Below are 162,705 nucleotides of genomic sequence, written 5' to 3'. Positions count from 1 at the left end.
AACTTCCATCCTCGGAGGGCCTCGACCCCTATCCAGCGACCGACGCGCCCAACCCGACTACACTCTCAGCTGCGAAGAGCCGGTTATCGGCGGTGTCAAGCCCGTTTTGCGATGGGATCATCCCCGCGAGCGCGGGGAGCACTTTACCTCCGTTGTCACGGAGCCACAGATGCTCGGATCATCCCCGCGAGCGCGGGGAGCACATGGGAGCGGCGCTCGCGGCGATGCTCACGGGGGGATCATCCCCGCGAGCGCGGGGAGCACGATGTTCACGTGTTCCTCACCCGCAAGCTCAACGGATCATCCCCGCGAGCGCGGGGAGCACCTCGGCGGAGCATTGCAGAAGTGGCGGGACGACGGATCATCCCCGCGAGCGCGGGGAGCACGGTTCGACCTCGCTGCCGAACCAGAAGATGTCCGGATCATCCCCGCGAGCGCGGGGAGCACGCCTGCAGCTTGTTCATCTGCGGGGCGCCCAGCGGATCATCCCCGCGAGCGCGGGGAGCACCCGAACAAGATCCCGCGAGCCCACCTCGACATCGGATCATCCCCGCGAGCGCGGGGAGCACGCGAGGATGCCGACTGCTGACTGTGCTGCGGTCGGATCATCCCCGCGAGCGCGGGGAGCACGGAGTTTCTCCTCCACGGCCCGTTCGAGGTCGAGGATCATCCCCGCGAGCGCGGGGAGCACTTGAGCCGGGTCTCGATCGCGGTGCGTTCTGCCGGATCATCCCCGCGAGCGCGGGGAGCACGAGGCCGACCCGGTTGAGGAGATCAAGGACATCGGATCATCCCCGCGAGCGCGGGGAGCACGCCCACATGGCTCACATCATCAACGACGACGCGGGATCATCCCCGCGAGCGCGGGGAGCACCGTTTCGCGGCCTCCTCGGCCAGAGCGGTGCCCGGATCATCCCCGCGAGCGCGGGGAGCACCACCCAGCCGGGAGCGCGAGCAGTGGCGGTGACGGATCATCCCCGCGAGCGCGGGGAGCACGTGCTCGCGAAAATCGACATCGGGACGGGCACGGGATCATCCCCGCGAGCGCGGGGAGCACCTTGGTCCCGCATTCGACCGGCGCGCCGCAGGGGGATCATCCCCGCGAGCGCGGGGAGCACACTGCTACCTGACCGGCGAAATCCACCGCGCCCGGATCATCCCCGCGAGCGCGGGGAGCACATGGTGCTCGTACCGAGTTCGTGGAGGCGCAACGGATCATCCCCGCGAGCGCGGGGAGCACGTGGCCGAGGTGAGCATCGACTGGATGACCACCGGATCATCCCCGCGAGCGCGGGGAGCACCAGGTTTTCCCGTCGAGCGTGACCCGCCACCCCGGATCATCCCCGCGAGCGCGGGGAGCACACTGACGGGTCGTCGATGTCTCACTACCCGCAGGGATCATCCCCGCGAGCGCGGGGAGCACACGCCGAAGGCCGGGTGGATGTCCGCTGCGTGCGGATCATCCCCGCGAGCGCGGGGAGCACTGACCGACCACGTAGTCCGATGAGTCTGCATCCGGATCATCCCCGCGAGCGCGGGGAGCACATCGGCGAAGCGAAGCGGGTCTGGATGGTCATGGGATCATCCCCGCGAGCGCGGGGAGCACGTTCGCTGAGGATGCGACCGCCGAGGTCTCCTGGGATCATCCCCGCGAGCGCGGGGAGCACCCCGCCAGGTCAGCGCGCTTGAAGATCGTCACCGGATCATCCCCGCGAGCGCGGGGAGCACGGTCGATGACGTGGTTGAGGATCGCCCGATAGGGGATCATCCCCGCGAGCGCGGGGAGCACTCCGCGCCCACCGGCAACGGAGAGGCGATGACCGGATCATCCCCGCGAGCGCGGGGAGCACATTGAGCGTGGCGGCTTGCGCCTTGGCGAAGTCGGATCATCCCCGCGAGCGCGGGGAGCACACCCCGTCATCAATCGCCTCGGCGTCGAACACGGGATCATCCCCGCGAGCGCGGGGAGCACATCGCGTGCCTCCTCTTCGATCTCGTCGGCTCGGGATCATCCCCGCGAGCGCGGGGAGCACGGAAGTACGGGCTCGGGGATGCGTTCCCAGCCAGGATCATCCCCGCGAGCGCGGGGAGCACCGTTGCGTGTACGGGTCGACCTTGATGCCGCCGGATCATCCCCGCGAGCGCGGGGAGCACTGGTCCGAACATCATCAGCCGGCCGCGTACGGGGGATCATCCCCGCGAGCGCGGGGAGCACCGGCTCGCCTACGAGCAGGCCAGCCGCAGACGGGGATCATCCCCGCGAGCGCGGGGAGCACACTTGCTGATCTGCAATGATCTTACCTGCTTCGAGCTTCCTCAATGAGTTTTGAACTGACCCGTCGTTGCAATACCAGCAGCGATTTCGGCTGCGCCTGTGCCACGTTCCGTTCAGATCATGGTCGACGAAATCAGAACTGCGACTGCCGTCTGCTGCCTGCCGTCTATTTGACGCGCCAATGATGGTCAGAGAATTCGACGACGTTGTGCGGAGAGTAGACTGCGTGGCGGACTCGGCATAGCGCGAATCGCTTTCCCTGCATGTTCACGCCGGGATGACCCGAGTTAGAAGTTGGCTGTGGCCGCCAGTCGACTATTCTCCCCGCCTTTGCGGGGACGAACACGGCGCCTCAACACCCGACATCGAGTGTTGAGGCGCCGCATGCGTCAGCGAGGAGAGCTCAGCCCAGATCCGTCAGGACCCCCGCTTGATCCACTCCTCGAGACTCGGCTTCTCCGCCTCGATCGACGTCGCGTCGCCGTGGCCGGTGAGGACGACGGTCGGATCGGGCAGGGTGAACAGGCGGTCCCTGATGGACTCGATGATCGTCTCGAAGCACGAATGCGAGCGACCCGTCGCCCCGGGCCCGCCGTTGAAGAGCGTGTCTCCGGAGAAGAGCACTGGACCCACCGCTGCCCCCGCTCCCGCCGAGGCGGGGACCGGCATCCCGGTCTCGATGAAGAAACTCGTCGACCCGGGGGAGTGGCCCGGGGTGTGCAGGGCGCGGATCGTCACCCCGCCGACGCTCCACGTGTCCCCGTCGGCGATCTGCCCTTCGGGCCGGTAGTCGTCGTACGTCATGTCCCACAGCACGTAGTCATCGGGATTGAGGTACACCGTCGGATTGCCCACGCGCTGCGCGAACTCCCGCACCACACCCACGTGGTCGTCATGACCGTGGGTGAGGAGAACAGCCTTGACCTCTCTCGCACCGACCGCCTCGGCGATGGCATCGACATCATGGGCCGGATCGATCACGATGACCTCCGAGTCATCCCCGACGATCCACACATTGTTGTCGACATCCCACGTCCCGCCGTCGAGCGAGAACGTCCCGGAGGTCACGACATGCTCGATCGCGGTCACGGGAACACCACCACCGACCGCAGAACCTCGCCCCTGCCCATCTTCGCGAACGCCTCCTCGACGTCGCCGATGCCGATGCGCTCGGTGACGAACTTCTCCAACGGCAGGCGCCCCTGCTCGTAGAGGTCGACGAGCATCGGGAAGTCCCGTTCGGGCAGGCAGTCGCCGTACCACGACGACTTGAGCTTCCCACCGCGACCGAAGACGTCGAGCAGCGGCACGCTCAGCTCCATCTCCGGCGTCGGCACTCCGACGAGGACGACAGTGCCCGCGAGATCACGGCCGTAGAACGCCTGCCGCCATGTCTCGGGCCGACCCACCGCGTCGATGACGACATCGGCACCGAAACCGTTCGTGCGCTCCTGGATCGCCGCGACGACCTCGTCCTCGCTCATGCCCCGCGTGTTCACGGTCTCGGTCGCCCCGAGGTCCTTCGCCCACTCGAGCTTCGCATCGTCGATGTCGAGGGCGATGATGGTCCCAGCCCCGGCGAGACGCGACCCGGCGATCGCGGCACAGCCGACACCGCCGCAGCCGATGACCGCCACGGACTTCCCCCGGGTCACCTCGCCGGTGTTGATGGCCGCACCGATGCCGGCCATGATGCCGCACCCGAGCAGCCCCACGACCGCCGGATCCGACTCGTCGACCTTCGTGCACTGGCCGGCAGCGACGAGCGTCTTCTCCGCGAACGACCCGATGCCGAGCGCCGGAGTGAGCTCGGTGCCGTCGGTGAGCGTCATCTTCTGCTCGGCATTGTGCGTGTTGAAGCAGTACCACGGCTCACCGCGCTTGCACGCCCGGCATTCGCCGCACACGGCACGCCAGTTGAGGATGACGAAATCGCCGACCTTCACGTTCGTCACCCCCTCACCCACCTCGGCGACGACACCGGCCGACTCATGGCCCAAGAGGAACGGGAAGTCATCCGAGATCCCGCCCTCCCGGTAGTGGAAGTCCGTGTGGCAGACCCCGCACGACTGGACGTCGACGACGACCTCGCCGGGACCGGGGTCGGGAATGACGATGTCGGTGAGCTCGACCGGGGCACCCTTGCTCCGTGCGATGACGCCCTTGACGGTCTGTGGCATTGCGCCTCCTAGGGGAGATCGGCGGCGACGACAGCGACGCTGCGACACGTGCCGATGGACTGTTCGTACGCTTCCCACCCTAACCACGCACCCCTGCCGGCGACCAGCACGTCCGGATGGCGTGCGACCGGTGCCCACACGCCGAGGCGGGGGTCGGTTCTCAACGGGTGCGCGCCGGAGTGGGGCCGGGTTCTCATTCGTCGCCGAGGTGGGGCTGGGTTCTCGAAGGGTGCGGACCGGGGTGGGGCTGAGTCGTCTGCGGACAGCGAAGCGGGGCGCCTCCCGAAGGAGACGCCCCGCTTGAACGCTGTCAAGAAGTCCCGGTGCGCAGAACACGTGCGCCGCGCTCGGACTTCTTCCTCGCGGTCACTGTGGTGCGACGACCACTGGTGCGACGATCACTGGTGCGAGGATCAGGAGATCACTCCTGGTCCGGGTGCTTGCGCAGATGCACGATCGCAGCTGCCAGGCCGCCCCAGACCGTGACCATGGCGATGATCATCATGACGATGGCTGAAGTTCCCATCAGTTCCCTCCCTGCGTGGTCTCGTCCGCTGCGTGGCGCCCGGTCGGACGCTTGATCTCTTCGGCAACGGAATCGGCGATCGCCTCATCGGCCGCCTCAAGTGTGCGACGCGGCCACTTGATGAGCGAGAGGACGATCGAGATGACGATGAGCAGACCGATCATGCCCCAGCCGAAGACGCCGATGAGCGTCGCCGGGTACTCGCCGTAGCCCTCGTTCGCATACGTGATGATCTGGACGATGAGCATGTAGAGGAGCACCAGAGTGGTGACTCCGCCGAGGATGATCATCCAGAACCAGCCCACTTTGAAGCTCGAGATCGCGTTGAGATGATCCCGGAGTACCGGCAGCTGCCGGGCGAACCAGCCGACGACGATGAGGCCGACGACGGCGGCACCAACGATGCCGATGTTGTTCGCGAAGGCATCCATCGTGTCGAGCACATAGAGCGCGGTGACCGTCGACATGAGCAGGATCGAGATGATCGCCATGACGCCGCCGACGAGGAGGACCGACGCCTTGTTCCCGACCCCGAACTTCTCACGCAGCGCCTGGATGGGCACCTGAACGATCGAGATGAGCGAGGTCAGACCGGCGAAGACGAGGCACGCGAAGAACGCGAACCCGAAGAGTCCGCCGCCGGGCATCTCGGAGATCAGCGTCGGGAAGGCGACGAAGGCCAGGCCGATGCCGCTGGTCGCGACGTCGGAGACCTGCGCGCCCTGCGCCGCGGCCATGAAGCCGAGTGCCGCGAAGACGCCGATGCCGGCGAGGATCTCGAAACCGGAGTTCGAGAACGCGACGACGAGACCCGAACCGGTGAGGTTCGTCTTCCGCTTGAGGTACGACGCGTAGGTGATCATGATGCCGAACGCAATCGAGAGCGAGAAGAAGATCTGCCCGTAGGCCGCGATCCACACCGCCGGGTTCGCCAGCGCTGAGAAGTCCGGCGTGAAGAGGGCGTTGAGGCCCTCGGCCGCACCGGGCAGGAACAGCGCCCGGATGACGAGGGCGAGGAAGAGGACGATGAGCAGCGGAATGAAGATCTTCGAGAAGCGCGCGATGCCGTCCTGGACGCCGAGGAGGAGCACCGCAAGGGTGATCACCCAGACGGCGATGACGAGCAGGAGGATGGTCGGCACGAACTCCATGGAGACCCCGGGGTCGCCCATCTTGAGGAAGCTGCCGAAGAAGTACGTCTCCGCATCGTCGCCCCACGCCTGGTTGAGCGAGAAGAACATGTACGCGCCGGCCCAGCCGATGATCGCCGCATAGTAGATGGCGATGACGACGGCGACACCCGTCTGGAACCAGCCGATGGGCTCGGCGACCTTCGTCGCCATGCGGAAGGCCAGCGGAGCCGAACCGCGCGAACGGTGACCCATCGCGTAGTCGAAGAAGAGCAGCGGGATGCCCGCGGTCAGCAGTGCGACGAGGTAGGGGATGATGAAGGCGCCGCCGCCGTTCTCATACGTGACATACGGGAAGCGCCAGATGTTGCCGAGGCCGACAGCCGAACCGATGGCCGCGAAGATGAACGCGCCGCGGGTGGCGAAGACCTCCCTCTGGGGTGTGGATGTTGACATGATGACCTTTCGTTTCACGCCGCACATGGGCGTCGGTGCCACATGGATGCGGATGGTTGCCCACCAGCTTACTGGGAGTTGTTTGAGAACAGTGCTCCGCATCACGTGTCGTGGGTCACAATTGGGCACCGATTCGATCACCGTCGCGCCGACCCGGGATCGGGTACCTGACCAGGACCACCTCGGCGGGGATGGCCGGTAGACTTGGGCGGGTGACTATCGCTCTGTACAACACCGCCTCCCGGACCACCGAAGACCTCCGACCCGTCGTCGACGGCCACGTCGGGATCTACGTCTGCGGCGCCACGGTGCAGGGTCAGCCGCACATCGGGCACCTGCGCTCGGCCTCGGTCTTCGATGTGCTGCGCCGCTGGCTGCTCTACCGCGGCTACTCCGTCACCCTCATCCGCAACGTCACCGACATCGACGACAAGATCCTCTCGAAGTCCGTCGAGGAGGGACGCTCGTGGTTCGAACACGCGTTCCTCTACGAGCAGGCGTTCACCGCGGCCTACGACGCACTCGCCGTGCTCCCGCCGAGCTACGAACCGCGCGCGACCGGCCACATCACGGAGATGCACGAACTCATCGCGCGTCTCATCGACGCCGGTCACGCCTACCCTGCCCTCGACGGCAGCGGCGACGTGTACTTCTCGACGACCTCATGGCCGGACTACGGGGAGCTGACGAACCAGCGCCTCGACGACATGGAGCCGGCCGAGGACTCGGACATGCGCGGGAAGAAGGACCCCCGCGACTTCGCGCTGTGGAAGGCCCACAAGCCCGGCGAACCGGAGAGCGCCTCGTGGCCGTCCCCGTGGGGACGCGGCCGACCCGGCTGGCACATCGAATGCTCGGCGATGTCGACGAAGTACTTGGGCCCGCACTTCGACATCCACGGCGGCGGCCTCGACCTGCGCTTCCCGCACCACGAGAACGAACTCGCGCAGTCGCGTGCGGCCGGCGACGCGTTCACGAACATCTGGATGCACTCGGGCCTGCTCAACGTCGGCGGCGACAAGATGTCGAAGTCGCTCGGCAACTCGATCTTCGCCTCCGACCTGTTCGCACAGTTCAGCCCCATCGCCGTCCGCTACTTCCTCACGAGTGCCGGCTACCGTTCGGTGCTCGAGTACTCGCCCGAGGCGATGGAGCGCCAGACCGCGTCACTCGAGCGTCTCTCGAACTTCCTCGACCGCGCCCGTCAGGCGCTCGGCGAGGACGCCCCGGCCCTGCCGAACGTCGAGACCGCCTACGCGGACCGCAGCGTCGATGTGCCCGCCGAGTTCGCGGCGGCCCTCGACGACGACCTCGGTGTGCCCCGTGCCCTCTCCGTCGTCTTCGCCCGCGTCACCGAGGGCGCGAAGCTCCTCGACTCCGGTGCGGACAAGCCGGGCCTGGCCCGGATCGTCGCCGAGGTGGAGCTCATGCTCGACATCCTCGGCGTCAATCCCAGCGCCGAGGTGTGGGGCAGCGGAGAGGACGACGCACCGGCCGCGGCCGCCCTCGACTCCCTCGTCGGGGATCTTGCGCGCAAGCGGATCACGGCGAAGGCGGAGAAGGACTACGCGACCGCGGATGCGATCCGCGACGAACTCGCCGCCGCCGGCATCGCGATCGAAGACACCGCCGACGGCTACCGCTACCATCTCAAGAACAGCTGACCCTGCCCGACGCATCGGGACACTGACGGCAGCACCGACGAACCAAGAGGACTGACATGGCATCGAATCCACGCTCCGGCGGGTCGAAGAAGAAGGGCCCGCCCAAGGGGTCGGGCGGCAAGAACCGTCGCGGACTCCAGGGCAAGGGACCGACGCCCAAGGCCGAGGACCGCGTCTACCACAAGGCGCACAAGGCCGCGCAGGCCAAGCGCGCCGCGAACGCCTCGGCGCAGGCGAAGCGGAAGAAGAAGGAGCTCGGGCCGAACATGGTCGCCGGGCGCAACTCCGTGCTCGAAGCGCTGCGCGAGGAGGTGCCGGCGACCGCGCTCTACGTGGCCAGCCGCATCGACTCCGACGACCGGGTCAAGGAGGCCATCGCGCTGGCCGCCGGTCGCGGCATCGCGATGCTCGAGGCCAGCCGTTCGGATCTCGACCGGCTCACCGACGATGCGATCCACCAGGGCATCGCCCTGCAGATCCCGCCGTACGAGTACGCCGACCCGCGCGACCTCCTCGAATTCGCGGCCGAACGGGCCGAGACCCCGCTCATCGTCGCCCTCGACGGGGTGACCGACCCCCGCAACCTCGGGGCCATCGTCCGCTCGGTCGCGGCCTTCGGCGGACACGGAGTGATCATCCCCGAACGCCGTGCCGCGTCGATGACGGCTGCCGCCTGGAAGACCTCGGCCGGTGCCGCCTCGCGGATCAAGGTCGCCCAGGTCGTCAACCTCGCCCGCGCGATCGACGAGCTGAAGAAGCAGGGCGTCTTCGTCGTCGGCCTCGACATGGACGGCGACGTCGACCTGCCGGAGCTGAGCTTCACCACGGACCCGCTGTGCATCGTCGTCGGCTCCGAGGGCAAGGGACTCTCCCGCCTCATCGCCGACAAGTGCGACCAGATCGTCTCGATCCCGATCGCCGCCACCACCGAGTCGCTCAACGCCGGCATCGCCGCGGCCGTGAGCCTCTACGAGGTCGCCCGCGCCCGCCGCGGCTGATCCATCCCAGCAACCTTGAGGGCGCTGAGCAACCCTGCGCAGGGTTGCCGAGCGCCCTCACGGTTGCTGGAAGTGAACGTCGGCGGCGCTGACACGCCGGCCGGCGGCAACAGGCTCGCCGGCCGGCAACAACAGATCCGCCGCCGGCCGGCAGAGCGCTCAGGCGCTGAGGCTCGTGCGGTAGTCGGCGTCGCTCATCGTGCCCACGCGCGAGTGGCGACGGCTGTAGGCGAAGTAGATGAGGACGCCGACGAGCATCCAGATCCCGAAGACCGCCCAGGTGATCCCGCTGAGGTTGAGCATGAGGAATGCACACGCGAGCGCGCCGAGGATGGGGATCGTGTACCCGAGCGGCGCCTTGAAGGAGCGCTCGAGCTCCGGCTTCGTCACCCGCAGGTAGATGACGGCGACGTTGACGAGGCAGAACGCGAAGAGCGTGCCGATGCTCGTCGCGTTCGCGAGCTCTCCGAGCGGGATGAGCGCGGCCGTGATCGCCACGAGGGTCCCGGTGACCAGGGTGCCGATGAGCGGGGTTCCCGTGCGCGGGGAGACGACGCCGAAGAAGCGCGGCACCATGCCGTCACGCGACATGGTGAGCAGGATGCGCGACTGGCCGTAGAGGACCGTGATGACCACGGAGAAGATCGCCAGCACCGAGGAGGCCGCGAAGAGGAAGACCGCGAAGTTCGACTGCGTGATCTCGTGGACGATCTGGACGAGCGGCGCCGTCGAGGTCTCGAACCACTGCCATTCGCGGGCCCCGATCGCGGTGACCGCGACGAGGACGTACATCGAGGTGACGATGACCATCGAGAGGATGATCGCCCGCGGCAGATCCCGCTTCGGGTTCTTCGCCTCCTCGCCTGCCGTCGAGGCGGCGTCGAAGCCGATGTAGGAGAAGAAGACGATCGAGGCGGCCGCCGTGACACCGGCGGCGCCCATCGGCAGGAGCGGTTCGAAGTTGCCGGCCTTGAACGCCGTGAACGCGACGATCGAGAAGAAGACGAGGATGCCGATCTTGACGAAGACGATGATCGTGTTGACGACACCGGACTCCTTCGCCCCACGCATGAGGAGGATCGTTGCAAGCACCACGACGATGAGCGCCGGGAGGTTGATGACCCCTCCGGGCTGATCGGGACCCGAAGCCAGCGCCGGAGGCAGTTCGAAGCCGAAGATCCGCAGGGTCTCGTTGACGTAGTCGGCGGCACCGACAGCCACTGCTGCCACGGACACCGCGTATTCGAGGACGAGGCACCAGCCGCAGACCCAGGCCACGCCCTCACCGAGGGTCGCATACGTGTACGAGTAGCTCGACCCGGACACCGGCACCATGCCCGCCATCTCCGCATAGCTGACGGCCGAGAGCAGGGCGGTGATGCCGGCGAGGATGAATGCGATCCACACGCCGGGTCCGGCGATCGGCACGGCCTCGCCGAGGATGACGAGGATTCCCGTGCCGAGGGTGGCGCCGACGCTGATCATGGTGAGCTGGAAGACGCCGAAGGTGCGCCGCAGCTCCTGCGAATTCGCGTCCTCGGTGTCCTTGATCATGCTGGTGATCGACTTGCGGCGTCCGAGCTGACGGACGATTCCTGGGCGCTGCCCCGACGGTGGTGCAGGCGTAGTCTGCGGAGAACTCATTGAGCCATTGTCACATGGTCCCGGGAGACCTCCGTCACGCAGGTCCCCGCAGCTCCTCCCGGCTCATGAGCGCAGGCGTCGAACCTCCAGGCCAGACCCTCACACCTCGGGTGTGAACCGCCCGTCGTGGGCCATCCATCCGCCGTCGACGAGCAAGGAACTGCCCGTGACATACGCCGAGGCGGGGGAGGCGAGGAAGAGCACCGGACCGGCGATCTCGTGGAGCCGACCCCACCGGCCGAGCGCCGTCTTGTCCGCATACGCGCCCCACCACCGCTCATCAGCCTTGATCTGCTGGGTGAGCGGTGTGTCGAAGGGGCCGGGGAGGATCGCGTTGACCCGCACCCCCTCCGGCCCGAGTTCGCTCGCGAGGGTCTTCGTCAGCTGGACGACACCGGCCTTCGCGGCCGCGTAGATCCCCTGCCCGGGTTCGACGGTGATCGCCCGGAAGGACGCGAAGGTGACGATCGAGCCCCGACCGCGTTCGGCCATCGCCGCGCCGAAGCCGCGCATGAGCCGGTATGTGCCCTTGAGGTTGATGTCGATGACTCGGTCGAACTCGTCGTCGGTCGTCGTGGTCAGGCGTTTGCGCACGTTGGCACCGGGGGTGACGACGAGGATCTCGGCGTCGGGGTGGGCGGCGACGAGCGCGTTGACCGAGTCCGTGTCCGTGATGTCGACGACGGCCGCCTCCGCCGGCTCCCCGCGTCCGTGCCGACCGTGAGCACCGTCCTCCGCCGAGGTGGCCCCGTCACCCGAGCCTCCTGCCCGGGCGGCGATGAGGCGGACGGTCTCCTCGGCGCCGGCGGCGTTGAGGTCGGCGGCGACGACGTGGGCCCCGGCGTCGGCGAGGCCGAGCGCGCTCGCCTGCCCGAGCCCCGATCCGGCCCCGACGACGACCGCGGTCCGCCCGGAGAGGTCGAAGAGGCCGGGGAGCGGAGGATTGTCGGCGTTCGTCGGCATCGGAGGTCCTTCCTTCCGGCCGTCATGGCCGGGCGCAACAGGGTGCGCGCTGCATCGTTGCAGATCCGAGCACCCGAAGTGATGGTTGAGCCCAAGCTATGCCCGCCGAGGCGGCCCGGCCACCCGCGTCCACGTCGTGGAATCCGCGTGCCCGGCCCCCGCCCGGACCCGCCCCCGCAAGCGCGCAGACGCACCCACCCGACGGTCACCTCGGCGGGGGTTGGACGTACCGGGATTCGTCGGGCAGGTTCGCGAGGTCGTCCATGATGAAGTACGCGATCGCCTCCCGCAGCGGAATGTCGCGCTGCCTCGCCTGCGCCATGACGCGACGGTGCTCGGCGAACTCGTAGAAGATCTGCCCCGGTTCGAGCTTGTTCATCAGGCTGCCGGGGATCGCGCCGATGAGCGGTTTGTAGACCTCGTCGAGCCAGATCCGCGCGGCCTCCTCCTCGCTCAGCTCCGCGGGCATCTCACCGGACCCGTGGGCCCCGCCGGTGAACCCGGGCGCCGTGCGATACGAGTCGAGGTCGTTGAGCATCGCCCTGGCCTGGTTCTCGTTCGCCCCGATCCCGGTCAGGCGCAGCAGCCTGCGCGAATGGTGGTTGGGTTCGACGACCTTCGGTTCGACGAGGAGGCTGACCCCGTCGAGGTCGGTCGTGACGGTGAGTTCGCCGAGGTCGAAGCCGAGGTCGTTGAGGCGGCGGATCCGTTCGTCGATGCGCCAGCGTTCGTTGACGGAGAACTCCTCGACCCGGGTGAGCTCGGCCCACAGTCCGCTGTAGGCCTCGAAGAGCCGATCACCGGCGGCGAGCGGGTCGACGGAGGACTCGACGAGACCGGCGGCCTGAAGGTCGAGGAAGTCCCCGGCGATGTTCGTCCGCGCGATCCGCAGGTCCATCTCCCGCTGCCCGGCGGAGAGCCGGTCGTGCAGCTCCCCGGTCTCGGCATCGACGACATAGGCGGCATAGGCGTCGGCGTCGCGGCGGAAGAGCGTGTTCGACAGCGAGACATCCCCCCAGTAGAAGCCGACGAGGTGGAGGCGGGCGAGCAGCACCGCGAGCGCATCGACGAGGCGACCGGCCGTGTCCTCAGCCAGCGCCCGGGAGAACAGCGCCCGGTAGGGCAGGGAGAAGTCGAGGTGCGTGGTCACGAGCGCCCCCGGCAGCTCCTCACCGGCGGCGCTGCGCCTGCCCGTGATGTAGGCGCGGGGTTCGACGCTGGGCACGTCGAGGTTCTCGAGCACGCCGAGGATGTCGAACTCCCGCAGGGCCTGCCGGTCCTCGGTCTCCTTGATCGCGAGCAGTTCGTCGCCGTTCTCGATGAACCGGACGATGTGGCGGGAGATGCCGCGGGGGAGTCCGCCCATGAGGTCGGTGGGCCAGTCCGCGAGCGGCAGCTCCCACGGCAGCTGCGCCAACATCGCATGGTCGGCGGGGTCGACGGTGTGGATCGTGGGGCCCGAGGCGGTGGTCTCGGCCCCTGCGGAGGCCGGCACGACTCAGACGTCCGGGTCGGCGATCGAGGCGACGAGCGCCTCGGCGACCTCCGGCTCCTCGACCCCGATGAGTCGGCCGTGGTCGAGGAAGGCGATGCGGTCGGCGAGGACCTTCGCATCGGCGAGGTTCGCGGTCGCGTACAGGGTGGTCAGGCCGAAGTCCTGCTGGAGGTCCTTGATGAGGCGGACGGTGTCGGCCTGGTGCTCGGGGACGAGGTTGACGATGGGTTCGTCCATGATGAGGACCTTGGGCTGGCGCACGATCGCCCGGGCCAGGGCGATGGTCTGTCGCTGCAGGGGCGAGAGGTCGCCGGGGACGGAGTCGAGGATCGCGCTCAGCCCGATCTTCTCGGCCACGGATTCGACGCGGGCGGCGATCTCCTCGGCGGGCAGGCCGTCGATGCGCAGGGCGAAGCCGAGGTTGTCGCGCACGCTCATGTGCGGGTAGAGGGCGTAGGACTCGAGTGCCAGGGTGACGTCGCGGTCGTTGACGGCGGCGTGCGTGACGTCGAGTCCGTCGATGAGGATCGACCCGGTCTTCGGGGCTTCGAGGCCGTGGAGCATGCGCAGGATCGTCGACTTGCCCGACCCGGAGGGGCCGTAGAGGACGAGGAACTCGCCGTCGTCGATGAAGAGGTTGAACGGATGGACCGAGGGGGACACCGTGTTCTCGTACGCGTGGCTGAGGCCATTCAACGACACTGTTGACATGTCAGCTCCTTCTCCGTCGGCTGTGAGCAGCTGGTCGTCGGTGACCTGCGCGGATGCTCAGACTCCTTCATCCTATGCGGTTCCCGGCGGCCGGAGATAGGGAGTTTTACACAGCGTAGAGTGATTCTCAGCACTGTGACAGGGCGGTCGGTGCACTGTGACAGCGCGGTCAGTTCGAGCTGAGTGACGGCTGTGCAGGATCCTCGCCGAGGCGGACGACCGACCTCGACGCCCGTACCCTCACGCGGTGGCCGGGTGAGGGCGCGGGCGCCCGACCCGAGAGCGGGACGGGCGACCGAAAGTAGACTCGGGGACATGAGGGTCACGCTGGAGGAGGTCGCCGCCCGGGCAGGCGTGTCCCTGGCGACCGTCTCGCGTGTCATCGGCCGCCGCGGAGCCGTCGCTGAGACGACCCGCCTGGCCGTGCTCGAAGCGATCGACGAACTCGGCTACTCCCGGTCGACCCTGCTGCCCGAAGCGCCGCGCCGCCTCGTCGCCGTCAGCGCCCCCGGCAACCCCGAGTACTGGCAGACCCAGGTGTGCACGCGCGTGGCCACGGCCCTGCAGGATCACGGACTGCTCATCACCCGCCCGCCGGTCGAGACCGATGCGGCCCCGCTGGACATCGCGATCGAAGCCGGTGCCGTCGCGCTCGTCACCCCGACCCTGACCTCGCTCGACACCGCGATCCCGTGCATCCGCGTCGACGAGCAGTCGGCGAGCCGCACCGACGGCGGCACCGGAGACATCATCGCCGCCCGCCTCGACCTCGGCGGGGGGATGACGACGGCGTTCGAGCATCTGCGCGCGATCGGCCACCGCCGCATCGGGCTGATCTGCAACGACACCGGGGAGCTCGCCACCCAGCTGATCCAGCGGTTCCTCGCCGAGCATCCGGCCCGCTCCTACGGACTGCCCCTCGAGGACTGGATCGCGCCGGTGCCGAAATCGTTCTCCGGCGGGTCGCGTGCCGTCCTCGAACTCAAGGACGCGACGTGCACGGCTGTCATCGTCCAATCCGCCCTCCAACTCCACGGGGCCCTGCACGGCCTGCGCAACCGTCACCTCCAGGTGCCGCGCGACATGTCGCTCGTCGGCTTCGGGGACTCCCCGACGATGCGGTTCACCGGGCCTCCCGCGACGGTGCTCGGCATCGACGTCGACGGTCTCTCGCAGGCGCTCATCGACGCGACCCTCGCCACGCTGAAGATCACCCCGACCGGGCTGCCGTCCGTGCCCCCGGTCTTCCGCCCCCGCCTCTACGCACGGGGTTCGACCGCGGCGGCGAGGCAGTGATGGACGCCGAATCGAAGCAGGTGCGTCTGGCCGACATCGCGAAGCTCGCGGGGGTCTCGACGGCCACGGCCTCGCGGGCCCTGCGGGACCCGGATGCGGTCTCGGCCGCCTCGGCGTCGAAGGTGCGCCAGGCCCTGTCGGTCCTCGGCGTCGAAACCCCGCACGCCGACGAATCGTCCGTCCCGCTCATCGCCCTCGTCCGGCCCTCGGCGCCGGCGGGCAACGTCGACCCGTACACGCACCTGTTCGAGATCCTCACGACCAGGATGTTCGCCCAGGGCATCGCCGTCGTCCACGTCGAGGCCGAACTCGAACGCACCGAGGCGCTCGCCGACTCCCTTCTCGGCCCGGCCGGGAACCCGGCGACGGGTCTGCGGGTGAGCGGGGCGATCGTCCTCGGCGGCGGGGCGGCGGGAGCGCTCGCGGGCAGACTCTCCGAGCGCGGCCTCCCGCTCATCCGGGTCTCGAACGCCCGCCACGACGACGGCATCTCCCGCATCGTCCTCGACGCGTCCGACGGCATCGCCACCGCCGTCCAGCATCTCGTCCATCTGGGTCATCGCCGCATCGGCCTCGCCGTCCTCCGCGACACCGCGGCCGCCACGCGCATCGCCGGGTTCCGGAAGTCGATGGCCAGCGTCCTCCACATTCCCGCGACCCGCGATCAGGCGCCCGTCGTCGAAGCCGCCGGCGGCCCGATGGCAGGGGTGGCCGCGGCCGAGGAGCTGCTCGGGCTCGGCTGCACGGCCGTCATCGCGTGCGCGCCCTCGCTGTCCTTCGGCATCCTCGAAGCGGCGGCGCGTGCTCGCCTCGACGTGCCCCGGGACCTCTCGCTGCTCACCGTCGGTGATATGCCCGATGCCGATGTCATCGCCCCGCCCCTGTCGCAGGTCAGCTACGACTGGGAGACGATCGCGGCATCCGCGCTCGACGAGGTGGAGGCGATGATCGCGTCCCCCGCGCCGGCGCCCCGCGTCGACTACTCGGTCACTCCCGATCTCGTCCTGCGGGCGAGTGCGGTGCCCCCGCAGCGCCGGTAGGCGCAACGGCGGCGCCATCTGCGGCCGGCGTTGTGCCGGCGGGGCTGGCTCAGGCGGTGTGTGGGCGCGGGTTCAGGCGCCGGTGAACGCGGCCCGCTCCTCGGCGAGGCGGGTGAGGAGGACGGCGACGGCCTCGGGGTCGGCGATGCGCAGCTCGGCCTGCGTGGGCGCCGAGCCGACCTTGATCCCCACCCCGGTGAGCCCGGGGCTCAGCTGCGCGAGTTCGGCGAACGCGTCCTCGTCGGTGATGTCGTCGCCCAAGTAGAGCGCCGCGCTCGGGTCGACCGCGGTGACGAGCGCCCGCATCCCCGTGCCCTTCGTCGCCTGGCTCACGGCGAGCTCGGTGATGTCGTGGCCTTCGATGACGCGGATCCCGCCGTGTTCGGCCTGGACGGAGACGACGTGCTCACGCAGCGAGGCGGCGAGCCCCGGTGCCATGCCGCGGGTGTGCACGGTGCGGGAGTAGGGCTTGTACTCGATGCGCAGGTCGAAGCCGTCGCGTTCGCTCAGCCGGCTGAGTTCGCCGAGGTGGTCGTCGATCGCGGCGAGCAGCGCGTCCTCGTCGTTCGTCAGGGCGTTCGGGGCCGGGGCATCGGCGGCGGAGTCGGTGCTGCTGTCGGCATCGGAAGCCGGGGAGTCGGCCGCGTCCTCGCCGGTGCTGCCGGAAGTGTCGGATGCCGGACCGAGGTCGATCTCCGCACCGTGGGAGCCGACGATCATCGCCGACTCGGGAGGGGCCGCGAGCTCCCGCAGGGTCGTGACGTCCCGACCCGAGACGAGGGCGAGCTGGGTGTCGGGCAGCGCGGCGAGACGGGCGATCGCCTCGGCGGAGGCGGGCACGATGCGACTGGCCGCAGGATCGTCCTGGAGGGGAGCGAGCACCCCGTCGAAGTCGAGGGCGACGAGGAGGACGTCCGCCTCGGCGAGGGGGCGCAGGTCGATCTCGGCCGGGTCGCTGAGGGCGGGGGTGAGGGAATCGGAAACGGCAGGCGGCATCGAGGTCGACTCCGAGGTCACGGCGGCTCCTAGGTCGCTGAACGGGTTTCGGGAACGGTCTGCTGGGTCTGTGCGGGCGGGGTCTGACCTGTCGACTCCGGCTGGGTCGACTCCGGCTGTCCGGTCGGCTCCGGCTGCGCGGGCTGGGCGGCGGGACGACCGGCGGGCGCGGGCGGTTCGGGGACGATCGCCTCGGGGGAGTCGCGGATGGCATCGAGTTCGCTGAGGAACCGCTTCGACCATGCGCTCACGGTGTCCGTGCGCACCTTCTTGCGCATCTGCCGCATCCTGCGGGCGCGGGTCTTCGGGTCCATCTGGACGGCCTCGAGGATCCCGGCCTTGAGGTTGCCGATGTCGTGGGGGTTGACGAGGACCGCTCCGGCGAGCTGCTCGGCGGCCCCGGCGAACTCGGAGAGCACGAGCGCCCCGTCGTCGTGGAGACGGCACGCGACGTACTCCTTGGCCACGAGATTCATCCCGTCGCGCAGGGCGGTGACGAGCATGACGTCGGCGGCGATGAAGAACGCGGTCATCTCATCGCGCGGGTAGGAGTGGTGGAGGTAGTGGACGGCGATCGACCCGATGTCGGCCTGTTCGCCGTTGATCCGACCGACCGCGAGCTCGACGTCGTGGCGGATGATCTTGTACTGCTCGAGCCGCTCCCGCGAGGGTGTGGCGATCTGGATGAGGACGATGTCCTCGACGTTGAGCCTGCCTTCGGCCAGCAGCTCGCCGAAGGCCTTGAGGCGGTGGCGGATGCCCTTCGTGTAGTCCATCCGGTCGACGCCGAGCATGATGACCTTCGGGTTGCCGACCTCCTCGCGGATCTGCGCGGCGCGTTCGATGATCGCCGGATCTGCCGCGAGCTCCTCGAGGTAGGGGGTGTCGATGGAGATGGGGAACGCCTCGGCGCGCACCGAGTGACCCGGGAGGTCGCCGCTGTCGGGAACCGTGACCGTCGAGCCCTTCGTCTGGTAGCCCAGGCGTCCGCGCACGGCCCGACGGAAGTTCGCGGCGTCGGCGGGACGCTGGAAGCCGATGAGGTCCGCGCCGAGGAGGCCGCGGAGGATCTCGTCACGCCACGGCAGCTGGGCGAAGAGCTCGAACGGCGGGAACGGGATGTGGTTGAAGAAGCCGATCCTCAGGTCCGGGCGCATCCGGCGCAGCAGCTGCGGGACGAGCTGGAGCTGGTAGTCGTGGACCCACACGGTCGCGGACTCGGCGGCCACCTCGGCGACCTTGGCCGCGAAGCGCTCATTGACCCGCACATACGCCTCCCACCACGTCCGGTGGTACTCGGGCGGGGCGATGACGTCGTGGTAGAGGGGCCACAGGGTGGCGTTGGAAAACCCTTCGTAGTACCTGAGGACATCCTCATTTGTCAGGGTCACGGGGATGAGGTGCATGCCGTCGATGGTGAAGGGCTCGAAGTCGACGTCGGCGACACCGGTCCAGCCGATCCACGCGCCCTCCTGCGCCTTCATGACGGGGGCGACTGCGGTGACCAAACCTCCAGGTGAGGTGCGCCATTCCTGGTCCGGGTCGGATGCGTCGCGGTCGACGGGCAGCCGGTTCGCGACGACGACGAAATCGCTGTCGCCATAGGTTCCCGCAGACTCGGATCCAGCGGCGTCGACGATGCTCATCTGCGCCTCCTCATGTGTCGTGGCTTGGAACGAACTCTACTCGCTCGACTACCCTTGTGACCGTGATGGTTCAGGATCTGGGAGGCTACCGCCTCATCGAGGAGCTCGGCTCGGGCGGCATGGGTGTCGTCTACCTCGGTGTCGACGGCGGCAACAATCCTGTCGCCGTCAAGGTCCTCCACCCGCACATCGCCGGTGACGAGACCGCTCGCAAACGTCTGGCCCGGGAGGTGCGGACGCTGCGTCGCATCCGCCATCCCCGCATCGCCGAGGTGCTCGACGCCGAACTCGACTCCGCGCAGCCCTTCATCATCACCGAGTTCGTCGACGGGCAGACCCTGTCCGACGACGTCCGGGACAACGGTCCCTTCGCCGAGGATGAGCTCGTCCACTTCGGTCATGCCCTCCTCGACGCCCTCGGCGCCGTCCACGACTCCGGTGTCATCCACCGTGACCTCAAGCCCGCGAACGTCATGATCATGGACGGCGAGCCGATGGTCATCGACTTCGGCATCGCCCAGGTCGCCGACGAGGTGCGCGTGACCGCGACGGGTCTCGTCATGGGCACCCCCGGGTACCTGTCGCCGGAGATCGCCGACGGCAAGTCGTCCTCGGAGAAGACCGACTGGTGGGGCTGGGCTGCGACGATGGCGTTCGCGGCCACGGGCCGCAACCCGTACGGCGCGGGTCCCCTCGAAGCGGTGCTCGGCCGGGTGGCGCTGGGCAAGTACGACCTCTCCGGTGCCCCCGCCGGCTTCGTTCCCCTGCTCAAGGCCTGCCTCGACCCGAAGCCGGAGAGGCGCCCGAGCGGGCAGATGATCCTCGACGCCCTCGTCGACATCGAGTCCGGGCGGATGCCGCAGCTCGGTTCGGGCTCGGCCGCCGGCGTCCAGCGCACCGCGGTCATGCCCGCCGTCGACGAGGCGCGGACTGCGGCTCCCGGAAGCGGTGACACGGCCGACGGGCGCGGCGCACCCCGCGGCGGATACCCCGGCCACGACCCACGCGGCGGCATGGGTGCCGCCGGTGCCGTCGGCGGCGCGGCCCTCGGCGGTGCCGCGGCGTCCGCGGCCGGCAGTGCCGGGATGGCAGGCAATGCCGCGGGAGTCCCTCGCACCTCCGTCGGTCAGGGCGGTCATCTGCCCACCCGGCAAGGTGTCGACTATGCACAGGCGAATCCGTACGTGCAGTCGAATCAGTACCCGCAGGGGAATCAGCACGCGCAGGGGCAGGCGCCGGGGCAGATGCTCGGGCAGGCGCCGGGTCAGGCAACCGCGCAAGGGCAACGACAGATGTTCGCGCAGGGTCAGGGGCAGGGACAGTCCGGTCCCACAGTCCACGGGCAGGGTCCGCAGGGACAGCGCTTCGCGCAGGGTGTGCCGAACGGACAGACGGCCATGCGCCCGACCTCGCTCCACCAGGGACGGCCGATGGCCGGTCAACCGGGATTCGACCCGGCGATGCGGCAGGCGACGGCTGGTCCCGTGCACAACCCGAACGGGGCGATCCGCTCGGCACCGGGCTCACCCATGTCCGGCGCCGACCTCGGCTCACGCGGCTACGGACCGGGCGACGCCTCGGCGGGCACTGGAGCGCCGGCAGGCGGTCACACGGGCTGGCCCGGACAGTCGGGTGCCCCGCAGGGCACGGCACCGAACGACCAGTGGGCGCCGCTGACCTACCGGTCGATCCGCACCGGCGGGTGGGTCGTCTTCGCGCTCGTCGTCTTCGCCGTCGTCATCACTCCGCTCAGTCCGCTCGTCATCACCGGCTTCGCCTTCGTGTGGTCGGTGCTCGCGCGCACCGCCACCCGACTCGATCGCACGGTCCAGCGCTACCGCTACGAACGCGGCGACGACGGCGGGGGCACGCTCCGGTCGGTCGCCTCAGCGCCGGCGGCACTCATCGCCTCCGTGCTCACCTCGGTCGCGACCTTCCTCCTGCCCGCCGTGGCCGGCATCGCGATGCTCGTGCTCACCCGCCTCGATGTCGCCGACATCGTTCCCGGCGACCTCTCCGAACAGTGGTCGGTGTGGACGGCGGCTGCGGCCGGGGCCCTCGTGCTCTGGGTGGGACCCGGGGCTGCGAGCCTGCGGTACGGATCGCGGCTCATCGTCACCGGCGCCACCCGCAACGGTCTGGGGCGGCTCATCGCCCTCGGCGTCCTCGCGGTCCTCATCGTGCTCGCGCTCATGGTCATCACCTCGGGGGCGGGCATGAACTGGTGGCCGCTGCCGGTCAGCCCGTTCGAGTGGCTGCCCGGTCCCGTCTGAGAACTCACTCCATGTTGGTCCCTGCGTCCTTCCCGGCGCCGACGGGAGTGCACGGTCGAGCTGCACGGGGGGCCGCCTCGGCGGGGCGATGATCACACGGATCCACGCACCACGGGTGGGCCGATCCCGATGATTGAACCTTGAATTTATCTGGGAGTCGTGTGACATGCGGTTTCGGTACAGTGGGAGCGTCGGGACAGTCATGCGCCCGGCGGGTCTGATGTCGGTTCGCGCCGACGGGGACCGCACCCCCAGTCGGACGATCGACAACGTGAGGAACAATGGCGAAAGACAACTCCGCGGAGCAGAAACGGAACCGGGCGCGTGAGAACGCCCGCCAGATCGCAGCAGCTCAGGCGAAGAAGGAGAAGACCGCCAAGGTCATCCTCTACTCGGGAATCGGCGTCGTCGTCGTTGCGGTGGCCGTCATCGTCACCGTCCTCGTCGTCCAGTCGGCCCAGCCGGCGAACCCGCCGGCGAACTACGTCGCAGGCGGTGTCAACTACGCCAAGGGCGGCACGGTCGTCCAGCCGATGAACATGCCCAAGGGCGAGGAGTCCCCGCTGCCGACCCCCGCCGAGGCGGGTGTGAAGGAGAACGCGGCCACCGTCACCGTCTTCGTCGACTTCCAGTGCCCGGCGTGCAAGGCCTTCGAGGACACCAACGACTCGACGCTCGACAAGCTCGTCGAGGAGGGCTCGATCGTGCTCGAGTACAAGCCGATCGCGATCCTCGACCGGTTCTCCAACGGCAACGAGTACTCGACCCGTGCGGCCAACCTCGCCGCATGCGTCGTCGACTCCCAGCCGGAGAAGGGCGAGACTCTCCTCGAGGCACTGTTCGCCCAGCAGCCCGAAGAGGGCACGAACGGACGCACCGACGCGGAGCTGCTCAAGGCCGCGACCGATGCGGGCGTCGACACGTCGAAGCCGCTCACCTCCGATCCGAAGCAGACCGTTGCGAGCTGTGTCGCCGATCAGTCCTTCAAGAAGTACATCACCAACACCACCCAGGAGTCCCTGGACTCGGGCGTCGAAGCGACCCCGTGGGTGCTCATCAACGGCAAGAAGACCGAGCAGACCGGCGACGCCCAGGCGCTGGCGCTCGAGATCCTCAAGGCCACCGGCGAAGTGAAGAACTGAGCTGAGGCGCTGAGCTGAGACGAAGCGCCTGCTGAGCTGAGGCGCTGAGGGCGCACACGCGCTGACGGCGCAGGCGCACAAGCGGCCGGCCGGTGCGGGAGGGAACTCCCGCACCGACCGGCCGCTTCGCGTGACGACTTTTGTCGCTCGAGTGCCCGATGCACTACTATCGTGTAGGCATTGAGCGCGGGAGATCCGCGCCCGCGCCTCCTTAGCTCAGTTGGTAGAGCACCGCTCTTGTAAAGCGAAGGTCGTCAGTTCGAGTCTGACAGGGGGCTCCACCGAATCGGGTCCGGCAGTTCGCTGTCGGACCCGATCGTCATCTCCGGTTCAGGTGATCGGCAGATGACCGGAAGCATCGGTCCCGAACCGATTCGATTCGGCGCATTCGTGATCGTACCCGAGTAGAAAGAGCTCGTGTTGATAATGGGTAGAGCGAGGGTCATACGATTCTTCCCTGACTGGGGGAGGGAAGAGCCCCTCTGGGAAGAAGGTGCGTATGAGTATGCCCTTCGTGTGTCTGATCTCAACATATCTTCTGACTTGAAGAGAGGTCTGTTGAACTATATGACGTTCTGGACAGAGCATTTCGACGTGGACACTGAATGGGATTCGAAACTCGCTGAACGAGAATTTTCTGACGAGGGTGATCGGCTGATCTCGGAACTGAAGAAACAGCTCCACGACGGCTTCGTGATTCTTGATGAGAGAGATGAGTACTCTCGGGTCTGACTGAGCTCAGACCAGTGGGCTCCACCGAATCGGGTCCGGCAGTTCACTGTCGGACCCGATCGTCATCTCCGGCCCGGTAGGCCGATCTGCCTCGCCCACACGAGCACCCATACGGCACCGGCGATCGCGACGAAGCCGGTGAAGAGAACGCCGAACCGCAGCGAGGCGATCGCGATGACAAGGGCGATGACCGAGGGACCTGCGAGCTTGCCGCCGTTGTTGAAGATCGCCCAGATGCCGAGGAACCGCGCCCGCCCGATCCTCGGCGAGAGGTCCGCGCCGATCGTCATGTTCACCCCTGCGCCGAGGCCGTTGCCCACCGCCATGATCCCCACCGACACGATCATGCCCGTGAGCGTCGGCATCGCCACCATCGCGATGAACCCGGCCCCGAAGATCGTCAGGCAGGCGACGAGCGTGGTGACCCGGCCCAGGTGGTCCTTGATGTAGGCGCCGAGGAACATGAAGACGAGTTCGAGTCCGGCCCCGAAGGCGATGAGCAGCGAGATCTGCGATTCGTGCAGTCCGATCGAGACACCCCACAGCTGGATGACGACGGGCTGTGCCGAGCGCGCCACGGTGAGCGTGACGATCGAGATCCCGACGAGGACGACGGCGTTCCACCGCACATCGAGACGCGCTCGCCGAGGTGGTTCGGCAGGCGAGTCGGTCCGCGCAGTCACGGCGTCGGCAGAGGCAGTCGTCGAGCCGGCGGTGGCACCTCCATCGGAATGCGAGTGCCCGTAGTCGGGGATGCGGGCGATCGGCAGGGCCATGACGATGATCGCGAGGAGACCCGCGACGCCGGCGAAGACGAAGACCGACCAGATCGGGAAGACGAGCATGAGGCCTGCGCCGATGATCGGGCCGACGAGGTTGCCCACGCGCATGCTCCCGCCGAGTGCCGTCATCGCCTTCGCGAGATGGGCCGAGGGCATCACCTCGGCGACGACGGCCTGCCGCGCGAGATTCCACACGTCGGAGACCGGGGCGAAGAGCATGAGGGCGATCGTGTAGACGAGCAGCGAGCCCGGTGCGTCCCAGAGGAACGCCGCGACGATGCCTGCGACGATGACGATCGCGAAGGTCGTCGCCACGACCATGGCCCGGAAGTCGCCGAGGCGGTCGATGAGGATTCCCGCCGGCACCGTCGCGAGCAGCGAGACCGCACCCATGATCCCGACGATCGCGGCCGCGAACGCCGAACTCGCCCCGAGGGAGAGCGCTCCGAGGACGAGGACGGGCATGATCGCCCCCAACCCTGCCGCGAAGAGCAGCGACGGGACGAGCACCGGCCACAGGATGGGTTTGAGCACGTCATCAGTGTATGGACGACCTGATCCCGGGGTCGGAGAGTCCGAGTTGCGGTCCTGACTGTGAGGACCGCCCGACCATCACCGGCGTACCTGGGGTGCGGATCTCAGCCGAGGTAGGTCGTAGCCCCGAATCCGAACCGGGCATTGTGCGACTTGGTCGCCTCCATCCGCTCGGCGATGTCCTCGGCGCTGGCCCCGGGCCGCACTGCTCTGTTCCGTCCGAGGCGGACGAGCCACAGACCGAGGCGGACGACGACACGGTCGAGTCCGCGGATCTCGGCGACCGCCTCGGCGCCTGGATCCCGGGCATCCGGTGCCTGACCGACGTGCGGCGAGGTGAGATCCTTATCGACTGCCTCGGCGGCAGGATAAGGGTGGGCAGAGAACCCAGCATCGGAGGGAGAATCGTCGTCGACGTAGATCTCACGGATCGTCGTGGTCGTGCGTTCGACGACGCGCATCGCGCTGCGGTGTGCGGAGACGACGGGGGCGGGTCGGCCGCGGCGGCCCCTGACCGCACCGCCGATGCTGATGAGAGTGCTCATGAGGGGGTTTCCTCTCCATCGATCAAAGGGAAGGCATGGAACTGGATCTGCACGGGACGGGATCCGGGGTCGTTGCGGCCGCGGAGCTCCTCGACCAGGGTCTGCGTGGTCTCCTGGACGCGATCGCGGACCTCGGTGAGCTGGTCGGGGGTGAGGCGAAGGCTGATCGTCGTCAAGCCCACGGCTTCGGCCCATTCGGTCGGGACGCGGTCGGCGTCGGAGTAGGCAGCGGCGAAGTCCTCCAATGCGTGGATGCTGCTGCGCGTCCACTCGCGGAAGACGAAGTCCGCCGCGGCGCTGACCGCCGGCTCCCGTTCGTCGCCGGGGCGGGGCAGCTCGACGCCGCCGGGCACCCTCTCCCACCACTTCTCGCGCCCGTTGCCCGAGCCCTCGACCTCGCGAATGAAGCGGTGACGCGCGAGTTGGCGCAGGTGGTAGCTCGTCGACCCAGAGGACTCGCCGAGGCGGTGGGCCAGCGACGTCGCCGTCTGCGGACCGTACTTCGTCAGCACGTCGTAGATCGCCATCCGCAGCGGGTGGGCCAGGCCTTTGAGGGCGGCGGCATCGAGATCGCGACCCTGCTTCGGTGAGTTCTCGCTCATGATGCAAAGATACACTTGCAAAATAATCTTTGCAATGACACGTTTGCGAGATGTTCGGCATCGGCGACCGCGCTGAGGCAACGCTCCGAGAGCTCCGCCGTTCTCACCGAACACTCGGGCGCGGATGAGACCGTGGTCACATGAGTGATGCACACGTGAGAACAGTCGTCCCGCCGTACCTCCTCAACGCCCTCGCCGAACGCGGCGCACAGAAGTTCCCCCGCGCCGCGGTCGCCGCGCGCAGCAACCTCGTCGCCTCCGCGAAGGTGCGCGAACTCCGCGCGAAGGGCCTGCTCGCCTCGCCGGACGCCGACGACTCCTCGGCGACTGCGCGGACCCGCAGTGCGCAGGCCGGTGCCACGGGTCCGAACCGGCAGATCCACGACGCGCAGAACAAGGAGGACCTGCCCGGCGTCCTCGTCCGCAGCGAAGGGGACGCCCCCACAGAGGACACCGCGGTCAACGAAGCCTACGACGGCCTCGGCGCCTCCTACGCCCTGTTCGCCGAGGCCTTCGACCGGAACTCGCTCGACGGTCAGGGCGGTCCGCTCATCGCCAGCGTCCACTATGGCAAGGACTACGACAACGCCTTCTGGGACGGCCGGCTCCTCGTCTTCGGCGACGGCGACGGCGAGGTGTTCGAAGGCTTCACCGGCTCGGTGTCGATCATCGGCCACGAACTCAGCCACGGCGTCATCACCCACACCGCCGACCTCGAGTACTTCGACCAGTCGGGCGCGCTCAACGAACACTGCGCCGACGTCTTCGGAGCCCTGACCGAGCAGCACGCGGCCGGTCAGAACGCCGAGGACGCGACCTGGCTCATCGGGGCGGGCATCTTCACCGAGGCGGTCACCGGGAAGGCCCTGCGCTCGATGATCGCCCCGGGCACCGCGTACGACGACGACGTCCTCGGCAAGGATCCGCAGCCGGACTCCATGGACGGCTTCGTCACGACCGAATCCGACAACGGCGGCGTCCACCTCAACTCCGGCATCCCCAACCGCGCGTTCGCGCTCGCGGCCACCACCGTCGGCGGACCGGCCTGGGAGACCGTTGGTCAGGTCTGGTACGGGGTCCTCACCGGACCGGAGATCACGTCGAAGACCGGCTTCTCCGAATTCGCGGACCTCACCATCGCCGAGGCGGCCGAACAGTTCGGAGAGGGATCCGATGTCCACGACGCCGTCGTCGAAGGCTGGCAGACCGTCGGCGTGGCCACCAGCGCCTCCGAGCGGGGCAACCGCGGGAGCAGCTGGTGAGCACACGCGGCTTCGGCCATATCCTCGTCGAACGCAGCGGCGGCATCGGCGGGTTCCTCCTCGTCTGGGACGTCGACATCGACACGAGCAAGCACCGGGAGGAGCTCGGCGAACGGGTCGCCGAACTCCCGTGGCCGAGCAGCGGCGACGGCCACGGGGATTCGACGCAGGGTACGCGCGGCTCCGTGTCCGCCGCCGACCGCTACGTCTACCTCATCGAGAGCCGCTACGGGCATGCCCGTTTCGGGGAGACCGAGCTGACCGGGGAATGGAAGGAACTGGTCGACCACGTCCAGGACGTCGCCGAACCCGAACGCCGTCGCCCCGGGGCAGACTGACGACGAAGCCGCCGGGACGGCCGAGCGCCTCGGCGAGGGACGGAGGCCCGCTCGATTCAGGCCCGACGCCCGCGCATGACATGCTGGGATCATGACTCATGACACGTCGACAGCCGAGAAGAACGAGCGCGCCCTCGAGGACGAGATCTACACCGACCTGCGGGAGCAGATGACCTACGGGTCGTACCTCGACCTCGACCGACTCCTCACCGCGCAGCATCCGGTGAGCAGCCCCGAGCACCATGACGAGCTCCTCTTCATCATCCAGCACCAGACGACCGAGCTGTGGTTCAAGCTCGTCATCCACGAACTCCTCGACGCCCGGCGTCTCATCGCCGCCGACCAGCTGCAGCTCGCGCTCAAGCGCATCGCCCGGGTCAAGCACATCCAGAAGACGCTGACCGAGCAGTGGTCGGTGCTCGCGACCCTGACCCCGAGCGAGTACGTGGGCTTCCGCGACGAACTCGGCCACTCCTCGGGCTTCCAGTCCTGGCAGTACCGGGCGGTGGAGTTCCTGCTGGGGAACAAGAACCGGGGCATGCTCGCGGTCTTCGATTCCGAACCCGAGGCCCGGGCCGCGCTCGAGCAGTATCTCGAGGAGCCGAGCGTCTACGACGAGTTCCTCCGCTTCCTCGCCCGTCGTGGCCTGCCGGTCCCGCAGCGCATCCTCGACCGCGACGTCTCCGTCTCTCACACCTTCGACGAGGAGCTGCTCGAGACGTTCCGCATCATCTACGAGAACCCCGAGGAGTACTGGCTGGAGTACGAGAGCTGCGAAGAGCTCGTCGACCTCGAGGAGAACTTCCAGTTCTGGCGCTACCGCCACATGCGCACGGTGCTGCGCATCATCGGCATGAAGCGCGGCACCGGCGGGTCGAGCGGCGTCGGCTTCCTCCAGAAAGCCCTCGACCTCACGTTCTTCCCCGAGCTCTTCGACATCCGCACCGGCATCGAGAACGGCCCCGGCACGCAGACGCATCCGAAGCACTGAGGCCGCGAGTCCGCGGATCCGAGCAACCCTCAGGGCGCTCGGCCACCCGGCGCAGGGCTGCCGAGCGCCCGGAGGGTTGCTGAGAGCGGAGACTCGCGGGAAGCTCAGGCGAGGAGCAGTTCGAGGACCTGCGGGAAGTACGGCGACTCGGGGTCGACGAGGTCCATGTGGTCGGCGCCGGGCAGGATCGTGAGCGGGGCGGGGAAGTTCTGCGAGAACGTCACGTCGACGATCCCGTCGGCATCCCCGTGGATGATGTGCGCGGCGGCACGGGCCGGGATGAGCACCGCCCGCGACCGCGGATCCGCCCGCAGGTACGCGGGCAGGTCCTCCTGCGGCGGGGCTCCCATGTAGTCGAGCACCGCGCCGTCCGCGAGTCCCTCGTCGACCTCCCGCAGCAGATCCGAGATCGGGGCGAGCGGACGCAGCCGGAAGGCCCGCCCCTCCTCGCCGAGGTGGCTCGCCCACGACAGCACGAGGCAGCCTCCCGCCGAGTGCCCGGCGACGACGGGCCGCTCACGCGCCCGTTCCGACACGCCCCACTCCTCGAGCGCATCGACGGCGAAGCCGATCGCGGCAGTGACGTCGTCGAGGCAGCGCGGCTGCCCGCCGATGCGACGGTATTCGACGAGGACGCAGAGCAGACCCCGAACGGCGAGAGCCTGCGCGAGCGGTCTGGCATGGACGAAGTCGATGCTCGGACGGAAGTAGCCGCCGTGGACGAAGACCACCACCGCCGAGGCGGTCGCCGGGTCCCCGTGGACCTCGACGAATTGGTCGACATCGGTTCCGTAGGCATGACGGGTCACGTTCGGTTCGGCCCCGAGCCTCTGCCCGAGCGCATCGAGGGCCTCGCTGCGCTCGTCCTCGCTCGGCCCCGGCGTCTGCGCCCAGGTGTGCGGCCATTCAGTCATTCCGTCCCTCACTCACTGCTTCGCCGCTCACGGCATCGGTGCTGACGATCTGCTCGACCTCGACATCGCGACCGGCGACGTGCTCATGGTCGACGGTGCGGCGGACGGGGGAGAGGTCGGGGACCTTCGGGCTGAGCTTGTCGCCCGAGGACTGCCCGCGCAGACGCCTGCCCACCCAGGGGGCCAAGTGCTCGCGCGCCCACTTCGACTCCTCGACGACGACGTCGCGGATGGGCCGGGTCGTGCGCGGGGGCATCCCGAACCCGGTCGTCGGCAGCGAGTGCCCGGACTCGAGTGTGGCAAGCGCCTGTCGGGCGACGAGGTCGTGCCCGGTCGAGGAGAGGTGGATCTTGTCCTCGGCCCACATGTCTTCGGCGTAGAGCGGGCGCAGCCCCCACACGTCGACCATGTGACAGCCGTGGCGCTGCGCGATCGTCCACAGGTGCGCGTTGTAGACGCCGACGCGGGGGCGCACCGCGCGCAGCAGCGGCGACATCGTCTCCGTGTCGAAGCCGTTGGCCATGACGACCTCGATGCCCTCCTCGCGCATCGCGATGACGGCGCGTTCGAACTGGTTGGCGAGCCCGTCGATGTCCGTTCGCGGACGCAGGCAGTCGTTGCCGCCAGCGCAGAAGCTCACGAGATCCGGTTTGAGGTCGAGGACCTTCGGCACCTGTTCGTCGATGACGCCCTGGAGGAGGCGGCCGCGGATCGCGAAGTTCGCGTAGAGGAGTTCGGGCCCGGCGGCAGGGGAGTCGACGAGGAGTTCGGCGAGCCGGTCGGTCCACCCGCGGAAGCGGTCCGGGGTGCCGTCCGGGTCGGGATCCATGAGTCCTTCGCTGAAGGAGTCGCCGATCGCGACAAAGGAATGGATGGTGCTGAGCATCGTTGGCTCCTTCGCTCGTTCGTCCGCTGCGTCCAACCTATACCCATGATCAGACCAGGTGTACCCATGAGTAGCCTGACAGTCTGGACCGTCGCCCCACAGCCTCTGAGTCCCGCGGCACAGTAGCCCGCAAGCTCGGTCAACGGCGTGGTCAGAGCCGTTGCCGGCCGTGGTCGTGGCGTAGACTCGTCACTGCGATGCGGCCACCGGGACGGCCAGAGCGCTCACCGAGATTCACCCCGAGCGGACCTCCGCCGCCGAGAACCGCAGTCGAACCGCGAAGACGCACACTGACCACCCGCGCAGTCGAAGGAGCACGATGTATCGTTCGGTCCCTGTTCCCCCGCGAAGCGACGTCGCCATCGTCGGCGCCCGCATCCTGCCGATCGCCGATGCCAGCGGCACGCGAGCCGAACCCATCGACAACGGCACGATCGTCCTCGCAGACGGGGTCATCGCCGCTCTCGGCGGACCGGACACCGCGATCCCCGCCGGCACCGAGACCATCGACGCCGCCGGCCGCTGGGTGGTTCCCGGCTTCATCGAAGCCCACGGCCACCTCGGCGTGCATGAGGACGGGGAAGGCTGGTCGGGCGATGACACGAACGAGATGACCGATCCCAACGGTGCGGGTCTGCGCGCACTCGACGGCATCGACCCCGCCGACCTCGGCTTCAAGGATGCGCTGCGCGGAGGAGTCACCTCGGCGTTCATCAAACCCGGCTCCGGCAACCCCATCGGCGGGCGCACCGCGTTCGTCAAGACGTGGGGGCGGGTCGTCGACGAGATGCTCGTGACCCAGGACCTCTCCGTGAAATCCGCGCTCGGGGAGAACCCGAAGCGGGTGTACGGGGAGAAGAAGGTCACCCCGTCCACGCGGATGGGCACCGCGAAGGTCATCCGCGATGCCTTCGTCGAGGCGCAGAACTACCGGGCCGCCCGCGATCACGCCGAGGCGGAGGGCACTCCGTTCGAACGCGACCTCGTCAAGGAGACGCTGGCCGAAGTGCTCGACGGCACTCTGGCCTGGGACCAGCACTGCCACCGGGCCGACGACATCGCCACCGCGATCCGCCTGTCCGAGGAGTTCGGCTACCGGCTGGTCATCAACCACGGCACCGAGGGTCACAAGATCGCCGACTTCATCGCCGAGAAGGGCATCGACGTCATCCTCGGCCCGCTCATGACGAGCCGGTCGAAGGTCGAACTGCGTGACCGCACCCTGGCCACGGCGGCCGCGCTGGCCGAGGCGGGGGTCCGGATCGCGCTGACGACCGACCATCCCGTCATCCCCATCAACTTCCTCATCCACGAGGCGTCGCTGGCCGTCAAGGAGGGCCTCGACCCCGTCGTCGCCCTCGAGGCGCTGACGATCAACCCGGCCGCGATCTTCGGCCTCGACGACCGGCTCGGATCGCTGGCCCCCGGCAAGGACGCCGACCTCGTCATCTGGTCCGGCGACCCGCTCGACCTCGACTCCCGCGCCGAAGAGGTCTTCGTCTCCGGGCGCCGGGTCTATGCGTTCGACGCGACGACCGGCACCGCCGAGGTGGCCGACCCCTACGGCCCGACTCTCATCAGCGAGCCGTGACACAGAGGCCCTCCCACGACGCCGCGACCGGAGCCCCGAGCGCTCCGGACGAGGCGACCACCGCCGACATCCCGCTCGACCGGGCCAATCCTGCCGGGGACAGTCCCGCCCGGGCGGATGAGAATGCGACGACCGCGGACATCCCCGTCGACCGGGCACCCGCCGAGGTGGTCCGCGACCAGGACACGACGACAGGTCCCGTGGCCGGCCGTTCGGAGGCGGGGTCGCAGGCGCTGCGCGAACTTCTCGAGCGCACCCGTGCCCAACGCCTGGCCGAACTGCAGTCGCAGCCGATGCGCACAAGCACCCGCGCACCCAAGCAGACCAAACCGCGCACCGACCACCTCGGCGCCTCCCAGCGGGTCGCCCAGCGCGTCGCCCGCCGAACCGTCGGCCGGCTCGTCACCGGCACCTCGGTGAACACGCAGCCGGTGCCGATCATCACCGTCCTCAAGGGCACCCCGTACCAGGCGCCCGTGCAGGCGAGCGAGCCGGCCGAGGACGAGGCGAGGATGATCCTCGACCTCGCCGCGGACATCGCGGCGATCATGATGCGCGCAGGGGCGGGCACGAACGACATCGAGGTCTCCGTCATCGCCGCATGCACCGCGTGCGGGCTCTCGACCGCCGAGGTGGATCTGACCTCGAGCACGCTCGTCGTCCACTACTCGACCTCCGACGGCCGTCTGATGACGGTGATGCGGGTCAACCGGGGGGAGTCGACGCACTACGCGAAGCTCGCCTCCGTCCACAAGCTCGTCTCCGACCTCGTCGACGGTCGGATCGGGTTCATGGACGCCCGCAGCCGCCTCGACGCGATCCGCTCCCAGCGCCGGCCGTTCAAGGAATGGTTCGTCACCGGAGCGTGGGGGCTCATGGTCGGCAGCCTCGTCCTCCTCCTCGGGGGAGGCCCGGTCGCGATCATCCTCGGCATCGCCATGGCGGTGTTCATCTTCCAGCTCGGCAAGCTCATCGGCCGCACGAGCCTGCCCTCGTTCTTCATCACCGCCCTGCAGGCGGCGATCGGGACCCTGGTGGCGATGGCGGCGGGCAACTTCGGCCTCATCGACTCCCCGCAGTATCTCGTCGCGGCGGCCATCGTCCTCCTCCTGCCCACGCAGGCGCTCTACTCCTCCGTCCAGGATGCGCTGACGAACTTCCCGCTCACCGCGGCCGGTCGCCTCGTCGGGGTGTTCCTCTCCTTCGCCGGCATCGTCTCGGGACTGGCCTTCGGCGTCGCCTGCGGTCAGGCGCTGGGGATGCAGCCGATCGAGATCCTCGTCCCGCGCTCCGGCGTCCACGTCGTCGCGATGATCGTCTCCCTCGGGGCGGCCGCGGTCGTCGCGATGGCCGGCGCCGTGGGTATGCAGGCCTCGCGGCGGTTCATCCTGCCCGCCGCGGTCGTCGGCCTCGACTCCTTCATCACGATGATGTCGCTGACGCTGCTGGGCATGGACAATGTGCTCGCAAGCCTGCTCTCGGCCACCGTCGCGGGCTTCCTCGCCCGGCCGCTCGCGCTGCGGCTCGGAGCGCCGGCGATCGTGCTGACGATCCCCGCGATCTACACCCTCCTCCAGGGACTGTCCATCTTCACCGCCGTCTACCGGATCGTCGCGGAGACGGAGACGACGACGTTCGCCGAGGGCCTGTCCGCACTGTTCACCGCGATCCTCGCCAATGCCGCGCTCGCCGTCGGCGCCGTCCTCGGCAGCTATCTCGCCCGCCCGCTCAAGGGGCGCAGGGCGGAGACCGTCGCCGAAAACGTGCGCTCCGGGGACTCCCCGGCGCCGGGCGATGGGACGCAGCGGCCGGCCTGACGGGGAGCTCAGCTCTGCGGGGGCAGCTGCCAGTCGATGCCGGGGATGTCCTTCTGCCCGAGCAGCTCGTTCGTCCGCGAGAACGGCCGGGAGCCGAAGAACCCCCGGGACGCCGAGAGCGGGGAGGGGTGCGCGGATTCGATGATGGCCACCTCGGCGCGACCGGAGCTCAGCAGCGGAGCGAGGTTCCGCGCATCCCGACCCCAGAGGATCGCGACGAGAGGCTGATCCCGGGCGACGAGGGCGCGGATGGCCTGCTCGGTGATCGCCTCCCAGCCCTTGCCGCGGTGCGAGGCGGGAGCACCGGGACCGACGGTGAGGACCCGGTTGAGGAGCATGACGCCCTGCTGCGACCAGGCACGCAGGTCGCCGTGGGCGGCCGGGGCGATGCCGAGGTCGTCGGCGAGTTCCTTGTAGATGTTCGTCAGGGACCGGGGCAGGGGCCTGACCTCGGGGTCGACGGCGAAGGACAGGCCGATCGGATGTCCCGGCGTCGGGTAGGGGTCCTGGCCGACGATGAGGACCTTGACGTTCGACAGCGGTTCGGCGAAGGCGCGGAAGATCGAATCGCCGGCCGGCAGGTAGGAACGTCCGGCCGCGTTCTCGGACCGGAGGAAGTCGCCCATCGCGTGGATGTCGGCCTCGGACTCGGCCAGGGCCTCGGCCCAGTCGGGGGACATGATCGTGCTCATCGAGGTCATGCCCGCGATTCTATCGAGGAAGCGCCGTCGCGATGTGCTCCGAGCGCAGACGAGGTGTGCATGATCGCCCAGCCTCCCGGCGTTCAGGTCGCAGGGGGCCGGGGGATATGCTCGGGGGAATGAGTTCATCGGAGAACCTGGAAGGTGAGTCCACCACAATGACGCAATTTCCCGACGCCACACCCTGGAAGATGTTCATCGGCGGAGAATGGGTCGACGCCCTCGACGGGGAGACCCACGACGTCATCACCCCGATCGACCGCAACGTCGTCATCGCCACGGTGCCCGAGGGCAAGGAGGCCGACGCGGACCGTGCGGTCAAGGCCGCCCGCGCCGCCTTCCCCGGATGGGCCGCACTGCCGTTCAAGGAGAGGCAGAAGCTGCTCATCAAGTGCGCCGACGCACTCGAGGCCGGATCGGAGGAGCTCGCCGAGCTCACCGCACTCGACACCGGCAACGCGATCCGCACGCAGGCCCGACCCGAGACCGTCATCCTCGCCGATCTCTTCCGCTACATGGGCGGCGTCGCCGGTGAGGTCAAGGGCACGACCCTGCCCGCCGGAGACCAGCAGTTCCAGTACACGAAGCGGGTTCCCCTCGGCGTCGTCGCCGGCATCCTGCCGTGGAACTCGCCCTTGATGATCGCGGCGTTCAAGACCCCGGCCGCGCTCGCCGCCGGCAACACGATCGTCCTCAAGTCCGCCGAGGACGCACCGCTGACCATCCTCAAGATGGCCGAGCTCCTCGACGGCATCCTCCCGCCCGGCGTGCTCAACGTCGTCACCGGCAAGGGCTCGGTCATCGGCGAGGCCCTCAACGTCCATCCCGACGTCGACAAGCTCTCGTTCACCGGATCGACGAGCGTGGGTCGTCACGTCGCCGAGGTGGCCGGCAACCGCCTCGCGCATTCGTCGATGGAGCTCGGGGGCAAGAGCCCGAACATCATCTTCCCCGACTCCGACGACGAGGACACGGTCGAGCAGGTCCTCCTCTCCACCCGCTTCGCCCGCCAGGGTCAGTCGTGCACGATGGGCTCGCGCCTCTTCCTCCACGAGGACATCTACGACTCGTTCCTCGCCAAGCTCGTCGCCGCGGTGAAGACGATGAAGGTCGGTGACCCGCGCGACGAGGACACGGACATCGGCGCGATCATCAACGAGAAGCAGTACGACCAGGTCGAGAGCTACATCGAGATGGGCAAGGCGATGGACGGCGTCGAGGTCGCCTACGACGGCCACGGTGAGCTCAACGTGGGCGAGCCCGGCTTCTACCATGCGCCGGTGATCTTCTCGAAGGCGCAGAACGACTGGCAGACGAGCCAGGAGGAGATCTTCGGCCCCGTCCTCTCCGTCATCCCCTGGAAGACCGTCGACGAGGTCATCGACATGGCGAACACGAGCGAGTACGGACTCGCCGCCTACGTGTTCACCAAGGACCTCGACTCGGCCCTGACGATGGCCGACCGGATCGAATCCGGCTGGATCCAGATCAACCAGGGCGGCGGTCAGCTGGCCGGGCAGTCCTACGGCGGCATGAAGAACTCGGGCTTCGGCCGTGAGGCCTCGCTCGAGGGCATGCTCGAGGGGTTCACCCAGATCAAGCAGGTCAACATCCGCATCCGGTGATCGACCGCCGGCCGGGCCGTCCCGGCGTCTGATCGCAGTCATTCGCCGAGGCGGCTCCGCCGTCGAGGCGAGAGGGCAGGACTTCGGCCCTGCCCTCTCGTCGTGCGCGGGGAGCCGGAGGAGGCGGCCGGGGAATCCGGGCGGGGAATCCGGCAGGGGAACCCGGCCGAGGAATCCGGCCGGACTGGATGACCGGGATGTGACGTGCGTGACGGTCGGCTCGCGTGCCCACGGCAGCCGGCGACCGCCTCGGTGGGGGAGAATCCCCGGTCCGAGGCGGGAACACGGGCGGGAACGCGTGCCGAGAATGACAGTGATGTCATTCGGGCGATAGCATAAGCTCAGAGAAAACACTCGAAGGAGCACACCGTCTATGCCGCAGAACGAGGACACCCCTGCACTGAGTGAGCTCGAGGTGTCCATTCTGGAGTTCGAGCGGCGCTGGTGGAAGTACGGTGGGGCGAAGGACCACGCCATCCGCGAGCGCTTCGACATGTCGGCGACGAGCTACTTCCAGATCCTCAATTCCCTGCTCGACAATCCTGCGGCTCTCGCGAGCGACCCGATGCTCGTCAAGCGCCTGCGGCGCATCCGCACCACTCGGCAGAGCGAACGCGCTCAGGCCCGCGTCTCGAGGTAGCCATGACTGACGAATTCGACACCATCGAGCCGGGACGCCGCAGCGGCGCCCACCGGCAGGACTCCGCGTCGTCGAACGTCGGGGCGATCACGCTGGTCATCGTCCTCGCCCTCGTCGCCGTGCTCCTCGTCGTCGCGGCCATCAACATCATCACCTCGTCGATGCGCGATCCCGAGACCACCGTCGGCGACGGCGCAGGTGCACCCGCAACCTCGGCGCCGGCGACTCCGAAGCCGTCGGAGAGCGAGGTCAGCGTCGTCGACTCCTCACTCAAGGTCGATGTGCTCAATGGCTCGGGCGTCTCCGGTGTGGCGAAGAAGTTCTCCGACGCCGTGGAGAAGGAAGGGTGGACGATCGGCAAGGTCGGCAACTATTCGACCGCCCGCAGCGACTCGGTCGTCTACTACAAGGACAAGGACTCCGCCGCGCAGGCGAAGCTCGTCGCCGACGCCCTGGGCATCAAGGCGACGGAGCAGTCGAAGGACTTCACCGCCGACCTCACCGTCGTCATCTGCTCGGACATCGCGAACCGCGGACCCTCGCCGAGCGGCGGCGACGCGGAATCCGGTGGGGCAACTACGGGATCCGAAGGTGGTGCCTCGGGAAGCTCGGACGGCTCCGGCACCGAGGGAAGCGGCCTCGGCGAAGGCTGAGATTCGGCGCGAATTCACCGCGTGAATGGCGGTTGAAATCAAAAGTAACGAATTGATAACAGTGTTGAGCGAACGGGTGACCCGCCCGGGCCTGATGTAGAGTTTTACCAGCTAGGCAAGCACTGCACCTTGTGTTCTGATCGTGCTTCACCGAGGTCAATCTCCAGAGGTAATTGAGAGAAATCGCGGGGTCTGTTGAGTTTTACTAGCGTTCGGAATCCGGCACTGCGTGGTGTCGGAAACGGATTTCAAATGACACTGCATCCTATGGAGAAGTAATGGCACAAGGCACCGTCAAGTGGTTCAACGCCGAAAAGGGCTACGGATTCATCACCCTCGAAGGCGATGGCCAGGACGTGTTCGTTCACTGGAGCGCAATCCAGATGGACGGCTACCGCTCGCTCGAAGAGGGCCAGCAGGTTCAGTTCGAGGTCGGAGAGGGTCAGAAGGGTCCGCAGGCGGAATCCGTCACCCTGCTCTGAGTCTGACATCGCCGGCGTGATGCCGGCACGGCCGCGGCCCTGCGATCTGAGTCGATCGCAGGGCTGCGGTTTTCGCTGCGGATTTCGTCGCGACGGCCGGCAGCTGCGGTGATCGACTGAGTCGAGCGCGAGTCGGCCGGCGCGGTGACCGGCGATGGCATGGAGCAGTGTCCGCGGATGTCTCCCGGCAGATTCGATTGCGGGCAGCGCATTGCGGAATCATCCGGGGCTGCCGCACCGTGGTCGGGCGTTGCTGCGCCGTCGGACTCTGCTCCGCAGTCCGGCTGTCGTCCCCGAATCAGGTGTCGGCGTGCGTCGGATCGCGAGGAATGCTGAGGCGAGAGTGAGGCTCGCTGCGGCGATGAGCGCGAGGGCGAATCCGTGCGGACCGCCGAGGAGCGCGAGCGTCGCGAACACCGCCACCCCAGCCCCGCCGCCGAGGGCGAAGGCGACCTCCTGGATCGCCCCCACCTGACCGGCCGACGACCTCGGTGAGGACTCGAAGAGCGCTGTCGTCGCCACGGTGCCGATGAACCCGAACCCGAGCCCGACGAGGACCAGCGGAACAGGACTCGCCGTCGGTGCTAGGGCGAGGGAAGCGAGACCGAGCGCTTGGAACCCGAGCGCGATGGCGATCGCGGCAGGTCTGCCGAGCCGCAGCGCCACCCACGGCGCCAGCAGGCCACCGGCCACGGTCGCCACCGCCTGCGGCACGAGCGCCATTCCGGCAGCGGCAGGGGAGCGGCCGACGGCGGCCTGCAGATGGATGCTGAGCAGATAGATCGACGCAGCGGCCGTCGCCGCGGACACGAACAGCTGGATCGCCGCCGATGAGAACCGGCGACGCGTGAACAGCTCGACGGCGATGAGCGGAGCCTCCAGTCGCCGCTGCCGGACGACGAACGCCACGAGAAGGACGAGCCCGGAGGCAGACCACAGGCTCCCGGCCAGAGGATCGACGGCGAAGAGTTTGATTCCGGCGACGACGGCACCGACCCCGGCGCCCGATGCGACGATGCTGAGCGGATCGAAGCGCACCCGCGTCTGTGATCGGGTCTCGGGCAGCCAGGCCACAGCGCGTCCTGCCGCGGCCAGCGCGAGCGGCGTGGAGGATGCGAGGACGGATCGCCACCCCCACAGCTCTGTGAACAGGCCGCCGAGCACCGGCCCCAAGGAGTTCCCGAGGCCGAAGACCGCCATCCACAGTCCGTTCGCGATGACGAGGCTGCGGCCCGTGAACAGCGCTCCGACCGTCGAGACGACGCTGGCGATGATGAATGCTCCGGCCATGCCCATGAGGACGCGGCTGCCGATGAGGACGGCCGGACCGGGACTGAACGCCGCGAGGGAAGCGGCGGCCGCGTAGCCGATCGTGCCGAGGGCGAACATCCGGCGTCGCCCGAAGCGATCCCCGCAGCGGGCCGCGACGACGATGGTCACGGCAGTCGCGAGCGGGTAGACATCGACGATCCACGCGCGCATCGACTCGGGGACGTCGAGGTCCAGGGCGATGGCCGGCAGTGCGGTGTTGATCATGCTCACCCCCAGCGCTCCGCAGAGGATTCCCATGAGCAGTGGGACCATCGTCGGCCAGAGGCCGGGCATAGGTGCGGTCGGGGGAGACGGAGGTCGGGCGGTCATGACTCCACTGTGAGCTCGCGCTACGATGGGCACAAGTATGCACAATCTCGGCCAGTACGGACAGAATTGATACTGAAGCTCCGGCGACAACGTCGGGAACACGGGGGAGTGCGGCGAGGAGGACGGACATGCCGAGGAATCGCGTCGACGGCGTCATCGCTTCGTGGTCGCACAACTGCGCGGCGGAGGTGACCGTGGCCGTGCTCGGCGGGGCATGGAAACCGGTCGTGCTCAGTCTGCTCGGGCGGAACGAGGTCATGCGCTTCGGCGAGCTCCGGCGAGCAGCGGGAGAGCCGACCCCGCGCGTGCTCACCCGGCAGCTGCGGGAGCTCGAAGCCGACGGCCTCATCACCAGGACCGTCTACGCCGAGGTGCCCCCGAAGGTCGAGTACGGCCTGACGGAGTGCGGCAGGAACGTCCAGCCTCTCCTCGACGCCATGGCGGAGTGGGGGCGCGACTACGCCGCCGATGTCAGGCGCGAGTCGGCAGGCGGCGGCGCCGACAGGGAGAACGATCCCGGCGACGCTGCCGGTCGCTGAGTCCTCGGCCCGAGCGTTCACGCTGAGCCGAAAGCGTTCGGGCTGCCCGGGAGCGTGCCTCCGAAACTCCCCGGAATCTCGGGTGCTGCGAGGATTTCGTTTGCACTCTCCCCTTGAGAGTGCTAAATCTAGTGGTGGTGAAAACCTCGGGATCGCATCGGTCGTCTCGAGAGCGTGGTCCCCGTGTGGAATGGAACATGCGGACACACTCTCTGCCGTCGCGGGCGCTGACGACTGCTCTGGGATCCCAGTCCACTCCATCAGGGAGGATCTAGGCCACTATGGCAAAGATGATTGCATTCGACGAAGAAGCTCGTCGGGGACTCGAAGCTGGCCTCAACCAGCTTGCGGACGCGGTCAAGGTGACACTTGGACCCCGCGGTCGCAATGTCGTGCTCGAAAAGCAGTGGGGCGCACCCACCATCACCAATGATGGCGTGTCCATTGCCAAGGAGATCGAACTCGAGGATCCCTACGAGAAGATCGGCGCTGAGCTCGTCAAGGAAGTCGCCAAGAAGACCGACGACGTCGCCGGCGACGGCACCACCACCGCCACCGTTCTCGCTCAGGCACTCGTCCGCGAGGGTCTGCGCAACGTGGCTGCCGGTGCCGATCCGCTCAGCCTCAAGCGCGGCATCGAGAAGGCCGTGGCAGCTGTCACGGACGTCCTGCTCGACAACGCCATCGAGATCGAGACCAAGGAGCAGATCGCTGCCACCGCCGGGATCTCCGCCGGTGACCCTGCGATCGGTGAGCTCATCGCCGAGGCGATCGACAAGGTCGGCAAGGAAGGCGTCGTCACCGTCGAGGAGTCCAACACCTTCGGACTCGAACTCGAACTGACCGAGGGCATGCGCTTCGACAAGGGCTACATCTCCGGTTACTTCGTCACCGACACCGACCGTCAGGAAGCTGTCCTCGAGGATCCCTACATCCTCATCGTCAACTCGAAGATCTCGAACGTCAAGGATCTGCTGCCCGTCCTCGAGAAGGTCCAGCAGACCAACAAGCCGCTGCTCATCATCGCCGAAGACGTCGAGGGCGAAGCCCTCGCCGTGCTCGTGCTCAACAAGATCCGCGGCACCTTCAAGTCCGTGGCCGTCAAGGCCCCGGGCTTCGGTGACCGCCGCAAGGCTCAGCTCGCCGACATCGCCATCCTCACCGGTGGCCAGGTCGTGTCCGAGGAAGTCGGGCTCAAGCTCGACAACGTCACCCTCGACCTGCTCGGCACCGCTCGCAAGGTCGTCGTCACCAAGGACGAGACGACCATCATCGAAGGTGCGGGAGACGCCGACGAGATCGCCGGACGCGTGGCTCAGATCCGCGCCGAGATCGAGAACTCGGACTCCGACTACGACCGTGAGAAGCTGCAGGAGCGCCTGGCCAAGCTGGCCGGCGGTGTTGCCGTCATCAAGGCCGGAGCCGCGACCGAGGTCGAGCTCAAGGAGACCAAGCACCGCATCGAAGATGCTGTCCGCAACGCGAAGGCCGCTGTGGAAGAGGGAATCGTCGCCGGTGGCGGCGTCGCCCTCATCCAGGCCGGCAAGACGGCGTTCGAGGACCTTTCGCTCACCGGCGACGAGGCCACGGGTGCCAACATCGTCAAGGTCGGCATCGAGGCTCCGCTCAAGCAGATCGCCACGAACGCCGGTCTCGAAGCCGGTGTCGTCGCCGACAAGGTCGCGAACCTCGAACCCGGCTGGGGGCTCAACGCAGCCACCGGTCAGTACGAGGACCTGCTCGCCGCAGGCATCAACGACCCGGTCAAGGTGACCCGTTCGGCTCTGCAGAACGCAGCGTCGATCGCCGGTCTGTTCCTCACCACCGAGTCGGTCGTCGCCGACAAGCCTGAGAAGGCCGCACCGGGTGCTGACGCAGCCGCTGCCGGGATGGACGGAATGGGCGGCATGGGCTTCTGATCAGCCCGCGCTGAACGAGCCGTGCCGGTGTCCGCGAGGACGCCGGCACGGCTCTTCTCATATGTGCATGGTGCTGTGGTGTCGCCGGTCAGCCTCACGAGAGGTGGGCCGGTCCTGCAGGGTCCGGCCGCCTCGGCCGACGGCCGACATCAGTGAGTGTCAGTCCCAGGGGTTCTGGCGGCGTCGCCGGCGCTCCTCCCGGCGCCTGCGCAGTTCGTCACGCGGAGGCGTGTGCCCGGGAGCATAGGGCGGCAGCGGCGGGTGCGGCGGCTGGAGGCCCTGACCGAAGATGTCCTCGGCGTCATCGTCGACCGGCGGCTGTGCCTCGAGCTGCCGTTTCGCCTCCTCGTCGCCGAGGTGGGCCCGGGCCCGCTTCGTCAGCTCCTGCCTGCGGCGGCGGATGACGTCCTGCTTGTTCGCGATCTGGGAGACCGCGCCGAAGAGCATCGGGGCGATGACGAAGATCGGCCAGAAGAAGATCAGCGTCCCCGACATGATGCTGCCGAACGCCCAGATGGCGGTCGTGAAGCCGACGGGGCCGGCGATCATGCCGATGAGGGCGCGGCGCACCCGGTCCCGGTAGTACTTCTCCGCGGCCTCCTGGATCTGCACGGGAGTGATGGGGATCCGGTCGTCGTCGAGCTGTGCGAGCGCCCGGGCCCGGCCGGCGTCGTCGAGGGCACCGGGATCGACCTCGTCGGCACCGGCGACGACGAGGTCCTCGATGAGCGGCGGGATCTCCCCGAGGGTCTTGACGTGTCCGGCGGTCTCCATGCGCTCGTCGAACTCATCGGCGTCGACCTGCCCGAGGGCGTAGGCCTCCGACAGCACGTCTGTGACCACGGCCCGGTCGGCATCGGAGGCCCTCACCTGGCCGTACGCGCGCGGGTCTGCGCTGAAGCGGGACCAGAGACCACGACTTTCCATGCCTAATACTGTAACCCCGCAAAGGTGGGGCTGAACCAGGATGTTCACCGGGTGAACGCAGAGACCCGACTGGACACGGACGTCCGTCCAGTGGGCTGCCGCCGCCGGCTGAAACCCGGCTGGCTAGACTGGCGAGCGTGGAACCCGTCGTCGTGCTCATCCTCACCGCAGTCTTCGTCGGGGCACTCTCACAGCGGATCACGGGAATGGGGTTCGGCCTGGTCAGCGGCCCGTTCCTCGTCCTCCTCCTCGACCCGGTCTCCGGGGTCATCCTCGTCAACATCTGCGGCATCATCGCGGCCGGCACGGTCTTCGCGCGCACGTGGAGGGAGGTCGAATGGCCGATCTTCGCCAAGCTCGCCTTCGGCACGGTCGTCGGCACTCTGCCGGGAGCACTGCTCACGACGGCGCTGCCGACCGCACCTCTGCAGGTCCTCATCGGACTGCTCATCATCGCCTCACTCGGGGTCTCCCTCCTCATCGGCCACCTCGGCGCGAGGATCCCGGAGAACTTCGGCACGCAGTTCACGGCGGGGTTCGTCTCGGGCACGATGTCGGCGGCCGCCGGTGCCGGCGGGCCAGCGGTGAGCGCCTACGCGGTGCTCACGAGGTGGGAGCAGCGGTCGTTCGCCGCGACCCTGCAGCCCTTCCTCGTCGTCGGCACCGGATCGGCGATCCTCGCGAAGGCCCTCCTCGACGAGGGGGCGTGGCCGCGCCTCGACCCAGCCATCTGGGTGGGGATCGGGGTCGTGCTCGTGGCGGGCCTCCTCGGCGGGGATCTGCTCGCCCGCAGGGTCGCACCGCAGACGGCACGGGCGGCGATGATCGTCCTCGCCTTCGGAGGGGGAGCGGCGACCCTGGCGAAAGGGCTCGGCCTCCTCGGATGAGGTCGGGAGCGGACGCTGTCGCCGAACCAGGGAACAGGTGGGGGAAACGGAGCCGGCATGGGGGCGCGGCTCAGTCCCTTGCCAGTTTAGTCGGGCATACTGGACACAGTTTCGTTCAGCTGGGAGGCAGAGATCGTGGGAACAGTTTTCCTGTTCATACTCATCGTCCTCGGGGCCATCTTCTTCATCGGCCACCGCAAGGAGAAGAAACGTCAGAAGGAGCTCCACGCCGCGGAGCTCGCGCAGGTGAAGAAGGCTGCCGAAGAGGACGTCACGGAGTTCGGCGAAGAGGTCGCTGAGCTCGACATCCTCACGTCCGGGGTCGAACTCGACACCGGTGGAGCGCAGGACTACAAGCAGGCGCTCGACTCGTACGACGTCGCGAAGGAGACCCTCGAGAAGGTCGAGGAGCCGACCGACATCCGTCACGTCACCGAGGCGCTCGAGGACGGCCGCTACGCCGCGAAGTGCGTGCGCGCCCGCGTCGAGGGCAAGCCCCTTCCCGTGCGTCGCCCGCCGTGCTTCTTCAACCCCCAGCACGGACCCTCCGTCGAGGACATCGACTGGGCCCCGGCCGGCGGTCAGCTGCGCCCGGTTCCCGTGTGCGCCGCCGACGCCGAACGCGTCGCCGTCGGTGCCGAACCCGCAGTCCGCAAGGTCGTCACCGCTGACGGTCACACGCGTCGCGCGTACTGGGAGGCGGGCCCCGCCTACGCCGAGTACAACCGCGGCTACTTCAACTCCTACGCCGGTTCCGGTCTGCTGCCCGGCGTCCTCATGGGCGCCATGCTCTTCGGCGGCATGGGCGGCGGCTGGGACGGCTCGTACGCCGACGGCTACCAGGACGGCATGGGCGCCGACGGCGGCGGTGACGCCGGTGGCGGCGATGTCGGCGGCGGTGACATGGGCGGCGACGGCGGTGGTCTCTTCGGCGGCGACGGCGGAGGATTCGACTTCGGAGGCTTCGACTTCTGATGGACGTCGTGCCCATCCGCGACGAGTCGATCAAGCTCGGTCAGCTGCTCAAACTCCACGGCGTCGCTGAACACGGCGCGATGGCCAAGGACCTCATCGCCGCCGGTGACGTCACCGTCAACGGTGAGGTCGAGACCCGCCGAGGTGCGACGATCCGCCCGGGCGACCGTGTCGAAGTCCTCGGTGAGGCCTTCGAGGTCGAAGCCGAGACGGGCTGACCACAGTGGTCTGAGCGCGGCGTTCGGAGCGCCGCCGCCTCAACGCAGAGACATCGATCGCCGTGTCCCCCGAGTCCTGCACTCGGGGGACACGGCGGTCTCGCGTGTGCGCCCGTTCCGCGGCGGGCGGCGCGCGGCAGTGAGTTCGTCGGGGTCTGAGCCCAGGGTGGCGAGTCGCGGTCCGGCCGCCCTGACTCGTCAGCCCTCGAGCGGGCGAGGGTTCTCGTCCATGCCGGGGGCATCCCACAGAGGTGACCACCGGGACATGTCGTCCTCGAACGGCAGCTCCCCGGAGAGGATGCCCTTGACCTGGATCTCCAGGGCGTTGTCGCGCTGCTTCGGCCCGGTCGGCGCGAAGGGGTAGAACGTGCCGCGTTTGTACTGGTACACCAGCGCCAGGCGCCTGCCGTCGGGGTGGGCGAAGTACACGGTCGAGCACAGCAGCATCGTGTCGAAGCCCTGATTGACCAGGGCCGCGTTGACGGCGTGGAGGTTCGTCACGAGGTTGACGACGTTCGCGTCGGCATCGGAGACGACCTGCCACGTGTAGCCGAAGCCGTCGTTGGTCTGGCGCACGTTCGCTGCCGGATCGGAGCTGATGAGCGCGACGCTCTCCCGTTCCGCGGAATCGAAGGCCGAGCCCTCGACCTGGCGGAAGACGACCGCCCCGACCCCAGTCGGCACGAAGTCCGCCGCCGCCTGCAGGGTGAGTGCGGCCGGCGGCAGGGCGAAGAGATCGTCGAGGTTGGCCCGCTTCGGCTTGGAACGGCCGAGGATGGCGTCGAAGAAGCCCATGGGTCTCCTATTCCGGCTTCGACAGCTGCGCGGAGATCTTCGCGAGCTGGGCGAGGCGCTTGTCGAGCGAAGGGTGAGTGGAGAAGAGCTCGCCGAACCCGGAGCTGCCGTGGGCGGCCGGGATGAGGGCGAGATGGTTCGCCGAGGCGGTCTCGCGCAGGTCCTTCTCCGGAATCTTGTTCATGTCCCCGCTCAGCTTCGTCAGCGCCGAGGCGAGCGTCGAGGGGCGACCGGTGAGCAGTGCCGCCGCACGGTCGGCGGCGAGCTCACGGTACCGGGAGAGGCTGCGGATGAGGAGGAACGAGAGCCCGTAGACGACGGCGCCGACGAGGATGAAGAGCAGCTGGATCGGAATGCCGCCGTTGTTGTCACGGCGTCCGCCGAGCGTCATGTAGTACCCGGCGCGCATCATCAGGGCGGCGACGACGCCGGTGACTCCGGCGACCGTCATGACGGTGACGTCGCGGTGGGCGACGTGGGAGAGCTCGTGGGCGAGGACGACTTCGACCTCGTCGCGGTCGAGCTTCTCCAGCAGTCCGCGCGTCACACAGACCACGGAGCGGTTGGGGGAGCGGCCCGTGGCGAAGGCGTTGGGGATCGCGGAGTTCGACACCGCGACCCGCGGCTTCGTCGAGTCCGAGAGCTGAGTGAGCCGGTCGATCATCGTGTGCAGCTCGGGCGCCTCCTCGGGAGTGACCTCCCTGGCGCCCATCGCCTTCATCGCGATCGAATCGGAGAAGTACCACTGGAAGAAGAACGCACCGACGCTCACCAGCACGGCGATGATGACACCGGAAGTGCTGCCGCCGAGCATCCACCAGATCGCGAGGATGAGCACGACGTAGATGAGCCCGTTGAGGAAGATCGTCCAACCCATCCGCATGGTGAGTCCGTTGTCCTTGACGAAGCGGTTCGACATCGTGTGTCCTCTCTCGGTTGTGCGCATCCGGCCCACCGCCTGGTCAGGCGATGGGCCGGAGATCGCGAAGTCGATGCGGGTCGGCGACTGGTGATCGTCTCACCGGCGAGCCACCGCCCGGGTCCGGTTCACGCGGGGTCGGGGATGAACCCTTCGCCGGTGAGCAGCTCGGAGATCTCCTCGAGCGTGGCATCGACGAAGGGAACGACGACGTCGCTCGTGCCGAGGAAGTCGTCGGAGACCGGAGTGCCGTTGGCCACGACGTAGTCGTGGAGTGCGCTCAGAGCCGTGCGCGCCTCGTCGGCGTCACCGGATTCGACGGCGTGCTCGACCTGGTTGTCGTACTTCTGCAGAAGTTCCTGGTCGACGTCGGCGACGTCGAACTGTCCCTCGCCCATGATCCGGATGATCATCACTGCCCCTCGCCTTCGAGCGACTTCTGGTCCTTCTTCTCTCCGGCCGGCAGCGAATCGCGCATGCGGGCGAGTTCCATCTCGACGTCGTTCTCGCTCGAGAGCGCGTCGAGCTGGGCGCTGATGTCGTCCTTCGACGAGCCCGTGACGTCTTCGAGGGCACCGGAGGCGATGAGTTCGTCGACGGCGCCGGCGCGAGCCTGGAGGGCGGCGGTCTTGTCCTCGGCGCGCTGGACGGCGAGGCCGACGTCGCCGAGCTCCTCGGAGATGCCGGAGAAGGCCTCACCGATCTTCGACTGAGCCTCCGCGGCATTGTAGGTGGCCTTGATGGTCTCCTTGCGCGTGCGGAAGGCGTCGACCTTCGCCTGCAGGCGCTGCGAGGCAAGCGTGAGCTTCTGTTCCTCGCCCTGCAGGCCTTCGTGCTGGGTCTGCAGGTCGGTGATCTGCTGGCTCAGCCCGGACTTGCGGGTGAGAGCTTCACGGGCGAGGTCCTCGCGGCCGATCTCCATGGCCTTCTGGGCCTGGCCGGAGAGCTTGTTCTGCTGCTGTTCGAGCTGGTTGATCTGCAGTTCGAGGCGCTTGCGGCTGGTGGCGACGTCCGCGACGCCGCGGCGCACCTTCTGCAGCAGTTCGAGCTGCTTCTGGTACGAGTAGTCGAGGGTTTCGTTGGGGTTCTCGGCCTTGTCGAGGGCCTTGTTCGCCTTCGCTCCGAAGATCGTCGCGATTCGTTGGAAGATGCTCACCGTAGTCGACTCCTGCTTTGGTCCTGATCCGACGACAGGGGCCGGAAACCTCCGATCCCGGAGTCTCCCGGCCTCGATCGCCGTGAACTATCGCCTTCAGCCTACTCATAAAGGCTGATAGTTTCCCAGATGCAGGTGAGGAAAAAAGGACAGATCGCTTCGCGTGTCGCCCTCGCCGGACGACGCAGGCGAGCACCGTGCGATCACGGGGCGAACAGGCGCGAGTTGGCGGCTTCGACCTCCGAGTACTGTGCGGCTGCGGTGCCGAGTGCGCCGTGGATCGAGTTGAGCGATTCGAACAGCTGCTTCTGCGCTCCTTCCCATTGGTTGATCACCGCTTGGAAGTTCTGCGCGGCACTGCCCTTCCAGCATTCCTGGAGGGTGAGCAGATTGCGCAGCATCGTGTTCGACTCGCTCACGAGCGCCTGCGAGGAGGCGGCGGTGGCGGTGGCTGCGGACGAGACGCGTTCGGCGTCGACTTCGAAACTCATGGCTGCTCCTTCTTCCGCGGGGTCCTCTGCGATGAGGGCGGAGGATCGGTCCCGCGTGATCTGTGGTCGTGGGGTCACTGACCAGGGTCGAACCTCCGGACCACGCACGGCAAGCAGCGCGAAGGAGGGTGTGGACGGCCGGTGGCCGTCCACACCCTCTGGGCGCATGAGTGCCGCTTCTCTCCACAGCCGCCGGCACTCGAGTGCGGCTGTGTGTCGGCCTCAGCGGAGGACGAGCGTGACGGAGAGCTTCTGCTCCTGACCGCCGCGGACGATGGTGAACTCGACCGGAGTGTTGACCGGCTGAGCGCGGACGAGTGCTTGGAGCGAGATCGCGCTCGTCACCTTCGTGCTCCCGACCGCGATGACGTCGTCGCCGTCCTTCATTCCCGCCGCCGCAGCAGGCGAGCCGGCCTCGACGGACTGGATCTTCGCGCTTGCTCGGGTGATGCCGCCGGCGTTGATCTGGCCGTCGGTGAGCCGAACCCCGAGGAAGGGGTGCTTGGCCTTGCCGGTGGCGATGAGCTGGTCGGCGATCATCACGGCCTGCGAGGCCGGGATGGCGAATCCGATGCCGATCGATCCGGACTGCTGGCCCTCCTCACCCTGACCGAGCGAGGCGGCGGCGGAGTTGACGCCGATGAAGTTGCCGTTGCCGTCGACGAGCGGGCCGCCCGAGTTGCCCGGGTTGATCGCCGCATCTGTCTGAATGGCGTTGGTGATCGTCAGCTCCTTCTGCTGGGCAGTCGCGTTCTCACCGATGTTCTCCGTGGTCACGGGGCGGTCGAGGGCGGAGACGATGCCTGTGGTCACCGAGTCGGCGAGGCCGAGCGGGTTGCCGAGCGCCATCACCGGATCGCCGACGCTCAGCGCCTTCGAATCACCGACGGGCAGGGGTTTGACGCCCTGCGGGACCTGGTCGAGCTTGATGATCGCGATGTCCGTCGACGGGTCGCGTCCGACGATCTCGGCGCGCATCGTCGACCCGTTCTTCATCGTCACCGTGAGTTCGCCGCCCGGAGTGTCCGAGGGGGCGACGACGTGGTTGTTCGTGATGACCCGGCCCTGGTCGTCGTAGAGCGAACCCGAGCCGAGGGCGACGACGCGGCCGCCGGCGGCGGCCTGGATCGAGACGACGCCCTCCGAGGCGGTCTTGGCGACCTCGGTCCAGTCGGGGGTCTCGATCGTCTGATCGGCGACCTTGCGCGACTCGGTGTCGTCCTGCATCGCCGTCACCGCGTAGCTGCCGCCGAACGCTGCCCCGCCGCCGATGAGGGCGGCGATGAGGGCGATGGCGATCGTCGCGCCCCAGCCGGGTCCGCGCTTCGTCCGCCGAGGCGGCTGTCCGGAACCTGCGCCCGCACCGTTGGGGTCGATGCCGTAGGGGTTCGCGCCTGCCGCGGCGTACTGGCCCTGCCCCGATGCGCCGTACTGCCCGGAGCCGGACTGACCGGAACCGTACTGGCCCGCACCGTACTGACCGGATGCCGACTGCCCGGAGCCGTACTGCGCTGCGCCGGACTGGCCGGTCGCAGACTGCCCGGAGCCATAGGTGCCGGCACCAGACTGGACCGAGCTCTGCTGGCCTGTGCCCGGCTGACCCGAACCGTACTGGCCTGCACCGGACTGGCCTGCGGTCTGCTGGCCTGCTCCGTAACCGGCCGCCGCACCGAAGCCGGCGGCTGCCGCGCCGCCGGGAGCGCCCGAGGACTGGCCGGGCGACGAATACTGTCCGCCGCTCGCGCTGCCCTTGGCTCCCTGACCGTACGCGCTCGACTGACCGTAGCCGCCGGACGAGCTCGACTGACCGAAGCCGGAGGAACCGGGTTGGGAGTGCGTGCTCGACTGGCCGGTACCGGAGGCACCGGACTGGGAGTGGGAGCCGGACTGAGAGTAGGGGTTCGGCTGACCGGAGGCACTGGCCTGGCCGTACTGGCTGGTCTGGCCGTAGCCGCTGCCCTGCCCGCCGGAAGTGCTCTGTCCCGACAAACCTGTGCTTGCCGAACTGGTGTTCGAGGTGCCTGTGCTCGACGAGTTCACCCCGGACGAGTTCTGCCCCGACGCGCTCGAACCGGCTCCTGGCCGTGCACTGTCCACAGGGGTTTGAGCATGAGTCGGCTGGATCCGGGTCTGCTCATCGCCGCTCGAGGCACCGAAACCGGTCGTCGCCGGGTAGCTGCGCGTCGGCTGCTCCGAGCCCTGACCGGACTGGCCGGTTCCCTGTCCGGCCTGACTCGAGTCCCGCCTCGGCGAGGAGGGATTGCCGTTCGCATCGGTCGGGAACGTGCGCGGGACCTCGGAAGAGCCACGAGGGAACGTGCGGTAGTCGTCGTCTCCGTGTCGTCCCCGGTTGCGGGGAGTGTTGCCGTCGTTGCTGCTCATCGCTCGTCCTTTCGCGCGTCTGGAGCACTGTCTTCGTTCTCGGGTATGGGGAGGTCGACGCGGAAGGTCGCGCCGCCGCCCGGAGTTTCATGGACGGAGATGACTCCGTGGTGATTCTCGACGATCGCCTTGACGATCGAGAGACCGAGTCCGGAACCGCCGGTGTCGCGGGTCCGGGAGACGTCGAGCCGGTAGAACCGTTCGAAGATCCGCGGGACCATCTCGGGGTCGATGCCCTCGCCGTGGTCGCGCACCTCGAAGCGGATGCGGCCGTTGGGGAAGCCCCGCAGCGAATCGTCGACGGCCAGGGTTCCCGCCGCCGTGACGTTGGGGACGATGCCCGCCGGCTCCTGCGCGTCGGTGGCGTCGGCACCGCTCGAGTCGCCTCGGCGGAAGATGCGGACCCCGCCGGTGACGAAGCCGCGTTCACGGGACTTCTCCTTCGCGCCCGCCTTGGACGGGTCCTCGCCGCCGCCGTTGCCGTTGGCCTCGGCAGACGACGGCCGTCCGAGGACGCCTACGGCGAACTCGATCGCCGCGCTCTCCGGGGTGTGGCGCACGGCGTTGCCGGCGAGGTTGACGATGACCTGACGGATCTTCGACTCCGAGCCGCGGATGAGCGGCACCGGCTGCGCATCCGAGCCGTCGAGGCCGATGAAGCTGATATCGCGGTCCGGGGCCTGTGCTGCGGCGTCGGCGGCGGCGTCCCGGACGACCTTGAACAGGTCGATCGGTCCGATCTCGGTCGGACGCTGCTCGTCGAGGCGGGCGAGGACGACGAGGTCGTCGACGAGCACGCCCATCCGCTTGGCCTCCGACTCCATGCGCTCCATCGCCTGGGCGATGTCGTCGGGCTTGGTGATCGCGCCCTGCCGGTAGAGCTCCGCATAGCCGCGGATTGTCACGAGCGGGGTGCGCAGCTCATGTGAGGCGTCGGAGACGAACTGCCGGATCCGCTTCTCCGACCGCGTCTGCCCGTCGAAGGAGTCCTCGATGCGTCCGAGCATCGTGTTCAGAGCCGCCGAGAGCCGGCCGAGCTCGGTGTTGCGCGGGAACGTCGGCACACGCTGACTGAGGTCGCCGCCGGCGATCCGCGACGCCGTCTTCTCGATGTCGCGCAGCGGGCGGAACGTGTTGTTGATCGCCCAGTACCCGACACCTGCGACGAGAGCGAGGGCGAGCAGTCCGATGCCGATCATCGTGTTCCGGGAGCGCTCGTTGATGTTGTCGATCTCGCGGTCGAAGGGCACCGCGATGGTGACGAGCACCTGCGTGTTCTGCACCTTCATCGCCCGCGCCCGCCACTGCGACTTCGTGCCGGAGACCGTGAAGGGCTCACCGGCCCTCTCATAGACGTCGGCTTCGGTGATGCGCGGGAGGATCGGGTGGTTCTTCGGCGACGGGGCGACGGGATCGCTGATCGGGTTGCCTGAGGTGTCGAAGAACTGGACGTAGAACCCGCCCGGCAGCAGGTCCTTGAGCTGCTTCCACGAATCGGAGTCGATCGTCGTGGGACTCGCCGTCCCGTTCTTCGTCGCATCCGTCGACTGCAGCTGCGCGGGCTGGAAGACATCCTGATACGCCTGTTTGGCCAGGGTCTCCGAGGCGCTGATGAGCCGTTCGTCGGTGCGTTCGATGAGGCTGTAGCGGAGGTTCTCGAGCACCCACGCGCTCGTCCCCGAGAGGACGAGCAGCATGAGCAGCATCATGATCCCCAGGAGCTTCGTGGTCAGAGACCACTCCTCCCAGAAGCCGGGGCGGGAGGGACGCGTGTGTTTTGTTGCCACGTGAGTAATCTAGCGTCCGTGCTTGGACGACTACTTGGATTCCGGTGTGCGCAGCATGTAGCCGACCCCGCGCTTCGTCTGGATCATCGGCGTCCACTCCATTTCGACAGGGTGCCCGGCGGCATCCGTCTCCGGGGTGACGTCGATTTTGCGGCGCAGGTAGGAGATGTAGGACTCGACGATCCCTGTGTCGCCGCCGAAGTCGTACTCCCAGACGTGGTCGAGGATCTGCGACTTCGACAGCACGCGGTTGGCGTTGAGCATGAGGTAGCGCAGGAGCTTGAACTCGGTGGGGGAGAGGTCGATGAGGATTCCCGACCGGCGCACCTCGTGCGTGTCGTCGTCGAGTTCGAGGTCACCCGCCACGATCACGGCGTTCTCCTCGTCCTCGAGGCTGCGGGTGCGGCGCAGCACCGCGCGGATGCGGGCGACGACCTCTTCGAGGCTGAAGGGCTTCGTGACGTAGTCATCGCCGCCGACGGTCAGCCCCGTGATCTTGTCCGAGGTGTCATCACGGGCGGTGAGGAAGACGACGGGGGCATTCATGCCGATCTGTCGGAGCCGGCGGGTGACGGTGAAGCCGTCCATATCGGGCAGCATCACGTCGAGGACGAGAAGGTCGGGGTTGGTCTGCTCCGCCAGACGCAGGGCCTCGGCTCCGTTGGCGGCGGAGACGACGTCGAAGCCTGCGAAGCGCAGGCTCGTCGAGAGGAGTTCGCGGATGTTGGGCTCATCGTCGACAACGAGGAGGGTGGCTTCGATGTCGGTTTCATTCTGTGCAGTCATGTGACCAGTGTGGAGAGCGAGTCTGAGAGTCACTTGGATGATTCCTGAATGCGATTGTGACCGAGGTCACTGGAAAACTCTCAGGAAAGTCCGTTCGGGTCCGATCCGGCTCTCAGGCTCTCAGGAACGGAGGCGTGAATTGCGGGATTCTTCAGCTCGTATGCATGCTGTGGTCAGGGTGGGGTTGGGGTTGGCTGCGGTCGGGGGTCGGTGCCTGCGGCCGGTGGGTCTGCGGTCCGGGGTCAGTCGGAGGGAATTGGCCCGACGGTGTCAGCCCGCTTCGCTCCGGCGGGCCCGGAAGGCGGCAACGTGGGTGCGGTTGGCGCAGTTGCCGGTGTCGCAGAAGCGCTTCGAGCGGTTGCGGCTGAAGTCAGCGAGGTAGGCGCGGCAGTCCGGGGCGGCGCAGCGGCCGAGGCGGTCGAGGTCGCCGGAGCGGATGAGGTCGATGAGGACGAGTGCGACGTCGACGGCGACCCGGTCGGCGAGGCTCGCCTCGGCGCCGGCGGCATGGAGATGCCAGTCCCAGTCGTCGTGGCGGACGAGCTGCGGCAGGGCGTCCGTCTCTCTCAGCGTGAGGTTGACCTCGTCGACGATGCGACGCTCGAGAGCGTCACGGGCCGCTGTCTCCTCCGCTTCGGGATCGACGCTGCTGACGGCCTCGGCGTCGGGGTCCATCGAGAACGCCGCGTCGAAGCGGTTGCGCAGCCGCCTCGTCGCCTCGACGTCGGCCTTCGTCGCCGTGAGCGGTCCGGAGAAGTCGTGCCGGGCGGCGAAGTCGCGCAGGCCCGTGGTCGTGGTCAGCTCGTCGCCTGACTCGGCGATGCCGCCTGCGGTGTTGAGGAGGTCGACGAGCATCATCAGGTTCGAGCGGATGTCATAGGGGAAAGTCATGATGGCGACCATTGTGTCATATCTCGTAAGGAGCAAAATGCACTTGACTCATTTCATCCCGGTGGGAAATACTGAAGTCGAGGCATCCGCGAACGACCCCGGACACCGCCTCTGACCCGCAGTGACGCCCGTCACAGCGGAACTCTCGGCCGCCTCGGCGAACCCGTCGACGGCCCGCACACTTCAGGAGGTTGGAAATGAGTCGCGCCGTGGTCATGGGGTTCGCCCTCACCCTGGTCTCCGCCTTCTTCTTCGCGGTCTCGGGACCGATCGCGAAGACGATGTACGCGGTCGGGTGGACGCCGGGCTCCGTCGTGCTCATCCGGCTCACCGGTTCGGCTCTGCTCCTGCTCATCCCCACTCTCATCGCCCTGCGCGGGCGCTGGTCGGAGGTGCGCACGCACTGGAAGACCGTCGTCACCTACGGCCTCGTCTCGATGGCCGGCGTGCAGGGGTTCTACTTCATCGCCGTCGAACACCTCACTGTCGCCGTGGCCCTGCTGCTCGAGATGACCGCGCCGATGCTCATCGTCTTCTGGATCTGGGGCCGCACCCGCACCCGGCCGGCGACCGTGACCTTCATCGGCGTCCTCGTCTCGATGTTCGGCCTCATCCTCGTCCTCAACCTGCGTGACGCCTCGATCAGCATCCTCGGCGTCGTCATGGCGCTCGCCGCCGCCGTCTGCCTCGCCTCGTACTTCCTCGTCTCGGCCAAGGACACGATCAACGTGCCCCCGGTGGCGCTGACGGGACTCGGCATGGGCGTGGGCGCGCTCGTCATGGGCGTCATCGTGCTCACCGGGATCATGCCGTGGGGCGCGACGACCGACGACGTCGACTTCGGCGGCGTCCAGGCCTCGTGGATCCTGCCGATGGCCCTCATCGTCCTCTTCACCGCGGGCGCCTACATCACCGGCATCCTCGGGCTGCGCTACATCGGTGCGACCGTCGGCTCGTTCGTCAACCTCATCGAGGTGCCGTTCTCCGTCATCGTCGCGTGGCTCCTGCTGTCCGAGATGCCCGCCCCGATCCAGCTCGCCGGCGGTGTCTTCATCCTCGGCGGCGTCGGCTTCATCAAGTGGGGCGAGGCACGTCTGGCCCGGCGGGTCGCGACCCGTGAGGTCGTCGCCCGGTCGGAGGCCTTCGCCGAGGTGTGAGGGCTGGTCCGCGCCGCTGCTGATAGCTTGAGGCCATGGGCCACATCGACATCAGCGACGTCTCGTACACCCTGGCCGACGGCCGACCCCTCCTGGCCGGAGTGTCCTTCCGGGTCGGCGACGGTGCGAAAGCCGCGCTCATCGGCGCGAACGGCGCCGGGAAGACGACGCTGCTGCGCATCCTCACCGGTGAGCTCGCCCCGGAGACCGGTTCCGTCTCACACACGGGCTCGGTAGGTCTCATGCGCCAGTTCATCACCGCCGACACCGTCTCAGAGGCGCTCGAAGAGCTCGCCCCCAAGCGGATCCGCGCCGCCGCGGCCCTCGTCAGGCGGGCCGAGAACCGTCTGCTCGGTCCCGGCGGGGAGACCACCGAGGTGCAGATGGCGTACGCGAACGCGCTGAGCGAATGGGCGGATGCGGGAGGCTACGACGCCGAGGTCCTCTGGGACACGTGCACCACCTCGGCGCTGGGAATCCCCTTCGACAAGTGCCGGGACCGTGCGATCTCCACGCTCTCGGGCGGGGAGCAGAAGAAGCTCGTGCTCGAGGCGCTGCTGCGTGGGACCGATGAGGTCCTCATCCTCGACGAACCGGACAACTTCCTCGATGTGCCCGGCAAACGGTGGCTCGAGGCACAGCTGAAGGAGACGGACAAGAGCGTCCTCTTCGTCTCCCACGACCGGGAGCTCCTCGCGCAGGCGGCGACGGAGATCATCACGCTCGAACTCTCCGCGGCAGGCAACTCCGCGTGGGTGCACTCGGGCGGCTTCGGCACGTACCACGACGCCCGGGCGGCGCGCTTCGACCGGCTCGAGGAGCTGCGCAAGCGCTGGGACGAGGAGCACGCGAAGCTGCGTGCCCTCGTCCAGATGTACAAGCAGAAGGCCGCCTACAACTCGGACATGACCTCACGGTACCGGGCGGCCCAGACACGGCTCGAGCGCTTCGAGACCGCCGGCCCGCCCGAGGCGATTCCGCGCGAGCAGAACCTGGGCATCCGCCTCGGCGGGGGACGGACCGGGAAGATCGCGATCGTCGCCGACGACCTCGAACTCACAGGCCTCATGCTGCCCTTCGACCTCGAGGTCCACTACGGCGATCGGGTCGCGGTGCTCGGATCCAACGGGTCGGGCAAGTCCCATTTCCTCCGCCTGCTCGCCGCCGGCGGCACCGATCCCGAGGCCGAGCATCGGCCGGTCAGCGACATCGACATCCCCGCCGTCGACCATGAGGGACGAGTGCGGCTGGGTGCGAGGGTGCGGCCCGGCTGGTTCGCGCAGACCCACGGGCGACCGGACCTCGGCGGGCGCAGCCTGCTCGAGATCCTCCACCGAGGCGACGAGCACCGCAACGGGCTGCCGCGGGAACCGGCGTCCCGGGCGCTCGCCCGCTACGAGCTGGCCGGGGCAGCCGAACAGACCTTCGACTCGCTCTCCGGGGGTCAGCAGGCACGGTTCCAGATCCTCCTGCTCGAACTCGCCGGGGCCACCCTGCTCCTCCTCGACGAACCGACCGACAACCTCGACCTCGTCTCCGCCGAGGCCCTCCAGGATGCGCTCGCGGCCTTCGACGGCACGGTGCTCGCAGTCACCCACGACCGCTGGTTCGCCCGCGACTTCGACCGGTTCCTCGTCTTCGGCTCCGACGGCGAGGTCTACGAGTCGAGCGAACCGGTGTGGGACGAGGGCCGCGTCGTCCGCACCCGCGGGTGAGGCACCCGCAAACTTCACCCGACGTCCCAAAACGCGGGCGGCGCCGCATCGCATTTGGGACGTCGGGTGAAGTTTGCGGAGGGGTTACCGGACTTCGATGTCGTAGCTGTAGCCCTGCTCGGTGAGGAAGCGGCGGCGCTGGGCTGCGAAGTGCTCGTCGACGGTGTCGGCGGCGACGACGGTGTAGAACGTCGCCGAACCCGCATCCTCCTTCGGCCGCAGGATCCGGCCCAGACGCTGTGCCTCCTCCTGCCGTGACCCGAAGGCGCCGGAGACCTGGATCGCCACCGAGGCGGCGGGCAGGTCGACGGAGAAGTTCGCGACCTTCGACACGACGAGGACGCGGATGGCCCCCGAACGGAAGTCACGGAAGAGCTGCTGACGTTGCGACTCCGGGGTCTGCCCCGTGAGCACCGGGGCGCCGAGGGCCGCCCCGATCTCCTCGAGCTGGTCGAGGTACTGGCCGATGACGAGGATCTGCGCATCCGGATGCTCGGCGACGAGGTCCTCGACGACGGGCAGCTTCGCATCCGAGGTCGCCGCCAACCGGTACCGGTCCTCACCGTCGGCGCGGGCATAGACGGTTCGGGTGCCCCCGTCGAGGCGGACCCGGACTTCATGGCAGGCCGCGGTGGCGATGAACCCCAGGCGCTCGAGTTCCTTCCACGGCACCTCGTACTGCTTGGGCCCGATGAGGGAGAACACCTCGTCCTCCCGGCCGTCCTCACGCACCAGCGTCGCGGTCAGGCCCAGCCGCCGCCTGGCCTGCAGGCTCGCGGTGAGCCGGAAGATCGGGGCCGGCAGGAGGTGCACCTCGTCGTAGATGACGAGCCCCCAGTCCTTGGCATCGAGGAGTTCGAGGTGGAGGTACGAGCCCTTCCGCCTCGTCGTGAGCACCTGATAGGTGGCGATCGTGATCGGCCGGATCTCCTTGACCGACCCCGAGTACTCCCCGATCTCGTCCTCGGTCAGCGTCGTGCGCGCAAGGATCTCGTCCTTCCACTGCTTCGCCGAGACCGAGTTCGTCACGAGGATGAGCGTCGTCGTCTGCACCCGCGACATCGTCGCGACCCCGACAACGGTCTTCCCGGCCCCGCACGGCAGGACGACGACCCCGGACTCCCCGGCCAGGGAGTGGTCGATCGCCTCCCGCTGATAGTCGCGCAGATGCCAGCCGCCGCCGTGTGCGTCGTCGCTGAGTTCGATGTCGTGGGCTTCGCCGTCGACGTAGCCGGCATGGTCGGAGACCGGATGCCCGAGCTGGAGGAGGGCGTGCTTGAGCTCCCCGCGCTCCGAGGGATGGACGAGGACCGATTCGGCGTCGAGGCGCCTGCCGAACTTGCCCACGAGGTCCGGCTGGTCGACGAGTCGGTCGAGCAGCTCCGTCTCCGTCGAGGTCAGGGTCAGCCCGTGGATCGGGTGATCGATGAGCGTGAGCACCCCGAAGCGGTCCATGATGTCGACGATGTCGACGAGGAGTTCGTGCGGCACCGGGTACTTCGCGAACTCGAGGAGGACGTCGACGACGGACTCCGCATCATGGCCGCTGGCGCGGGCGTTCCACAGTCCCAGCGGCGTGATCGTGTACGTGTGGATGTACTCCGGGGTGCGCGCGAGCTGCGCGAACGGGGCGATCGCCACGGCCGCCTCGACGGCCAGGGGATGGCCCGATTCGAGGAGCACAGTCCGGTCGGACTGGACGATGAGAGGTCCGTTCATATCTTCCTTCGCCGAGGTGACACCGAGGTGGTCAACGCCCGTGCGGTCCCGATTGTTCCCCCGCCGTCGCGACGCTCAAGATGCGCGCGACCGACAGGGACGCCTCGGCGCCCGTCGACGTCACCGTGCCCCGCACGCGACCCCCGTTGACCGTGGTCGGACGCATCTCGACGGTGCGTTCGTGCCCGTGCGAATCCGCGAGCCGGATCGTCACGAGCGACTTCGTCGCCGCGGCCTCCCGCAGCCGGTCGAGGTGCCCGAGCGGTTCGTCGCTCGAGGACTGCTGGGCGACCGCGGCCGCAGGGGAGCGCAGGATCCGGATGTAGTCGCCGAGGCGGTCATCGCTGACCCGGGCCCGTCTCCTCGTCGTCACCTCGGGTTGGGTCTCGGTGATCACCGAACGGCGGCGCACAGGACCGGTCGGGGAGTGGAGGAGGGCATGGTGGTCACCGGTCTCGAGGAGGTGCATCGTCCGTTCGGGGCCGAGCTGGCTGATCGCCACGGTCGGGGCGAGGCGCTCGAGGCCGGCGGGCACCATGAGCGGGTCGGCGAGGATGACGTCGAGGTCCACGGGGTCGTCGACGACGAGGACCGCCCGGGAGCCTGCGACCCGAACCCGACGCAGCTTCGCCGCGGTGTTCGTCACGAGGAACTCAAGGGTCGACGGCAGGTCTTCGGCGCTGATCGCCCGCAGCTGGGAGAGCGCCTCGGCGGCGTCGATGCCCGACTGCATGCTCGCCTCGATCGTGTCCGCGTCGATGCGGTAGACGGTGCCCTGCCCGCGCGCCTCGACGACGGCGAAGCGACGCAGCACATGGTGGACGCTCGGGTCGATCGGGCCGGTCGCGACCGCGGTGAGGTCGGACTGGATGAGCACGGACTCGACTTCGGGGACGAGACCGTGGCGCACCTCGGCGACGACCTCGGCGGGCACGGTGAGCGCGGCAACGCTCAGTCCCAGGGGCGCGATCGCCGGGTCACGGCGCGCCTCGTCGGCCATGGTGCGGGTGAGCCCGGCGGCGAGCATCGACCCGAACCGGCTGGGCCCGAAGTGGTCGGGCTGCTGGAGCGGGGTCGTGGCGAGGCCGAGCATGACGGTGGTGCTGAGCACCTCGGCGGTCATCGCGGTCTCATGCGCGGGCAGCAGCGGATGCCGTCGCAGGACCTCCCGGTGGATCCACGCAGCCGACCGGGACGAGCCGAGGCCGATGTCGTGGAGGACGGTGAGCACCGCGGAGCGCAGCAGCGGCATCGCCGGAACGGATTGGGCGAAGCCTTTGAACAGGGACTTCTTCGGGGTCGCGAGCACCGTGAGGCGTTCGTTCGCGCTCGCCCCGGCGACGAGCTGGGTGACCTCCTGCGACTCCCGCAGCCATGCCCCCACGAGCGCGGCCCAGAGCTCGGCGCGGTCGGCGGCGAGCTGGGCTGCCGCGGTCTCGCTCGCCGTCCACGCCGGGTCGAGCGGATCGTCGAGGACCCCGATGAGCCCGAGCGCCTTCGCCGCGAGCAGCAGGGTGATCGTCTGGCCGGTGCCGAGCTCGAGTGACCGGGCGAGGCGACTGACATCGCGTTTGGAGATCCCGCCGCTGGTCAGACGCGAGACCGGGTCGGTCTCGAGGGAGTCGACGAGGCCGCGCAGGGAGGAGATCACCTCGGCGACGGCCGCCTGTTCGCTGTTGTGGATGAGCGCCTGCGGAATCGTCGTCGCACTCGCATCGACGCCGTCGGCAGCGACATGCCAGGGTCGGGTGCGCGTCGACTCGGCCGCCGAGGTGGGCAGCAGGGTGATCGCCTCGGACTGGATGCGCCACGTGCCCGCCGTCGACGTCGGCCACGCGAGACCGAGGTCGCGCAGACGAGTGAGATCCGCCTCGGCGGGGGAAGGCCCCGGACGGGAACGGTCGGTGCGGGCGGGAGCCGAATCCGGCTGGGCGGACCCGGGACGGGCCGAGGCCGACGACGACAGCGCTTCGAGGTCGATGTCGGGGCCGGTGCGGGCGGCGGTGGCGAGGTCGATGAAGAGGTCGAGCTGGTCAGCGGTGAGCGCCTCGATGCCGCGGGAGACGCCGATGCGCGAGGACGCGGCGGCGGCGAGTGCCCCGAGCGTCGGCGACTCGGGTTGGAGCAGGTCGCGGCGCGTCCGCACGAAGGACTCAAAGTCCTCCTCGGAGCTGTGGGTCAGCCAGGCGCTGAAGGTCGTTGACATCGCGGTTCAGTGTATCCCCAGGGGTATGATGGTGGGGTCAGGAGAGCACAATCCGAAAGGGACGAGCATTGTCAGCCAAGCGTGTCGACACGGCCATCGTCGTCGTGGCAGTCACCGCAGCCGTCATCGGAGCGGCCGGTCTGCTCGGCGTTCTGGGTCAGGCGTGGATGGGGTACACCCCCTCGCAGCTGCTGACGTTCCTGCCGATGATCCTCCTCCCGATCGCCTTCGCCCTGGCCACCGCGGCCGTGATCCGCGCGGTCCTGCGGCGCAGGCAGACCGAGGTGGGCCCGAGCTGAACCGAATCCGCCGGACTGCGGATCGGGATGCGGCCGAGGACACCGTGAGTCGGTGCCTGTCACCGACGGGCTGAGAGCACTCTGAGCGGACCGGTCGGATCCGGACACAGACCCCCTCCGCAGCTTCGAGGCGAATCGGCGGGACACCTCGGCGAATGCGCCACCCGCCTCGGCGAGGACGGGACGATCCCGACGCACAGACACCGACATCGACCACCGCCGGGCCTGCCCGGCACGAGCACCGCCGGCACAGCCCGGCACGAGAACCGGCCTCCGCCCCGGAGGCCCTTAGGGCACTGCACCACATCAGGAAAGGACACCATGCCAACCGGACGCGTGAAATGGTTCGACGCCGACAAGGGCTACGGCTTCGTCGTCGCCGAAGACGGCTCCCAGGCCTTCCTCCACTCCTCCTCCCTGCCCGAGGGCACGGAGATCACCAAGGGCACCCGCCTCGACTACGACGTCGTCGACTCCCGCCGCGGCGCGCAGGTGCTCAAGGCCCGTGTGCTCTCGGCTCCGGCGAAGGTCGCGAAGGCTCGACGCCGCTCGGCCGAGGACATGGCGGTTATGGTGGAAGACGTCATCAAGGTCCTCGATGACCTCAACAACGGTCTGCAGCACGGGCGCTACCCCGACCGCGACCACGGGAACAAGGTCGCCTCGCTGCTGCGGGCGATCGCCGACGATCTGGAGTCATGATGTCCTCACTGTTCACGACATGGCTCGCCGACCTGCGGGCCCCGGAGCACGCGGACGCGGCGGCGACGGGCGCGGAGGCGACGGTTGCGGCTGAGGCTGTTCCCGCCGAGGTTGCCGAGACGAGTGCGGCCGCTGAGGCTGTTCCCGCCGAGGTTGCCTCCGGCGCGGCGGATGAGGCTGCGGCCCCAGCGCAGAAGCCTGCCCGGACGAGCCCCGAGAAGGTCGTCCTCGACGCCCAGCTGGCCGCTGCGATCGACATCGCCCGATCCGCCATCGCCGAGGTGGCCGGCAGCTCGGTCATCGGCGAGCACCTCGGCGCGGTCGCCGAAGGCACCCGACTCGTCACCCATTACTTCGTGTGCACCGACCCCAGCTACCGTGGCTGGCGCTGGGTGGCTGTGCTCGCCCGCGCCCCGCGCTCGAAGAAGGTCACCGTGTGCGAGACGGCGCTGCTGCCGGGACCCGACGCCCTCGTCGCTCCCGAATGGGTGCCGTGGGATCAGCGCCTCGAACCCGGCGACCTCACCCCGCGCGACACCCTGCCCAAGGTCGACGAGGATCCGAACCTCCAGCCGGGCTACCAGCAGACCGAGGACAACTCGGCGGACAACATCGACCAGATCGCGAACTTCGAGTTCGGCATCGGCCGCGAACGCGTGCTCTCCGCCGAGGGGATCACGGCTGCGGCGACCCGGTGGGCCGAATCCGAGGCCGGAGCTGACGGCGAATTCGCCGCCCGCGCCTCGGCGCACTGCGTGACCTGCGGTTACTTCATGCCGATCGCCGGATCCCTGCGCGAGAGCTTCGGGGTGTGCGCGAATGCGTGGTCGCCCTTCGACGGGCGCGTCGTCCAACTCGACTCCGGGTGCGGGGCGCATTCGGAGACCGACGTCAGACGTCAGGACACCAGCCCCGCCGAGGCGGTCGTCGACGACTACGCGCGCGGCGAACTCGAGCTCCAGGAGGGCTGAAGCACCAGATGGCGCACACGTTCCGGTCGCTGGCGGAGCCGAACTACAGACATTGGTTCGCCGGCGCGCTCATCTCGAACACCGGAACGTGGATGCAGAGGACAGCGCAGGACTGGCTCGTCCTCACCTACCTGACGAACAACAACGCCTCGGCGCTCGGCATCACGATGGCCCTGCAGATGGGTCCCCAGCTCATCATGTTCCCGTTCGCCGGAGCCCTGGCCGACCGGTTCTCCAAGCGCAGGCTGCTCATGGTCACCCAGGCCCTCCTCGGCGCGGTCGGCCTGCTGCTCTTCGTCCTCGTCATCACCGACACCATCGAGCTGTGGCAGGTCTACGTCCTGGCCCTCGTCCTCGGCATCCTCGCCACCCTCGACACCCCCGCCCGGCAGGCGTTCGTCTCCGAACTCGTGGGGGAGAAGCTCCTGCCGAACGCGGTGAGCCTCAACTCCGCGTCGTTCAACGGCGCCCGGATGATCGGCCCCGCCGTCGCCGGTGTCCTCACCGCCCTCGTCGGCGCCGGGCCCGTCTTCCTCATCAGCGGGCTGGGGTTCGCCGCCACCCTCACCGTGCTCATCCGCCTCGACACGGCACGACTGCATCCCTCGAGTCGCCGAGGTGGCGGCGGGGTGCTCGGCGGATTCCGCTACCTGCGCAGACGACCGGACGTCACGGTCGTCCTCCTCGTGCTCTTCATCGTCGCGACCTTCGGGTTCAACTTCAACATCTACACGGCGACGATGGCGCGGATCGAGTTCGGCAAGGACGCGAGCGGGTTCGGACTGCTCAACTCCGTCATGGCGATCGGGTCCGTGGCCGGTGCGCTCGCCTCGGCGAAACGGGAGAAGCCGCGGCTGCGGTTCATCTTCGGGGCTGCCGGCGGCTTCGGTCTGGCTGTCGGACTCGCCTCGCTGATCACGAACTACTATGTCTTCGCCGCCGCTCTCATCCTCGTCGGATTCAGCTCGCTGACGATGATGACCTCGGCGAACGCCTATGTGCAGACGACGACCCCGCCGAACTATCGCGGTCGGGTGATGGCGATCTACGCGGCCGTCGTCATGGGCGGCACTCCGATCGGGGCGCCCCTGGCCGGATGGGTCGCGGACTCCTTCGGACCCCGCATGGCGATGGGGGTGGGCGCTGCCTCGGGTGTGCTGGCGTTCGGCGTCGGACTCGTGTGGATGATCGTCGCGAAGAACCTGCGCCTGAGCTACGATCCGAAGTCGCGGATCCGGCTGCACGTGAGCTACCTCGGGCATCCGTAGCGCGGTCGGCGGTGCGGCTGCTCATCTGACTCTGCGTCCTCACAGACAGGTCCGGTTCTGCGTCCTCACAACCGGGTCCCCTAGGATCGGATCTGCGCTGAGCGCACCTGGTCGGCTGCGAGCGGAGCTGAAGAGAGCCCTGATGAGAGCACTCTTGAACAGACCATCGTCGAAGAGACCCCCGTCGAAGAGATCGGATATGTCGTGAACGTGGACACTGTGACCTCCCTGCTCGTCGGCATCGCCGTGCTCGTGGGGTGCCTCGGCATCATCGTTCCCGTGCTGCCCGGCTCCATCCTCATCGCCGTCGCGGTGCTCATCTGGGCGTTCGTCATCGGCACCCCGGCGGCATGGATCGTCTTCGCGATCGTCGCGGTCCTCGTGGCCGGCGGCATGAGCGCGTCCTTCGTCCTCACCGGGCGCAAGCTCAAGGAGATGGAGGTGCCGAACCGGTCGGTGGCTGTCGCCGGTGTGCTCGCAATCGTCGGCTTCTTCGTCATCCCGGTTCTCGGGCTGCCGCTCGGCTTCGTCCTCGGGCTCTATCTCGCCGAGTACGCGCGGCTCAAGGACCCGACGACCGCGTGGTCCTCGAGCTGGGGATCGATCAAGGCGATCGGACTCGGCACGGTCATCGAGCTCTTCCTCGCCCTGCTCGCCGCAGTCGCCTTCTGCATCGGACTGCTCATCCACTTCCTCTGAGCCGCACGTCGCAGTGCGAACGGCGCGCGCTACTCCGCACCTCGATAGTCGCCGCGTCACTTGGCACCTCGAGAGTCACGGCACACCTGTAACCGTTTCTCGCACCCCAAGCGGCATTTCAGAGGTCTGGCTCCGCTCACCGCACCTTTAGCTCGACACACCACCCGTGCAAAGGTGGTTCATGGCGCTAAGGGTGAGGGTTGCGGTAGAACGCCGGCGCGCGCCCGCTACGCGAGGGCGTCGATGACGAAGTCGAGGCAGTTCAGCAGCGCCTTGACGTCTGCCGGGTCGACCGAGACGAACGTCGCGATGCGCAGCTGATTGCGCCCGAGCTTCCGGTACGGTTCGACGTCGACGATGCCGTTGGCCCGCAGTACCGAAGCCACGCGCGCGGCATCGACCGAGTCGTCGAAGTCGACGGTGGCGACGACCGAGGACCGGTCGGCGGGATCGGCGACATAGGGGTGGGCCACCTCGGCGGCATCGGCCCAGTCGTAGACGTAACCGGAGGTCTCACTGGTGCGCTCGGTGGCCCAGTCGAGGCCGCCGTTGCCGTTGATCCACTCGATCTGCTCGGCGAGCAGGAGCAGCGTGGCCACCGCAGGGGTGTTGTACGTCTGGTCCTTGCGCGAGTTCTCGATCGCGGTAACGAGGTCGAGCGACGCCGGGATCCAGCGCCCGGACTCCTTGATCTCCTCCGCCCGGGCAACGGCCTTGGGGGAGAGGATCGCGACCCACAGTCCGCCGTCGGAGCCCATGTTCTTCTGCGGGGCGAAGTAGTAGACGTCGGTCTCGGCGATGTCGACGGGCAGACCGCCGGCGCCGGAGGTCGCATCGATGACGACGAGTGCATCCTCGTCGATGCCCTCGGGGCGGGCGATCGTCGTCGCCACCCCGGTCGAGGTCTCGTTGTGCGGCCACGCGTAGACGTCAGCGCTGACCTCGCTGTCGCCGAGGCCTGCCGCCTCGAGCGCTGCCGGGGACGGGATCGCCGAGGTGCCCGGCTCGGCTGTCAGGATGAGCGATCGTTCGAGGTGGGGTGCGGTGTCGGTGGCCTTGGCGAACTTCTGTCCGAACTCGCCGAAGGTCGCATGCGCAGCGCGCTGCCTCACGAGTCCGAAGGCCGCGACGTCCCAGAACGCCGTCGATCCGCCGTTGCCGAGGACGACCTCGTAGCCCTCGGGCAGGTCGAAGAGCTCGGTCAGTCCGGAGCGGATCCGGGCGACGAGGCTTTTGACCGGCGCCTGTCGGTGGCTCGTGCCGAGCACGGTCGTCGCCGCGGAGTTCAGGGCCTCGATCTGGGCCGCGCGGATGCGGGCGGGACCCGATCCGAATCGTCCGTCGGCGGGCAGGAGTTCGTCTGGGATCGTCAGGTTCGCAGCAGTCACGCTCGCCATTCTAGGGGCACGCGAGTCCCCGCCCGCGGGCCGTCTCACCATGCGCGAACGGACGTCCTCGGCCCCTGCTGTCGACGGTCCGCGCAACCCCGACGGACCGCGGCCCGTAGAGTGGAGCCATGAGTGAGCCTGTCGACCGACTGGCCCAGACCCGGGCCTCCTACATCTCGTCCTCGTTCGATCGTCCCGAGGTCTCCCCGCTCGAGCTGTTCCGCACGTGGTACGACGAAGCCGCCGGCCAGGTCCGCGAACCCAACGCGATGACCGTCTCGACGCTCGACGAGTGGGGCCCGGTCGCCCGCATCGTTCTCCTCAAGGGCGTCGACCCCGCAGGCTTCGTCTTCTTCACCGACTACGACTCGGCCAAGGGGCGTCAGCTGCGCGCGGATCCGCGGGTCGCGGCGAACTTCCCCTGGCAGGACATGCACCGGCAGATCCGCATCCGGGGCCTCGCCGAGGAGGTCGCCCCCGCCGAGTCCGACGCCTACTTCTCCGTCCGCCCCCGCGGGTCGCAGATCGCTGCGAGCGTCTCGAAGCAGTCCCAGCCGGTCGGCGGGCGGGAGCAGATGGAGTCCGAGTACGCCGCCGCCGAGGCGGAGCTCGCCGGCCGCGACGTGCCCCGTCCCGAACACTGGGGCGGCTTCCGCATCCGGCCGTTCGAGATCGAATTCTGGCAGGGTCAGCAGAACCGCTTCCACGACCGCTGGGTCTTCCGCCGTGCCGATGGCAGTCATGACCCCGGCGACCTCGCCCGGTCGCAGGACTGGGACCTTGTCCGCCTCTACCCGTAAGCACCAGGACTCTGCGCCCTTAGCCATCCCCTCCCAGCGCCTCACTCCCTGACCACCCGTTCCCCGAAGTCCGCCCACACCACTAGAGTCCGTGTATACAGTCCCTTATATACAGACCCTGTTTCAGACAGACACTGAACCGCAGTCCTCGAACACCGACACAGACACCAGAAGAACCCCCGCGTCCCCCGGCCGCTCGCAGCGAGGTGAGCCGGCCCCAGGGAACGCCGACCCGCGCTAAGGAGCGTCGATGACCCAGACATCAGCAGCCACCACGACCGGAACCGAGGCCCTGTTCGACAACCTCATCGGCGGACAGCGCCGCGGATCCGAGGACCGCAGCCTCAACCGCAATCCGTCGGACCCGTCCGACGTCATCGGCAGCTTCGCCCGCGCCGATGCGCAGACCGTCGAGGACGCCATCGCCGCCGCCAATGCCGCGGCACCGGCCTGGGCGGACTTCCCCGCTCAGCAGCGGTTCGCGATCCTCGACACGGCCGGCACCCTCATCGCCGAGCGCGCCGACGAACTCGCCGACCTCCTCGCCCGGGAAGAGGGCAAGCAGCTCGGCGAATCCCGCGGTGAGGTGCTGCGCGCCTCCCAGATCTTCAAGTTCTTCGCCGGGGAGACCATCCGCAACACCGGGGAGATCATCGACTCCGTCCGCCCCGGCCTCACCGCCGAGATGACCCACGAACCCATCGGTGTCGTCGGAGTCATCACCCCGTGGAACTTCCCCATCGCCATCCCGGCCTGGAAGATCGCCCCGGCGCTCGCCTACGGCAACACCGTCGTCTTCAAGCCCGCCGAACTCGTACCCGGCTCGGCCTCGGCCCTCGTCGACATCCTCGTCGAGGCGGGACTGCCCGACGGCGTCATCAACCTCGTCATGGGACCCGGACGGATCGTCGGGGAGGTCCTCACCACCTCGGCGGACGTCGATGCGGTGACCTTCACCGGCTCCGTCGCCGTGGGACGCGGCGTCATCGCCGCAGCGAGCGAGCACGGCATCCGCGTCCAGTGCGAGATGGGAGGGAAGAACCCGCTCGTCGTCCTCGGCGATGCCGACCTCGAGGCCGCCGCCGACGCCGCGGTCAACGGGGCCTTCTTCTCCACCGGCCAACGGTGCACGGCCTCGTCCCGACTCATCGTCACCGACGACGTCCACGACGAGTTCGTCGGACTGCTCAAGGAGCGCATGGCGGGCCTGACGGTCGGCGACGCCCGCGCCGAGGGCACCGACATCGGCCCCGTCGTCTCCGAGGACCAGCTGCAGCAGGACCTGCGCTACATCGGCATCGCCCGCGACGAAGGGGGAGAGGTCACCGGCGGCGACCTCGTCGACGCGGCCACCGACGGGTACTTCCTCGCCCCCGCCCTCGTCACCGGGACCTCGGCTGGGGACACGATCAACGTCGAAGAGGTCTTCGGTCCCGTCGCCTCGGTGATCCGGGTCGCGGACTACGACGAAGCCCTCGCCGTGGCCAACGACACGGCCTTCGGGCTCTCGGCGGGCATCTTCACCTCGTCGCTGAAATATTCGACGCACTTCAAGCGTTATGCGCAAGCTGGAATGGTCATGGTCAACGCCCCCACCGCCGGTGTCGACTACCACGTCTCCTTCGGGGGTCGGAAGGGATCGAGCTACGGTCCCCGGGAGCAGGCACGGGCGGCGCGCGAGTTCTACACGGTGCACAAGACGGCGTACGTCAACGCGGGCTGAGAAGCGGCCCAGGCAACCGCCGCGATAGAATCGAGACGGATCGCAGCGGCTGCGAGGCATCGCAGTCGTTGCGGGGTCGCAAGACCTCTGAAGTGTGAGAACGCCTGACATGGTCACATGACCTGAAGACGAAGAGTGGAGTGGCTGGTCTTAAGTGAACGACCTCGTCGATACAACCGAAATGTACCTCAAATCGATCATCGAGCTCGAAGAGCAGTCGATCGTGCCGCTGCGCGCCCGGATCGCGGAGCGACTGGACCACTCCGGTCCGACCGTGTCGCAGACCGTGGCCCGCATGGAGCGCGACGGACTGCTCCACGTGAGCAATGACCGGCACCTCGAGCTCACCCCCGAAGGACGCCGCATCGCCACCGAGGTGATGCGCAAGCACCGTCTGGCCGAACGCCTGCTCGCCGACGTCGTCGGCCTCGAGTGGGAGCTCGTCCACGATGAGGCCTGCCGGTGGGAGCACGTGATGAGCGAGCAGGTCGAGCGCAAGCTCGTCGCACTCCTGCCCGACACGAGCTCCGGCCCGTACGGCAACCCGATCCCCGGACTCGACGTCATCGGCGCGGAGGCGAACACCGGCGCCGAGGTGGTCGACCTCGCGACCGCCGTCGCCCGTGACGGTGCGACGCAGCTGAGGATCGCGTGGCTGGCCGAACCCCTGCAGGTCGACACCCACCTGCTCCAGCAGTTCCAGGTGGCCGGGGTCATGCCCGGCACCGACGTCGAGATCACCCGCAACGGGGAGTACATCACCGTGCAGGTTCCCGGCGCCGAGGATGTCCTCGATCTTCCCGTCGAAACCGCCTCGCACGTCTTCGCCCACAAGAAGTGAGGCGAGCGATGTGATGGCGGTCACAGAATGATCGCGGACAGGTCTCGGCCTGTAACGAAAGCCTGACCGCAGCCGGCCCGGAGAGTGGACATCCACCCTCCGGGCCGGCTTCTGTAACGGTCAATGTTACGGAGAAATGAATCTCATTCACCGCTCTCACCTGCAGGCTTATGGAAAACCTCGGGGTTTCCCCACCGTGGTTGTGACAGAAACGTGACAATTGATCACTGATTGGTTACAGTTGTTGAGGTCGTCCGCGCAAGCGGCGGCTTCGCACCGGGAACCGCACGCCACGCCTGATGCGATACACACCCAAGGACCGAAGTGGCGGTCGGAGAGATCCGATAGGTGACGAGAGGAAAACGTGGCAACTAAGCACCATGGCCGCCGCGCCGCAGAGACCAAGGTCAAGACTCCGCTGACCGAGCTGACTGAACTCCTGAACGCCAACTCCGCCGTCTTCGGACGTCGCGCGGCCGTCGTCGCCGCCAGCGGTGGACTGCTCACCGCAGCCGTTCTCCCCGCTGCCGGTCAGGCCGGAGACGACAACGTCGCTGTCTCCGCCGACTCGAAGACCCAGGTCGCCGAATTCCAGAACCAGGCCGCCACCGTCGTCCCCGACGGCAGCGCCAAGGACAAGAAGGACGACTCGTCCTTCAGCGTCGACGTCCAGACCGTCACCGCCAAGCCTGCTCCTAAGCCCGAGCCGAAGCCGAAGAGCTCCGCTGCGGCCTCGAGCGATTCCGACTCCTCGAAGGCCTCGTCCAAGTCGAAGAGCGACAAGGGTGCGTCGAAGGACTCCGGTTCCGGCGACGTCAAGATCCCCGACGGTTCGAAGGCCCAGCAGGTCCTCGCCATCGCCAAGCAGTACGTCGGCACCCCCTACGTCTCGGGCGGCACCTCGCCCAGCGGCTGGGACTGCTCCGGCTTCAACTCGTACGTCTACGCCAAGGTCGGCGTCAACCTGCCCCGCACCTCGGGTGCCCAGGGCAGCGCCGGGGCGACCGTCTCGAAGTCCGAAGCCAAGCCGGGCGACCTCATCTGGAAGCCGGGACACATCGGCATCTACGCCGGCAACGGCATGATGTACGACGCCGGCAACCCGCGCGTCGACACCAGCTACCGCAGCATCGACTGGATGATCGCCGGCGGCGCGAAATTCGTCCGCGTCCTCTGATCACGCTCTGACGGGAACTCCCCGTTGCACTCGACGGTCCTCGAGTGCGGCGGGGAGTTTTCGCATCTGTGCACCCGCCTCGGTGCCGTGGTCGCGCGGGATGACGGCGCTCTGGCCTCGCGGGACGGTCGGGTGCAGGTGAACGCGCGGGAAAGATTCCGTGACCGGAGGGGTATGAATTCGGTCACAGGGGCGATCGGCGTTACTCTTGAGAAGATTGAGTTCCGTAAGCGATGGGAAATCCGATGGGACATAGTCGAATATTCCGGACGACCGCTCCAGGTTCTGGTGCGGAGTACATATCTGTGTCTGTGTCCGATTCCAAGGCGTTGTGCTGGTGCACGACGCCTTTTGCGTTCCCTGGCCCGGCTGCGTCTGCGGCGCTGCGCTCAGGGAGCGGACCGGCGTCCGCCATCGGCTCCCCATCGCCCATGAGAAGAGGGGGCGGGATATGAAGACTCTCGTGCTCAATGCCGGATACGAGCCGCTGTCGGTCGTGCCGTTCACCAGAGCCGTCGTTCTGGTGCTCACAGGCAAGGCGACGGTGCTGGCCGCCGATGACGCTCCGGTGAGATCGCAGCACGTGAGTCTCGACCAGCCCTCGGTCATCCTCCTCACCCGCTACGTCAGACCCCCGCGCGATCGCAGGGTCTCACTGTCGCGTCGCGGAGTCCTGCGCCGGGACAACCATCGCTGCGCGTACTGCACGCGACCGGCGAGCACCGTCGACCACGTCGTCCCCCGGTCCCGCGGAGGCGGCAACACGTGGGAGAACCTCGTCGCGTGCTGCCGAGACTGCAACAACCGCAAAGGCGACCGCACGCTGTCCGAGATCGGCTGGAAGCTCGGCTTCTGCCCGAAGGAGCCGCGCGTGGGACAGTTCTGGATGCGCGGGATCGATAAGCCCGTCGAACAGTGGCGGCCCTTCCTCGAGATGAACCACGCGGCCTGAGTCCGCGTTGCCTCAGGGGTGGTGCGCCGAGCGCCGGCGCACCCTACCGGCAGGCGTCTGACCGGTGAGGATGCCGTCCGCAGTGTGACCAGAAACGGATAACGATGTGACATCGTCAGCCGTGCTGACATCTTTGTGATCTAGGGTGGACTCAGAGAAATTCGCTGCGACTTGAGGAGCGTGCGATGTCAGAGCAGGACCGCAGTCACGATGCCACGTCGTCGCCTGCCGGTGAGCCCGAAGCGGTGGTCGTCGGCATCGACGGCTCGCCCCCGTCGAGGAACGCGCTCAACTGGGCGATCCAGGAGGCCCGTTCCCTGGGCAAGCCGATCCGGCTCGTCGGCGCCTACACCATTCCCAGCGTCGCTGCCGCGGCCATCGACGTCTCCTACGTCCCCATCGACGACTCCGCGATCCGCGCGTCGGTGACGAACACCCTCAAGGAGGCCGCCGCCGAGGTCAAGGCCGCCGGCGTGCCCGTCGAAGCCGTCATCGAAGTCGGGGATGCCGCCGGGGTCCTCATCGACGAATCGAAGTCCGCGTGCCTGACCGTCGTCGGCTCCCGTGGTCGGGGCGGGTTCGCCGGTCGCCTCCTCGGCACGGTCTCGAGTGCGCTGCCGGCCCACTCCGCGTGCCCGACCGTCGTCGTCCCCGCATCATGGCAGGCCGACACCGAGAAGCCGGCCCATCCGACATCGTCGCGTCCGATCCGTCAGGACGGCTTCGAGGTCGAGGAGTCCGATCCCGACGCCGAGGCGGTCGAGGGTCTGCGCTTCGACGGCAAGGTCGTCGTCGGGGTCGACTCCCTCGGCGCCGAGTCGCCCGCCCTGTGGAAGGCAGCTCGCCTGGCCGTGCGCCGCGGTTCGCCCCTGCACATCGTCGCCGTCATCACGACGACCGTGATCGGTCCCGAATGGCTGCCGAGCACCGCCGACCTCGAGCGCCTCATCAACGAAGGCGCCGACAAACTCGTCGTCGCCAAGCAGCGCGTGAAGGCGGAGTTCCCCGACCTCGACGTCACGTGGACCCTCTTCGACGGTCAGCCCGCCGAGGTGCTCGTTCGGGCCTCCGACACCGCCGAGGTGCTCGTCATCGGTTCACGCGGACGCGGCGGGTTCGCCGGCCTCCTGCTCGGGTCGACCTCGCAGTCGGTGCTGCCGTACTCGCAGTGCCCGACGATGGTCGTCCGGGTCTCTCGCGATGCCAACAAGCGCCGTGAGGACGGAGAGATCCCCGAACCGGGTCTCTGATCGGTGGAATCGACGACGAACGAGTCCGCGGCTGCGGCTGCCCGGACAGCGGCCGTACCTGCGGCCCCGGCGGCTGAGCGTCGCCGGTTGCGCGCCGCGGACTGGGCGGGACTGACGATCCTCGTCATCCTCCTCGGCGTGGGCCTGACCTGGTCGAAATGGCTGCCGTACTGGGACAAAGCCCAGACGATGTCCGAGACCTCGGTCTGGGAGGGTGCCCCGCTCTTCGACGTCGCCGGTCAGGCGATGTCCGTGTCCGGGGCGTGGGACTTCACGCTCGCGTATTTCCTGGCCGTGTGGAAGGCGCTCGTCGTCGCCCTCCTCGTCGCCGCGGCCATCGACGCGCTCGTGCCCCGGGACTGGCTGCTGCGGGTGATGAACCGGCGGCATGCCGCAACCCAGTCGCTCGTCGGGGCGACTCTGTCCCTGCCGTCGATGATGTGCACGTGCTGTGCGGCTCCCGTGGCAGCGGGCCTGCGCCGGACCGGGGTGACGCGCAGCGCTGCGCTGGCGTACTGGGTGGGCAATCCGCTGCTCAACCCTGCGGTCCTCGTCTTCCTCGCCCTCGTCCTGCCGTGGCAGTACCTGGGCGTGCGCCTCGTCGTCGGGCTGCTCATCGCTGTCGGGGCGAGTGCCCTCATCGGAACCTGGATTGCGGGACGCGGCAGGGACGTCAACGTCCCGCAGCCGGACGAGCCTGCGGAACTCTCGTCGATGCCTCGGCGATACCTGCGGTCGCTGTCGCGGTTCACCCTCATCCTCGTCCCTGAGCATCTCGTGCTCGTCTTCGTCATCGGCCTCATCGCTCCGTGGCTGACCGGACTCTACGGTGTGGAGGCGCAGCTCGGGGCGGTCGCGATCATCGTCGCCGCCGTCGTCGGCACGCTGCTCGTCATCCCGACCGGGGGAGAGATCCCGATCATCCTCACGCTGCTGGCCGCCGGTGCCGGCGCGGGAACGACGGGTGCGCTGCTCATCGCGCTGCCTGCGCTGAGCCTTCCCTCGATGGTCATGGTCGGCAGGACGATGGGCTGGAAGGCGACGTTGGCCATGGGAATCGCTGTGATGATCGGGTCGGTGCTCGCCGGACTGCTCGTGCTCGCGCTGACGTGAGGTGGTGTGGCGGGAAGAGCTGCGGCGAGAACAGCGCCGATGCGGTGCTGGAGGCTGCTCCGTCGAAGCGATTGCTGCCGCGTTCGCTGCGATGATGAAATGCGTGGCGCCCCCGGCGCGATTCGAACGCGCGACACCCGCTTTAGGAGAGCGGTGCTCTATCCCCTGAGCTACGGGGGCGATGTGGCTGTCGTCAACCACGATCACCCAGTGTAGCGTAGAAGAAACCTCGATGTTCCACGGTGTGCCAGCACCTGTTATGCGTAGTTTCTCGTTAGGGTCGAACTGTGCCAGATACCGTTGTTGACGATCAGTACCCAGAGCTCGGGGGCGCGTTCGCCGAGTGGAAAGAGCAGGCCGCCCACCTCGGCGGTCGCGACACCATGCTCCATTTCCGGGACTCTCGCGACGGCAGCATCGACCTCTCCGGAGCACATCCGTCGGGCCTCGCCCAGCTGCTCGCCGGTCGCCCCACCCGACTCTCGAGCCTGATCCGCGACCACGAGATCCTCGCCGACGCCCGCCGTCGAGCCCGGTCGATCCGGTCGAAGGCAGAACAGCTCGACAACGAACGCGGCATCCGCGCCGCGCATCTGGCCATCGGCTTCGCGTCGTGGACGGAGAAGGACTCCAAGTTCAAGTTCAACGCCCCCGTCGTGCTGCGCCACATCACGCTGGTGCCGCGCGGTTCGCGCGTCGAGGACTACGAGATCGTCCTCGGCAACGAGATCACCATCAACCCGGCCCTCGTCCGCCACCTCGCCGAGGTGTACGACCTCGACGTGCCCGTCGACGAATGGGTCGACGCCACCGGGGGACCCCACGGCTTCGACCCGGGCCCGGCCCTCGACCGCCTCCGCGACCTCGCCCAGGCCGTGCCGGGCCTGCGCATCAACCACCGGTTCATCGTCTCGACGTTCGCGAACATCGCAAGCGCCTTCACCGGCGACTACCTGCCCACGCAGCATCCCATCCTCCGGGCGCTGGCCGGCGACGACGAGGTCCGCGGACAGTTCGGCGGCGGTTCGACCGTGCCCTGCCGCACCCCACGCTCAACGGGTGACACGGCGAAGAAGGCCTCGGAAAGGGGTGCCGGGCCGGCGGAGTCAGCCGAGTCGGTTGAGTCGACGTCGCCGGCGAAGACATCCGGTGACTCGTCGACGTCCGACGAGCGGAGCGCCGAGTCGACCGGTGTGACACCGACGGCGAAATCCGGTGAGACTGCATCGGCAGCGACACCGGCATCGACCGGGGTCTCTTCGAGGTCGACTGATTCTTCGACCGCCGGCGACGGTTCGACGGCAGGCGGGGACTCGACGGTAGGCAGCGACTCGACCGCTGGCGACGACCCGAAGGCGGGTGACGACGCGACCACCGCTGGCGGCGACTCGAAGACAGGTGACGACTCGACCACGGCTGGCGACGCGAAGTCGGGCAGTGCTCAGGCACCTGCTGGGACAGAAGTCGGGAAGAGCGATGCCGCTGCGGACGCAGGGAGCTCGGAAGATGACCCCAAAGCGCCGGCCCGTGAGAAGGACTCCGGCGGTGGCGCATCCGAAGCCAACACCGGCACCAAGAACGACGTCGGCGCGAAGACCGACACCAAGAACGACACCGACGCCAAGACGGACGCCGACTCCACAGCCGATGCCAAGCCGAAGGCTGACACCGAAGCCGGCATCGCTGACGCGAAAGCCGACATCACGGCCGATGCCGGCACCAAAATCACGGCCGACGCCGGCACCGAAGACGATGTCGACGCGAAGACTGACACCGGTGGGAAGCCGTCCTCCGGTCCCGCGTCGAGGACTGCCGCTGCACCGGCAACCGATGACGAGGACGAACTCGGCGAACCGACGGTGCCGATCACCTCGGCGAGCTCTGGCTCAGCCACGACTTCGCACCGAACGGCACAGGAACCCTCGGCTGTGCGCACCGAGGACCCCTCGGCCACCGACGCTCGGCAGGCTGCGGCCGATGAGGACTTCGTGCCCGCCGCCCTCAAGGAACCCGTCACCCCGCTGCCCGACCGGAAGCCGCAGGAGGAGTTCCTCGTCATCGACGTCGACGGCGACCAGCAGGCCGTCGTCGATGCGGCGGTCTCGGGTCGCTCCGTCGTCGTCGACACCCCTCCGGGAACCGGCGCCACCCAGGTCGCCGTCGCCGTCGCGACGACGCTGGCGCACACGGGCAAGAGCGTGCTCTTCCTCGCCCAGACCGCCGATGCCCTCGACGACTTCTCGGCCCGCCTCGGCGAGGTCGGGCTGGGCGACTTCGCCGTCGACACCCGCGAAGGCGCCGAGCACATCAAACGTCAGCTCATCGACCTCATCGGCTCCGCGGAACGAGCCGAACGCCCCGACCTCGGCGGCCTGCTCTCCGAACTCAACGAGCAGCGGGCTACCCTGACCGACCACGTCACCTCTCTGCACCGGCGGCGCCAGCCGTGGGACGTCTCCGTCTACGAGACTATGCAGCACCTCGCCGAACTCACCTCCGGCGACGACTCGCCGCAGACCGGTGTGCGCTTCGGTGAGGACATCCTCGAAGCCAGCGACGACCGCCGGCACGCACTGCGCGGGAAACTCGGTGAGCTCGCCGGACTCGGCGCCTTCACCCTCGACGTCGAGGACACCGTCTGGTTCGGCGCCGACCTCAAATCCGTCGACGAGGCCGAAGCCGCCCGCACCGTGGCCGAACGCCTCGGCCGCACGCTGCCCGACCTCGTCACCGCCGTCGAACCCGTGCTCGCCAAGGCCAAGCTCAACCCCCGCCGCAACCTCGACGACTGGTCGCGGGCGATCAAGGTCCTCCTCCGGGTGCGCACGACCCTCGACAGCTTCGCCCCCGACGTCTACGACCACCGCCTCGACGACCTCATCGCCGCGACCGGGACCGCGGACTACCGGGCCGAACTCGGCGTCGAGATGGGCATGCTCCAGCGCAAGCGGCTGAAGAAGTCCGCGCAGGAGTTCCTCCGCCCCGGCGCCGACGTCGCCGACCTCCACTCGGCGCTCATCGACGTCCGCGCTCAACGGGTCATCCTCCGCGACCTCGCCGGTCACGACGGCCGTCCGCAGATCCCGCGCGGTGTGCTCGAAGCCGACGAGATCCTCCAGGGGGTCGAAGCCGACGTCGCGAAACTCGCCCCTGTGCTCGAGACGACCCCCGACGGCGGCGACCTCGGCGCGATGCTCATCGAAGAGCTCACCGCGCGCGCCGAGGCGATGGGCGGGGACTCGGAGAACCTCGCGGACCTGCCCGAACGCTCACGCCTGCAGCGGGAGCTCACCGATGAGGGCCTCTCCGAACTCATGACCGACCTGCGCCGGCGCAAGGTCGAGAACCACCTCGTCGGACCCGAATTCGATCTCGCCTATTGGGCGTCGGTCCTCCAGTCGATGGCCGGCGAGGATCCGAAGATCGGCCGCCACGACGGTGCTGCCCTCCACGAGGTCGCCGAAGGATTCCGGGAGAACGACCGGGCCTTCGTCGCCGCCGGCGCCGGGCGCCTGCGCTACAACCATTCGCAGGCGTGGAAGCGCGGCATCGACGCCGACCCGATCGCTGCCGGGGTCATCAAGCAGGAGCTGCTCTCCCCGCACACCTCCGTCCAGCGGATGTCGACGAAGGCGCCCGAACTGCTCACCACGCTCGCGCCGGTGTGGATGGCCAGCCCGTACACGGTGCCCGAGCTCTTCGCGGCACTCCCGCTCTTCGACGCCGTCGTCATCGCCGACGGCGGGCGGCTCTCGATCGCCGACGTCGTCCCCGGCATCACGCGTGCCCGCCAGGTCGTCTCGCTCGGCGACTCGCGGCTGCTGGGACCGCGCCCGTTCTCGATCGCCGTCGACCGGTGGGGACCCGACGAAGCCGAGCATCCGGACTCGGTGCAGGACCGCCTCGGCGAATTCCTGCCGCGGATGCGGCTGGCGAACTCCTACCGCCTCTCACCGGTGGGTCTCATCGACCTCGCGAACAGGCACTTCTACGATTCGACGATCTCGACCCTGCCGACCGCGCACACCGGCGAGGGAACCGGGCTCGAGTTCTCCTACGTCGCCGATGGGCGCGGGCCCACCGACATCGGCACGGGCCGGGTCGAAAGCCCGGACGCCGAGGTCAAACGCGTCGTCGAACTCGTGCTCAAACATGCGCGGACCCGGTCCAGGGAGTCCCTGGCCGTGGTCGCCCTCACCCCGCACCATGCGCAGCGGATCGCCACAGCGATCTCGCGGGCGATGAAGGATCTGCCGTACGTGGCAGCCTTCTTCAACGACCCCGCGAAGGAGCCGTTCGTCGTCACCGACGCCGAACGCGTCCAGGGGATGTCACGGGATGCCGTGATCTTCTCGCTCGGCTACGGGCGCACCGTCCACGGCCGGGTCATCAACGACTTCGGTCCGCTCTCCGGCCCCGACGGCGACCGCATCCTCGCCGCCGTCGTCACCCGCGCACGCAAACGACTCACCGTGGTCTCGAGCATCGAGGCCGAGGACTTCGACGCGGCGAAGCTCAGCGGAGGAGCACAGCTGCTGCCGCGCCTGTTCGAGGAGATCGCCGGCGGCGGCGTCCGCCAGCCCGGCCCCCACGGGGAGATCTACGACCCGCTGTTCAACGACATCGCCGACCGTCTCCTCCAGCTCGGCGTCGTCGCCCACGAGCACTACAACGGCATCGACCTGGCCGTGGCGAACTCCGCCGAGGACGAGCACGGGATGATCATCGCCGTCTCCGGAGACGGCCCCGACTACGCCTCGATCCGCAGTCTGCGCCAGCGCGACCGGGTTGTTCCCGAGCAGCTCGAACGCCGCGGATGGAAGTTCATGCGCGTGTGGTCGACCGATGCGTTCGTCGACCCGCAGGCCGAGACCGAGAAGATCTTCGACGCCTGGAAGTCCACGGTGGAGACGATGAGCCCGCAGGCGATCCTCAACGCCGCCCGCGCTGCCTCCGTCGTCGTCGGACGCACCGGCAGCCGCCCGAAGCTCGTCCCCGGCCTGCCGATGCACAAGTACTCCGACCAGGGTCTTGACGAGATGATCGACTGGATCCAGTCCGATGCCGTCGTCCGCGGCGACGGAGAGATCAAGGAGCTCCTGCGCACGGCGCTCGCCCAGAAGAGCAACACACCCCGCGGGGAGACCCAGCTGCAGGCAGCCGTCGACCGCTATCGTCAGCGCCATGCGCAGGCGAAGAAGGTCACCGGCGCCGAGGTGTTCATCCCCTCCGCCGATGCGCGCGGTCCCGTCGAGGGCGAGGTCATCCCCACCTTCGACACCGAACAGATCCGTGCCGAATCGCTGCGCGACGCGGGGCTCATCGAGGCCGACGACGTCGATTCCGAGTCGGGTTCGGGATCGGCGGACGGCCGGGACTCCTCGGCGAGCACCGATGACCGACCCTGAGCCCGGGGCAGAGTCCGAGCCCGGGCGTGATCCCGAGCGCGAGCCTGAGCCCGAGTCCGAGCCTGGGCGTGATCCCGGGTCCGAGAGTGAGCCCGAATCCGATTCGCCTGACGGCGAGACCGGCACCTCGGGCTCGTCCGACGAGGGCGACGATGAGCGTGAGAAGAAGGCGCGCCTCGAGCGTGCGCTGCGCGCGTATCGAGCGACGCTGCGCAACGAAGCCGAATCGGGCACGACAGGATTCAGTGCCGAACACTACCGGTCGCAGAAACCCCCGCACTGGTGACGCGGTACGGCTGATGCCGGCTCGGCCGGCCGACATACCGGGGTGACGAGGACCCCGGACAGCGACGAGGGCCCGCTTCCCAGTGTGGGAAGCGGGCCCTCGTGCATGTGCAGCCTCAGGGGCTGCACCGATCACGGTCGGATCAGTGGCGCGGCGGTTCGTTCGGGTCGGTGTATCCACCCTGACCCGGGGTGCCGCCTGCAGGACCGGCGTTGGCGGCGGCCTGGTTGCGGAGGAGATCGCGGATGTCGCCGAGGAGGTCCTCAGCGGTCGGGGGCACCTCGGACTCGGGCACGCCGCGCTTGCGCATCTCGTTGAGCTTGTTCATCGGAACGATGATGATGAAGTAGACGATGGCGGCGACGATGAGGAAGTTGATCGCGGCGGTGATGACCGCACCGATGTCGATCGTCGTCTCAGGCACGCCGGGCTTGAGCGTGAAGCTCAATGCGGGGCCTTCTGCGCCGCCGACGGCAGCGATGAGGGGGTTGATGATCTTGTCGGAGAACGCCGTGACGATGGCGGTGAACGCGCTGCCGATGATGACAGCGGTCGCCAGTTCGACGACATTCCCCTGGAGAATGAAGTCCCTGAAACCCTTAAGCATTAGCGGCACCCTTTCGGTGGTGTGAGCAATAATGCGACTCTAATCTTGCAATGAAGGTTACATAGTACACACCAACTCCACATCCCAACACTGTTGACATGCGAATAGCCAATGACTAATCGGGGTCACCAGGGCCCGCCAGGATGCCGCCGCTGCCGGTTTCGGCAATTCGAGAACGGGCTCATTGCGGCAGGATTGCAAAGCTGATCGGCAACCCCGCGAATTCCGCAATCCGACCCGCATCGTCGGGGGAGAGGATTACCGAGACAAGCTGTCCTGATTCTGCTGTGACGCCGTTCTCCTTCTCGATGATCCGGGCGATCGTGACCTCGTCGACGACGACCTCGGAACCGCCCTCGGGAAGGGAGCTGAACAGACGGATCCGCTGACCGGGGGCGAGGAGTCCGGCGGACTCGTCGTCGGCGAGCCGCACCGGCATGATGAGGTCGGTGGTGCCGTCGGGCAGCGCCTGCTGGTCGAGGACAGCCGCCCGGGTCAGAGGCGATCCCTTCGACACACCCGCGGAGGTGCGCTTGTCCAGAGCGTCGTCGACGGCGGTGAACGATTTGCTCGGCACGAAGTCACGGGGATAGTCGACGAGCGCGAGGTCGGCGGCGGTGAGCTGAGTGCCGGGGGCGAGGTCAGCGGCGGCGACGACCACCGGAGTGTCGCCCTGGCTCGGGGTGAGCTGCCACGCGAGCAGGGCGCAGGCGAGGGCGATGCACACTGCGGCGAGGAGCCTGCGCGGTCGCACCCGCAGGGACAGCGGACCGCCTGCCGCTCGAGCCGTGAGCCGATCGAGGAGCTTCATGCTCTGAGCGTGCGCAACCCAGACGGTCGATGGCAAGGGATGAGAAATCCCCTGTGGACAGTCATCTGTCGTCCACAGGGGATCTGAGCATGAGTGGCCGGGCCGTCCCCAGCCGTGCGCACATGAGTCGCAGGGGAGCCGAGCGGCTCAGTTCGTCGCTGAAGCGCCCGCCTTCGCCGGGGCTGCCGACGACTCTGACTTCGACGCAGAGTCGGAGGAGGTGGAGCTCGAGTCCTTCGACGAGGAGCTTGCCGGGGCGACCGAGCTCGAGGTGCTCTTGCGGGAGTCGGTGGCATAGAAGCCCGAGCCCTTGAAGCTGATGCCCACGGTGCCGAAGACCTTCTTCAGCTGGCCCTGGCATTCCGGGCAGATCGTCAGCGAATCGTCGCTGAAGTCCTGGTGGACATCGAATTTGTGGCCGCAGCTCTTGCATGCGTACGAATAGACGGGCATAGAGAACCTTTCCTCAACGTGAAGAGTATAGTGCACCGGCCCGTTCCGCCGTCTCTCGCTCTCACCGACCCTGTGCGCTTCTCCACAGTCCAACGCGCACGAGTGGGGGTTTATTTCGCGGGCGATCGAGGCCGGACGGTGAGGACGACCTGTCGCCGGCGACCCCGTTCAGAGCACGCGCAGACCGTCCTCGGTGATCGCCTCCGGGACTCGGAGATCCCACGGTTCGACGACGAGGCCGGGCAGATCGGCCTCCTCGGCGAAGCACACACCGACCACGCGCGGACCCGCAGAATCGGGGGGCTGTGCGTGCGAGCGCGACGGCCCGGGCGGCGCATCCCCGATAGATGCGTCCAGGGGCGGCACGTCGCCCAGCGGCACCTCTCCCAGCGGCCCGAACGTCCTGTCGTAGAACCCTCCGCCGTTGCCCAACCGTGCCCCGCCGGCACCGAAGCCGAGGGCAGGGACGAGGAGGAGGTCGGGCGCCGCCTCGGCGAAGAGGCTCGACGCACTGTGCTCGGCCCGCGGTTCGCGGATGCCCCACCGGCCCTGCGGGGTGAGTTCGGCCATCGGTGCTCTCACCTCGCCGAATTGGAGGGCCTCACCGATGCGGGTGACGACAGGGAGGAAGACCCGGGCCCCGCGCTCCCGCAGGCCGTCGACGACGGTGTCGACATCGGGCTCACCGGGAAGGGCCGCATACGCGACGACGATCCGTCCGGAGAGGTCGGCGCTCGGCCACCAGTGGTCGAGCGTCGAGCGCACGGCGTCGGAGATCGACGGGGAGAGGGCAGACGATGGAGGCGCGGGGGGCGGCGATCGCAGGTCGGCGACCGACGAGGCGGGGGCGGCCGCCTCGGCGGGAGAGGCACCGGAATCGTCACTGTGCGCGCCCCACTGACGCGCACGAGCTGACCGGCGGGCCCGGATCAGGGCCCGCAGCTCTGCCTTCGAGGAGACGGGATCCACGCCCTTCAGCCTAACCGGTGGGGCGGGCATGGCTAAGATGAAGGGCATGACTGATCAATCTCGCAGCACCGTGCGCAAGGCCGTGATCCCCGTGGCCGGCCTGGGAACCCGCTTCCTCCCCGCGACGAAGGCGACGCCGAAGGAGATGCTCCCCGTCGTCGACAAGCCGGCCATCCAGTACGTCGTCGAGGAGGCGGTGTCTGCGGGTCTGCAGGACGTCCTCATGATCACCGGGCGCAACAAGCGCCCCCTCGAGGACCACTTCGACCGCGTCGACGGACTCGAAGCGGCGCTGGCGAAGAAGGGCGACGACAAGAAGCTCGCCGCCGTTCGGCACTCCTCGGAGCTCGGAGACATCCACTACGTCCGGCAGGGCGACCCCAAGGGTCTCGGCCATGCTGTGCTCAAGGGCCGCCAGCACGTCGGCGACGAGCCGTTCGCGGTCCTCCTCGGCGATGACCTCATCGACGAACGCAGCCCGATCCTGCCGACGATGATCGACGTCACGGAGCGGACCGGCGGCAGCGTCGTGGCGCTCATGGAGGTTCCCCCGGAGTCGATCCACCTCTACGGCTGCGCGGCCGTCGAGGAGACCGACGAGGACGGCGTCGTCAGGATCACCGGCCTCGTCGAGAAGCCGGCACAGGAGGAGGCGCCGTCGAACCTCGCGATCATCGGCCGCTACGTCCTCGCTCCGGAGATCTTCGACGTCCTCGAGACGACCGCGCCCGGCCGCGGCAACGAGATCCAGCTCACCGACGCCCTGCAGACGCTCGCCGAGGATGAGTCCAGCCACGGCGTCTACGGCGTCGTCTTCTCCGGCGACCGCTACGACACGGGCGACAAGCTCGACTACCTCAAGGCCGTCGTGCAGATCGCGTGCTCGCGCGACGACCTCGGCGAGGATCTCAAGGGATGGCTCAAAGAGTACGTGGCCGAACTCGACTGAGTGCCCGTGGCTTCGCTGTCTGGCCTCGCGCGGGGACGCTGATGCCGCGCGAGGACGCTGAGCGGGGACGACCGTGATGGGCGGCCCGTTCTGGCCGATCGAGCTGCGCGATGCCACCGCGGGCGTCGTCCTTCGACCCCTGCGCCGCAGCGACGAATCCGAGTGGCGTGAGGTCCGGCGGTTCAACCGGGACTGGCTGCGTCCGTGGGATGCGACCCTGCCGATCCCCGGTCAGGTCACGCCGAACTTCCGCGCGATGGTGCGGATGTACGACAAGCAGGCCAAACGGGCGCAGAGCGTGCCGTTCGCGATCGAGGTCGACGGCCGCTTCCGCGGCCAGCTGACCGTCTCCGGCATCACGTGGGGGTCGATCCTCAGCGGCCAGATCGGCTACTGGGTCGACTCCCGCGTCGCCGGTCGCGGCATCACACCGCTGGCCGTGGCGATGGCCACCGACCACTGCCTGTTCGCGCTCGGCCTCCACCGCATCGAGATCAACATCCGACCGGAGAACACTGCGAGCCTCCGCGTCGTCGAGAAGCTCGGCTTCCGCGACGAGGGACTGCGGAGGAACTACATGCACATCGACGGACAGTGGAGCGACCACCGCACCTTCGCCCTCACCGTCGAGGACATCCCCCACGGCATCCTCTCCGCGTACCGGCACAGTCGAGGTGAGGGGCCGGGCTCGCGCTCCTTGTGAACTTCGTGTCGGAATGACCGACACACCACCGCCGTTCACGCTGTTGTCCAATCGTGACCTCTAGGCTCTGCAGTGTGGACACCAGCATCATCGTCGTCATCGCCATCGCCGTGGTCTTCGTCGTCGTCGTGCCCGCAATGATCCGCCGGTCGGCCACCGAGCTCTCCCGCGTCGACCTCGACCGCCTGCCCGATGATGCCCAGGTCGTGCGCGCCGAATCCCAGAATCCCTGCCGTGACCTCGGCGAGCGGGTCGCCGTCTTCCGCGCCGAGGCGGTCAAGCCCTCCGTGCCGAGTGCCGACCATGCCGCCGCCGGGATCGCCCCGAACCTGCGGCTCTCCGCCGGCACCCCCGAACTCTCCGTCATCGACGGTGACGCCCAGACCGCCGAGGCAGTGCCTGAGTCCCAGCCGGAACCCGAATCCCAGCCCGCTGTCCTTCCGGTCGCCGTGGGCGAGACCCGCTCGGCGTTCCTCGCAGGCGGACACGACCGGGCGTCCGGGGCCGACAATGTGCGCCCCCTTCACCCGGCCGTCCATGCCGTGTTCGCGCAGACCGGCGGAACCGGTTCCGGCCGACAGAACGAGGGGCGCGCCGCCGAGTCGGTGAGCCGCCTCGGCGCCGGTCAGCAGCGGGCGGTCCGGGCGCAGGCTGCAGCGACTGCCAACCGGGCGCGCCGGATGCCGCCCGGAGGCGGCCAGGACCGCCTCGGCGGGTCAGACCCCACGACAGAGCCCACTTCCCGACCCGATGAGGATCCCACGATGACCGAGAGCACCGCCCCGCTGCGTGAGTCCCTGCGTTCGATCGGGACGATGGTCCGCGGGTTCGCGCTGACGTTCCTCGCATCGGTGCTCGGGGTGATCGTCACATCGGTGCTCGCGTTCTTCTCCGTCGTCCATCCCGCGCTCATCGGCGTCTTCGCCGGGCTCGCGGTCGTCTCCCTCTTCATCGTCCGCACCCTCAACATGCGCAAGCGCGAGATCAGGAAGCGGCTGCGCCGGATGACCGAGGCGGCAGCGACTTCGCGTGCGGCTGACGTGCCGCGTGCGGCTGAGACAGCTCGGTCGACAGCGACGACCGCTGCGCAGACGGCCGGGTCGACGAAGTCGTCGACCGTCGGGTCCACGGCGGCACGGGCGCAGGCGATGGCGGCCAAGGCTGCGGCGACGTCGCGCACGACGGCATCCGAGACGAAGACGTCATCTGCGGACGAGAAGGCGACGACGGCGAAGGCCGCTCGTGAACGCGCGCTCCAGCAGCGCAGTGCGACGGCCAAGTACGCCCGCGAGGAAGCGGTCACCGGTGAGATCCCGGTTGTGCGCATCCGCAACGAATCCGCCGAGGGCCACACGACTCGCCAGATCCTGCTCACCGGTCCGATCCCGGTCATCGCGGAGCCTGCGGCAGTGACCAATGCCGCAGAGAAGGCGGACACGACTCCGGCCGAGACCTCCTCACCTGTGGCTGCCGCAGACGAGGCCTCAGAGGTTGTCGCTGCGTCGACGACCTCGGTCGCAGCGGACCTCGCCGACACCGTCGTGCAGAGCGCTCAGCGGAGCGCGGCCGCGAAGAGTGCCGCCGAGGCGGCGGTCAACGACCCGTTCCAGCAGCGGCTCAAGGCCCGCGACGGATGGTCCCCGACGCCTCTGCCGGTGCCGAGCTACGTCGGCGCCCAGGAGGCCGAGCACGCTGTGCCGACGCCCAAGGCCGCCGATGCGAGTTCGTATGAGACGCAGGCGCGCAGCCGAGAGGACATTGCCGCACAGTTCGCCGAGGAGCTCGGATACCGTGCCGAGTTGAGCGACTCGGCACGTGAGGACAGCCCGCTCGAGCACGGCCGCAAAGCGATTCGTGCCGACAGGGCACCGGCACTCGATGCCGTCAACGACGTCCTCGCCCGCCGCCGGGCGTGAGCTGACCGGCGCAGGCATTCACCTGCCCTGACGTCGGCCATCGTGGGACGGCCTCCCGACAGATGAACGCTCAGTCGGTGAAGACGTTCCAGCAGATGCTGTTGCGACGCGCCTGATCGTCGAGGACAAGCTCACGGACCGCCTTGGGCAGGCGTTCACGCTGCCGGTCACGCTCCGCCGCTGCCGCATCCGGATCGTTCGGGTGTGCGGCGGCGACGGCCTTGATCGCGTAGGCAGCCGCGCCGAGATCGTGCTCGGCGACATGTCCCACGCATGCAGCCTGACCGGCCGCGTACGCAGCGAAGCGGGCGGCCCCGGTCAAGGGTCGCGCAGCCCCCATCGCATGGCCTCCGGCGGCACGGGCGGTCATCATCGGCATCTGCCCGTCAGCCCACTTCCGCGCGGCGGCGATGGCCTCGCTCGGGCGCGGGTCGTCCGGGGCGACGGCGGCGAAGAGCGACAGGACATGCTCGGCGCAGTCGGCGGCCCACAGGGCGAGAAGCTGGTGGTGGTCGTCGGTGAGGGTGCCGCCTCGGCGGATCGTGATCAGCCGGGGATCCCGGTCGGGGGAGAGGATCACCGAACGACCTCCTCGGCGTGAACGTTCGGGCAGGTCGATGGAAGGGACTTCTCCGTCACTGTGCTCACAGTGCCTGAGTGTAGGCCAGTCCGGGTAAGGACCATAGGGCCCGGGACGGTCAACGACCCTGCTCGACGTCGCGGACCCCCGGGAACGCGGNCCCCCCCCCCTCGGCGCTCTCATCCCCGGCGGGCCGGCTCAACCGGCGGCCGCACGGGACCAGGAGAGGGGATCAGGAGCGCGGCGTGGCCACGTACTTGATCTCGAGGTACTCGTCGATGCCGACGCGTCCGCCCTCACGGCCGAGACCCGACATCTTCACGCCGCCGAACGGGGCGGCCGGGTTCGAGACGAGACCGGTGTTGAGGCCGATCATGCCGACCTCGAGCTTCTCGGCGAGGCTGAGCGCACGGTTGATGTTCTCGCTGAACAGGTAGCCGGCAAGCCCATACTCGGTCTCATTGGCCAGCGCGATCGCCTGCTCGTCGGTGTCGAAGGTGACGATCGGGGCGACGGGGCCGAAGATCTCGGTCGTGCGGATCTCCGAACCGGCCGGGACGTTGGTGATGACGGTCGGGTCGAAGAAGAACCCGTCGCCTTCGATCTTCGAACCGCCCGTGAGCACCGTCGCACCTCCGGCGACGGCGTCGTCGACGAGGGCCGCGACCTTGTCCAGCGACTCCTGGTCGACGAGCGGTCCCACCTCGGTGCCCTCATGGAGGCCGTTGCCGACCTTCATCGAACCGATGCGCTCGGCGAGCTTCTGCGAGAACTCATCGGCGATCGAGGAGTGGACGAAGAGGCGGTTGGCCGCGGTGCAGGCCTCGCCGCCGTTGCGCATCTTCGCGAGCACCGCACCGTCGACGGCCTTGTCGAGATCGGCGTCCTCGCAGACGACGAACGGCGCGTTGCCGCCGAGCTCCATCGAGGACTTCATGACATTGTCGGCAGCCTGCTTGAGCAGGTTGATGCCCACCTCGGTCGACCCGGTGAAGGTGACCTTGCGGGCGATGCCCGACTCCATCCACGGGGTGACGACCCGACGGGCCGACTCCGAGGTGACGACGTTGAGGACGCCGGCCGGCAGCCCTGCCTCGGTGAGGACGTCGACGAGCATGAGCGAGGTCAGCGGGGTGAGCTTCGCGGGCTTGAAGACCATCGTGCAGCCCGCGGCGATGGCCGGTCCGATCTTGCGGGTGCCCATGGCCAGCGGGAAGTTCCACGGGGTGATGAGCACGCAGGGGCCCACGGGTTCGCGGGAGACCATGAGGCGGTTCTTGCCGTCGGTGGAGAGCATGTAGTCGCCGCTGATGCGCACGGCCTCCTCGGAGAACCAGCGGAAGAACTCGGCGCCGTAGGCGACCTCTCCCTTGGACTCGGCGAAGGGCTTGCCCATCTCAGCGGTCATGACGGCGGCGATGTCGTCGGAGCGCTCGATGAGGAGTTCGAAGGCGCGGCGCAGGATCTCGGCCCGGTCACGGGGTGCGGTGGCGGCCCAGTCGGCCTGCGCGTCACCGGCGGCCTTGATGGCGGCCTCGGCGTCGGCGGCGGAACCGTCGGCGACGGTGGTGATGACGTCACCGGTTGCGGGGTTGATGACGTCGATGGTCTTTCCGCCCTCGGCATCACGCCACTGTCCGTTGATGAACAGTCCGGTGTTGAGCTTGTCGATGATCGGCGTGATGTCCACGACTGATCCTCCCTTGGTTGTTGTGTCGAGGCGGCAGAGCGCAAGATCGCCCGGCGCCTCGTTCAGTGTAAAGGTCCGCAGGGGCGGAATCGATGCGGATTTCGCAGTGTGAGAGCGTCAGTCGCGCGGTTTCCGTGCCTGCGCGGACATCGCAGCGTGGACGAGCGTGCTCATCGAGATGAGGAGCCGATTGTGCAGGGTGATGCCGCGGATGACGGCGAGAGCGATCTCGTCGCGGGTGAGGGAGTCGCTGATGGGCAGCGTGTTCTCCCGGGCGATCTGTGCCAGAGCCGTGGCATGGGTCATCACGATGTCCCGCCCCACGTCGTAGCCGGCGTCGATGAGATCGCGCAGGCAGACGGCGACCGCGGCGCGAGCGGTGGGGGAGACGTCGGGCCAGCCGAGGTCGGAGAGGACGTCACCGACTTCGGCGTCCAGGTCTGTGATCACGTCGGGGTCGTTTCGCCGAGGCGGTGCGGCGGCATCGCCGGTCCCTTCCGTCGGCGGCGTCGCGGTGGGCTGAGGCTCAGGCGCGCTGTCGAGACAGCTGTCGAGACCGAGGGCGAGGCGCTGGCAGACGCCCATCAGTTCGAGATTGTCCAGGGTTTCGTCGTCGATCGCGTGCGTGAGTACGGCGATAGACGACATCGGCAGGGCGAGTTCGCGACGGAGCCACGTGATGAGCGCGAGACGGTGCACATGGGCATCCCCGTAGACCGCCGTCGTGGCGTTGCGCTTCTCACCGGTGCCCAGCACGCCGAGGCGGATGTAGTACTTGATGCTCGCCGTGGACACATCGGTGCGGCGGGCGAGTTCGCGCAGCTTCATCGTGTCCCTTCGAGATCCGCAGTGCCGATCGGAGAACTGCCTTGGATAGTGCTCAGGCGGTCGACTATCCACGTTGCCAGTGCTTGGATAGCATGACTATCTTAATCCCATGATGACACTCATCATCGCCGTCCACGCCATCGCCGCCGCCGGTGTCGTGCTCCTGGCCCCCGTGCAGCTGATCCGCCGACCCAAGGACAACCGGCACAAGACCATCGGCCGCTCGTGGGTCGTGCTCATGTACCTCGTCTGCGTGAGCGGGATGTTCATCTACTCGCTCACCGGGGCATTCACGGTCTTCCATGCCCTGGCGATCTACACCTTCGCGACGACGACGCTGGGGGTCATCGCCATCCGCCGCGGCCGACTGCGCACCCACGTCTTCCTCATGGTCGGATCGTGGATCGGCGCCCTCATCGCCGGGACCTTCGCCGTCGTCATTCCCGGTCGCGAGATCCCTCGGCTCGCCGTCGGCGACCCCGTGCTCTTCTGGACGATCCTCGCATCCGTGATCATCGCGGCCACCGTCTGGGTGGTCTGCGTACTGCGGTTCGTCCCCGTGCGCAGATCCCGCCCCGGCATCGTTCGGTCCGCTGCGCAGTCGGCGACGGCCGCTTGAGGGTGCGGGCCCTTGCGGTGCACTCGCCAGGGGTGTACTCGCAGGGTATCCCTCCCGGGGCGTGAGAGGTCTACGCTCGAATGCATGGACAACAGGGCCGAGGTGAGGGAGTTCCTCATGTCACGCCGGGCGAAGATCACGCCCGCGGCCGCCGGGCTGCCGGCGGACGGCCGACGTCGTGTGCCCGGGCTGCGCCGGAGCGAAGTCGCGACCCTGGCGGGCATGAGCGTCGAGTACTACGCGAAGCTCGAACGGGGAGCCATCGGCGGAGCCTCCGCAGCGGTCCTCGACTCGCTCGCCGATGCGCTGCAGCTCACCGACACCGAACGCGGCCACCTCGTCGACCTCGCCCGTGCCGCTGACGGGGTGCCGACCTCGGGACGGCGTCGTCGTCCGCGCTCGGCGGCCCGGACACCGCACGAGACGCTTCACTGGATGCTCGAGGCGATGACCGAGTCCGTCGCCTTCGTCCGCGACGCCGCGCAGAACATCGTCGCCGTCAACGACCTCGGCCGGGCGTTCTACTCCCCGGTCATCGGCGACGGCGGACGGATACCCAACCTCGCCCGGTTCCAGTTCCTCGACTCCGCCTCCCGGGACTTCTACCCCGACTGGGACCTCTTCGCCCAGATGTGCGTCGCCGTGATCCGGGCCGAAGCCGGCAGGGATCCGCATGACCGCGGGATCCAGGAGCTCGTCGGGGAGCTCTCGACCCGCAGCGAGACCTTCCGGGAGCTCTGGGCGGCCCACGATGTGCGCACCCACGGGGCGGGGATGAAGAGGTTCGTCCACCCGGACATCGGAGAGATCGAGCTCGCCTACGAAGAGCTGAGGATCACCGCCGAGGCGGGACTCGTCCTCCTCGTCTACACTCCCGAACCCGGATCCCGGTCGGAGGAGAAGCTGCGCCTGCTCTCCTCGCTCACCGCAGAGGCGAGACCGGGCGGGGTCCGCGAGACGGGCGAACCTGAGACCGGAGCGCACGAGACCACGGAACACGAGACCACAGTGAGCACCGCCGACGAGCTCTAGGCACCTCCGTATCCCACCCACCGGATTCGGTGTCCACCACCGCACCCGTTCCACCCCCACCGAAGGAGCACAACCATGCGCGGAGTCATCATGCACGCCCCCGGAGACGTTCGCATCGAAGAGCGGGACCACCCGCAGATCATCGACCCGACCGATGCCGTCATCCGCATCGTCGCCGCCTGCGTGTGCGGGTCCGACCTGTGGCCCTACCGCGGCGCGGACACTCCTGATGCGAAGCTCATGGGGCACGAATACGTCGGCGTCGTCGAGGAGATCGGCGAGGAGGTCTCGACGTTGAGCGTCGGGGACTTCGTCGTCGGATCCTTCGTCATCTCCGACAACACGTGCCCCATCTGCACCGCCGGATACCAGTCGCGCTGCGTCAACGGGATCTTCGTCGACGGCGCGATCGGCACCCAAGCCGAATACGCCCGCATCCCGCACGCCGACGGTACCCTCGTCGCCACCCCCGGCCATCCCGATGACGACCTCATCCCCTCGCTGCTCGCCGCCTCCGACGTCCTCGGCACCGGATGGTTCGCCGCCGACGCCGCCGAGGTGGGTCCCGGCTCGAGCGTCGCCGTCATCGGCGACGGCGCGGTCGGACTCATGGGCGTCCTCGCCGCGCGGCAGATGGGAGCGGAGACGATCATCGCAATGAGCCGGCACAAGGATCGGCAGCGCCTCGCCCGCGAATTCGGCGCCACGCACATCGTCGCCGACCGCGGCGACGCCGGGGTGGCGGCGATCAAGGAGCTCACCGACGGACTCGGCGTCGACTCCGCGATCGAAGCCGTCGGCACACAGGAGTCGATGATGCAGGCGATCCGCGCGACGCGGCCCGGCGGTCACATCGGCTACGTCGGCGTCTCCCACGACGTCGCCCTGCCCGGAGACGAACTCTTCTTCGGCCTCGTCCACCTCCACGGCGGCCCAGCACCCGTGCGCCGCTACCTGCCCGAGCTCATCGACCTCATCTGGACGCGGACGATCGACCCCGGCCGGGTCTTCGACATGCGGCTGCCGCTCGATGAGGCCGCCGAGGCGTACGCGGCGATGGACGAACGCCGCGCGATCAAGGTCCTCCTCACCCCGTGAGACCACTGAGCGGCCCTGACCGGACACCACTGCGCACAACCTCGAGGAGAGACGATGAGTGAGACAGAGACCAGTTCGAACGGTGACTCCGAACCTGGCGGCGGAGACATCGCCGACATCGACGCGCTCATCACGGCGCTCGACGCGGGGGAGACGATCGTCTCAGGCTCCCCGCTGCACCGGGCCATGCACTCAGCGAGCCAGGAGGCGCTGCGGATCACAGCCGAACTCAACACCGGATACCGCAGTCCCGAGGAGGTGCGGATGCTGCTGTCGACCCTCACGGCTCGACCGGTTCCCGCCTCGGTGACGGTGTTCCCGCCGTTCTCCGCGGACTTCGGGCGGAACATCCGCCTCGGCGAGAGGGTCTTCATCAACTCCGGTGCACGGTTCCAGGACCAGGGCGGCATCACGATCGGCGACGACGCGCTCATCGGTCACAACGCGGTGCTCGCGACCCTCAACCACGACCTCGATCCGAGCCGGCGGGCGGATATGCGCCCGGCGCCGATCGTCATCGGTCGGGGCGTGTGGATCGGAGCGAACGTCACGGTGCTGCCCGGAGTGACCATCGGCGATGACGCGGTCGTGGCGGCGGCCGCAGTCGTCACCCGCGATGTGCCGGCCGGTGCCGTCGTCGTCGGCGCACCGGCCCGGGTCGTCCGGTCCGTCTACGAGCGTGACGACAGCGACTGAGGCCGCGGCGACTGCTCGTCAGGCGAGGGACGCGTCGAACTCGTGGTTCTTCTCGAGGAACCGCATGACGTACGAACAGGTCGTGCGGAACCGCAGACCCGCCTCGGTGGTGGTCTCCAGGGCGAAGCGCACGAGGTGGGCGGCGATCCCGCGACCACCGAATGCCGGGGAGACCTCGGTGTGGGTGAACGTCCGCGCGGTCGGGACGTCGCCCGGGCCGTCGGCGGTGTCGATGTAGTCGATGAGGCCGATGACCTGGCCGTCGTGGGAGACCGTGAAGCGGGACTGCGCGGAGTCCTCGGCGAAGGTGAAGGTCTCGCCGTCGATGTCGATGTCCATGGCTGATCCTGTTCTCTCAAGGGGGGCTGTTCCCGCTTCCGAGACTACCCACTAATCTTGGTGGGGAGTGTTGAAGATCCCGGCGGGCCGTGACCCGCCGCCGCCCCAAGGAGTCGTCCCGCATGACCTCGCAGCCCCCGGCCACCCTCGTCGACGCCCACGAACTCATCCTCAACGAGTCGGGCTACGTCGTCAGCGTGCTCACCGACGCCGACATCGACGACTATGTCGCCCTCGTCGCCTCCGCCTACCGCGGTGAGGCCTCGAAGCAGGGGTGGACGACGGAGGCGGACCTGCTCAGCGGGCAGCGACTCGATGAGGCGATGGCCCGGGAGATGCTCGCCGAGGCGGATTCGACGATGATCCTCGTCCGCTCGGTCGACGGCCCCGCCGTGGCCAGCGTGTACCTGCGCGAACCCGTCGACTCGGTCGCCTACCTCGGCGTCCTCGCGGTCTCGCCGCTCGGCCAGGGCCAGGGTGTGGGGTCGGCGCTGATGAACCTCGCCGAGGCGTGGGTGGCCGAACGCTGGGGTGCCCGGGCCCTGCAGATGAGCGTGATCAACAAGCGCTCGGAGCTCATCGCCTACTACGAACGCCGCGGCTACGAGCGCACCGGCGAGACCGAGCCCTTCCCGTACGGCGACGAACGCTTCGGCGTGCCGATGGTCGACGATCTCGAGTTCGTCACCCTCGTCAAGCCCCTCGACTGACACGGGGCAGGCGGCCGCACGGCGACGGTCGCCTCCGCGGGCACCAGCCGCGCCCGACGGATCAGAACAGCATCGCGGGGACGACAAGTCCGCCGACGAGGACGATCGGGCCGATGACGACCATCGACATCCCGAACTTCACGAGGATGCGTGTGAGGCGCGGCTTCTCCTCGGCGGGAGCGGTCGCGACGACGGTGGCGCCGAGGGTCGAGAACGGTGAGACGTCGACGACGGCCGAGCAGATCCCGAGCGCGGCGATGAGCGCCCACCCGGGCACGCCCCCGGCGTCGATGAGCGGCAGGGCGAGTGGGACGAGGGCCGCGAGGATGCCCGTCGTCGACGCGAATGCGGAGACCAGGCCGCCGACGACGCAGAGGACGAGGGCGGCGACGAGCGGGGAGCCGATCGCCTTCGCCCCTTCGCCGAGGAGGTCGACCGCGCCCATGTCCTGCAGCACGCTGACGAACGTGATGATCCCGCCGACGAGGAGGACCGTCGACCAGTCGATCTTCGGGATCGCGGCCTTGCCCGTCGCCGGGTCGACGATCGCGAGGATCGCCCCGAAGAGGAAGCAGAGGAGACCGATGTCGGGGTCCTGGCCGAAGGCGGCGAGGACGACGACCGAGCCGATGAGGGCGACCATGAGCACGACCGTGAGGATCTGCACCCCGGTGAACGGCGTCGATCCTGAAGCCGTCGACTCGGATGGTGCCCCGGCGGCGGAGGAGTCGAAGAGCGCTTCGTCCTCGTCGTCCTCACCGAAGGCCACCGACGTCGTCGAGGCGCTGCCCCGGGAGATCCGGGTCCCGCTCGCCGATGTGGTGCTGCCCGAGGCCTGTGCCTCACCGGATCCTCCGGCCGCCGACCCGGTGGCCGACCCCGGCCCGCCGTTCGCCGCGAGGGCGGCCGCGGACTTCCGGGAGAAGAGCCGGCGCCCGAACATGAGGTAGGCGGCGAGGAGCATGAGGAGGTAGACGGCGACGGCGATGCCGAAGAGGAGGAACGGGGAGAGCCCGATCCCGGCGTCGGCGGCGGTGCTGTACGTGACGATGCCGTAGAGGCTTGTGGGGGCGAAGCCGCCGGCGCCGATCGCGAAGCAGATCGCCAGACCCATGAGCGCGTAGTCGACCTGGTACTTCCGGGCCACCTGCATGCCCACCGGCATCATGACCAGACCTGCCAGGGGCGCGCCCATCGAGGCGATGCCCGCGGTGATGACGAAGAAGACGACGGGCAGGAGGACGGCCGATGACCCGACCTTCTCCAGCGCCCAGTCGATGATCGTGTCGACCGTGCCGTTCTCCTGTGCGATCGCGAAGAAGTAGGTGACTCCGGCGAGGAGCACCATGATCGAGAGCGGGAACCCGGCGATGATGTCCTCGACCGTCATGTCGGCGAGCAGCAGGCCGGTGCCGGCGGCGCCGACGAGCATGAGCACGCCGATGTGCACCCCGCGGATCGCCCCGAGGGCGAAGAGTGCGATGAAGACGCCTAGTGCGATGAGCTGTGCGAGCATGTCGTTCCCCAGTCGGCTGAGCAGTCTCTGTGCAAGCGGTGATCCGCTGCGAGACTACCAGCCGGTCCCCGCCGGGCCCGGCAGCTGCGGGGTTCGGCACGCGGACTTCCCATCAGTCGGTACGCGAACCGCGGGGTCCACTGAGAAGTGATCATCCCGCCGAGGCAGGCCGCAAGTGTCCGTCCCGCCGAGGCGGTGCGGGCTCAGGTGAGCAGCAGCGCACCGCCGAGGGCGACGAGGGCGACGACGACGGTGGTGATCGTCGCGAGCGCGATCGGGCCGGCGCCGAGGCTGCGCAGCGCACGCCACTGCACCCCGCGGCCGAGGGCGAACATCGCCATCGACAGGCACGCGGTCTGCAGCCAGCCGAGACCGGTCACGGCTGCCTCAGGCAGCAGGCCGACAGTCCGCAGGGCGGCCATGAGGAGGAATCCGAGGACGAAGAGGGGAACGATCGGGGGCCGCTTCGCCGAGGCGGCAGTGGCGGTCGCGGCGGGTGCCGGAGAGTCGGCTGCTCCGGGACCGGAACCCCGCGCAGCCTCGGAGGTCAGGGACGTCTCGGAGGTCGGGGACGAGGCGGACGGCACGGCCTCCTCGGCGAGGAAGGACCGCCCCCGGTTCTCCGCACGGCGCATCGCGAGTCCGATGATCGCCACGGTCGGGGCGAGCATGATGACGCGGGCGAGCTTGACGAGGACGGCGACCTCGAGGGCGGCCGGGCCGATGATGCCGCCGATCGCGACGACCTGGGCGACCTCGTGCGTCGAGGCGCCGGCCCACATGCCCGCGGTCGCCTCGCTCAGACCCAGGCCCGAGCTGATGAGCGGGACGGCGGCGATCATCACGGTGCCGAAGAGCACGACGAGGCCGATCGCGGCGGCGACGTCCTCCTTCTTCGCGCGCACCGTCGATTCGATGCCGGCGACGGCGGCGGCGCCGCAGATGCCGAACCCGCAGCCGATGAGGAGGGCGAGATCGCCGTCGACGCGGGTCACCCGCGCCAGCAGCATGCTCGTGCCGACGCCGACGGCGACGACGACGGCGGCGAGCACGATGACCGGCCAGCCGAGGTCGAGGATGTCGCCGAAGACGACCTGCGCCCCGAGGGCGACGATGCCCAAGCGCAGCAGCGGCTTCGCGGCGAAGTCGAGTCCGGGTTTGAGCGCTGCGGGCAGGTCGGGGGCGGCGTTGCCGAGCGCGATGCCGAGGATGATGGCGACGAGCAGCGGGGAGATCACCGGGGCGAGCATGGACAGCGGCCACGCGATCGCCGCGGCGAGCGCGGCGAGCCCGAGACCGGGGAGCAGGGGAGTGATGCGGTGCATGCTCTCAGTCTTCCCCGTCGGCAACCTCGGCGGTAGACAGCGAAAACGTCTCGACCCATATCGATCTGATATGCCATGATGGAGGGTATGCGCGACGTCTCGGACATGCAGCGGTGGCCGGAGCTGCGGGCCCTCGGGCTTCTCGTCGCCCTCGCCGGGGGCGCCGGTTCGATCGGCCAGGCCGCCGAGGCGGTCGGACTCGCCCAGCCCAACGCCTCCCGGAGCCTGTCGAACCTCGAACGGGACCTGAAGGTCCCGCTGCTCAAGCGCTCACCGCGGGGCACCGAGCTCACCGCCGAAGGCCAGGCCGTGGCCGAATGGGCCGCCCAGGTCATCGACGCCTACAGCGCCCTCAACGCGGGCACCCGTGCGATCCAGGAGGCGCGGGCCGGCACGGTGCGGGTGTGCGCCTCCCTCACCGTCGCCGAGTACCTCCTGCCCGGGTATCTCGCGACCTTCACCTCGGCGCACCCGGGGGTCGACGTCGGACTCGGGGTGGAGAACTCCGCCGCCGTCGTCGCCGAGGTCCGCGCGCAGCGCTGCGATCTGGGACTCGTCGAATCGGTGTCCCTGCCCGCCGGCTTCCCCACGGCCGTGATCGGCCGCGACCGTCTCCTCATCGCCGCCGCCCCGACGTTCCCCGGGCGGTGGACCGAGCCCCTGTCCGCCGAGGCGCTCGCCGCCACACCGCTCCTCGTCCGGGAGGTCGGGTCGGGGACCAGGGAGGCCATCGACACCGCGCTCGCCGAATTCGGCGGGGCGAGCGTGGCAGGGGAGTACCGGTCGAACTCGGCGCTCAAGGTGGCGGCGGCGACCGGGGTCGCCCCGGTCGTCCTCTCCGAGCTCGCTCTGCGCGATGACGTCCTCTCCAACCGCCTGGTGCCCCTGCCGGTCGACGATTCGCTCGACCTCGACCGGCTGCTGCACGCGCTGTGGTCGCCGAAGCGGCGGCTCTCGGCAGGCGCCCGAGCGCTGCTCGAGCACATGACGAGCGCCCGCGGGTGAGCGGCCGCGGCGCGGCAGCGGACCGACCCCCTATATTGGGCCCATGACGACTCGCGAACCCGCCTACTCACCGGAGACCGTTCTCGTCGAAGCGGCCAGGCCGCCTCGTGTCCCCGGAGCCTCGGTCAATCCTCCCGTCGAGCTCTCCTCGACCTTCATCGGCACGACCGACATGGGTGATGCGCCCTTCGGCTACGGGCGCTTCGCGACCCCCGCATGGACACCGTTCGAGGAGGCGCTCGCCGAGCTCGAGCACGCCGAGGTGCCGGCCCTCGTCTTCGGTTCGGGCCTCGCCGCGATCGCCGCCGTGCTCAGTCTCATTCCCCGCGGCGGCACGCTCATCATGCCCCGGCACGCGTACCAGGGTTCGCTGCAGTCGGCGGAGGAGCTCGCCGAGCGTGCCGGGTTCGCGGTCCTCAGCGTCGACATCGCCGACACCGAGGCTGTCGTCGCCGCCCTCGATTCGGCTGCCGAGTCGGGTAGGTCCACCGGTACGGGTGCGTCCGCCGGGACGGGCACGACCGCCTCGGCGATGCTGTGGATCGAATCCCCGACGAACCCGATGCTCGAGGTCGCCGACGTTCCCGCCCTCATCGACGCGGCCCGGCAGCGCGGGATCCTCGTCGCCGTCGACAACACCTTCGCGACCCCGCTGCTCCAGACCCCGCTCGACCTCGGCGCGGACATCGTCGTCCACTCGGTGACGAAGTACCTCGCCGGGCACTCCGATGTCGTCCTCGGCGCGGTCGTCTCACGCGACCCCGGGTTGCGCGAGACGCTCCTGACCGAGCGGGCGATGCGCGGGGCGATCGCTGGCCCCTTCGAGGTGTGGCTCGCACTGCGGGGGATGCGCACGCTCTCCGTCCGCCTCGAGCGGGCACAGGCCAATGCGCAGGCCATCGCCGAACGCCTCGCCGCCCGCCCCGACATCCTCGAGGTCCGCTACCCGGGTCTGCCCGGCGACCCCGGTCATGCGCGCGCAGCCGCGCAGATGTCGGGATTCGGGGCGATCGTCGCGTTCACCGTCGCCTCGGCCGAGACCGCCACCGCCATCGCCGAGGCGGTGCGCCTGTGGACTCCGGCGACCTCGCTGGGCGGGGTCGAATCCCTCATCGAACGCAGGCGCCGCCACGCCTCCGAGCCGACGTCCGTGCCCGAGGGCCTGCTGCGACTGAGTGTCGGCATCGAACATGTCGACGACCTCTGGGCCGACCTCGACTCGGCGATCAGCGCAGCGATCGCGGCGACGGGCGGGGGCAAAGGTGCGCGCTGATGCCTGAGATCACCGCCGATGACTTCGTCCTCGACCGGCCGACCCCGAACGATGTCGATGAGATCTTCGCCATCGAGAGCGACCCGCGCGTGTGGACTCACTTCCCCTCGGGACGCGTGACCCGGCGCGAGGACGCGGCGGCGACACTGGCCCGGCGGATGAGCAGGTGGGAACGCGACGGTCTGGAGATGTGGATGGTCCGCGAGGTCGCGTCGGGTCCGATCATCGGCTTCGCCGGGTGCAGCCTGCGCGGGGGCACCGAGGCCGAGCCGAAGGGTCCCGACGCGTTCTGGAACCTCGGATACCGCTTCGCGCCCGAGGCACAGGGGCGGGGACTGGCGACCGCGGTGTCGCTGCTGGCCATCGACCGCGCCCGTCAGGTCGACCCCACGCTGCCGGTCGTCGCCTACCTGCTCGAGCACAACACGGCCTCGGCCCGGGTCGCCGAGAAGGTCGGCCTGCGGCTGCGCTACCGCGGACCCGACGCGGGCAATCCCGATGCCACCGCCGTGCGCCTCGTCTACGCCAACCGGGAGCTCACGCCGGCGCAGCTGCCCGCGACCCTGCGGTAGGTCCTCGTCTGCCGGGCGACGTTTGCGAAACTGTGACCCAGATCAACTTAACGTGCGTTAAGCTTGCGGCAGGGAAAACGTCCGCGTCCGAAGGAGCCGCCTTGCCCCCGAGTGTTCTCGCCGATCACAGCGACGGTGTCGCCACCATCACGATCAACCGTCCCGACACCCTCAACGCGCTCACCGGCGAGGCCTTCCGCGACCTCGGCGACGCGATCACCGAGGCAGCCGAGAGTGCTCGCGCCATCGTCCTCACCGGCAACGACCGGTCCTTCAGCTCCGGAGCCGACCTGCAGAGCTCGGTCAGCGCCGAAGACACCGGGCAGGGCCGAGACGTCAGCCTCGACCTCGACGAGGCGAACGCGATCATCCGCACCCTCATCGACGTCCCCGTCCCGACGATCGCCGCCGTCTCCGGACCGGCCGCCGGCATCGGCTGCTCGCTGGCGCTGGCCTGCGACTACGTCGTCATGAGCGAACAGTCCTACCTCATGCTCGCGTTCGCGAAGATCGGCCTCATGCCCGACGGCGGAGCCACCGCACTGGTGGCCGCCTCGGCGGGACGGCACCGGGCGATGGCGATGGCGCTGACGGCGAAGAAGGTGTGGGCACCCGAAGCCCTCGACTGGGGACTCGCGAGCGAAGTCGTACCCGCCGGTGAGCAGCTCAACCGTGCCCGAGAGCTCGCCGGACAGTGGGCGCAGGGCGCGCCGCTCGCGTTCTCCCGCACGAAGTCGGCCATCAACGAGGCGAGCCTGACCTCGCTCGAGGACGCCTTCGCCCGCGAATCCGCCGACCAGACGTACCTGCGCGGCACCCGCGACTTCGCCGAGGGGGTGTCGGCCTTCATCGAGAAACGCACCCCTCGCTTCCGAGGAGAATAGACGCCCACCCCAGGGCGATCGCCCGACCCGGCCTCCCCGCAGCCACATCCCCGCCACCGCAGACGAGTGAACGAACAAAGGAGTCCCATGCTCACTGGCATCCCGTCGACCCTCGGCGACAGCTACCAGCTCAACACCACCTCGATGATCCGGCACGCCGCCCTGACCTTCGGCGAACAGGAAGTCGTCTACCGCCGCTCCGACGGCTCGTGGGGACGGTCGAACTACGCCGACGAATGGCGCCGGATGGCCCAGCTCGCCCACGGGCTGAGCGAACTCGGCGTCGGCGCCGGCTCCATGGTCGGCGTCCTCGACTGGAACTCCCGCCGTCACTTCGAGCTTTACTTCGCCGTGCCCGGCCTCGCGGCCACGATGCTCCAGCTCAACCTCCGCCTCGCACCCGAGGACCTCGCCTACGTCGTCAGCCACTCGAAGTCCGACTGGATCTTCGTCGACGAGTCGCTGCTGCCGGTGGCCGAGAAGCTCGCCCCGAAGCTCGACGTCAAGGGCTGGGTCGTCATGACCGACAAGCCGTCGGCGGAGATCGAGACGACCCTGGACAACGTCGTCTTCTACGAAGACCTCATCGGCGACAAGCCCGATACCTACGACTGGCCGGTCGTCGACGAGAAGACGGCCGCCTACGCCGGCTACACGACGGGCACCACCGGTCGGCCCAAGGGCGTGTACTACTCGCACCGTTCGATCTACCTGCACACCATGGGCGGGCTCGCCGCCCTCGGGGCGACGTTCTCCGACACCGTCATGCCGATCACCCCGATGTTCCACGTCCTGTCCTGGGGCTTCCCGCAGAACGCGGTGGCCGCCGGAGCCAAACTCGTCCTGCCCGGCAAGTTCGCCGCCGAGGAGTTCGGGGCGATCGCCCAGGCGTTCATCGCCGAGAAGGTCACCCTGGCCAACGGCGCGCCGGCGATCTTCGCCCCCATGCTCCAGATGATGAAGAACATGCCCGAACCCCCGGACCTCAGCGGTGTCCGCCTCGTCTCCGGGTCGTCCGAGCCGCCGCTGTCGATGATGCGCGGGTTCAAGGAGATCACCGGCGCCGACGTCATCCACGGCTACGGGGCGACGGAGACGACGCCGCTGGCGACGACGAACTGGCACATCAAACCGAGCCTCGACATGGACGAGGAGGAGCGCTGGGACTTCAAGCGCTACCAGGGTCTGCCGGTCATCGGCGTCGAGGTCAAGGTCGTCGACCCCACCGGTGAGGAGCTGCCCCGCGACGGCAAGTCGATGGGCGAAGTGCTCATGCGGGGACCGTGGATCACCGAATCCTACTTCCAGCTGCCGGACAACTCCGAGCGGTTCCTCGACGGCTGGTGGCGTTCGGGCGACGTCGGCGTCATCTACCCCAACGGCTACCTCAAGCTCACCGACCGCCTCAAGGACGTCATCAAGTCCGGCGGCGAGTGGATCTCCTCGATCGACATGGAGAACGCGATCCTCGACAGCCCCGACGTCAAGGAGGCCGCCGTCATCGGCGTCCCCGACGAGAAGTGGCAGGAGCGTCCCGTCGCCTACGTCGTGGCCAATGACGGCGCCGAGGTGACCCGGGAGAAGATCGTTCAGGTGCTCGGCGACCGCTTCGCCAAGTGGCAGCTGCCCGACGAGATCATCGTCACCGAGGAGCTTCCGCGCACCTCGGTGGGCAAGCTCGACAAGAAGCTGCTGCGGAAGAACTGGGAGAACGAGGGCTGAAGGTTCTTCGCTGAGAGGTCCTGCGGGTGGGACGAATCCCCGCCGACTGTCGAATCCCTGGGAATCCTGCGCTGGAGTCCCAGGGATTCGGCAGGACGGAAGGTCTTCCGAGCAGGTAGTTGAAGTTTGTACCGTGGTTGCATGACGAACTCTCGCCATCCGCTCCGCTCCCGACCGCTCACCTGGATCATCGCGATCCTCGTCATCGTCCTGCTCATCGGCGGGGCCATCATCGGCACCCGGCTCTACGCCTCCTCCCAGAACTCGGCCGCACCGGAGTCCTTCGCCGAGGAGGACGTCGCGGCCGAGACCGGGACCGGGGGCGCCTCGGCGGGAGCGATCGCCGGGGAATGGACGATCGGGGACGGCTCTGAGGCCGGGTACCGCGTCGACGAGGTGCTCAACGGTGAGAACGTCACCGTCGTCGGACGCACCGAGGACGTCACGGGCTCCGTGACCGTGGAGGGCACCGAGCTCACGGCAGGCACCGTCACGGTCGACCTGCGCACCGTGGCCACCGACAATTCGCGCCGCGACGGCTACTTCACCTCGCAGGCCATCGACACGAGCGCCAACCCCGAGGCGACGTTCACCGCCACCGGTCCCGTCGACCTCTCCGCCGTCGGGGACTCGGGGTCGGCCGAGGTCGAGATCCCCGGCACCCTCGAGATCAACGGGCAGAGTCAGGAGACGACCGCGCAGGCGACGACGACGCGGACGAACGACGGACTCAGCGTCGTCGGCGCCATCGACGTCACGTGGCAGGACTTCGGGGTGGCCCCGCCCAACCTCGGCTTCGTCTCCGTCGAGGACTCCGGAGTCGTCGAGTTCTCCCTCGCGCTCACGCAGGGGTGAACAGCGCGCACGGCTGAGTCACTCGTGGGTCGCGCCCGAGCGAGGCTCGAGTCAGGCCTGTAGACCTCAGAGGGCGATGGCCCCGATGCCTGCGGCACCGAGCACGATCGCCCACGCGGGCACATTCCACCGTGTGAGGGCGATGAATGCGGCCAGAGCGATCGCGAGAGTGGCCGGGGAGGTGACGCCTTCGACGAACACGGGGTCGAAGAGGGCCGCGCCGAGGAGGCCGACGACCGCCGCATTCACACCCAGCAGCGCCCGGCGCGCGTGGACCGAACGGTGCAGACCCTGCCAGAACGGCAGTGCGCCGACCGTGAGCAGACCGGCCGGCAGGAAGATCGCAACGAGGGCGATCGTCGCCCCGAGCACCCCGGTCGGGCCGCTTGTCGTCGAGGCGCCGAGGAACGCGGCGAACGTGAACAGCGGACCGGGCACCGCCTGAGCGGCACCGTAGCCGGCGAGGAACGTGTCGTGGTCGACCAGCCCGGTGCGCACGGTCTCGGTCTCGAGCAGCGGGAGGACGACGTGCCCGCCGCCGAAGACGAGGGCGCCCGCCCGGGAGAAGATGTCAGCCAGTCGCAGGGCCGGATCTCCGGTGAGCGCCGAGGCGATGGGCAGGACGATGAGCAGCGCGGCACACGTGATGAGCGCTGCCGCCCCTGCCCGCTTCGAGACCGGGACCCGGAAGCCCGACGGCGCGGCGGCAGGCGCCTGCGCTGCGGCGGCGGTCGACTCGGAGGCGGCGGTCGACTCGGACCGCGCGCTGTCCACGGTCCGTGCGGCCGCCTCGGCGCGCAGCCAGGTCAGACCGAGCACGGCGCCGACGACGATCGCAAGCACCTGGACGGCGGGGGAGGGGACGAGGAGGACGATGATGGCCGCGATGCCGGCGATCGTCGCGCGTTTGGCGTCGGGGGTCAGGGACTTCGCCATGCCGAGGACGGCACCGGCGACGATCGCGACCGCGGCGGCCTTGACCCCGGCCAGCCATCCGGTGCCCATCGCGTCCCCGAAGGCGTCGATGCCGACGGCGAAGGCGACGAGCAGGATCGCCGAGGGCATGGTGAACGCGAACCATGCCGCGAGCAGACCCCAGTACCCTGCACGTTGCAGGCCGATCGCCATGCCCACCTGCGAGGATGCCGGGCCGGGCAGGAACTGGCAGAGGGCGACGAGGTCGGCGTAGGCGTCATCGTCCAGCCACTTCCGCCTGGCCACGAACGTCTCCCGGAAGTATCCGAGATGGGCGACGGGTCCGCCGAAGGAGGTGAGCCCGAGGCGGAGGAAGATCCGGAAGACCTCGCCGACGGTGCCGGGGTGCCGGTTGCTCATCTGTTCCTCTCGACTGACATTCACGCACCGAGGCGACCGGCGCTGAGGCCCCATTCAACGGGGCGAACATGACGTCGAGGTGAACGATGCCTCACGGATGGTGGAGGAGGTACGTCCCGCCCTTGAGGCACGTGTCGACGACCCAGCCGTCGGCGATGAGCGCGGTGAGCGAATCGCGCAGGGCCACCCGCCAGCGGGCGGCGAGCTTGGCATCATGGCGGCGCAGGTTCTCGATGTCGGAGGGGAAGTCGAGGGAGACGACAGCGGCCTCCCGGGGGACCTCGGAGATGAGCGGTTCGCCGGACGCATCGGCGCGCAGGCACGCGAACGCACTGTCTGCGGGCACCGCGGGCACCCGCGCAGGCCGGTCGAGCGGCCACGAGACCATCATCCGGTCACTCGCCTGACCCTCGTTGAGGCCGTCGCGCATCTGCCCGTAGAAGTCCTCGAGGTATTCGACCATGCTCACGCCGAGGCGCTGGAAGTTGAAGTACGCGTTGCGGGCGATGAGCGGATCGAACGTCCACGTCATCTCCGTGATCCCGAGTTCGAGGCACCACAGCCGCTGATGGAGCTTCATCGCCGACCCGGCCCCGTGCCCGACGTGCCCGTGACGGACCCCGGCGATGTGCGAATGCATGACGGTGCCCAGCGGCTGCCCGAAGAACCCGACGGTCACGCCGATCATCTCCTCAGGGTCGTCGGCGCTGAACGCGGCGGAGACGTAGTTGCCGGCGTGGGCGAAGGCGACGATGAGTCCGGGTTCGAAGACGTTCGTGCCCGTCTTGTCGACGTTCCACACCTCGTCGAGGAGCAGGGAGGCCTCGGCCGCCTCGGCGGCGGTGTGGATCTCACGGACGATGATGCCCGCACCCTCGGCGGCGGCCTCGAATTCGTCCTCGGCCAGGGCGATGATCTCCGAGTCGACCGTTCTCAGTCCTGCACGCGTTTCCATGGTGACATTGTGCCACCGAACCTCCCTGTCAGAGGCGTCGGCGAAGGGAAAATCCGACTCGGACGCTGGTCGGGGTCGAGGTATAGCCTGATCCCATGACATCGACTGCCGCCGTCATCGGCGCCGGAACCATCGGCCGCTCCTTCGCCCGCCTCTTCGCTGCCTCCGGGCATCCGGTGCGGGTGTGGGATCCCCGGGATGACCTCGCCGAGGTGGTCGCCGGCATCCGTGAGGACGTCGCCGCCGATCTCGCGGACAGGCCCGGGCAGACCGGCGGGGAGATCGAGTCCGCGGCCACGCTTGAGGAGGCGGTCGCCTCGGCGGGATTCGTCCAGGAGTCGGGACCCGAGGACCCGGTCGAGAAGCCGAGGCTCTTCGCCCGTCTCGCCGAGGCGGCGCCGGCCCAGGCCGTGCTCGCCACCTCGTCGTCGACGATCCCGGCCTCGCTCATCGCCGCAGACCTGCCCGATGCGGTCGCGGCCCGGATCATCGTCGGCCATCCCTTCAACCCGCCGCACCTCATGCCGCTCGTCGAGGTCGTCCCCTCACCGCGGACGAGCGAGGACACCGTCGCGGCCGCGGTGGCGTTCTACCGCAGCTGCGGGCGCGAACCCGTCGTCCTGCGCCGCGAGGTGCGCGGGTTCGTCGGCAACCGGTTGCAGAACGCGCTGATGAAGGAGGCGGTCGCGCTCGTAGAGAACGGCGTCGTCACCGCGGCCGAACTCGATGCGGTGATGCGGAATTCGCTGGGGCTGCGCTGGGCGGCCGTGGGACAGTTCGCGGGCATGCACCTCGGCGGGGGAGAGGAGGGGATCCGCGGATTCATGCACCACATCGGACCCTCGTTCGCCGCGATCGACCCGCTGCCGCTCGACCTCGGGGACGCAGCCATGGAGCAGGTGTACGCGCAGGTCGAAGACGCCTACGGGACGACGCCGAGCGCTGCGGCAGCCGCTGAGCGCGACCGCATCCAACGGGCAGTGCTCCAGGCCCGGGGACAGGCGGACTGAGGAGGCGCAGTGCCTGACTGCGCGCAGCTCAGACGGCGCGGGGGCTCTGGTGGCGCAGTGCCTGACTGCGCGCAGTTCAGACGGCGGCGGTGTAGAAGTACGTCGTCCGTTCGGCGATGAGGCCGTCATCGTCGAAGCGGAAGAAGTCGGCGAACCCGACGCGGGTCTCCGAGCCGTCCTTGAGCCGTCCCGCGAAGATCCCGCGACTGGCCGCACGGTCGCGGTCGACGAGGATCTCCGTGAGCTCGTGCGCCCCGGATTCGATGACCCGGGCGCCCAGGTAGAAGTCGGTGATCTGCTGGCCGACCATCGTCGGATAGCCGGGGCGGTCGTATGAGGCGTCGGCGGCGAAGAGCGCCGAGGTGGCGACCGGGTCGCCGGCGTCGACGGTCGTGTAGTAGCGCTTGACGAGATCTGTGACTGAGGTCATAGCGACAACTTAGCAGTCCCCGCCTGCGCGATCGCGCACAGGCACCTGGAGGCTGCAGGGCGCCCTGGGAATTCGGCGGGGGAATTGCCGCGGACGCGGATCGGTCATAGCGTGGGACGAACACGCGGTGACCACCTCGGCGAGGTCTGCGGTCACCGGCGATTCCCGGCATCGAAGCAGAGAAGAGGTCCATCATGTCCACCCTGTATCGCGTGACCGACCCGGCGACCGGTGAGGTCGTCGAAGAGTTCCCGACGGCGACCGACGCGGAGATCCTCGCGGCCCTCGACCGGTCGGCGACGACGTTCACCCAGTGGAGTCAGACGCCGGTCGCCGAACGGGCGAGACTGCTCACCCGGGTCGCCGAGATCTACGCCGAACGGGCCGAAGAGCTCGCCGAGGTGATCCGGCTCGAGATGGGCAAGGCCGTGCCCGAAGGCAAGGGCGAGGTCGCTCTGAGCTCGAACATCTACCGCTATTTCGCCGACAACGCCGAGGCGTTCATGGCCGATGAGCCCCTGCGCGGACCCGAGGACGGCACCGCGTGGATCCGCCGCAAGCCCGTCGGGTCGCTGCTGGGCATCATGCCGTGGAACTTCCCCTACTATCAGGTCGCCCGGTTCGCCGCGCCCAACCTCGCGCTCGGCAACACGATCCTGCTCAAGCACGCCCCGCAGTGCCCGCGGTCGGCGAGGATCATGGAGGAGATCTTCATCGAGGCGGGACTGCCCGAGGGCGCGTACATCAACATCTACGCGAGCAACGAGCAGGTCGCCGATCTCATCCTCCCCGACCCCCGCAACCAGGGCGTGTCCCTCACCGGGTCCGAGCGTGCGGGCGCGGCCGTGGCCGCCGAGGCGGGGAAGAACCTCAAGAAGGTCGTCCTCGAACTCGGCGGCTCCGACCCCTACATCCTCCTCGACACCGCTGACGTGGCGAAGAGCGCGAAGACGTTCTTCAACACCCGCATGGGCAACACGGGACAGGCATGCAACTCGCCCAAGCGGATGATCGTCATGGACGACGTCTACGACGAGTTCCTCACCTCGATCACCGAGGCGGCGAAGAAGGCCACCCCGGAAGTGCCCGGCGAGGAGGGGTCCCGTCTCTCCCCGCTGTCCTCGGTCGCCGCCGCCGACCGCTTCGTCGAGCAGGTCCAGGACACCGTCAGCCAGGGCGCGACCCTGCTCGCGGGCGGGAAGAAGTACGACGGCGGCGGCGCGTACGTCGAACCCGTCGTCCTCGCCGACGTCGAGAAGGGCATGCGCGGGTACTACGAGGAGCTCTTCGGCCCGGCCGTCATCGTCTACAAGGTGGGCAGTGAGGAGGAGGCCGTCGAACTCGCCAACGACACCCCGTTCGGCCTCGGCGCCGCGGTCTTCTCCGGCGACGTCGAACGCGCGGAGCGGGTCGGGGCGCAGATCGACTCGGGCATGGTCTTCATCAACGCACCCGAAGGCTCACGCGAGTACCTGCCCTTCGGCGGGGTCAAGCGCTCGGGCGTCGGCCGTGAGCTCGGGCCGCTGGCCATGGACGAGTTCGTCAACAAGCAGCTCGTGTTCCAGAAGAACTCCTGAGATCGCACGCGTGAGGTGAGCTGAGGGGTCCGCGCACCGGCGACCGTGGCCCGACCACCTCGGCGAGCATGGGGAAGGCGCCGTCCGATCGGACGGCGCCTTCACTGTATCCTGATGTGATACACAGCACTTTCCCAGCAGGAGGTCCCCATGTCGGCACCGTCGCCGTCACAGCAGAAGAACGCCGCGGTCTCGAAGGGTGTGATGCGCCCGATCAACCGCGTCCTCGAGAGGTGGATCCCCTCGGCGCTGACCTTCGCCATCGTCCTCACCCTCATCGTCGCGATCCTCGCCTTCGTCCTCACCGGGGCGAGCCCGCTCGAGGTCGTCACGAGCTGGGGCGTGGGCCTGTCGGGTCTGCTCGAATTCATGACCCAGATGTGCCTCATCCTCCTCCTCGGCCACATCCTCGCGAACACGGGACCCGTGCAGGCGCTGCTCACCCGGCTCGCCCGCGTCCCCGGCAGCGCCGCCTTCGCCTACGTCTTCGTCTTCCTCGTCGCCGCGATCGCCAGCCTCATCACGTGGGGCCTCGGCCTCGTCGTCGGCGCCCTGCTCGCCCGCGAAGTCGCCGTCCAGGCCCGGCAGCGCGGAATCAAGGTCCACTTCCCGCTCCTCGTCGCCGCCGGCTACTCCGGCATGGTCGTCTGGCACATGGGGTACTCGGGCTCGGGTCCGCTCACCGCGGCCACCCCGGATTCGTTCCTCGCCGAGTCCCTCGGCGGGCAGATCGTGCCGGTGAGCCAGACGATCTTCTCCACGTGGAACCTGCTCGCCATCCTCGGCGTCCTCATCGTCTGCAGCGTCCTCTTCTACCTCATCGCCCCCAAGGGCGACGCCCCGGTCTACCTGATGCCCGAATCCGTCGATCCCTCGGCGCAGCCCTCCTTCGCCGAGGAGGTCCTCACTCCCGCCGACCGCATCGACGCCTCCCGCATCCTCACCCTCATCGTCGGTCTCGCCCTCGTCGCCTACCTCATCGTCCACTTCGCGCAGGGCGGGGGGCTGACCCTCGACATCGTCAACTGGTCGTTCCTCGCGCTCATCTTCCTGCTCGTGAAGAACCCCTTCGAGCTCATCCACCTGACGAAGAACGCGGCCTCGAACGTCGGCGAGATCCTCCTGCAGTTCCCGCTCTACGCAGGCATCCTCGGCATCATGAGCGGCACCGGACTCATTGCGGTGTTCTCCGACGCCTTCGTCTCGATCGCCAACCCGGTCTCCTTCGGCGTCCTCGCCCTGCTCTCGGCCGGACTCGTCAACTTCTTCGTCCCCTCCGGCGGCGGCCAGTTCGCTGTGCAGGGCCCGATCATGCTCGACGCGGCCAACCAGCTCGGCGTCGATCCGTCGATCGCGATCATGGCCGTGTCCTACGGGGACCAGTGGACGAACATGCTCCAGCCGTTCTGGGCCCTGCCGGTGCTCGCGATCGCGGGGCTGAAGATGCGCGACATCCTCGGCTACACGTTCATCACGTTCCTCGGCTCCGGAGTCGTCATGGCGCTCGCGCTGCTGCTCGTGTCTCTGTGAGGTGTCTCTGTGAGGTCACCGCACCGGCACTGTGAGGCTACCGGGAATTACGATATGGTAGCCTCCATCGTTGGTTGCCCACGAAGTCGCAGGCGGACCTGATCCTCCACCCCTTGACTGGGCGCGGCGCCGGGCCAGAGCACTGAGTCGAGATGTCGGGGCGCTCCAGCGCCGGACGAGGGAGCGAGCAGATGTCACCACAGACACAGCAGTCCACGGACGACGCGAAGGGCGGGAAGAAGCTGCCGCCGGTGAACAAGCGCGTGTTCATCTCCGCGGCGGTCGGCACGGTCGGCATCACCCTGTGGGCGTTCCTCGCCCCGGCCAACGCCCAAGCCGTGCTCGGCGCGGTCGTGGGCTGGACCTCGGACTGGTTCGGCTGGTTCTACGTCCTCCTCGTCGCCATCGTCCTCGTCTTCGTCATCTACCTCGCCGCCTCCCGATACGGGTCGACGAAGCTCGGGCCCGAGCATTCGAAGCCCGAGTTCGGTCTCCTGCCGTGGGCGGCGATGCTGTTCGCCGCCGGCATCAGCACCGACCTCATGTTCTTCGCCGTCGCCGAACCCGTCACCCAGTACCTCACCCCGCCGAGCACCCAGCCCGAAACCGTCGACGCGGCCCGCGAGGCGACCGTGTGGACGCTCTTCCACTACGGGCTCAGCGGCTGGGGTCTCTACGCGCTCATGGGCATCGCGCTGGCCTACTTCGCCTACCGGATGAACATGCCGTTGGCGATCCGGTCGGCGCTCGCCCCGATCTTCGGCAAACGCGTGCAGGGCACGCTCGGCGACACCGTCGACTTCGCGGCCCTGCTCGGCACGATCTTCGGTGTCGCCACCTCGCTGGGCATCGGCGTCGTCATGGTCAACGTCGGCCTGAACGTCGTCTTCGGGCTGCCCGTGAGCACGGCCTCGCAGATCGCGATCGTCGTCGTCGGCGTCGCCGTGGCCACGCTCTCGGCCGTCTCCGGCGTCGACAAGGGCATCAAGTTCCTCTCCCTGCTCAACGTCTTCGCCGCGATCGCGCTCAGCCTCTGGGTGCTCGTGGCCGGGAACACGAAGTTCCTCCTCAACGCGTTCGTCCTCAACGTCGCCGACTTCTTCCGCCTCTTCCCGAACATGGTCGGCCAGACCTTCGCCTTCGAGGACACCGGCACGTGGATGACGGACTGGACCCTGTTCTTCTGGGCGTGGTGGATCGCCTGGGCATCGTTCGTCGGACTCTTCCTCGCCCGCATCTCCCGCGGCCGGACGATCCGCCAGTTCGTCATCGGCACTCTGACGATCCCCTTCATCTACATCTTCATGTGGATCTCGATCTACGGGAACTCCGCCCTCGACATCATCCGCAGCGGCAACAGGGAGTTCGGCGAGCAGACGATGCTCAACCCCGAAGGCGGCTTCTACGAGCTCCTCGCCCAGTACCCGTTCTTCGTCGTCGTCGCGGCCCTCGCCACGCTCACGGCCCTGCTCTTCTACGTCACCTCGGCGGACTCCGCTGCCCTCGTCATGGCCAACTTGTCCTCGTTCCTGCCCACCCCGCAGGACGACGGGCGGGCGTCGCTGCGCATCTTCTGGGCCGTGCTCACCGGTGCGCTCACCGTCGCGATGCTCATCGTCGGCGGGATCGGGGCGCTGCAGAGCGCGACGGTGATCATGGGTCTGCCGTTCGCCTTCGTCATCATCCTCGTCATGATCGGCCTCTACCGAGCCCTGCGGGTCGAAGGCAACCGGGTCGACAGCGTCGAGCAGAGCCTCTCCGGATCCCTGGCCCGACGCTCGACCCGGGGGCATGAGACGTGGAAGAAGCAGCTCTCCCGCGTCCTCGCGTTCCCCAGCGGCAGCAAGGTCCGCGACTACGAGCAGAACGTCCTCCTGCCGACGCTTGCCGAGATCGCCGCGGAGATGCGGGAGCGCGGCATCTCCGCGCGCTGCGGACGCGTCGATTCGGAGGGCCGTTTCGACGAGAACGGCGATCTCGTCGAACTCGAGGTCGACGGAGAGGGACAGTACCCGTTCCGCTACCAGGTGTGGCCGCACAAGGTCAGTGTGCCCTCGTTCGGCGGGCGGGTCCCGCGCGGGACGGAGGACTACTACCGGATGGAGGTCTACCTCGACGGCGGTGCCGGTCAGGGCTACGACATCATGGGCTACACGAAGGACCAGCTCATCGACGACGTCCTCGACAAGTACGAACGCCACGTCGAATTCCTCCAGATGCAGGAAAACATCACCGGCGGAACGGACTGAGGATGGCGGAGAGTTCGACGCCCACGGCGACAGACGGTGACGGCGCGAAGGCCGGCGGCGCGCCGGCGGACGGCAGGGCGGCCGCCGGTGGTCCCGTCGTCGGCGAGGACGGCCTCGCCCGCACTCCGTGGGCGTACGGCGACCCGCTGCTCCTGACGTACTACGACACCGAATGGGGTCTGCCCGTCCGCGACGAGTCCGGGCTCTTCGAGCGCCTCAGCCTCGAAGGCTTCCAGGCGGGACTGTCGTGGCTGACGATCCTGCGCAAGCGCGAACGCTTCCGGGAGGTGTTCGCCGGCTTCGACGCCGAGGCGGTCGCCGGCTTCGGCGACACCGAGATCGAGGCGCTGCTCTCCGACCCCGGCATCATCCGCCACCGCGGCAAGATCGAGGCGTGCATCGGCAATGCGCAGGCGATCCTCGAGATGCGCTCCGACGGCGGCATCGCCGACTTCATCTGGAGCTTCCAGCCTGCCGACACGCCCCGACCCGCGACGGTCGCCGAGGTGCCGACGACCGGACCGGAATCCGTTGCCCTGTCGAAGGCGCTGAAGAAGCGGGGCTTCCGGTTCGTCGGGCCGACGACGATGTACGCGCTCATGGAGGCCATCGGCATGGTCGACACGCACCTCATCGGCTCTCACCGTCGCGGCGCCTCCGGGGTCTGGCCCGCGTGAGCGCCGTGCCGGAGCCAACCTTCCCGCCGGCAAGCGATCGACCCTCCCGTCAGCAAGAGATCCCTTCCGTCAGCAGGAGATAAGGAACCGATGAAGGACATCCGCGTCAGCGCGCTCGTCGTCACCCATCCCGAACGTCCCGAGATCCTCATGGTGCGCAAGACGGGCACGACATCGTTCATGCTCCCCGGAGGCAAGCCGGAGACGGGGGAGAGCGCCGAGGCGACGATCATCAGGGAGATCGCCGAGGAGCTCGGGCTCGAGCTCGACCCGGCGAGGCTCATCCCCGTGGGCACCTTCACTGCGGCGGCCGCGAACGAAGCCGACCACCGGGTCATCGGCGACGTCTTCCGCTACGACGGGCTGCCGGTGGGCCTCGACATCGTCGACATCAGCCATCAGGCGGAGATCGCCGCTGCCGGCTGGTTCCCCTATGATCCGATGCCCGCCGACACCGCCGAGCGGCAGTTCGCCCCGCTCACCCGCGACCGCGTCGTCCCCGCGCTCGCCGAGCAGGGCGTCCTCTGAGCGCACCTCTGACCCCGCGGTGACCCGCACCGCCGGCCGTGTCAGTCCAGTGGTCCCGGTCAGCCCGGCGGCTCCGGTCAGCCCTGCGGCTGACGGGAGTAGGCGATGAGCGCCCGGTAGAGGTCGAGCGGGGCGCAGTTCGCCCCCTTGGCAAGGGACTTCATGAGCTTCCGGTATGCCGTGTAGTCGACCCTGCTCGGGTTGGACGTCTCAAGGAGACCATGGTCGTGGAGGACCCCGACGGCGCGGGAGTCGAGGATCGAGTACTTCTTCGGATCGAAGACGGTGAGCAGGGCGCTGGCGAGCGGATTGCCGACCCCGGGCAGGACCTTGAGGAAGGGCAGGCGCAGATGGTTCGGGGTGTCCTCGTCGAGGGCGACCCCGGTGACGTAGTCGATGTCGTCGCCGGAGAGCTCCTCGGCGGTCGGCAGCACGGCCACGGCCTTCCACTCGACGACCTTGAGGAAGTTCTTGCGCTTGTAGCCCTCGCGGCGCACGACCTTGGGGGCGATGTCGTCGAAGATCTCGGCTTCGAGGTCGGAGAGGTCGTAGAGCGGTTCGAAGCGGAGGACGAAACCTGTGTCGATGAGGCCGGAGGACGTGTTCTCGGGAAGCTGCGACGAGGTCATGCCGCGATTCTACAGAACGTCGAGGGACACCGGATGAACGGCCGCCGGACCCAGAGCGGGGAGCGCGGAAGGGCAGGTGACCATGGGCGATGTGAGACCAGGGACCGCCTCGGCGAGGTGGGGCGGTAAGGTCCGACTATGGCCTCCGGAACCGATGAGACGCGCACGCTGACCCCCGCCCTGCTGGGGTTGGTGTGGTCGGCGATGTTCGGGTTCTCTGGGTTCTTCCTCAGCTATTCGACGATGGTCTCGATCGGCGTCGCCGACGGACTCTCGACCGTCACCGGCGGGGCCGTGCTCACGACGATGATGGTCGGCGTCATCGCCGTCCAGCCGTTCGCGCCGAGGCTGGGGGAGCGGCTCGGGCTGCGGGCGGCGCTCCTCATCGCCCTCGGTCTGCAGCTGCTCGGGCAGGTGCTCGGCCTCGTCGTCGGTCCTCCTCTGCTCAGCCTCGTCCTCGCCGGGATCAGCGGGGGCATGGGCTTCGGGCTCTTCGTCGTCCTCGCCAACGCCGCGGTGCCGGGGACGGTGTCCGCGGGCAGGCTCGGTCGCGCGCTGGGGATCTTCGGCGGGGTGACCTCGCTCGCCGCGGCCGTCGGGGCACCGGTCGGGCTGTGGCTCATCGGCGTCGTCCCCGAGTGGTCGTTCCGGCTCGTCGCGTGCTCGACGCTTCTGCTTGCGGTGCCGACGCTCGTGCGCTTCCTGCCCGGGCGTACTCACCCCTCCTCGCCCGCCGAGGCGGTGCCCGGCGACGAGGTGGGCGGCGGGACGGTGCCGCGGGCCGATCCACCCGGCGGGACAGTGCCTCGCGCCGAGGACAACGAGCCCGCGGAGGCCGTCGAGTCGGCCGTCGAACCTGCGGGGGCGGCCGAGTCCGCGGGGGCGGTCGAGTCGCCATCGCAGCCGCGCGGTCAGGGTGCGCTGCGCCTGCTCATCATGCTCGCCCCGTTCCTCGTCGGCATGATCACATTCGGCCTCATCGTCGGGTTCGGTCCCGGTCGCGAGGTCGCCCATCCGGCGGTCTACATCCTCATCATGCAGGTGTGCTCGGTGATCGGCAGGTTCGCAGCCGGCGCCGTCGCCGATGCGCGCTCGCCTCTGGGCCTCAATCTCCTCGGCGTCGGGATGGCCGCTCTCGGTCTCACCGTCACCGCGGTCAGCGGCGCGGGAGTCGTGCTCGGGATCGCGATGGTGATCGTGGGGCTCGGGCTCGGCACCCTGCAGTCGGCGAGCCTCGTCATGGCCTTCATCACCGCGCGGACACCGGGGCGGGCGAGCGTCGCGTGGAACATGAGCTTCGACATCGGACTCGGCATCGCTGGTGTCATCGGCGGCCTCGGGTTCACCTACCTCGGCGACACGGCGACGTTCCTTCTGTGCACGGGAGTGCTCCTGCTGGCCGGTCTCGTCTCGTGGCTCGCGGCGAACCGTCGTCCGAGCCGCTGACAGTAGGTAGCCGCCCAGCGCGACCGAGCCGCGCAGTCTCAGTCAGCGTGCGGCGCGGTCCCCTCGTCGTCGAGCATCGCGAGCATGTCGACCGCCGCCCGTGCGTAGTCGCCGATCCAGCGATCGTGGATGCGCTTGATCGGCAGCGGTGCGAGCGCGAGCACCCGCGTCTTGCCGACCCTGCGCCCGGTGAGCAGCTCGGCGCGTTCGAGGACGCGGATGTGCTGGAGGACGGTGGTGCGGTCGAGGTCGGGGAACGCCTCGGCGACGGCACCCGTCGTCATCGGCTCCGCTCGGAGGAGGTCGAGGATGCGGCGGCGGGTGGCGTTCGCGAGCGCCTTGAACACGGCATCGTCACGAGCATCGGCGTCCGCCCCTGAATCCTGCTGCGCACCTGTTCCCTTCCCGACCGACATGTGATAAAAATATCACATGAATGATGAGCAGAACGACAAGAGTGCGCAGCTGGAGGAGCTCTCCTTCACCGTCACCGGGTACATCTCGAAGACGCCGCACGAGACCTATGAGGCCGTCGCCGATCCCGAGCAGCTCTCGAAGTACTTCACGACCGGCGGCGCCCGCGGGCGCCTCGAGAAGGGCGCCGAGGTGAGCTGGGACTTTGCGGACTTCCCCGGCCGGTTCCCCGTCGACGTCATCGAGGCCGTGCCCGACGAGCGGATCGTCATCGCGTGGGAGGGCAACGGGCATACGACCGCGCCGAAGACGGAGACGACCTTCGAGTTCACCCCCGTCGACGACGGGACCAGGACCCTGGTGACGATCACCGAGAAGGCGTGGGAGACGACCGTCGGGGGAGCCGAGGGCGCCTTCGGCAACTCGATGGGCTGGACCGGGATGCTCGCCGCGCTCAAGGCCTGGGTCGAGTACGGCATCAACCTCCGCGAGGGCTTCTACAAGTAGACGCGCAGCTCAGTCGACGGGCGAGACGCGGATGAGATTGCCGTCGGGGTCGGCGATGACGAAGGTACGGCCGAAGACGTCGTCGTGGGGTTCCTCGACGACGTCGACGCCCTTGCCCGTCCATTCGGCGAAGACCGCGTCGACCGCCTCAGCGGATCCGGGAACCATGAGTCCGACCTCGGAGGTGCGGGCTCCGGCCCGGGTGATCGCCTCGGCGCCCCCGCTCCACACGGCGAAGAGGACACCCGGGGCGACCTCGAAGGGGACATAGCGGGGTGTGACCATCGCCGGCGACATGTCGAAAAGGTCGGAGTAGAACGCGGTCGCGGCCTCGACGTCGGTGACGTAGACGAGGAAGAGGTTCGGGGTGGGCATGGCTGCCTCCTCTGCTGGTATGCCTGTGCTGACCCGACTACAGTGACAGCAGAAGGTGACAGTCCATGTCATCTTTGGGTGTGGTCGTCGAGAAATTGTGAGGAGCTGCGATGGAGCGCCCGCAGAGACTCCTCGCGATCCTCACCGTGCTCCAGTCAGGCAGGCGGACGACGGCGGCCGATCTCGCCGGGCAGTTCGCCGTCTCCAAGCGCACCATCCTCCGCGACATCGACGCCCTCGCCGAGGCGGACGTCCCCGTCGTCGCCGAACGCGGCCGCTACGGCGGGATCTCGCTCGTCTATGCCGCCGACGTCGACGTCGCCCGACTCTCCGACAGGGAGACGGAGGCGCTCGGTCTCGTCGGCCTCGATGTCGCCCGTGCGCGCGAGCTGGGTCTCGAGGCCCACACCCGCAGCGCCGCACGGAAGCTCTCGACCCGGGCGCCGTGGCCGGGAACTCCGGGGACTGGGGGCACCGCTGCCGACGGTCCGTCGCCGGGGCTGAGCGACCTCGTCGCCATCGACACCGCGGGTTGGTTCGACGCCGAGCGGGCGATCGAGGCCGGATCGCTCCTCGACGCGCTCCGTCGCGGGCACCGTCTCTCCCTCTGGTATCGGACGAGCGGCCGCACGGATGCCGAGCGCCTCATCGTCGATCCTCACGGCCTCTACTCCCGCGGCGGGCGCTGGTACCTCATCGCCGAGGTCGACGCGCGCCCGAGGATGTTCGCTCTCACCCGCCTCGAATCGTGGCGCGAGCTCGATGAGTCGAAGGAGGTCCGGTCGAGCGCTCCCCTCGCCGAGGTGGCTGCCAACCTCGTCTCAGCGCTCGAACAGCGACGCGACGTCGTCGTCACCGCGCTCCTCGACACGGCGACCGAGGACCTCGCCCGGCGGATCCTCGGGAGCCGACTGCTCAGCGTCGAACCATTCGACGCCTATGGCCGGGGCGCGGACGATTCGGGTCGGCAGGGGCTGAAGATCACCGTCGGCTACGACGAGGTCGACGGGGTGCGCCAGCTCATCCAGTTCGCTGACCACATCGAGATCCTCGACCCGCCCGAGGCACGAGCGCTCGTGCGCGGACTCAGCGAGGATCTGGCCGCGCGACACGGAGACGACCGACCGTGAGAGAGTGACGGTATGACTCCGACTTTTCGCAAGCGGCTCTCCTTCGGCAGGTTCGTGCTTCTGACCGCGGGGATCGGCGCCGCGAGCGGCCTCATCATCTCGCTTGTCGTTCTCGAGTTCGACCCCGGGCAGATCGTCATGCTCGTTGTGAGCACCGCATTCGGGGGAGTACTCGGTCTGGTCATGGGCATCCCAGCGGAGTTCGCGGTGCGTCTGGCGGCCCCTCGGCTGCGCAGTCGAGTCGGCGCGGTGCTCTGCTGCTTCGGCCTCGGTCTCGTCTCCGTGCTCGTCGCCCTGAACATCCTCGGAATGATCATCCAGGGTCCGGGTGACTACATCGGCGCGTATGAGTGGTCGGCCCTGCTCTTCGCGCTCGCCCTGGGCCTGCCCGCCGGCGTCCTCACCGCGTGCGCGACCTCCCACATCGTCGAACCGGTCGAGCCGAAGAACCCGAGGATCGACCGGTTCACGGGACTTCCGTACTGACGGCCCGGCAGAGCCGCCTCGGCGGGGAAGGGACCGCCCTCAGACGATGCGGGTGGGCGGGGACTGGGTCTTCGCGGGATCGGTCTCGGGGAGATCACCGAGGGCTTCATCGATTCGGGCGAGCACCTCGGCGTCGAGTCTGACCCCGGCGGCGGCCGCATTCGACTCGACCTGCTCGGGACGTGACGCCCCGACGAGGGCTGTGGCGACGTTGTCGTTGGCGAGCACCCACGCGATCGCGAGCTGACCCATCGTCAGCCCGAGGTCGGAGGCGATCGGCTCGAGCTTCGCGACCGCGGTGAGCGTCTCGTCGTTCATGTAGCGGGAGATCATGTCGGCCCCGCCCTTCTCATCGGTCGCCCGTGAGCCCGCGGGGGCCGGCTGCCCGACCTTGTATTTGCCGGTGAGCACGCCCTGCGCGATCGGCGACCACACGATCTGAGAGATGCCGAGCTCCTTCGACGTCGGCACCACCCGCTCCTCGATGACCCGCCAGAGCATGTTGTACTGCGGCTGGTTCGAGATGAGCTGGATCCCGAGGTCACGGGCGAGGTAGTGCGCCGCACGCAGCTGATCGGCGTTCCACTCGCTCACCCCGATGTAGAGCGCCTTGCCTGCGCGGACGATGTCGGCGAAGGCCTGCATCGTCTCCTCGAGCGGCGTCTCGTAGTCGTACCGGTGGGCCTGGTAGAGGTCGACGTAGTCGGTGCCGAGTCTGGTGAGCGACCCGTTGATCGACTCCATGATGTGCTTGCGTGACAGTCCGGTGTCGTTGTGGCCCTTGGGGCCGGTGGGGAAGTAGACCTTCGTGAAGATCTCGAGCGACTCGCGACGCTGGCCGGCCAGCGCATCGCCGAGGACCTGCTCGGCCGCCGTGTTCGCGTAGACGTCGGCGGTGTCGAAGGTCGAGATGCCGGCGTCGAGCGCGGCATGGACGCACTGCGTGGCGATGTCGTTCTCGACCTGGGAACCGTGGGTGAGCCAGTTGCCGTACGTGATCTCCGAGATCTTCAGACCGCTGTTTCCGAGATATCTGAACTCCATGTCCTCAGCCTACGACCGTGAGTCAAGTCCCCCTGTCCGGTCGCCGCGGAGAGGTCCCGTCGGGAGCGACGGTCGTGGCACAGCCCTTGTCCGCCGGGCTCGCGTGCGGTGTGATGGGGAGATGGACTTCGCGGTGCTCGTGCTCGTCGGGGTGCTCGTCGGCCTGACGACCGTGCTCTTCGGCTTCGGCGGCGGGTTCGTCACCGTGCCGATCATCACCGTCGTCGACGCCGACCTCGGTGCGGACACCGCGCGCGTGGCCGCGGCCACCTCGGCGCTCGTCATGCTCGTCGGCGCCCTCGTCGCCACCGTCTCGACGAGGCGGGAGACGCTGGCACACCTGACCGGCAGGTGGTGGCTCTTCGGTCTCCTCGCACTCGGCGGGGGACTCGGCGCACTCGCCGCGCGGTTCGCCCCCGAGATGCTCCTCCAGTGGGGCTTCGTCGTCTACGTCGCCGTCACGGCCGTCGACATCGTGCTGCGCCCGGGATTCTTCCGGAGGAGACCCGAGGCCGACGCCGAGACGGGCGAGGGCGGTCGCGGCATCTCACCGGTGTGGGGTGTGCCGATCGGCGGCCTCGCCTCGTTCCTCGGGGTGGGAGGCAGTGTGATGACCGTGCCGATGATGCGGCGCTCGGGAGCGACGATGACGGTGGCGACGACCTTGGCGAACCCGCTCACGCTCATCATCATGACCCCGGCGGTGATCATCACGCTCACCGCGCACGGGCAGGTCGAGGCACCCGGCTTCGTCGGGTCCGTCGACGTGCGATCGGCGGCCGCCCTCCTCCTCGGGGCGATTCCGATCATCGTGCTTCTGCGCAGGCGCGTGCCGCGGATCCCCGACCTCGTCCACGCGTGGGGCTACCTCATCCTCCTCGTCGTCGCCGGGACGGTCGTCGCGATCGCGTGAGGCACTGCGGCGGGCCATGGCGTACTTGACCGGTCGCCGGGTTCGCGAAATCCGGTTGGTCGATTAGGTGTCACCGCACTGTTCGAGCTTGTCACCCGGTCCCTTGAGTTCCGGTGAGTTCGACTGACTTCAGGGTTTCGACAGTCAGGTCGTGGAACTGAAGGACGCTGATCTGAGACTCCTTACTGCGGCGAGCGACTTGGACCTCGCTGTAGGCTTCGGGCTCTCGCAAATGCAGATAACGGATCCCTTCCCGTCTCAGGCTCTTCACGGAGTGCGGGACGATCGCGATTCCCAGTTCCGCTGCAACGAGCGCGAGCACTGTGGTGAACTGCCGCGCTTCTTGAGCAAACGGGAAGGGGCTGGGCGAGGTGAAGGCGAGGCCCGACAACAGGCTCCACGTGCGCGGAGCACTCAGGCGTGGGAGGCCGACGAAGTCGAAACCTGAGAGATCGTCCAGACCGACTGTATCGGAGGTGGCAAGCGGGTGAGCGTCGGAAACCGCAACGACCAGACGCTCGTGGAAGAGCGGCGTCACTGTGAGGTCGTCGGCAGGTGCGACGTCGCGAGTGATCCCCAGGTCGATCTCGCCGCGTCGGAGAGCTTCGACCTGCTGCCAGGAGTTGAGTTCACGCAGGTCAAGTAGTACTGCTGGGCGGATGCGCCGCTGAGAGGAAACGAGCGGCGGGAGGATCTCTCCGGCAGCTGAGGTGACGAACCCGAGTGCGACCCGACCCGTCCACCCTGATGCAGCCGCGCGCGCTGTGTCACTTGCCGCATCAGCCATTCGGATTGTCCGTCGCGCCATTTCAATGAAGGCTTCTCCGGCTGCCGTCAGCACAACTGTGCGACTCGTGCGGTCGAAGATTCGAACGTCGAGGCTCCGCTCCAAGTCGCGAATCTGTCGCGAAAGCGAGGGTTGGGCCACATGGAGTCTATCGGCGGCCCGGCCGAAATGCAGATCTTCGGCGACCGCGACCGCGTATCTGAGTTGCCTGAGTTCCATATCGACATTCTGCAGTATTGCCAATTATGAATCAATCAATACTAAACAAGTCTTGGACTGAAATGATTCAGCTCCCTACGCTGGACGATGAAAACGGCACGCAGAAGTGTCAGCTCGGGCAACGCGGCCCGGTTTGATGAACGGATTCGATCAATGAGCAAAGACCCCAATTACGCTCCGGCAGATTCTGACGACCCTCGTCCCCGTGCCGACTGGTCGGTTGCAGGGTGGAGCACGGGAATCCTCGCTGCATTCGTCGTCGCCGCACTCGTCGCGCCCGACTTCGTCGCGGACGGTGTCGCATTCGGCTTCGCAGCGGCCACGTCGTGGTTCGGTCTCTACTGGCAGTGGCTTCTCCTGTTGACGTTCTTCGTCGCACTTGCGCTCATCTTCACCCCGTGGGCGAAGGCGCGTCTCGGAGGATCGGCTGCGCCCGAATACGGTCGCTTCAAATGGATTGCCATGATCATGACCACACTTCTGGCTGGAGGGGGAGTGTTCTGGGCTGCCGCCGAGCCGCTGTACCACTATTCGACCGTGCCTCCGTACTTCGCGGGAACTGAGCAGGGCAGCCAAGAGGGCGTATTCGCCGCACTGGCCGTGAGCTTCGTTGACTGGGGTTTTCTCGCTTGGGCGATCCTCGGCTCGCTGGGTGCAATCGTCATGATGATCGCAGCGGAGAAGGGACTGCCACTGCGTCCGCGGAGCCTGCTCTATCCGATCCTCGGCAGAAAGGCGGCCACCAGCCGTGTCGGTGCGGTGGTCGACGTCGTGTGCATCGTTTCCGTTGCTGCTGGGACCATTGGTCCTGTCGGTTTCCTCGGCCTCCAGATCTCCTATGCCCTGGAGTCGCTCTTCGGCATCCCAGACGTCTATTGGGTTCAGGTGATGGTGATCGCCGTGCTCACGGCAATTGCAGGCGTGAGCGTCTTCTCCGGAATCAACAAGGGCATTCAGCTGCTCAGCAGCGTCAACGTCTTCTTAGCTCTGGGGTTGATCGCCGTAGTCCTGGCGCTCGGCTCCGCCTGGTATGTCTTACGCGGCCTGTTGGGAGGGCTGGGCCTGTACATTGCCAACTTCGTTCCGCTCTCGCTCTTCCAGGGTGACAGCGCATGGACCGCGAGCTGGACGGTCTTCTTCTTCGGGTGGTTCCTCGGATACGCTCCGCTGATGGCCATTTTCGTGGCGCGGATCTCAAGGGGGAGGACCGCTCGGGACCTGCTCATCGGCACGAGTATCCTGCCGCCGATTGCGACGACCGTCTGGTTCGCCGTGCTCGGCGGCACGGGCATCTACGTGGATCAAAAGGCCCCGGGGGCAGTGACTGGACCCCTTGCGGACGACGGACTGCCTGCTGCGATCATCGCGATCACTTCAGAACTGCCGATGTCTGTTCCCATCGCCATCGGATTTCTGGTGCTGACGATGACCTTCGTCGCGACGACGACAGATTCGATGTCTTTCGCGATCTCTCAGTCGTGCATGAGCGCAGGAGATCCGGGCCCCCGTCTCCGGGTGATCTGGGCGGTGCTCATCGGAGCAGCTGCCGCAGTCCTGATCTCGATCGGCGATGGAGGAGTCGGCGCCCTCCAGTCTGCGATCGTCATCGCCGCTGTTCCCGTCGGCTTCGTCATGCTGCCCTCCCTTGTTGCAGCACCAGTCCTTCTGCGGAATTTGGCCCTTGAGCAGGGGGTGGTTTCGCGGAAAAGGCAGATCGGCCTGCGGGCGACACGAGAAGAGGCACCCCGGGTGGAGCCGGACGCCGCGACGTGAATATCCAGTCAGTACACATCCCTATACGCCACACCGACCTAGCAAGGAGCAGCACATGATGAACGGACCTCAGAAAATCCGCAGCCTCATCGGCGGAGAGTGGGTGAACGGCGACGGCGGAGATGTCCGAAGTCTCGATCCGGCCGACCCGGATGGAGCCGCTGTCGCCGCCTATCGTGCCGTCACCGAAGAACAGATCGATGCTGCGGTCGGAGCGGCCGTAGCGGCCGCGCGAGAGTGGGATCAGGTGGGCGTTCTCGCTCGTGGAACGATCCTGCGAAGGGCTGCGGACATACTCGACGATCGAGCGGATGAGGTCGCGCAGCTGATGACTCGTGAGCACGGAAAGACCCTCACGGATTCGCGAATCGAAGTCGCCGGCACAGTCGAGACCCTGCACTATCACTCCGCTGCCTCTCGCCGTCCGAACGGGGCCACCTACCCTGCTACTCATCCGGAGGAGGTCGTGCGCACACTGCGCAGACCGGTCGGCGTAGTGGGCATCATCACGCCGTGGAACTTCCCCATCATGATCCCGGCGTGGAAGATCGCTCCGGCGCTCCTGTGGGGAAACACCGTCGTCTGGAAACCTGCGAGCGACACCCCAGCGTGCGCGGCGGTATTCGCAGAGATCCTCCACGAGGCAGGTGTGCCGTCCGGGGTGCTCAACCTCGTCTTGGCCCCGGGCTCGCTCGGCTCGCACCTCGTTGGCAACTCGGCGATCGATGCGGTCTCGTTCACCGGTTCCGTCCCAGTCGGTGAACAGATCAGGGCGACGGTCACGGGCCGCGGCGCACGTCTGCAGATGGAACTCGGCGGACACAATCCGGCCCTCGTCTTCCCCGACGCGGATGTCGAAAACGCCGCTGAACTCATCGTCGCCGCCTCAGTCAACAGCACCGGTCAGAAATGCACGGCAGTTCGCCGGATCATCGCAGTGGGAAACAGCTACGAACCGCTTCGAGAGGCACTGGTCAGGCGGTTCACGGCACTTCGCGTCGGACCGGGTACCGACTCTGAGAGCGAGCTCGGCCCGGTCATCAATGCGCGTGCGGCGGAAGAGATCACCAGTGCCATCGATCAGGCTGTGGCGGAAGGAGCTGAGGTCATCGCTCAGGCTCCGATTCCGACGACAGTCGGGTGTTGGGTGCCTCCGACTCTTCTCGAGGGAAGCACGGATCAGGCGATTGCGCGCCAGGAGGTCTTCGGCCCAGTGCCTCTGCTCATGCGCGCCGACGATCTCGACGACGCAATCGGACTCGCCAACGACACGGAGTTCGGACTGACCGCTTCGGTGTTCACCGATGACGAGCGGATCGTTCGACGCTGCTTGGCTGATCTCACCGCCGGCCTGATCAAAGTCAACGGGCCGAACACGGGTTCGGAGATTCACGCGCCCTTCGGCGGCCTTGCCGCCTCTTCATTCCCTGCACCTCGTGAACAGGCGAGTGACTCTGCAGCCGAGTTCTTCAGCATCACCAAAGCCGCGTACCAGCGTCTCAGCCCAGTGACCTGAGGACGGCGAATGACAGTGATGACGAACATTGCGGATGTATCCATGCGCAGTCCCGCAGAAGTCTGCCGCCCGACTGATATGGGCGGCGCGAGAGCGACACGGCACAGTTTCGCGCGACAGCTCATTCGAAAGATGTCGCTCGATCATTGGACCATTCGGCGAACCGTCTTCGAGCTCGACGACTTGGGCCGAGGCACTGCCGCTTACGAGATCTCGGCCAGCCAGGACCAATTTCTCACACTTGCCCTCTTCTCCCAGGTGATCTCGGAGGATGCGCGCACTGACAGAGTGATCGCAGAGAGATGGGATGTGACGGGCGCGCTCGTCGAAGGTTCGCTCGATGCAGGTGCCATCGAAGACCTCCGGTCACACGTGACCGTCCAAGAGGAGGGTCGCGCGATGCCGAGCACGGTCATCTGGGGCCGGGCGAATCGGAGCGTGCGATTCTTCGACCAGGTAGTGAATGACCTGGCAGCAGGTCGGCAGCCGAATGCTGACATCCTAGGTCTGTCCCCGTATCTCCTCCGGTCGACCGCGTTCTACAGCAACGGGAAGTTCGGCATGAGGGACTTCGAGGGTTTCGCCGCGGAACATGTGCTCGCGGTTCCGTACCGAGCACACATGATCGCTGCCTGGTTATTCAGGGAATTCAGTCTCGACCTAGCCGAACACTGCGCCAGGGCAAAGAATCCAGGCGCGGCGTCGTTCGACGAAGAATGGGCACGATACTTTGGTCTGGGCAATGCCACTGGTCTTGGCCTCGTACCGTACGTCGTCAATCATCCGGAGATCCTCGATGCTTGGCTATGGTCGCGAGAGTTTCCTCTTGCAACGGCGCTCGACCGTGAGGATCGGCCCTCGAGTGAGCCTGTCTTCACCGTGGCAACGCTGTTGGAGCGAATTGCCGCCTACCTTCGCCAACAGGGCCCCGACGAGCCTGTGCCCTTCACCTCCGGCGAACGACTGGCCGAAAGTATTGACCCCATGAGCGCTCTTGTGAGGGAGTACGTCGACTTCGGCACCATGAACTCGACGGCGACGGCTACTCCCTGGCGGACTCTCCACGATGCTGCGGATCGCGCGGGCCCCGAAGTAAGAGGCATCGTAGCCACTGTGATCACCGAACTCACCGGTGACCTCGACTCGGAGGTGGAGGCGTCTCTGGTCCGCGTCGAAGATCGCCACGTCGATCCGAAATGGCGAATCGGGCATCTTCGTGATGCGATCGGCAGGGACTACTCGTGGATCGATGAATTCGACTTCTCCGACTCGTCGCAGACCGACCGCTTCTGGTTCACTTCTGCCACGAGCGAGGAGCCTCGAAGGGGCTGCACCGGTTCGGACGAGGGCCTCGACATGCAACATGGTGTCAACGTCGCCGAGGAGATCCACAACCTGCGAGAGTCGGTAGCGTCGTTGCCAAGCGATCTCACCGTCGCAGAATTCCTCGTCTCCCAACCCAGGTTTCGAGCCGCTGTCGCACGAGTGCAGAAGGTCGGTCCGTTGAGATTCGGAGAGTTGCGAGCCAATCTGCGCTCGAGCGGGTTCCTTCCGCTCAATCCGCAGCGTCTCCAGCTGGCCGTTTACGGCATGGACAACTACAACCCGCAATCGACGGACTGGCTGCGGGTGACCCTCTTCTCGGGCGCACCGCGAGTGGCGGACATCAACGCCGGCACTGCTGACGATGACTGGATGTTCCCGCTCCGACCCGAGTCCAACCACCGAGCTGAAAGCGCAGGGAAGGCATGACCCATGGCAGGAAGTTCCATCATGACGCGATCATCGTCGATGGACTGCAGATCAACAACTGGTCTCGCGCAGTTCTCCAGGAACTGATCTCCGGCGGAGTGACAGCCGTCAATGCGACTGTGAGCGTGTGGGAGGGCATCGAGGAGAGCATCCGTGCGATCGGCGAATGGAACCAGTTCGCCGACCGAAACAGCGATATCGTGACGTTGGCGCGTTCGAGCCAGGATATTCGGAGGGCGAAGACTGAAGGCCGGGTCGCGGTCATTCTCGGGACGCAGAACACAAGCCTCTACGGGGACGACTACCGCTTGGTCAGAGTATTCGCTCAACTCGGGGTCAAGATCGTGCAGTTGACCTACAACAATCAGAACAGCGTCGGGGGCTCGTGCTACGAACCCACTGACAGCGGTCTGACTCGTTTCGGGGTCAACGTCGTGCACGAGATGAATCGCGCGGGGGTCCTCATCGATCTGTCGCACGTAGGCGACCGCACGTCGATCGACGCGGCCGAAGCATCGGCATCTCCGGTGGCTATCACCCATTCGAACCCGGACTGGTTCGTCAGTAGTCCCCGCAACAAACCTGATGCTGTCATCGAAGCGGTGACATCACGCGGTGGTGTCATCGGCGCCTGCCTTTACCCAAACGTCGTCGGCGGAGCGCACGCCCAGCTCAGCGATTTCTGTCAGATGGTCTACCGCCTGGCGGAGCAGGTCGGCATAGGGCATGTCGGCCTCGGCAGCGACTGCACTAGGAACTGGGGCGACGAATTCGTCGAATGGCTGCGCAGTGGACGGTGGCGTCCCCCGTCGCAGGAGACCGCCACGTGGCCGGCATGGCCGCACTGGTTCACTGGACCCGAGGACTTCCCCAGGCTGACAGAGGGCCTTCTGGCAGTCGGGTTCACGGAGACGGAGGCCCTAGGCGTATTGGGAGAGAACTGGCTGCGCCTCTTCGACGAAGTCTTCCCGGAAGGAGGATCGCGTGATGGCGGCATCGTGCATGATCGAACGCGTGAGCCTGCGTGAAATGCGAGAGGTCTCGTATCGCGCATTGAGGGTTCTCGGAGCCAGCCATGGTGAGGCCCAGGAAGCATCGGAGGCCGTGCAGTTCGCCGAGCTCAACGAGGGCATAGGGCTGCAGTCGGTTCTCGCCATCGCGGCTCACGGATGGTCGGATACGACCTGTGAGGTCACTTGGTTCGAATCTGAGAAGACTGCGGTCGTCGATCTCGTTTCTTCGCAGCCGCTCTGTCTGCTCGCATTCGCGGCCTCCGCGGTCGAGTTGGCCACGTGCGCAGATCGGGCAACCGCGGTCAGGTGTGAGATGAATGAGCTCAACGGACTGCTCGATGCGCATCTGAGATTGGGCGCATCCCGCCTGGATGGCGCTGTCTACGCGGCTCGGCGCTGCGCGGGCGAGCTGTCATTGCGCGGTGCGACGGCTGCGGGCGACCTGGTGACGATGAGGGGAGAGGTGGCCGATTTCCTCGATCGGCTTCCCGTGGAACTCAATGATGGTCAGACTGTCGTCGCAGTCGACGGCGGTGAGTGGGCGTCGGTTTTCGAACAGTGTGTGTCGCATTCGGCTGAAGATCTGATCGCTCGTCGAGCTGGTGCGTCCAGTAACGGTATGGGCGTCTCTGGCAAGCAGTGGGAACTGACGCGAAAGATCGCTGCAGTCTTCAACCAACCGGACAAGGAGATCAGACCATGACCGAGGTCACCTACCGCAGCAATCCACGCGGCGAAGTCCTGCCGTACGCCGCTTCGGCGACCGCAGGCGGCATAGTGTGGCTGTGCGGACAGATACCTACCCACGAAGACGGATCAGTTCCCGAGTCGATGCACGATCAGGTGACTGCGGCACTTGCCAATCTCGAACGAGCGCTGGTCGCAGCACAGTCTTCCTTGCGGCACATAGTCAAGTTGACGGTCTTTCTTGCCGATCTCGGCGAGTTCGACGATTACAACTCTGCTTACTGCGACTATTTCGGAGCGGTCGCCCTTCCTCCACGCACGACGGTCGAGGTGGCGCGGTTCCGAGGTGAGAAGCGGATCGAGATCGATGCAGTCGCAGTGGTCGCTTAGGCGCCACCGTTGCGGCGACGGTGGAGTATAGGCGGCAGTCCGAAGAAGATCGGCGGCCTCGCTGTGGTAGATGGCTTATTCGGAGCATCGCTCACGATCGGCGTACCGGTGTCGCCGTAGTCGTCCGACTCGACCTCTCTTTGCTCGGTATGGTTGTCGTCGAGCGCCCACGCGCTCTCCCAGCTGATGAGTTCGCCGGCGTGGCAGACCGGGTCGCCGCCGGTCGAGGGCGGCTCCGCCCACAGCCACAGGTTGACCCCGTACTCGATCACGGTGATCGTCGCCTCCCGGTCGCGGCCGGTGTTCTCCCTGACCAGGGCACGGTGCACCTTCGCCGAGGCGGTCTCGAGTTCCTCCCATCCGTCGCGCCGGTGCGGGAGGAGGACCCACGTCCCCGCGGGGACGTCTGCCGGGACGAGCGAGTCAGGAGTGACGACGCGGGTGAAGTCCAACGGTTCGGCGGCAGCATCGCCAGGTTTGTCACCGCTGACGGGGCCGACTCCGGACTCCTCGAGAGCCGTGAGGACTTCACCGAAGCAGGCCTCGACCACCTCGGCCGTGGGGGCGACGATGAGGAGGCCGGTCGCCTCGGCGAGAATGTCGGCAGCCGACAGGGACGACAGGGGAGAGGCGCGCAGGTCGGCGAGCACCTCATCCCAGTGCCCGGGCACGGGAACGGAGTCGAGCAGCGCATGGGTGCGCTCCCGTTCGGCATCGTGGCGCACCGTCGACCTCCTCTCACCGCGGCCGGTGTTCTTCCACCATGCCACGAACCCCTGACACGCGCGGACCGGTTCGGCTCCTGACACGAGTGGACAGCCGCGACGAGACGGACGTCGTCGGCGCGAACCCCGTCGACGCGGACCTCGCCCAGGTGAGCCTCGTCTATGCGAACACGGTGAGCCCGTAGACGGCGAAGACGACGAGGAGGGCTGCCCCGTGGACGGCGGTGACCCTCTTCGCGGCGAACGTCGTCACCGAGAGCACGATGACGACGGACAGGAGCAGAAGGTTGGTCGGAATCTCGGCGAGGACGATCTGCTGTCCGGTGAGCATCCCGATGACGAGGACGACGGGGATCGTCAGCCCCACCGTGGAGACGAGCGCCCCGTGGCAGAGGTTGCTCACCCGCTGGACCTCGCCCTGCCAGGCGGCGCGGATCGCGGTGATCGTCTCGGGGAGGAAGACGATCATCGCGATGACGATGCCCGAGAGCGCGACCGGGGCGCCGAGGCGGCCGAGCCCGTCATCGAGGAGGACCGCCATGTCATGGGAGAGGAGGACGATGGGCAGCACGGTGACGACGAGGAGGCCGAGACGGGTGAGGATCTCGACCCGGTGAGTCGACAGGGTTGCGACGATGCCCGGGCGCACCGCCTCGGCGTCGGTGGACGGGGCGGTGGCGACCCTGGACGGGGCGGCGCCGTCGGCGGACGGTCCGCGCGGACCGGGGGCCGCCTCGGCGAGGCGGGGATCGACCTCACGGAAGTCATCGGCCTGCGCCCCCATCTGCCGGGTGAGGAAGAACGCGTAGAGGCCGAGAGTGAGGACGATGATCGGGATCCCCTGCCACGGCAGGTAGCTGCCGTTGATCCCGATGACCGCCGGCAGCGCGAACGCGAGCGCGGAGAGGACGACGATGAGTCCGAGGTAGGTCGAGGTGCCCGTCCGGTTGTGCGCGAGGTCCCCGTGGCGCAGGCCGCCGATGAGGAGGCAGAGCCCGACGACGGCGCCGAGGATGATCATCGACACCGCCATCACCGAATCGCGCGCGATCGTCGCATGATCTCCGGGACCCAGCAGGACCGCGGCGATGAGGATGACCTCGATGAGGCAGATGGAGATCGTCAGCACCAGAGACCCATAAGGATCGCCGAGGCGGCCGGCCAGGTGCTCGGCCTCGTGCACGACTCCGAACGCACAGATGAGGATGACCGCGACGATGACGATGAGCGCGGTGATGAGCAGGGGCGCCGGCGCCGGCGGTTCGAGGAGGTGACCTGCGAAGAGGAGTGCGAGGTAGGTGCCCCAGCCGAGGGCGAGCCTGATGATCGCGGTAGGGGTGATGATGCTGCGCAGTGCGGCGGTCATGACGGTCTGTTCCAGTTCTCTGAGGCCGTCCTCATCGCGGTGGGAAGCGAACGGGTCGTCCCGTTCGTCACTGTGTTTTCAGGTTACTCAATCCCGCCGAGGTGGTCCAACCGGAGGTCGGTTCACCGGTGGTTGGCGAACCGGGACTACCGTCGACGGGCGATGATGAGGCCGTCCCAGCCCTTGACGCCGACAGTCTGCAATGCGGTGGCGTCGAGATTCGGGTTCTCAGCAATCATTCGCGTCACCGTCTGCACTCCGGTGACGCGCGGATCGTCCGGGTTCTCATCGGTGACCGCGCCGTTGCGCACGACGTTGTCGATGATGATGACCGCACCGGGTTCGGTGAGTGCGAGTGCCGCCTCGAGGTACCTCGGATTGTTCGGCTTGTCCGCATCGATGAACACGAGATCGAACGGCTCGGTGCCAGTGCTGGTGCCGCTGTCGATGAGGGTTCGGGCGGATTCTGCGGCGGGCCCGACGTGGATCTCGACCCGGTCGCCCACCCCTGCGCGGTCGAGGTTCGCGCGCGCCACCTCGGCGTTGTCGGGTTCGAGTTCGAAGGTGACAACGTGACCGTCGTCGCCGACGGCACGGGCGAACCAGATCGTCGAGTACCCGGCGAGAGTGCCGAACTCAAGGATCCGCTTCGCGCCCGCGATCTGGGCGATGAGGCCGAGGAGCGCACCTTGGTTGGCTGCCACCTCGGCATTGGGCATCGTCGTGTCCGCTCCAGACTCACGAGCGGCGACGAGGGCATCGTCTTCCGGGGTGAGGTGCGAGATGAAGTATTCGTCGACCTCGCGCCAGGCGACGGTGGAGTCGTAGCGATTGACCGGGGTCGTGCGTTCCTCGTTCACCATTATCAAAGAGCCGAATGCTCTAGGCGTGAGCCGAAACGAAATTGGTCTACGTAGGTCTTTCCATCTTCGGCCTGCTCGGCCCACGAACCGAACGCGGTTTTGATTGCGTTCAGATCGGTATGCGCGTCAGATTTGCACCCGTAGACCTGGGTGACAGCGTCCCGGACTAGCGCGGAGATCGAGCGTCCAGTTCGCTCGGCCTCAGCATCGAGGAGTTGTCGCTCGGTTGACGTGAGCGAGATCCGGGTCCGCACCATGATGCAATTATCCACCATCCTGCGGACCCGCGCAGGAGGCCGTGTTGCCGACTGGGTCTCATTCGCCGAGGCATCGAGCGAGAGAGCCCATACCTGCCCCTACTCGGATCCCGAACCGAGGATCGATTCGGCCCCGGCCAGATAGCCGGCGATCATCGCCCGCGCCACGTCGAGCACCGACCGCTCAGGTGGCAGATATCCCGCGTTGTGGAGTGAGGCTTGCGGCTGACCGGTGCCGACGAAGCTCATGGCCGAGGGGACGGCCTCTGAGAAGAAAGAAAAATCATCGGCACCCAGCGACCGCATCGGTGATGCCACGGACGCACCGAGGCCCTGCGCCTGCGTTGCGAAACGTCGTGCCAGGTCGGAGTCGTTGATGAGCACCGGTTCCCCGTCGATGATCGCCACATCGGCCTCAAGACCGTAGGCCTGCGCGATCCGCCTGGCCATGGTCCCGATCGCCGCCTGAATGTCCTTGCGTTCCTGCGCCGAGGTGGTCCTCACAGTGGCGCGGATACTTCCGTGGCGGGGCAACACGTTCGCCGCACCATCCCCGACACTCATCGTCCCGACACTGACCACTGCCGCCGACATCGGCCCGATAGTCCTGCGGACGATCTCTGGCAGCGACAGGGCGACGTTTGCGACCGCCGCCACCGGGTCAGAGGCGTTGTGCGGATAGGCTCCGTGACCGCCTCGGCCGTGCACGGTGATGTGGACCTCGTCCGCCGCTGCGTTGATATAACCCTCACCCATCGCCACTTGCCCCAAGGGCACACCTGGGTGGTTGTGGACGCCGATCATTCTCGCGATCGAGGCTTTTTCGAGCCCTTTTTCCGAAACGATGTCGAGAGCACCGGAGGGATAGGACTCCTCACGAGGTTGGAAGACCGCCGCCAGGGCGGTCGGCAGCGCCTGGCCGGTGCGTTCACCGAGCTCGGGGATCGCCCGAATGACAGCGACGAGCGCGGCCATGTGCACGTCATGCCCGCATGCGTGCATCGCTCCGTTCGTCGAGGCGAAGTCTGCTCCGGTCGCTTCCTCACCCGGCAGAGCGTCGAGCTCGGCACGAATCCCCACAGCAGGACCATCCGCAGGCCCGATGCGTCCGATGCGACCGGTTCCCGCGATCGTGTCCAGGGACATGAACGGGGAGAGCTCGGCCTCGATGACCTCGGCTGTCGCTTGTTCCTGACCACCGAGGTTGGGGGAGGAGTGGATGCGACGGCGAAGATCCAGTGCATGGTCGAGGTCAGCTTCGACCGCAGCCAGCCATGCGGCGCCGATCTCCGCGGACCGTTCGGTCGAGAACTGCTCCTGCCTGATATCCATACTCACCAGTCTTGCCCTGCTTCGTTCGTTGTCAGGCCGTAGACCCGACGTGCATTGCCTGCTGCGATCATTCCGGCGATGCGGCGAAGCTCATCCTCCGGCCAGCCATGCCTGGTCGCCCAGTCGTTGAGGACCGAGTCGAGTCCGTCCCTGAAGAGGATCGACCCGAGACTGTAGAGCTCGGCGGCTCCCCACGCGTCGGAAGAGAACAGCGCCTTGTGGAAAGGGGTGAGCTCAAGCGATTCGGCGATCACCTGAGCGGCCTGCGCGCCGGTGTAGTTGATGGCCAGACCGACATCGGCATAGACATGCTCGAAGCAGTGCGCCAAATAGCCGGCCTCACGGTGATACGGATAGCAGTGGAGCAGCATGACGCTCGCCCCCGAACCGCGGCTGAGCCGCAGGAACTCGGTGAGCAGGAGTGGATTGCAGCGGTGCAGATCGACATCGGGATCGCCGTAGCCGATGTGGAACTGGATCGGCACCTTTCGGTCGACGGCCTCCCAGATGAGGTGACGGATGATCGTCGCGTCCTTGAGGCGGGCTGGGCCGTCGGTGCTCGCTGTCATCCACTCATTGACCGCTGCGTCGACCTCTTCGGCAGTTGGCCGCTCGGGATCGAAGTCGAGGCCGATGCGGTAGGCGGCGATCGACTTCACGCCGACCGCGGTGCGCAGACGCGCATCGAGCTCGTCGGTGAAGACGGACCGGAAGTCGGTGGGGGAGACCCCCGATTCCACCAGCTCCTCGGCGATGCGTTCGAGACGGACCACCTCGGCGACCTGAGTGCCGGCACGCACCCCCATCTGACGGGGACCGAGGATCTCGTCCCCACGGTGTCCGGTCTCGATGAGGAGGGTGCCGTAGCCATGCCCGGTTAGCAGCCGTGTGTTGACCTCGACCGCGCCGAGGCGGGTCCTCTCTGCGATGTAATCCTCGGGAGCGGCGAAGGCCGGAAGTCCCAAGAGCGGGGCACAGTACCGTCGGATCATGAAGCCGAGTTGGGTGTCGAAGAACGTCGTGCCTGAAGGGCTCGGACGGTCGGACTCGGTGATGAGGTCTTCGAATGCCCCACGGTCGAGGTCGTGTTCGAGCACGCCGTGGCAGTGGTGGTCGACGAGTTCCAGCTCGTTCATCCAGTCGAAGTGCACGCCGGCGTCCTCAGTAGAACTTCCGGTAGGCGGCGCACTGCTGTGAGGGTTCGAGGTCGCCGAACTCGGCGATCTCCGCACGCTTGACGGCCAGGTAGGTCGCCAGCAGCTCGGGATGGAACCACTCACGGACCACATCATCGGACTCGAGGCGGTCGATGGCCTCGCGGAGGGACGTCGGAAGCTGACCCTCGGCGCTGACGGCGGCATCGGGGTCACCGACGACCACCTCGGCGGGTTCGAGATCCTGCCGCAGTCCCTCCATGCCGGCCTTGAGCAGGATGCCCAGCAGAAGGTACGGGTTGGCTCCGATGTCGCCGCCGCGGAACTCGAAATGCAGCTGCGGGCGAGGGTCTGCTCCGCCGATCTCGTTCGTGGGCACGATCCGCAGCAGCGCCTCACGATTCTGCAGGCCGAGGAACGACGCGGCCGTCGACCAGTTGTGTGGGCGCAGCCGCTGGTAGGACACGACGAGAGGCGCGAAGATCGCGGTCAGCGACGGGGCGTACTTGACGATTCCGGCGGCGAACTTCGCGGCCTTGACCGAGATCCGCCCGGGACGGTCGGCGTCGAAGACCAGAGTCTCGCCGTCGAGGTCGTTGAGGCCGAAATGGACGTGCACTCCCGAGCCTCCGTCGCCGGCGATCGGGACCGGGGTGAAGGTGACTTCCCTGTCGTGGCCGGCGAAGACCGCGGCGACGGTATCGCGGACGAGCACGGCACGGTCGGCCGCGGTGAGTGCCGGGGCCGGGGAGACGGTGAGCTCGAACTGGTTGGGAGCGTATTCGGGCAGCCAGTTCTCCGGCTGGGCACCCATCTCGGCCAGAGCGGCCATCGATTCCGAACCGATCGGTTCGAGGGCGCGGTGGGCCTGCAGGGAGAACGGCTGAGTCGGAGCAGTGTTGCCCAGATCGGTGAACTCGTGCTCGAAGGCGGCGTTGACCTGGATGCCGAACTCCTCCGACAGCTCTGCGATCGCCTGGCGGAGGAACGACCGAGCATCCCCGTGCCAGGGCGTGCCGTCGGTGTTGACCTGATCGGAGAACACGATGGTCAGCGGAGGCTGGCCGGGAATGAGGGTCGTCCGCACGGCGGAGTCGAAGTCGGGAAGCAGGCGAAGGTCGCCGGAGGAGTCGAAGGGGATATCGTCGGTGATGTGACCACTGGGGCCGATGCCGAGGTTGGCCGGAACCCATCCCACCGACGTCGAGGTCTTCAGCGATTCTGCGCGAACCGCACGGCCTCGGGTGTGTGCGGAGAGGTCGGATGTGGCGAGGAAGACGAGTTCGCCGGGACCGGGCCGCACGCTCTCGTGCAGCCACTCATGGCAGTCCAGGTCGGCGGAAGTGGGTTCAGTGCTCACGGTGTGACTCCTTGTCCGAACGTCGGTGTTCGCTCGTGGCTGGCGGGCTGGAATCGCAGGACGGTCTGAGGCGATCCCAGTTATGTAATGAAGAATATCAAATTAGGCGATATGGTCAATATCTGTAATTAAAATTTCAGAAAGTCCTTCTCCCGCCTCGTGACCGCGTGCGAACACAGTACAGTCGGGGGAGAGACAGAGAGGCGATGAGATGACACGCAAGGACGCGACCGCCGAGGACGAGCCGGACGTACAGGGTTCGCGAGGCGAGGACGGGCCGAGCCTGGCGGTGGGCCTGCGCGCCGCCATGTCGACCTTCACCCCGGCAGAGAAGAAGATCGCCCGTGCGATCCTCGCGTCCTATCCGTTCTCCGGACTTGAACCGATCTCGAGCCTCGCCGACTCCGCGGGAGTCAGCGCCCCATCCGTCGTCCGCTTCGCCCGGACGCTGGGATTCAACGGCTACCGGGAGTTCCAAGAGAGGCTGCGACAGGAGATCCGCGTGCGTGAGGAGTCGAACCTCTCGCAAGCCGAGACGCGCCCGCGCGGTCAGGAGCCGCAGTTCGACGCCGCACGATCCGCCTACCATGCGGGGATCGACCAGACCTTCGACTCGGTGATCGGGGACGACCTCGACAGTACCGTCAGACTGCTCGCGCAGACGAAGAGGTCGGTGGTCTTCCTCGGGGCAACGTACTCGGGGTTCATCGCGGACATCTTCCATGCCCAGCTGGCCCCGGCAAGGCCGGGCACGATGCGGCTGGCGGCGAATCCTCTCGTCGCAGCCGGGCAGCTCCTCGACCTCAAGCGAGGGGATATCGTCGTCGCCTTCGATGTCAGACGCTACGAACCCGGAGTCACGGACGTCGTGCGCACAGCCAAAGAGCTCGGCCTGACGACGATCGTGTTCACCGACCCCTGGATGTCTCCCGCTGCCGCCTTGGCCGACCACGTGCTCACCGCCGACGTCCGCGCAGCGGGTCCCTCGGACACGATGGTGCCGATGCTGGCACTCGTCGAAGCGGTGAGCGAACTCGTCGTGGTCGAACTCGGTCAGGCAGGGGTCGACCGTCTGGGACGACTCGACCCGCTGCGGCTCCGGCTCGGAGGCACAGCCAACCACGCGTGAGCGCCATCCCGGCACGAATGTGACCGGCAGCGGTCCTCGCGCGGCGGCCGTTGGTCCACGTAAAACCGCCACCGGTCAGACTGCCGTTGGCCTCAGCCCTCCTCGATGACGCAGGCCACCGTGTTCTCGCCGCCGGACGCGGCCGTCAGCCCATGGGTGATGCCGTTGAAGCCGGGGTAGCGGCGAGCCAGCTCGGCCTCCGCCTTGAGATACTCGACGATCTTCGGGCTCACTCGTTCCCCGGGCACGAGCAGCGGGATTCCGGGCGGGTAGGGCGTGAGCAGGACCGCGGAGATGCGTCCCTCGAGCTGCGAGATCCCCACATGCTCGATCTTCCCGCTGGTCATCGCCGCCCAGGCGTCGGTCGGCAGGAGAGCGACCGCAGGCTCCTCGAGGTAGATGTCCGTGGTGAGGTTCGCGAAGTCGTGTTCGCGATAGAGCTCGTGGAGCCGCTGGCAGAGATCCTTCAATCCCAAGCCCGCATACTGCGGTGACTCCGCGACGAACTCCGGCATGATCTCGTCGATGCGGACGTTGCTGTCGACGGCACTCTTGAATCGGTGGAGTTCGGCGATGAGCGTGTTCCACCGTCCCTTCGTGACTCCGATCGTGAAGAGGATGAAGAGTGAGTAGAGGCCGGTCTTCTCGACGACGACACCGTGTTCGGCGAGGTACTTCGAGAGCACCAGGCCGGGGATGCCGAAGTCGCCGAATTCGCCGTCGATGCTCAACCCCGGAGTCGTCAGGGTGACCTTGATCGGGTCGAGCATGGCGAAGTCCTCGCCGATCTCGCCGAACCCGTGCCAGTTGTCGGAGGCACTCAGCTGCCATTCGGCGCGTTCCGCCAGTCCCTCTCGCGGAGGAGTGTCCGGTCCCCAGACACCGAACCACCAGTCCGAGTCGGCACGCTCATCACCGATGCGGATGATGGCCCGACGGAACTCCATCGCCTCGGTGATGGTCTCTTCGACGAGAGCATGCCCGCCGGGCCCGCGCATCATCTCCGCGGACACATCGCAGCTGGCGATGATCGAGTACTGCGGACTCGTCGACGTGTGCATGAGGTAGGCCTCGTTGAAGATGTCGCGGTCGAGCTCGGTCTCTTCGGAGTTCTGGACGAGGATCTGTGAGGCCTGCGAGAGACCGGCTAGGAGTTTGTGCGTCGACTGCGTGGCGTAGACCAGCGACTTCTGCGTCTTCGCGGTCCGCTCATCGACGCCGTGCATGCCCCGGTAGAGCTCGTGGAACCGGGCATGCGGGAGCCAGGCCTCGTCGAAGTGGAGGACGTCGACGTATCCGTCGAGGGTCGACTTGATCTCCTCGGCGTTGTAGACGACCCCGTCATAGGTGCTCTGGGTCAGGGTGAGGATGCGCGGGGTCACGCTCTTATCGGTGATGGCAGGGTGGGACCGGATCTTCTCCGCGATGGACTCGGGGGAGAACTCGCTGCGGGGGATCGGGCCGATGATCCCCGCACGGTTCCGGGTCGGCCAGAGGTAGATCGGAATCGCTCCGGTGAGGATGATCGCGTGGAGGATCGACTTGTGGCAGTTGCGGTCGACGAGAACGACATCGCCGGCGCTCACGGCAGAGTTCCAGACCACCTTGTTCGAGGTGGAGGTGCCGTTGGTGACGAAGAACAGGTGGTCGGCGCCGAAGGTCTCGGCGGCCCTGGCCTCGGACTCCGCCACGGGGCCCGTGTGGTCGAGGAGCTGGCCGAGCTCTTCGACAGCGTTGCACACGTCCGAGCGGAGCATGTTCTCACCGAAGAACTGGTGGAAGACCGTACCAGCCGGTGACTTGAGGAATGCGGTGCCTCCCGAATGCCCGGGGCAGTGCCAGGAGTAGGCGCCGTCGTTCGAGTAGTCCATCAGGGCCTTGAAGAAGGGCGGTGCCAGGCGTTCGACATAGCGGGTGGCCTCCCGGTGAATGACCTTCGCGACGAACTCGGGGGTGTCCTCATAGGCGTTGATGACGCCTTCGATCTCGGCGAGGACCTCCGTTGGAAGGCTGCGTGCCGTGAGGCTCTCTCCGTAGAGGAACACCGGGACATCGGCGCTCTGGGAGCGGATCTGCCCGAGCAGTTCGCGCAGTGCATCCGACGAATTCTCCGCGCCCGTCGCGGCGTGGCCGGTGATCCGGTCGACAACGATGAGCAGGCCCGACTTGTCATTGAGGAGCCGGGCCGATTGGAACGGCGTGATCTCGGTGACGGCGGTGCCCAAGGCGGTCAGTGCCCGCTTGACCGCCTCCAGAGGATCGGCATGGTCGGTGTCGGCAGCGCTGTGGTCGGAGACGACGGCGAGCGTGAAATCATTCTGGCTCATGGGGTTCCTTCGCTGTGGGTCGGAAATCACTGGAGGTCGGTGCTCTGCGGGTGCAAGGGGTACGTCGATCGGGGTGTGGCAGGCGGGCTTCGTCACCAGCCGGCGAACCGGTCGAGCACCTCGGCGGGCACTCGCCCGGACACGGCATCGTCGAGGGCGCCCAGGATGATCTCGATGCCGCGGTCGAGGTCGTCCGGGGTGATCGGCAGCGGTGGGCTGATCTCAAGAACATTGTCTCGCACAACGTAGACGACGGCACCGAGTTCCCAGGCCCGGTAGATCGTCAGCGCGGCCAGCTGCCCATCATCAAGTGGTGACCCTTCCGGGGCACGGAGCTCGACGCCGAGGAGGAGCCCACGCCCGCGGACCTCGACGATGGACTCGGCCCCCGCACGGTCGGTGCCGCGGTAGTCGGCGATGCGCTCACGGGCACGGGATCCGAGTGAGTCGACCGCCTCGGCGAGGGCCGGATCGGTGGCAAGACCGAGGACAGCCTCGGCGGCCGCCGCACAGATCGGGGCACCGGCATTGGTCAGCAGCGCCGAGGCGGGGGCGACGTCGAGGACGGCTTCGGGGCCGACGGCCGCCGAGATCGGCAGACCGCCGCCCAGGGACTTGCCCAGGGTGACGATGTCGGGCCGGATGTCCGAGGTCTCGAAGGCGAAGAGCGATCCGGTTCTGCTCAGTCCCGCCTTGACCTCGTCGAGGATGAGCAGCGTGTCCGTGGCGTCGCAGAGTTCGCGCAGCATCGGAAGGAAGCCGGCGTCGGGCACCCGGACTCCGCCGTCGCACTGGATGGCTTCGGTGATGACCGCGGCGACCGTGCATGATTCCAGCGCCTCGGTCAGCTGCGGGCGCAGCTCACTCAGCGCCGCCTCGGTGAGGGGGTAGTCGAAGACGAGTGACCCGGGACCGGGGGACTCGGTGATGCCGGAGACGTCGCGGGAGGTGCCGAAGCCGCCGTGGTAGCTGCCGGAGAAGGAGACGATGGTGGGTCGCCCGGTGGCGCGACGGGCAGCCTCGACGGCGGCCGTGTTCGCGTCGCTGCCGCTCAGTCCGAGGTAAGCCCGTTCGGGGTGCTTCACCGGCACCGTGTTCACCAGCCGTTCGGCCAGCTCGGTGGTGCCGGTGACCGCGGCGGACAGCGCGGAGGAGCCCGCGCCGGTGAGAGCGGCACGGTGGACCGCCTCGGCGATGGTGGGGTTTCCATGCCCGAAGGCCGAAGCGGTCCAACTGGCCGAGAGGTCGATGAGCTCCCGGCCCGAGGCGGTGCGCAGCCTCGCACCGGATCCTCCGGAGACGACCAGAGGGAAGAAGCGCAGATTCTGGATATGGGCCAGCGCGGACTGGTCGCGGGCGTAGGCGGCTTCCTCGGTGGCGCGCTGTTCGGGGGTGAGTTCGGCGATGTCCATCAGTCGATGTCCTCCGCGGTGAGGCGGGAGCCGATGCGCTGTGCGAGGGCCGGGCGGCTGATGACGATGATCAGACCGATGAGGCACCAGAGGCCGACGGCCCAGGGGAAGTACGTGTACGGGGCTTCCTGGCCGGTGACCTGGATGACGTAGACGAACACGAGGTAGACGAGGCCGAGGGCGGGGATGATGATCTCCCATTTCGGGATCCCCGAGTTCGCTCGGAAGGTGTGCCGGATGACGCCGACGGAGGTCATGCCGTAGGCGACGACCATGCACAGGGTGCCCAGCGTCGCGTACCAGTAGTAGGCGTCGACGCTGGTGGCGCCGAAGACCCCGAGTCCGAGCGTCATCAGGGTGGTGAGGACGATGACGGTGGTCACCGAGGTGGTCGGGACCTTGCTCACGGGGTGCTGGCGGGCCAGTGCGGAGGGTCCGAATCCGTCGCGGGCGAGGGCGAAGAGGAGCCGGGAGGCGGCGGCCGAGGAGCTGAGGAAGGCGCCGAAGGCGACGAAGAAAGCGACGACGGAGATGAGCACGGCGAACCAGGTGCCGATGTAGGTCGCCGACAGGCTGGTCAGGGTGGATGCGGCGGTGGCGAAGGCTTCGACGCCGGCCGCGTCCGTGCCGAACCCGATGGTCTGGGCGAACATGACGAAGACGTAGACGATGCCGCCGATGATGACGGCCATGAGCAGCGAGCGCGGGATGATGCGCTTGGGTTCGGCGGTCTCTTCGCTCATGGACGATCCCGATTCGAATCCTGCCCAGGAGAGGAAGCCGAACACCGAGGCGGTCATGATTCCCGACAGCGCATTGTCGCCGGGAGTGAGCACGCTGAGGTCGATGCCGGTGCTGACCGGGGCGTGGCCGGTGCCGACGCGGGCGATGATGACGATCGAGAGGATGATCATGGCGGCGATGCCGACGAAGCCGATGCCCAGCAGCGTTCGGGCCACCGTCGCGGATTCGCGGAGGTTGAGTGCCAAGGCGATCACCCCGACAACGAGGGCAACGATCATCCACATCCCGGGAGCCATCGTGATGCCGATCTCCGAGAGCATCGCCTCGAAGAAGACGGCGCAGGCACCGAGGATGCAGGCGGCGAAGAAGATGTAGGTGCCCAGGAGGGCGAAGCCGCCGAAGAATCCGGCGCGCGGTCCCAGGGTGATTCCGGCCAGGGCATAGACGGAGCCTGCGTGAGTGATCTTGCGCAGCAGCCTGATGAAGCCGTAGGCGACGAACAGGGTGCCGATGAAGGAGACGAGGAAGGTGAACGGGACGGCCTTGCCGACGAGGCCGGCGACCCCGATGCCGTTCAGCGCCATCGCCATGACCGGGCCCATGAACCCGATCGAGATGGCGGTGACTTCCCAGGTGTGCAGGGGCCTCTTCAGTGATGTGCCGGCTTCTTTGCCGGGCTTCGTGTCTTCCACGGTTCGTCCGTTCTTCCAGGCGAATGTAATTTCAGTTACACAATAGGTCATTGATTCCAGAAATGTAACCACAATTTTCGGTGGATTTTTAACTGCCGGGGCGGCGTGGATGCTTGGTGGCCGTGATTGACGTCCGGGTCCGCTCCGTTATGGAATCATCCATCACGGAGCGGACCCGGAATGAGTCCTGCGAGTCGGTGGGTTCGCAGAAGTGCGACCTGCTGAGGCGGGAGACAGTCACCCGCCGAGGTGGTTGTGTCTCAGGCGTCAACCGCGACCGACCGTGCTCCCGCAGCCCGCTTACGACCCTTGCCCTTCTTCCCAGCGAAGAGGAAGCAATCGATGCTGAACCGGCCCGGTCCCGCGGCGGCGATGAGCAGTGTGCCTGCGGCCAGGGCTGCGACGAGTTCCCAGCCGCCCTGATCGACGAACGGGGTCGGCGTGAGGTGGACGATCACCAGAGCCCCGATGACGTTTGCGGCCAGGAGGATGCCGACGATGGGGGTCAGCGCACCGAGGATGAGCAGCGCGCCGCCGATGAGTTCGACGAAGGTCGCGAAAGGTGCGGCGATGTCCGGGAGTGGCACTCCCATCTGCGAGAACGAGTCCGTTGTTCCGGCGATGGTCCACTCGTTGAACTTCTGCCAGCCGTGGGCGATGAAGATGGCGCCGAGGGTGATTCGGGCGATGGCGGTGATGATGTCGCGGGCGATGGTCGGAAATCCGGTCGTTGCGTACATGCTGAACTCCAAGGTTGGTTGAAAGTGCAACCACACGTTATTGGGTGAACATGACAACGTACTGAGAACCGACCATTCGGTCGCCTGCGACAATCCTGGGACTGGCCGTTCAGAACCCGTAGGCGGCTTCCTTCTCCTCACGGATTGCCGCGTAGGTCTTCGTCAGCACGATCGTGTCCTCGACGAGGCGGTCGAGGCGGGCGATGACATCCTCGCTGACGATCTGACCGCGGTGCAGATCGCGCTCCTCGACGAATACGTACGGGGAGACGACCTGCGCCTTCATGTAGGTGAGGATCGGCAGGAGGTGCTGCTGCGGGATCAGGTAGTGCTTCGCCGAACCCGCCGTGGCGATCGCGGCCACGACCTTGTCGCGGAAGGCGTTGACGGGCAGCAGGTCGAAGACGTTCTTCAGGCTCGCTGGGATCGAGGCCTGGAAGATCGGCGTGCCGATGACGATCGCATCGGCGTCCATGAGCGCCGCGGTCACCCGCCCGGTGTCACCGGAGTATTCGGTGAAGTTCCGGCCGTCGGAGAAGACCATGTCCGCCTCGGCGAGGTCGATGAGCGTGACCTCGATATCGGGATCCTGCGCCATAACCGCCTGCGCGACGTAGTCCATCACCGTGCGCGTCTTCGTTCCGACATTCGAGCCGGAGAGGACGACGACCTTCATCAGGCAGCCTCCTTAGTCGCGGTGTACTTCTTCACGGCCGGAATGATCTCCGAGCCGATGGTCTCGATCTGCTTCATCACCCGTTCATACGGCATCCCGCCGAAGTCGATCTGGCCGAGGTAGCGCTGATGTCCGAAGACCTCGTGCTGATGGAGGATCTTCTCGACGACCTGCTGCGGGCTGCCGATGTTGACGATGCTCGCCGGGTCGACGCTCTGGGCGAAGAGCTGCTTGGGCATGCCTTGCCCGTTCGTGCGCTTCATCCCCTCGTTGATGTGCGGGTAGAGCCCCTGCAGCGCCTCCTGCGAGGTCGGCGCCGTGTAGAGGAAACCGGCCGTGGCGATCGGCAGACCGGCAGGATCGAAGCCGGCGTGACGTGCCGCCTGCCGGTAGGCATCGACGGTGGGTTTGAACGACGAGGTGGTCCCGCCGAGGTGGGCCATCACCATGGGTACACCCGCCAGTCCCGCCTTGACCGCGCTCGCCGGCGCACCGCCGACCGCACGCCAGATCGGCAGCGGGTTCTGCTCGGGGCGGGGGAGGACCTCGGCGTTGTTGAGCGGGGCGCGGAACTGCCCGGACCACGTCACCGATTCCTCACGGTTGATCGTGTTGAGCAGGTCGAACTTCTCTTCGAAGAGCTCCTCGTAGTCGCGCAGATCGTAGCCGAGGAGTTCGAACAGTCCGATCCGCGAGGCGCGACCGGCGACGAGTTCGGCCCGACCTTCGGAGAGGTGATCGATCGTCGCGAAGTTCTCGAACACACGCACCGGATCCGAGGTGCTCAGGATCGTCGAGGTGCTGCCGATGCGGATCGTCGACGTCGCCTGCGCGATCGCGCCGAGGATGACCGCATGCGCCTGCGAGGCGAAGAATTCCTGGTGGCTCTCGCCGACGCTGAAGAAGTCGAAGCCGGCCTCCTCTGCGGCCTGTGCGTAGCCGACGAATTCGCGGATGCGCTCGCCCGCACTCACCCGGGACCCGTCGGCCGGGTTCGGCAGATGATCGCCGAGGCTGTACATCCCGAACTGCAGCCCCTGAGTGGGGTCGAATCCGACGGGATCAAGGGTGGTCGTGTTCTCGCTCAAGGTCTCTCCCATGCGTGTGAGACCGTCCCGCAGGGCCGATCTCGATTGATCATTTGCCCTGTCAACTGATAAGTGCGGAGATTTATTCCTGACCACGTCGAGGTGGTGCTCTGATCCTCGCCGAGGTGACCCACCCGAGCCGTGCGCCGAGGTGGTCAGTCGCCTTCTTCCGCCTTGGCGCGCTCGGCGATGCTGTGGTCGTAGAGCTTCTTCATCAGCGCGTGCAATGTCCGCTGCTCGTCCTCATCGAGGGCGTCGTCGAACAGGGCGGACTGCTGGTGGAGCTGGGAGGGGAAGGCGCGTTCGAGGGTCTCAAGTCCCGCCTCGGTGAGGGAGATGTGCTTGGTCTTCCATGTCTGTTCTCGGGTGATGAGCTCGTCGCGTTCGAGGCGGGCGAGCATCCGGGAGATTCCGCCGCCGCTGACGGTGAGGCCCTTGGCGAGGTCGGTCTGGGTGACGGGTTGGAAGTTGCGAATGTGGGCGAGGGCCTCGAACTGGGCGACGGTGAGGCCGAACTGGCGCAGGTGATCGTTCGAGAGCTGGTTGCTGTTCTGGACGAATCTCACCATGCGCAGCCAGGTGAGTGTGCTAAGCGTCAGGTCGTCCATCGTCCCTCCCGGTCTCCGCGCCGGGCCCTCCTGCCGCGGCGCTGCCTCTCACTGTACTGATCAGCCACTGTACTGATGCGCCACTGTGCTCATCAGCCCGACCGCACTCATCAGCCCGACGGTGCTCATCGGCCAGATGATGTTGACCGGCGCGACCGTGCGCGGAGGGCGCCGTCTCTGACCACCCCCTTCGATGTCCGCCCGACATGGGACAATGGGCGCGGAGTCCATGAGTGTCGTGAGCAGGGAGTTCGAGGATGACCACCACAGAGCCGACCGTCGACCGCCTCGGCGAGGGCCGATCGGCCGCCGTCGTCATCGCCTCCACCTCGGCGGCACGGGGTGAGGCGGCGGACACGACGGGACCGATCCTCGTCGACTGGCTGCGGGGGCGCGGGTACGACTGCCCCGACCCGATCGTCGTCCGTGACGGTGAACCCGTCGGTGAGGCTCTGCGGGAGCTTCTCCTCACCCCCGCCGAGGCGGCCCGCCCCCGCATCGTCGTCACCTCCGGAGGCACGGGGCTGGCCCCCGACGACCGCACCCCGGAGTTCACCGCCGAACTCCTCGAGCGGCAGTCGCCGGGGCTCATCTATGCGATGTGGCGCAAAGGGCTCGAATCGACGTCGTCTGCGGTGATGAGCAGGGGCGTCGCCGGTGTGCGGGGACGCACCTTCGTCATCAACTTCCCCGGCTCGAAGGGCGGGGTCCGCGACGGGATCACCGTCATCGACGACCTCCTCGAGCACATCCAGACCTCGGTCGAGGACACGACCGATCACGGTCCGAGGGTCTGAGATGCAGCAGCGCAAGGCCGTCCGGGCCCGCGTCCACCGCTTCGATGCCACCGGTGAGATCAAGGTCGGTCCCGATTCGCTCGCGGGAGAGGAGCCGCTCGAGGTCAACCTCGACGGCGAGCAGTTCTCCGTGACGATGCGCACCCCCGGCAACGACGTCGAACTCGTCTCCGGATACCTCCTGTCCGAGGGAGTGATCACCTCAATGGCCGACATCGCGGAGATCGACTTCTCGACCGGGCTCGCCCCCGACGGTTCGCGGAACTACAACGTCGCCGGCGTGCGACTGCGACCCGGTGTGTGGAACGCGGCCGCCGCGCCCGCCCGGTCCGTCTACACGTCCTCGTCGTGCGGGATCTGCGGAACCGCGGCCATCGACGCGGTGACGAAGCCCTCGGCGTACCCGCTCATCCCCCTCCTCGGCGTCGGGTCCCGGAACGACGTCGAGGCCGGCAGTGCCGCCGAGGATGTCGCACGGCCCGATGCCCCGCATCTCGACGAGGACGGCGACATCGTCTTCCCGCCCCTGCTCTCTCCGGCGCGGATCGGGGAGCTGCCCGACCGCCTCCGCGAGGGGCAGTCGCTGTTCGACCGGACGGGAGGCGTCCACGCGGCGGCGCTCTTCGCCGTCGGCGACGATCCCCAGGCCGAACCGGAACTCCTCGTCATCCGCGAAGACGTCGGCCGCCACAACGCCGTCGACAAGGTCATCGGCTGGGCCATGGCCGAGCGCGGACTGCCGCTCAACCGCACCGTCCTCCAGGTCTCCGCTCGGGCGTCCTTCGAACTCGTCCAGAAATCGGCGATGGCGGGCATTCCGATGATGTCGGCCGTCAGCGCCCCCTCGGCACTCGCCGCCGACTACGGCAGGACCGCAGGCATCACCGTCATCGGCTTCAACCGCAAGGGCCGCTTCAACGTCTACTCCCATCCCGAACGCATCGCCTGACCAGAGGACGCGCGGACCGCTACGATGGGGTGACCTGAAGCCAGGCAGGCGTGACGAGAGCAAGGGCGAAGACATGGTCGCAACCGACGGCAAGAGCCTCCGCGAGGCAACCCCACGGTCGAGTCAGGCCGACCTCGATCTGCCCGCCGACCGTGACCCGGTCGCCGTGATCTGCACGCAGAACGAGACCCGGCTGCCCGAACTGCTCGGCATCCGCACCCAGCGACTGGCCGAGTCGCCCTTCAGCTACTACCGCGGCGCCGCCGCCCAGATGTCGAGCGACCTCAATGCCGTCAGGAGCGCGGGACCGGTCGTGCTCTCATGCGCCGATGCACACCTGGGCAACTTCGGCTTCTTCGCCTCCCGCGAACGCTCACTCGTCTTCGATCTCAACGACTTCGACGAAGCGGAGTACGCGCCCTTCGAATGGGACGTCAAACGCCTCGCCGCCTCGGCGCACCTGAGCGCTCAGGTCCACGGCCTGAGCGAGGAGGCCGGTCATGCGGCGGCCTTCGCCTCGGTCAAGGGTTACCAGGAGCGTCTGGCCGCGCTCATGGAGCAGACGGCCCTCGACCGGTTCTACGCGATCGTCGATGCCGACACGATGCTGCGCGCCATCGAAGCCCGCGGGCGCGGCAAGGACAAGGCGACGGCGAAGGCGATGAAGAAGGCCCGCAGTCGGACCGGTGAGAAGGCGCTGAAGAAGTTCGCCACCGAGACCTCGGACTCCGGTCTGCGCATCGTCGACCAGCCGCCGCTCACCGAGCACTTCGACGAAGCCGGCATCGATGTCGAGACCCTCTTCGCCGAATACCGGCAGACCGCCCGCACCGACGTGATGATGCTGCTGCGGCAGTTCTCCGTGGCCGACTCGGTCCTCCGGGTCGTCGGAGTCGGCAGCGTGGGCACGCGCTGCTTCCTCGTCCTGCTCTCGGGCCCCGGCGAGGAGTCGATGCTTCTCCAGGTCAAGGAGGCGCAGGAATCCGTCGTCACGGCTTTCGGCGGTCAGCTCCCCTTCTCCGACCGGCCCGAAGGGAAGATCATCTCGTCCGAAGGGGAAAGAGTCGTCCGCGCGCAGACCGTCCTGCAGTCGGTGTCCGATCCGTTCCTCGGCTGGAACACCTTCAACGGCCGTGACTACTACTGGCGGCAGTTCCGCGATATGAAGGGCAGCTATGACTTGGCGACCCTCGACGCGACCCAGCTGGAGAGCTACTCGCGGCTGTGCGGCGAGGTCCTCGCCCGAGCCCACTCCCAGTCACCGGAGGCCCGCCTCGTCGTCGAATACCTGGGGAACTCGGACACGTTCGCGACCGCGGTGAGCGAATGGGCGCGCAAGTACGCCGAGGTGGTCACCGCCGACCATGCGCAGCTCGTCGAGGCCGCGAAGAGCGGGAAGTACCCGCTGCTCGGGGAGTGGGCCGAAGAGGGCTGAGCGGGGCGGTGCTCAGCGCACACGCATGGGGCCGGCGCCGCTGTGCGGCGGGCGAACCGGTGCTCAGCGCACACGCAGGAGGATCTTCGTGCCCGCGCCCTCGGTGAGCCGCTCGATGGCCGCCGGGGCATCGTCGAGTCCCATCTCCTCGACCCAGCCCGTCGTGTCGTAGTCGCCTGCGGCCATGCGGGCGATGACGCCGTCGAACTCGGCCGGCGTGTAGCCGACAGAGCCGATGAGTTCGTACTCGCCCATCATGATCGCACCCGGCTGGATCTCGAAGCCCGCCTCATGAGGAGACATGAGGACGGCCCGCCCGCCAGGGGCGAGGGCGGCGAGCGCCGATTCGAGTGCGGCCGGCACCCCGGCGGCGTCATAGGCGATCGTCACCCCGTCGCCGTCGGTGAGTTCGGCGACGGCATCATTCACGTCCTCGGTGAGCGGGTCGATGACGGTGGCGCCGAGGGCTGCGACCCTCGCGCGACGGTCGGGGTTCGGTTCGGAGATGAGGACGTCGACGACCCCGTACGCGCGCAGGGCGTACCACGTCCCGATGCCGATCGGGCCGGCACCGAGGATGAGGGCGGTGTCCTCGGCGGTGGCGCGGGACCGGCTCACACCGTGCCAGGCCACGGCCATGGGTTCGACGAGCGCGGCCTGCTGGAGACTGACCGAGGCGGGCACCGGGTGGAACTGGGAGGCGCTGATGGTCACCGACTCGGACATGCCGCCGCCGTTCGCATTCGTGCCCAGGGACGCCATGAGTCGGCAGGTCGTCGGCTCCCCGTGTCGGCAGGCGACGCATTCGCCGCAGCTGTAGGCGACGGGGAAGATCGCACCCCGATCGCCCACGGCGATGCCGTCGACGCCGGGACCCACCTCGGCGACGGTGCCGGAGAACTCGTGGCCGAGGGTCTGGGGGAGGTGCCCGCCGGTGATCGGATGCGGGGTGAAGAGGTCGACGGGGGAGGCCTCGGGGTGGGCGAGGAGGTGGAGGTCGCTGCCGCAGATGCCGACGAAGCCGTTGCGCAGCCTGATCTGGCCGGGCCCCGGGGCGGCGGGTGCGGGGACGTCCTCGATCCGAAGATCCTCGCGTCCGTGGAGTCTCACTGCCTTCATCGTTCCTCTTCTCCGGCCGGTGTCATGCCCGGCCCAGCGTGGTGTGCGGTCTGCCGGCCTCGGGCTGATCGCCGCGGTCGGACGGGGCGTGCGCCCTGCCTTCTACGATTCCGCCGAGGCGGAGGGTGCGACAACCGCCGAGTGCGGCAGATTCGACGGCGACCATCCGCCGAACGGGCGGCCGGAGCGGGCAGCCGGCGCTGGATCGGATCCGGCTTCCCACCTCGGCGGGCGAGGTCGTCAGGGTCCGGACGTCGGCTTGTCCGGAGCGACGATCGACGCGCACAATAGAACACATGAACGAATATTCGGTGCCGGAGTGGCTGACGACGTACCAGGGCTTCAAGGCCCTGTGCTCGGCGGTGTCGGGGGAGTACATCCGCTTCTACCTCACCACCGGATGCGATTCAGTGACGTACACGCATTCGCAGAACACTTCGGGTCTGCCGCGCTACTCGTGTCTGCTCACCGCCGAGGACGGGGCGAGCCTGCTGCTTGAGCTCGGGGAGTGGAACGGACGGCTGGATGAGGTGCCGGCCGCCGTCCGGGCGTGGTTGGCGGCAAACGCCAGTCTACGGGGGTGTCGTCCGAACAAGTCGCGCTATGTCGGCGACCGGTACTGGCATCGGCAGTGGCAGCTGGCCAACCCCTGGTGAGGGGCATTGCCCAGTCGGCCGAACCCTGGTGGGGGGCGTTTCTCAGTCGGCCGACTCCTGGTCGGGAGTCGTCCGCGCGGAGGCGGGCGATTTCGGAGCGTGCCTCATGCTCGTCGGGAGCCTCACACTCTGAGGGAACTTCACACTCTGCGGGGACCTTCGTAGGCACGACGGCAGAGGACGACGGCGATGGTGAGGGCGACGGCGATTCCGGCTGTCGTGGCGAAGAGGAGCGTCCATTCGCCGCGTTCGCCGAGGATGCCGCCTGCCCAGGCCCCGAATGCGCTGCCGGCGAAGAGGAATCCGGCGAAGAGCGAGACCACGGTGCCGCGCACCTTGGGGAGGACGGTCGTCGACCAGGTCTGCAGCGAGGAGTGGAGGAACGACCACGTCGCGCCGAGGAGGAATGCGGCGATGATCACGGTGACGATCGAGAGGTGGATGGTGAGCAGGACGAAGGCCGCGATGGTGGCGCTGCCGCCGATGACCATGAGGCCGGGCATGGGCAGGCGGCGGGAGAGGGGTTTGACCATGCGGCTGGTGACGATGACCCCGACCCCGTAGGCCGCGGTGGACAGGCCAGCGACGGCCGCGCCGACGCCGAGGGACTGCAGGGCCGGGGCGAGCAGGGTGAGGACACCGAGGACGATGGCCCCTTCGACGAAGACGAGTGAGATGACGATGAGCACCCACCTGTTGCTCAGCGCAGTGCGGATGGTCTGGAGGATCCCGGTCTGAGCCACGCGGTGGGCCTCGGGGACACGGGCGAGGCCGAGGACGGAGATCACGGCGAGGACCGAGGGAATGGCGAAGACGAGGCGCCAGTCGACGAGGTCGGCGATGATGCCGGCCAGCGCCGTCGCCAGGGCGGTGCCGACGGCGATCGCCGCCATGAGGTCGGCTAGGGCCGGCTGCCGGTGCTCTTCGTCGACGGTGTCGCCGACGTAGGTGAGCGAGGTCGGCACGATCGCCCCGTAGAACGCGCCGCCGAGGGTGCGGGCGATGATGAGGATCGTCAGCGACGGGGCCAGCGCCGCGACGATGCCGACGAGTGCGGCGGCGATGAGGCTCAGCCGCATGAGCCGGATGCGCCCGAGGCGGTCGGAGAGCATTCCCCAGATCGGCTGGCTGACGCCGTAGGCGAGGTAGTAGGTGCTCGCGATGACGAGTGCCTGAGCGAGCGTGACGTCCATGTCGAGGGCGACGAGGACGAGCAGCGGACTGACCGCGAACCGGTCGAAGCTGCTGACGAACGCCGCAAGCGAGACCGCCAGCGGTGGTCTGGTCGGGGAGGCTGGGGCGTCTGCGGAGGTCACGAGTCCACACTGTACTCGCGTCCGGGGACGCGTACGGGATCGGTTCACATCAGTGGATGACGTCCACTTTCCTCACTTGTCCCATGGGTCGTCGGTGAACCACCCGGAAACTTCCTCAGGGAGGGCGTCTGCGTCTTCGGCAGTCTTCAGACCGTAAGGAGCGACCTTGAGTCCGGCGTCCGCGAGAAGCGCGATATCGGCTGCCGGCAGACCGCGATTGGGCCCTACCCAGTCGATACCGGCATCGGCGATCTGAGTGGGCGACTCCTTCGGGAGTGATGCGTCGAAGAGATAGAGCGAGGTGAACCCTCGTTCGGCGATCGTCGATGCGGTTCTGAAGTCGAATGACTGGACGATGAGTGAGTTCTGCAGGTCTCGGGCGTCGAATTCATCGAGGATCTGATCGACCTCGGCAGTGGTGGCCCCAGGTTTGATCTCTGGTACGAGGACGACCTCCCCGCCGAGTTCGTCGAGGAGTTCGGTCAGAGTCACTGTCTCTGCCGATGGTCCGTCCGTCGGGTTGGTGATCGTCGCCTGGTCCCACTTCTTTCGAGAGAGTTCGCGGATTTCGCCGGACGCCCCCTTGAGTGTGCGGTCTGCTGTCTCATCGTGGATGAGCACAGGGGTCCCATCGGAGAGGAACTGGATGTCCATCTCGGGCAGGAATCCGTCCTCTGCTGAAGCAGTGAAGCCCTCCATCGATTCCTCGGGGTAGACGAGTGCCCCACCTCGGTGGGAGATCGTCACTGGAAAGCTCAGTTCGGAGACCGTTGCAGGCGCTTTGAATGGGCTGGTGGCGGTTGGTTCCGGCGTGGAGGGACTTGGGGAGCACCCAGTGGCAATGGCGGCGATCAGGCTCGCCATTGCCACTGAAACGAAGGCTCTTCTGGTGTTGCAGGTGCGTGAGCGTTCGCGGTGATCCATTTTCAGGGCCTCATCAGCCGTTCATCGCACGCTTGGCCTGCGAGCGGGCCATGAAGGCCATGACGATGAGGAAGATGCCGAAGACGATGACGTAGATGCCGATGATCCACAGCAGTGCGACGAGCGCGGTCGTCGGGGACGTGAACACGGCGATCATGACGATGATCGCGAAGATGATGTCGAGGACGCCGAGGAGCTTCGACCAGCCGCGGAACGACTTCGACGCAAGGGTGAAGATGCCGCGGACGAGCATGCCGAAGGCCATGAGCCAGAGGATGAAGATGCCGGAGGCCACGGCGAACGCGAGCGGGGCGATGAAGATCGCAATACCCGCGATGATGTAGACGATGCCGGTAGTCAGCTCCCAGCCCCACGGCAGACCCTGCTTGCGCGCCGTGTTGGCGTTGACGATCGTGAGGATGCCGTCGACGACGAGCCAGGCGCCGATCCAGATGCCGGCGACGACAGCCACGGCGTCGGGGGCGATGAAGATGAGCAGGCCGAAGAGGACTGCGAGGATGCCGCGCAGCAGCACGACCCAGAAGACTCCGCGGCCCAGGTCGGTGAGCAGGGAGCGGGCCGAGTCGACAGGGCTGTGCGAGCTGCCGGCGGACGGTCCCGCGGCGTGACCGGCATCCGGGTTCGAGCCGGGGAAGTCTGGGGATTCGGAATGGTCGGGTGAGGTGGTCATCTCAGCTCCTCGTGAAGGGGACTTGCCATGGTTCTGGCCACTTTATCCTAAGTCCGAACCGATAGCCCAGCGGGGATTCGGATGCACCGATTGGGTCACAGCTGCCGCGCGGGTCTGAGCATCACATCCACTTCTTCCTGCGGAAGACGGTGTAGAGGGTGACGCTGAGACCGACCATGAGGAAGATCGCCATCGGATAGCCGAAGGGCCATGCGAGTTCGGGCATGTTCTCGAAGTTCATCCCGTAGACCGCGCCGATGAGGGACGGGGCGAAGAGGATCGCCGCCCAGCCGGAGATCTTCTTCATGTCCTCGTTCTGGCGCTGGGCGACGAGGGTGGCGTTGACGCTGAGGATCTGGGAGAGGGACTCGCGCAGTTCCCCCGCCTCGGCGAGAACGCGGGTGAGGTGATCGGTGACGTCGTTGAGGTAGGCGCGCAGCTCATCGGGGATCGCGTACTTCGTCGCCCCGTTGCTCAACGCCTGAGTGAGCCGGCTGAGGTGGGTCGTGGCATGGAGGACGTCGATGACCTCCTGGCTGAGCCGGTAGATGCGCTCGGCCGCCGCGGGGTCGCCGCTGAAGACCTGGCGTTCGATGCCGTCCTTGTCGTCCTGGAGGCCGTCGATGACGGGGAAGTAGCCGTCGACGACACCGTCGAGGAGGCGGTAGATGAGGGCTTCGGGTCCGAGGGAGAGCAGCGCCTTGTCCGATTTGCCGATGAGGTCGGCGTCGGAGAAGTGCTCCTCGAGCCCGTGGATGTCGGTGGGGATCGGCAGGCCGTCGATGAAGCGGCCGTCCTGGCAGATGATGACGAGGTCGTCGCCCTTCATGAGCAGGTGGAATTCGCTGAACTCGACCTCCTCCTTCGCATCGACGTAGAGCGCGGAGATGAGGACGACGAAGAGCACATCGCCGTACCGGTCGACCTTCGGGCGCTGGTCAGCGTGGAAGAGGTCCTCGACGAGGAGGGGGTGGAGATCCCAGGCGGTGGCGATCTCCGCGAGCAGCTCGGGGGTTGAGCGGGGCACGATGACCTGCGTGATCGCTCCGGGCCGGGCGGACCCGTCCGGAGTGCAGTCGGCGAGCGCCTCGGCGAAAGAAGAGGAGACGGAGATCGGCCCGGGTCGGCTGTCGACGATCTGTCGGCTGAGCAGGACCGGCGCCGAGGCGGGGGCCGGGGTGCGCCCGTTCGCGCTGGGTCGCGGACGACGGGCGATCGAGGGAACGGGAAGTCGGCGTGACGGTGGCATCGAATTCTCCTTGGTCGGGCTCACACCCCAAGGTACTCGACTAGATGCAGTGTCAGTCACTTCAGGAGCTGGCCCACGAATTCGGCCATCGTCGGATCATCGAGCTCCAGCGCCCTGAGCATCGACTTCGACTTGAGATTGAACTCGGCGGAGGACTCCCTCGCCTGTTCGGCCGATATCAGATGGCGCGCGGTCCTGATCGAGTGTCTCCGACCTTCCGTTCCGCGCTTTCGCCGCATTTCAGTCGGTAGGTCGAACGACAGCAGTCTGTGCCAGTACCGATCGCGCAGGAAACCCGCGAGCGGAAGGTCTTCTTCCACTGCACGATCGAGAACCGCGAACGATTCGAACATGTAGGCGTAGAACTCGTCGACTGGAAGCACGTGGCCTGTAAGGTGAGTCTGAGCGCCGCTTTCCGAGCTGTGTCGCACCCAGTAGTAGCAATCGACGTCGGCCTGCACTGCAACCCGATCGGTGCGAGCGTAGGCGGACAGCGCGAACGGATGATCCTCGGCCATGCGGAGAGTGGGATTGAACCGGTATCCGATGTCTCGTGCGAACGCTGTGCGATACATCTTAAGGACGTTGAGTGAGTCGATCAGAGGAGTCCTGTGGGCATCCGTCCTACTCAGCGTTTCGCGGAACATAACCTTCGGAACACCGCGGTTGACGCCGACGTACTTGCCGACAACGACATCGGCCTGACCCTCCTTACCAAGCGCTGTCATGGATTCGATCGCCTGGGCGCCGAGATAGTCATCGACGTCAACGAAGTATGTCCATCTCCCGTTGGCCCGATCGAGAACGGTGTTGCGGGGCTCCGCCGGCGTACCCGAATTCGGTATGGATACAACAGTTCCGTAGAGCCGGAGATCTTTGAGCAACTGGTCCGCGAGCTCTGCGGTCGAGTCGGTCGATCCATCGTCGACCACAATCGTTTCGATGCGCTTCGCCCCAGCCGTTTGAGCGGCAATGCTCTCCAAGCACTTGGGGAGGTACTCCTCTGCGTTGTACGCGGGGATGCCGATCGTGACGTCGGGTGTTCGAGAGAAGAACGCCATGGGCAATCACTCCGAGTTCTGGGAACGCGCTTCTTTTGGCAGTCAGCTGATGCCCAACTATACCGGCGGCGGCGCTCCGCGGAGCTCGGCTCCGAACTGCCTGACCTTCGCTTTGGGAATATGCAGGCACAATGGTCTCCATGCCTTCGCTCTCCACATCATCGCTGCAGCACAAGTGGCAGGTCGTCACCAGAACTGCACGGATCGGACGGGACCTGATCAGCAGTCGGTACGAGGAGTCCCGTCTTCCGGCTCGGTTCCGCCCGAGTTCAGACGACGATTTCATCGCCGCCGCCTACTTCTCGTCGGATGTCCATTCGATGTATCAACTCGAACAGTGGCTCTGGCCGTTCGAACAGCTGCGCGATGCGCTCATTCGACAGGGAGAGGGTGATGCGCCCTTCGGGATACTCACCCGAGACGCTCGGGTGGCGCAACGAATCGCTGCTCTCACGGACATTCCGGTTCGTTTCTCCCGCCTCACCGCAGGTCTGGATTCGTTCTTCGACGCACCGCGCCTGCGCGTCGTCTTCTACGTCAATCAGGCCACGACGAACTTTCAGGCGCTGCGGTTTCCTACGCCCGCCCATGTTCACCTCAGCCATGGAGAGAGCGAAAAGGTCTCGATGATCTCCAACCAGCTGAAAGCCTACGACTACGTCTTCACAGCAGGTCAAGCAGCACGCGATCGCATCACTTCGACCCTGCACGGGATCGACGCCGAGGCTCTCATCGATGTCGGTCGCCCCCAGCTCGACCGTGCGTTCAGCGTCCCGGAGGAGTGGCAGAGATTCGCCGCCGAGGCGCCTGCCGGACCGACGGTCTTCTACGCCCCGACGTGGGAGGGTGATTCGCCGAGCATGAGCTACGGAACGATGGCAACGACCGGGGTTCCGGTGGTCTCCGAGCTCCTCGACGCGGGCTACCGAGTGATCCTTCGGACACATCCGCGAACCGGTCTTCTGCGCAGTGATTTCGCCCGTGCAGTCGAGTCAGTGCGTGGGCGGGTCGATGCCCACTCCCGTGGATTCGTCGATACGAGTTCCGACGTCTCGTGGCAGCTCGCCGTCGCCGATGTCGCCGTCGCCGAGATGTCGTCTGTGGCGTTCGACTGGCTCGCCACCGAGAAACCGCTGGTGATTATCCCTCCGACCGACCCGCGAGCCGAGGTGCTGCGCAACGGACTCATCGATCGGGCCGTGAACTGGGAAACCGCGAGTGGAGTCGCCCTCGTCGACCGGCTCGCCGACGCCGCCGACCGTGATTCAGGCTCGTTGAGCGCGCACTACCTCGGCGATACGAACCCGGGATCGCAGATTGAGCGGTTCATCACTGCCGCGCGGCAGGTGATGGCAGCTCGGCAGGGAGTGCTCGGCGACGGCTGAGCATGAGCAGAAGTGAGCACTTCGGTGCGCCGATGAGCGCCTTTCGGATAGGATCTTCAGGAAAGTCAGATGCGCGCTCGGTTCTCGATCGGGCGCTGTGTTGCGCCGAAGGACCGGCGGCACGCCGAAAGCGAAGAGGGTCCCTGCGAGTGAATGTCCGTTCGACCGGCAAACGATTCCTGCTCGATGCACTGCCACCGGCGATGGCAGCCTACCTGCGCAAAGAACGAGTGTCATGGTCGAAGCAGTACAAGCGCAACAAACGATCGCTCGCGGCGGCCATCAGCTCTCGGTCGTTTACCAAGGCCCTGACGAGCAGGGTGGAAGAGAACACCGTGGTCTAGGAGTCGTTCTCGGGCAACGGCGCACTCTGCAATCCCGAAGCGCTCTTCCGCACGATGATCGCAACGGCTGACTATAAGGACTACCGGCACATCTGGGTGCTTAACGACGCTGCTTGGGAATCGCCCTTCCGCTCGGAGTTCTCCGCGCATCCGCGGGTGTCGTTCGTTCGACACCGGTCCCGGGACTACTTCACCGCACTCGAGACGAGCCAGTATCTCGTCAACAATGCGACGTTCCCTCCTGAGTTCATCAAGCGCCCCGAACAGACCTATCTCAACGTGTGGCACGGGACCCCGCTGAAGAAGATGGGCTACGACATCGAGAATGGCGCCGACGGCGCCCGCAACGTCCTGCGCAACTTTATGTCCGCCGATTATCTTCTGTCGCAGAATTCCTTCATGACCGAGACTATGTACCTCGGCGCCTACAAGCTCAACAATGTGTTCCGCGGGGCGATAATCGAGGAGGGCTACCCGCGCACTGACAGGATGTTCGGTCCGGACGCGGGAGATCGTGCCCGAGCGGTGCTGCACGACCGTGGAATCTCCAGTCGTGGCAAGAAGGTGATCTGCTATGCGCCGACATGGCGAGGCGGTTCCTTCTACAATCCGCAGTCCGATGCCGGGCGCCTCAAAGCCACTGTCATGGCCCTGCGCAGTGCACTTGAGGACGAAGGATGGATCGTTCTGCTCAAAGCGCATCAGGTGATCGTCGATCAGCTCGTCGATGACCCGGAGCTCGCAGACTTCCTCGTCCCCAACGACGTTCCGGCCAACGACGTCCTCGCGATCACCGATATCCTCGTCTCGGACTACTCGAGCATCTTCATCGACTTCCTCGGCACTGGGCGGCCGGTCCTCTTCCACCTCCCGGACGCGGGGAAGTACGCTGCCGAACGCGGTACCTACCTGCGACCCGATGAGCTTCCGGGACCGGTCTCCGAGAGGATCGACGAACTCCTCGATCAGGCGACCCGTCTCGCCGAGGATGACGTGGACCTGTCGAGTGCATTTCCCGAGGAGGCCGCGCGCTTCGACGAGCTCTCAGCGCAGCTGACTCCCCGCGATGACGGCAGCGCCAGCGCGCGCGTCCTCGACGTCGTGTTTAGAGGCAGAGAATCCGAGGGTCGAGTGATCCGCGGATTCGCGGACGGCCGACGAACCCTCGTGATCTACCTCGGGGGGCTGATCACCAACGGAATCACCTCATCCGTGCTCAACCTGCTCAATCGGATCGACCCCGAGAAAGTCGATGTCACGGCTCTCTACTACCGGTCCGACCAACAGGATCGCCTGGACAACGCGGCCCTGATTCCGTGCCACGTGCGCCAGGTCATCCGCGACCAGGGAAGCCTACAGCTTCCCCTGCTGGGCAGCATGCAGGAATTCGATGCCTCGCCCATCGGAGATCTCGCCGCCGCCGACCGCGACACCGCGCTGTGGAGTTGGGAATGGCGACGCTTGTTCGGCCACGCGAGATTCGACGCGGCCGTCGACTTCAGCGGATACTCGTCCTACTGGGCGAGGATTATGGCGCACGCCGAAGCTGACCGCAAAGCCGTCTGGCTGCACAACGACCTCGAAGCCGACGCGATGCGTGAGGTCGATGGTGCCAGGCCCCACTTCAACAACCTCACCGGTGTCTTCAAGCTCTACCATGACTATGACGCACTCGTCTCGGTATCGCCTGACCTGCGCGAGATCAATGAGCAGAGTCTCAGCAGGTACGCCGACTCCGAGCGGTTCATCAGCGCCCGCAATGTCATCGATGTCGAACGTGTTCGCAACGGCGCAGGACGCTCGACGGAGACCAGCCCGCACACGGTTTCTATCGATGCGCGCACACTGGCCGACGCCGTCGCCGAGATCGGCAGGCACTACTCGTTCGACGAGCTCATCTCGGAGGCCTCGCGACAGGCACTCGTCGGCGGCCGCCTCGGAGAGCAGAAGGGTAAGACCTTCGTCACCGTCGGACGCCTGTCGCCGGAGAAGAACCAGGCCCGGCTGCTCCGAGCATTCTCTGAGGTCAGCGTTGAAGAGTCGGACGCGCGACTCGTCATCATCGGTGACGGGCCGCTGAGCGGCGAACTCAAGGAGCTCGCCGTCTCGCTCGGCGTCGCCGGATCCGTTGAGTTCACCGGCCGACTTCAGAACCCCTATACCGTGATGTCCGAGTGCGACTGCTTCGTCCTCTCGAGCGACTACGAAGGTCAGCCGATCGTCATTCTCGAGGCCCGAGTGCTTGGGCTGCCCATCGTCACTACGCGGTTCGGATCCGCAACAAGTGCGATGGAGGGCAGCGGAGGTCTCATCGTGGACCGCGACGAGGCGTCGCTCGCAGCAGGGATGAGAGCGTTCCTGGCGGGTGAGATCACGCCTATCGCATTCGACCCCGACGCGTACAACGCGGAGGTGATCGGCGAGTTCGAGGCGGCCGTGTTCGCTACCGCACCTTAGCAGGGCCGGGCGGCGCCTCGTCCACCGATTCCGATGGCTGGATGGCCGGCTGGTAAAGTGTGGGTGAACTCTTGCAGCTTCCAGGGCCCGACTGTCGATTCGAGCCCTCATCGATCAGTTGGGACCGTCTCCGTATGCGCCGAGTCATCACCTATGGCACGTTCGACCTGCTCCATTATGGACACATCCGCCTTCTGCAGCGGTGCAAGGAGCAAGGCGACTACCTCGTCGTCGCTCTTTCGAGCGACGAGTTCAATGCGGGCAAAGGTAAGAAGTCCTATTTCTCGTTCGAAGAGCGCAAGCGCATGCTCGAGGCCATCCGCTACGTCGATCTCGTCATCCCCGAGGACAATTGGGAGCAGAAGGTCACCGATGTCGAGAAATACCACATCGACACCTTCGTCATGGGCGACGACTGGGAAGGGGAATTCGACTTCCTCAAGGACAAGGTCGACGTCGTCTACCTTCCGCGCACCCCCGAGATCTCGACCACGCGGATCAAGTCCGAACTCGGCAAATCCTGACCCGCAGGCAACAGCCGTCCATGATGGAATCTCGTGACGACCTTAGCCGGTCTGCGCAACGATCATTGGCTTCGGCTTCTCCAGTCCGCGAAGCCGAGTACACCTGTCGACCCCTACGCCAGACGGCTGTCGTCGTTCAAGCACGTGCGTGCAGCGTTTCCCGCAGAGAAGGGCTCCTATGACCATCCGCCGCATTCTTCGCAAACTGAGAAGACAGGGTTCGGGCAACGCTGGCAGCGAATTTCGGGTCTTTGAACTGACGTGGTCTATTCCCGCTGAGTTCGGTGGGATGACCAGTGTGCTGTTGCGAAGGGCCCGCAACCTGGTAGGGCTTGAGAACCGCACGGTCGATGTGCTGACCTTGGACTACAAGCTCGATCTTTCGGCAACAGTCACGCGGCTGACGGAGTCGGAAGAGATCGTGCCCGGAGTGACGGTGCGCAACATCTGGCACGAGCTCGCAGAGTTCAGCCGTCGCCAACTCGAGTCCCTCGGCGCCGGGTCGTCTGAGATGGCCGTTCCGGAGGCCGATGCGTCTGCATCCATTAGAGAGACAGCGCGGTTCATCGAGTACTACGACGCTGAGGGTTCCGTCGAACGTGTGGACCATCGTCGAACGGACGGTTCCATCTTCCTCACGGATCTGCGCTCCGAGGGCGCGCGACGCTTGATCCTGTTCGATCCCAACGGAAGGTATGTCGGCGAGTTCAGCCGCGCACGTGATCTCTACTTCTCCTGGCTGGACCACGTGACAGAACTCAAGCCCTCCGTGGTGATCAACGAGTCCAAGTTCGTGGGCGGCTTCCTCCATCATTACCAGCGGGACCAGGTGAAAGTCGGACAGGTGCTTCACAATACGCATCTGGAACCGACCAGTGATTCACCATATGGTCCTTTCACGCGTTCTCGACTCGGAGTCCTATCCAACTGGCACAAGTTCGATTTCCTGGTCTTCCTCACCAAGAAGCAGAAGGCTGATTTCGTCAGCGCCTTCGGCGACTCACCTACGCTGTTCGTGATTCCGAACTGCACAGAGATCGTCACGGAAGACCTCACTCGTCAGTCGCCGGAAAGAGATGTTCGAGCGGGTGCTGTCGTTGCTCGACTCTCGAACCAGAAGCGCGTCGACCAGGCGATTTCTGCCGTGGGTGCGGCGAGCGACGGAGTCAGCTTGGACGTCTTCGGCGATGGAGACCTGCGGAGTCGACTCGAGAGCCAAGTGGATGGGAACGCCGTCCTCGCTTCCCGAATCACCTTCAAGGGCTTCGTACAGAATGCCGCAGACGAGCTTGCGGCCTACTCATTCATCCTGCTCACGAGCGCTTATGACGGCTTGAGCTTGGTGCTGATCGAAGCGATGTCTCGAGGGTGCATTCCGATCGCCTATGACATCCGCTACGGTCCTTCGGAAGTTGTCGACGACGGGATCAATGGATTCCTCACGCACGATGTCAACGGGACGACGGCGGCCATAAATCGGCTGGTCGCGATGACTCCGACTGAGATTGCCGAACTGCGGAAGGCGGCGCAGCGAAAGTCGAAGGAATTCGACGACGAGCAGATCACAGATCGGTGGGAAGCCCTCTTCAAGGAGGTCGTCTCCTCGCCTCAGGATGGACCGGCGCGTAAGTTCCCTAAGATCGCCGCTGAGCGGATCACCGCCGATGGTTCAGAGCTCCAGCTCTCTCTGACCACTGTAGCCGACACGAAGATCACCGACGCAGATTCGGACTACTTCGTCCTTGTCTCGCGTGATCGGCGGTTCTCCGTTGCGTTTCCGATGCCGCCTGACCAAGTGCTGTCCATCCCGGCGGAATTGCTTGCCCAGACGGGTCCCAGTCCCGTCTTCGATGCGTGGTATCTGCATCGAGACGGGCGCAAGGTCGTGCGCAGGCGAGTATTGCACGCGGCGTCGTCGACGGACACGGTAGCAGGTGAGTTCGCGAGCTACGCGACGATCCACGGAAACCTCAGCCTCAAACGTACACCCGCCGAGGCGCGAGGGCATTGAGGGAATGAAGTCGGCCAGCCACGCTTTGTGGATTGCGGAGTTAACAGGCACTAAAATTGCGGTGAAATACGAATGAATGTCGGGAGGAGGTCGGGATGAGAAACACGGGAGAAGCCCAGCAAGGGGCTTCCCATCCGACTCTGGAAGAACTGCGCAACAGGGCTCAGCCTCCCGAAGTGCGGAACAGGAAGAACGCCGAGCATTGGACCGCTCAGCTCTACCTCCGCCATTTCTCCATCTACTTCACGATGCTCCTGGTGCGGACCCGGATCACGGCCAACGGAGTGACCGGGATGATGATCATCGCAGGGTGGTGCACCGCCGCCTCCCTCCTCATCCCCGGTGTCTGGGGCGCGGTGCTCGCGGTCTTCTTCTCCCAGGTGCAGATGTACATCGACTGCTGCGACGGCGAAGTCGCGAGGTGGCGGGGTACGAGTGGCGCCAAGGGCGTCTTCCTCGACAAGGTCGGCCATTACACGACGGAGGGCCTCGTCGCGTTTGTTCTCGGTGCGCGGGCCGTTGGCGAATGGTCGAACCTGCAGGCTGATCCCGGCGGCACGTACCCGTACCTTCTGGCGGGATCGATGCTCGCCTCCCTCGTCCTGCTCAACAAGGCACTCAACGATATGGTCCATGTCTCCCGCGCCTTCAACGGCTTGGACAAGCTCGCCGATTCGCAGGCGGCGACTGCCCTCAACCCTGGCTTCACCGCCAAGCTCAAGCGTGCGGCGCGGTTCGTCCCGTTCCACCGCATCTACCATTCCGTCGAGCTCTCGCTCCTCGCCCTGGTCTCGAGCATCGTCACCGCGATCATTGTCCCGCTCGGTGCGGCACCGCTGAGCGGCGAACGCTGGCTCGTCCTCATCCTCGTGCCGCTGTGCCTGCTCTCTGTGATCGGCCACTTCATGTCGATCATGGCATCGAGGAGGCTGTCATGACCGAGTCCAATCGGATCCTCGCGCAGCGGTTCGAAGCGAACCGGAAGTACACCTTCGGGGTCGTCGTGCTCACTCAGGGCAAACGGCTCGAGGAGCTCAACCGCGGCTTCGATTCGCTTCTCGCCCAGAAGGGCGTCGAACTCGACATCGTCTGCGTGGGCAACGGCTGGGATCCCGAAGGCATCCCTCCTGCCGTCAAGCGCTTGGGACTGCCGGAGAACCTCGGCATTCCCGCCGGTCGCAACGCCGGAGTGCCCCACGTCAAGGGAGAGTTCCTCTTCTTCCTCGATGACGACGCGTGGCTGCCTGACGACACCACTCTCATGCGCATGGCG

Annotated in this window: 148 protein-coding genes, 2 tRNA genes, 1 pseudogene and 1 CRISPR repeat array (1 of these 152 only partly in view); of the genes and pseudogenes, 82 read left to right on the top strand and 69 right to left on the bottom strand. The window is 67.5% G+C overall.

Annotated features, from left to right (window positions below; genetic code table 11):
• Positions 1–114: 114 nt before the first annotated feature.
• Positions 115–2,276: direct repeats of the CRISPR family, unit length 28 nt; unit sequence GGATCATCCCCGCGAGCGCGGGGAGCAC.
• A 416-nt stretch (positions 2,277–2,692) separates the two neighbouring features.
• The 4 genes from AAHA49_RS03795 to AAHA49_RS03780 form a co-directional block, all read right to left on the bottom strand.
• Complete coding sequence (locus AAHA49_RS03795) at positions 2,693–3,364, bottom strand: MBL fold metallo-hydrolase (RefSeq protein WP_342037249.1); 672 nt, start codon at positions 3,362–3,364, stop codon at positions 2,693–2,695.
• Complete coding sequence (locus tag AAHA49_RS03790; protein ID WP_342037248.1) at positions 3,361–4,455, bottom strand: S-(hydroxymethyl)mycothiol dehydrogenase; 1,095 nt, start codon at positions 4,453–4,455, stop codon at positions 3,361–3,363. The genes AAHA49_RS03795 and AAHA49_RS03790 overlap by 4 nt, the downstream gene beginning before the upstream one ends.
• 421 nt (positions 4,456–4,876) lie before the next feature.
• Positions 4,877–4,981 carry a methionine/alanine import family NSS transporter small subunit gene (locus tag AAHA49_RS03785; RefSeq protein ID WP_339392298.1) on the bottom strand — a complete coding sequence of 35 codons (105 nt, stop codon included), beginning with the start codon at positions 4,979–4,981 and terminating at the stop codon, positions 4,877–4,879.
• The gene (locus AAHA49_RS03780) at positions 4,981–6,567 is read right to left on the bottom strand and encodes a sodium-dependent transporter (protein WP_342037247.1); all 1,587 of its coding nucleotides are present in this window, start codon (positions 6,565–6,567) and stop codon (positions 4,981–4,983) included. Before AAHA49_RS03780 ends, AAHA49_RS03785 begins: the two co-directional genes overlap by 1 nt.
• A gap of 212 nt (positions 6,568–6,779) precedes the next feature.
• Between AAHA49_RS03780 and cysS the strand changes: the two genes are divergently transcribed.
• Both cysS and rlmB read left to right on the top strand, forming a co-directional pair.
• The gene (gene cysS / locus AAHA49_RS03775) at positions 6,780–8,231 is read left to right on the top strand and encodes a cysteine--tRNA ligase (RefSeq protein ID WP_342037246.1); all 1,452 of its coding nucleotides are present in this window, start codon (positions 6,780–6,782) and stop codon (positions 8,229–8,231) included.
• Between the two features lie 56 nt (positions 8,232–8,287).
• Positions 8,288–9,229 (top strand): 23S rRNA (guanosine(2251)-2'-O)-methyltransferase RlmB, encoded by a 942-nt coding sequence (gene rlmB / locus AAHA49_RS03770; RefSeq protein WP_339392295.1) that lies wholly within the window; start codon positions 8,288–8,290, stop codon positions 9,227–9,229.
• A gap of 159 nt (positions 9,230–9,388) precedes the next feature.
• Here rlmB and AAHA49_RS03765 read toward each other — a convergent pair whose 3' ends face one another.
• The 4 genes from AAHA49_RS03765 to AAHA49_RS03750 form a co-directional block, all read right to left on the bottom strand.
• Positions 9,389–10,873, bottom strand: coding sequence for an amino acid permease (locus AAHA49_RS03765; RefSeq protein WP_342037245.1), 1,485 nt, complete (start codon positions 10,871–10,873; stop codon positions 9,389–9,391).
• A 99-nt stretch (positions 10,874–10,972) separates the two neighbouring features.
• Complete coding sequence (locus AAHA49_RS03760) at positions 10,973–11,836, bottom strand: SDR family NAD(P)-dependent oxidoreductase (protein ID WP_342037244.1); 864 nt, start codon at positions 11,834–11,836, stop codon at positions 10,973–10,975.
• Positions 11,837–12,041: 205 nt separating this feature from the next.
• On the bottom strand, positions 12,042–13,331 hold the full coding sequence (locus tag AAHA49_RS03755; RefSeq protein WP_342037243.1) for a DUF4032 domain-containing protein: 1,290 nt from the start codon (positions 13,329–13,331) through the stop codon (positions 12,042–12,044).
• Between the two features lie 3 nt (positions 13,332–13,334).
• The gene (locus AAHA49_RS03750) at positions 13,335–14,042 is read right to left on the bottom strand and encodes an ABC transporter ATP-binding protein (RefSeq protein ID WP_342037242.1); all 708 of its coding nucleotides are present in this window, start codon (positions 14,040–14,042) and stop codon (positions 13,335–13,337) included.
• A 315-nt stretch (positions 14,043–14,357) separates the two neighbouring features.
• On the opposite strand from AAHA49_RS03750, the gene AAHA49_RS03745 reads away from it, so the two are divergent.
• On the top strand, positions 14,358–15,338 hold the full coding sequence (locus tag AAHA49_RS03745; protein ID WP_342037241.1) for a LacI family DNA-binding transcriptional regulator: 981 nt from the start codon (positions 14,358–14,360) through the stop codon (positions 15,336–15,338).
• On the top strand, positions 15,338–16,378 hold the full coding sequence (locus AAHA49_RS03740; RefSeq protein WP_342037240.1) for a LacI family DNA-binding transcriptional regulator: 1,041 nt from the start codon (positions 15,338–15,340) through the stop codon (positions 16,376–16,378). Before AAHA49_RS03745 ends, AAHA49_RS03740 begins: the two co-directional genes overlap by 1 nt.
• 72 nt (positions 16,379–16,450) lie before the next feature.
• Here AAHA49_RS03740 and AAHA49_RS03735 read toward each other — a convergent pair whose 3' ends face one another.
• Positions 16,451–17,395 (bottom strand): trehalose-phosphatase, encoded by a 945-nt coding sequence (locus AAHA49_RS03735; RefSeq protein ID WP_342037239.1) that lies wholly within the window; start codon positions 17,393–17,395, stop codon positions 16,451–16,453.
• Between the two features lie 8 nt (positions 17,396–17,403).
• The gene (locus AAHA49_RS03730; protein ID WP_342037238.1) at positions 17,404–19,020 is read right to left on the bottom strand and encodes an alpha,alpha-trehalose-phosphate synthase (UDP-forming); all 1,617 of its coding nucleotides are present in this window, start codon (positions 19,018–19,020) and stop codon (positions 17,404–17,406) included.
• Positions 19,021–19,085: 65 nt separating this feature from the next.
• On the opposite strand from AAHA49_RS03730, the gene AAHA49_RS03725 reads away from it, so the two are divergent.
• The 4 genes from AAHA49_RS03725 (at position 19,086) to AAHA49_RS03710 (ending at position 23,167) form a co-directional block, all read left to right on the top strand.
• Positions 19,086–21,293 (top strand): serine/threonine protein kinase, encoded by a 2,208-nt coding sequence (locus AAHA49_RS03725; protein WP_342037237.1) that lies wholly within the window; start codon positions 19,086–19,088, stop codon positions 21,291–21,293.
• Positions 21,294–21,574: 281 nt separating this feature from the next.
• Positions 21,575–22,435, top strand: coding sequence for a DsbA family protein (locus tag AAHA49_RS03720; RefSeq protein WP_342037236.1), 861 nt, complete (start codon positions 21,575–21,577; stop codon positions 22,433–22,435).
• Positions 22,436–22,640: 205 nt separating this feature from the next.
• Positions 22,641–22,716, top strand: a tRNA-Thr gene (locus AAHA49_RS03715).
• A gap of 136 nt (positions 22,717–22,852) precedes the next feature.
• A complete protein-coding gene (locus tag AAHA49_RS03710) occupies positions 22,853–23,167 on the top strand; it encodes a hypothetical protein (RefSeq protein ID WP_342037235.1) in 315 nt (104 codons plus the stop codon).
• A 62-nt stretch (positions 23,168–23,229) separates the two neighbouring features.
• On the opposite strand, the gene AAHA49_RS03705 is transcribed toward AAHA49_RS03710, so the two are convergent.
• The 3 genes from AAHA49_RS03705 to AAHA49_RS03695 form a co-directional block, all read right to left on the bottom strand.
• Positions 23,230–24,483, bottom strand: a complete 1,254-nt coding sequence (locus AAHA49_RS03705; protein ID WP_342037234.1) for an MFS transporter — start codon at positions 24,481–24,483, stop codon at positions 23,230–23,232.
• A gap of 104 nt (positions 24,484–24,587) precedes the next feature.
• Entirely contained in the window at positions 24,588–25,028 is a 441-nt protein-coding gene (locus AAHA49_RS03700) for a hypothetical protein (protein ID WP_342037233.1), read from the bottom strand.
• Positions 25,025–25,630 (bottom strand): ArsR/SmtB family transcription factor, encoded by a 606-nt coding sequence (locus AAHA49_RS03695; protein ID WP_342037232.1) that lies wholly within the window; start codon positions 25,628–25,630, stop codon positions 25,025–25,027. Before AAHA49_RS03695 ends, AAHA49_RS03700 begins: the two co-directional genes overlap by 4 nt.
• A 140-nt stretch (positions 25,631–25,770) precedes the next feature.
• Here AAHA49_RS03695 and AAHA49_RS03690 point away from each other — a divergent pair, with 140 nt between their 5' ends.
• From AAHA49_RS03690 to AAHA49_RS03680, 3 genes are all read left to right on the top strand, one after another.
• Positions 25,771–26,892 carry a M4 family metallopeptidase gene (locus tag AAHA49_RS03690; RefSeq protein WP_342037231.1) on the top strand — a complete coding sequence of 374 codons (1,122 nt, stop codon included), beginning with the start codon at positions 25,771–25,773 and terminating at the stop codon, positions 26,890–26,892.
• Positions 26,889–27,230, top strand: a complete 342-nt coding sequence (locus AAHA49_RS03685) for a hypothetical protein (protein ID WP_342037230.1) — start codon at positions 26,889–26,891, stop codon at positions 27,228–27,230. Before AAHA49_RS03690 ends, AAHA49_RS03685 begins: the two co-directional genes overlap by 4 nt.
• A 91-nt stretch (positions 27,231–27,321) precedes the next feature.
• Complete coding sequence (locus AAHA49_RS03680; RefSeq protein WP_342037229.1) at positions 27,322–28,221, top strand: tryptophan 2,3-dioxygenase; 900 nt, start codon at positions 27,322–27,324, stop codon at positions 28,219–28,221.
• Between the two features lie 104 nt (positions 28,222–28,325).
• Here AAHA49_RS03680 and AAHA49_RS03675 read toward each other — a convergent pair whose 3' ends face one another.
• A complete protein-coding gene (locus tag AAHA49_RS03675) occupies positions 28,326–29,135 on the bottom strand; it encodes an alpha/beta hydrolase (RefSeq protein WP_342037228.1) in 810 nt (269 codons plus the stop codon).
• Positions 29,128–30,021, bottom strand: coding sequence for an SGNH/GDSL hydrolase family protein (locus AAHA49_RS03670; RefSeq protein ID WP_342037227.1), 894 nt, complete (start codon positions 30,019–30,021; stop codon positions 29,128–29,130). The genes AAHA49_RS03675 and AAHA49_RS03670 overlap by 8 nt, the downstream gene beginning before the upstream one ends.
• 319 nt (positions 30,022–30,340) lie before the next feature.
• Between AAHA49_RS03670 and AAHA49_RS03665 the strand changes: the two genes are divergently transcribed.
• Both AAHA49_RS03665 and AAHA49_RS03660 read left to right on the top strand, forming a co-directional pair.
• The gene (locus AAHA49_RS03665) at positions 30,341–31,612 is read left to right on the top strand and encodes an amidohydrolase (RefSeq protein ID WP_342037226.1); all 1,272 of its coding nucleotides are present in this window, start codon (positions 30,341–30,343) and stop codon (positions 31,610–31,612) included.
• On the top strand, positions 31,609–33,429 hold the full coding sequence (locus tag AAHA49_RS03660) for a threonine/serine exporter family protein (RefSeq protein WP_342037225.1): 1,821 nt from the start codon (positions 31,609–31,611) through the stop codon (positions 33,427–33,429). Before AAHA49_RS03665 ends, AAHA49_RS03660 begins: the two co-directional genes overlap by 4 nt.
• 8 nt (positions 33,430–33,437) lie before the next feature.
• Here AAHA49_RS03660 and AAHA49_RS03655 read toward each other — a convergent pair whose 3' ends face one another.
• Positions 33,438–34,130 carry a uracil-DNA glycosylase gene (locus tag AAHA49_RS03655; RefSeq protein ID WP_342037224.1) on the bottom strand — a complete coding sequence of 231 codons (693 nt, stop codon included), beginning with the start codon at positions 34,128–34,130 and terminating at the stop codon, positions 33,438–33,440.
• 158 nt (positions 34,131–34,288) lie between these two features.
• Between AAHA49_RS03655 and AAHA49_RS03650 the strand changes: the two genes are divergently transcribed.
• The 4 genes from AAHA49_RS03650 (at position 34,289) to AAHA49_RS03635 (ending at position 37,530) form a co-directional block, all read left to right on the top strand.
• Positions 34,289–35,755, top strand: coding sequence for an aldehyde dehydrogenase family protein (locus AAHA49_RS03650; protein ID WP_342037223.1), 1,467 nt, complete (start codon positions 34,289–34,291; stop codon positions 35,753–35,755).
• A 373-nt stretch (positions 35,756–36,128) separates the two neighbouring features.
• Complete coding sequence (locus AAHA49_RS03645) at positions 36,129–36,395, top strand: DUF3263 domain-containing protein (protein WP_342037222.1); 267 nt, start codon at positions 36,129–36,131, stop codon at positions 36,393–36,395.
• Positions 36,396–36,397: 2 nt separating this feature from the next.
• Positions 36,398–37,048: a LytR C-terminal domain-containing protein gene (locus tag AAHA49_RS03640; protein WP_342037221.1), complete on the top strand. Its 651-nt coding sequence runs from the start codon at positions 36,398–36,400 to the stop codon at positions 37,046–37,048.
• A gap of 278 nt (positions 37,049–37,326) precedes the next feature.
• Complete coding sequence (locus tag AAHA49_RS03635) at positions 37,327–37,530, top strand: cold-shock protein (protein ID WP_339392270.1); 204 nt, start codon at positions 37,327–37,329, stop codon at positions 37,528–37,530.
• Between the two features lie 219 nt (positions 37,531–37,749).
• Here AAHA49_RS03635 and AAHA49_RS03630 read toward each other — a convergent pair whose 3' ends face one another.
• Entirely contained in the window at positions 37,750–39,171 is a 1,422-nt protein-coding gene (locus AAHA49_RS03630) for an MFS transporter (RefSeq protein WP_342037220.1), read from the bottom strand.
• A gap of 128 nt (positions 39,172–39,299) precedes the next feature.
• Here AAHA49_RS03630 and AAHA49_RS03625 point away from each other — a divergent pair, with 128 nt between their 5' ends.
• Both AAHA49_RS03625 and groL read left to right on the top strand, forming a co-directional pair.
• On the top strand, positions 39,300–39,710 hold the full coding sequence (locus AAHA49_RS03625) for a winged helix-turn-helix transcriptional regulator (protein WP_342037219.1): 411 nt from the start codon (positions 39,300–39,302) through the stop codon (positions 39,708–39,710).
• A gap of 281 nt (positions 39,711–39,991) precedes the next feature.
• The gene (gene groL / locus AAHA49_RS03620) at positions 39,992–41,629 is read left to right on the top strand and encodes a chaperonin GroEL (protein WP_339392267.1); all 1,638 of its coding nucleotides are present in this window, start codon (positions 39,992–39,994) and stop codon (positions 41,627–41,629) included.
• Between the two features lie 159 nt (positions 41,630–41,788).
• On the opposite strand, the gene AAHA49_RS03615 is transcribed toward groL, so the two are convergent.
• Positions 41,789–42,556 carry a DUF1707 SHOCT-like domain-containing protein gene (locus tag AAHA49_RS03615; RefSeq protein WP_342037218.1) on the bottom strand — a complete coding sequence of 256 codons (768 nt, stop codon included), beginning with the start codon at positions 42,554–42,556 and terminating at the stop codon, positions 41,789–41,791.
• Positions 42,557–42,693: 137 nt separating this feature from the next.
• Here AAHA49_RS03615 and AAHA49_RS03610 point away from each other — a divergent pair, with 137 nt between their 5' ends.
• The 3 genes from AAHA49_RS03610 (at position 42,694) to AAHA49_RS03600 (ending at position 44,636) form a co-directional block, all read left to right on the top strand.
• Complete coding sequence (locus AAHA49_RS03610; protein WP_342037217.1) at positions 42,694–43,443, top strand: TSUP family transporter; 750 nt, start codon at positions 42,694–42,696, stop codon at positions 43,441–43,443.
• Positions 43,444–43,578: 135 nt separating this feature from the next.
• Positions 43,579–44,418: an OadG family protein gene (locus AAHA49_RS03605; protein WP_339392264.1), complete on the top strand. Its 840-nt coding sequence runs from the start codon at positions 43,579–43,581 to the stop codon at positions 44,416–44,418.
• Positions 44,418–44,636, top strand: a complete 219-nt coding sequence (locus AAHA49_RS03600; RefSeq protein WP_342037216.1) for an RNA-binding S4 domain-containing protein — start codon at positions 44,418–44,420, stop codon at positions 44,634–44,636. Before AAHA49_RS03605 ends, AAHA49_RS03600 begins: the two co-directional genes overlap by 1 nt.
• Positions 44,637–44,834: 198 nt before the next feature.
• On the opposite strand, the gene pspAB is transcribed toward AAHA49_RS03600, so the two are convergent.
• From pspAB to AAHA49_RS03555, 9 genes are all read right to left on the bottom strand, one after another.
• On the bottom strand, positions 44,835–45,431 hold the full coding sequence (gene pspAB / locus AAHA49_RS03595; protein WP_342037215.1) for a PspA-associated protein PspAB: 597 nt from the start codon (positions 45,429–45,431) through the stop codon (positions 44,835–44,837).
• Positions 45,432–45,438: 7 nt separating this feature from the next.
• Complete coding sequence (gene htpX, locus AAHA49_RS03590; RefSeq protein ID WP_342037214.1) at positions 45,439–46,350, bottom strand: zinc metalloprotease HtpX; 912 nt, start codon at positions 46,348–46,350, stop codon at positions 45,439–45,441.
• A 128-nt stretch (positions 46,351–46,478) separates the two neighbouring features.
• Positions 46,479–46,763, bottom strand: coding sequence for a PspA-associated protein PspAA (gene pspAA, locus AAHA49_RS03585; RefSeq protein WP_422614414.1), 285 nt, complete (start codon positions 46,761–46,763; stop codon positions 46,479–46,481).
• Positions 46,763–47,506, bottom strand: coding sequence for a PspA/IM30 family protein (locus AAHA49_RS03580; RefSeq protein ID WP_342037213.1), 744 nt, complete (start codon positions 47,504–47,506; stop codon positions 46,763–46,765). Before AAHA49_RS03580 ends, pspAA begins: the two co-directional genes overlap by 1 nt.
• Positions 47,507–47,709: 203 nt before the next feature.
• Positions 47,710–47,997 (bottom strand): WXG100 family type VII secretion target, encoded by a 288-nt coding sequence (locus AAHA49_RS03575; RefSeq protein WP_339392258.1) that lies wholly within the window; start codon positions 47,995–47,997, stop codon positions 47,710–47,712.
• A gap of 222 nt (positions 47,998–48,219) precedes the next feature.
• A complete protein-coding gene (locus AAHA49_RS03570) occupies positions 48,220–50,379 on the bottom strand; it encodes a trypsin-like peptidase domain-containing protein (protein WP_342037212.1) in 2,160 nt (719 codons plus the stop codon).
• A complete protein-coding gene (locus AAHA49_RS03565) occupies positions 50,376–52,166 on the bottom strand; it encodes a sensor histidine kinase (RefSeq protein WP_425286496.1) in 1,791 nt (596 codons plus the stop codon). The genes AAHA49_RS03570 and AAHA49_RS03565 overlap by 4 nt, the downstream gene beginning before the upstream one ends.
• 30 nt (positions 52,167–52,196) lie before the next feature.
• On the bottom strand, positions 52,197–52,952 hold the full coding sequence (locus tag AAHA49_RS03560) for a response regulator transcription factor (protein ID WP_342037211.1): 756 nt from the start codon (positions 52,950–52,952) through the stop codon (positions 52,197–52,199).
• 270 nt (positions 52,953–53,222) lie between these two features.
• On the bottom strand, positions 53,223–53,843 hold the full coding sequence (locus AAHA49_RS03555) for a CGNR zinc finger domain-containing protein (protein WP_342037210.1): 621 nt from the start codon (positions 53,841–53,843) through the stop codon (positions 53,223–53,225).
• 197 nt (positions 53,844–54,040) lie between these two features.
• Here AAHA49_RS03555 and AAHA49_RS03550 point away from each other — a divergent pair, with 197 nt between their 5' ends.
• Together AAHA49_RS03550 and AAHA49_RS03545 are read left to right on the top strand one after the other, a co-directional pair.
• On the top strand, positions 54,041–55,000 hold the full coding sequence (locus tag AAHA49_RS03550; RefSeq protein ID WP_342037209.1) for an EamA family transporter: 960 nt from the start codon (positions 54,041–54,043) through the stop codon (positions 54,998–55,000).
• Between the two features lie 35 nt (positions 55,001–55,035).
• A complete protein-coding gene (locus AAHA49_RS03545; protein ID WP_342037208.1) occupies positions 55,036–56,715 on the top strand; it encodes an ABC-F family ATP-binding cassette domain-containing protein in 1,680 nt (559 codons plus the stop codon).
• Positions 56,716–56,799: 84 nt separating this feature from the next.
• On the opposite strand, the gene AAHA49_RS03540 is transcribed toward AAHA49_RS03545, so the two are convergent.
• Positions 56,800–58,434 (bottom strand): DNA repair helicase XPB, encoded by a 1,635-nt coding sequence (locus AAHA49_RS03540; RefSeq protein WP_339392251.1) that lies wholly within the window; start codon positions 58,432–58,434, stop codon positions 56,800–56,802.
• A 31-nt stretch (positions 58,435–58,465) separates the two neighbouring features.
• Positions 58,466–60,640 (bottom strand): helicase-associated domain-containing protein, encoded by a 2,175-nt coding sequence (locus tag AAHA49_RS03535; RefSeq protein ID WP_342037207.1) that lies wholly within the window; start codon positions 60,638–60,640, stop codon positions 58,466–58,468.
• Between the two features lie 68 nt (positions 60,641–60,708).
• Here AAHA49_RS03535 and AAHA49_RS03530 point away from each other — a divergent pair, with 68 nt between their 5' ends.
• The 5 genes from AAHA49_RS03530 to AAHA49_RS03510 all read left to right on the top strand — a co-directional run bounded on the left by AAHA49_RS03530 (position 60,709) and on the right by AAHA49_RS03510 (position 64,579).
• Positions 60,709–60,939, top strand: a complete 231-nt coding sequence (locus AAHA49_RS03530) for a hypothetical protein (protein WP_339392249.1) — start codon at positions 60,709–60,711, stop codon at positions 60,937–60,939.
• A gap of 321 nt (positions 60,940–61,260) precedes the next feature.
• Entirely contained in the window at positions 61,261–61,641 is a 381-nt protein-coding gene (locus AAHA49_RS03525) for a cold shock domain-containing protein (protein ID WP_167559852.1), read from the top strand.
• Entirely contained in the window at positions 61,641–62,612 is a 972-nt protein-coding gene (locus AAHA49_RS03520; protein ID WP_240941126.1) for a DUF3027 domain-containing protein, read from the top strand. The genes AAHA49_RS03525 and AAHA49_RS03520 overlap by 1 nt, the downstream gene beginning before the upstream one ends.
• Positions 62,613–62,620: 8 nt before the next feature.
• Positions 62,621–63,880 carry an MFS transporter gene (locus AAHA49_RS03515; RefSeq protein WP_167559856.1) on the top strand — a complete coding sequence of 420 codons (1,260 nt, stop codon included), beginning with the start codon at positions 62,621–62,623 and terminating at the stop codon, positions 63,878–63,880.
• Positions 63,881–64,084: 204 nt separating this feature from the next.
• Positions 64,085–64,579, top strand: coding sequence for a DUF456 family protein (locus tag AAHA49_RS03510; RefSeq protein WP_167559859.1), 495 nt, complete (start codon positions 64,085–64,087; stop codon positions 64,577–64,579).
• Positions 64,580–64,806: 227 nt separating this feature from the next.
• Here the strand turns inward: AAHA49_RS03510 and serC are convergent, their stop codons facing one another.
• Complete coding sequence (serC, locus tag AAHA49_RS03505) at positions 64,807–65,967, bottom strand: phosphoserine transaminase (RefSeq protein ID WP_167559862.1); 1,161 nt, start codon at positions 65,965–65,967, stop codon at positions 64,807–64,809.
• A gap of 128 nt (positions 65,968–66,095) precedes the next feature.
• On the opposite strand from serC, the gene pdxH reads away from it, so the two are divergent.
• The 7 genes from pdxH (at position 66,096) to AAHA49_RS03470 (ending at position 73,823) form a co-directional block, all read left to right on the top strand.
• Positions 66,096–66,767, top strand: a complete 672-nt coding sequence (gene pdxH / locus AAHA49_RS03500; RefSeq protein WP_167559864.1) for a pyridoxamine 5'-phosphate oxidase — start codon at positions 66,096–66,098, stop codon at positions 66,765–66,767.
• 250 nt (positions 66,768–67,017) lie between these two features.
• Positions 67,018–68,490 carry an aldehyde dehydrogenase family protein gene (locus tag AAHA49_RS03495; protein ID WP_205772103.1) on the top strand — a complete coding sequence of 491 codons (1,473 nt, stop codon included), beginning with the start codon at positions 67,018–67,020 and terminating at the stop codon, positions 68,488–68,490.
• A 154-nt stretch (positions 68,491–68,644) separates the two neighbouring features.
• Positions 68,645–69,331: an iron-dependent transcriptional repressor DtxR gene (locus tag AAHA49_RS03490; protein WP_342037206.1), complete on the top strand. Its 687-nt coding sequence runs from the start codon at positions 68,645–68,647 to the stop codon at positions 69,329–69,331.
• A 364-nt stretch (positions 69,332–69,695) separates the two neighbouring features.
• A complete protein-coding gene (locus AAHA49_RS03485; protein WP_167559869.1) occupies positions 69,696–70,508 on the top strand; it encodes an NlpC/P60 family protein in 813 nt (270 codons plus the stop codon).
• 451 nt (positions 70,509–70,959) lie between these two features.
• The gene (locus AAHA49_RS03480; protein ID WP_167559871.1) at positions 70,960–71,460 is read left to right on the top strand and encodes an HNH endonuclease; all 501 of its coding nucleotides are present in this window, start codon (positions 70,960–70,962) and stop codon (positions 71,458–71,460) included.
• A 185-nt stretch (positions 71,461–71,645) separates the two neighbouring features.
• The gene (locus tag AAHA49_RS03475) at positions 71,646–72,710 is read left to right on the top strand and encodes a universal stress protein (RefSeq protein WP_167559873.1); all 1,065 of its coding nucleotides are present in this window, start codon (positions 71,646–71,648) and stop codon (positions 72,708–72,710) included.
• 87 nt (positions 72,711–72,797) lie between these two features.
• On the top strand, positions 72,798–73,823 hold the full coding sequence (locus AAHA49_RS03470; RefSeq protein ID WP_205772114.1) for a permease: 1,026 nt from the start codon (positions 72,798–72,800) through the stop codon (positions 73,821–73,823).
• Between the two features lie 104 nt (positions 73,824–73,927).
• Here AAHA49_RS03470 and AAHA49_RS03465 read toward each other — a convergent pair.
• Positions 73,928–74,003 (bottom strand) — tRNA-Arg (locus tag AAHA49_RS03465).
• A gap of 107 nt (positions 74,004–74,110) precedes the next feature.
• Here AAHA49_RS03465 and AAHA49_RS03460 point away from each other — a divergent pair.
• Together AAHA49_RS03460 and AAHA49_RS03455 are read left to right on the top strand one after the other, a co-directional pair.
• Positions 74,111–79,231, top strand: coding sequence for a DUF4011 domain-containing protein (locus AAHA49_RS03460; RefSeq protein ID WP_342037205.1), 5,121 nt, complete (start codon positions 74,111–74,113; stop codon positions 79,229–79,231).
• Entirely contained in the window at positions 79,218–79,517 is a 300-nt protein-coding gene (locus AAHA49_RS03455; RefSeq protein ID WP_167559879.1) for a hypothetical protein, read from the top strand. The genes AAHA49_RS03460 and AAHA49_RS03455 overlap by 14 nt, the downstream gene beginning before the upstream one ends.
• A gap of 142 nt (positions 79,518–79,659) precedes the next feature.
• On the opposite strand, the gene mscL is transcribed toward AAHA49_RS03455, so the two are convergent.
• The 4 genes from mscL to AAHA49_RS03435 form a co-directional block, all read right to left on the bottom strand.
• Complete coding sequence (gene mscL / locus AAHA49_RS03450) at positions 79,660–80,124, bottom strand: large conductance mechanosensitive channel protein MscL (protein ID WP_167559880.1); 465 nt, start codon at positions 80,122–80,124, stop codon at positions 79,660–79,662.
• A 181-nt stretch (positions 80,125–80,305) separates the two neighbouring features.
• Positions 80,306–80,935 carry an SAF domain-containing protein gene (locus tag AAHA49_RS03445; RefSeq protein WP_167559881.1) on the bottom strand — a complete coding sequence of 210 codons (630 nt, stop codon included), beginning with the start codon at positions 80,933–80,935 and terminating at the stop codon, positions 80,306–80,308.
• Between the two features lie 147 nt (positions 80,936–81,082).
• Positions 81,083–81,388, bottom strand: a complete 306-nt coding sequence (locus AAHA49_RS03440; protein WP_339393780.1) for an FmdB family zinc ribbon protein — start codon at positions 81,386–81,388, stop codon at positions 81,083–81,085.
• 168 nt (positions 81,389–81,556) lie between these two features.
• Positions 81,557–82,357 carry a 5-formyltetrahydrofolate cyclo-ligase gene (locus tag AAHA49_RS03435; RefSeq protein WP_342037204.1) on the bottom strand — a complete coding sequence of 267 codons (801 nt, stop codon included), beginning with the start codon at positions 82,355–82,357 and terminating at the stop codon, positions 81,557–81,559.
• Positions 82,358–82,403: 46 nt separating this feature from the next.
• Here AAHA49_RS03435 and galU point away from each other — a divergent pair, with 46 nt between their 5' ends.
• From galU to AAHA49_RS03420, 3 genes are all read left to right on the top strand, one after another.
• Entirely contained in the window at positions 82,404–83,306 is a 903-nt protein-coding gene (gene galU, locus AAHA49_RS03430; protein ID WP_167559885.1) for a UTP--glucose-1-phosphate uridylyltransferase GalU, read from the top strand.
• A 76-nt stretch (positions 83,307–83,382) separates the two neighbouring features.
• The gene (locus AAHA49_RS03425) at positions 83,383–84,009 is read left to right on the top strand and encodes a GNAT family N-acetyltransferase (RefSeq protein ID WP_167559887.1); all 627 of its coding nucleotides are present in this window, start codon (positions 83,383–83,385) and stop codon (positions 84,007–84,009) included.
• 74 nt (positions 84,010–84,083) lie between these two features.
• Positions 84,084–85,925 carry a hypothetical protein gene (locus tag AAHA49_RS03420; RefSeq protein WP_342037203.1) on the top strand — a complete coding sequence of 614 codons (1,842 nt, stop codon included), beginning with the start codon at positions 84,084–84,086 and terminating at the stop codon, positions 85,923–85,925.
• 70 nt (positions 85,926–85,995) lie between these two features.
• Here the strand turns inward: AAHA49_RS03420 and AAHA49_RS03415 are convergent, their stop codons facing one another.
• The 3 genes from AAHA49_RS03415 to AAHA49_RS03405 form a co-directional block, all read right to left on the bottom strand.
• Entirely contained in the window at positions 85,996–86,505 is a 510-nt protein-coding gene (locus AAHA49_RS03415; RefSeq protein WP_342037202.1) for a putative immunity protein, read from the bottom strand.
• Positions 86,506–86,737: 232 nt separating this feature from the next.
• Positions 86,738–88,195: an aldehyde dehydrogenase family protein gene (locus AAHA49_RS03410; RefSeq protein ID WP_167559891.1), complete on the bottom strand. Its 1,458-nt coding sequence runs from the start codon at positions 88,193–88,195 to the stop codon at positions 86,738–86,740.
• Between the two features lie 117 nt (positions 88,196–88,312).
• Positions 88,313–89,023, bottom strand: a complete 711-nt coding sequence (locus AAHA49_RS03405; RefSeq protein ID WP_339393786.1) for a MerR family transcriptional regulator — start codon at positions 89,021–89,023, stop codon at positions 88,313–88,315.
• Positions 89,024–89,132: 109 nt separating this feature from the next.
• Here AAHA49_RS03405 and AAHA49_RS03400 point away from each other — a divergent pair, with 109 nt between their 5' ends.
• The 4 genes from AAHA49_RS03400 to AAHA49_RS03385 all read left to right on the top strand — a co-directional run bounded on the left by AAHA49_RS03400 (position 89,133) and on the right by AAHA49_RS03385 (position 92,468).
• Positions 89,133–89,642, top strand: a complete 510-nt coding sequence (locus AAHA49_RS03400) for a DUF2306 domain-containing protein (RefSeq protein WP_167559894.1) — start codon at positions 89,133–89,135, stop codon at positions 89,640–89,642.
• 84 nt (positions 89,643–89,726) lie between these two features.
• Positions 89,727–90,674 (top strand): MmyB family transcriptional regulator, encoded by a 948-nt coding sequence (locus AAHA49_RS03395; RefSeq protein WP_167559895.1) that lies wholly within the window; start codon positions 89,727–89,729, stop codon positions 90,672–90,674.
• Positions 90,675–90,749: 75 nt separating this feature from the next.
• Positions 90,750–91,772: a zinc-dependent alcohol dehydrogenase family protein gene (locus tag AAHA49_RS03390; protein ID WP_342037201.1), complete on the top strand. Its 1,023-nt coding sequence runs from the start codon at positions 90,750–90,752 to the stop codon at positions 91,770–91,772.
• Positions 91,773–91,826: 54 nt separating this feature from the next.
• On the top strand, positions 91,827–92,468 hold the full coding sequence (locus tag AAHA49_RS03385) for a DapH/DapD/GlmU-related protein (protein WP_342037200.1): 642 nt from the start codon (positions 91,827–91,829) through the stop codon (positions 92,466–92,468).
• Positions 92,469–92,486: 18 nt separating this feature from the next.
• Here the strand turns inward: AAHA49_RS03385 and AAHA49_RS03380 are convergent, their stop codons facing one another.
• Entirely contained in the window at positions 92,487–92,807 is a 321-nt protein-coding gene (locus tag AAHA49_RS03380; RefSeq protein WP_342037199.1) for a GNAT family N-acetyltransferase, read from the bottom strand.
• Positions 92,808–92,929: 122 nt separating this feature from the next.
• Here AAHA49_RS03380 and AAHA49_RS03375 point away from each other — a divergent pair, with 122 nt between their 5' ends.
• A complete protein-coding gene (locus tag AAHA49_RS03375; protein WP_205772105.1) occupies positions 92,930–93,517 on the top strand; it encodes a GNAT family N-acetyltransferase in 588 nt (195 codons plus the stop codon).
• A gap of 61 nt (positions 93,518–93,578) precedes the next feature.
• Here AAHA49_RS03375 and AAHA49_RS03370 read toward each other — a convergent pair whose 3' ends face one another.
• Both AAHA49_RS03370 and AAHA49_RS03365 read right to left on the bottom strand, forming a co-directional pair.
• Entirely contained in the window at positions 93,579–95,033 is a 1,455-nt protein-coding gene (locus tag AAHA49_RS03370) for an SLC13 family permease (protein WP_342037198.1), read from the bottom strand.
• A 203-nt stretch (positions 95,034–95,236) separates the two neighbouring features.
• Complete coding sequence (locus tag AAHA49_RS03365; RefSeq protein WP_342037197.1) at positions 95,237–96,358, bottom strand: YeiH family protein; 1,122 nt, start codon at positions 96,356–96,358, stop codon at positions 95,237–95,239.
• 87 nt (positions 96,359–96,445) lie between these two features.
• Between AAHA49_RS03365 and AAHA49_RS03360 the strand changes: the two genes are divergently transcribed.
• From AAHA49_RS03360 to AAHA49_RS03335, 6 genes are all read left to right on the top strand, one after another.
• Positions 96,446–97,363, top strand: coding sequence for a LysR family transcriptional regulator (locus AAHA49_RS03360; protein WP_342037196.1), 918 nt, complete (start codon positions 96,446–96,448; stop codon positions 97,361–97,363).
• 43 nt (positions 97,364–97,406) lie between these two features.
• On the top strand, positions 97,407–98,636 hold the full coding sequence (locus AAHA49_RS03355; RefSeq protein ID WP_342037195.1) for a trans-sulfuration enzyme family protein: 1,230 nt from the start codon (positions 97,407–97,409) through the stop codon (positions 98,634–98,636).
• Positions 98,636–99,208: a GNAT family N-acetyltransferase gene (locus AAHA49_RS03350; RefSeq protein ID WP_342037194.1), complete on the top strand. Its 573-nt coding sequence runs from the start codon at positions 98,636–98,638 to the stop codon at positions 99,206–99,208. Before AAHA49_RS03355 ends, AAHA49_RS03350 begins: the two co-directional genes overlap by 1 nt.
• Positions 99,209–99,309: 101 nt before the next feature.
• Positions 99,310–100,092 (top strand): enoyl-CoA hydratase, encoded by a 783-nt coding sequence (locus AAHA49_RS03345; protein ID WP_342037193.1) that lies wholly within the window; start codon positions 99,310–99,312, stop codon positions 100,090–100,092.
• Between the two features lie 87 nt (positions 100,093–100,179).
• Complete coding sequence (locus AAHA49_RS03340) at positions 100,180–101,814, top strand: long-chain-fatty-acid--CoA ligase (RefSeq protein WP_342037192.1); 1,635 nt, start codon at positions 100,180–100,182, stop codon at positions 101,812–101,814.
• Positions 101,815–101,955: 141 nt separating this feature from the next.
• Entirely contained in the window at positions 101,956–102,669 is a 714-nt protein-coding gene (locus tag AAHA49_RS03335; RefSeq protein ID WP_342037191.1) for a YceI family protein, read from the top strand.
• 66 nt (positions 102,670–102,735) lie between these two features.
• On the opposite strand, the gene chrA is transcribed toward AAHA49_RS03335, so the two are convergent.
• Both chrA and AAHA49_RS03325 read right to left on the bottom strand, forming a co-directional pair.
• Entirely contained in the window at positions 102,736–104,004 is a 1,269-nt protein-coding gene (chrA, locus tag AAHA49_RS03330) for a chromate efflux transporter (protein ID WP_342037190.1), read from the bottom strand.
• Between the two features lie 91 nt (positions 104,005–104,095).
• On the bottom strand, positions 104,096–104,959 hold the full coding sequence (locus tag AAHA49_RS03325) for a hypothetical protein (RefSeq protein WP_342037189.1): 864 nt from the start codon (positions 104,957–104,959) through the stop codon (positions 104,096–104,098).
• 95 nt (positions 104,960–105,054) lie between these two features.
• Here AAHA49_RS03325 and AAHA49_RS03320 point away from each other — a divergent pair, with 95 nt between their 5' ends.
• Complete coding sequence (locus AAHA49_RS03320; RefSeq protein WP_342037188.1) at positions 105,055–105,969, top strand: 3-hydroxyacyl-CoA dehydrogenase NAD-binding domain-containing protein; 915 nt, start codon at positions 105,055–105,057, stop codon at positions 105,967–105,969.
• Positions 105,970–106,045: 76 nt separating this feature from the next.
• Here AAHA49_RS03320 and AAHA49_RS03315 read toward each other — a convergent pair whose 3' ends face one another.
• On the bottom strand, positions 106,046–106,399 hold the full coding sequence (locus AAHA49_RS03315; protein ID WP_342037187.1) for a nuclear transport factor 2 family protein: 354 nt from the start codon (positions 106,397–106,399) through the stop codon (positions 106,046–106,048).
• A gap of 194 nt (positions 106,400–106,593) precedes the next feature.
• Between AAHA49_RS03315 and AAHA49_RS03310 the strand changes: the two genes are divergently transcribed.
• From AAHA49_RS03310 to AAHA49_RS03290, 5 genes are all read left to right on the top strand, one after another.
• The gene (locus AAHA49_RS03310; RefSeq protein WP_342037186.1) at positions 106,594–107,976 is read left to right on the top strand and encodes an NAD-dependent succinate-semialdehyde dehydrogenase; all 1,383 of its coding nucleotides are present in this window, start codon (positions 106,594–106,596) and stop codon (positions 107,974–107,976) included.
• 150 nt (positions 107,977–108,126) lie between these two features.
• Positions 108,127–109,506, top strand: a complete 1,380-nt coding sequence (locus AAHA49_RS03305) for a short-chain fatty acid transporter (protein WP_342037185.1) — start codon at positions 108,127–108,129, stop codon at positions 109,504–109,506.
• Between the two features lie 191 nt (positions 109,507–109,697).
• On the top strand, positions 109,698–111,755 hold the full coding sequence (betT, locus tag AAHA49_RS03300; protein WP_167559931.1) for a choline BCCT transporter BetT: 2,058 nt from the start codon (positions 109,698–109,700) through the stop codon (positions 111,753–111,755).
• Between the two features lie 2 nt (positions 111,756–111,757).
• A complete protein-coding gene (locus AAHA49_RS03295) occupies positions 111,758–112,432 on the top strand; it encodes a DNA-3-methyladenine glycosylase I (protein WP_227007017.1) in 675 nt (224 codons plus the stop codon).
• Positions 112,433–112,522: 90 nt separating this feature from the next.
• Positions 112,523–112,960, top strand: a complete 438-nt coding sequence (locus AAHA49_RS03290) for an NUDIX hydrolase (protein ID WP_167559933.1) — start codon at positions 112,523–112,525, stop codon at positions 112,958–112,960.
• A 77-nt stretch (positions 112,961–113,037) separates the two neighbouring features.
• On the opposite strand, the gene AAHA49_RS03285 is transcribed toward AAHA49_RS03290, so the two are convergent.
• On the bottom strand, positions 113,038–113,589 hold the full coding sequence (locus tag AAHA49_RS03285) for a hypothetical protein (protein WP_063248877.1): 552 nt from the start codon (positions 113,587–113,589) through the stop codon (positions 113,038–113,040).
• Positions 113,590–113,727: 138 nt separating this feature from the next.
• On the opposite strand from AAHA49_RS03285, the gene AAHA49_RS03280 reads away from it, so the two are divergent.
• Positions 113,728–115,035: an MFS transporter gene (locus AAHA49_RS03280; RefSeq protein WP_063248878.1), complete on the top strand. Its 1,308-nt coding sequence runs from the start codon at positions 113,728–113,730 to the stop codon at positions 115,033–115,035.
• Positions 115,036–115,073: 38 nt separating this feature from the next.
• Here the strand turns inward: AAHA49_RS03280 and AAHA49_RS03275 are convergent, their stop codons facing one another.
• The gene (locus tag AAHA49_RS03275; protein ID WP_063248879.1) at positions 115,074–115,451 is read right to left on the bottom strand and encodes an ArsR/SmtB family transcription factor; all 378 of its coding nucleotides are present in this window, start codon (positions 115,449–115,451) and stop codon (positions 115,074–115,076) included.
• 16 nt (positions 115,452–115,467) lie between these two features.
• On the opposite strand from AAHA49_RS03275, the gene AAHA49_RS03270 reads away from it, so the two are divergent.
• Positions 115,468–115,956, top strand: coding sequence for an SRPBCC domain-containing protein (locus AAHA49_RS03270; RefSeq protein WP_063248880.1), 489 nt, complete (start codon positions 115,468–115,470; stop codon positions 115,954–115,956).
• A 9-nt stretch (positions 115,957–115,965) separates the two neighbouring features.
• On the opposite strand, the gene AAHA49_RS03265 is transcribed toward AAHA49_RS03270, so the two are convergent.
• Positions 115,966–116,331 carry a VOC family protein gene (locus tag AAHA49_RS03265; RefSeq protein WP_063248881.1) on the bottom strand — a complete coding sequence of 122 codons (366 nt, stop codon included), beginning with the start codon at positions 116,329–116,331 and terminating at the stop codon, positions 115,966–115,968.
• A gap of 110 nt (positions 116,332–116,441) precedes the next feature.
• Here AAHA49_RS03265 and AAHA49_RS03260 point away from each other — a divergent pair, with 110 nt between their 5' ends.
• Positions 116,442–117,461, top strand: a complete 1,020-nt coding sequence (locus tag AAHA49_RS03260) for a helix-turn-helix transcriptional regulator (protein ID WP_063248882.1) — start codon at positions 116,442–116,444, stop codon at positions 117,459–117,461.
• Between the two features lie 12 nt (positions 117,462–117,473).
• Complete coding sequence (locus AAHA49_RS03255) at positions 117,474–117,947, top strand: hypothetical protein (RefSeq protein WP_063248883.1); 474 nt, start codon at positions 117,474–117,476, stop codon at positions 117,945–117,947.
• A gap of 39 nt (positions 117,948–117,986) precedes the next feature.
• On the opposite strand, the gene AAHA49_RS03250 is transcribed toward AAHA49_RS03255, so the two are convergent.
• A complete protein-coding gene (locus AAHA49_RS03250; RefSeq protein WP_063248884.1) occupies positions 117,987–118,991 on the bottom strand; it encodes an aldo/keto reductase family protein in 1,005 nt (334 codons plus the stop codon).
• A gap of 121 nt (positions 118,992–119,112) precedes the next feature.
• On the opposite strand from AAHA49_RS03250, the gene AAHA49_RS03245 reads away from it, so the two are divergent.
• Complete coding sequence (locus AAHA49_RS03245) at positions 119,113–119,904, top strand: sulfite exporter TauE/SafE family protein (protein ID WP_063248885.1); 792 nt, start codon at positions 119,113–119,115, stop codon at positions 119,902–119,904.
• Positions 119,905–119,995: 91 nt separating this feature from the next.
• Here the strand turns inward: AAHA49_RS03245 and AAHA49_RS03240 are convergent, their stop codons facing one another.
• The gene (locus AAHA49_RS03240) at positions 119,996–120,910 is read right to left on the bottom strand and encodes a LysR family transcriptional regulator (protein WP_063248886.1); all 915 of its coding nucleotides are present in this window, start codon (positions 120,908–120,910) and stop codon (positions 119,996–119,998) included.
• Positions 120,911–121,063: 153 nt separating this feature from the next.
• Between AAHA49_RS03240 and AAHA49_RS03235 the strand changes: the two genes are divergently transcribed.
• From AAHA49_RS03235 to AAHA49_RS03210, 6 genes are all read left to right on the top strand, one after another.
• Positions 121,064–122,683 (top strand): BCCT family transporter, encoded by a 1,620-nt coding sequence (locus AAHA49_RS03235; RefSeq protein WP_095376283.1) that lies wholly within the window; start codon positions 121,064–121,066, stop codon positions 122,681–122,683.
• Between the two features lie 103 nt (positions 122,684–122,786).
• On the top strand, positions 122,787–124,199 hold the full coding sequence (locus AAHA49_RS03230; RefSeq protein ID WP_263053683.1) for an aldehyde dehydrogenase family protein: 1,413 nt from the start codon (positions 122,787–122,789) through the stop codon (positions 124,197–124,199).
• A gap of 9 nt (positions 124,200–124,208) precedes the next feature.
• Entirely contained in the window at positions 124,209–125,951 is a 1,743-nt protein-coding gene (locus AAHA49_RS03225) for a hypothetical protein (protein WP_255248991.1), read from the top strand.
• Positions 125,948–126,979, top strand: a complete 1,032-nt coding sequence (locus AAHA49_RS03220) for a membrane dipeptidase (protein WP_063248888.1) — start codon at positions 125,948–125,950, stop codon at positions 126,977–126,979. The genes AAHA49_RS03225 and AAHA49_RS03220 overlap by 4 nt, the downstream gene beginning before the upstream one ends.
• On the top strand, positions 126,936–127,667 hold the full coding sequence (locus AAHA49_RS03215; protein ID WP_141236351.1) for a hypothetical protein: 732 nt from the start codon (positions 126,936–126,938) through the stop codon (positions 127,665–127,667). The genes AAHA49_RS03220 and AAHA49_RS03215 overlap by 44 nt, the downstream gene beginning before the upstream one ends.
• Entirely contained in the window at positions 127,664–128,041 is a 378-nt protein-coding gene (locus AAHA49_RS03210; RefSeq protein WP_063248890.1) for a RidA family protein, read from the top strand. The genes AAHA49_RS03215 and AAHA49_RS03210 overlap by 4 nt, the downstream gene beginning before the upstream one ends.
• On the opposite strand, the gene AAHA49_RS03205 is transcribed toward AAHA49_RS03210, so the two are convergent.
• The 6 genes from AAHA49_RS03205 to AAHA49_RS03180 all read right to left on the bottom strand — a co-directional run bounded on the left by AAHA49_RS03205 (position 128,038) and on the right by AAHA49_RS03180 (position 135,098).
• On the bottom strand, positions 128,038–128,811 hold the full coding sequence (locus tag AAHA49_RS03205; protein WP_342037184.1) for a hypothetical protein: 774 nt from the start codon (positions 128,809–128,811) through the stop codon (positions 128,038–128,040). The genes AAHA49_RS03210 and AAHA49_RS03205 overlap by 4 nt on opposite strands.
• A 115-nt stretch (positions 128,812–128,926) precedes the next feature.
• A complete protein-coding gene (locus AAHA49_RS03200) occupies positions 128,927–130,132 on the bottom strand; it encodes a calcium:cation antiporter (RefSeq protein WP_063248891.1) in 1,206 nt (401 codons plus the stop codon).
• Positions 130,133–130,278: 146 nt separating this feature from the next.
• Entirely contained in the window at positions 130,279–130,992 is a 714-nt protein-coding gene (locus tag AAHA49_RS03195; protein ID WP_231882147.1) for an O-methyltransferase, read from the bottom strand.
• 359 nt (positions 130,993–131,351) lie between these two features.
• Positions 131,352–132,584 (bottom strand): M20 metallopeptidase family protein, encoded by a 1,233-nt coding sequence (locus tag AAHA49_RS03190; RefSeq protein WP_342037183.1) that lies wholly within the window; start codon positions 132,582–132,584, stop codon positions 131,352–131,354.
• A 2-nt stretch (positions 132,585–132,586) separates the two neighbouring features.
• Entirely contained in the window at positions 132,587–133,735 is a 1,149-nt protein-coding gene (locus AAHA49_RS03185) for an amidohydrolase family protein (RefSeq protein ID WP_308443533.1), read from the bottom strand.
• A 10-nt stretch (positions 133,736–133,745) separates the two neighbouring features.
• Positions 133,746–135,098: a type I glutamate--ammonia ligase gene (locus AAHA49_RS03180; RefSeq protein ID WP_223289923.1), complete on the bottom strand. Its 1,353-nt coding sequence runs from the start codon at positions 135,096–135,098 to the stop codon at positions 133,746–133,748.
• Between the two features lie 211 nt (positions 135,099–135,309).
• Here AAHA49_RS03180 and AAHA49_RS03175 point away from each other — a divergent pair, with 211 nt between their 5' ends.
• On the top strand, positions 135,310–136,227 hold the full coding sequence (locus tag AAHA49_RS03175) for a MurR/RpiR family transcriptional regulator (RefSeq protein ID WP_063248894.1): 918 nt from the start codon (positions 135,310–135,312) through the stop codon (positions 136,225–136,227).
• 92 nt (positions 136,228–136,319) lie between these two features.
• On the opposite strand, the gene AAHA49_RS03170 is transcribed toward AAHA49_RS03175, so the two are convergent.
• The 7 genes from AAHA49_RS03170 to AAHA49_RS03140 form a co-directional block, all read right to left on the bottom strand.
• Positions 136,320–138,554, bottom strand: coding sequence for an arginine/lysine/ornithine decarboxylase (locus AAHA49_RS03170; RefSeq protein ID WP_063248895.1), 2,235 nt, complete (start codon positions 138,552–138,554; stop codon positions 136,320–136,322).
• A gap of 92 nt (positions 138,555–138,646) precedes the next feature.
• On the bottom strand, positions 138,647–139,966 hold the full coding sequence (locus AAHA49_RS03165; protein WP_063248896.1) for a class-III pyridoxal-phosphate-dependent aminotransferase: 1,320 nt from the start codon (positions 139,964–139,966) through the stop codon (positions 138,647–138,649).
• Positions 139,966–141,402, bottom strand: coding sequence for an APC family permease (locus AAHA49_RS03160; RefSeq protein WP_063248897.1), 1,437 nt, complete (start codon positions 141,400–141,402; stop codon positions 139,966–139,968). Before AAHA49_RS03160 ends, AAHA49_RS03165 begins: the two co-directional genes overlap by 1 nt.
• A gap of 260 nt (positions 141,403–141,662) precedes the next feature.
• Entirely contained in the window at positions 141,663–142,142 is a 480-nt protein-coding gene (locus AAHA49_RS03155; RefSeq protein ID WP_063248898.1) for a DoxX family protein, read from the bottom strand.
• A 109-nt stretch (positions 142,143–142,251) separates the two neighbouring features.
• Positions 142,252–142,818, bottom strand: a complete 567-nt coding sequence (locus AAHA49_RS03150) for an NADPH-dependent FMN reductase (protein WP_063248899.1) — start codon at positions 142,816–142,818, stop codon at positions 142,252–142,254.
• Positions 142,818–143,906, bottom strand: coding sequence for an LLM class flavin-dependent oxidoreductase (locus tag AAHA49_RS03145; protein WP_223289924.1), 1,089 nt, complete (start codon positions 143,904–143,906; stop codon positions 142,818–142,820). The genes AAHA49_RS03150 and AAHA49_RS03145 overlap by 1 nt, the downstream gene beginning before the upstream one ends.
• A 155-nt stretch (positions 143,907–144,061) precedes the next feature.
• Entirely contained in the window at positions 144,062–144,514 is a 453-nt protein-coding gene (locus AAHA49_RS03140) for a MarR family winged helix-turn-helix transcriptional regulator (protein WP_063248901.1), read from the bottom strand.
• Positions 144,515–144,771: 257 nt separating this feature from the next.
• On the opposite strand from AAHA49_RS03140, the gene AAHA49_RS03135 reads away from it, so the two are divergent.
• From AAHA49_RS03135 to AAHA49_RS03125, 3 genes are all read left to right on the top strand, one after another.
• Positions 144,772–145,311 (top strand): MogA/MoaB family molybdenum cofactor biosynthesis protein, encoded by a 540-nt coding sequence (locus AAHA49_RS03135; protein WP_063248902.1) that lies wholly within the window; start codon positions 144,772–144,774, stop codon positions 145,309–145,311.
• A 1-nt stretch (position 145,312) separates the two neighbouring features.
• Positions 145,313–146,260 (top strand): formate dehydrogenase accessory sulfurtransferase FdhD, encoded by a 948-nt coding sequence (locus AAHA49_RS03130; protein WP_342037182.1) that lies wholly within the window; start codon positions 145,313–145,315, stop codon positions 146,258–146,260.
• A gap of 73 nt (positions 146,261–146,333) precedes the next feature.
• Positions 146,334–147,695 (top strand): DUF2252 domain-containing protein, encoded by a 1,362-nt coding sequence (locus tag AAHA49_RS03125; RefSeq protein WP_342037181.1) that lies wholly within the window; start codon positions 146,334–146,336, stop codon positions 147,693–147,695.
• Positions 147,696–147,758: 63 nt separating this feature from the next.
• Here the strand turns inward: AAHA49_RS03125 and AAHA49_RS03120 are convergent, their stop codons facing one another.
• Complete coding sequence (locus AAHA49_RS03120) at positions 147,759–148,814, bottom strand: alcohol dehydrogenase catalytic domain-containing protein (RefSeq protein WP_342037180.1); 1,056 nt, start codon at positions 148,812–148,814, stop codon at positions 147,759–147,761.
• A 296-nt stretch (positions 148,815–149,110) separates the two neighbouring features.
• Between AAHA49_RS03120 and AAHA49_RS03115 the strand changes: the two genes are divergently transcribed.
• Positions 149,111–149,470: a hypothetical protein gene (locus AAHA49_RS03115; RefSeq protein ID WP_342037179.1), complete on the top strand. Its 360-nt coding sequence runs from the start codon at positions 149,111–149,113 to the stop codon at positions 149,468–149,470.
• 140 nt (positions 149,471–149,610) lie between these two features.
• On the opposite strand, the gene AAHA49_RS03110 is transcribed toward AAHA49_RS03115, so the two are convergent.
• From AAHA49_RS03110 to AAHA49_RS03085, 6 genes are all read right to left on the bottom strand, one after another.
• Positions 149,611–150,786 (bottom strand): MFS transporter, encoded by a 1,176-nt coding sequence (locus AAHA49_RS03110; RefSeq protein WP_342037178.1) that lies wholly within the window; start codon positions 150,784–150,786, stop codon positions 149,611–149,613.
• A gap of 72 nt (positions 150,787–150,858) precedes the next feature.
• Positions 150,859–151,710, bottom strand: a complete 852-nt coding sequence (locus tag AAHA49_RS03105) for a glycerophosphodiester phosphodiesterase (RefSeq protein ID WP_342037177.1) — start codon at positions 151,708–151,710, stop codon at positions 150,859–150,861.
• 13 nt (positions 151,711–151,723) lie between these two features.
• On the bottom strand, positions 151,724–152,401 hold the full coding sequence (locus AAHA49_RS03100; protein ID WP_342037176.1) for an HdeD family acid-resistance protein: 678 nt from the start codon (positions 152,399–152,401) through the stop codon (positions 151,724–151,726).
• A gap of 121 nt (positions 152,402–152,522) precedes the next feature.
• Positions 152,523–153,650 carry a magnesium and cobalt transport protein CorA gene (locus AAHA49_RS03095; protein ID WP_342037175.1) on the bottom strand — a complete coding sequence of 376 codons (1,128 nt, stop codon included), beginning with the start codon at positions 153,648–153,650 and terminating at the stop codon, positions 152,523–152,525.
• A gap of 56 nt (positions 153,651–153,706) precedes the next feature.
• Complete coding sequence (locus AAHA49_RS03090; protein ID WP_342037174.1) at positions 153,707–154,711, bottom strand: glycosyltransferase family 2 protein; 1,005 nt, start codon at positions 154,709–154,711, stop codon at positions 153,707–153,709.
• Positions 154,712–154,980: 269 nt separating this feature from the next.
• A complete protein-coding gene (locus tag AAHA49_RS03085; protein ID WP_342037173.1) occupies positions 154,981–155,316 on the bottom strand; it encodes a hypothetical protein in 336 nt (111 codons plus the stop codon).
• A gap of 21 nt (positions 155,317–155,337) precedes the next feature.
• Between AAHA49_RS03085 and AAHA49_RS03080 the strand changes: the two genes are divergently transcribed.
• The 8 genes and pseudogenes from AAHA49_RS03080 to AAHA49_RS03045 all read left to right on the top strand — a co-directional run.
• Positions 155,338–156,096, top strand: coding sequence for a CDP-glycerol glycerophosphotransferase family protein (locus AAHA49_RS03080; RefSeq protein WP_342037172.1), 759 nt, complete (start codon positions 155,338–155,340; stop codon positions 156,094–156,096).
• A 149-nt stretch (positions 156,097–156,245) separates the two neighbouring features.
• Entirely contained in the window at positions 156,246–156,440 is a 195-nt protein-coding gene (locus AAHA49_RS03075) for a hypothetical protein (protein WP_342037171.1), read from the top strand.
• 12 nt (positions 156,441–156,452) lie between these two features.
• Positions 156,453–157,535: pseudogene (locus tag AAHA49_RS03070) on the top strand (CDP-glycerol glycerophosphotransferase family protein); the annotation flags it as partial.
• A 282-nt stretch (positions 157,536–157,817) separates the two neighbouring features.
• Entirely contained in the window at positions 157,818–158,897 is a 1,080-nt protein-coding gene (locus AAHA49_RS03065) for a glycosyltransferase (RefSeq protein WP_342037254.1), read from the top strand.
• Positions 158,898–159,031: 134 nt separating this feature from the next.
• On the top strand, positions 159,032–159,421 hold the full coding sequence (gene tagD / locus AAHA49_RS03060; protein ID WP_009376334.1) for a glycerol-3-phosphate cytidylyltransferase: 390 nt from the start codon (positions 159,032–159,034) through the stop codon (positions 159,419–159,421).
• A gap of 178 nt (positions 159,422–159,599) precedes the next feature.
• Positions 159,600–161,432, top strand: a complete 1,833-nt coding sequence (locus tag AAHA49_RS03055) for a glycosyltransferase (RefSeq protein ID WP_342037170.1) — start codon at positions 159,600–159,602, stop codon at positions 161,430–161,432.
• Between the two features lie 95 nt (positions 161,433–161,527).
• Complete coding sequence (locus tag AAHA49_RS03050) at positions 161,528–162,370, top strand: CDP-alcohol phosphatidyltransferase family protein (RefSeq protein ID WP_342037169.1); 843 nt, start codon at positions 161,528–161,530, stop codon at positions 162,368–162,370.
• Positions 162,367–162,705 carry the beginning of a glycosyltransferase family 2 protein gene (locus AAHA49_RS03045; RefSeq protein WP_342037168.1) on the top strand. The gene runs 585 nt beyond the window's last position, so 339 of the gene's 924 nt are visible here — the first part of the coding sequence; the start codon lies at positions 162,367–162,369; its stop codon lies off the right edge, out of view. The genes AAHA49_RS03050 and AAHA49_RS03045 overlap by 4 nt, the downstream gene beginning before the upstream one ends.

Origin of the sequence: Brevibacterium ammoniilyticum (assembly GCF_038429965.1) — a bacterium.
In the GTDB taxonomy this organism is placed as follows: Bacteria; Actinomycetota; Actinomycetes; order Actinomycetales; family Brevibacteriaceae; genus Brevibacterium; species Brevibacterium ammoniilyticum.
Note: the sequence above shows the minus strand (reverse complement) of the source record. Positions and strands in the feature narration are given on the sequence as shown.

What these genes read in the sequence shown, in the direction of transcription:
- AAHA49_RS03780 (WP_342037247.1), bottom strand. Translation starts at nt 6,567, where the DNA reads ATGTCAACATCCACACCCCAGAGGGAGGTCTTCGCCACCCGCGGCGCG.
- AAHA49_RS03360 (WP_342037196.1), top strand. Translation starts at nt 96,446, where the DNA reads ATGCGCGACGTCTCGGACATGCAGCGGTGGCCGGAGCTGCGGGCCCTC.
- AAHA49_RS03200 (WP_063248891.1), bottom strand. Translation starts at nt 130,132, where the DNA reads ATGACCGCCGCACTGCGCAGCATCATCACCCCTACCGCGATCATCAGG.
- tagD (WP_009376334.1), top strand. Translation starts at nt 159,032, where the DNA reads ATGCGCCGAGTCATCACCTATGGCACGTTCGACCTGCTCCATTATGGA.
- AAHA49_RS03135 (WP_063248902.1), top strand. Translation starts at nt 144,772, where the DNA reads ATGACCACCACAGAGCCGACCGTCGACCGCCTCGGCGAGGGCCGATCG.
- AAHA49_RS03325 (WP_342037189.1), bottom strand. Translation starts at nt 104,959, where the DNA reads ATGGAAACGCGTGCAGGACTGAGAACGGTCGACTCGGAGATCATCGCC.
- AAHA49_RS03445 (WP_167559881.1), bottom strand. Translation starts at nt 80,935, where the DNA reads ATGAAGCTCCTCGATCGGCTCACGGCTCGAGCGGCAGGCGGTCCGCTG.
- AAHA49_RS03690 (WP_342037231.1), top strand. Translation starts at nt 25,771, where the DNA reads ATGAGTGATGCACACGTGAGAACAGTCGTCCCGCCGTACCTCCTCAAC.
- AAHA49_RS03515 (WP_167559856.1), top strand. Translation starts at nt 62,621, where the DNA reads ATGGCGCACACGTTCCGGTCGCTGGCGGAGCCGAACTACAGACATTGG.
- AAHA49_RS03305 (WP_342037185.1), top strand. Translation starts at nt 108,127, where the DNA reads ATGTCGGCACCGTCGCCGTCACAGCAGAAGAACGCCGCGGTCTCGAAG.
- AAHA49_RS03720 (WP_342037236.1), top strand. Translation starts at nt 21,575, where the DNA reads ATGGCGAAAGACAACTCCGCGGAGCAGAAACGGAACCGGGCGCGTGAG.
- AAHA49_RS03405 (WP_339393786.1), bottom strand. Translation starts at nt 89,023, where the DNA reads ATGAAGCTGCGCGAACTCGCCCGCCGCACCGATGTGTCCACGGCGAGC.
- AAHA49_RS03750 (WP_342037242.1), bottom strand. Translation starts at nt 14,042, where the DNA reads ATGTCAACAGTGTCGTTGAATGGCCTCAGCCACGCGTACGAGAACACG.
- AAHA49_RS03475 (WP_167559873.1), top strand. Translation starts at nt 71,646, where the DNA reads ATGTCAGAGCAGGACCGCAGTCACGATGCCACGTCGTCGCCTGCCGGT.
- AAHA49_RS03140 (WP_063248901.1), bottom strand. Translation starts at nt 144,514, where the DNA reads ATGGACGACCTGACGCTTAGCACACTCACCTGGCTGCGCATGGTGAGA.
- AAHA49_RS03080 (WP_342037172.1), top strand. Translation starts at nt 155,338, where the DNA reads ATGATCTCCAACCAGCTGAAAGCCTACGACTACGTCTTCACAGCAGGT.
- AAHA49_RS03480 (WP_167559871.1), top strand. Translation starts at nt 70,960, where the DNA reads ATGAAGACTCTCGTGCTCAATGCCGGATACGAGCCGCTGTCGGTCGTG.
- groL (WP_339392267.1), top strand. Translation starts at nt 39,992, where the DNA reads ATGGCAAAGATGATTGCATTCGACGAAGAAGCTCGTCGGGGACTCGAA.
- AAHA49_RS03650 (WP_342037223.1), top strand. Translation starts at nt 34,289, where the DNA reads ATGACGCAATTTCCCGACGCCACACCCTGGAAGATGTTCATCGGCGGA.
- AAHA49_RS03665 (WP_342037226.1), top strand. Translation starts at nt 30,341, where the DNA reads ATGTATCGTTCGGTCCCTGTTCCCCCGCGAAGCGACGTCGCCATCGTC.
- AAHA49_RS03540 (WP_339392251.1), bottom strand. Translation starts at nt 58,434, where the DNA reads ATGAACGGACCTCTCATCGTCCAGTCCGACCGGACTGTGCTCCTCGAA.
- AAHA49_RS03370 (WP_342037198.1), bottom strand. Translation starts at nt 95,033, where the DNA reads ATGCTCGCACAGCTCATCGCACTAGGCGTCTTCATCGCACTCTTCGCC.
- AAHA49_RS03740 (WP_342037240.1), top strand. Translation starts at nt 15,338, where the DNA reads ATGGACGCCGAATCGAAGCAGGTGCGTCTGGCCGACATCGCGAAGCTC.
- AAHA49_RS03765 (WP_342037245.1), bottom strand. Translation starts at nt 10,873, where the DNA reads ATGAGTTCTCCGCAGACTACGCCTGCACCACCGTCGGGGCAGCGCCCA.
- galU (WP_167559885.1), top strand. Translation starts at nt 82,404, where the DNA reads ATGACTGATCAATCTCGCAGCACCGTGCGCAAGGCCGTGATCCCCGTG.
- AAHA49_RS03700 (WP_342037233.1), bottom strand. Translation starts at nt 25,028, where the DNA reads ATGAGCACTCTCATCAGCATCGGCGGTGCGGTCAGGGGCCGCCGCGGC.
- pdxH (WP_167559864.1), top strand. Translation starts at nt 66,096, where the DNA reads ATGAGTGAGCCTGTCGACCGACTGGCCCAGACCCGGGCCTCCTACATC.
- AAHA49_RS03280 (WP_063248878.1), top strand. Translation starts at nt 113,728, where the DNA reads ATGGCCTCCGGAACCGATGAGACGCGCACGCTGACCCCCGCCCTGCTG.
- AAHA49_RS03065 (WP_342037254.1), top strand. Translation starts at nt 157,818, where the DNA reads ATGCAGGAATTCGATGCCTCGCCCATCGGAGATCTCGCCGCCGCCGAC.
- AAHA49_RS03115 (WP_342037179.1), top strand. Translation starts at nt 149,111, where the DNA reads ATGAACGAATATTCGGTGCCGGAGTGGCTGACGACGTACCAGGGCTTC.
- AAHA49_RS03250 (WP_063248884.1), bottom strand. Translation starts at nt 118,991, where the DNA reads ATGGAGTTCAGATATCTCGGAAACAGCGGTCTGAAGATCTCGGAGATC.
- AAHA49_RS03575 (WP_339392258.1), bottom strand. Translation starts at nt 47,997, where the DNA reads ATGAGTTTCGAAGTCGACGCCGAACGCGTCTCGTCCGCAGCCACCGCC.
- AAHA49_RS03520 (WP_240941126.1), top strand. Translation starts at nt 61,641, where the DNA reads ATGTCCTCACTGTTCACGACATGGCTCGCCGACCTGCGGGCCCCGGAG.
- AAHA49_RS03785 (WP_339392298.1), bottom strand. Translation starts at nt 4,981, where the DNA reads ATGGGAACTTCAGCCATCGTCATGATGATCATCGCCATGGTCACGGTC.
- AAHA49_RS03555 (WP_342037210.1), bottom strand. Translation starts at nt 53,843, where the DNA reads ATGACTTTCCCCTATGACATCCGCTCGAACCTGATGATGCTCGTCGAC.
- AAHA49_RS03295 (WP_227007017.1), top strand. Translation starts at nt 111,758, where the DNA reads ATGGCGGAGAGTTCGACGCCCACGGCGACAGACGGTGACGGCGCGAAG.
- AAHA49_RS03335 (WP_342037191.1), top strand. Translation starts at nt 101,956, where the DNA reads ATGACGAACTCTCGCCATCCGCTCCGCTCCCGACCGCTCACCTGGATC.
- AAHA49_RS03400 (WP_167559894.1), top strand. Translation starts at nt 89,133, where the DNA reads ATGATGACACTCATCATCGCCGTCCACGCCATCGCCGCCGCCGGTGTC.
- AAHA49_RS03645 (WP_342037222.1), top strand. Translation starts at nt 36,129, where the DNA reads ATGCCGCAGAACGAGGACACCCCTGCACTGAGTGAGCTCGAGGTGTCC.
- AAHA49_RS03235 (WP_095376283.1), top strand. Translation starts at nt 121,064, where the DNA reads ATGAGCAAAGACCCCAATTACGCTCCGGCAGATTCTGACGACCCTCGT.
- AAHA49_RS03725 (WP_342037237.1), top strand. Translation starts at nt 19,086, where the DNA reads ATGGTTCAGGATCTGGGAGGCTACCGCCTCATCGAGGAGCTCGGCTCG.
- AAHA49_RS03570 (WP_342037212.1), bottom strand. Translation starts at nt 50,379, where the DNA reads ATGAGCAGCAACGACGGCAACACTCCCCGCAACCGGGGACGACACGGA.
- AAHA49_RS03495 (WP_205772103.1), top strand. Translation starts at nt 67,018, where the DNA reads ATGACCCAGACATCAGCAGCCACCACGACCGGAACCGAGGCCCTGTTC.
- AAHA49_RS03105 (WP_342037177.1), bottom strand. Translation starts at nt 151,710, where the DNA reads ATGGATCACCGCGAACGCTCACGCACCTGCAACACCAGAAGAGCCTTC.
- AAHA49_RS03655 (WP_342037224.1), bottom strand. Translation starts at nt 34,130, where the DNA reads ATGACCTCGATGAGCACGATCATGTCCCCCGACTGGGCCGAGGCCCTG.
- AAHA49_RS03095 (WP_342037175.1), bottom strand. Translation starts at nt 153,650, where the DNA reads ATGCCACCGTCACGCCGACTTCCCGTTCCCTCGATCGCCCGTCGTCCG.
- AAHA49_RS03670 (WP_342037227.1), bottom strand. Translation starts at nt 30,021, where the DNA reads ATGCTCAGCACCATCCATTCCTTTGTCGCGATCGGCGACTCCTTCAGC.
- AAHA49_RS03630 (WP_342037220.1), bottom strand. Translation starts at nt 39,171, where the DNA reads ATGACCGCCCGACCTCCGTCTCCCCCGACCGCACCTATGCCCGGCCTC.
- AAHA49_RS03365 (WP_342037197.1), bottom strand. Translation starts at nt 96,358, where the DNA reads ATGCACCGCATCACTCCCCTGCTCCCCGGTCTCGGGCTCGCCGCGCTC.
- chrA (WP_342037190.1), bottom strand. Translation starts at nt 104,004, where the DNA reads ATGAGCAACCGGCACCCCGGCACCGTCGGCGAGGTCTTCCGGATCTTC.
- AAHA49_RS03315 (WP_342037187.1), bottom strand. Translation starts at nt 106,399, where the DNA reads ATGACCTCAGTCACAGATCTCGTCAAGCGCTACTACACGACCGTCGAC.
- AAHA49_RS03120 (WP_342037180.1), bottom strand. Translation starts at nt 148,814, where the DNA reads ATGAAGGCAGTGAGACTCCACGGACGCGAGGATCTTCGGATCGAGGAC.
- AAHA49_RS03220 (WP_063248888.1), top strand. Translation starts at nt 125,948, where the DNA reads ATGACCCATGGCAGGAAGTTCCATCATGACGCGATCATCGTCGATGGA.
- AAHA49_RS03190 (WP_342037183.1), bottom strand. Translation starts at nt 132,584, where the DNA reads ATGGATATCAGGCAGGAGCAGTTCTCGACCGAACGGTCCGCGGAGATC.
- AAHA49_RS03340 (WP_342037192.1), top strand. Translation starts at nt 100,180, where the DNA reads ATGCTCACTGGCATCCCGTCGACCCTCGGCGACAGCTACCAGCTCAAC.
- AAHA49_RS03240 (WP_063248886.1), bottom strand. Translation starts at nt 120,910, where the DNA reads ATGGAACTCAGGCAACTCAGATACGCGGTCGCGGTCGCCGAAGATCTG.
- AAHA49_RS03600 (WP_342037216.1), top strand. Translation starts at nt 44,418, where the DNA reads ATGGACGTCGTGCCCATCCGCGACGAGTCGATCAAGCTCGGTCAGCTG.
- AAHA49_RS03550 (WP_342037209.1), top strand. Translation starts at nt 54,041, where the DNA reads ATGAGTCGCGCCGTGGTCATGGGGTTCGCCCTCACCCTGGTCTCCGCC.
- AAHA49_RS03760 (WP_342037244.1), bottom strand. Translation starts at nt 11,836, where the DNA reads ATGCCGACGAACGCCGACAATCCTCCGCTCCCCGGCCTCTTCGACCTC.
- AAHA49_RS03395 (WP_167559895.1), top strand. Translation starts at nt 89,727, where the DNA reads ATGGACAACAGGGCCGAGGTGAGGGAGTTCCTCATGTCACGCCGGGCG.
- AAHA49_RS03695 (WP_342037232.1), bottom strand. Translation starts at nt 25,630, where the DNA reads ATGAGCGAGAACTCACCGAAGCAGGGTCGCGATCTCGATGCCGCCGCC.
- AAHA49_RS03790 (WP_342037248.1), bottom strand. Translation starts at nt 4,455, where the DNA reads ATGCCACAGACCGTCAAGGGCGTCATCGCACGGAGCAAGGGTGCCCCG.
- AAHA49_RS03275 (WP_063248879.1), bottom strand. Translation starts at nt 115,451, where the DNA reads ATGTCGGTCGGGAAGGGAACAGGTGCGCAGCAGGATTCAGGGGCGGAC.
- AAHA49_RS03615 (WP_342037218.1), bottom strand. Translation starts at nt 42,556, where the DNA reads ATGGAAAGTCGTGGTCTCTGGTCCCGCTTCAGCGCAGACCCGCGCGCG.
- AAHA49_RS03745 (WP_342037241.1), top strand. Translation starts at nt 14,358, where the DNA reads ATGAGGGTCACGCTGGAGGAGGTCGCCGCCCGGGCAGGCGTGTCCCTG.
- AAHA49_RS03165 (WP_063248896.1), bottom strand. Translation starts at nt 139,966, where the DNA reads ATGGACATCGCCGAACTCACCCCCGAACAGCGCGCCACCGAGGAAGCC.
- pspAB (WP_342037215.1), bottom strand. Translation starts at nt 45,431, where the DNA reads ATGGGCTTCTTCGACGCCATCCTCGGCCGTTCCAAGCCGAAGCGGGCC.
- AAHA49_RS03525 (WP_167559852.1), top strand. Translation starts at nt 61,261, where the DNA reads ATGCCAACCGGACGCGTGAAATGGTTCGACGCCGACAAGGGCTACGGC.
- AAHA49_RS03050 (WP_342037169.1), top strand. Translation starts at nt 161,528, where the DNA reads ATGAGAAACACGGGAGAAGCCCAGCAAGGGGCTTCCCATCCGACTCTG.
- AAHA49_RS03675 (WP_342037228.1), bottom strand. Translation starts at nt 29,135, where the DNA reads ATGACTGAATGGCCGCACACCTGGGCGCAGACGCCGGGGCCGAGCGAG.
- AAHA49_RS03130 (WP_342037182.1), top strand. Translation starts at nt 145,313, where the DNA reads ATGCAGCAGCGCAAGGCCGTCCGGGCCCGCGTCCACCGCTTCGATGCC.
- AAHA49_RS03625 (WP_342037219.1), top strand. Translation starts at nt 39,300, where the DNA reads ATGCCGAGGAATCGCGTCGACGGCGTCATCGCTTCGTGGTCGCACAAC.
- AAHA49_RS03270 (WP_063248880.1), top strand. Translation starts at nt 115,468, where the DNA reads ATGAATGATGAGCAGAACGACAAGAGTGCGCAGCTGGAGGAGCTCTCC.
- AAHA49_RS03320 (WP_342037188.1), top strand. Translation starts at nt 105,055, where the DNA reads ATGACATCGACTGCCGCCGTCATCGGCGCCGGAACCATCGGCCGCTCC.
- AAHA49_RS03535 (WP_342037207.1), bottom strand. Translation starts at nt 60,640, where the DNA reads ATGTCAACGACCTTCAGCGCCTGGCTGACCCACAGCTCCGAGGAGGAC.
- AAHA49_RS03255 (WP_063248883.1), top strand. Translation starts at nt 117,474, where the DNA reads ATGACTCCGACTTTTCGCAAGCGGCTCTCCTTCGGCAGGTTCGTGCTT.
- AAHA49_RS03245 (WP_063248885.1), top strand. Translation starts at nt 119,113, where the DNA reads ATGGACTTCGCGGTGCTCGTGCTCGTCGGGGTGCTCGTCGGCCTGACG.
- AAHA49_RS03260 (WP_063248882.1), top strand. Translation starts at nt 116,442, where the DNA reads ATGGAGCGCCCGCAGAGACTCCTCGCGATCCTCACCGTGCTCCAGTCA.
- AAHA49_RS03380 (WP_342037199.1), bottom strand. Translation starts at nt 92,807, where the DNA reads ATGGACATCGACATCGACGGCGAGACCTTCACCTTCGCCGAGGACTCC.
- AAHA49_RS03385 (WP_342037200.1), top strand. Translation starts at nt 91,827, where the DNA reads ATGAGTGAGACAGAGACCAGTTCGAACGGTGACTCCGAACCTGGCGGC.
- AAHA49_RS03390 (WP_342037201.1), top strand. Translation starts at nt 90,750, where the DNA reads ATGCGCGGAGTCATCATGCACGCCCCCGGAGACGTTCGCATCGAAGAG.
- AAHA49_RS03100 (WP_342037176.1), bottom strand. Translation starts at nt 152,401, where the DNA reads ATGACCACCTCACCCGACCATTCCGAATCCCCAGACTTCCCCGGCTCG.
- AAHA49_RS03440 (WP_339393780.1), bottom strand. Translation starts at nt 81,388, where the DNA reads ATGCCCGTCTATTCGTACGCATGCAAGAGCTGCGGCCACAAATTCGAT.
- AAHA49_RS03150 (WP_063248899.1), bottom strand. Translation starts at nt 142,818, where the DNA reads ATGAAGGTCGTCGTCCTCTCCGGCTCGAATGTCGGAACGAAGACGCGC.
- htpX (WP_342037214.1), bottom strand. Translation starts at nt 46,350, where the DNA reads ATGTCGAACCGCTTCGTCAAGGACAACGGACTCACCATGCGGATGGGT.
- AAHA49_RS03090 (WP_342037174.1), bottom strand. Translation starts at nt 154,711, where the DNA reads ATGGCGTTCTTCTCTCGAACACCCGACGTCACGATCGGCATCCCCGCG.
- AAHA49_RS03265 (WP_063248881.1), bottom strand. Translation starts at nt 116,331, where the DNA reads ATGCCCACCCCGAACCTCTTCCTCGTCTACGTCACCGACGTCGAGGCC.
- AAHA49_RS03225 (WP_255248991.1), top strand. Translation starts at nt 124,209, where the DNA reads ATGACAGTGATGACGAACATTGCGGATGTATCCATGCGCAGTCCCGCA.
- AAHA49_RS03560 (WP_342037211.1), bottom strand. Translation starts at nt 52,952, where the DNA reads ATGACTGCACAGAATGAAACCGACATCGAAGCCACCCTCCTCGTTGTC.
- AAHA49_RS03375 (WP_205772105.1), top strand. Translation starts at nt 92,930, where the DNA reads ATGACCTCGCAGCCCCCGGCCACCCTCGTCGACGCCCACGAACTCATC.
- AAHA49_RS03290 (WP_167559933.1), top strand. Translation starts at nt 112,523, where the DNA reads ATGAAGGACATCCGCGTCAGCGCGCTCGTCGTCACCCATCCCGAACGT.
- AAHA49_RS03055 (WP_342037170.1), top strand. Translation starts at nt 159,600, where the DNA reads ATGACCATCCGCCGCATTCTTCGCAAACTGAGAAGACAGGGTTCGGGC.
- AAHA49_RS03310 (WP_342037186.1), top strand. Translation starts at nt 106,594, where the DNA reads ATGTCCACCCTGTATCGCGTGACCGACCCGGCGACCGGTGAGGTCGTC.
- AAHA49_RS03545 (WP_342037208.1), top strand. Translation starts at nt 55,036, where the DNA reads ATGGGCCACATCGACATCAGCGACGTCTCGTACACCCTGGCCGACGGC.
- AAHA49_RS03355 (WP_342037195.1), top strand. Translation starts at nt 97,407, where the DNA reads ATGACGACTCGCGAACCCGCCTACTCACCGGAGACCGTTCTCGTCGAA.
- pspAA (WP_422614414.1), bottom strand. Translation starts at nt 46,763, where the DNA reads ATGATCATCCGGATCATGGGCGAGGGACAGTTCGACGTCGCCGACGTC.
- AAHA49_RS03635 (WP_339392270.1), top strand. Translation starts at nt 37,327, where the DNA reads ATGGCACAAGGCACCGTCAAGTGGTTCAACGCCGAAAAGGGCTACGGA.
- mscL (WP_167559880.1), bottom strand. Translation starts at nt 80,124, where the DNA reads ATGCTTAAGGGTTTCAGGGACTTCATTCTCCAGGGGAATGTCGTCGAA.
- AAHA49_RS03680 (WP_342037229.1), top strand. Translation starts at nt 27,322, where the DNA reads ATGACTCATGACACGTCGACAGCCGAGAAGAACGAGCGCGCCCTCGAG.
- AAHA49_RS03210 (WP_063248890.1), top strand. Translation starts at nt 127,664, where the DNA reads ATGACCGAGGTCACCTACCGCAGCAATCCACGCGGCGAAGTCCTGCCG.
- AAHA49_RS03640 (WP_342037221.1), top strand. Translation starts at nt 36,398, where the DNA reads ATGACTGACGAATTCGACACCATCGAGCCGGGACGCCGCAGCGGCGCC.
- AAHA49_RS03455 (WP_167559879.1), top strand. Translation starts at nt 79,218, where the DNA reads ATGACCGACCCTGAGCCCGGGGCAGAGTCCGAGCCCGGGCGTGATCCC.
- AAHA49_RS03350 (WP_342037194.1), top strand. Translation starts at nt 98,636, where the DNA reads ATGCCTGAGATCACCGCCGATGACTTCGTCCTCGACCGGCCGACCCCG.
- AAHA49_RS03170 (WP_063248895.1), bottom strand. Translation starts at nt 138,554, where the DNA reads ATGAGCCAGAATGATTTCACGCTCGCCGTCGTCTCCGACCACAGCGCT.
- AAHA49_RS03285 (WP_063248877.1), bottom strand. Translation starts at nt 113,589, where the DNA reads ATGACCTCGTCGCAGCTTCCCGAGAACACGTCCTCCGGCCTCATCGAC.
- AAHA49_RS03125 (WP_342037181.1), top strand. Translation starts at nt 146,334, where the DNA reads ATGGTCGCAACCGACGGCAAGAGCCTCCGCGAGGCAACCCCACGGTCG.
- betT (WP_167559931.1), top strand. Translation starts at nt 109,698, where the DNA reads ATGTCACCACAGACACAGCAGTCCACGGACGACGCGAAGGGCGGGAAG.
- AAHA49_RS03425 (WP_167559887.1), top strand. Translation starts at nt 83,383, where the DNA reads ATGGGCGGCCCGTTCTGGCCGATCGAGCTGCGCGATGCCACCGCGGGC.
- AAHA49_RS03730 (WP_342037238.1), bottom strand. Translation starts at nt 19,020, where the DNA reads ATGAGCATCGTCGACGCCGCTGGATCCGAGTCTGCGGGAACCTATGGC.
- rlmB (WP_339392295.1), top strand. Translation starts at nt 8,288, where the DNA reads ATGGCATCGAATCCACGCTCCGGCGGGTCGAAGAAGAAGGGCCCGCCC.
- AAHA49_RS03155 (WP_063248898.1), bottom strand. Translation starts at nt 142,142, where the DNA reads ATGTACGCAACGACCGGATTTCCGACCATCGCCCGCGACATCATCACC.
- AAHA49_RS03085 (WP_342037173.1), bottom strand. Translation starts at nt 155,316, where the DNA reads ATGGCTGAGGTGAACATGGGCGGGCGTAGGAAACCGCAGCGCCTGAAA.
- AAHA49_RS03175 (WP_063248894.1), top strand. Translation starts at nt 135,310, where the DNA reads ATGACACGCAAGGACGCGACCGCCGAGGACGAGCCGGACGTACAGGGT.